The sequence below is a fragment of the Rickettsia endosymbiont of Oedothorax gibbosus genome (assembly GCF_936269705.1).
Lineage (GTDB): Bacteria > Pseudomonadota > Alphaproteobacteria > Rickettsiales > Rickettsiaceae > Tisiphia.
Map to the genome: position 1 here is coordinate 345,026 of NZ_OW370493.1, position 230,686 is coordinate 575,711.

Below are 230,686 nucleotides of genomic sequence, written 5' to 3' on the forward strand. Positions count from 1 at the left end.
CCGGTACTGGAACCCTATCATCTACATTGCCTTTGGTCACTTTTAATGCCATAAACTCCCCTTTATTATTGATTATTACATGTAATTTAAAACCATAAAAATACCCCATAGAGGATTTACTATGTTTGGCTAATCCTTTAAAAACTTTATTGCTATAACGCCTTTTATTGTGACAAGCTTTAATCGTTGTAGAGTCAATAAAATAAATACCTGTTTCCTCACCAAACAACAAATGAATCAACATATTTAGCGGTATGAATAATCGTGCCATTAATTCAACAAATCTATTATAACTCAAGGCTTTGGGAAAATCATCCTTATGCATGCACTCTATATAACTTTTATAGAAAAATTTAAAATTCTTAGCATAGGATGTATGAAACATAATTATTATTGTTAACATTTCACTTAGACTCATGCTACAACAGCGATTTCTTTGCTTATTTGATGGTAATAACTTTCTCTGTTCATACTCCAAATAAATTTTACAAAAATCATCTATAAAACTATATAATTCTGTGATATCTTTTTTCATGCCTGTAGTTTGTTTTTTTGTTTAAAAATATAAATACTGCAGGCACTCCTTTTTGACAATCCTTTTATCTATTACTATTTCATCTATATCTTATCCCGAACTGACGTAATATAATATTGACCAGTTTGTTTTCCTGATAGGCTTTTTAGCAGTAACACCATGGGCATGAAGCTCATTGGCATTAACTGAACAAAACGACTATAGCTCACAAGTTTTGGAAATTCCTTTCTATAACTCAATGATAGGTAAGCCACTAGTTTGACTAGTGAGACCATCAAGGCTTGGCCTTTAGATTTAGTATAAAATAAAAAGTTATCATATATAACTTCTTTGGCTTGACGGTCAAAGGAGAAAATATATGACAACATACGAAAGTTTAAATCATTCTAAATGGGATTGCAAATATCATATTGTGTTTATTCCAAAGTGTCGTAAAAAAGAATTGTACGGGAAGGTTAGAAAATATCTTGGGAACGTATTCCATGAGTTAGCTTTTCAACGTGGGAGCAAGATCATAGAGGGGCATATGGTACAAGATCATGTGCATATGCTCATCAAGATTCCTCCTAAATATTCTGTAGCTGAAGTAATAGGCTATATCAAGGGGAAAAGTGCTATAGCCGTTGCTAGGCAGTTTGGTGGACGAAAACGTAATTTTAATGGAGAAAAGTTGTGGGCTAGAGGTTATGCGGTCTCAACTGTAGGATTTGAAGAGAATCAGATCAAACACTACATTAAGAATCAAGAGCAACTTGATAGTTTAGGCTCTGACGAATCAGGAGAATTTTAATTAACAATGGCAGCCCTTTGGGCTGCTCATAACCGTCAAGCCCCTCGCTTTGCGAGGGCGTTCTGACTTTGACATAGGCAGCATAAATAAAAATCTTTAAAGGTACGGTAGTGACTCAAGTGAAACATTACTATAATAGTAATAATCTCTGAGAGTCCTATACTGCAAACTACTTTACGCTTAAGGTTAGGATTTGGTAATATATATTTATTTTGCTCCGTATCAAAATGCTTGCAAAAATCATCAATTAAGCAGAAAATCTCCGTAAGAGGGATCATAATATATTCTCCAATTTTGTTGTTATTATTCGAGAACTTTATAATCCCTCCCTTCTTACTTTTCAAATATTCTTTCTAACAAACTGGTTTGAAAGAAGGTTTTATTTTTACCATAGCTCACCACCAACAGTTTGTTTATGTTATTACATAATGCTTAGCATTTTGTTTGGTGCTTACGTCAAACTCAGGTTATTATAGTAATGTTTCACTTGAGTCACTACCGTACCTTTAAAGATTTTTATTTATGCTGCCTATGTCAAAGTTATAGAAAGGAATTTCCAAAACTTGTGAGCTATAGTCGTTTTGTTCAGTTAATGCCAATGAGCTTCATGCCCATGGTATTACTGCTAAAAAGCCTATCAGGAAAACAAACTGGTCAATATTATATCGACTCTACTAAACTTCCTGCTTGCCATAATTTAAGAATTAATAGACATAAAGTATTCAAAGACATAGCAAAAAGAGGTAAGACTTCCACTGGGTGGTTCTTTGGTTGTAAGCTACATATTGTCATTAACAGTTGCGGAGAGATTATGAGTTTTTCTTTAACTCCAGGAAATGTTGATGATAGAGCAGTGGTAGAAAATTTAGTAGATAAATTACAAGGCTGGCTTTTTGGTGATCGTGGGTATATCAGTAAAAAACTCACTCAATCCCTTGCTAATCAAGCTTTAGAACTAATAACAAAAATTAAAAGTAATATGAAAGAAAGAATAATAGATCCTATTAAAAAGCGGTTTTTAAATAAAAGGTATATTATTGAAACCATTAACGATCAACTAAAAAACCTTTGTCATATAGACCATACAAGGCACAGATCTGTTATAAATTTTCAAACTAACGTATTAGCTGGACTGCTTGCCTATGTTTTTAAGCCTAATAAAATTTCTGTAGCTTTTGGAAAATTAAACAATCTCAACCTTCCTCTTACATCAAACTGAGGTTATAACAGAATAAAATATTTATAATATAGTCAATTCAGGAGAAGTTGGTGCTAGGAGCGATGGAGCGACGCCTATAAGTAATAGGCGAGCATTGAGCGACGACGTCACCAACTCCTCATCAATTGACTATAGTAAAAAAGATCATGCGTAAGGTGAGTTTAGGAGTAGATAGCTTCCGCAATATTTCAAATAAAAAAGTATTAGGGGAATTTTACAGTTAGTAATATAATCATCTTTATACTAAATAAATTTATACAAAGATCAATGACTATTTTTTTGATAATCATTATTGTTCTAATGATAGGATGTTCCGCACTACTCTCAGCCACTGAAACGGCTATAACCGCCTCTTCTCCTGGGAAAATACAAAAATTTAAGGCAGAAGGTATTAAACGTGCCACGATTGTATTACAAGTTCTAAAGGAAAAAGAAAAAGTAATTGGTACATTACTAATTGCCAACACCTTATTTAATACTGTCTGTACTACGATTGCTACCAGTATGTTTATCGATTGGCTAGGTGATAATGGTACTGTCGCAGCTTCAGCGGTTATGGCTTTCTTGATAATTATTTTTGGTGAAATCATACCAAAAGCTATTGCTGTAACAAAAGCAGAACAGTTAGCGTTATTCACTTCTCCAGCCATTATATATCTTTTAAACATTTTGAGACCAATTAACTATATCTTTGAATTGATAGTTAAAGGGTTTTGTTTTATTTTTCGTATTAATCTGCAACAAAATATCTCAGGAACAGAAGAAGTTAGGGGAGTTATTGAGCATTATCATCAAGAAGGTAATGTTTATAAATCTGACCGTGATATGTTAGGCGGTATATTAGATATTAGGAGAATGACAGTATCTGAAATTATGATACACCGAAGTAATGTCGTAGCCATCAATATAGATTTGCCTAAAGAGGAGATAGTAAGGAAAGCATTATTGTCCAGCCCTCATACAAGAATACCATTATGGAAAGACACTCAGGACAACATAATTGGTGTACTTCACATACGAGATATGCTCCGAGCTCTTTATGAAAAAAATAATGATGTAAAAAAAATTAATATCGAGAAATTGATAAGTCAGCCTTGGTTTATACCTGATAATGCTTTGGTCACTCATCAACTTCATGCTTTTAGAGAAAGAAAAAACCATTTTGCTTGTGTTGTTAACGAATATGGTGATTTACAAGGTATTATTACTTTAGAAGACATTTTAGAAGAAATTGTTGGTCCTATTATCGATGAACATGATTATCCTATTGACACAATTGTAAAGAAATCTGAAGTGGAGTTTATTATTGACGGATCTGTAACTATAAGAGATGTAAATAGAGAACTAAATTGGAATTTACCTGATTATAATGCAAATACCATAGCCGGCTTAATTATCCATGAACTTGAGCGTATTCCTAATCAAGGAGAATCTATAAAAATATTTAATTTAAGTATTACTATTAGCAAAAAAGTAGGCAATAGGCTTGATAGCATAAAAGTTATTGTTTTACCAAATAAAGAATCTGAAAGTGATTAGTAATTTTGGTAATTATTTACAAATATTGGCAATGCTGTTCAGTATACTAGCAGTTATTACCGCTTCATATCGTGCAGGTACTTTATTTTTTTACTTTAGCTGGCTGTCCACATTACTATCTTTTTTGTTATTAGTGTGTGGATTTATTATATCGGATTTTTCTATACATAATGTTTTTCTAAATTCTAGTACATTAAAGCCGCTAGGATTTAAAATCGCGGCTAGTTGGGCGAGTCATGAGGGGTCTATCCTGTTGTGGCTGTGTTTATTGCAAACTATAGGCGTTATTTATATTGCACTATTTAATAGCCGTCCAGCTCGAGTCTACCACATAATTGTACTAGCACTAATACAAATATTGTTCAATAGCTTCATTTATTTTACCTCCAACCCATTTGACAGCCTATCATTCCGTCCCACTCAGGGTCTCGGCTTAAACCCTATGCTTCAAGATATTGCCCTAATAATACATCCACCTATATTATATCTAGGTTCGGTCTGTTATGTCGCCCCTTTTACATCGGCTTGCGTTATGTTGCTTACCTCTAACTTAGACTCGGCTAATCTTAGAGCTATTAAAATATTTAGCAATTTAGGAATAATTTTTTTAACCTTAGGAATAGCCCTAGGATCATGGTGGGCTTATAGAGAACTCGGCTGGGGTGGCTTTTGGTTTTTTGATCCAGTAGAAAATATTTCCCTACTACCATGGTTGTCAGCTATCTCTCTACATCACTCAATCTTGGTAACAATCAAATCTGAACGAATGAAAAATTGGACGATAACCTTATCAATCATCACTTTCTTACTGGTAGTTTTGAGTACGTTCTTGGTACGCTCAGGGCTAATCACCTCAATTCACTCTTTTGCCTCATCAGCTGAGCGGGCAATCTATATGCTGGCAATATTTGCTATTATTGCTATATCAAGCTTAGTTCTACTACTAGTAAAAGGGCAAAATATCACTCAACCTGATTCGATAGGATTAGACAGACACCAATTTAAGCACAAGCTTATTGTTTGGGGAAGTATATTTTTCTTAACGGCTTTAGTAGTATTACTATGTTCCACCATTTACCCCGTAGTTTATTCTTTATTATATCAAGAATCTGTTACCATTAGTGAAAGATTTTTTATCAATAATTTTATAATTTTTATCATCCCAACGGTTCTACTAGCTGGTATCGCTCAAAGAAATCATAATGGATTGCTTCGTTGGCTTACACCTCCTCGCAATGACACCAGTTTACTACTCATTTTAGTTTGTTCTTTTGCAATAACGTTTATCAGCTCATACCAAATTCAGTATGGTTTTATTTCAGCATGTGCTGTGATATTTTCTCTTTTTCTAATAATACAAAATTGTTACTATGTATTAACAAAGAGCAATTTTTTTAGAACCAAACTAAAAGCCAATATTGCCATGATTTTAGGACATTTAGGCTTTGGCTTACTTGTTTTAACTATTACTGTTAATTCATTATTACAAAGTGAAGTAGATTTTATAGGCAAAGTTGGAGACAAGGTACTAGCCAAGGGATTTGAAGTTACTTTAAAAGATATTAGAGTATCATCAGCCCAAAACTATTATCGGCAAATTGCTGAATTTTGGATTCAGGATCAACAAAATAATATCACTATATTAAAGCCTGAAAATAGATTTTATATAATAGAAAAACAACTATCCCAAGAAAGTAATATATATTCTTATTTAACTTATGATCTTTACGCGGTGTTAAGTAAAATTGATGATGATGTAATTCATGCAAAAATATATTACAAACCGATGATGAGTCTTATCTGGCTATCTATTATGCTTACAGTCGGAGGATTGTTAATCGGATTATTTAATAAACTTAGTATATATAGTGAATTAACTTGAATTGGCAACATTATAAATCCGATTAGTATTTAGCCTCAACGTCATGGCTCAGAGCCACTTTAGTGGGAACGAAGTAATCCAAAAAAACGATTAAAATTGATTGCTTCGTCGATCTTACGGTCTCCTCGCAATGACGCTTGGCGATCAGATTTTTTTATTCATCACAAGAAAATAGCAAAAAAATCGTGAACTCTCACATCTAAACTACAACTGTAATACTAGGACTAACCTGTTGCATTTGTTCTATAACATTAACCTGCCCTCTGAGAAAAAAGGATATTGTGCAAGTATCTAGGCTCTGTGAACAAAATTTAAATTACTAGATTTCGACTCTTTTTAGCTGCAAATTATAAGATTTTTTTGAAATAGAACTAACTGTTCCGGCAAAAATCTTATTAATTTTCGCTTAAAAATACTCAAAATCTAAACAATTAAAATTTTGTTCACAGAGCCTAGCCTGGATATTGCATGAAGGTGGTATTTATAAAAATAAAATGGCAATATCGCTTATAAGTGGTCATGGATATGTTTTGGACTTTGGACAAATTACCATTAGATTTGGAGATAAAATTTGTCCCAATAAAAGAAACTTGCATTAAGCAAATATTGGTATGTAGGTGATACATTATATGGAACTGAACAATGTAGGATTTCCGCTGGTAAGCAGGGTAATTTAGTACATATTTTTAGAATTAATAGCACACGTAACTTTTATTCCATACCTACTCCAATAGACTCAAACATATTGAAAAAAGGGCGTAAAACTGAATTTGGCAATAAAATACGTCAATTCGGGATAAGGATATTGTGAACATGTAGATTAAAATCAAATTTTGTTGAAGGTTTATTTTTCTTTAATGAGTAAGCAACAAGAGTAGATAATATATGGACAAAGGCATTTATTGGTGATCTATGTCTAGTATGTTCAAGGTTCATTTTATTTTTTAGATAATCAAAAACTGTTTCAATTAAGTTACGCTTTCGAAGTAAGATTTTTTCTTTCAAATCCATTAATTTATTTTCCATATTCTTCTTAATTCCATGAATCATTTTTAAGCCTCTTTCATATAAATTTAAGAACAAATTTTGCTTAATATAACCTTTATCAGCTGCTATAATTCCAGTTAATCTTTTTGTTAACTCCGGTACTGGAACCCTATCATCTACATTGCCTTTGGTCACTTTTAATGCCATAAACTCCCCTTTATTATTGATTATTACATGTAATTTAAAACCATAAAAATACCCCATAGAGGATTTACTATGTTTGGCTAATCCTTTAAAAACTTTATTGCTATAACGCCTTTTATTGTGACAAGCTTTAATCGTTGTAGAGTCAATAAAATAAATACCTGTTTCCTCACCAAACAACAAATGAATCAACATATTTAGCGGTATGAATAATCGTGCCATTAATTCAACAAATCTATTATAACTCAAGGCTTTGGGAAAATCATCCTTATGCATGCACTCTATATAACTTTTATAGAAAAATTTAAAATTCTTAGCATAGGATGTATGAAACATAATTATTATTGTTAACATTTCACTTAGACTCATGCTACAACAGCGATTTCTTTGCTTATTTGATGGTAATAACTTTCTCTGTTCATACTCCAAATAAATTTTACAAAAATCATCTATAAAACTATATAATTCTGTGATATCTTTTTTCATGCCTGTAGTTTGTTTTTTTGTTTAAAAATATAAATACTGCAGGCACTCCTTTTTGACAATCCTTTTATCTATTACTATTTCATCTATATCTTATCCCGAACTGACGTAAAATGCATTTGAGTGACGTAAAAACTCATAGAGCTTGCGATCGATATGAAGAGAAAACTTGGATAAATTCTAAAGGTAAAGAATATACTGTACAGATAAGGTGCTGGGATAATATGTTAATACGTGGATCAAGAAAATATCATTCATCCGCACATCCGATGAATTTAATTCAAATTATACTAACCTCAGTTTGATGTAAGAGGAAGGTTGAGATTGTTTAATTTTCCAAAAGCTACAGAAATTTTATTAGGCTTAAAAACATAGGCAAGCAGTCCAGCTAATACGTTAGTTTGAAAATTTATAACAGATCTGTGCCTTGTATGGTCTATATGACAAAGGTTTTTTAGTTGATCGTTAATGGTTTCAATAATATACCTTTTATTTAAAAACCGCTTTTTAATAGGATCTATTATTCTTTCTTTCATATTACTTTTAATTTTTGTTATTAGTTCTAAAGCTTGATTAGCAAGGGATTGAGTGAGTTTTTTACTGATATACCCACGATCACCAAAAAGCCAGCCTTGTAATTTATCTACTAAATTTTCTACCACTGCTCTATCATCAACATTTCCTGGAGTTAAAGAAAAACTCATAATCTCTCCGCAACTGTTAATGACAATATGTAGCTTACAACCAAAGAACCACCCAGTGGAAGTCTTACCTCTTTTTGCTATGTCTTTGAATACTTTATGTCTATTAATTCTTAAATTATGGCAAGCAGGAAGTTTAGTAGAGTCGATATAATATTGACCAGTTTGTTTTCCTGATAGGCTTTTTAGCAGTAATACCATGGGCATGAAGCTCATTGGCATTAACTGAACAAAACGACTATAGCTCACAAGTTTTGGAAATTCCTTTCTATAACTTTGACATAGGCAGCATAAATAAAAATCTTTAAAGGTACGGTAGTGACTCAAGTGAAACATTACTATAATAGTAATAATCTCTGAGAGTCCTATATATAGTACCCTACAATTTTGAGAAGATGAAGAAGAATGGTTGATTTAGAGTGGTGTGAAGTAGTATAAGGTAGGTATTTTTATAACAAAATGCATAATATAATACTTCAAGAATTGATTTTATATATAGACGGAAATAAATCAAGATTAAAATGTTTGGTTGGTATGGTAATTAGTTTGCTGACGGGCAGCTCAATTTATCAAAAAGGTTTAGCACTTGGTATTTTAGGTGATGCTAAAGCGACGTCAAAAACTCATAGAATTTATCGTTTTTTAAAAGATTTTAATTTTGATTATATGAAGGTTGGCTATTTGCTATTAAGCTTTTTTGCTTCAAAAAATTATGTCGTAGCAATGGATAGGACAAGTTGGAAATTTGGTAAATCCGATATTAATATTTTATTTTTAGTAATGGTAATTGGTAAAATATCGGTGCCAATATTCTGGAAGACTTTGTCGCATGGTGGCGGGTGTTCTGCAGAATTTATGAAGGAATTTTTACAGAAATTTATTAATAATTTTGGCGTTGAAAGAATAAAATATTTGCTTGCTGATAGAGAATTTATGAATAAAGAATGGTTAGACTTTCTGATAAATAACCATCTAATACCAATTGCAATAATTAACACGGTGTGTTTATCCAGTCTCTATACATAATTGATTTTACTAAATCTACATTATGAGCAAATTGATTCCAAGCGTAACAAGCCATAGTGACGATATCTTCATATACACCATAACATTGGTTAGACAAGAAATGATTTTTGATCCATTCCCAAACTTGTTCCATTGCATTAAGTTCCGGTGCATAGGGCGGAAGCGGTATCAAAGTGATATTGCTTGGCACAGTTAGTTTTTTGGCTGTGTGCCAACCTGCATTATCCGTTAGTAAAGCTATATGTCGGTTGCCTTGAATACTGCGAGAAAGCTCTTCTAAGAATTTATTCATTGCCTGTGTGTTTGCATATGGTAAAATTAATGCAAAAGCTTCTCCTGTATCATGGCAAGCAGCTCCATAAATATATGTTGAAATGAATTGCTGTTGCCGAACTTTACGGGGTCTAGTGCCACGCTTAGCCCATATACGAGTTAAGCTACCTTGTTGCCCAACTCGAGTTTCATCCTGAGACCATATATCAACTTTACATCTATCGATATTTTTTGGTAATAATTTTGTTAACATGTCTGGGAAGTTTTTTTATATGTATTTTGAGTCTCTTGATTTGACTTTGGATGCATTGAACGAGAAGTAATCCAGCTAAAACCAAGGCGGTGCATAGTATTGTAGACTGTTTTTAAAGCGCATTTAGCACCATATTCCTCAAGTAACATGATATGTAGCTCCTTTCCAGTTATATACCCACCAGTTTTACTTTCACTGAGCGTATTGATTTTATCAAAAAGAGCAGACTCTTGTATAGTGTTAATCTTCCTAGGGGCGCCGCTTCTTTGTGATTCAAATAATCCTTCAAAACCATGATTCCTAAATCTTCTGAGCCATGATTGCACAGTTTTCCAGTGTGACTTCACTATTTCAGATATGGCTTTTAAAGATTTGCCTAATTGAAGGTGATACATCGCCAATAAACGTATACGATTTCGACCATGCGGCTCATGTTTCATCATTTTTATAAAATCATGACCATGAAAACCTTGTGGTAATATTAACCTAGCCATTTGAGTACCTTTATCAGTTAAAAACCCATTTTACACCACTGCGTTAATTATTGCAATTGGTATAAAGTTTGTTATTCCATTAAAAATGGATCATAAAATTCGTCTTACAAAAGGTTTAAGAACTTTAACCATTGAAAGAATATTTAGTGATGTTAAAGCCTTAGAGTATAGGGCTTGTAGTGGTATATTATGGAATAGAAAGGTTAATTTTACCGCATATAGAAATGATAAGAGCGAGCTGATGGTTCTGGTGTCTTCAATTGAAATAGAGCAAGATATTTTTGCTTTATATAAATTTCGTTGGAGTGTTGAACGACTATTTTTGCACCTAAAAAGCGGTGGTTTTGATATTGAAAAAAGTCACATTGTAAAATTGGATAGATTTGAAAAATTATTAGTGATAACTGCTATTGCTTCAGCTTTAATAGTCAAAAATGGAATAATACAAAATGCCTTAAATCCCATCCGAATAAAACGGTACAAAACCATTGAAAGACAATTGTTTTCATTATTTACCTATGGCTTTGATCATATCAAAAATGCTTTTTATCAATCTACAACAGCCATAACGCAGCTAATATCCACATTATTAATACCTCCCAAACAAAAACTTTTTTCTATCCTAATACCATCTTTACAAAAATTGTAGGGTACTATGGTCCTATACTGCAAACTACTTTACGCTTACGGTTAGGATTTGGTAATATATATTTATTTTGCTCCGTATCAAAATGCTTGCAAAAATCATCAATTAAGCAGAAAATCTCCGTAAGAGGGATCATAATATATTCTCCAATTTTGTTGTTATTATTCGAGAACTTTATAATCCCTCCCTTCTTACTTTTCAAATATTCTTTCTCCTAACACACTAGTTTGAAAGAAGGTTTTATTTTTACCATAGCTCACCACCAACAGTTTGTTTATGTTATTACATAATGCTTAGCATTTTGTTTGGTGCTTACGTCAAACTCAGGTTAAAATATTACAAGAATATGGATTAGATAAAAAGGTTATCATATTAAAATCGAAGGAGTAGGTTTTAGTTCCAAACAGGATGTCCCAACTATTCATTCTGAATTGGCGTGCTTGATAGCAGAGCTATGGAAAAATCATAATCTACTAGTTTCTAATGAAGCGGGGCATTCTATCGAGCAATTATTGTTTCAAACTCGTAAAGACCTTGCAATAATACCGCCAATGCCAGAAATCAAAGAAGAGAATGTAGGGATAATTGGTCAAATGGTTTTATGGACTCAGGATGTATGGGATCATTTATCGCACTAAATAACGCCAAAGTTTGTCGGTACCTTTGCTAATGCCAATTCTAGGGGTAGTAATAAATTGAGGAGTATCACCTACGTCAATAACACAAAAGGATTGATTGCTAGTCATATCCTGACCATTTTGGGTTTTATTAATTCCAAGGGTACGACATAATTTACCAGGCCCATCAAGTAAAACTGCTGAAGGTTTGTATTGATATACTCCTCTAATTAATACAGCAGCTGGAAACCCTGGTTTTTCTGTCACTATATTTAAACAATAATACATACCATAAATTAAATATACATAAGCATTACCTGCAGAACCATACATAAGCTTTGTACGAGGTGTTATCCCCCTGGCTGCGTGGCAAGCAGGATCATCTTCTCCAACATAAGCTTCTGTTTCAATAATTCGTGCTTCTATATTACCAAAACACAGAACCTTGCCAAGTAGTTCCTGTGATACAATAAGCGTATCTCTTTCATAGAATGATTTTGGAACTATTGTAGACATCTTAGCCTTTGCAAAAAAGAAGAAGACCCATTATAACATTTCTTATTTAGATTACGAACCAAAAAGAGGCAATCATTTGAGTATACACGGTAATGATATTAAAGATCATGATAATTCATCAATTTTGCAGATCGATAAGAATTTAGATTTTTATCGATATAAAATTACTATTGAATATTTAGGAACTGCTTTTGTTGGCTGGCAGAAGCAGAAAGGTGCTTTATCTATTCAACAAACACTGGAAGACGGTATCCATAAATTTACTGGTGAAATAGTAGCGGTTCATGGAGCTGGCAGGACTGATGCAGGGGTTCATGCTTTAGGGCAAGTAGCACATTTCGATTTAGTGAAATATATGTGTCCTTATAAAGTTATGCAGGCTATCAACTATTTTGTGAGAGATTATAATATAGCGGTAGTTGATTGTGTTCTAGTAGACAAAGATTTTCATGCAAGATTTTCTGCTTTAGAACGTCATTATGTCTATAGAATTATCAATAGACCTAGCCAAGTTATAATAGATTTAAATCGTGCTTGGTGGATAAAACAACCTCTTGATGTTGAAGCAATGAGACGCGAGGCTTCCTACCTCATAGGACATCATGATTTTAGCTCATTTAGAGGCAAATTTTGCCAAGCAAAGTCACCTATAAAAACCTTATCCGAATTAATTATTACCCAAAAAAATAAAAAAATAAAAATATATTTTTCTGCTCGATCTTTTTTACATAATATGGTTCGAAATATTGTTGGTAGTTTAGTATTAGTTGGACGAAATATATGGCAAGAAGGTGATATCCAAAGAGTTCTGGATGCAAAAAAAAGAGAAATAGCGGGAGCAAAGGCTCCGGCATGTGGGCTGTATTTCCTTAGAGTTGACTATTAACTTATAAGTATGCACCCTAAGCGTCATTGCGAGACCACGCAAGTAGGTCATGGCAATCCATTATTCTTAGATTGCTTCTTGGCTTACGCCTTCTCGCAATGACATCTTATACTTTAACTTTTTTTCCGTGAGACCCTTACTATTATTGGGTCTTTACTTCTACTTGTACAACTTTCTTAATGTTGTTATCGAAATATAAGAGTAAATCAAATTTATCACCAACTTTTAGTGTGGTTTTTAAATCCAAAAGCATAATATGCATACCGCCTGGCTGTAAAATAGCACTAGTTTTCGCTGGAATAACTAGCTTATCTAGTTGTACCATTTTGCTAACACCTTTTTCGTCAACAAAACTTTTATGCAATTCAACCTTGTTAGCTACCTCGGAAGAAACATTTACTAAATTATAATTTGTATCAGAATTATTAACTATCTCAAGATATATTGCAGAATTATTACGTTTGCCAATAGCAGTTGATATGGAAGGTCTTGCCCAAGCGTTTCGTGTGTCAATGGAAGCAGCTAATATCGTCGTATTATCCGGATTATTGTTATTTGGAGCGGCAGCAAAGCAGACTGACAGGCTAAAACATAGGCTGGCAACAATGATGGCTATTATATTCTTAAGTATCATATTATCCTCATAAATTAAGTTACTCGAGTCATTAATTATAGTATACACTATATTATACATACACTAAGTATATTTAGTATATAATTCTAATTTTGGTTTATTTTAATAAATTTTTGTTTAACAGGATCCCAATTATAGTGAACATTTACTGTTTTAATTTCCGTGACTGTAATGTCTCCATTAGATAACTGTGCAACATCAAAACCTTTTTGGATAGATTCAGTAATTAGAGTCGTTGATTGACAAATATATCTAACATTAAAAAAAGGATTATTATCAGTATCTAATGAATTGGTAGCTTTCTTAGTTAGGCTATTCAAAATAGGTATGTTTTTTTCTTTCATTCTAGATAACTTCAGATATTCTGTACTGTTTTATAGCAGTTTTGTAATAAAGTGGCAAGGTTTGTTATTAGGTTAATTTTAGTATAATTAGTTTTTTTATAATGAGGTGTGTGTAGTGCTAGGAAATATTGATTTTTCAAACTCGTCAATAAGGCTATTTTTCTATTTCTTAAAGAAAAGAAAAATTAAACTAATCGTTTTAGGTTTGTTATGCATAATGTTGGGAATGATACCTACTATTGATGGTGTATTGCTCCAAAAGATTATAAATTTGCTAGAGTCTTTTTCTGATGAAGAAGCTAAATATTTACCTTCCTCTATGATGTATTGGGCAATAATATATGCAGTTTGGTGGATGGGTGTCAATGTTATATGGCGGGTTTATGATTATGTTTATCTAAAAACAATACCCTATATCAAAGGACAGATACTAGATGAGATGTATAATTATACTCAGTATCATAACCATAAATTCTTTCAAGAAAACCTGGCTGGTTATATTACCAATCGTATTACTGAAGCTTCTAGGTCTTTCGAAATGGTTCTATCGTTATTTGGTGAAAAAATTATATATAAGTTAGCTGTAATTGTCTTCTCTCTAGTAGCCATGTACTCGGTTCATCAAATATTTTTCACTATATTCCTGATATTTATTTGTCTTTTTATAGGGATTACTGTTATTTGTTCAAGTACAGTAAATAAATATTCAGTAAATTATGCCCGAAGTAAATCAATAGTTGCCGGTAAGATTGTGGATTTGATAGCCAATATTAGTACAGTACGGATGTTTACTTCTCATAAATTTGAACGTCAAAATCTAGAAGCAAGAATAGATAATGTGATAGTCAATGAACAAATTATGCAGTTTTTCATGTGGAAACTACGTAACGTACTAGGAATAATCTGTGCTATAATGATTTTTATCATGATTTATTATTTGGCACAGCTTCGTAGTCAAATGCAAATAACTATAGGAGATTGTGTCTTGATACTTACTCTGTGTATGGCTGTTACTACTGAAATTTGGGATTTAACGCAGGAAATAGGGGATATGTTTGAAGAATTTGGTTCTTTTCATCAAACTTTATCATTGATGAAACCTCATATTATAAAAGATATTGACAATCCCCATCTTCTAAGGGTTGCAAAAGGTGAGATAGCATTTAAAAATGTTAGTTTTAAATATTACCATAATAATAATTTATTTGAGAATAAATCTATTACAATTTTGAGTCAACAAAAGGTCGGATTAGTAGGATTTTCTGGCTCAGGAAAAACAACTTTTATCAATCTTATTACACGGTTGCATGATATAGACCAAGGAGAAATTTTAATTGATGGGCAAAATATTAGATATGTAACTCAAGACTCTTTGCGAGATAATATTAGTATAATACCACAAGAACCAATCCTATTTCATAGGACAATTATCGATAATATTAGATATGGAAAAAAAGATGCTAGCTTAGAAGAAGTAATAGAGGCGGCAAAAGCAGCTCATATACATCAAGTTATTGCTGCCATGCCGGAAGGGTACCAAAGCTTATGTGGTGAAAGGGGTAATAATTTGTCAGGTGGTCAAAGACAGAGGATAGTAATCGCCCGGGCAATATTAAAGAATGCTCCAATATTAATCCTTGATGAAGCAACAAGCAGTTTAGATAGTGAGACTGAGAGCTTAATACAAGATTCTCTATCTTACTTAATGCAAAATAAAACTGTATTAGTTATAGCTCATAGATTATCGACTTTGTTGAATATGGATAAACTTCTAGTTTTTGATGCGGGTAGTATAGTCGAAGATGGATCGCATGAGGAATTATTGAAAAACAGTAAATTGTACAAAAAGTTATGGAAGTCACAAGCGAAAGGTTTGATAATTTAAATTTCTAAAACTCGATAATCAAGTTTTTTGCAGAGCTATATTTAAACGCAAAATTTGTCATATATGGACGAGTGAATTTGTCAACAAAGAAAATAAAAAAATAGAGCCACAAAGGAAGCGGTCATATATTCGGCATCGAGTCTGTCCTATAGTTTGTGTAAGTTGCAAAGAAAGCAGTAAGAGATTACTGTAAAAAAAGTAACTTAAGCAAGCAAGGAGGAATTATGGCTAAAAAATTAGATACAGATAAAGATACATTAAACATCAGTAATCAGCTAGTAGAAGAATTATTATCAAAAGCAGATCCATCGGAGTTATTTGGTCGAGATGGTTTATTTCAACAGCTAAAGAAGCAAATAGTTGAGAAAATATTAGCAAGTGAGTTGGATCATGAATTAGGATATTCAAAACATAGCAAGATGCCAAAAGTAGATATATAATGGTTCCAATATTTTGGACAGAAAAATAAGAAAAATGAGATAGAATTCTTTAGCAAACAAGGAGAGCTAGAGATGAAAAAACAAGTAAGGCAATATAGTGCTGAGGAGAAAGCCAAAATTGTCATAGAAGCAATTAAGGGAGAGCTAACAATAGCCCAGATAACCAGTAAGTATGGTGTTCATGCAACACAGATCAGTAACTGGAAAAAACAAGGTCTTGAGTTGTTAGTACAAGGTTTTAAGAATAAAACACAGAGTGCTGATCCAAATCAGCAGGGGTTAATCAAGAATCTATATGAGCAAATTGGTCAGTTAAGCGTTGAGTGTGACTGGCTCAAAAAAAAATCTGCATTGTTTGGAATTAAAGGTTAGGTGTAATATGATAGAGCCTAATCATAATAAGTTAACAATTGTACAACAGTGTAAGTTATTGGATATTAGCAGGTCAACCTATTACTATCAACCTACTGGTATTAGTGAACAAGATATCAAGATTATGGCAATAATTGATGAGACCTATACTATGCATCCATATTATGGTATGCGGCGGATGGCTAAATATTTACAAGCCCAAGGTTTTTCGGTAGGTCGTAAAGCTGTTAGACGTTACTACAAGATAATGGGTCTTGAAGCTGTTTATCCTAAAATAAATTTAAGCAAGAGGAATCAAGCGCATAAAATATATCCTTATTTACTAAAAGGATTAGAAATAGTATTGCCAAACCAGGTTTGGAGTGCAGATATAACGTATATAAGACTGAGCCAAGGGTTCGTATATTTAGTAGCTATTATTGACTGGTATAGTCGTTATATTCTAAGTTGGCGAATCTCCATTAGTTTGGAAAGTGAATTTTGTGTAACAGCCCTTGAAGACGCTATAGAAAAATATGGTATGCCAAAAATATTTAATACTGATCAAGGAGTACAATTTACCTCGGAGAATTTTATTAGTATGCTAAAGCTACATAATATCTTGATTAGTATGGATGGTAAGGGACGAGCCTTAGATAATATTTTTATTGAACGTTTTTGGCGATCATTAAAACAGGAAAAAATTTATCGGATTATTTTAACAACAGTAAAGGAGGCAAAGACAGCAATTAACGAATATATGGACTTTTATAATAGACAAAGGATGCATCAAGCTTTGGATTATAAAACTCCAGAATGTGTATATTTTGAAAAAAATATTGTATAAAAACAACAATTTAATTTTTGTGAATTATATCTCTATTTATCTAAATTTTTGTCTAGACAAAGGGGACCACCTTAGTGACTGGCTCAAAAAAAATCTGCATTGTTTGGAATTAAAGGTTAGGTGTAATATGATAGAGCCTAATCATAATAAGTTAACAATTGTACAACAGTGTAAGTTATTGGATATTAGCAGGTCAACCTATTACTATCAACCTACTGGTATTAGTGAACAAGATATCAAGATTATGGCAATAATTGATGAGACCTATATTATGCATCCATATTATGGTATGCGGCGGATGGCTAAATATTTACAAGCCCAAGGTTTTTCGGTAGGTCGTAAAGCTGTTAGACGTTACTACAAGATAATGGGTCTTGAAGCTGTTTATCCTAAAATAAATTTAAGCAAGAGGAATCAAGTGCATAAAATATATCCTTATTTACTAAAAGGATTAGAAATAGTATTGCCAAACCAGGTTTGGAGTGCAGATATAACGTATATAAGACTGAGCCAAGGGTTCGTATATTTAGTAGCTATTATTGACTGGTATAGTCGTTATATTCTAAGTTGGCGAATCTCCATTAGTTTGGAAAGTGAATTTTGTGTAACAGCCCTTGAAGACGCTATAGAAAAATATGGTATGCCAAAAATATTTAATACTGATCAAGGAGTACAATTTACCTCGGAGAATTTTATTAGTATGCTAAAGCTACATAATATCTTGATTAGTATGGATGGTAAGGGACGAGCCTTAGATAATATTTTTATTGAACGTTTTTGGCGATCATTAAAACAGGAAAAAATTTATCGGATTATTTTAACAACAGTAAAGGATTCGGATTATTTTAACAACAGTAAAGGAGGCAAAGACAGCAATTAACGAATATATGGACTTTTATAATAGACAAAGGATGCATCAAGCTTTGGATTATAAAACTCCAGAATGTGTATATTTTGAAAAAAATATTGTATAAAAACAACAATTTAATTTTTGTGAATTATATCTCTATTTATCTAAATTTTTGTCTAGACAAAGGGGACCACCTTACTGTATCTATGTAAAATCTAGAGACAATCACATAGTAATAAATAAAGCAGTATATTTAGCACTTGCTGTAAATATAGAAGGGAAAAAGGAGTTACTTGGCATTTGGATAGGCAAAAATGAAGGTGCTAAATTTTGGATGCAAGTAGTTACTGAGTTAAAGAATCGAGGAATTGAACAAATTTATGTTGCTTGTGTGGATGGTTTAAAGGGCTTTCCAGAAGCTATAAGCAGTGTATTCCCGAGTACTATAGTACAATTATGTATTGTACATATGGTTCGCAATTCAGTAAAGTATGTGTCATATAAAGATTTAAAAGAGGTCACATCAGATCTAAAACAAATTTATACAGCTAATAATGACGAAATGGCACGTTTAAAACTTCAGCAATTTGGTGTAAAATGGGATAAAAAATATCCGGTAATTTCTGATATTTGGCAACGTAATTGGTCTGGGATAATACCGTTTTTTGCCTTTCCTGAAGAGAACAGAAAGGTAATTTATACTACTAACACTATAGAATCTGTAAATCGTCAAATTAGAAAAATTATCAAAAATAAGGGGGTGTTTCCAGATGATAAGTCAATTCAAAAAATAATATTTTTATCCCTACAAAATGCAGCCAAAAAATGGACCATGCCTATTAAAGATTGGTCTTTAGCTTTAAATCAATTTGAAATACTTTGTGGAGATTTTAAATATGATTTATTGGAAAATAAAAAATGAACTTACACAAATTAAATGATTGACTCGTTTCTGCATTCTTATAAATATCCTTGAGTGACCTCTCATTCCCACGGCTTCTAGAGCCTCGACATAATTACGGATTTTATTCAGAATACTTATTCATTAACTCTTTAACTTTCGTTCTCTTTATTGTTACTATTCTTTACTCGCAATATTTATCAATTACCAATTTTTATTTAGTTGACATAGTTTCTTCTTTTTTCTCAACTAAACTAATTTGCAACATATTCGCTACCATTGGTGACTACTGCATAAGCAATCCTTGCTAACTTATTTGCTAAACCAACACATATAATATTATATGATTTATTTTCAGCAAATTTCTTCACTGCCCACTGCACTAGTTTATCTTTCGATTCCTTACCACTTTTTGCTCTTATTGCTATTGTCCTTGCGGCTTGAATCAACATAGTTCTGGCATATCTATCTCCCTGTTTGGTAATCCCTCCTAAAACTATCTTATCTCCTGAGCTATGTTGCTTTGGTACCAAACCAAGCGAAGCAGCAAAATCCCTCGGGGTTGGATAACTTTCCATTGGGGCTACACTCAAACAACTAGCATTGATTGCTCCAATGCCAAAAATTGTCTGCAACCTAGTAGCTTTCTCACTTTGCTTATTATTGCTGATAATCAGCTTTTCTAAAGTTTTCTCTTTGTCACATAAATCCTCAATTTCTTTACATTCTAAAAGTAAAATTGACCGTATCCCAGAATTTATATAACCTTTACTATACGCTAACTCTACCTCCAGCCTACATGATTTGCAAAATTTATTTTTACTTAATTTTGTATTATAGCCATATTCACATAAACTTGATATTGTAGAATTAGTTTTTTGCACACGATCTCTGATCGTATTACTTCTAATTTTATGCAAAAATTTTATATCTTGTTCCTCTTTGCTTTTTGGCAGCACAGTTTTTAATTCTGGATCACGAGCCGCTTTGCATATTGCTAACGCATCGTTATAATCATTTTTCTGTTTCGATGTAGCATAAACTTTTACATCTTTTGTTTTCATTAGTTTGACTTGCAAACCAAGCTTAGCAATTTCCTGTGACCAATAATTAGCTCCTCCACATGCTTCCATAGCTACCAATGAACTTTTATCGAGATTGCTTAAATAGGCTATCAACTCATCTCTTGTAACTTTTTGATAACCTATTTTTTTGCCATTTTGATCGACTTGCACCAAGTGCATACTATTTTTTGCTAAATCTATTCCTATTATAGTATTTTTTATGCTATTATTTATCATGGTATGGACCTATTAATTAAATTATTATTTAATTTGGAGCAGCTGAAAACTATTTTTCAGCTGACTCCGTACAAGTAAAGCATATTTCGCTTCACTCGTCCATACCATCATTCCTGCTTCGGTGCGGAATCTATAATACCTCAGGGTATTTTTAGATCCCTGCTTTCGCAGGGATGACAACCATTGTCCTATATTTTATTCAAATCTGCAAAAAAACTTGATTATCGAGTAAAAGAATCTTAAGTTACGTTAAATAAATTTTTTGGGAAAATAATAGGTTTCTTTGTAGAACACCCGATAGAATTATTTTTGATCCATTCTTCGTCCAGAAAGTTCATAACTAACGACTCATCCGATATCTGATTTAGTCTATTTTTCATTAATTCTTGTACTATTAACTTCTGTATTTTAGGATCTAGCATATATTGTTTAGATTCCAGCTTAGGTTCTTGAATTAATTGAAATATAGCTTGTATAATCCCACCTAATAACAATCCACGAGTAAGTTGTATATCTTGAGCTGGCACAGATTCGCCAGAATTATCTAGATTTATCGGATATCCGCCTCTATATATTTTAATTATACCATTATCTAAAGGTAAACATAAATTACTTAGTACATCTGAGATCATATTGGGATAATTATTTTGAATGATTTTAAGTAACGATTGAAACTCAATATCTTGTGATGAGCAGCTGATTAAATTTTTGATTCCTTGTATCTCATTTATATTAATAGAAATACTAATATCTTCACCCGTACAACCAAAAATATAATCTGCTTCCTGAAATATCAATTGAGTACTATTAGCAACCTTAACGGAATTTATGAAATTACATTTTTCTTTGATCTTATCATAAACTATTACTTTATGATTAAACGATAGAAGTTTCTGAACAACAGCCTTTCCTATTACTCCAAGCCCGACTACTCCTGACGTAAGACCACTACTGCGTAGTGACAAGAATTTATCAAGTTTGATTTCAACAGCCCTTGCAATCATTGGAGATTCTAATAATTGTTTTGCAGCAGAAAAAGCAACATTAATTACGGGTACGGTAATGTTAGTTTTTTTAATGTGAGCTATGCCTGAAGATGTTTGTTCTACAGCAAAAATTGTATAATTATCACTTAAAAATTTTGGAATATTTGTTATACACTTACTACCGTCATCAAGGATAATAATATTATTAGATTTTGTATTAAGTAAGGTATTGCTAACTTTATTCCACATATTAGCTATATCTCTATTAAAGCAATCATTAAAATTACCCAATTGCTGGGGTTGGGTGCAATGATAGTGTACTACTCCTAGTTTTATAATTTGCTCTACCACCTTTGGGCAAGTTGAATATATTTTACCCATTATATGAATGTTGCTTGGCTTGGCACCGAGCATGATAAGAGATTTTATTAGGTCAATTGTTGTAAATAGAAGATGCTGTATACAAACAAATGTTACATCTGTTAAATTGATATCCTTACAAACCTTTAATCTATCTACTATAGTTTGCAAGACTGGTAATATTTTTTGTTTATGCTCAGTATTACTCATAACACCTTACGTTAAGTTTGTAGTATATATAGCGATACAACCATTGAAAAAGCTAGATGAAGAACAAAATAATCTTTTATCTTCATTAGAAGCAGATTCTAAAAATCTAGAGTCTGCTTTTGGTATAGTTCTGCTAGGTAATATTTGACCAAAGGGATCATTATTAGAATGAAATAGCTCAAAATTTATGTTTTTAAGTGAATTAGTATTCAAAGTATCAATCTGATGGATAATATTTATTAATATATTTAATAATTTTTTTATTTCTCTTTGATCTTCAATTATACTGGGAGGATTTTTTAAATAGGGTGAACTATCACGTAAATTAGGATAGCTAAGGGAATAATAAACTCTACTTTCTTTTGTAAGCTTTGTTGGTTGCATAATAGTTGGTATATAATCTTTTAAACGATAATCATCCTTATATACTTGTTGTATTAAACTCATTGGTAGTGCTGTATCATTGGCAGTTGGTTTAAATGCGATACCTAAACCTTTAGCAATCAAAATCAAATGTTTTATAGTATCAATTAAGTAGGGTCTTGGTTTTAAATTACGTTTACTAATGGCATGTATAAAAAAGGACCATAACAAACTGAATTCCGTAAAATCCTCTAATAACTGAAATTGTTGCCAACATTTACTAACTAAGTATTTATATAATTCAACATATGCATCATTATTTTTATCTAAAAACCACCCACTTGAGAATACCAAGACTGTATTATACCAGAATTTTGTATTGCAGTTATATTTGTGAATATCTACAAATGTTTGCCAATGATCTGTAATATTACAAGGAACATGAATATCTTTACCTAATTTTTTTTTGATTCTAGTATGACTGATCATGTCAGAAATGCTTGGAATCATAAATGTCGAACGTGCTCCAGCTGATATATTCCAAATAGGAGTATTTAACGAAGAGTGTTGGGATCCTAGACCTAATAGATTCATTAATTCAAATAAACCAAACATTTCCCCTATATTAAGAAAGTTAAGTGAGATTACTCTATTTTGTGCTTCAACAAATACTTCACTAGCCTTATCAATAATAAGGGATAAGGGGATGTGGCTATACCCTAGATTTGTTTTTAAAATCGGTGGAATGCACTTATCTTCTATAGAGATTGTTTTACCATCTAAAGTTGGTAAGTAAAATTCTCTTTTATCAACAATAAATGCACCATAAGGATAGTACATTTTGAATAAAGGATATTCCGCATCTTTATTAATATTATCGCATTTCTCTGCTAATGTAGGATTGCACCTATGTACCACATCTCTAACTTCTTTCCATTTTACTTGCTCAATATTTAATTGAATATCTTGATCAAGAGTATTAAACATATTCATTACTTAAATAACCTGAGTTTGACGTAAGCACCAAACAAAATGCTAAGCATTATGTAATAACATAAACTAAGGTGGTCCCCTTTGTCTAGACAAAAATTTAGATAAATAAGAGATATAATTCACAAAAATTAAATTGTTGTTTTTATACAATATTTTTTTCAAAATATACACATTCTGGAGTTTTATAATCCAAAGCTTGATGCATCCTTTGTCTATTATAAAAGTCCATATATTCGTTAATTGCTGTCTTTGCCTCCTTTACTGTTGTTAAAATAATCCGATAAATTTTTTCCTGTTTTAATGATCGCCAAAAACGTTCAATAAAAATATTATCTAAGGCTCGTCCCTTACCATCCATACTAATCAAGATATTATGTAGCTTTAGCATACTAATAAAATTCTCCGAGGTAAATTGTACTCCTTGATCAGTATTAAATATTTTTGGCATACCATATTTTTCTATAGCGTCTTCAAGGGCTGTTACACAAAATTCACTTTCCAAACTAATGGAGATTCGCCAACTTAGAATATAACGACTATACCAGTCAATAATAGCTACTAAATATACGAACCCTTGGCTCAGTCTTATATACGTTATATCTGCACTCCAAACCTGGTTTGGCAATACTATTTCTAATCCTTTTAGTAAATAAGGATATATTTTATGCACTTGATTCCTCTTGCTTAAATTTATTTTAGGATAAACAGCTTCAAGACCCATTATCTTGTAGTAATACCAATTGCAATAATTAACACGGTGTGTTTATCCAGTCTCTATACATAATTGATTTTACTAAATCTACATTATGAGCAAATTGATTCCAAGCGTAACAAGCCATAGTGACGATATCTTCATATACACCATAACATTGGTTAGACAAGAAATGATTTTTGATCCATTCCCAAACTTGTTCCATTGCATTAAGTTCCGGTGCATAGGGCGGAAGCGGTATCAAAGTGATATTGCTTGGCACAGTTAGTTTTTTGGCTGTGTGCCAACCTGCATTATCCGTTAGTAAAGCTATATGTCGGTTGCCTTGAATACTGCGAGAAAGCTCTTCTAAGAATTTATTCATTGCCTGTGTGTTTGCATATGGTAAAATTAATGCAAAAGCTTCTCCTGTATCATGGCAAGCAGCTCCATAAATATATGTTGAAATGAATTGCTGTTGCCGAACTTTACGGGGTCTAGTGCCACGCTTAGCCCATATACGAGTTAAGCTACCTTGTTGCCCAACTCGAGTTTCATCCTGAGACCATATATCAACTTTACATCTATCGATATTTTTTGGTAATAATTTTGTTAACATGTCTGGGAAGTTTTTTTATATGTATTTTGAGTCTCTTGATTTGACTTTGGATGCATTGAACGAGAAGTAATCCAGCTAAAACCAAGGCGGTGCATAGTATTGTAGACTGTTTTTAAAGCGCATTTAGCACCATATTCCTCAAGTAACATGATATGTAGCTCCTTTCCAGTTATATACCCACCAGTTTTACTTTCACTGAGCGTATTGATTTTATCAAAAAGAGCAGACTCTTGTATAGTGTTAATCTTCCTAGGGGCGCCGCTTCTTTGTGATTCAAATAATCCTTCAAAACCATGATTCCTAAATCTTCTGAGCCATGATTGCACAGTTTTCCAGTGTGACTTCACTATTTCAGATATGGCTTTTAAAGATTTGCCTAATTGAAGGTGATACATCGCCAATAAACGTATACGATTTCGACCATGCGGCTCATGTTTCATCATTTTTATAAAATCATGACCATGAAAACCTTGTGGTAATATTAACCTAGCCATTTGAGTACCTTTATCAGTTAAAAACCCATTTTACACCACTGCGTTAATTATTGCAATTGGTATAACGTCTAACAGCTTTACTACCTACCGAAAAACCTTGGGCTTGTAAATATTTAGCCATCCGCCGCATACCATAATATGGATGCATAGTATAGGTCTCATCAATTATTGCCATAATCTTGATATCTTGTTCACTAATACCAGTAGGTTGATAGTAATAGGTTGACCTGCTAATATCCAATAACTTACACTGTTGTACAATTGTTAACTTATTATGATTAGGCTCTATCATATTACACCTAACCTTTAATTCCAAACAATGCAGATTTTTTTTTGAGCCAGTCACACTCAACGCTTAACTGACCAATTTGCTCATATAGATTCTTGATTAACCCCTGCTGATTTGGATCAGCACTCTGTGTTTTATTCTTAAAACCTTGTACTAACAACTCAAGACCTTGTTTTTTCCAGTTACTTATCTGTGTTGCATGAACACCATACTTACTGGTTATCTGGGCTATTGTTAGCTCTCCCTTAATTGCTTCTATGACAATTTTGGCTTTCTCCTCAGCACTATATTGCCTTACTTGTTTTTTCATCTCTAGCTCTCCTTGTTTGCTAAAGAATTCTATCTCATTTTTCTTATTTTTCTGTCCAAAATATTGGAACCATTATACGATCTCTGATCGTATTACTTCTAATTTTATGCAAAAATTTTATATCTTGTTCCTCTTTGCTTTTTGGCAGCACAGTTTTTAATTCTGGATCACGAGCCGCTTTGCATATTGCTAACGCATCGTTATAATCATTTTTCTGTTTCGATGTAGCATAAACTTTTACATCTTTTGTTTTCATTAGTTTGACTTGCAAACCAAGCTTAGCAATTTCCTGTGACCAATAATTAGCTCCTCCACATGCTTCCATAGCTACCAATGAACTTTTATCGAGATTGCTTAAATAGGCTATTAACTCATCTCTTGTAACTTTTTGATAACCTATTTTTTTGCCATTTTGATCGACTGGCACCAAGTGCATACTATTTTTTGCTAAATCTATTCCTATTATAGTATTTTTTATGCTATTATTTATCATGGTATGGACCTATTAATTAAATTATTATTTAATTTGGAGCAGCTGAAAACTATTTTTCAGCTGACTCCGTACAAGTAAAGCATATTTCGCTTCACTCGTCCATACCATCATTCCCGCGTAGGCGGGAATCTGGATACTGCAACGAAGCAGGTATGACATTAAGCCGAGTATGGATGATATAGTCAATTCAGGGGAATTTGGTGCTAGGAGCGATGGAGCGACGCCTATAAGTAATAGGCGAGCATTGAGCGATGACGTCACCAACTTCCCATCAATTGACTATACAAAACAGGATTGCTTCGTCGGCTTATGCCTCCTCGCAATGACGGTTGAGGCTTGCGTATTCCTCGCAATGACGGTGTTTATAAATCGTCATTGCGAGACCATGTAATGGTCGAAGCAATCTATTTTTGGTTACTTTTATGGATTGCTTCGTTCGGGCTTCACGCCTCCTCATATAAAATAAGAGGTAAGAATATGAGTACCATACCTTTTTGTAAAACCAATTTGCAAGCTATTCTACAAAATAGTTTGAGTATTCCTAAAGTTGTTATATATACTGATGGAGCTTGCTCAGGTAATCCTGGACCAGGTGGCTGGGGGGCATTGTTACAATTTAATGGAGTTTGTAAGGAGATATTTGGTCATGAGCTACACACCACTAATAATCGCATGGAAATGACAGCAGCAATTGAAGCGTTAAAAGTTCTTAAAAAATCATGCTGTGTAGAACTTTATACAGATAGTAAGTATTTACAGCTTGGAATAACTCAGTGGATTAACACCTGGATAAAAAATAACTGGCATAAAAACAACAATGATCCTATCAAGAATGTTGATTTATGGAAAAAATTGTACGACGAACTAGGTAAACACTCTATTATCTGGAATTGGGTTAAAGGTCATGGTAATAATAAGGGAAATCAGATAGCCGATAGTCTGGCTGTCAAGGGGAAAGAAACTGCTATAAAAATGCTCAAATGTCATTCATAGATAATTTTTTTATATCTATTTTCTCTAAGGAAATTGGGAAAGATCAATTTGGTAATAAATATTACGAAAGTAAAAAGCTTGATTATTTAGGTCAAGCTAGAAGACAGGTGGTTTATAAAGGTAAAGTAGAAGCATCAAAAGTTCCACCTATGTGGCATGCTTGGCTGCACTACATGATCAATGAAGTGCCAATCAATAATGATAAATTTGACTGGCAACAAGATTATCTTCCTAATATCACTGGTACTAGCTTGTCGCATAAGATAGTAAAAAATAAGACAACCAAAGCCAAATATAATAGGTGGCAACCTTTAGGCGAATCAAATTTAGGTGAATCAAAATAATGAAACAGAATGTTATAGAAACTTTAGTTGGCTTTATAGTAATAGTAGTTGCTATAGGTTTTTTTATTTTTGCTTATAAAATTGGCAACTCATCAAGAGTCGAATCTGGGTATATGCTTAAAGCAAATTTTCAAAACGCTGAAGGGATAGTCAGGGGAAGTGACGTGATGTTAGCTGGTGTAAAAATTGGATCAGTAATTGATATAACTTTAGATAAGACTAGTTTTTTTGCCTTATTAACGATTTGCATTAATAACGATATAAAGTTACCTAAAGACACTAGTATAGCAATAGTTACAGGTGGAATACTTGGTAGTAGATATATATCCGTAACTCCAGGTTCATCTGAAGAGAATTTGGCGATAGGTGAGCAGATAAAATATACTCAGTCGGCGGTTAATATTGAATCCTTGATAGGTAAATTAATTTATTCCTTTGGTAAAAAATAAATAATATTAAAAATCCTATTAGTGTACATTACAAATTAGTGTATAATTGTAGTGACAAGGATTATTATGTTACAAATGAAATAAGTTATAATCACAATGTTTAAATTAGCTAATATATTAAATACACTGAAATCGCCTACCAATCCTACGATAGAACCTAAAAATGTTCAGTCTGGTAACTCTGTTAAAATTACTAGGAATTGGTACGAAGAAAGATCTGATAAAATCATTGTACAGCGTAATATCTTGTTGGTAATATCTATATTACTGATACTTTTAGTAATGGCATCTATAGCAGCGGTAACTATAGTGATAAATTCAAGAGAGTTTAGCCCTTTTGTTATCCAAATTGATAATAGTACAGGTATTGCAACGATTGTTAATCCAATATCTTCGGAGATATTAAGTGGCAATGATGCTCTTTCAAGATATTTTATTAAAAAATATTTAATAGCTAGGGAAACATATAATCCTGTTGATTTTGATACTGAAGCACGTAGAAGGGTTAGGTTATTATCTTCAAATTCAGTATATTATAACTATCTTGGCTACATAAAAAATAAAGATATAGATCCAGTTTTAATGTATGGTCAAAATAACACAACTTTCTTACTAATTAAATCTTGGTCAAAATTACAAGAAAATTTACAAGAAAATAAAAATAAATATATGATTAGGTTTTCTATTAATGAAACAGCAGGTGATAGGAAGGTTTTTAATAAAATAGCAGTGGTAAGTTTTGCATATATTCCAATGGAATTAACAGATGTAGACCGAGATATTAATCCACTAGGCTTTCAAATTAATGATTACAGGGTAGATGATGATAATAGCTAGACTTCTTTTTACAGCAATAATATTATTGTATTCGGTTATTGCCAATGCTGATACAAGTAATATGCATGTAGGTAATGATTTAGATGACCTGGCAATAACTACTGATAACAGAATTAAAACTTATATACATAATCCTAATGAGGTTTATTTATTAGTTCTACATTTTGGGTTTCAGTCAAGTATAGAATTTGCCAAAAATGAGGAAATACAAAATATTGTTCTTGGAGAGTCATACGCTTGGAAAATGACTCCGTTGGCAAACAGATTGTTCATTAAGCCGTTAGAAAAAAACATTAGAACAAATATGACTATAATAACTAATAAAAGAACTTACCAATTCGATGTGGTATCCAAAGAATTGGAAGAAGGACGCGAAAAGGATTTGGTGTATGTAGTTAGGTTTTATTATCCTAAGAAAACCTTTAGTACTTTACAATAAATTTATTGTTAGTGCTAATCGATTGGCATTTAGTTATAGTATAGTCAATTGATGAGAAATTGGGGACGTTGTCACTCGTCGCTCGCCTATTACTTATAGGCGTCGCTCCATCGCTCCTAGCCCCAAATTCTCCTGAATTGAGTATAAACCTTGCGTTATTGCGAGACCACGTAGTGGTCGTGGCAATCCATTTCTTGGGGATTGCTTCATCGGTTTACGCCTCCTCGCAATAACGGATAAGCTATAAATGATTTTTTTTATAAATTGATATTAATTTAACATGTCAGAACAAGATAATACTACTTCTCAAGTCAATGCAACTGGTGCAGAGGAACAAGATATACCAGAAGTTCAAAATGAGCTATCAAAAGTTGCCACTAATCCTAAGCAAAGTATTGCGATTTTGCTTGTCATTTCTGCCTTTTTTATATTTATTTTTTTTAAACTTTTTATTAGTGATAATAAATCAGAGGAGGTGGTGGTAGCTCCGTCAGCACCTACTGATATTACTAAACCGACACAAGATAACTCTAAAAATATACCAGAAATTCCAAAATTACCAGAAGCACCTAAGCTTGAAGCCCCTGCGGAGCGTCCACCACCACCTCCTCCACAACCTATTCTCCCTCAAGTTGCTTTACCTACTGGAGAGAATAATAGTGCTGACAAAGTTACTCTTCCTTCCATTACATCATCACCTCTTCCTGGAAAATTAACTGAAAGTGATGAGGAAAAGAACCGTCGTGAAGCAAAGAGAAAATCTGCTATAGTATTAATTGCAGGAGTCCCAGAGAAAAAAACACCGGATCAAATTGCCGAAGAAGCAAATTTCCAAGATCGGGGAAATATGGCATTTGTTCTTGCTCGTGGCAAGATAATGGAAGCAGTATTAGAGACTGCTATTAATAGTGATTTAGGTGGAGAAATAAGGGCAATAATTAGCAGAGATGTATTCTCTGAAAAGGAGAAAATTATTTTAATTCCTAAAGGATCAAAGATTTTTGGTGTTTATGCAACTGGTACTGATGGAGCGTATGGTCGAATTTCCATAATATGGAATCGTATTGATCTATCAAGCGGTTATACCATTAATTTAGATGCTTTGGCTGTTGATAATCTTGGAAGACCAGGTGAACAAGGAAGAGTAGATAATAAATTTAAAGAGCGGTTAACCAATGCTGTATTATCATCAGCATTTAATATTGTACTTGCCAATGCTCTTGACAAAGTGGTAGCTCCACCAGTTAATGCACAAGCTACTGCTGCTAATACTGCTATCGCTGTTAATATACAGAATTTGGCACAAAGTATTAATAATAGTTCTGGTACTGAGGATGTTAAAATTGCACAGATATGTACTAATGTGATGAATGCCATTACTGATAAAAGCTCAACGGCATATATTTCAATGATGCAGGCTTGTAATATTGCTCGTAATCCAACTGGCTTGCAACCTGGTCAAAGACTTATAGCATTAATGAGTTCAGTAACTAGTGCAGCAGCTAGTTTGTTATCTAGTACGGCAAATGCTAGCACTCCAACTCAGGCACAAGCAGCTTCAAAACAAGCATTTACGGATGTTAGCAATACTGTGAAAGATATGATGAAGCAACAGGCATTTAAACCAACTATTACTATAGATCAAGGTACGTTAATAAAAATTTATGTTAATAAAGATTATAAATTTCCTCAAGCTGTACTAAGAAAATCAAGATTGATAAAATGAGTGATAATTTTGCGGCATTAGAGACTTTCCTATTACCATTTAAAGAACTATTTGCAGAAGATGGTGTTAATGAAATCATGGTAAACAAACCAGGGGAAGTATGGGTTGAAAAACAAGGGGATCAATTTTGTAAATTAGTACCTGAACTTGATTTTGAACATCTTATATCGCTGGGTAGGTTGGTAGCTCAATCAACCGATCAGATTATTTCCGAAGAAAGACCTTTACTTTCTGCCTCACTACCTAATGGTTATCGTATTCAAATAGTATTTCCTCCTGCTTGTGAACCAGGCTATGTTGGGTATGCTATCAGGAAAGGTAGTGCAATGAATCTCACGTTAGATCAATATGACAAGATGGGAGCTTTTGATTCAACATCTACAGGGGAATTGATTGACGAGAATGAACAAGTATTAAACAACTATCTGAAAGAAAATAAAATCAAAGAATTTATTCGGCATGCGGTAATTTCTAAGAAAAATATTATTATTAGTGGTGGAACATCAACTGGTAAAACAACCTTTACTAACGCTGCCTTAGCAGAAATTCCAAGTAGTGAGCGATTAATCACTGTGGAAGATGCACGAGAGGTAATTCTAACAAGCCATCCTAATAAATTACATCTCCTAGCTTCAAAAGGGGGGCAAGGTCGTGCAAAAGTTACTACTCAGGATTTGATTGAGGCGTGTTTACGTCTAAGACCTGATAGAATTATTGTTGGTGAGCTTAGGGGAGCTGAGGCATTTAGTTTTTTACGAGCCATTAATACAGGGCATCCTGGTTCTATATCTACTTTACATGCTGATACACCAGCCATGGCTATAGAACAACTTAAGTTAATGGTTATGCAAGCTAGTTTAGGTATGCCACCGGATGAGGTAAAAAAATATATATTAGCGGTCGTCGATATTGTGGTACAATTAAAGCGAGGTAGTGGCGGTAAAAGATATGTCTCAGAAATATACTATAGTAAGAATAGGCAAGGCTAACGATGGAATGGCATAAAATACAAAAACTTACTCGTAACATTTTAGGGCATGCTATAATACACCCATTGGTAGTATTTTGTACGATATGGGTAAGTGGGGCGATAGTTGCATTTATTACTAACGAAACTAGAGTCCTAAATATTGACTTAGTAGCCATAGACATAGCTTATAAGTGGTTTTATTGGTTAGTTAGTGTGTGGTCACAATTAGATCTTCAAGCATATAATTACTTGAAAATTAAGTTAATACTAGCCCTGACTATGCCAACAATTATAGTTATCATATTCTACTGGAAGAATTTCAAAAGAATAAAAAGTTTACAATTTTTTACTCAGGCAGAAAAAGTTTATGGTGATGCTAGTTGGGCTACTGAAGATGATGTAAGTAGAGCTAGTTTACGTGCAAAACATGGTATGTTACTTGGTACTAATAGTGGTGGATATTTTGTTGCTGATGGGTTTCAACATGCTTTACTTTTCGCCCCAACCGGTTCAGGTAAAGGTGTAGGATTTGTTATTCCCAATTTATTATTTTGGGAACATTCTATAATAGTGCATGATATTAAGCTAGAGAATCATGGTCTTACAAGTGGGTGGCGGCAAAAACAAGGGCAACGTGTTTTTGTTTGGGAGCCATCAAATCCTGATGGGATAACTCATTGTTACAACCCGATAGATTGGGTAAGTACCAAACCAGGTCAAATGGTGGATGACGTACAAAAAATCTCAAATCTGATTATGCCTGAAAAAGATTTTTGGAATAATGAGGCACGCAGTTTATTTCTCGGTGTGGTACTATACTTAATTGCTGATCCGACAAAAACTAAATCTTTTGGCGAAGTGGTGAGAACAATGCGTAGTGATGACGTAGTGTATAATTTAGCAGTAGTTCTAGATACTTTAGGCAAAGTAATACATCCTGTTGCCTATATGAATATAGCAGCATTTTTACAAAAAGCAGATAAAGAACGTTCAGGTGTTATCTCAACAATGAACTCCTCCTTAGAATTATGGGCAAATCCCCTTATTGATGCTGCTACTGCCTCATCTGACTTTAATATACTTGAGTTTAAAAAGATTAAAACAACAGTGTATGTTGGTCTAACTCCTGATAACATACAACGTTTGCAAAAACTGATGCAGGTTTTTTACCAGCAGGCTACAGAATTTTTAAGTCGTAAAATGCCTGATCTAAAAGAAGAACCTTATGGTGTGATGTTCTTACTTGATGAATTTCCTACTTTAGGAAAAATGGAAACATTTAAGGCCGGTATCGCCTTCTTCAGGGGGTATAGAGTTCGCCTATTCTTGATTATCCAAGATACTCAACAGCTCAAAGGAACTTATGAGGATGCTGGTATGAATTCGTTTCTGTCAAATTCTACATATCGTATTACTTTTGCAGCTAATAACTATGAAACAGCTAACTTAATATCTCAGCTAGTTGGTAATAAAACAGTTGAACAACGATCATATAGTAAACCAATATTTTTTGATCTTAATATTTCAACAAGAACGCAGAATGTATCACAAGTTTCAAGAGCTCTGCTTTTACCTCAAGAAGTAATTCAGTTGCCAAAAGATGAGCAAATTGTGTTAATTGAATCTTTCCCGCCTATAAAATCTTTAAAAATTAAGTATTATGAAGATAAGTTCTTTACAAATAGGCTATTACCCCCTACATTTATTCCAACTCAAAAACCTTATGATCCGAATAAAAATAATGTAAATGAGGAACAAGTGAATGTAGATTCTAGCAATACAGATGCTACCACTATAGAAGATTAATTTTTTTAAGTAAGAAATAAGATAAATATCTATGCGTTCAGCTATTATTGATATTGGGTATAATGCCGTAAGAGCTGTAGTTTATGAATGTGATAGACTTGGAGCTCCAGAAATTTTTAATGATAAATTTAAAAGTGATATTATTAATTTACTTAATCTAGATAATTTAGAAGTAAAGCATCAAGCATATTTGTCACTACAATATTTGGTACATATTTTTGATAGGTTATCAGTCACAGATGTTAAATGCGTTGCTACTGCTGTACTTAGAGGACATCCAAGAGCTGAAGAATTTAGGGAGATAGTTAAGAGAGAGTTTAATATTGATATTGAAATTATTTCTGGTGAACGTGAAGCTTATCTTACAGCTGCTGGGTTAATTTCTGGTATTAATGATGCTTGTGGTATCGCAGCAGACTTAGGGGGTGGCAGTCTTGAGCTTGTCCAAATCAAAGATAAAAAGGTGGGTATTTTAAAGTCTCTACCTTTAGGCACTAGCCTAATCACTACTAGCCTAACCACTAATTTAGTCACTAATACTCACTTTGACAATATTGATATAATTAGTCAAATGATCAAGAAAGAGTTTGAAGGATTACATTGCCCAAATTTATATTTAATAGGAGGGGCTTTAAGATTAATTGGGCGTTCTTATATGGAATTTATTCATTACCCTCTTAAGAACTTACATAACCTTGAAATAAACCGTAAGGAATTTGAACTATATCTTGAAAGATTGGCTCATGTTAATATGTTGAAAACGCAATACAAGTCAAAAATTCATGGTAATGCAATTTTAGTGGCACAATCTATGTTAAATGTCTTTTCACCAGAAAAGGTAATAATTTCAAATTATGGTTTAAAAGAAGGTGTTAGATTTGATTGCCTTCCTGAAGAAGAACAGCAAAAAGATATTATTTATGAACGAGTCAAGACATTAGTAAATTTTGACGAGACTACTTGCAATATCAAAAATTATACAGAAGTTATTAGACCTATCTTAATTCAACCAGATACCACAACAATTAGTATAATTGCTTTGGTCGTAATGCTTGCACAATATAATAAGAATATTGATAGAACACTGCGTTCTAATTTTATTGTTGAATTTATTCTAGCTTCAGATATTCCTTTTAGTCATCGTCAACGATTGATGATGAGTAACGCTCTTGCACTTAGCTATACATCCAAAAGTGATACATATATTAACAGGCTGGCAAAAAGAATGATTGATCAGTATGATTATTGTAACAGTCATGTAATAGGTAATTTTATAAAAATTGCTAGGGAAATTGATGGGCCAAGATTTCAATCACCATCTTTTTCTTTTGAATTAAAAAATGATAAATATATTGAAATTTCTACACTAAATATTTTACCAAAACCAGTTTTTACCAAACTATGTGAATATCTAAAAGTTATAGGTTTTGCTCGAAAGAATATTTATTGAGATAACAATCCTACGTGGGAATGACAACTTACAATTGCTTTGTTGCCACTAAATCGACTCCTCGCTAATAAACACTGTTCTCATTGCTAACAAAATATTTGTAGGGTATAGTAAGCACTGAAACAGAAGGAATTATGATAAAATGTACTCGCAAAATTGAATTTGATGCAGGTCATAGGGTGATCGGGCATAAGAATAAATGTCAATTTTTACACGGTCATCGTTATGTCCTTGAAGTTACCGCTGGATCTAATGTTACCAATAATCTTGGTATGGTGGTAGATTTTAGTTACCTAAAATCAGTAATAAAAAACTGGATAGATGATAATTTTGATCATAATATTATATTACATCAGAATGATAAAGAGATAGGAGATAAAATATGTAATTGGACTGGTCAGAAAATATATTATATGCAACAAAATCCAACAGCAGAAAATATAGCGTTACACTTAAAGTTGGATATCTTGCCAAAATTATTTACTAATAGTTCCTTTTTTATTACAAAAGTCAAATTATTTGAAACACCTAATTGCTTTGTTGAGGTATAAGTGGTACAAAGATGTTGTGTAATTTTAACTACGACCGATGACCAGCAAGTAGTAGACAAACTAACCATTAGTTTGTTGAAAGCAAATCTAGCTGCTTGCATACAAGTAGACAATATAGTTAGCTATTTTAAATGGGAAGGTAAGATATCTTCTGTACCAGAATTTCGTATTGTAGTAAAAGCCAAGTCTGATAACTACAATGCAATAGAAAAGATGATTATTGATATACACAATTATGATCTTCCTCAAATAATAAAGCTCGACATTCAAGATGGGCTATCGGCGTACTTAAACTGGGTAACTCAAAGTATCTAATTTTAAGAGAGTGTTTATTAGAATTAAGATTTACTCAATTATAGTCAATTCAGGAGAATTTGGGGCTAGGAGACTGACAACGTCGCCAACTTCTCATCAATTGACTATGTAGTAAAAAGAGTTGTAATTATAGTACAGCTAGTTTTTATTATAGACATTCACCTGAAATCAGCAAAATAAGTTTAAAACACTCTTTAATTTAATTAAGTATAATAATGAAATTATGGAAAAAAGTTACATTGGGGTTAATCTTAGGTATAGTGTTTGGTATATATTTTCCTGAATATGTATCTTACATAAAACCGGTAGGAGATATTTTCCTACGTTTAATAAAAATGATTATTGCTCCTTTAATATTTTTTAGTTTAGTAGCGGGCATAACTAGTATGAATGACCCTGCTTCTCTTGGTAGAGTGGGGTTAAAGGCGGTTGCAGCTTTCTTAGGCACGACCTTCTTTGCCGTAGTTTTTGGTATTACAGTTGCTCTTATATTAAAGCCAGGGCATGGTGTACATATTAACTTTGATGTTGCACAAACTATACCGCAAGGAAAATCCTTTAACATACTTAACTTCTTTGTAAATATTGTGCCTGAGAACGTAGTAGGTTCATTTGCCAATTCTAATGTTTTACAAATTGTATTCTTTGCAATATTTTTTGGACTTGTGATAAATAAAATGGGTATTAGTGCTGAACCAATTAAGAATTTATTTCATATATTATCAAAAGTGGTGTTAAAAATGATCTCAATGATCATTCAGCTTTCTCCATATGGTGCATTTGCTTTAACGGCTTGGATAGTTGGTACTCAGGGCTTTGATGTAATGATTAGCTTGTCCAAATTAGTTGTTGCGGTAGTTATTGCCATGATATGTCAATATGGTATTTTTGGCATGTTAATTTATCTATTCTGTCGAATATCACCATTACCTTTTTATAGAAAAAGTTTAGAATATCAGGTACTTGCCTTTTCTACTTCTAGTAGTAAAGCAACGCTTGCCACTACTATGCAAGTTTGTCGTGAACGACTAGGTATATCTGAATCTAGCACTTCTTTTGTATTACCACTTGGTGCATCGATAAACATGGATGGGTTTGCAATAAATTTAGCTCTTACCACTATATTCTTTGCCCAAATGATGGGTGTAGATTTAGCGTTGCATGATTATTTAGTAATCATTATTACCTCAACTCTTGGGTCTATAGGCGGAGCTGGCATTCCTGGAGCTTCTTTAATAATGCTACCTATGGTACTGTCTTCGATCAATTTACCGATTGAAGGGGTTGCTATAATCGCTGGAATTGATAGGATATTAGATATGTTACGTACGACCATTAATATTACAGGTGATGCAACAATTACCTTGATTATCGATAATAGTGAAGGTACTCTGGATAAAGATACATATAACTCAATATAATTAGAATTTTGGTATTAGTGGACAATAAAAATATGATATAGTATAGTCAATAGTTAAACGTCATTGCGGGAAACTAGTTTTACAGTTGTTGAAAGTTAGAAGAGGAAGGGGTTTTAGACAAGGGAGTTTAAAAGTTGTGTAGTCAAAGTCATTGCGGGGAGACGGGTTGTAGGTTTATACGTCATTGCGAGGAGGCGTTAGCCGACGAAGCAATCCATTTCTGGTCACTTTTTGGATTGCCGCGTCGCCGCAAAGCGGCTCCTCGCTATAGTCAATTTAGGAGAAGTAGATAGCAGGAGCGATGGAGTGACGCCTATAAGTAATAGGCGAGCATTGAGCGACGACGTCACCAACTTCTCATCAATTGACTATAATAGACGGTGTGATGCTAATCGGGTTAACTATAGTATGAAAAAATGAAGGATATATGAAAATAGAAAATGTTGAGTTAAAAATAGGAGATAAAATTTTTAATTTACCAGTAAAGACAGCTTCGATCGGTCAAGATGTTATTGATGTTAGCAATATATATTCATTAACAGGCTATTTCACTTACGACCCTGGATTTATGTCTACAGCAGCTTGTAAGTCGGCTATGACATATATAGACGGTGATCAAGGGATATTGAGATATCGGGGATATGATATTAAAACATTAGCAGAAAGAAGTAATTTTTTAGAGGTATCCTATTTGCTATTAAATGGTGAATTGCCGACTATTGATCAATATAAATCTTTCTCTCAGAAAATTACTTATCATTCTTTGATTAATGAGCAGCTTAGAAATTTATTTATGGCGTTTTGTCCATCAGATCATCCTATGGCAATTATGCTGGCTGTGGTTGGTTCTTTATCTGCATTCTATCCAGATTTTCTAAATGTAGAAGAAAATGAGCGTGAGTTGATTGCTATTAGAATGATTGCAAAAATGCCAACTATTGCGGCAATGGCATATAAATATTCAATAGGACAGCCTTTTATCTATCCTGACAATAGCTTAGATTTTACTGAAAATTTTCTCTATATGATGTTCTCAACACCTTGTGAAAAATATAAGGTGAATCAGGTAGTAAAAAATGCCTTAGATAAAATATTTATCCTTCATGCTGACCATGAGCAGAATGCCTCCACTTCAACAGTACGTTTAGCCGGATCATCCGGAGCAAATCCATTTGCTTGTATCAGTACTGGCATAGCTTCTTTATGGGGTCCAGCCCATGGTGGAGCTAATGAGGCAGTAATTAACATGTTGAAAGAAATTGGCACCATAAACCGTATTCCGGAATATATCGCACGGGCAAAAGATAAAAACGATCCATTCCGATTAATGGGTTTTGGTCACCGAGTTTATAAAAGTTATGATCCAAGAGCAATTGTACTTAGAGAAACTTGCAAAGAAGTATTAGATGAGTTAGGGAACCGTAATAACCCCTTATTACAAATTGCTACTGAGCTTGAAAAAATTGCTCTCAATGACCAATATTTTATCGATCGCAAGCTTTATCCGAATGTTGATTTTTATTCTGGCATTATTTATCAGGCTATGGGTATACCATCACAGATGTTTACAGTATTGTTTGCTATGGCAAGAACTGTCGGCTGGATGGGGCAATGGAAAGAGATGCATGAAGATCCAGAACAAAAAATTAGCAGACCTCGGCAATTATATACTGGGTATGTACAAAGAGAATTTATGCCTTATGATAAAAGATAAAAGAGTTTATGTAGCTATTATAGTCAATTGATGAGAAATTGGTGACGTCGTTGCTCCATTGTTCCTTCTACCCAATTCTCCCGACTTCAGTGTTGTTGTGCCAAAAAATGGCTGACAGAAGAGGAAATGATAAAATTTGCAGGCACAACAAATTATTTTAGTTGTCGCTACACATATTTGTTCGAATATAAAAATTTCAAAATAATCCTATAATAATTATTAGCTTTACTACTTGATTATTTCTTTTACTCTCCTGATGATATTAAATAAGGAATAGTGCTAATCGGTAAATTCATTGCTTTATAAATAATCTTTGCCTCATCTGATACCGGGGATGGAATGCCAAATACTCTTTTATCTTTAATGTGTACTACACCATAGTACCCCACAGTTATTGTTGAAGTTGAAAAGCAATCATAATGTGTTTTCGTAGTAATGAAAACAACATAGCAGGGGTATCACTTAACGAGTTATAAAAATAATCTTTTATCCAATCAAATCCATAAGTAAATAATGAGTATAATTTACGACCATGTTTTTTGATCTTTATAGGATAAATTTTGTTCTTAATGTCACCAGCAAGCACGCAAATAGCTAAGGATAAAGATACTATTGCAAATAGTTTTTCTAGCTTTTTTTGATCTGTAATGTGGGTATCTTCAATATTAAATCCAGATGATTTGAGAGACAGAAAAGATCGCTCAATGCTCCACCTTTGCTTATATGCTAGCAAAGCACATTCACCAATAAGGACATTACTAGCAATAAATAGTTGCTCTCTTTCTAATTGCAAACAAGTTATTTTAATTGCCATACCATTGTAAATTTTGCTTTCTATAGTTTTAGTGTTACCTATTTGCATATCGGCAAAACATTTATTCAACTTTATCTTGCCACCGTTGAAATGCTTGACTTTCTCGCTTTTTCTTAGCCTAATAGCAAAAGGTAATTTTTGGATTCCAACCATATATTGCAACCATTCTTCTCCAACAAATTCCCGATCGGCAAGGATAAGCTCTATCATTTCCTTAGGTATAATTGTTAAAATTTGCTCAATCAATTTCTTTCTTTCATTAGTAGAAGAGTTGCCTTTTTTATCAAGTAATACCAATTGCAATAATTAACACGGTGTGTTTATCCAGTCTCTATACATAATTGATTTTACTAAATCTACATTATGAGCAAATTGATTCCAAGCGTAACAAGCCATAGTGACGATATCTTCATATACACCATAACATTGGTTAGACAAGAAATGATTTTTGATCCATTCCCAAACTTGTTCCATTGCATTAAGTTCCGGTGCATAGGGCGGAAGCGGTATCAAAGTGATATTGCTTGGCACAGTTAGTTTTTTGGCTGTGTGCCAACCTGCATTATCCGTTAGTAAAGCTATATGTCGGTTGCCTTGAATACTGCGAGAAAGCTCTTCTAAGAATTTATTCATTGCCTGTGTGTTTGCATATGGTAAAATTAATGCAAAAGCTTCTCCTGTATCATGGCAAGCAGCTCCATAAATATATGTTGAAATGAATTGCTGTTGCCGAACTTTACGGGGTCTAGTGCCACGCTTAGCCCATATACGAGTTAAGCTACCTTGTTGCCCAACTCGAGTTTCATCCTGAGACCATATATCAACTTTACATCTATCGATATTTTTTGGTAATAATTTTGTTAACATGTCTGGGAAGTTTTTTTATATGTATTTTGAGTCTCTTGATTTGACTTTGGATGCATTGAACGAGAAGTAATCCAGCTAAAACCAAGGCGGTGCATAGTATTGTAGACTGTTTTTAAAGCGCATTTAGCACCATATTCCTCAAGTAACATGATATGTAGCTCCTTTCCAGTTATATACCCACCAGTTTTACTTTCACTGAGCGTATTGATTTTATCAAAAAGAGCAGACTCTTGTATAGTGTTAATCTTCCTAGGGGCACCGCTTCTTTGTGATTCAAATAATCCTTCAAAACCATGATTCCTAAATCTTCTGAGCCATGATTGCACAGTTTTCCAGTGTGACTTCACTATTTCAGATATGGCTTTTAAAGATTTGCCTAATTGAAGGTGATACATCGCCAATAAACGTATACGATTTCGACCATGCGGCTCATGTTTCATCATTTTTATAAAATCATGACCATGAAAACCTTGTGGTAATATTAACCTAGCCATTTGAGTACCTTTATCAGTTAAAAACCCATTTTACACCACTGTGTTAATTATTGCAATTGGTATAACAACCATGCTATAGGAATTGAAATATTACCATATACAATGGTTGCAACAAAAAAATTCAAATTTTTAATACCAAATTGCCAGCTGGTTCTATCTATGGCAAGGCTAATTTTACCTGTTAGACAGAGCAATTTAACAATAATTTTTCCTAAACTTATAAAGCACATATTTTGTTCTAAAAGCAAACGCTCAACTTTAACAATCTTGGCATGCAAATTGCCTTTAGAAGCGACATACAGTGCTAATTCTTTGATTCTCACAGTTTTAGCTTTTACTACTGCACAAATTAATTCTGCAAATGTTTTAATTCGTGCTGGGTGCCAATCTAAAAATATGTATAATATTTGGTATAGTGATTGAGAGTCCATTAATACCTCCTGTTGCTTATTCTCAGCGGAGATTAGTTACTCTCAGTCCATAGCAATTATCTTTTATCTAAATTTTCAAAAAAATATTTATCTAAATAATAAAACAACGTTTTTGTTGAATAAGTTTATGGCAAACTTCAAGTAGCTTACGCATACAAGCAACTATCGCAACTTTCTTAGGTTTAAAATTATTAACAAGCCTATTGTATAAAGTTTTTAAATATTGAAAACCATTTTTGCCAGTTAATACCGCCATGTATAAAGCATCCCGTGGTATTTTTCTGCCTCCCCTAATAAATCTTCGTCCTTGCTTATTACCACTATCACGGGCGTACGGAGCTATCCCCACAATTGCTGACAATTCATTACTACTATAATTTTTATCCCCTAATTCAGGTACAAAACTAATTAGTTTTGTAGCCAAACATTTACCAATACCAGGTACAGTCTCTAATATTTTTACCTTCTCTTTTAACTCTTCTGACTCATCTATTGTTTTGTTTAACTTCTTATCAAGCTCAGCTATTTCATTTTGTAAGAATTTAATGTGTTTTTCTATACTATCTTTATCAATACCATCAATACTATGATGTAGTCTTTTCTTTTCATTGCTAAGCATTAATACTAAATCTTCTCGTCTTTGCTTATATCTCTTCAAATTCTCTGATTCAACTTGATATATATAATTCGCTGAAAGCTGCATCTTATCACCATAATATGCTAATTTAAATGCATCCTTCCTATCAGTTTTACACAAATTTACCGATTTACTAAAAGAATTAAAACTATATGTATTGACCTTATGTATTTGTTGCTTATTATTATACAGCTTTTGACAAATCTCAGCTTCGTATCCTCCAGTGGGTTCACATATTATTAGCTTAATCTCTTGCTCTTTTGCTAATTTAATCACCTCTTCATGACCAGCTGCATCATTGGCAAAACGATGATATTTAGGTTTATCGCTTGTATTATATACACATATATCAAGCCATTGTTTACTTACATCTAGACCTATTATTTTACTCATGATATAATCTCCTTCGTCTTATTGTGCAAGGCTGCTACTTCCAACACCTTCTGCAATTTGTTCAAAGCAAACTTTGTAAGAGGGTACTTATTCTATGCTCGATTATCTCAATCAAGTACCCCTCAAATCACCCTCTTACCATTACTTATATCATAATTTAAAGATATAAGTACCCTACAATTTTTGTAAAGATGGTATTAGGATAGAAAAAAGTTTTTGTTTGGGAGGTATTAATAATGTGGATATTAGCTGCGTTATGGCTGTTGTAGATTGATAAAAAGCATTTTTGATATGATCAAAGCCATAGGTAAATAATGAAAACAATTGTCTTTCAATGGTTTTGTACCGTTTTATTCGGATGGGATTTAAGGCATTTTGTATTATTCCATTTTTGACTATTAAAGCTGAAGCAATAGCAGTTATCACTAATAATTTTTCAAATCTATCCAATTTTACAATGTGACTTTTTTCAATATCAAAACCACCGCTTTTTAGGTGCAAAAATAGTCGTTCAACACTCCAACAAAATTTATATAAAGCAAAAATATCTTGCTCTATTTCAATTGAAGACACCAGAACCATCAGCTCGCTCTTATCATTTCTATATGCGGTAAAATTAACCTTTCTATTCCATAATATACCACTACAAGCCCTATACTCTAAGGCTTTAACATCACTAAATATTCTTTCAATGGTTAAAGTTCTTAAACCTTTTGTAAGACGAATTTTATGATCCATTTTTAATGGAATAACAAACTTTAGATGGTTATTTATCAGAAAGTCTAACCATTCTTTATTCATAAATTCTCTATCAGCAAGCAAATATTTTATTCTTTCAACGCCAAAATTATTAATAAATTTCTGTAAAAATTCCTTCATAAATTCTGCAGAACACCCGCCACCATGCGACAAAGTCTTCCAGAATATTGGCACCGATATTTTACCAATTACCATTACTAAAAATAAAATATTAATATCGGATTTACCAAATTTCCAACTTGTCCTATCCATTGCTACGACATAATTTTTTGAAGCAAAAAAGCTTAATAGTAAATAGCCAACCTTCATATAATCAAAATTAAAATCTTTTAAAAAACGATAAATTCTATGAGTTTTTGACGTCGCTTTAGCATCACCTAAAATACCAAGTGCTAAACCTTTTTGATAAATTGAGCTGCCCGTCAGCAAACTAATTACCATACCAACCAAACATTTTAATCTTGATTTATTTCCGTCTATATATAAAATCAATTCTTGAAGTATTATATTATGCATTTTGTTATAAAAATACCTACCTTATACTACTTCACACCACTCTAAATCAACCATTCTTCTTCATCTTCTCAAAATTGTAGGGTACTATGGACTGAGAGTCACTAATCTCCGCTGAGAATAAGCAACAGGAGGTATTAATGGACTCTCAATCACTATACCAAATATTATACATATTTTTAGATTGGCACCCAGCACGAATTAAAACATTTGCAGAATTAATTTGTGCAGTAGTAAAAGCTAAAACTGTGAGAATCAAAGAATTAGCACTGTATGTCGCTTCTAAAGGCAATTTGCATGCCAAGATTGTTAAAGTTGAGCGTTTGCTTTTAGAACAAAATATGTGCTTTATAAGTTTAGGAAAAATTATTGTTAAATTGCTCTGTCTAACAGGTAAAATTAGCCTTGCCATAGATAGAACCAGCTGGCAATTTGGTATTAAAAATTTGAATTTTTTTGTTGCAACCATTGTATATGGTAATATTTCAATTCCTATAGCATGGTTGTTACTTGATAAAAAAGGCAACTCTTCTACTAATGAAAGAAAGAAATTGATTGAGCAAATTTTAACAATTATACCTAAGGAAATGATAGAGCTTATCCTTGCCGATCGGGAATTTGTTGGAGAAGAATGGTTGCAATATATGGTTGGAATCCAAAAATTACCTTTTGCTATTAGGCTAAGAAAAAGCGAGAAAGTCAAGCATTTCAACGGTGGCAAGATGAAGTTGAATAAATGTTTTGCCGATATGCAAATAGGTAACACTAAAACTATAGAAAGCAAAATTTACAATGGTATGGCAATTAAAATAACTTGTTTGCAATTAGAAAGAGAGCAACTATTTATTGCTAGTAATGTCCTTATTGGTGAATGTGCTTTGCTAGCATATAAGCAAAGGTGGAGCATTGAGCGATCTTTTCTGTCTCTCAAATCATCTGGATTTAATATTGAAGATACCCACATTACAGATCAAAAAAAGCTAGAAAAACTATTTGCAATAGTATCTTTATCCTTAGCTATTTGCGTGCTTGCTGGTGACATTAAGAACAAAATTTATCCTATAAAGATCAAAAAACATGGTCGTAAATTATACTCATTATTTACTTATGGATTTGATTGGATAAAAGATTATTTTTATAACTCGTTAAGTGATACCCCTGCTATGTTGTTTTCATTACTACGAAAACACATTATACGTCAATTCGGGATAAGGGTATTGTGAACATGTAGATTAAAATCAAATTTTGTTGAAGGTTTATTTTTCTTTAATGAGTAAGCAACAAGAGTAGATAATATATGGACAAAGGCATTTATTGGTGATCTATGTCTAGTATGTTCAAGGTTCATTTTATTTTTTAGATAATCAAAAACTGTTTCAATTAAGTTACGCTTTCGAAGTAAGATTTTTTCTTTCAAATCCATTAATTTATTTTCCATATTCTTCTTAATTCCATGAATCATTTTTAAGCCTCTTTCATATAAATTTAAGAACAAATTTTGCTTAATATAACCTTTATCAGCTGCTATAATTCCAGTTAATCTTTTTGTTAACTCCGGTACTGGAACCCTATCATCTACATTGCCTTTGGTCACTTTTAATGCCATAAACTCCCCTTTATTATTGATTATTACATGTAATTTAAAACCATAAAAATACCCCATAGAGGATTTACTATGTTTGGCTAATCCTTTAAAAACTTTATTGCTATAACGCCTTTTATTGTGACAAGCTTTAATCGTTGTAGAGTCAATAAAATAAATACCTGTTTCCTCACCAAACAACAAATGAATCAACATATTTAGCGGTATGAATAATCGTGCCATTAATTCAACAAATCTATTATAACTCAAGGCTTTGGGAAAATCATCCTTATGCATGCACTCTATATAACTTTTATAGAAAAATTTAAAATTCTTAGCATAGGATGTATGAAACATAATTATTATTGTTAACATTTCACTTAGACTCATGCTACAACAGCGATTTCTTTGCTTATTTGATGGTAATAACTTTCTCTGTTCATACTCCAAATAAATTTTACAAAAATCATCTATAAAACTATATAATTCTGTGATATCTTTTTTCATGCCTGTAGTTTGTTTTTTTGTTTAAAAATATAAATACTGCAGGCACTCCTTTTTGACAATCCTTTTATCTATTACTATTTCATCTATATCTTATCCCGAACTGACGTATTATGATTGCTTTTCAACTTCAACAATAACTGTGGGGTACTTATATCTTTAAATTATGATATAAGTAATGGTAAGAGGGTGATTTGAGGGGTACTTGATTGAGATAATCGAGCATAGAATAAGTACCCTCTTACAAAGTTTGCTTTGAACAAATTGCAGAAGGTGTTGGAAGTAGCAGCCTTGCACAATAAGACGAAGGAGATTATATCATGAGTAAAATAATAGGTCTAGATGTAAGTAAACAATGGCTTGATATATGTGTATATAATACAAGCGATAAACCTAAATATCATCGTTTTGCCAATGATGCAGCTGGTCATGAAGAGGTGATTAAATTAGCAAAAGAGCAAGAGATTAAGCTAATAATATGTGAACCCACTGGAGGATACGAAGCTGAGATTTGTCAAAAGCTGTATAATAATAAGCAACAAATACATAAGGTCAATACATATAGTTTTAATTCTTTTAGTAAATCGGTAAATTTGTGTAAAACTGATAGGAAGGATGCATTTAAATTAGCATATTATGGTGATAAGATGCAGCTTTCAGCGAATTATATATATCAAGTTGAATCAGAGAATTTGAAGAGATATAAGCAAAGACGAGAAGATTTAGTATTAATGCTTAGCAATGAAAAGAAAAGACTACATCATAGTATTGATGGTATTGATAAAGATAGTATAGAAAAACACATTAAATTCTTACAAAATGAAATAGCTGAGCTTGATAAGAAGTTAAACAAAACAATAGATGAGTCAGAAGAGTTAAAAGAGAAGGTAAAAATATTAGAGACTGTACCTGGTATTGGTAAATGTTTGGCTACAAAACTAATTAGTTTTGTACCTGAATTAGGGGATAAAAATTATAGTAGTAATGAATTGTCAGCAATTGTGGGGATAGCTCCGTACGCCCGTGATAGTGGTAATAAGCAAGGACGAAGATTTATTAGGGGAGGCAGAAAAATACCACGGGATGCTTTATACATGGCGGTATTAACTGGCAAAAATGGTTTTCAATATTTAAAAACTTTATACAATAGGCTTGTTAATAATTTTAAACCTAAGAAAGTTGCGATAGTTGCTTGTATGCGTAAGCTACTTGAAGTTTGCCATAAACTTATTCAACAAAAACGTTGTTTTATTATTTAGATAAATATTTTTTTGAAAATTTAGATAAAAGATAATTGCTATGAAAGTTGATATATGGTCTCAGGATGAAACTCGAGTTGGGCAACAAGGTAGCTTAACTCGTATATGGGCTAAGCGTGGCACTAGACCCCGTAAAGTTCGGCAACAGCAATTCATTTCAACATATATTTATGGAGCTGCTTGCCATGATACAGGAGAAGCTTTTGCATTAATTTTACCATATGCAAACACACAGGCAATGAATAAATTCTTAGAAGAGCTTTCTCGCAGTATTCAAGGCAACCGACATATAGCTTTACTAACGGATAATGCAGGTTGGCACACAGCCAAAAAACTAACTGTGCCAAGCAATATCACTTTGATACCGCTTCCGCCCTATGCACCGGAACTTAATGCAATGGAACAAGTTTGGGAATGGATCAAAAATCATTTCTTGTCTAACCAATGTTATGGTGTATATGAAGATATCGTCACTATGGCTTGTTACGCTTGGAATCAATTTGCTCATAATGTAGATTTAGTAAAATCAATTATGTATAGAGACTGGATAAACACACCGTGTTAATTATTGCAATTGGTATAAAACCATTTGTATGGTTTTATATGGTGCCAAAAAAATGTAATAATAGATTTATTTTGCATGAGTTATTTATTGTTTAAGAATTAGAATAACTAATTTTAACCTGAATTAGTATTGAATAAGCACCTATAGTGCTGTCTATTAGCGAGGAGCCATAGCTTGAGTAAAGCAGTCCATTTTTAATCGTTTTTTTAGATTGCTTCGTCGTGTTTACACACTTCTCGCAATGACGCTAATGCTAAATACTAATCGGATTTATAACGTTGCCAATTCAGGTTAATTCACTATATCTATAAATATAACAGATTTTTTTGCTCCACTAATAGTTGTTTTCATTATTTTTGCGGTATTGGTTATTTTTTTTATTCCCTAACTCAGTACATTACTGTTGCAACATATCGTCATTGTGAGGAGGCGTAAGCCGGCGAAGCAATCCATTTTTGTGTCACCCCTGCTTCGGTGCGGGGTCTAGATTCCCGCCTACGCGGGAATGAAATAATTTGTCGGAGAGGCTTTATTCATTACTTCCATGACAATATTTATATTTCTTACCGGAACCACAAGGACATATCTCATTTCTAGCCACCTTTCCCCAACTTGATGGATCTGATGGTATTCTATCCTGTGGATTGACTTGAGTTTTAATAGGTTTAAGCTGAGTTTCAATACTAATCCCTGCATTATATTTACTAAAAGCAGGGTCTTCCCTAGTTTCTCGCATGGTCTTTTGCAGTGTTTTGTTTGCCAAAGACATTGATTCTTTTTTAATGTGGCTAGTATCCATATGAAGATGACAAACTTTCTGGATAAATAGCTCCTTCAAATTATCAAGCATTTGTTCAAATAAATTGAACGCTTCTCTTTTATACTCGTTAAGTGGATCTTTCTGAGCATAAGCCCTTAGTGATATACCTTGTCGTAAATGATCTAAATTATGTAAATGATCTTTCCATACTTGGTCTAAAGTTGTTAGTAGAATATATTTAATTGCGTCATTCATCAAGTCAACGCTATATGCTGTATTCTTTGCCTGGTATAGGTCATTTACCATTTGCACAACATTAGATGTCACCTCTATCTCGGTGACGTTAGCCTTGGTTATAGATTCTTGATTTAGTTTTATAGCAAAAATACGTTGCAACTCTCCTGTTAGAGCATTTACATCCCAGTCTTCCCTATAAGAACCGGGGGGAATGAAAGTTAATACCACTTTTTCCACTAGTTCTTTTGTCATGCTAGCTAAAAAATCATGGGCAGAGTTTGATGCAATTATATCAGTACGTTGTTCGTAAACTATCTTACGTTGATCGTTCATAACATCATCAAAACGTAATAAATTTTTACGTATCTCGTAATTATGTCCTTCAACCTTCTGCTGAGCCTTCTCAAGTGAACGGCTAATCATAGGGTGATGGATTGCTTCACCATCTTTTAAACCTAACGTTCTTAGGACTCCAGAAATACGATCTGAAGCAAAAATACGCATAAGGTCGTCTTCTAGAGACAAGAAGAATTTTGTATTACCTGGATCACCTTGTCTACCGGCTCTTCCTCGCAACTGGTTATCTATTCTACGACTCTCATGCCTTTCGGTACCTATAACAAATAATCCCCCAGCCTCTATTACCCGCTGCTTCTCTTCAGATATTTGCTCCTTTATTTTGATCATTTCTAATTGATACTGTTCATCAGGTAGGTTTTGTAGAGAAAGTTGCTCTATTAGCATTTCCGGATTACCACCAAGCATAATATCGGTACCACGACCTGCCATATTGGTGGCAATAGTCACAGCCTTAAATCGCCCAGCTTGAGCTATAATAAATGCTTCTTGTTGATGAAATTTCGCATTTAAAACATTATGGGTTATTTTATTTATGGTAAGTAACTTAGAAATTTCTTCAGACTTCTCTATACTAACTGTTCCAACCAAAACAGGTTGACCACGATCATAACACTCTTGTATTAATTTTATAATAGCTTGATATTTATCGTGTTTATTGCCGTAAATTTCGTCATCATAATCAACCCTAGTGATTGGATTATGAGTAGGAACAGCTAGTACATCAAGATTATATATGTCCTTTAACTCTGTAGCTTCGGTCATTGCCGTACCAGTCATGCCTGATAATTTGGGATAATTCCTAAAATAGTTTTGAAAAGTAATAGAAGCCAAAGTTTGATTTTCGTTTTGAATTGGCACATGTTCTTTTGCCTCTAGCGATTGGTGTAACCCTTCAGAATAACGTCTACCTTCCATCACCCGCCCAGTAAATTCATCAATAATCATCACTTTGCCATCACGTACCAAATAATCAACATCACGATTGAAGAGAATATGTGCTCTCAATGATTGATTGACATAATGAACCAAACTTAAATTCTCAAAATCATAAAGGCTTGAACCTTGTTCAATAAGATTATTGGTCACAAGCATTGATTCTACATGAGTTATACCATCCTCAGTAAGATTAACGGTTCGTAATTTCTCATCTTTTTCGTAATCTTCATCTTTAAACTGACAAACCAATTTATCAATCTTAGTGTATAAATCCGAGCGGTCATCTACTGGACCCGATATAATTAGTGGAGTTCTTGCTTCATCAATTAAAATTGAGTCAACTTCATCAATAATAGCGAATTTAAAGGGACGAAGTACCTTAGAGTCTTCGCTATATTTCATGTTATCTCTGAGAAAATCAAATCCAAGCTCGTTATTAGTTGTATGAGTAATATCTGCTCTATAGGCATCATGTCTGTCTTTGTCACTGATATTAGCAACGATACACCCAACAGATAATCCTAAGAAATTATATATCTTCCCCATCCACTCAGCATCACGTTTTGCTAAATAATCATTTACCGTAACAACATGTACTCCTTCACCAGTAAGAGCATTCAAATATGCCGGTAATGTGGCAACTAAAGTTTTTCCTTCCCCTGTACGCATTTCAGTAATCATCCCACGATGCAATATCAATCCACCAATTAGCTGAACATCAAAATGCCTCATTCCATAGACTCTTCTTGCAGCTTCTCGTACGACAGCAAAAGCTTCATAGGTTAGGTCATCTAATGACTCCCCATCTTTTAATCTTTGCCTAAATTGCTCTGTTTTATTTCTCAATTCATCATCAGAAAGCTTTTGTATTGATGGTTCAAGCAAATTAATCTTTTCAATTTCTAAAAATAGTTTTTTGATATTTCTATCGTTTGCTGTGCCGAATAATTTTTTAAGTAAAGAAAACATTTATATCCTAAATTCTGTAAATAACCTTATAAAATAGGGTATTTTATAATATTTATCAAACAAATTGTAAATAGATATTGACGTCAGGTGGTTATCATTATAAAATCTAGCCATAATAATAAATATAAATGGATAACAAATGAAAAGAATATCTATAGTTTTTTTATCTGCTAGCTTACTTGCGAGCAGTGCTTTCGCTAACGAAGATAAAGTTGTTGCTACCTATAAGGGTGGCGAAGTAAAAGAATCGCAGATTATGCAGCAATTCCAATCTTCTTTAGATAACCAACCAAGTGCTAAAGGTAAGAAATTTTCTGATCTTAATGCAAATATACAGGAAATGTTAGTTCGTGGTTATATCGATACAAAATTGCTTGAGCAAGAAGCTAAAAATTCTAATATTGAATCTTCAAAAGAATTTCAAGCTAAATTGAATATAGCGAAAAACCAAATGGTTCAGCAAGAATTGATGGAGCGTTATGTAAAATCTCATGTTGATGAGAAGATGATTAATGCTGAATATGATAAGCTAGTTGCTAGCTTAAAAGGAAAAGAAGAAGTAAAAGTAAGCCATATTTTGCTTGCAACTGAAAAAGAAGCAGTAAATATAAAAAATAGGCTTAATAAAGGAGAAAAATTTGCTAAGCTTGCTAAAGATTTGTCAAAAGATGAAGGTTCTAAAGAAAATGGCGGAGAAATAGGCTATATTACTTCTGGGCAATTAGTACCTGAATTTGAAAATAAAGCATTATCAATGAAAGTAAATGAAATCTCTTCTCCGGTTAAAACTCAGTTTGGGTGGCATATTATTATGGTTCTTGACAAAAGACCTGCACAGATACCTTCTAAAGAGGAAGCTACCGCTAATATAACCAATAGGCTTAGTAGGGATGCTATATTAAAGTATGTCGCTGATCTTGAGAGTAAAGCTGATGTCAAAATAATGTTACCACAGTCACAAGTAACAGATGAGTCTAAAAAATAGCCTAGTATTATATTCAAAGATGTGCTAAGGGTAGAGATCATGCCTTAAACAAGTTTTGGTCTCTTTACCTCTTTTGCAAACGCTAGACCTTTGTAGTCAATTCAGGAGAGTTTGGGGTTAGGAACGATGGATCCTATAAGTAATAGGCGAGCATTGAGCGATGACGTCACCAACTTCTCATCAGTTGACTATAGACCTTTAGTAAAAAACGGCCAGATAGCTCAGTTGGTAGAGCAAAGGATTGAAGATCCTTGTGTCGCTGGTTCGATCCCGGCTCTGGCCACCATCTTTAACAAATGAAATTTGCCAAAAAGTTTCTTTGTCTATTTAGTGACTCACCTTACAAATATCCCTCATGGCAATTTAAAAATTGCAAAAATAATCGACATCATTGCGAGGAAGCTACTTTAGTAGCATTGAAGCAATCTAATGAATGTGGATTGCCACGACCACGTAGTGGTCTCGCTAATAGCGTCTTGTACTTTTTTGGAATTCTTAAATTGTCATGTGGTTTATGCATATGTGCGTAAGGTGAGTAACTAATTAATTTAACTATAATACTAATCGAGTTAGCTATATTTAAGTATACGTCTTGATTTGCAATAAAACTCTGATATTATGCAAATTGAAAAATTTAATTGTAACGCATAATTTACAGCTAATTGCATGACAATTAGCAATTGGGATAATCGTTGACTGATGAATGATATCTTCTCTAGTACATTACCTATTCTTTTAATTCCCTTACTTGGTAGTATTATCAAAAGGAAATGGTTAACTTCTGAAGAATTTTGGAGGGGGATAGAAAAATTATCGTATTTCTTTCTTTTTCCTATCATGCTTTTCAATAGTATATCCGTAGCTGATTTAAATGCATCTTCTATAATAAGGCTGGTACTTGCATTAATCATCTCTTCTTCTATTATTGCTGTTGCTTTAATTATTTATCAGAAAAAAACCAACTTTGATAAAATTCAGTTTACTTCAACCTTTCAAGGGGCAGTACGCTATAATAATTATATCTTTTTTGGCGTTAGTAGTCCTCTTTTGGGGCAGGAAGGACTTGCTATAGTATCGGCGATTGCATCCTATATGATTATTTTTACCAATATCATATCAGTAATGATTTTTTCACATTATGTTCCTGATAGTTCTGTAGCTCAGAGTTCTAAAACTAGCTTTATATGGACACTTAAATTAATAGTACAAAATCCCTTGATTATCGCTAGTATTATTGGATTCCTTTTTAATTATTCTAATTTAGAATTGCATCTTATCATAAAAAAAACCTTATCTACCCTATCTGATTCTGCTTTAGCTATAGGTATGCTTAATGTTGGAGCAGGTCTTAAATTCTTTATGCGTGGTACGATTCTGAAAAATGTATTATTTACTAGTTTTGTTAAGTTAGTGGCTTTTCCTATTGTTACAATAATTGTATTGTCATTAATGTCAATTACTGGTACTGCTAAATCAGTTGGGGTTCTATATAGTTGTTTACCATGTGCCAGTACCTCTTATGCTTTATCACGTCAGCTTGGTGGAGACCCAGAATCTATGGCATCAATTATTACTTTCACAACACTTTTTTCAATAGTTTCATTGTCAGTTCTGATGTGGATAAATATCTAATAGTAGAAAACTTGAAGTAATTAAGGAGTAACATTTATGGATGAAATGAATAAAATAAATTATCTCAAAGCCTTAGAATATCATAGCAATGGGAAACCAGGAAAAATTGCTATTGCTGCAACTAAGCCTTTGGATACTCAACAGGACTTGGCTTTGGCTTATACGCCAGGGGTAGCAGCACCATGTCTTGAAATTGCTAAGAATATAGATGACGTTTATAAATATACGGCTAGAGGTAACTTAGTTGCTGTAATAACTAACGGCACAGCCATTCTTGGTCTTGGTAATTTGGGGGCAGCTGCGTCAAAACCGGTAATGGAAGGAAAAGCCGTTTTATTCAAAAAATTTGCTGATATTGATTCTATCGATCTTGAAATAGATACTACTGATCCAGATGAGTTTATTAATGCCGTAAAATATCTTGGTTATAGTTTTGGCGGTATTAATTTAGAAGATATTAAATCTCCTGAATGTTTTATAATTGAGGAAAAATTAAAAAGTTGTATGCAGATACCGGTTTTTCATGATGATCAGCATGGAACGGCTATTATTGCTGCAGCAGGTCTTATTAATGCAACATATATTACAAATCGTTCATTGGATAATTTAAAAATTGTAGTAAGTGGTGCAGGGGCGGCAGCAATTGCTTGCATTGAATTACTAATTGCTTTTAGTGTCGACAAAAAAAATGTTATACTATGTGATAAAATGGGGGTTGTTTACAAGGGTCGAAAAGAAGGGATGAATGAATGGAAGGAATTATACGCTGTCGAAACCGATTTGCGTACCATAAGTGATGCTATGAAGTCAGCTGATGTATTCCTTGGTTTATCTTCTAAAGGTGCGGTATCAAAAGAAATGGTAGCTAGTATGGCTCAAAATCCCATTATTTTCCCGATGGCTAACCCAGACCCAGAAATTACTCCAGAGGATATACAGTCAGTTAGAAGTGATGCGATTATTGCTACAGGACGCTCTGATTACAATAATCAGCTTAATAATGTTATGGGATTCCCGTATATTTTCCGTGGAGCTTTAGATGTTAGAGCTACTACTATCAATCAGGAAATGAAAATAGCTGCAGCCCTTTCTTTAGCGGAGCTAGCAAGACAAGCTGTACCCGATGAAGTTTATAAAGCATATCCTGGTAGAAAAATGATTTTTGGTCCAGAGTATATAATTCCTGTACCATTTGACCCAAGATTAATTACCACTGTTTCGATGGCAGTAGCTAAGGCAGCTATAGATAGTGGGGTTGCTAGAATTACAGATTTTGACTTCAAGAATTATGCAAAGGAATTGGAAAGCAGACTAAATCCTACCTCGCATTACATGAATCTGTTATTTGAAAGAATCCAACAATCAGTGCCTAAAAGAGTAGTCTTTGCTGAGGGCGAGGAAGAAGAGGTAATTAAGGCTGCTATTATTATGCGAGATGCTGGTCATGCTCACCCTATCCTAGTAGGTAGGTATGATAAAATATCTGCTGTTTTAAATAAAATAGGTATGAATTATGATTTAGATGGTATTACCGTAATGAATGCGGCTATTAACCAAAATCTTAATAAATATATAGATACTCTTTATAGCCAATTACAGCGTAAAGGGTATTTATACCGTGACTGTGCTAGACTTGTTAAAAGTGATAAAAATATATTCTCAGCTATCATGATAGCTTGCGGCGATGCAGATTGTATGGTTACTGGCGTAACAAAGAGCTATTATAATAGTTTAGAGGATATTATGAAGGTAATGGAACCCAAAAAGAATAATAGAATATTGGGATATTCTATTATGATTACCAAGGAACATAATATAATTATTGCTGATAATAGCGTGACTGAACTGCCAAGTGAGCAAGATCTCGTAGAAATAACCTTGCAAACTGCCAGTATAGCAAAAAATATAGGAATGACGCCAAAGATTGCTCTACTTTCCTTCTCAACTTTTGGTAATCCAATGAGAGAAAAGGCAAATAGAGTACGGGAAGCTGTTAGAATCCTAGATAGGATGAATCTAGATTTTGAATATGATGGTGAAATGTCAGCTGATGTTGCTCTGAACCCCAATTTACGTAATTCGTATAAGTTTTGTCGGTTATCAGGTTCCGCTAATGTCTTGATTATGCCTGGTCTGCATTCAGCTGCAATCTCAACGCAACTATTACAAGAATTAGCCAGAGGTGTTTTTATCGGACCAATAATTAATGGTTTTGAATATCCGGTACAAATAGTAAGAATGGGGGCATCAGCAAGTGAGATAACAAAAATTGCCACATTTGCTTGTATAGATGCAATAAACCTTTAGGATAATTTAGGAGACTGCCTGCAATAACTAAAGTAATTCTATTTTTGTTATTCCCGCTTCGGTGCGGAATCTAAACCCCTACTTACGCAGGGGTAACACTAAGTTAAGCAGGTCAGATGGTTTTATTTCAGGATATTTTTCTGGTCTAGCTAAAAAATAACCAATATTTTCGTTGTCAGAATGCATTTCTATATAAGAGCCATAAATACGATTATCAAAACCACCATCTTTCTGTTTCTTAATAAACCGCTTGGCTTCAATTTGTTCCATCGATAAGTTGTATTCTTTACTTAATGCATAAATCACTTCAAGCAAATCAGCTAGTTCTTCAGAAACTTCATCGGATGTTTTTGCATCAATCACTTCTTGTGCTTCTTCCAACAATTTATCCTTAAGACGCTGGATATATTCATCTTCTTTCATACTACGTTCAAATACCGAAACACCACGAGACCGCATAATTCCTGGTACTAAATCACGAATGAGTTTATCAATTTTAAAACAATATTTTCTTGTCATAATTTTTTCGTTATAATTTTTTGTAATAGTAACTCACCATACGCATAACCCTATTATAGTCAATTGATGAGAAGTTGGGGACGTTGTCGCTCAATGCTTGCCTATTACTAGGCGTCGCTCCATCGCTCCTAGCCCCAAATTTTCCTGAATTGACTATACACAAATAATTTTCTAAAATAATATCTTTTGTTATTAGTGGCACTAAATATTTATGCTATATTTATTTTATAACTGATATAAGGTATTAATTAAGAGCGTTTTTATGGCAAAAATTAAAATAACAGAAAAAGAGAGAGATAGCTACATATCAAATAAATCATTTTTGGAACATGTTTTCATATATGCTATTAAAGCTGGGGACAATAAAACACTTGAATTACGTCAGTTCGGGATAAGATATAGATGAAATAGTAATAGATAAAAGGATTGTCAAAAAGGAGTGCCTGCAGTATTTATATTTTTAAACAAAAAAACAAACTACAGGCATGAAAAAAGATATCACAGAATTATATAGTTTTATAGATGATTTTTGTAAAATTTATTTGGAGTATGAACAGAGAAAGTTATTACCATCAAATAAGCAAAGAAATCGCTGTTGTAGCATGAGTCTAAGTGAAATGTTAACAATAATAATTATGTTTCATACATCCTATGCTAAGAATTTTAAATTTTTCTATAAAAGTTATATAGAGTGCATGCATAAGGATGATTTTCCCAAAGCCTTGAGTTATAATAGATTTGTTGAATTAATGGCACGATTATTCATACCGCTAAATATGTTGATTCATTTGTTGTTTGGTGAGGAAACAGGTATTTATTTTATTGACTCTACAACGATTAAAGCTTGTCACAATAAAAGGCGTTATAGCAATAAAGTTTTTAAAGGATTAGCCAAACATAGTAAATCCTCTATGGGGTATTTTTATGGTTTTAAATTACATGTAATAATCAATAATAAAGGGGAGTTTATGGCATTAAAAGTGACCAAAGGCAATGTAGATGATAGGGTTCCAGTACCGGAGTTAACAAAAAGATTAACTGGAATTATAGCAGCTGATAAAGGTTATATTAAGCAAAATTTGTTCTTAAATTTATATGAAAGAGGCTTAAAAATGATTCATGGAATTAAGAAGAATATGGAAAATAAATTAATGGATTTGAAAGAAAAAATCTTACTTCGAAAGCGTAACTTAATTGAAACAGTTTTTGATTATCTAAAAAATAAAATGAACCTTGAACATACTAGACATAGATCACCAATAAATGCCTTTGTCCATATATTATCTACTCTTGTTGCTTACTCATTAAAGAAAAATAAACCTTCAACAAAATTTGATTTTAATCTACATGTTCACAATATCCTTATCCCGAATTGACGTGAATTGTTAAATAGTAGGTGTCCTAATTTCAATTATTTTATTAAAATTAAACCAGAAGATTTATTTAAAGTATTAACGCACTTAGTCGTAAGTGATAAACATGAAAAGATAGTAAAATTAATAATTAACAAATTTGACAGTAATTTAAGTCAGCAAAGAGATACAAAAGAGGCAACTTTACTTGATCAAGCTGCTTGCTATGGAGCCGCAAAAATTGTAAAAATCTTACTTGCAAATAAATTTGATCCTAATAATCAAGATTTTTATGGACATACTGCGTTACATCGTGCAGTAACTGTTAATATTCTAGAAACTGTTCGTTTACTGATTAAACATCCTAGAATAGACTTAAATATTCAAGATCAGGACGGTAATACACCACTTCACTTAGCAATTTTTCATAAGGATTATTTAATATTAGGAGAATTAAAAAATGTAGGAGCAAAGCAAAATGTAGCAAATAAAAGAGGCTACAATTATGTTGAACTCTATAAGGCGTTGGTGAAGGAAAGTGCCAAAGTTACAATGCCAAACTTACAACCACCTGAGGAAAAAGAAAACGCCAAATTCTATGAAGGAATGACAAATTTTTATAAGGGTATTTTATCGGATAAAAATCAAGAAGAATATTTTGTCAGGGCTATCAATAGTATAAAAACCTTCCTTAGTGGATTGCCAATATCTTATGACACAAAAGACTTTGCTAGTGAAAGCTTATTTGCATTAGTTAAATTATATGAATACTATAAATATAAAGATTGTAAAGATAGTAATAAATTACAAAAATATATCATAGATAAAGCAGAAGCTTGGGGGGTATCTAATGTTTTAGCAGTATTACATAATACAAACGAAAAAATTGAGCCTGAGTGTAGTAAACAGGAGTCGGGACTGTTAATTGCATCAATGAGTTTATATGATGATACAGCAGTACCAGTTGGTTCTTTATGCTTTAGTAATGATGATGGTATGAATTTAACTGGCAAGATAGATTAGTTTTTTAAGTTATTTTATAAAAAATGGTTCCTATTTTCTTATATTTAGATCATAATCCGTCGTTGTTGTTTATGGGAAAAGATCAAAAAGTAATAATAAATGACTATTGACAAAAATATACCAAATTATCTGACGATAGCTCGTATAGCGGTTATTCCAATTATTGTAATGACCTTTTATCTAGATAGTTCTAAACTTGCTCATAGAATTGCAGCGATATTATTTGTTTTAGCTAGTATTACTGATTTTTTTGATGGTTATCTTGCTAGGAAGTTTGATTTAGTATCAGGATTTGGTAAAATGTTTGATCCTATAGCTGATAAATTATTAGTAGGTTGTGTAATTATAATGTTGGTAAAAAAAGGAATTGCAGGAGAGATACCGTGCTTATTAATTTTGGCCCGTGAATTTTTGGTGGCTGGGTTACGTGAATTTTTAGCTTTAATTCAAGTAAGTATTCCTGTATCTAGATTAGCTAAGATTAAAACATTTACCCAAATGTTCGCTTTGTCAGTATTAATTCTTGGTTCTAAAGGTTCGGGTATAATTCACATGGATTTAATAGGGCAAATAGCTTTATGGATTGCCGCACTTCTGACTGTCATAACAGGATACTCATATTTGCAGGCTTGCAGTAAATATTTTTAAACAAGTAGGCTTTTGTAAAAAAATTGATTACCAAAAAGCAATATTACTATTAGTTCGTTTTTTCTTTTAAAATAATTATTCATTAACAATGGAAAAAATTAAATTTATTGACATAATAGTAACTTAGCGTAGCATAAAAAGTGTGATATATAACTAAATATAGGGGTATTTAAGCTGTGACATGTGGTTATCAAGCAGCTAATGAACCTAAGAGGCTGTGGGGTAATTATCTTCAACAGTTTCCTAGGGCATTTTGTGTAATTTTCAACTATTAGTTTATTGATTTATGAAAGGGCAAAATTCACCATATCTAGATAAATTAAGAAAAAATTTATTCAAGATATTTACCTTAATTTTTATAGTTTATAACCTCAGTTTGATGTAAGAGCAAGGTTGAGATTGTTTAATTTTCCAAAAGCTACAGAAATTTTATTAGGCTTAAAAACATAGGCAAGCAGTCCAGCTAATACGTTAGTTTGAAAATTCATAACAGATCTGTGCCTTGTATGGTCTATATGACAAAGGTTTTTTAGTTGATCGTTAATGGTTTCAATAATATACCTTTTATTTAAAAACCGCTTTTTAATAGGATCTATTATTCTTTCTTTCATATTACTTTTAATTTTTGTTATTAGTTCTAAACCTTGATTAGCAAGGGATTGAGTGAGTTTTTTACTGATATACCCACGATCACCAAAAAGCCAGCCTTGTAATTTATCTACTAAATTTTCCACCACTGCTCTATCATCAACATTTCCTGGAGTTAAAGAAAAACTCATAATCTCTCCGCAACTGTTAATGACAATATGTAGCTTACAACCAAAGAACCACCCAGTGGAAGTCTTACCTCTTTTTGCTATGTCTTTGAATACTTTATGTCTATTAATTCTTAAATTATGGCAAGCAGGAAGTTTAGTAGAGTCGATATAATATTGACCAGTTTGTTTTCCTGATAGGCTTTTTAGCAGTAACACCATGGGCATGAAGCTCATTGGCATTAACTGAACAAAACGACTATAGCTCACAAGTTTTGGAAATTCCTTTCTATAACTTTGACATAGGCAGCATAAATAAAAATCTTTAAAGGTACGGTAGTGACTCAAGTGAAACATTACTATAATAGTAATAATCTCTGAGAGTCCTATACTGCAAACTACTTTACGCTTACGGTTAGGATTTGGTAATATATATTTATTTTGCTCCGTATCAAAATGCTTGCAAAAATCATCAATTAAGCAGAAAATCTCCGTAAGAGGGATCATAATATATTCTCCAATTTTGTTGTTATTATTCGAGAACTTTATAATCCCTCCCTTCTTACTTTTCAAATATTCTTTCTAACAAACTGGTTTGAAAGAAGGTTTTATTTTTACCATAGCTCACCACCAACAGTTTGTTTATGTTATTACATAATGCTTAGCATTTTGTTTGGTGCTTACGTCAAACTCAGGTTAGTTTATAGCACAATTATAATATCATTATATCAATATTATAATGATAAAGTTGAGATGAAAAAAACACAAATTCTGCAAACCAATTATGACAGAATAGTAGAGATAAGTATGACTCAATAACTAACCAGCTGAAGCTGGTAGGTTGAAGTTGCGACTAGAAGTCACGGATTTACTCTAAAGAGATATTCATTACATTATTAGGCTGATGTGCATCTGAATGATTGTTAATGTAGTTATTGATTATATCATCAGTGACATTACCACTGGTTGAGCTAAAGAAGCCCCTAGCCCAAAAGTGGCGTCCCCAGTAAGTTTTTCTAATTTCACGTCAATTCGGGATAAGGATATTGTGAACATGTAGATTAAAATCAAATTTTGTTGAAGGTTTATTTTTCTTTAATGAGTAAGCAACAAGAGTAGATAATATATGGACAAAGGCATTTATTGGTGATCTATGTCTAGTATGTTCAAGGTTCATTTTATTTTTTAGATAATCAAAAACTGTTTCAATTAAGTTACGCTTTCGAAGTAAGATTTTTTCTTTCAAATCCATTAATTTATTTTCCATATTCTTCTTAATTCCATGAATCATTTTTAAGCCTCTTTCATATAAATTTAAGAACAAATTTTGCTTAATATAACCTTTATCAGCTGCTATAATTCCAGTTAATCTTTTTGTTAACTCCGGTACTGGAACCCTATCATCTACATTGCCTTTGGTCACTTTTAATGCCATAAACTCCCCTTTATTATTGATTATTACATGTAATTTAAAACCATAAAAATACCCCATAGAGGATTTACTATGTTTGGCTAATCCTTTAAAAACTTTATTGCTATAACGCCTTTTATTGTGACAAGCTTTAATCGTTGTAGAGTCAATAAAATAAATACCTGTTTCCTCACCAAACAACAAATGAATCAACATATTTAGCGGTATGAATAATCGTGCCATTAATTCAACAAATCTATTATAACTCAAGGCTTTGGGAAAATCATCCTTATGCATGCACTCTATATAACTTTTATAGAAAAATTTAAAATTCTTAGCATAGGATGTATGAAACATAATTATTATTGTTAACATTTCACTTAGACTCATGCTACAACAGCGATTTCTTTGCTTATTTGATGGTAATAACTTTCTCTGTTCATACTCCAAATAAATTTTACAAAAATCATCTATAAAACTATATAATTCTGTGATATCTTTTTTCATGCCTGTAGTTTGTTTTTTTGTTTAAAAATATAAATACTGCAGGCACTCCTTTTTGACAATCCTTTTATCTATTACTATTTCATCTATATCTTATCCCGAACTGACGTATTTCAGGAAATTCTTGCTGAATTTTATATGATGAACGTCCTTTAGCTGCTTTAACAAACTGACTAATGGATATATGAGGTGGAATTTCAGCCATAATATGGACATGATCGGCAGATAATATTCCATTGATGATTTTGATACCAAGATATTCTGCTACCTGAGCAATAATTTCTCTAATTCTAATCCTGAGGTTACCTGTGAGTACTTTGTATCGATACTTAGTAATCCAAACGATATGGAAGCGGTGGTAAAATACGGTGTGGCTAGACTTACTATAATCAGTCATATATATTATTCTCTATTCAGAGAATAATATATATGATAACATTAGTAAATTGAAATATTTTAGAACAAGGACTGAAGTCTTTTCCGGCTGAAGCCGGAGGTTTTAACCAAATTTTGGGACAATAAACTTTCTTCTTTAGCATATTACTTATCTAGCAATATTCAGGACAAAAACATTTCAATTAACATTACTAGTAGTGAGATTGAGGTATGTACTGAAGCACTAAAATGTAAAAATTATAATATTTTCCGTTTTGGGGAACTATTAAATTGGTATATTCCAGAATTCATTAATTACAAGATAGAACTGAATAAAAATTTTCTTTATTCAAAGACTAAAATGCAAAATTATCAAATAGATAAAATATACCATATTAACGATTCTTACCAACTTAATATTAGCCTGGCAATTAATAGTGTATTTGGGCATAAAGTAGAAACAGATATCAAAAGAAGTTTTTGGCTATTAACTGCATTTATTATAGCTAATATGGTCTTGTTATATGTTCTATTAAAAATATTATTTAGCAGTTTCAGTAAGTCTTATGCATTACATTATCAAGATGAACATACTGCAGAATTAGAGCAACTCAAACTTAATCATCAAAGGGAATTAAAACATTGTGAAACCTTCCTAATGAAAAAGATTTGGAATAATGATTTTAATAAACAAAAAGATTTGGAAATTAATTGTTTATTTGCTCAAGAAGCTAATCAAATATCGTTGCTTGATAATAATTCCAATAATCAAGAAGATATGCTCAAGGATTATAGGTTAAGAAACTTTGGTGATAAAGTACCTTGCTCTATAACATTGTACCAAGAAAATAAAATAGAAGAAATTGATACCACTAAATTAGTTGATTTATTTATTGATAGATTTAATCAGGAAGATGAGAATATATCGTTTAAAATTTCCAGTAAAGCAAAAATATTACATTTTTCTTCTAATGCAGCATTGTATCAAATAATTTATAGTGTTATTAGCTATCTATTCTTTTTGTTAAAAAGCCAGCCTTTTGTTACCAAGCATAATATTAAATTAACTATTGATAGTATAAAGCAAAAGGTGGTACTACATTTTGAATATGATGGTTACCCTATAATGACAGCACAAGAGCTGCTAAAAACGTCAAATAATTTTTTCAAAACCCATGCTAACCCTTTTCTACTTAATCTAAGTCAAGTATTTAATCTATTACAAACGAATGGTTATAACTATCAAGTAAGTCATAATCAAAGTAATGTTATAGAGATTTACTCAAATGACTTGAAGAATTGGAACAACCAACAAGAAGAAAACGTCATTTTATTAAACTCTTTAATTAAGAGAAAAAAATGAATAAGAAATTTTTGTTACTTATAATATTAATTATGGTCAATGATTCATTTGCCCAGGAACAAATATCTAATTTGATTATACCAGTTAGTTATTTTGTAAGCCACGAGAATCAGCGTAATGCTTAAGGATAGCTTAAGTAAACATAAACAGGTAAGTATAGTAGGCACTAGTGGTATTGGCAAAACGCAATTTGTTAGAATGCACGCCTATGATAATAAGGCTGATTACGATATTATTTGGTTTTTTGATTGTAATGTTGATCTTAATGGGCAATTTTTTAAGTTAGCTAAACAGCTTAATAGTATTAGAAATGCTAATATATCTGAAAATATTACTTTAGCAAAGAAGGAAGTAATATCGTATTTAACTGACAAGAATAAGTGGTTATTAATATTTGATAATCTAAAAATTAATGAAAATAACAAAGTTCAAGAGTTTATTGATTGGGAGAGTAATGGAAATATAATATTTTGTTCGCAAGATAGTGAGAATTTACCTAACACTATAGAAATGGCTTTATTTGACAAAGATACTACCACTATTTTAGCTAATAATTTATTAAATAACCTGAGTTTGACGTAAGCACCAAACAAAATGCTAAGCATTATGTAATAACATACATAGTACCCCACACTTTTATAAAAGCCTATCCTGATGCGGTAAACAGACATTTCTTATTACTACTCTAACTAACTATTTAATTGGACTTTGGACAAAATACCCTATTTTTTTACAAAATAGTAAGTTTTATAAAAAACTAGTATTTTTAGCTAACTTTTTAAAAAGTTTATTAATCTATAGTTAATATTTTTACAATTTTAGATAATTGTTTTATATAATAGATAAATTATAAGTTGCTAAATATAGGCTAAATTATTTTGTCCAAAGTCCAATATTTAAGATATTACGGCTTCTTATTTATCTAAAAATGTTTTTATATCTTTCTTTTTAAGATTTTTGATCTTGAATTTACCCCATCAGGATCGGCTTTTATAAAAGTGTGGGGTACTTATATCTTTAAATTATGATATAAGTAATGGTAAGAGGGTGATTTGAGGGGTACTTGATTGAGATAATCGAGCATAGAATAAGTACCCTCTTACAAAGTTTGCTTTGAACAAATTGCAGAAGGTGTTGGAAGTAGCAGCCTTGCACAATAAGACGAAGGAGATTATATCATGAGTAAAATAATAGGTCTAGATGTAAGTAAACAATGGCTTGATATATGTGTATATAATACAAGCGATAAACCTAAATATCATCGTTTTGCCAATGATGCAGCTGGTCATGAAGAGGTGATTAAATTAGCAAAAGAGCAAGAGATTAAGCTAATAATATGTGAACCCACTGGAGGATACGAAGCTGAGATTTGTCAAAAGCTGTATAATAATAAGCAACAAATACATAAGGTCAATACATATAGTTTTAATTCTTTTAGTAAATCGGTAAATTTGTGTAAAACTGATAGGAAGGATGCATTTAAATTAGCATATTATGGTGATAAGATGCAGCTTTCAGCGAATTATATATATCAAGTTGAATCAGAGAATTTGAAGAGATATAAGCAAAGACGAGAAGATTTAGTATTAATGCTTAGCAATGAAAAGAAAAGACTACATCATAGTATTGATGGTATTGATAAAGATAGTATAGAAAAACACATTAAATTCTTACAAAATGAAATAGCTGAGCTTGATAAGAAGTTAAACAAAACAATAGATGAGTCAGAAGAGTTAAAAGAGAAGGTAAAAATATTAGAGACTGTACCTGGTATTGGTAAATGTTTGGCTACAAAACTAATTAGTTTTGTACCTGAATTAGGGGATAAAAATTATAGTAGTAATGAATTGTCAGCAATTGTGGGGATAGCTCCGTACGCCCGTGATAGTGGTAATAAGCAAGGACGAAGATTTATTAGGGGAGGCAGAAAAATACCACGGGATGCTTTATACATGGCGGTATTAACTGGCAAAAATGGTTTTCAATATTTAAAAACTTTATACAATAGGCTTGTTAATAATTTTAAACCTAAGAAAGTTGCGATAGTTGCTTGTATGCGTAAGCTACTTGAAGTTTGCCATAAACTTATTCAACAAAAACGTTGTTTTATTATTTAGATAAATATTTTTTTGAAAATTTAGATAAAAGATAATTGCTATGATTACTTATAGGCGTCGCTCCATCGCTCCTAGCACCAAATCCCCCTGAATTGACTATAGGAGGTTATCGGAGAATAAAAATTGACCGTATTTAGGGTAAATTCTCTATTCTTCAATAGGCTCCTAGTGTGTATCTAAATCATTAAGTATATGAAAGTATAATACCAATTGCAATAATTAACACGGTGTGTTTATCCAGTCTCTATACATAATTGATTTTACTAAATCTACATTATGAGCAAATTGATTCCAAGCGTAACAAGCCATAGTGACGATATCTTCATATACACCATAACATTGGTTAGACAAGAAATGATTTTTGATCCATTCCCAAACTTGTTCCATTGCATTAAGTTCCGGTGCATAGGGCGGAAGCGGTATCAAAGTGATATTGCTTGGCACAGTTAGTTTTTTGGCTGTGTGCCAACCTGCATTATCCGTTAGTAAAGCTATATGTCGGTTGCCTTGAATACTGCGAGAAAGCTCTTCTAAGAATTTATTCATTGCCTGTGTGTTTGCATATGGTAAAATTAATGCAAAAGCTTCTCCTGTATCATGGCAAGCAGCTCCATAAATATATGTTGAAATGAATTGCTGTTGCCGAACTTTACGGGGTCTAGTGCCACGCTTAGCCCATATACGAGTTAAGCTACCTTGTTGCCCAACTCGAGTTTCATCCTGAGACCATATATCAACTTTACATCTATCGATATTTTTTGGTAATAATTTTGTTAACATGTCTGGGAAGTTTTTTTATATGTATTTTGAGTCTCTTGATTTGACTTTGGATGCATTGAACGAGAAGTAATACCAATTGCAATAATTAACACGGTGTGTTTATCCAGTCTCTATACATAATTGATTTTACTAAATCTACATTATGAGCAAATTGATTCCAAGCGTAACAAGCCATAGTGACGATATCTTCATATACACCATAACATTGGTTAGACAAGAAATGATTTTTGATCCATTCCCAAACTTGTTCCATTGCATTAAGTTCCGGTGCATAGGGCGGAAGCGGTATCAAAGTGATATTGCTTGGCACAGTTAGTTTTTTGGCTGTGTGCCAACCTGCATTATCCGTTAGTAAAGCTATATGTCGGTTGCCTTGAATACTGCGAGAAAGCTCTTCTAAGAATTTATTCATTGCCTGTGTGTTTGCATATGGTAAAATTAATGCAAAAGCTTCTCCTGTATCATGGCAAGCAGCTCCATAAATATATGTTGAAATGAATTGCTGTTGCCGAACTTTACGGGGTCTAGTGCCACGCTTAGCCCATATACGAGTTAAGCTACCTTGTTGCCCAACTCGAGTTTCATCCTGAGACCATATATCAACTTTACATCTATCGATATTTTTTGGTAATAATTTTGTTAACATGTCTGGGAAGTTTTTTTATATGTATTTTGAGTCTCTTGATTTGACTTTGGATGCATTGAACGAGAAGTAATCCAGCTAAAACCAAGGCGGTGCATAGTATTGTAGACTGTTTTTAAAGCGCATTTAGCACCATATTCCTCAAGTAACATGATATGTAGCTCCTTTCCAGTTATATACCCACCAGTTTTACTTTCACTGAGCGTATTGATTTTATCAAAAAGAGCAGACTCTTGTATAGTGTTAATCTTCCTAGGGGCGCCGCTTCTTTGTGATTCAAATAATCCTTCAAAACCATGATTCCTAAATCTTCTGAGCCATGATTGCACAGTTTTCCAGTGTGACTTCACTATTTCAGATATGGCTTTTAAAGATTTGCCTAATTGAAGGTGATACATCGCCAATAAACGTATACGATTTCGACCATGCGGCTCATGTTTCATCATTTTTATAAAATCATGACCATGAAAACCTTGTGGTAATATTAACCTAGCCATTTGAGTACCTTTATCAGTTAAAAACCCATTTTACACCACTGTGTTAATTATTGCAATTGGTATTACACAAAATTCACTTTCCAAACTAATGGAGATTCGCCAACTTAGAATATAACGACTATACCAGTCAATAATAGCTACTAAATATACGAATCCTTGGCTCAGTCTTATATACGTTATATCTGCACTCCAAACCTGGTTTGGCAATACTATTTCTAATCCTTTTAGTAAATAAGGATATATTTTATGCGCTTGATTCCTCTTGCTTAAATTTATTGTCCCAAAATTTGGTTAAAACCTCCGGCTTCAGCCGGAAAAGACTTCAGTCCTTGTTCTAAAATATTTCAATTTACTAATGTTATCATATATATTATTCTCTGAATAGAGAATAATATATATGACTGATTATAGTAAGTCTAGCCACACCGTATTTTACCACCGCTTCCATATCGTTTGGATTACTAAGTATCGATACAAAGTACTCACAGGTAACCTCAGGATTAGAATTAGAGAAATTATTGCTCAGGTAGCAGAATATCTTGGTATCAAAATCATCAATGGAATATTATCTGCCGATCATGTCCATATTATGGCTGAAATTCCACCTCATATATCCATTAGTCAGTTTGTTAAAGCAGCTAAAGGACGTTCATCATATAAAATTCAGCAAGAATTTCCTGAAATTAGAAAAACTTACTGGGGACGCCACTTTTGGGCTAGGGGCTTCTTTAGCTCAACCAGTGGTAATGTCACTGATGATATAATCAATAACTACATTAACAATCATTCAGATGCACATCAGCCTAATAATGTAATGAATATCTCTTTAGAGTAAATCCGTGACTTCTAGTCGCAACTTCAACCTACCAGCTTCAGCTGGTTAGTTATTGAGTTTAGGATAAACAGCTTCAAGACCCATTATCTTGTAGTAACGTCTAACAGCTTTACGACCTACCGAAAAACCTTGGGCTTGTAAATATTTAGCCATCCGCCGCATACCATAATATGGATGCATAGTATAGGTCTCATCAATTATTGCCATAATCTTGATATCTTGTTCACTAATACCAGTAGGTTGATAGTAATAGGTTGACCTGCTAATATCCAATAACTTACACTGTTGTACAATTGTTAACTTATTATGATTAGGCTCTATCATATTACACCTAACCTTTAATTCGAGTCTGTCCTATAGTTTGTGTAAGTTGCAAAGAAAGCAGTAAGAGATTACTGTAAAAAAAGTAACTTAAGCAAGCAAGGAGGAATTATGGCTAAAAAATTAGATACAGATAAAGATACATTAAACATCAGTAATCAGCTAGTAGAAGAATTATTATCAAAAGCAGATCCATCGGAGTTATTTGGTCGAGATGGTTTATTTCAACAGCTAAAGAAGCAAATAGTTGAGAAAATATTAGCAAGTGAGTTGGATCATGAATTAGGATATTCAAAACATAGCAAGATGGCAAAAGTAGATAATAATCGTCGTAATGGTAGCTATGAGAAGACAGTAATTGATGGGGATGGTCGTAAGCTGACAGTAGAAGTACCAAGAGATCGGGAAGGAGAGTATAATCCTCAATTAATACCAAAAGGGCTGAGGAGATTTAATGGATTTGATGAGAAAGTACGTCAATTCGGGATAAGGATATTGTGAACATGTAGATTAAAATCAAATTTTGTTGAAGGTTTATTTTTCTTTAATGAGTAAGCAACAAGAGTAGATAATATATGGACAAAGGCATTTATTGGTGATCTATGTCTAGTATGTTCAAGGTTCATTTTATTTTTTAGATAATCAAAAACTGTTTCAATTAAGTTACGCTTTCGAAGTAAGATTTTTTCTTTCAAATCCATTAATTTATTTTCCATATTCTTCTTAATTCCATGAATCATTTTTAAGCCTCTTTCATATAAATTTAAGAACAAATTTTGCTTAATATAACCTTTATCAGCTGCTATAATTCCAGTTAATCTTTTTGTTAACTCCGGTACTGGAACCCTATCATCTACATTGCCTTTGGTCACTTTTAATGCCATAAACTCCCCTTTATTATTGATTATTACATGTAATTTAAAACCATAAAAATACCCCATAGAGGATTTACTATGTTTGGCTAATCCTTTAAAAACTTTATTGCTATAACGCCTTTTATTGTGACAAGCTTTAATCGTTGTAGAGTCAATAAAATAAATACCTGTTTCCTCACCAAACAACAAATGAATCAACATATTTAGCGGTATGAATAATCGTGCCATTAATTCAACAAATCTATTATAACTCAAGGCTTTGGGAAAATCATCCTTATGCATGCACTCTATATAACTTTTATAGAAAAATTTAAAATTCTTAGCATAGGATGTATGAAACATAATTATTATTGTTAACATTTCACTTAGACTCATGCTACAACAGCGATTTCTTTGCTTATTTGATGGTAATAACTTTCTCTGTTCATACTCCAAATAAATTTTACAAAAATCATCTATAAAACTATATAATTCTGTGATATCTTTTTTCATGCCTGTAGTTTGTTTTTTTGTTTAAAAATATAAATACTGCAGGCACTCCTTTTTGACAATCCTTTTATCTATTACTATTTCATCTATATCTTATCCCGAACTGACGTAAAGTGATATCCCTTTATGGTCGCGGTATGACAGTCAGCGAGATCCGAGGGCATTTAGAAGAAATATATCAAACTGATGTATCTGGTGACTTGATATCCACCATAACAGATGGGGTAATAGAAGAAGTAACTAGGTGGCAAAATCGTTGTTTAGATAGGGTGTATCCAATATTATACTTGGACTGTATCTATGTAAAATCTAGAGACAATCACATAGTAATAAATAAAGCAGTATATTTAGCACTTGCTGTAAATATAGAAGGGAAAAAGGAGTTACTTGGCATTTGGATAGGCAAAAATGAAGGTGCTAAATTTTGGATGCAAGTAGTTACTGAGTTAAAGAATCGAGGAATTGAACAAATTTATGTTGCTTGTGTGGATGGTTTAAAGGGCTTTCCAGAAGCTATAAGCAGTGTATTCCCGAGTACTATAGTACAATTATGTATTGTACATATGGTTCGCAATTCAGTAAAGTATGTGTCATATAAAGATTTAAAAGAGGTCACATCAGATCTAAAACAAATTTATACAGCTAATAATGACGAAATGGCACGTTTAAAACTTCAGCAATTTGGTGTAAAATGGGATAAAAAATATCCGGTAATTTCTGATATTTGGCAACGTAATTGGTCTGGGATAATACCGTTTTTTGCCTTTCCTGAAGAGAACAGAAAGGTAATTTATACTACTAACACTATAGAATCTGTAAATCGTCAAATTAGAAAAATTATCAAAAATAAGGGGGTGTTTCCAGATGATAAGTCAATTCAAAAAATAATATTTTTATCCCTACAAAATGCAGCCAAAAAATGGACCATGCCTATTAAAGATTGGTCTTTAGCTTTAAATCAATTTGAAATACTTTGTGGAGATTTTAAATATGATTTATTGGAAAATAAAAAATGAACTTACACAAATTAAATGATTGACTCAAGTAATATGAAAGAAAGAATAATAGATCCTATTAAAAAGCGGTTTTTAAATAAAAGGTATATTATTGAAACCATTAACGATCAACTAAAAAACCTTTGTCATATAGACCATACAAGGCATAGATCTGTTATGAATTTTCAAACTAACGTATTAGCTGGACTGCTTGCCTATGTTTTTAAGCCTAATAAAATTTCTGTAGCTTTTGGAAAATTAAACAATCTCAACCTTCCTCTTACATCAAACTGAGGTTAGCTAATTTTAAATCTTTTCCTTGTCGTACCCGACACACCCAACTCCACCCTTGTTTTTCTATTTCCTTAAACCATTCAATATGAAAGCCAGCGTCCATAATCACAATAACCCTTTTTCCATCAGGTATTATACTCTTTAATTTATTTAGAAATTCTACCGTTCTGCCCTTTAATTCACCTTCTTCAAACACATCTTGATACAAAGGTAAACTCATCCCTCTTGTACAAAATTGAGCACTTAGCATTTGTACCATGCGATCATCTTTAAGATAACATAAATCAATCACAACACTGTCATCATTAGAATGCTTGATAAACTCAAATATGAAATATGATAAAGCACTATAGAGATTATCAACCTCGTTATATAAATGTTTGTTACCTATACATCTATCAACTTTTTTTATTTTATGTTTTACTTTACTATCACCACTCAAGTTCCTGCCAATTGCACTCAAAGACAAATTCTGACTATATCGCAAGCCTTCTGCAACATCAAGTAACGCATTTAAACGATTATTATGTATAAAAGGACAATGTTCTTTTATTACTTCATTTAATACTGTTTTTACATCCATAACCTACTATCTCCATCATCATTAAATAATGAAGATATTCTATCAATTCTTGCTATTTTGCAACAATTTCGTGGGGATACATCAGATTGCGAGGAAGTGCGAAGCCCGAACAAGGCAATCAATTTTGGTTACTTTTTTGGATCAACTATGTTTCGCAATAAAAATTTAAATAAATTTGGTTTAAATTTTTATTGCTTCTTGCACATGACAGCAACAATTCTGCTATAGCTATTTGATTCATACATTTACAATATGTTATCTACTGTAATGTATACATATTTTTAAACTTTTTTGAATTTATAATTGCTGCTTACAATCTAGTTCACTTGACAATTGGTAAAGTTTGCAAAAATATATTTACATAAATGTTTAGGTCATACAAGTATATAATTTTCTTAAATTTTTAACCCCGATTTAGTCCAATCCTTATTAAAAATCTCTAAACCTGAATCTGTTAGTGGATGATTTAATAATTGCTTAATAATTTTACCAGACATTGTAGCAACATCAGCCTTATACATAGCAGCTTGATAAACATGGTTAGGGCTTCTTATAGATGCAGCAAGGATTTTTGTTTGATACTGATAATTATCGTATACTTGTCTTATATCACTTATTAAACTAATACCATTTCGACCTATATCATCAAGTCTACCGATAAAAGGTGATATATAAAATGCTCCAGCTTTTGCAGCGATAAGTGCCTGATTAACAGAAAAGCATAAGGTCATATTCACTTTTTTTCCTTTATCTGCAAAATATTGACACGCCTTAATACCGTTCCATGTCATAGGTAACTTAATCGCAATATTACTGGATATTTCTAAAATTTTATTACCTTGATTAATCATAGTATCAACATCATTAGCAACCACTTCAACGCTAACATCAGAAGTTATTATCTTACATATTTCTGCAATAGTTGATACAAAATCGTATTTTGTCTTAGACATCAAGGAAGGATTAGTAGTTATGCCATCAATTATACCTAATTGGTTAATCTCATCAATTTCTTTAATGTCAGCACTATCTAGAAAAATTTGCATTTAATTTAACCTCGACAAAATTGAATCAAGTTCTTCTAAATTACTATAGTGAAATATTAATTTCCCACCAATTGGGTAATCTTCAATAGTTACTTTTATATTAAATCTTTCTGACAATGATTTAGCTAATAATTGTAGATCATTCTCTTTACTACTCTCTTTTAGAAGACCTCTCCCTATACGTTTATCATGTTCTGGGGTTTTTGTATATTCATTTTTAGACCAATTTCTTACTATATCTTCAGTTTGACGAACACTTAAATCATTCTCAATAATATGATTAGCTATTACCTCAGCCTGCTGATGATTAATTAGACATCTTGCATGTCCCATAGTTAAAAGACCCTCATTTATTTTATCTTTGATAGATTGCGGTAACTGATTTAGTCTTAATAAATTAGCTATATGACTACGGCTCTTGCTAACTTTTTCTGCTAATTGCTCTTGTGTATAACCAAACTCTTTTATTAATCTCTCAAATCCTTCCGATTCTTCTATAACAGATAATTCCTCTCTTTGAATATTTTCAATTAGAGCTATTTCTATAATTTCTTTATCTCCTATATCTTTTATAATAGCAGGAATATCAGTAAGCTTAGCCACCTTACAAGCACGCCAACGTCTCTCACCAGCTATAATTTTATATTTTCCATCACTGACTGAACTAACAATGATTGGTTGTAACAAACCATTATTACTTATGGAATCGGCTAATTCTTTTATTTTATCATATTCAAACTTTTTTCTTGGTTGATTATTTCTAGCTTCAATTTTATCAATATCTATAATTTTTACTAACTCATCCTTCTCTACAGTAAAAACTTCTTCTCCAAGCAAAGCTGATAATCCTTTGCCTAAATTTTTATTTTTCATATATTTCTACCTAAAATCTCTTTTGTAAGTTCTATATAAGCAATAGAGCCAGTACATTTATGATCATAGATAATTGCTGGTTGACCGTGAGATGGTGCTTCAGATAGTTTTACATTCCGTGGAATAACTGTCTTAAATACCAATCTTCCTAAGCATTTTCTAACATCATTCTCTACTTGCTCAGTTAATCGATTGCGTTTATCATACATAGTAAATAAAATGCCGGCAATTTTTATTTTTGGGTTTAAATTCTTTTCTACAATTTCAACTGTTTTTAGCAAATGACTTAATCCTTCTAATGAATAAAAATCACATTGCATAGGGATTAATACATAGTCACAAGCCACTAATGCATTAACTGTCAATAAGTTAAGAGAAGGAGGGCAATCTATAATAATGTAGTCATATTTATTGACTAATTTATTTAACAAATTTGATAATAAATATTCACGCTTTTGTATACTTAATAAATCTATCTCAGCACCTGATAAATTAGTATTAGCTGTAATCAGTTGTAAATTTGGAATATTCGTTTGTATTATGGCTTCTTCAATCGTTTTTGAACCAATTAGTACCTGATAAATAGTAACTTTTCTATCCTGTTGGCTTATACCAAAACCAGTGCTACTATTTCCCTGAGGATCTAAATCTATTACCAAAATCTTTTTACCCATCACAGATAAAGCTGTCGACAAATTTACAGTAGTTGTGCTTTTTGCAACTCCACCTTTTTGGTTAACTACCGCAACTATTTTTGTCATATATGTTACTAATTTCTAAAATCTTACTATTATTAGAAGTTTCACTATCATATATAGAATGACAAAAAGACCATCTCTTTTTAGCAATCTCAATTTCTTGTTGATACTTCTCACCTTTAAATAATAAATACTTATTTCTTACATTAATATGTTTAGTATAAGCCAATATTTTATCTAACTGAGCACAAGCTCTAGAAGTTAATATATCACAATCTAATTTAACACTTTCTATTCGTTGATTAACCACATTAATTTTATTACTAGAAATTTTGGAAGCTTGCAATAAAAAAACAGATTTCCTTACATCAGACTCTACTAAAGTAACATTCTTTATCCCGGCAATAGACAAAACTATTCCTGGAAATCCACCACCTGAACCAACATCTATTAAATGAATATTTTGGTCATTTATGTACTTCATTAGTTGTAAGGAATCTAAGATATGTCTTACCCAAAAATCATTCTTGGTATTACAAGAAACGAGATTAATAGCTTTATTCCATTTCAACGTTAATGATTGATGTTTCTCAAGAGCTTCTAATACTTCACGTGAAACACTACTATAATTATACATTAATGTCTATATTTTGTTTTTATATAAATTATAATTGCTATTAAAGCAGCTGGAGTAACCCCAGATATTCTTCTAGCCGCACCAATAGTAGCTGGTTTGTGATACTGGAGTTTTTCCCTTACTTCTGTAGACAAGCTGGGTATTTTGAAGTAATCAATATCATCATCTAATAATTCTAGCTCTTCTTCTTTAAATAATTGAATGTCTGCATTTTGTCTAGTCAAATAAGAAGAATATCTTGATTCAATACAAAGATAATGAAGAATTTTTTTATTTAATGAAATAAGCTCTGGAAAGATTTCTATCGTTTTATCAACACCAAAATTTAGTAATCCTAGCAAATCAAAGGCTGTTTTATATGAACCATCTTGTGCGATAGAGACGCCCAGGTTGGCTAATTTAGTAGTTGTTAAAGAGATAGTTTTTACAATGTTTTCTACCTTATGAATATCGTCACATTTTTTACTAAAAACTTCTTTGCGTAAATTAGATATAATACCAATATCTATAGCCATTTGAGTTAGTCTTAAATCTGCATTATCTGCCCTAACCGAAAGTCTATATTCAGATCTAGAAGTAAACATTCTATAAGGCTCTACTGTACCAAGAGTGATTAAATCATCAATCATAACACCAATATAGGCATCTGCTCTAGTCAAAATAAAATTTGATTGATTTTTTAGTGATAAGGCTGCATTAATGCCAGCCATAATTCCTTGCCCCGCGGCTTCTTCATAGCCAGTGGTGCCATTAATTTGACCAGCAAAATACAATCCCTTAATTTTTTTCGTTTCTAACGTTATTTTTAACTCTCTAGGATCAACATAATCATATTCTATTGCATATCCTGGTTTTAACATAGTGGCATTTTTAAGACCAGGAATTGTTTTTAGCAGTGCTAATTGTATATCTTCAGGTAATGATGTAGATATGCCATTTGGGTATATAGTATGGTCGTCCAAACCTTCAGGTTCTAAAAATATTTGATGACTTGCTTTAGAGAATCTAGTAACCTTATCTTCAATGGATGGACAATATCTTGGTCCTATACTCTTGATTTGTCCAGAATACATAGCTGACTTATCTAAGTTATTCCTAATAATTTCATGAGTTTGTTCAGTTGTTCTAGTAACGAAACAATTTATTTGCTTTATCTTAACAGAAGTTGTGAGTTCGGAAAAAGGGCGTGGCACGGCATCTCCAGCCTGCACCTCTATTTCGTTATAATCAATTGTTCTTCCATCTATTCTTGGAGGAGTACCAGTTTTTAATCTACCAAGAGCAAAACCGAAAGATTTTAGTGCGTTAGATAAACCGTATGACGGCTTTTCACCTATTCTACCCGATGGAATTTTTTTATCTCCTATGTGAATGAGCCCGGATAAAAATGTACCGGTAGTTAATATAACTTTTTGATATTCAATTCTAGTACCATCATCTAAGGTTAATGCTTTTACTTCAGAGTTGTGTATCTCAATATTTTCTACAGATGCACATAAAATTGTCAAATTTGGATGATTTATCAAGGCATTATACATAGCTTTTTTATAAAGCTTTCTATCAGCTTGAGCTCTTGGTCCCCAAACTGCTGGACCTTTGCTTTCATTAAGCATCTTATAATGGATACCAGCTTGATCTATAATTTTACCCATGAGTCCATCAAGAGCATCTATCTCTTTTACTAAAGTACCTTTTGCTACCCCGCCTATTGCAGGATTGCAAGACATTTCACCAAGATTATCTAGTTTTAAAGTAATTAAAAGAGTATCTATGCCAAGACGTGCAGCAGCCGAAGCTGCCTCACAACCAGCATGACCACCACCAATAACTACAACGCTATACTTCATAATTATTGTGTTATTCTACAATTTCTTTTTCAGCAAAGAAAAATCTCACTTCTCTTTCAGCACTTTCTAAAGTATCAGAACCATGTATACTATTTTCCTCAATATTTTTTGCAAAATCTTTTCTAATAGTACCTAATTCAGCATCATTTGGATTAGTAGCTCCCATTATTTTACGATTTTGTAAAATAGCATTTTCTCCTTTAAGAACCTGCAAAACAACCGGACCGGAAATAATAGACTCTATTAAACTATTAAAAAATGCTCTTGATTTATGTTCTGCATAAAAAATTTCTGCTTGATCTCTAGTTAAAATAGTCATTTTTTGAGCTACTATTTTTAGCCCATTATTTTCTAAGTAAGAATTAATTTTACCAATTAGATTTCTTTTCGTAGCATCTGGCTTAATCATTGAAAATGTATATTCTTGAGTCACAGTAAACCTTTATTAATTTATTATTAACATTTATATAAATTTATATATTTTTGGCAAGCAAATTCATAATATTACAGTTAGGTAATATGTTATGCAGTTCTTCTAGAACTATAATTCCAAGTTAAGGAAAGAATTATTGCTCCCAAGAAAGCGGACAGGCTAAAAAATAAAAAAACACCATTCCACCCTAAATTATCAGAAATCCAACCAACACATACGCCAGCCAGTGCAGCACCAAGATAACCAAATAAACCTGAAAGACCATTAGCCGTACCAACGGCTTGTTTATTAGTAAAATCTGCTGTAGCAACACCTATTAATACTTGTGGTCCAGATACAAAAAAACCAACCAAAGCAAGAGTAATAATACTAAATATTTCATACTCATTTGGCATTTGCCAAAATAAAATGATAGTAAAAGCTAAAGCAAACATAAATACTGAACCAACTGGTCCACGTCGTCCCTGAAATATTTTATCTGACATCCATCCAGCAACAATACCACCAGTTAAACCTAAAATGTCATAAGAAGCAACTTGCCAACCAGCTTGAGCAATAGTAATGTTTTTTAGCTCGCACAAAAATACAGGAGCCCAAAAAATTATACCTGAACGCACAATATAAATAAACATGTTGGCAAAACACACATACCACATTAATCTATTACAAAATACAATTTTTATTAATTGAGTTGTTAATAAATTATCACTATCAAGAGATATATCACATTCTTTATACTCTTCCACTATAGGTAAATTAACCTCACTGGGGGAATTACGTAATCTATTGAATAGAAATAATGATACTAATAATGCAATTATTCCAGGAATTATAAATGCTGCTTCCCAACCGTAAACGTCTATTAGATAACCACATACTATCATAGTGATTGCTCCACCAATTTGATTAGAAGTGGCTCCTAGAGACCATTTCATTCCTAATTCCTTAGAAGCGTACCAATAAGTTAACATACGTGTTGCAGGTGTCCAACCCATAGATTGAAACCAATTATTCATAATCCATAAAATACCAAGAGATGTTATACTTGAAGCAAAACCTGATAACAATGTTATAATACCTACACATATAAGACCAATTACCATAAATATACGAGCATTTGATCTATCACTTAAGAATCCATTACATAACTTTCCTATACCATAAAATATAGAGGCGGTTGTTAAAATCCAACCAAGTTGAGTTTTTGTTACATCAAAATGCTCCATTAAAGCAGGCATTACAATATTAAAATTCTGACGACAAAGTATGAATGTCGAGTAACCAACAATTATCGAATATAAAATTCTAATACGCCAACTATTATACTTTTTTGCATAAGGGGGTCTTTCTTTAAAGGGTGTATTTGCCATCATTGCCTTGATTTATCAATTTTGCATTATATATCCTTGTCAAGAAAAATACCACAAGCTATTATGTTTTTTATATCTAAAACTTATTTTTCATCAAATATACTTGAGATATATTGCAAACTAGGATAGCTTAACTATAAAATCTAAAATTATTTTAAATGACAATTATGACAAAATTATTAAGATTTCTTCTGCCTTTTGTTGTGTTATTGCAATTATTATCATGCACCTCTAGTCCTCCTTATGAGATTAAAAGTCCTTGTGTATCTATTGAATCAACAGATCCGTCTGGTATTAGAAACCCATGTGTTCGTAGACCAGTAAATTTAACCATTGACATCGCTTAAAAATTTGCTTTATTACGTACACAAAATCAGTAGACTTTATAATTATCTTATAGATTACATCTTACCAGCAAGATGCTTGTCTTGTACCGAAATGACTGAAACTAAAGAGGATTTTTGTCAAAATTGTTGGAAAAAACTTGATTTTATTACAAAACCCTACTGTATTATTTGTGGTAGTAGATTAGATATATCAATTTTAGATAATATGTGTTGTGCAAAATGCTTTCAACATAAACCTTGTTATGATAACCTGAGTTTGACGTAAGCACCAAACAAAATGCTAAGCATTATGTAATAACATAAACAAACTGTTGGTGGTGAGCTATGGTAAAAATAAAACCTTCTTTCAAACCAGTTTGTTAGAAAGAATATTTGAAAAGTAAGAAGGGAGGGATTATAAAGTTCTCGAATAATAACAACAAAATTGGAGAATATATTATGATCCCTCTTACGGAGATTTTCTGCTTAATTGATGATTTTTGCAAGCATTTTGATACGGAGCAAAATAAATATATATTACCAAATCCTAACCGTAAGCGTAAAGTAGTTTGCAGTATAGGACTCTCAGAGATTATTACTATTATAGTAATGTTTCACTTGAGTCACTACCGTACCTTTAAAGATTTTTATTTATGCTGCCTATGTCAAAGTTATAGAAAGGAATTTCCAAAACTTGTGAGCTATAGTCGTTTTGTTCAGTTAATGCCAATGAGCTTCATGCCCATGGTGTTACTGCTAAAAAGCCTATCAGGAAAACAAACTGGTCAATATTATATCGACTCTACTAAACTTCCTGCTTGCCATAATTTAAGAATTAATAGACATAAAGTATTCAAAGACATAGCAAAAAGAGGTAAGACTTCCACTGGGTGGTTCTTTGGTTGTAAGCTACATATTGTCATTAACAGTTGCGGAGAGATTATGAGTTTTTCTTTAACTCCAGGAAATGTTGATGATAGAGCAGTGGTGGAAAATTTAGTAGATAAATTACAAGGCTGGCTTTTTGGTGATCGTGGGTATATCAGTAAAAAACTCACTCAATCCCTTGCTAATCAAGGTTTAGAACTAATAACAAAAATTAAAAGTAATATGAAAGAAAGAATAATAGATCCTATTAAAAAGCGGTTTTTAAATAAAAGGTATATTATTGAAACCATTAACGATCAACTAAAAAACCTTTGTCATATAGACCATACAAGGCACAGATCTGTTATGAATTTTCAAACTAACGTATTAGCTGGACTGCTTACCTATGTTTTTAAGCCTAATAAAATTTCTGTAGCTTTTGGAAAATTAAACAATCTCAACCTTCCTCTTACATCAAACTGAGGTTAAATTATTTTATAGACACTATAATAATGAAATTCAAGACATTGACTTAATTATTCCAGTTCCCATGAATAGGTTCAAGAGGTTGTTTAGAATGTATAATCCTGCTTTGATTTTAGCCTTAGAAATTAGCAAATTAACAGGAAAATCGTTTAGTCCGGATGTATTAATTAAGTCAAAATGGACCAAATCTCAAACATTTTTATCTAAAAAAGAACGAGAAAAAAACTTATCAAATAGCCTTATACTCAATAAAAAATATCAGATTATAGGTCGATTATAGGTCAAAAAATATTATTAGTAGATGATGTATTGACCACTGGAACTACAGTTAACAAATGTGCTAAAATCTTAAAAGATTCTGGAGCTGAATGTGTTTATGTTATGACAATTGCCATGACATAAATAGCATAGTACCCTACAATTTTTGTAAAGATGGTATTAGGATAGAAAAAAGTTTTTGTTTGGGAGGTATTAATAATGTGGATATTAGCTGCGTTATGGCTGTTGTAGATTGATAAAAAGCATTTTTGATATGATCAAAGCCATAGGTAAATAATGAAAACAATTGTCTTTCAATGGTTTTGTACCGTTTTATTCGGATGGGATTTAAGGCATTTTGTATTATTCCATTTTTGACTATTAAAGCTGAAGCAATAGCAGTTATCACTAATAATTTTTCAAATCTATCCAATTTTACAATGTGACTTTTTTCAATATCAAAACCACCGCTTTTTAGGTGCAAAAATAGTCGTTAACACTCCAACGAAATTTATATAAAGCAAAAATATCTTGCTCTATTTCAATTGAAGACACCAGAACCATCAGCTCGCTCTTATCATTTCTATATGCGGTAAAATTAACCTTTCTATTCCATAATATACCACTACAAGCCCTATACTCTAAGGCTTTAACATCACTAAATATTCTTTCAATGGTTAAAGTTCTTAAACCTTTTGTAAGACGAATTTTATGATCCATTTTTAATGGAATAACAAACTTTAGATGGTTATTTATCAGAAAGTCTAACCATTCTTTATTCATAAATTCTCTATCAGCAAGCAAATATTTTATTCTTTCAACGCCAAAATTATTAATAAATTTCTGTAAAAATTCCTTCATAAATTCTGCAGAACACCCGCCACCATGCGACAAAGTCTTCCAGAATATTGGCACCGATATTTTACCAATTACCATTACTAAAAATAAAATATTAATATCGGATTTACCAAATTTCCAACTTGTCCTATCCATTGCTACGACATAATTTTTTGAAGCAAAAAAGCTTAATAGCAAATAGCCAACCTTCATATAATCAAAATTAAAATCTTTTAAAAAACGATAAATTCTATGAGTTTTTGACGTCGCTTTAGCATCACCTAAAATACCAAGTGCTAAACCTTTTTGATAAATTGAGCTGCCCGTCAGCAAACTAATTACCATACCAACCAAACATTTTAATCTTGATTTATTTCCGTCTATATATAAAATCAATTCTTGAAGTATTATATTATGCATTTTGTTATAAAAATACCTACCTTATACTACTTCACACCACTCTAAATCAACCATTCTTCTTCATCTTCTCAAAATTGTAGGGTACTATAAACTTTGACATAGGCAGCATAAATAAAAATCTTTAAAGGTACGGTAGTGACTCAAGTGAAACATTACTATAATAGTAATAATCTCTGAGAGTCCTATACTGCAAACTACTTTACGCTTACGGTTAGGATTTGGTAATATATATTTATTTTGCTCCGTATCAAAATGCTTGCAAAAATCATCAATTAAGCAGAAAATCTCCGTAAGAGGGATCATAATATATTCTCCAATTTTGTTGTTATTATTCGAGAACTTTATAATCCCTCCCTTCTTACTTTTCAAATATTCTTTCTCCTAACACACTAGTTTGAAAGAAGGTTTTATTTTTACCATAGCTCACCACCAACAGTTTGTTTATGTTATTACTATAATGGTTCCAATATTTTGGACAGAAAAATAAGAAAAATGAGATAGAATTCTTTAGCAAACAAGGAGAGCTAGAGATGAAAAAACAAGTAAGGCAATATAGTGCTGAGGAGAAAGCCAAAATTGTCATAGAAGCAATTAAGGGAGAGCTAACAATAGCCCAGATAACCAGTAAGTATGGTGTTCATGCAACACAGATCAGTAACTGGAAAAAACAAGGTCTTGAGTTGTTAGTACAAGGTTTTAAGAATAAAACACAGAGTGCTGATCCAAATCAGCAGGGGTTAATCAAGAATCTATATACGTCAGTTCGGGATAAGATATAGATGAAATAGTAATAGATAAAAGGATTGTCAAAAAGGAGTGCCTGCAGTATTTATATTTTTAAACAAAAAAACAAACTACAGGCATGAAAAAAGATATCACAGAATTATATAGTTTTATAGATGATTTTTGTAAAATTTATTTGGAGTATGAACAGAGAAAGTTATTACCATCAAATAAGCAAAGAAATCGCTGTTGTAGCATGAGTCTAAGTGAAATGTTAACAATAATAATTATGTTTCATACATCCTATGCTAAGAATTTTAAATTTTTCTATAAAAGTTATATAGAGTGCATGCATAAGGATGATTTTCCCAAAGCCTTGAGTTATAATAGATTTGTTGAATTAATGGCACGATTATTCATACCGCTAAATATGTTGATTCATTTGTTGTTTGGTGAGGAAACAGGTATTTATTTTATTGACTCTACAACGATTAAAGCTTGTCACAATAAAAGGCGTTATAGCAATAAAGTTTTTAAAGGATTAGCCAAACATAGTAAATCCTCTATGGGGTATTTTTATGGTTTTAAATTACATGTAATAATCAATAATAAAGGGGAGTTTATGGCATTAAAAGTGACCAAAGGCAATGTAGATGATAGGGTTCCAGTACCGGAGTTAACAAAAAGATTAACTGGAATTATAGCAGCTGATAAAGGTTATATTAAGCAAAATTTGTTCTTAAATTTATATGAAAGAGGCTTAAAAATGATTCATGGAATTAAGAAGAATATGGAAAATAAATTAATGGATTTGAAAGAAAAAATCTTACTTCGAAAGCGTAACTTAATTGAAACAGTTTTTGATTATCTAAAAAATAAAATGAACCTTGAACATACTAGACATAGATCACCAATAAATGCCTTTGTCCATATATTATCTACTCTTGTTGCTTACTCATTAAAGAAAAATAAACCTTCAACAAAATTTGATTTTAATCTACATGTTCACAATATCCTTATCCCGAATTGACGTTTAATATAACCTTTATCAGCTGCTATAATTCCAGTTAATCTTTTTGTTAACTCCGGTACTGGAACCCTATCATCTACATTGCCTTTGGTCACTTTTAATGCCATAAACTCCCCTTTATTATTGATTATTACATGTAATTTAAAACCATAAAAATACCCCATAGAGGATTTACTATGTTTGGCTAATCCTTTAAAAACTTTATTGCTATAACGCCTTTTATTGTGACAAGCTTTAATCGTTGTAGAGTCAATAAAATAAATACCTGTTTCCTCACCAAACAACAAATGAATCAACATATTTAGCGGTATGAATAATCGTGCCATTAATTCAACAAATCTATTATAACTCAAGGCTTTGGGAAAATCATCCTTATGCATGCACTCTATATAACTTTTATAGAAAAATTTAAAATTCTTAGCATAGGATGTATGAAACATAATTATTATTGTTAACATTTCACTTAGAATCATGCTACAACAGCGATTTCTTTGCTTATTTGATGGTAATAACTTTCTCTGTTCATACTCCAAATAAATTTTACAAAAATCATCTATAAAACTATATAATTCTGTGATATCTTTTTTCATGCCTGTAGTTTGTTTTTTTGTTTAAAAATATAAATACTGCAGGCACTCCTTTTTGACAATCCTTTTATCTATTACTATTTCATCTATATCTTATCCCGAACTGACGTAATTCAGGAATTTTTATTTTTAATATAGATTTTATTTTAGAGCAGGCTAAATTATGGCAAAAGGAACTATTTAAACATGCATATAAAGCATATTATTTTGCAACTAAAAATTATAACAATATAACTCTTGCTTTAGAACCATATCTACATATTACACCAATTTCTTTAGACTATGCTATAATCGAAAATATTAGGCAAATGATTATGATAGAAGCCAATTTTAGTTGGCATGATATTGGTAATTGGCATTCTTTATGGCAAATGCAAGAGAAAGATATAACCAATAATTACTGTGAATGTGATGTGATCAACATTGATAGCACCAATTCATATATTAGCTCTAATAATAAGCTTACTGCGGTAATAGGAATGGATAATATAATAATTATTAATACTAAAGATGCGTTACTGATCGCAAATAAGTCAGAAATAAGAAAAATAAAGCAGCTGGTAGTAGAAATGACCGAGATTGGACGGAAAGAAATATTATGAACTTGCGTGAGAATATAAAAAATTATGTCAGCAATTTTCAAGAAGAAAATGAGTATAAACAAAGGATGTTAGACTTTTTAGATAATTGTGAAAATCCTTTTAGTAGAGAGACAAAAGAAGGGCATTTTACTAGTTCAGGATTTTTGCTTAATTCTAATAAAACAAAATTCTTATTGATGCATCATCGTAAGTTGGGTAAATGGTTGCAGCCAGGAGGGCATTGTGATGGTAATAATGATCTTTTAGCTGTAGCAATTAAAGAGGCTCAAGAAGAATCTGGAATTTTAGATATTGAGCCAATTTCTAAACAAATTTACGATATAGATGTTCATTTTATTCCTAGTAATGCTAAGGAGCAGGAGCATTATCATTATGATGTGAGATTTTTATTAAAAACCGTTTGCAACGATTGTTTTGTAAAAAATGCCGAATCACATGATTTAAGATGGCTAGATTTTGCTTCTAATTATGAAGAACTCCTGTTGGATGATTCAGTAAAAAGGATGATTAAGAAATATATCCAAATCTGGTCATGTACATATGGTAAAGGTAAAAATATTCCTGATCAAAGCATAAGTGAGGTAAATAAAGTGGATCAAACACAAATAATAAACTTTCTGCATAAGTCAAAAATAGTTGAGGGACTTTTAGAAGAAACGAAGCCGAGTACCGCAGCGTACATAGACGTATGTGAGGAGTGGAGGAGAGTTTCGACGACAAAATCACCAACTAGATTGACTTATGCAGGAAGTCTAATAGATAATAAGAAATTAATTATAGACAGCACGCTGGTGAGTAGATTACTCGCTAATCAATTTCCTCAATGGAAAGATTTGCCTGTGCAACCAGTTGTGGTTGGGGGGTGGGATAACCGAACATTTCACTTAGGTAAACAAATGCTTGTACGTATGCCAAGTGCAGCACACTATGCAATGAAGGTAGAAATAGAACAAAAGTGGTTGCCTAAATTGGCACCTTTGCTGCCTCTTCCAATTCCAGAACCATTGGCAATGGGAGAACCGGGCGAGGGGTATCCATGGCGATGGTCAATTTACAACTGGATCGAGGGTGAAACTGTTGCGTCTGCACATGTAGCTGATCAGTGTGACTTCGCAACCAGCCTTGCACAGTTTCTAATCGCTCTGCAACGTATTGATACAATGGATGGACCTTTGCCTGGAACACATAATTTTTATCGTGGAGGGACGCTAACAACCTACGATGTTGAGACACGGAAGGCGATTGATGTCCTGAAAGACAAGATTGATGCCAGTACTGCTACTAAAGTTTGGGAGGAAGCACTTGAGACCACCTGGCAGCATTCGCCAGTATGGGTTCACGGTGACATTAGTGCCGGTAACCTGTTAGTGCAAGAAGGGAAATTGAGTGCTGTCATTGATTTTGGAGGGTTGGGGATCGGCGATCCCGCTTGTGATCTAGCAATCGCTTGGAATATGTTTGGGAGAGAAAGTCGGAAAGTATTTCGTGTAGTGCTTTCGTTGGATGCAGATACCTGGACTCGCGGTCGTGCCTGGAGCTTGTGGAAAGCCTTGATAATCGTTGCTGGTTTTGAAGGAACAAACGCTGTTGAAGTTCCACAATCTTGGTGTGTTATTAATGAAGTCCTTACAGATTACAAGAATAAGTTAAGTTAATGGTAGCAAAAAAGTTTTATAGAAATAAAGAAGATTTTAATTGCGAGATGTGTGGTGAATTTATCCAAGGCAATGGTTATACTAATCATTGCCCAATATGTTTTTACAGTAAGCATGTAGATATTAACCCTGGGGATAGGGCATCTGGATGTAATGGGCTAATGCAACCAATTTCTTATAAAATAGATGGTAAAAAAGGTTTGGTCTTAACCCATAAATGCCTTAAATGTCGAGAATATAAAAATAATAAACTTGCTGATACTGATAATGTAGAAAATTTGCTAAATATTTTTAGTTAACCTGAGTTTGACGTAAGCACCAAACAAAATGCTAAGCATTATGTAATAACATAAACAAACTGTTGGTGGTGAGCTATGGTAAAAATAAAACCTTCTTTCAAACCAGTTTGTTAGAAAGAATATTTGAAAAGTAAGAAGGGAGGGATTATAAAGTTCTCGAATAATAACAACAAAATTGGAGAATATATTATGATCCCTCTTACGGAGATTTTCTGCTTAATTGATGATTTTTGCAAGCATTTTGATACGGAGCAAAATAAATATATATTACCAAATCCTAACCGTAAGCGTAAAGTAGTTTGCAGTATAGGACTCTCAGAGATTATTACTATTATAGTAATGTTTCACTTGAGTCACTACCGTACCTTTAAAGATTTTTATTTATGCTGCCTATGTCAAAGTTATAGAAAGGAATTTCCAAAACTTGTGAGCTATAGTCGTTTTGTTCAGTTAATGCCAATGAGCTTCATGCCCATGGTGTTACTGCTAAAAAGCCTATCAGGAAAACAAACTGGTCAATATTATATCGACTCTACTAAACTTCCTGCTTGCCATAATTTAAGAATTAATAGACATAAAGTATTCAAAGACATAGCAAAAAGAGGTAAGACTTCCACTGGGTGGTTCTTTGGTTGTAAGCTACATATTGTCATTAACAGTTGCGGAGAGATTATGAGTTTTTCTTTAACTCCAGGAAATGTTGATGATAGAGCAGTGGTGGAAAATTTAGTAGATAAATTACAAGGCTGGCTTTTTGGTGATCGTGGGTATATCAGTAAAAAACTCACTCAATCCCTTGCTAATCAAGGTTTAGAACTAATAACAAAAATTAAAAGTAATATGAAAGAAAGAATAATAGATCCTATTAAAAAGCGGTTTTTAAATAAAAGGTATATTATTGAAACCATTAACGATCAACTAAAAAACCTTTGTCATATAGACCATACAAGGCACAGATCTGTTATGAATTTTCAAACTAACGTATTAGCTGGACTGCTTGCCTATGTTTTTAAGCCTAATAAAATTTCTGTAGCTTTTGGAAAATTAAACAATCTCAACCTTCCTCTTACATCAAACTGAGGTTATAATAGTAATAATCTCTGAGAGTCCTATACTGCAAACTACTTTACGCTTACGGTTAGGATTTACGTCAGTTCGGGATAAGATATAGATGAAATAGTAATAGATAAAAGGATTGTCAAAAAGGAGTGCCTGCAGTATTTATATTTTTAAACAAAAAAACAAACTACAGGCATGAAAAAAGATATCACAGAATTATATAGTTTTATAGATGATTTTTGTAAAATTTATTTGGAGTATGAACAGAGAAAGTTATTACCATCAAATAAGCAAAGAAATCGCTGTTGTAGCATGAGTCTAAGTGAAATGTTAACAATAATAATTATGTTTCATACATCCTATGCTAAGAATTTTAAATTTTTCTATAAAAGTTATATAGAGTGCATGCATAAGGATGATTTTCCCAAAGCCTTGAGTTATAATAGATTTGTTGAATTAATGGCACGATTATTCATACCGCTAAATATGTTGATTCATTTGTTGTTTGGTGAGGAAACAGGTATTTATTTTATTGACTCTACAACGATTAAAGCTTGTCACAATAAAAGGCGTTATAGCAATAAAGTTTTTAAAGGATTAGCCAAACATAGTAAATCCTCTATGGGGTATTTTTATGGTTTTAAATTACATGTAATAATCAATAATAAAGGGGAGTTTATGGCATTAAAAGTGACCAAAGGCAATGTAGATGATAGGGTTCCAGTACCGGAGTTAACAAAAAGATTAACTGGAATTATAGCAGCTGATAAAGGTTATATTAAGCAAAATTTGTTCTTAAATTTATATGAAAGAGGCTTAAAAATGATTCATGGAATTAAGAAGAATATGGAAAATAAATTAATGGATTTGAAAGAAAAAATCTTACTTCGAAAGCGTAACTTAATTGAAACAGTTTTTGATTATCTAAAAAATAAAATGAACCTTGAACATACTAGACATAGATCACCAATAAATGCCTTTGTCCATATATTATCTACTCTTGTTGCTTACTCATTAAAGAAAAATAAACCTTCAACAAAATTTGATTTTAATCTACATGTTCACAATATCCTTATCCCGAATTGACGTGATTTGGTAATATATATTTATTTTGCTCCGTATCAAAATGCTTGCAAAAATCATCAATTAAGCAGAAAATCTCCGTAAGAGGGATCATAATATATTCTCCAATTTTGTTGTTATTATTCGAGAACTTTATAATCCCTCCCTTCTTACTTTTCAAATATTCTTTCTCCTAACACACTAGTTTGAAAGAAGGTTTTATTTTTACCATAGCTCACCACCAACAGTTTGTTTATGTTATTACATAATGCTTAGCATTTTGTTTGGTGCTTACGTCAAACTCAGGTTATATTATCTACTGGAATGTATACATATTTTCAAACTTTTTTGAATTTATAATTGCTGAAGTTGGGAACGTTGTCACTCGTTGTGCTACCCAATTCTCCTGAATTGACTTAAATCTAAATACAAGGAATGCTACTGATGTTTCATCATAATAATTATTGGCTTAATATCTATAAACCTAAGGGCATCAGCTCAGCAAAGCTTGTTTCTATAGTTAAAAAAAACCTTTTAGGAGTTAAAGTTGGTCATTGCGGAACCTTGGATGTTGAAGCGGAAGGGATATTACCTTTGGCAATTGGTGAAGCAACAAAATTGGTACGAATTCTAGTAGATGCAAAAAAAACCTACATTTTTACGGTGCAGTTTGGTAAACAAACTAATACAGCAGATGCCTCAGGTAAAGTAATAGGTGTTACTGATCATATTCCTAACGAAACCGATTGTCATAATATCTGTAAAAAATTCATAGCTACGATTAAACAGCGTCCCCCTGCCTTTTCTGCTATAAAAGTTAACGGTGTTAGATCTTATAAATTAGCCCGAGAAAATTTGGCAGTAGAATTAACCCCTAGGAATATCCAAATATATAATTTGGAATGTCTTAATTTTGATCATCAAAATAATCAAGCTACCTATAGGGTGGAATGCTCTAAGGGAACGTATGTAAGAACTTTAGCAGAAGATATTGCTTTATCCTTGCAAAGTTTAGCATTTGTGCTAGAATTACAGCGTACTAAAGTTGGAATATTTACAGCATGTAATGCTATTAAATTAACAGAACTTGATGAACAAAATCAAGGAATAAAAGAATTTCTTGAAAAAAGAAGTATAAAAATTGAAGCAGTACTGGACGACATCCTGGTACTTGATGCTACTACTGACCAAGCTAAAAAAATTATTTATGGTCAGAAATGTTATTTTGATTGTCTTGAAAAGATTAGACCTCTTCGGAAACTCGCTTATGCTGAGGAATTTGTAGGAGACACGGAACGCAAAACCGTAGCGTACATAGATGTATGTGAGGATTTGAGTACCGGCTCGACGCACAAATTACCAACAGAAGTAGAGTTTCCGAAGAGGTCTGTTGAATTAGTTTGGATTCGATATCAAGACTCTCTGTTGGCAATTGGTAGCTTGAGTGAAAATTGCTTTAATTCTTTACGAGTATTTAACCTATAAAATAAACATGGAGATTACTGATGTCGGTTACAGCACAGCGTAAGCAACAATTAATTACAGAATATGCTACTAAAGAAAATGATACTGGTTCTAGTGAAGTGCAATGTGCAATTCTAACTGAAAGAATCAGCAATTTAACAGAGCATTTTAAAACTAATCACAAAGATTTTTCCTCGAGAAGGGGATTATTAATGTTAGTTGGTCGTAGACGTCGATTATTAGATTATATCAAAAAACAAAGTTTAAGCAGATATTTGTCGTTGATCAATAAACTAGGAATAAGAAAGTAAAATAAAACCCGGCTAAAAAATCAAAAATTAGCCGGGTTTTTTGTTAATTAAATAAGGAAAAAGAATGTTTGAAGAAATAGTTAAAACAATAGAATTAGGTGGAAAAACACTTGAATTAACGACTGGTAAAATTGCTCGTCAAGCTGATGGAGCAGTTATGGTAAAAATGGGAGGAACTGTCTTATTATGTACTGCCGTAAGTGCCAAAGAGCCAAAAGAAGGGATAGGATTCTTTCCTCTTACTGTCCATTATAAAGAAATGGCATTTGCTGCTGGTAAAATACCAGGGGGGTTTTTTAAAAGAGAAGGTAAAGGATCGGAAAAAGAAGTATTAGTTTCACGCTTGATTGATCGACCAATTAGACCATTATTTCACCCAGCTTTTCTTAATGAAACCCAAGTAATCTGTACTGTTCTTTCATATGACCCTGAGTGTAATAGTGATATATTAGCAATTATTGGAGCATCCGCTGCATTAGCTTTATCTGCAGCACCATATCAACATATAGTAGCAGCCAGCAGAGTCGGTTTGATAGATGGTAATTTTATCCTAAACCCTTCATTTAACCAGTTAAAGACTAGTAAACTAGACTTAGTAGTGGCAGGAACTGACACATCAGTTATGATGGTTGAGTCTGAAGCCGATCTATTATCCGAAGAGCAAATGTTAGAAGCTGTTGAATTTGGTCACAAGGCATTACAGCCTGTAATCGAATTGATTAATGACTTAATAAAAATTGCTGGAAAACCTAAATTACAGCCTACCAGCTTGTTCCCTGCTAGCTTAAAAGAACAAATTAGCAGCATAGTGCAAGAAGATATTAAGCGGGCTTTTGCTATTAAATTAAAACAAGAAAGACTATTAGCGGTAAAGAACATTTATGATATAATTAAGCGGCACTTTGCAGAAGATATTGCTAATAATAATCTTACTAACTCACAAATTGAATTTGCTCTTAAAGAAGTAGAATCAGAAGTACTGCGTCAGGACGTATTAAAGAAAAATACTCGTATAGATGGCAGAAAGCCTGCCGACATAAGAAACATAGCTTGTGAAATTGCGATATTGCCAAAAACACATGGTTCAAGCTTATTTACTAGAGGAGAAACACAAAGTTTAGTAGTCACTACACTTGGTACTGGTCAAGATGAACAAATTGTTGATAGTTTAGACGGCGAATATAAAGAGCGTTTTATGCTCAACTATATTTTCCCTCCTTATTCAGTAGGAGAAGCAACCCCAGTGAGGGCTCCTGGTCGCAGAGAAATAGGTCATGGCAAACTAGCATGGAGAGCCATTAACCGCATGTTGCCAACTAAAGAGCAATTCCCTTATACCATTAGGGTAGTGTCAGAAATTACCTCCTGTAATGGCTCATCATCCATGGCTACTATTTGCGGTGGTTCAATGGCACTTATGGATGCTGGAGTGCCGATTAAAACCCCTATAGCAGGTATTGCTATGGGCTTGATAAAAGAAGACGATAAATTTGTAATTTTATCTGATATTATTGGGGATGAAGATAATCTTGGAGATATGGATTTTAAAGTAGCTGGTGGTACGGAAGGCATAACCGCCCTACAAATGGACATTAAGATATCTGGCATAACATTTGAAATAATGAAACAGGCTTTAGTTCAAGCAAAGACTGGTCGTATTCATATTCTACAAGAAATGGATAAGGCTATTAATAAAACCAATAACCATGTTAGCCAATACGCCCCTTGTATTTATAGCTTTAAAATTGATAAAGATAAAATTAGAGATGTTATAGGACCTGGTGGTAAAGTAATACGTGAAATTTGTGATACAACATCAGCTAAAATTGATATAAGTGACGATGGTAATGTAACTGTTTCTGCGGTAGGCAAAGAAAAGCTAGATATGGCAATTGCCAAGATTAAGTTAATTGCCATTGAGTCTGAAATTGGTGGCATATTCAATGGAACAGTTGTCAAAATATTAGAATCCGGAGCGTTTATCAATTATTTAGGTAATCGTGATGGATTTATCCATATTAGTGAGATCTCGAAGGAACGTATTGAGTCTGTGTCTAGTGTTTTAAAACATGGTGATGTGGTAAAAGTTAAACTTATTGGTTTTGACAATAAAGGCAAAGCCAAGTTAACCATAAAAAATATTGACGCTACCGTTACTCCAAACGTTACGACTAATCATAAATCTGAGCCTTATAAAGATAACGCTGATATTAATAACAATAAACGGGAATCTGCCAAAAAATGGCAAAATAACAAACCATCTAATGAAGATGAAACAGTAACTAAAGAACGGAAATACTTTAATTAAGGCTATTGACTTAATAAAAAATCAATACTAAACTTAAAGTTCTACTTAATTTAGGAGGAAAAGTTATGTTGAAAAAACCAGAAATATTGCCTATAATGGTTCCAATATTTTGGACAGAAAAATAAGAAAAATGAGATAGAATTCTTTAGCAAACAAGGAGAGCTAGAGATGAAAAAACAAGTAAGGCAATATAGTGCTGAGGAGAAAGCCAAAATTGTCATAGAAGCAATTAAGGGAGAGCTAACAATAGCCCAGATAACCAGTAAGTATGGTGTTCATGCAACACAGATCAGTAACTGGAAAAAACAAGGTCTTGAGTTGTTAGTACAAGGTTTTAAGAATAAAACACAGAGTGCTGATCCAAATCAGCAGGGGTTAATCAAGAATCTATATGAGCAAATTGGTCAGTTAAGCGTTGAGTGTGACTGGCTCAAAAAAAAATCTGCATTGTTTGGAATTAAAGGTTAGGTGTAATATGATAGAGCCTAATCATAATAAGTTAACAATTGTACAACAGTGTAAGTTATTGGATATTAGCAGGTCAACCTATTACTATCAACCTACTGGTATTAGTGAACAAGATATCAAGATTATGGCAATAATTGATGAGACCTATACTATGCATCCATATTATGGTATGCGGCGGATGGCTAAATATTTACAAGCCCAAGGTTTTTCGGTAGGTCGTAAAGCTGTTAGACGTTACTACAAGATAATGGGTCTTGAAGCTGTTTATCCTAAAATAAATTTAAGCAAGAGGAATCAAGCGCATAAAATATATCCTTATTTACTAAAAGGATTAGAAATAGTATTGCCAAACCAGGTTTGGAGTGCAGATATAACGTATATAAGACTGAGCCAAGGGTTCGTATATTTAGTAGCTATTATTGACTGGTATAGTCGTTATATTCTAAGTTGGCGAATCTCCATTAGTTTGGAAAGTGAATTTTGTGTAACAGCCCTTGAAGACGCTATAGAAAAATATGGTATGCCAAAAATATTTAATACTGATCAAGGAGTACAATTTACCTCGGAGAATTTTATTAGTATGCTAAAGCTACATAATATCTTGATTAGTATGGATGGTAAGGGACGAGCCTTAGATAATATTTTTATTGTCCCAAAATTTGGTTAAAACCTCCGGCTTCAGCCGGAAAAGACTTCAGTCCTTGTTCTAAAATATTTCAATTTACTAATGTTATCATATATATTATTCTCTGAATAGAGAATAATATATATGACTGATTATAGTAAGTCTAGCCACACCGTATTTTACCACCGCTTCCATATCGTTTGGATTACTAAGTATCGATACAAAGTACTCACAGGTAACCTCAGGATTAGAATTAGAGAAATTATTGCTCAGGTAGCAGAATATCTTGGTATCAAAATCATCAATGGAATATTATCTGCCGATCATGTCCATATTATGGCTGAAATTCCACCTCATATATCCATTAGTCAGTTTGTTAAAGCAGCTAAAGGACGTTCATCATATAAAATTCAGCAAGAATTTCCTGAAATTAGAAAAACTTACTGGGGACGCCACTTTTGGGCTAGGGGCTTCTTTAGCTCAACCAGTGGTAATGTCACTGATGATATAATCAATAACTACATTAACAATCATTCAGATGCACATCAGCCTAATAATGTAATGAATATCTCTTTAGAGTAAATCCGTGACTTCTAGTCGCAACTTCAACCTACCAGCTTCAGCTGGTTAGTTATTGAGTGAACGTTTTTGGCGATCATTAAAACAGGAAAAAATTTATCGGATTATTTTAACAACAGTAAAGGAGGCAAAGACAGCAATTAACGAATATATGGACTTTTATAATAGACAAAGGATGCATCAAGCTTTGGATTATAAAACTCCAGAATGTGTATATTTTGAAAAAAATATTGTATAAAAACAACAATTTAATTTTTGTGAATTATATCTCTATTTATCTAAATTTTTGTCTAGACAAAGGGGACCACCTTATAATGCAGAAGGATTTTCACTTGCTTCAAAAGGAGAGGAAACAAACATAGAAACTAACAAATGTAATTTTTACACGGATAGGCGAGAAGGTTCCTCTCCTCAATATATTATGCAGACTTATTCTGTTGGCTCTTTAAATAGTGCATTTTCTAAAATGATTTTTCGTGAGGGACAAGACATTACTCAATTAAGAAGTTCAGGCGTATCTGTGCATTATACCAATTGCAATAATTAACACGGTGTGTTTATCCAGTCTCTATACATAATTGATTTTACTAAATCTACATTATGAGCAAATTGATTCCAAGCGTAACAAGCCATAGTGACGATATCTTCATATACACCATAACATTGGTTAGACAAGAAATGATTTTTGATCCATTCCCAAACTTGTTCCATTGCATTAAGTTCCGGTGCATAGGGCGGAAGCGGTATCAAAGTGATATTGCTTGGCACAGTTAGTTTTTTGGCTGTGTGCCAACCTGCATTATCCGTTAGTAAAGCTATATGTCGGTTGCCTTGAATACTGCGAGAAAGCTCTTCTAAGAATTTATTCATTGCCTGTGTGTTTGCATATGGTAAAATTAATGCAAAAGCTTCTCCTGTATCATGGCAAGCAGCTCCATAAATATATGTTGAAATGAATTGCTGTTGCCGAACTTTACGGGGTCTAGTGCCACGCTTAGCCCATATACGAGTTAAGCTACCTTGTTGCCCAACTCGAGTTTCATCCTGAGACCATATATCAACTTTACATCTATCGATATTTTTTGGTAATAATTTTGTTAACATGTCTGGGAAGTTTTTTTATATGTATTTTGAGTCTCTTGATTTGACTTTGGATGCATTGAACGAGAAGTAATCCAGCTAAAACCAAGGCGGTGCATAGTATTGTAGACTGTTTTTAAAGCGCATTTAGCACCATATTCCTCAAGTAACATGATATGTAGCTCCTTTCCAGTTATATACCCACCAGTTTTACTTTCACTGAGCGTATTGATTTTATCAAAAAGAGCAGACTCTTGTATAGTGTTAATCTTCCTAGGGGCGCCGCTTCTTTGTGATTCAAATAATCCTTCAAAACCATGATTCCTAAATCTTCTGAGCCATGATTGCACAGTTTTCCAGTGTGACTTCACTATTTCAGATATGGCTTTTAAAGATTTGCCTAATTGAAGGTGATACATCGCCAATAAACGTATACGATTTCGACCATGCGGCTCATGTTTCATCATTTTTATAAAATCATGACCATGAAAACCTTGTGGTAATATTAACCTAGCCATTTGAGTACCTTTATCAGTTAAAAACCCATTTTACACCACTGCGTTAATTATTGCAATTGGTATTACATTATAGATACAGATGGTTTAATATATCAGTTGGTTCTGGATAGTAAAAGTCCTTGGGCTGCAGGAAAGGGATCTTTAAAAACTGGTAGTAAGTTAAATAAAGATATACCAAATGACATGAAGAATGTTATGAATGATTATTGCATAGGTATCATGTCTATAAATAGCGGTAAAGAACCTCTAACGGCAAAGCAACTTGAAGCTAACCTGTTGCTAACTAAATATTTATGTGATGAATATAAAATTGAGAGTGCGAATGTAGTTGCTTTAGCAGATTGGGCTGTAGGAAGGCATATTGCACCTGGTCCATATTTTCCATGGGAAGAATTCTCTAAGCATAATTTGGGTTTATGGTCTGACGTAGAGCGTAAAGATTACCCTGAAGTTATAGTATCATGGAAGAAGAAAGCTGACTCTAAAGAGGTAGTAGAAGATATACAACAACAATTTGCAGATTTGGGAATGATAGGAACGACAAAAGGTTATGAAGGATATTTGGATTCTGCTACGTTGTCCAATATGCTTTCTTTCAATTTACATCACTTTGGATCGGAAATTATAAATAATCCTTATCTTAATAGCATGTATGATGAGCATCTTTGGCAAAATTCAAGCGATCCTGATGCAAGAGGAGTATTAGGGGCGTGGAATGAAAATAGTCAAGCCGTATTAGATGATATTCTGAGTTAATTGTTTATGAGGTTAGAATCATAGAATGCTAGGAGGCTGCCTACAATAACTAAAGTAATTCTATATTTGGCTCTTTTTGGCTGCGAATAAACATGATTTTTTTGAAATAGGCACACTATTCTTGCAAAAATCATATCTATTCTCGCCGAAAAATATAGTCAATTCAGGAGAATTTGGGGCTAGGAGCGATGGAGTGCATAAGCGTTAGTTTAAGAAAATAAAGTAGAAAAGTCGTCTATTAGCGAGCCACCGTAGGTGGCGTGGCAATCCATTTCTAATCACTTTTATGGATTGCTTCGTCGACCTTACGGTCTCCTCGCAATGACGGTTTCTCAATTATTGTTTTCTTAAACTGATGCCTATGCGATGGAGCGACGCCTATAAGTAATAGGCGAGCGACGAGTGACGACGTCTATAGTACCCTACAATTTTGAGAAGATGAAGAAGAATGGTTGATTTAGAGTGGTGTGAAGTAGTATAAGGTAGGTATTTTTATAACAAAATGCATAATATAATACTTCAAGAATTGATTTTATATATAGACGGAAATAAATCAAGATTAAAATGTTTGGTTGGTATGGTAATTAGTTTGCTGACGGGCAGCTCAATTTATCAAAAAGGTTTAGCACTTGGTATTTTAGGTGATGCTAAAGCGGCGTCAAAAACTCATAGAATTTATCGTTTTTTAAAAGATTTTAATTTTGATTATATGAAGGTTGGCTATTTGCTATTAAGCTTTTTTGCTTCAAAAAATTATGTCGTAGCAATGGATAGGACAAGTTGGAAATTTGGTAAATCCGATATTAATATTTTATTTTTAGTAATGGTAATTGGTAAAATATCGGTGCCAATATTCTGGAAGACTTTGTCGCATGGTGGCGGGTGTTCTGCAGAATTTATGAAGGAATTTTTACAGAAATTTATTAATAATTTTGGCGTTGAAAGAATAAAATATTTGCTTGCTGATAGAGAATTTATGAATAAAGAATGGTTAGACTTTCTGATAAATAACCATCTAAAGTTTGTTATTCCATTAAAAATGGATCATAAAATTCGTCTTACAAAAGGTTTAAGAACTTTAACCATTGAAAGAATATTTAGTGATGTTAAAGCCTTAGAGTATAGGGCTTGTAGTGGTATATTATGGAATAGAAAGGTTAATTTTACCGCATATAGAAATGATAAGAGCGAGCTGATGGTTCTGGTGTCTTCAATTGAAATAGAGCAAGATATTTTTGCTTTATATAAATTTTGTTGGAGTGTTGAACGACTATTTTTGCACCTAAAAAGCGGTGGTTTTGATATTGAAAAAAGTCACATTGTAAAATTGGATAGATTTGAAAAATTATTAGTGATAACTGCTATTGCTTCAGCTTTAATAGTCAAAATGGAATAATACAAAATGCCTTAAATCCCATCCGAATAAAACGGTACAAAACCATTGAAAGACAATTGTTTTCATTATTTACCTATGGCTTTGATCATATCAAAAATGCTTTTTATCAATCTACAACAGCCATAACGCAGCTAATATCCACATTATTAATACCTCCCAAACAAAAACTTTTTTCTATCCTAATACCATCTTTACAAAAATTGTAGGGTACTTATATCTTTAAATTATGATATAAGTAATGGTAAGAGGGTGATTTGAGGGGTACTTGATTGAGATAATCGAGCATAGAATAAGTACCCTCTTACAAAGTTTGCTTTGAACAAATTGCAGAAGGTGTTGGAAGTAGCAGCCTTGCACAATAAGACGAAGGAGATTATATCATGAGTAAAATAATAGGTCTAGATGTAAGTAAACAATGGCTTGATATATGTGTATATAATACAAGCGATAAACCTAAATATCATCGTTTTGCCAATGATGCAGCTGGTCATGAAGAGGTGATTAAATTAGCAAAAGAGCAAGAGATTAAGCTAATAATATGTGAACCCACTGGAGGATACGAAGCTGAGATTTGTCAAAAGCTGTATAATAATAAGCAACAAATACATAAGGTCAATACATATAGTTTTAATTCTTTTAGTAAATCGGTAAATTTGTGTAAAACTGATAGGAAGGATGCATTTAAATTAGCATATTATGGTGATAAGATGCAGCTTTCAGCGAATTATATATATCAAGTTGAATCAGAGAATTTGAAGAGATATAAGCAAAGACGAGAAGATTTAGTATTAATGCTTAGCAATGAAAAGAAAAGACTACATCATAGTATTGATGGTATTGATAAAGATAGTATAGAAAAACACATTAAATTCTTACAAAATGAAATAGCTGAGCTTGATAAGAAGTTAAACAAAACAATAGATGAGTCAGAAGAGTTAAAAGAGAAGGTAAAAATATTAGAGACTGTACCTGGTATTGGTAAATGTTTGGCTACAAAACTAATTAGTTTTGTACCTGAATTAGGGGATAAAAATTATAGTAGTAATGAATTGTCAGCAATTGTGGGGATAGCTCCGTACGCCCGTGATAGTGGTAATAAGCAAGGACGAAGATTTATTAGGGGAGGCAGAAAAATACCACGGGATGCTTTATACATGGCGGTATTAACTGGCAAAAATGGTTTTCAATATTTAAAAACTTTATACAATAGGCTTGTTAATAATTTTAAACCTAAGAAAGTTGCGATAGTTGCTTGTATGCGTAAGCTACTTGAAGTTTGCCATAAACTTATTCAACAAAAACGTTGTTTTATTATTTAGATAAATATTTTTTTGAAAATTTAGATAAAAGATAATTGCTATGTCACTACCGTACCTTTAAAGATTTTTATTTATGCTGCCTATGTCAAAGTTATAGAAAGGAATTTCCAAAACTTGTGAGCTATAGTCGTTTTGTTCAGTTAATGCCAATGAGCTTCATGCCCATGGTATTACTGCTAAAAAGCCTATCAGGAAAACAAACTGGTCAATATTATATCGACTCTACTAAACTTCCTGCTTGCCATAATTTAAGAATTAATAGACATAAAGTATTCAAAGACATAGCAAAAAGAGGTAAGACTTCCACTGGGTGGTTCTTTGGTTGTAAGCTACATATTGTCATTAACAGTTGCGGAGAGATTATGAGTTTTTCTTTAACTCCAGGAAATGTTGATGATAGAGCAGTGGTGGAAAATTTAGTAGATAAATTACAAGGCTGGCTTTTTGGTGATCGTGGGTATATCAGTAAAAAACTCACTCAATCCCTTGCTAATCAAGGTTTAGAACTAATAACAAAAATTAAAAGTAATATGAAAGAAAGAATAATAGATCCTATTAAAAAGCGGTTTTTAAATAAAAGGTATATTATTGAAACCATTAACGATCAACTAAAAAACCTTTGTCATATAGACCATACAAGGCATAGATCTGTTATGAATTTTCAAACTAACGTATTTAGCTGGACTGCTTGCCTATGTTTTTAAGCCTAATAAAATTTCTGTAGCTTTTGGAAAATTAAACAATCTCAACCTTCCTCTTACATCAAACTGAGGTTATATTATGCTCTATTAGATAGGTTATCACTCGAAGCAAGCATGTTATATACAACGTTTCCCTGATTGTATATAATAGACATTGATCCCACTTAAACATAATTAACCTCAACATTCGACATAAGCACTAAACATGTATACTTAAAAAGATTCTTCATATGCATTTGTAAGTTCTAACCTGGATATTGCATGAAGGTGGTATTTATAAAAATAAAATGGCAATATCGCTTATAAGTGGTAATGGATATGTTAATTTTCACTTAAATTATGTCTAGATATGCAATTCTTCCTGATTTAAGATAGAATCCCCCCTTACCCCCATTTTTTATTGTACCGGGGACAGTACCATATTAGCTTATTCTATAGCTAATTTTTTCATAACACTATCCCATATATGTTGGTAAGGATAAGATGAAGACAACAAGAATTTAATGCTCCTAGTATTTCTAATAATTACTGCTCCAATTTTGAACAATTTTAAACGCACCGTTCCTACCAAGGCTTTAGCTAATTCAGTACCTTGTAAAAACTTATCACGTATATATTCTACTAATGTATAGGCAAGGCTTGACAAAATTAGTCTGAGTTGATTAGCCCACCATTTATGGCATGAAGTGCGATCGGCAAATAGCTCTAATACCAATTGCAATAATTAACGCAGTGGTGTAAAATGGGTTTTTAACTGATAAAGGTACTCAAATGGCTAGGTTAATATTACCACAAGGTTTTCATGGTCATGATTTTATAAAAATGATGAAACATGAGCCGCATGGTCGAAATCGTATACGTTTATTGGCGATGTATCACCTTCAATTAGGCAAATCTTTAAAAGCCATATCTGAAATAGTGAAGTCACACTGGAAAACTGTGCAATCATGGCTCAGAAGATTTAGGAATCATGGTTTTGAAGGATTATTTGAATCACAAAGAAGCGGCGCCCCTAGGAAGATTAACACTATACAAGAGTCTGCTCTTTTTGATAAAATCAATACGCTCAGTGAAAGTAAAACTGGTGGGTATATAACTGGAAAGGAGCTACATATCATGTTACTTGAGGAATATGGTGCTAAATGCGCTTTAAAAACAGTCTACAATACTATGCACCGCCTTGGTTTTAGCTGGATTACTTCTCGTTCAATGCATCCAAAGTCAAATCAAGAGACTCAAAATACATATAAAAAAACTTCCCAGACATGTTAACAAAATTATTACCAAAAAATATCGATAGATGTAAAGTTGATATATGGTCTCAGGATGAAACTCGAGTTGGGCAACAAGGTAGCTTAACTCGTATATGGGCTAAGCGTGGCACTAGACCCCGTAAAGTTCGGCAACAGCAATTCATTTCAACATATATTTATGGAGCTGCTTGCCATGATACAGGAGAAGCTTTTGCATTAATTTTACCATATGCAAACACACAGGCAATGAATAAATTCTTAGAAGAGCTTTCTCGCAGTATTCAAGGCAACCGACATATAGCTTTACTAACGGATAATGCAGGTTGGCACACAGCCAAAAAACTAACTCAATGATAGGTAAGCCACTAGTTTGACTAGTGAGACCATCAAGGCTTGGCCTTTAGATTTAGTATAAAATAAAAAGTTATCATATATAACTTCTTTGGCTTGACGGTCAAAGGAGAAAATATATGACAACATACGAAAGTTTAAATCATTCTAAATGGGATTGCAAATATCATATTGTGTTTATTCCAAAGTGTCGTAAAAAAGAATTGTACGGGAAGGTTAGAAAATATCTTGGGAACGTATTCCATGAGTTAGCTTTTCAACGTGGGAGCAAGATCATAGAGGGGCATATGGTACAAGATCATGTGCATATGCTCATCAAGATTCCTCCTAAATATTCTGTAGCTGAAGTAATAGGCTATATCAAGGGGAAAAGTGCTATAGCCGTTGCTAGGCAGTTTGGTGGACGAAAACGTAATTTTAATGGAGAAAAGTTGTGGGCTAGAGGTTATGCGGTCTCAACTGTAGGATTTGAAGAGAATCAGATCAAACACTACATTAAGAATCAAGAGCAACTTGATAGTTTAGGCTCTGACGAATCAGGAGAATTTTAATTAACAATGGCAGCCCTTTGGGCTGCTCATAACCGTCAAGCCCCTCGCTTTGCGAGGGCGTTCTGACTGTGCCAAGCAATATCACTTTGATACCGCTTCCGCCCTATGCACCGGAACTTAATGCAATGGAACAAGTTTGGGAATGGATCAAAAATCATTTCTTGTCTAACCAATGTTATGGTGTATATGAAGATATCGTCACTATGGCTTGTTACGCTTGGAATCAATTTGCTCATAATGTAGATTTAGTAAAATCAATTATGTATAGAGACTGGATAAACACACCGTGTTAATTATTGCAATTGGTATTATATAGTATTACAAGGGTTTTGTCTCTATTCTTTCATGCAATATTCAGGCTAAAACCTGATCTACCTTCTAACTTTCAACAGTTGTGCTAGATAACCTGAGTTTGACGTAAGCACCAAACAAAATGCTAAGCATTATGTAATAACATAAACAAACTGTTGGTGGTGAGCTATGGTAAAAATAAAACCTTCTTTCAAACCAGTGTGTTAGGAGAAAGAATATTTGAAAAGTAAGAAGGGAGGGATTATAAAGTTCTCGAATAATAACAACAAAATTGGAGAATATATTATGATCCCTCTTACGGAGATTTTCTGCTTAATTGATGATTTTTGCAAGCATTTTGATACGGAGCAAAATAAATATATATTACCAAATCCTAACCGTAAGCGTAAAGTAGTTTGCAGTATAGGACTCTCAGAGATTATTACTATTATAGTAATGTTTCACTTGAGTCACTACCGTACCTTTAAAGATTTTTATTTATGCTGCCTATGTCAAAGTTATAGAAAGGAATTTCCAAAACTTGTGAGCTATAGTCGTTTTGTTCAGTTAATGCCAATGAGCTTCATGCCCATGGTGTTACTGCTAAAAAGCCTATCAGGAAAACAAACTGGTCAATATTATATCGACTCTACTAAACTTCCTGCTTGCCATAATTTAAGAATTAATAGACATAAAGTATTCAAAGACATAGCAAAAAGAGGTAAGACTTCCACTGGGTGGTTCTTTGGTTGTAAGCTACATATTGTCATTAACAGTTGCGGAGAGATTATGAGTTTTTCTTTAACTCCAGGAAATGTTGATGATAGAGCAGTGGTGGAAAATTTAGTAGATAAATTACAAGGCTGGCTTTTTGGTGATCGTGGGTATATCAGTAAAAAACTCACTCAATCCCTTGCTAATCAAGGTTTAGAACTAATAACAAAAATTAAAAGTAATATGAAAGAAAGAATAATAGATCCTATTAAAAAGCGGTTTTTAAATAAAAGGTATATTATTGAAACCATTAACGATCAACTAAAAAACCTTTGTCATATAGACCATACAAGGCACAGATCTGTTATGAATTTTCAAACTAACGTATTAGCTGGACTGCTTACCTATGTTTTTAAGCCTAATAAAATTTCTGTAGCTTTTGGAAAATTAAACAATCTCAACCTTCCTCTTACATCAAACTGAGGTTATAAGTAATAGGCGAGCGACGAGTGACGACGTCACCAACTTCTCATCAATTGACTATACTTTATGCAAAATGATCGACCAACTTGTTCACCCAATTTTCCTGCGGTTATTGGAGCAATAAAAAACGGTGGGGAATGTTTTCTTACTAAAAATCCTGTGGCTTGTGGAAAACTTGTTGCATCAACAGCACTTAATCCATGTGTGGTACAACATGAGACTTATAGAACTGTAAACGATCTTTACTATCTGCATATGCCTAAAGATAATGCAGCAGAGGCAACTTTATATGCAGCTAGGTTAGGGGGAGAAGATCACGAACCTAGTATGTGGTGCAATCTAATGAAGCTTGGACTCTATAATTACTATAATGTAGGGGTTTTAGTTATATCATCATATCTCTTCAATCTAGATAATATAGGTTCTAAATCAGACATCTTAATCATACAAGGTCCGTCACTTGGAGCATCATCTGGCTCTTGATGAACTTCCATAAAAATACCAGCGACTCCGACGCTAACAGCTGCCCTTGCCAGTATTTCAACATATTTCCTCTCGCCACCACTACTATTGCCTATACCACCTGGCTGCTGAACCGAATGGGTTGCATCGAAAATTACTGGAGCCCCAGTTTCTGCCATAATTGGCAAACTACGCATATCTGATACTAATGTGTTGTAACCAAAACATACTCCCCGCTCGGTAAGCATGATATTCTTAGCCCCAAAGCTTTCCAGCTTAGCATGGACATTCTTCATATCCCAAGGAGCAAGAAACTGTCCTTTTTTCACATTAACCACCTTATTGGTCAGTGCTGCAGCCCGCAATAAATCTGTTTGTCTACATAAAAAAGCGGGAATTTGGATTATATCAACAATTTCAGCAACCCTGGCACATTGACTCTCTGTATGAACATCGGTAAGAATGTGACAATTAAAGGTTGATTTTACCTTATACAAAATTTCTAGCCCTTTGTCAAGCCCACTACCACGAAGACCATTAATTGAAGTTCTATTTGCTTTATCAAATGATGATTTATAAATAAATGGTATGTTAAGTTTAGCCGTAAGAGTCACAAGTTTGTCTGCCATAAATAGTGCATGATCTAGAGTTTCTATTTGGCATGGTCCAGCAATCAAAATAAATGGTAGAGCATTGCCAATTTTGATATTATGTAAGTCAATTATTTTTTGCATAAGTACAGTTGCTCCTTAAATTCTATTTCGCAATAGGCAAGCTAGATTCTTGTTGCTTATCATCAACTTGCTCTATTTTCTTAATTATTCCCGAATTCTTCTTAGAAGACAGATTAGCCAGAATAACAGCGTTAATCATAAATAACGTGGCAAGTACTACCGTAGTTCTAGTCAAGAAATTAACCACCGTCCGACCTGCAACAACACCCATAGTCCCATTACCACCACCAATACCACTTAATCCATCACTACCAGTCTTTTGCATCAAAATTACAATAATTAGCAATATTGCTATCACAATATGAACAAAAAGTAATATATTTATCATTTTTTAAAAACCCTAATAATTTAACCCTAAAAATAATTAATTAGTTATCGTAGGCAGCCTCTTAGCAATGATGCCAGTTCGAGTTAGCTATATTTAACATTTGAACTAGCATTTGATAATCAAGTGAGGATTTGCCAACCATAACCCCATCAATATTCTGTATACTTAATATCTTTTCTATATTATCTAAATTTACAGATCCACCATATACTAAGCTGATATTATTTGCAACTTGCCTTTGCTTGAGATAATAATTAAGGGCATCAAATATTTCTGTTAATTCTTCTTGTCCAGGAGTAATCCCTGTTCCTATAGCCCAAATTGGTTCATATGCTACTATTAAATTTTGTTCACCTACTATATTTGGCAAAGATTCCTCTAACTGCTTTAATAAAAAATCTTTATAATTATTGTTTTGTCGTATAGCTAAATCCTCTCCAATACAAATAATAGGGGTGACTTGAGACTCCAAACAATTTTCTGCTTTTTGTCTTATTAATGCATTAGATTCTTGCAAGAAATTTCTTCGTTCACTATGACCAACAATAGAGTAATTAATTTTACTCAGTTTTAATAGTAAGCTAGAATATTCTCCAGTGTAACTCCCCTGCCCTACAAATCGACTGACATTCTGTCCACAAAATTCTAAAGATTTAAATTTGTCAGATAGATAAGCAAGATAAGGGATAGGAGGGGCTATAATAAGCTGATTATTATACTGTTGTTCTGTAAGCTTAGTACAAAATTTAAATGCCTCATCTAAGCTCATATGCATTTTCCAATTAACAATAATAAGTTTTTTCATAAAAATTACTTGCAGATATTAGTGGACGAACTATTTTAGTGTATTGTAAACACTTAAAGAAGAAAAATTTTATATTTATGTTAAATAATATTAGAAACGCTGCTGATAGTTTTGTAATGCGTATTCTACTTGGCGTAATTGCCTTCGCCTTTGTTGGATGGGGAATTAAAGATGTATTACATACTAGCAATAATTTTGATTTGATTACCTTTTCTGATGCAAATAATATTAGCCAAGAAGATTTTCTAAAAGAAAAAGCCGAACAAATTCGGGCTATTCAAAGACAAAGTGGCACAAATCTTAGTGAAGAAGATATAAAACAGTTAAATATTGATAATTTTATTATTAAAAAACTTATCAATAACCGTATTATCAACTATTTAGTTGGCTATTATAATTTAGATTTAACTGATGATACTGTGATCGAGTTAATTAAGGAAAATCCTAATTTTAAGAATGAACAAGGTCTATTTGACATAGAGAGATTTAAAGGTTTTTTAAAAAATTCTTACATTAATGAAGAAGATTATTTGTTTGACATTAAAGAACATACTTTAATGAATCTTCTAATTAGCATTTTTATAGAATCATTTCCTACACCAAAGATAATGGTCAAAAATATTGTAGATTACATAGCTGAAACAAGAGATGTAGAACTTGTACAAATTGATCTACGACGTCAATCTAAAGACTTAGTAATAACTCCTCCAACCATATCACAGTTAGAAGATTTATACCAAAATAACCTAACATTGTTTGAAGTACCGGAAAAACGTAATTTGTCTTATGTAAAAATATCAAGTGAAATGTTATGCCAAAAAGTTCATAATAATGATGAGGAGTTATTAAATTTTTATCAGGACAACAAAGAAGAATTTGCTAATAAAAAGTTTAGCGAGGTCAAAAAACAAGTTAACGAATTACTGCAACAACAAAAAGCAGAAGAATTGAAACTATTAATGATTAAAAATCTAGAAGATGATGTTGCATCTGGCTCAAGTTTAACAGAAATTGCTGGGAAATATGAATTACCCATACAAAATTTAGAGTCTATAAGTTATCAGGATTTAGCAGTTAATAAAATTGATATTGCCCAAAATGCGGACAGTATTTTTGATCTTGCAGAAGGGGAATTATCATATCCAATAGAATTAACTGAAAAAGGAGCTTTTATATTGGTTGAGATTAAGTCTATTCAACCAAGCAAAGTGCAAGAATTCTCGGTAGTTAAAGAGCAAGTGCAAAAACTATGGAATGAACAATATTTAAAAGGTCTAAATTTAAAAACCATAGAAACTATTGCTAAAGAGTACACCCCAACTAAGAATAAAGAATTTTTGAAAGTTATTACTAGCCAATCTACAGCTTTTTCTAGGTCTGAAATTCATAATAATCATCAGCTACCAGCAGAATTATTATCAGCAATTTTCCGGACTAATATTGGCTCCAATACTCCAGTTTTTCAGTCAAAAGATAAGGCGTATTTTGCTTATATAAAATCAAAGAAAATTGATAAGAAAAAAAACCAGGAAATTCAGAAAAAAAATGAGAAGGATATTGCAAGAACCATACAAGACAATGTTATTGATGAGATGATTAGCTATGCTATCAAGAAAAACAAAATGAAACAAATGGGGTCGTGAACTATAGGGAACACACAAGGGCATCTATAGTCAATTCAGGGGAATTTGGTAGTAGGAACGATGGAGTACATAGGCGTCAGTTTAAGAAAATAAAGTAGAAACCGTCATTGCGAGCCACCGTAGGTGGCGTGGCAATCCATTTCTAATCACTTTTCTGGATTGCTTCGTCGACCTAAGGTCTCCTCGCAATCTGATGTATCCCCACGAAATTAAGCACGACAAAGCTCCGTCTTTATAATAGATGCCAGGGGTTCTACCAATGGTTTTATGGCATGCAAATAATTAAATTCAATAATAAATTTCCCAAGGGTAAAATACGAATAAATCTTTTTATCTTTTACTGTGTTAGGTTGGAAAATTCTTTGCATACCTTGGCTATAGCCTACCACACCTATCAATGGCATTCGGTTAAGAAAATCCAGTTTGGAGGTCATGAGTTATTGTGCTTAGTTCCTAAAAATGGGTACTATTATTGCTTGCCTTATTAAAAAATATGATAAAACATGTAGTTGGACTTTGGACAAAATAATTTAGCCTATATTTAGCAACTTATAATCTATATGAGATATAAAGTAATTTACTTGAGATTGCAAAAATATTAACTATAGATTGATAAACTTTTTAAAAAGTTAGCTAAAAATACTAGTTTTTATAAAACTTACTATTTTGTAAAAAAATAGGGTATTTTGTCCAAAGTCCAAATGTAGGAATTCGCTTATAGTACCCTACAATTTTGAGAAGATGAAGAAGAATGGTTGATTTAGAGTGGTGTGAAGTAGTATAAGGTAGGTATTTTTATAACAAAATGCATAATATAATACTTCAAGAATTGATTTTATATATAGACGGAAATAAATCAAGATTAAAATGTTTGGTTGGTATGGTAATTAGTTTGCTGACGGGCAGCTCAATTTATCAAAAAGGTTTAGCACTTGGTATTTTAGGTGATGCTAAAGCGACGTCAAAAACTCATAGAATTTATCGTTTTTTAAAAGATTTTAATTTTGATTATATGAAGGTTGGCTATTTGCTATTAAGCTTTTTTGCTTCAAAAAATTATGTCGTAGCAATGGATAGGACAAGTTGGAAATTTGGTAAATCCGATATTAATATTTTATTTTTAGTAATGGTAATTGGTAAAATATCGGTGCCAATATTCTGGAAGACTTTGTCGCATGGTGGCGGGTGTTCTGCAGAATTTATGAAGGAATTTTTACAGAAATTTATTAATAATTTTGGCGTTGAAAGAATAAAATATTTGCTTGCTGATAGAGAATTTATGAATAAAGAATGGTTGGACTTTCTGATAAATAACCATCTAAAGTTTGTTATTCCATTAAAAATGGATCATAAAATTCGTCTTACAAAAGGTTTAAGAACTTTAACCATTGAAAGAATATTTAGTGATGTTAAAGCCTTAGAGTATAGGGTATACCTGCAGCAAAACTGCATAACTTTATCTAATGTTTTTGCTAGTATGAATTTTTTATACATTTGGATTCCATACTATGCAAATACCATCAATTACTATTGAGCAAGTAGCTCAGCAATTTAAAGCCTGGCGTCAAACTAAAACTAATAAGTTTGATCCTATACCAAACCATCTAAAGGAATTAGTTTACCAATTACTCCATCATTATTCTTACCAAGAGATAGCTAAACATCTTAATATTAATAAAGCAACAATCAGTTCAATTAAAAAAGCCCATGAGCCTACCCTCAAAACTTCTCCTGTCTCAACTTCAAATCAAGCTCTACAACAAAATATTAATTTTCTCCCATTTCAACTATTATATTCTATAGATACCGATCCTGTAGCTGCCCCCAAACAAAATCACTATACTTGTCACATTATTAAACCAAATGGTACCAAACTTATTATCCAAACACTAGAACCAAAAACCATAATTCAGACATTTTTATGTTGCAACTAACCCCGGCGTCAGTTATTTTTGTTACCACTATTGCCATCGATTTTCGCAAGGGTATCGATGGCTTAATCGCTGTTTGTAGACAAAAACTTTCTTCTGACCCTCTTAATGGTTCCTTGTTTTTATTCTATAATAAAAACAGAACTGCCATTAAAATTTTGTCCTTTGACGGTCAAGGCTTTTGGCTATGCTCTAAACGCCTATCCAAAGGTAAATTTACCGCAAAACTTTTCCCATCTGATAATTCATCTTATCAAATTTGTTATAGAACCTTACACATTCTTATTCATAATGGTGATCCTAGTTCTGCCAAATTCTCTAATGATTGGCTTCCTGTCGTTTAAGCTGCTGTCTCGATTAATTCCGTATTATTCATATATCTTGCATAGGCAAAAGGCGTATAATTCGCAGGACTCTTCTTTGCTTTGCTACTCTGCTCTTGTAGCCAATTTAAATATTTAAAGGCATTGATCTCGTTCTCACTACAAGTCTTTACTATACTATACAGACCACTATGTATCTCAGCACTATTGATTGTTTTAAAGAATAATGAATTCTTCCTTTGTAAAATAATGGTACGCAGTGATCTCTCAGCCCAATTATTATCAAGATTGCTAACTGGCATTTTGAGTCAAACCTTCTTTATTATTTATCCAATATTTCATAGCTTGTCCAAGCCTACTATTAGGCTCAACTTTCTTGTCGTTAAATAATTCGTCTATTTTGTTATATATGTTTTCTATATATTTACCGCTATGTTCCTGATGATACCAAAGTTTTTCTTCAGGACTCATCTCTTTACATTGATGTTCATTGTGGTAAATCCCTCGTGTTTGTTTGAGAAAATATCCGCATTCTTCAGGGTAATATAGTTCATTCTCTGTAAATTTTCTCTGACCATGTGACAAACAATTGATCATCACTATTATTGCCAGTAATTCTTGATCTGCTTCTGATAATACCGGGTTATTATTATTACTTGCGTCAGTCATTAATTGGATAGAATCTGTTCTATTCTTACGATTCTTTAGTACGTTACCTATATTTTCTCCACCATGCCTATTACCGGTAAAATATAAAACTATCACCTCATTATTTGCAGTCTTAGCACATATTGTAGTAGTATAACAGCTGCGTCCTTTCTTATTTTGAGTACGTAATTTCTTATTGGCTATAGTAATTTCTAAAATCCTAGCTCTAGTATCATCAAGGTTCAGTGAACTACATTCAGCAGCCATTTCCAATAATACCCCGTAAATTTCAGCTCCACCACCTTCTTGCCAAACATCTAAATATTGTTGCCAGAGCGAGCTATATGCCACAGGAACACCACTTAAACTTTGCAGCCTAGATAAACGGTAGAAAGGAGTGCCATAGGTCTTTTGTAACACTATTGCACTTCTGCTACTATTTGTCCATTTGTTGATATTTTTATTGTTCATAACTATATAATCACAAGCATTACAACGTAGCGTTTTCTTTACATATCTGTTGACTGTAATTGGAGCATTACCTGTAAATTGTAGCAATTTTCTAGCTTCACTATTATAACCTGAGTTTGACGTAAGCACCAAACAAAATGCTAAGCATTATGTAATAACATAAACAAACTGTTGGTGGTGAGCTATGGTAAAAATAAAACCTTCTTTCAAACCAGTTTGTTAGAAAGAATATTTGAAAAGTAAGAAGGGAGGGATTATAAAGTTCTCGAATAATAACAACAAAATTGGAGAATATATTATGATCCCTCTTACGGAGATTTTCTGCTTAATTGATGATTTTTGCAAGCATTTTGATACGGAGCAAAATAAATATATATTACCAAATCCTAACCGTAAGCGTAAAGTAGTTTGCAGTATAGGACTCTCAGAGATTATTACTATTATAGTAATGTTTCACTTGAGTCACTACCGTACCTTTAAAGATTTTTATTTATGCTGCCTATGTCAAAGTTATAGAAAGGAATTTCCAAAACTTGTGAGCTATAGTCGTTTTGTTCAGTTAATGCCAATGAGCTTCATGCCCATGGTGTTATACCAATTGCAATAATTAACACGGTGTGTTTATCCAGTCTCTATACATAATTGATTTTACTAAATCTACATTATGAGCAAATTGATTCCAAGCGTAACAAGCCATAGTGACGATATCTTCATATACACCATAACATTGGTTAGACAAGAAATGATTTTTGATCCATTCCCAAACTTGTTCCATTGCATTAAGTTCCGGTGCATAGGGCGGAAGCGGTATCAAAGTGATATTGCTTGGCACAGTTAGTTTTTTGGCTGTGTGCCAACCTGCATTATCCGTTAGTAAAGCTATATGTCGGTTGCCTTGAATACTGCGAGAAAGCTCTTCTAAGAATTTATTCATTGCCTGTGTGTTTGCATATGGTAAAATTAATGCAAAAGCTTCTCCTGTATCATGGCAAGCAGCTCCATAAATATATGTTGAAATGAATTGCTGTTGCCGAACTTTACGGGGTCTAGTGCCACGCTTAGCCCATATACGAGTTAAGCTACCTTGTTGCCCAACTCGAGTTTCATCCTGAGACCATATATCAACTTTACATCTATCGATATTTTTTGGTAATAATTTTGTTAACATGTCTGGGAAGTTTTTTTATATGTATTTTGAGTCTCTTGATTTGACTTTGGATGCATTGAACGAGAAGTAATCCAGCTAAAACCAAGGCGGTGCATAGTATTGTAGACTGTTTTTAAAGCGCATTTAGCACCATATTCCTCAAGTAACATGATATGTAGCTCCTTTCCAGTTATATACCCACCAGTTTTACTTTCACTGAGCGTATTGATTTTATCAAAAAGAGCAGACTCTTGTATAGTGTTAATCTTCCTAGGGGCGCCGCTTCTTTGTGATTCAAATAATCCTTCAAAACCATGATTCCTAAATCTTCTGAGCCATGATTGCACAGTTTTCCAGTGTGACTTCACTATTTCAGATATGGCTTTTAAAGATTTGCCTAATTGAAGGTGATACATCGCCAATAAACGTATACGATTTCGACCATGCGGCTCATGTTTCATCATTTTTATAAAATCATGACCATGAAAACCTTGTGGTAATATTAACCTAGCCATTTGAGTACCTTTATCAGTTAAAAACCCATTTTACACCACTGCGTTAATTATTGCAATTGGTATAATACGATCAGAGACCGTGTGCAAAAAACTAATTCTGTAATATCAAGTTTATGTGAATATGGCTATAATACAAAATTAGGTAAAAATAAATTTTGCAAATCATGTAGGTTGGAGGTAGAGTTAGCGTATAGTAAAGGTTATATAAATTCTGGGATACAAGCAATTTTACTTTTAGAATGTGAAGAAATTGAGGATTTGTGTAACAAAGAGAAAACTTTAGAAAAGCTGATTATCAGTAATAATAAGCAAAGTGAGAAAGCTACTAGGTTGCAGACAATTTTTGGCATTGGAGCAATCAATGCTAGTTGTTTGAGTGTAGCCCCAATGGAAAGTTATCCAACCCCGAGGGATTTTGCTGCTTCGCTTGGTTTGGTACCAAAGCAACATAGCTCAGGAGATAAGATAACCTCAGTTTGATGTAAGAGGAAGGTTGAGATTGTTTAATTTTCCAAAAGCTACAGAAATTTTATTAGGCTTAAAAACATAGGCAAGCAGTCCAGCTAATACGTTAGTTTGAAAATTCATAACAGATCTATGCCTTGTATGGTCTATATGACAAAGGTTTTTTAGTTGATCGTTAATGGTTTCAATAATATACCTTTTATTTAAAAACCGCTTTTTAATAGGATCTATTATTCTTTCTTTCATATTACTTTTAATTTTTGTTATTAGTTCTAAAGCTTGATTAGCAAGGGATTGAGTGAGTTTTTTACTGATATACCCACGATCACCAAAAAGCCAGCCTTGTAATTTATCTACTAAATTTTCTACCACTGCTCTATCATCAACATTTCCTGGAGTTAAAGAAAAACTCATAATCTCTCCACAACTGTTAATGACAATATGTAGCTTACAACCAAAGAACCACCCAGTGGAAGTCTTACCTCTTTTTGCTATGTCTAAGGTGGTCCCCTTTGTCTAGACAAAAATTTAGATAAATAAGAGATATAATTCACAAAAATTAAATTGTTGTTTTTATACAATATTTTTTTCAAAATATACACATTCTGGAGTTTTATAATCCAAAGCTTGATGCATCCTTTGTCTATTATAAAAGTCCATATATTCGTTAATTGCTGTCTTTGCCTCCTTTACTGTTGTTAAAATAATCCGATAAATTTTTTCCTGTTTTAATGATCGCCAAAAACGTTCAATAAAAATATTATCTAAGGCTCGTCCCTTACCATCCATACTAATCAAGATATTATGTAGCTTTAGCATACTAATAAAATTCTCCGAGGTAAATTGTACTCCTTGATCAGTATTAAATATTTTTGGCATACCATATTTTTCTATAGCGTCTTCAAGGGCTGTTACACAAAATTCACTTTCCAAACTAATGGAGATTCGCCAACTTAGAATATAACGACTATACCAGTCAATAATAGCTACTAAATATACGAACCCTTGGCTCAGTCTTATATACGTTATATCTGCACTCCAAACCTGGTTTGGCAATACTATTTCTAATCCTTTTAGTAAATAAGGATATATTTTATGCGCTTGATTCCTCTTGCTTAAATTTATTTTAGGATAAACAGCTTCAAGACCCATTATCTTGTAGTAACGTCTAACAGCTTTACGACCTACCGAAAAACCTTGGGCTTGTAAATATTTAGCCATCCGCCGCATACCATAATATGGATGCATAGTATAGGTCTCATCAATTATTGCCATAATCTTGATATCTTGTTCACTAATACCAGTAGGTTGATAGTAATAGGTTGACCTGCTAATATCCAATAACTTACACTGTTGTACAATTGTTAACTTATTATGATTAGGCTCTATCATATTACACCTAACCTTTAATTCCAAACAATGCAGATTTTTTTTTGAGCCAGTCACACTCAACGCTTAACTGACCAATTTGCTCATATAGATTCTTGATTAACCCCTGCTGATTTGGATCAGCACTCTGTGTTTTATTCTTAAAACCTTGTACTAACAACTCAAGACCTTGTTTTTTCCAGTTACTGATCTGTGTTGCATGAACACCATACTTACTGGTTATCTGGGCTATTGTTAGCTCTCCCTTAATTGCTTCTATGACAATTTTGGCTTTCTCCTCAGCACTATATTGCCTTACTTGTTTTTTCATCTCTAGCTCTCCTTGTTTGCTAAAGAATTCTATCTCATTTTTCTTATTTTTCTGTCCAAAATATTGGAACCATTATAGTCTTTGAATACTTTATGTCTATTAATTCTTAAATTATGGCAAGCAGGAAGTTTAGTAGAGTCGATATAATATTGACCAGTTTGTTTTCCTGATAGGCTTTTTAGCAGTAATACCATGGGCATGAAGCTCATTGGCATTAACTGAACAAAACGACTATAGCTCACAAGTTTTGGAAATTCCTTTCTATAACTTTGACATAGGCAGCATAAATAAAAATCTTTAAAGGTACGGTAGTGACTCAAGTGAAACATTACTATAATAGTAATAATCTCTGAGAGTCCTATACTGCAAACTACTTTACGCTTACGGTTAGGATTTGGTAATATATATTTATTTTGCTCCGTATCAAAATGCTTGCAAAAATCATCAATTAAGCAGAAAATCTCCGTAAGAGGGATCATAATATATTCTCCAATTTTGTTGTTATTATTCGAGAACTTTATAATCCCTCCCTTCTTACTTTTCAAATATTCTTTCTAACAAACTGGTTTGAAAGAAGGTTTTATTTTTACCATATCTCACCACCAACAGTTTGTTTATGTTATTACATAATGCTTAGCATTTTGTTTGGTGCTTACGTCAAACTCAGGTTAAGATAGTTTTAGGGGGGATTACCAAACAGGGAGATAGATATGCCAGAACTATGTTGATTCAAGCCGCAAGGACAATAGCAATAAGAGCAAAAAGTGATAAGGAATCGAAAGATAAACTAGTGCAGTGGGCAGTGAAGAAATTTGCTGAAAATAAATCATATAATATTATATGTGTTGGTTTAGCAAATAAGTTAGCAAGGATTGCTTATGCAGTAGTCACCAATGGTAGCGAGTATGCTGCAAATTAGTTTAGTTGGAAAAAAGAAAAAACTATGTCAACTAAATAAAAATTGGTAATTGATAAATATTGCGAGTAAAGATTAGCAACAATAAAGAGAACGAAAGTTAAAGAGTTAATGAATAAGTATTCTGAACAAAATCCGTAATTATGTCGAGGCTCTAGAAGCCGTGGGAATGAGAGGTCACTCAAGGATATTTATAAGAATGCAGAAACCATTATGGCACTCGATGCCGAATATATGACCGCTTCCTTTGTGGCTCTATTTTTTTATTTTCTTTGTTGACAAATTCACTCGTCCATATATGACAAATTTTGCGTTTAAAGATAGATGTTGTGTTTAAAGATAGATGTTGTGACTCGGATATATTCAAATTTCCTCCCAACTTCCGCAAGAAAATGTTGAAAGATGGGAAGAGAGGATATGGAGGAGCCATAGAGCTGGGAAATGATTTTTTCAGGCGGTTTGTTGTGCCTAGCAAACAGTTTATTGTTGATTTTGGTTTTTCTTATGCTATAAATATATCTAAAATAAGCAAATAATGTTGTGTCTAAAAATCTACAACCCTTACAAACTAAGGCTTGTAGGACTTCCTCTTAATAAAAACTGCGGAAGTCTGGAAGAGCTATTAAAGCCTCATTGCAAAAATGAACTATAGCTCCATTTATATATATAGTCAATTTAGGGGAATTGGGTAGCAGGAGTGACTAATGACAACGTCCCCAACTTCTCTCTAATTATTCAAGATTTTTAGTAAGAGCAAAAAAACTCTGGAAAGGTGATAAGTGATGGTCGGGGCAGAGAGATTTGAACTCCCGACCCTCTGGTCCCAAACCAGATGCGCTACCAGACTGCGCTATGCCCCGAATAAATGATAAAAATCAAAATAAGTACTAGGCTCTGTGAACAAAATTTAAATTACTAGATTTCAACTCTTTTTAGCTGTAAATTATAAGATTTTTTTGAAATAGAACTAAACTATTCCGGCAAAAATCTTATTAATTTTCGCTTAAAAATACTCAAAATCTAAACAATTAAAATTTTGTTCACAGAGCCTAGGAGGCGAAGATAACGAAAATCTCCTAGTACTTAAGTGTTATAGTCAATTCAGGAGAAATTGGGGCTAGGAGCGATGCCCATAAGTAATAGGCGAGCGACAAGTGACAAAGCCCCCAATTTCTTATCAATTGACTATAGTTAGATTGATATTGTTTAATTATATAGACTATAATATAACTCAAATCAATTTTTTTGTTTTAAAAATCATCATATTTATAAAATGTCTTCATTACACGCATCAATATTAACCATATTTCCAGAAATGTTTCCTGGATCTTTGAAATATTCCCTTGCAGGGCAAGCCTTAAAAAAAGGTATTTGGTCTTATAATGTGGTTAATATAAAAGATTTCGGGTTAACTAAGCATAAAAATGTTGACGATGAGGCTTATGGTGGTGGTAGCGGGCTAATAATGCGTCCGGATGTACTTGGTAGCTGTTTAGATAATGTTTTGTCTTCAAGCCCTAATACCCCAATATATTACCCATCACCAAGAGGAAAATTATTTAACCAAAATATTGCTCATCAAATTATACAAGAAAAACAAATAATAATTTTATGTGGGCGATTTGAAGGGATTGACGAACGTATAATTGAAGAGTATAATGTTAGAGAAATTAGTATAGGGGATTATATTCTATCTGGTGGCGAGGTGGCAGCCCTTACTATTCTTGATTGCTTGATTAGATTACTTCCGAATGTATTAGCAAATCAAGATACATTGCAATCAGAGTCTTTTGAGAAAAATGGTGAGTTTGCTGGATTGCTTGAATGCCCTTTATATACAAGACCAGTAAAATGGAAAAATAGAGAAGTTCCAAGTGTTTTGTTGTCTGGTAATCATCAGTTAATTAGAGATTGGAAAAGTAATCAGTCTATGGAGATTACTAAAAAACGTAGACCATATTTATTAAATTTTATAGGAGTTTAAAGCGATGAATATTATTGAGCAATTTGAACAACAGCAAATTGCAAAACTAACCGAAAATAAAAAAATTCCTGATTTTAAGGCGGGAGATACTGTAAAGGTTACTGTAAAGATAATTGACCGAACAGTTGAGAAAGATGGTAAGGAAAAATTACTAGAGAGGCTGCAAGTATATGAAGGCGTGGTAATTGCTAGAAGAAATAGTGGAGTTGCCTCTTCTTGCGTAGTTCGTAAGGTCAGTCATGGTGAAGGCGTAGAGAGACGATTTATGATTTTCTCACCGATGGTACATGCAATTGAAGTTGTAAAATATGGTGTAGTACGTCGTGCTAAACTCTATTACCTAAGAAACCTAAGTGGTAAAGCAGCTAGAATTAAAGAAAAACTTCAAGTAAACACTAAAAAAATAAATAAGAAAAAAGTTGTTGCTTAAGAAAGGTCATAGCACCCTACATTTTTTTTGCTATTTTCTTATGAATAACAAATCTGCTCACCAAGCGTCATTGCGAGGAGCTACTTTAGTAGCGACGAAGCAATCCAGGAAAGTAATTAGAAATGGATTGCTTCTTGGCTTACGCCTTCTCGCAATGACGTCTTGTACTTTAGCTTTTTTTCCGTGAACACTCACTTGTGTGGCACAGCCTCCTAGGCTCTGTGAACAAAATTTTAATTGTTTAGATTTTGAGTATTTTTAAGCGAAAATTAATAAGATTTTTGCCGGAATAGTTAGTTCTATTTCAAAAAAATCTTATAATTTGCAGCTAAAAAGAGTCGAAATCTAAACAATTAAAATTTTGTTCACAGAGCCTAAGGCTTAAGCAACTCTTTAGCTGCTTTTAAGCTCGCATCGGTAATGGATTTTCCTGAAATCATGCGGGCAAGCTCAGCTTGTCTTTCCTGAAGATTCAGGCTTTTTACCGTAATTTTAGTAGTTTCATCCAATTGTAGTTTGTTGACGATAATATGCTGATCTGCTTTACCTGCTACTTGAGGTTGGTGAGTAATAACAACCACTTGGGCAATAGAGCTAAGCTTTTTAAGTTTTTCTCCAACTTTATCGGCCACGATACCACCAATTCCGGTATCTATCTCATCAAAAATAATAATGTCTTTCAGTGATTTATCAAAAAGACAAGTTTTTAGTGCTAACATAAACCTTGATAATTCACCACCAGAAGCAATCTTATCAATAGGTGCAAGTTTTATGCCAGGGTTGGTTGAGGCAACGAAACGCACATTATCAATACCATCAGACATTTTGCATAACAGTTTCTGACTAGTTATACCTTCCGGGTTTTGCTTAATTTCTCCTGAAAATTGCTCTCCAACGTTTAGTTCTGCAAAATTTTTATTATTAGCTTGGTTGTTAGCAGGATTATTTTTAGGTGCTATTTCTACTTTAAAAATCGCCTTTTCCATTTTAAGCTGTTCAAGCTCTTTTTGCACAGCTAATTCTAGATTTTTTGCACTAATAGAACGCTTGTATGATAAAGCTTCAGCTAGTTCAAAATATTTTTTATATTCTGTTCGCTTATTTATATCTAATGTTTTAGCATTATTGATTTTATTCTTAAGGATATTTAATTGTTGGTTAGAATTATCAAGAAATTCAGGTATTTTATCGCAAGAAATATTATATTTTCGTGCTATATCACGAATTTTAAATAGCCTTTCTTCCACTTCGTCTAAGTTAAATTCATTTCTATCAATGTTATTAATAATATTCTGTAATTTTATACGTGCTTCTTCTAAGCTATTATAGCAATCATCTAAATTTAATGAAATAGAGGCAAATTCTTCGCTTTGCTGTAAGTTACGGTTTATCAAACGTTGAGCATTATTAATTGACTTATTAATTTCAGGAACTTCAAGATATGATAATATATCTTGGGTCACTTGTATTTCTTTATCACGGTTTTGTAAACTACACCTTATAGTAACAAGCTTTTCTTCTTCTCCTGTTTGGTAATCAAGAGCTTCTAATTCTTTGGTAACAAAGGTTAAATAATCTATTTCTTGTTCTATAGCATCTTTATCTCTGGTAACTTTATTGATTTCTTTGGTAGTTGCCTGTAGAATATCGAAATGCTTTGATAATTCAGCTCTTAAATTTACAAGCTCTCCATAATCGTCTAGAATGTTAATATGAGAGGAGGGAGTAAGAAGGGAAGTATGGCTGTTTTGCCCATGAAGTTCAAATAAATAATCGGCTACTTGTTGCAAAGTATTTACCGTCACTACTTGATCATTGATAAGAAATTTTTTGCGGTTGTTAGATTTTTGGATACGTTTTATTAGTAATTCTTGGTCATACTCAATATTAAATTGCTCTAAAAGCTTTTTTAAATCATTATTGAGAGTGAAGGTCGTAGCAACCGAACAATAATCACTCCCATGTTTTATTACATTATCAGAGAATTTGTTACCTAAAGAGAACAAAATTGCATCTAGCAAAATAGACTTGCCAGCTCCGGTTTCTCCGGTAATTATACATAGTCCTTTTTCAAACTCTATCTCCAATTCGTCTATCAGAATAAAGTTCTTAACCGAAAGACTTTGTAACATTATATTTCATTCTTTTAAAGAGTCAGAACGCCCTCGCAAAGCGAGGGGCTTGACGGTTATGAGCAGCCCAAAGGGCTGCCATTGTTAATTAAAATTCTCCTGATTCGTCAGAGCCTAAACTATCAAGTTGCTCTTGATTCTTAATGTAGTGTTTGATCTGATTCTCTTCAAATCCTACAGTTGAGACCGCATAACCTCTAGCCCACAACTTTTCTCCATTAAAATTACGTTTTCGTCCACCAAACTGCCTAGCAACGGCTATAGCACTTTTCCCCTTGATATAGCCTATTACTTCAGCTACAGAATATTTAGGAGGAATCTTGATGAGCATATGCACATGATCTTGTACCATATGCCCCTCTATGATCTTGCTCCCACGTTGAAAAGCTAACTCATGGAATACGTTCCCAAGATATTTTCTAACCTTCCCGTACAATTCTTTTTTACGACACTTTGGAATAAACACAATATGATATTTGCAATCCCATTTAGAATGATTTAAACTTTCGTATGTTGTCATATATTTTCTCCTTTGACCGTCAAGCCAAAGAAGTTATATATGATAACTTTTTATTTTATACTAAATCTAAAGGCCAAGCCTTGATGGTCTCACTAGTCAAACTAGTGGCTTACCTATCATTGAGTTATTAACTAGTAAGTAACAATATTTATACCAAGTACTGTCCAGATAGTTATGACCGAGTACCGCGGCATATTTTTTTGCTTCATTGCTAAGCCCTAGCATTAAATAACTTTCCACTAAGCGATAAAGTGCTTCTGGTATATGTGATGTAGTTTGGTAATTATCGACAATAAGCTGGAATCTATTGATAGCAGCTATGGGGTTATTCTGCATGAGATAATAACGACCTACATCCATTTCTTTACCAGCTAAATGATCATTTACTAAATCGATTTTTAAAGCTGCATCAATTGAATATTTTGTTTTTGAGAAGAGTTTTATCACATCTTCAAAACTCTTTTTGGCTAAAAAGGTTCTTGATTGATCAAGTTGTACATTCGAGATTTGCATATAATAGGATAATGCCTTTAGGTAATAGGCATATGCAATATCTTCATGCATTGGATGAAGCTTAATAAAGCTATCCAGTACATCTACTGCTTCTTCATACTGACCTCCGAGGAATAAAGAATATGACTGCATCAACTCAGCTTGAGGAGTCATTTTATTACCAGGATCTTGATAAAAAATCCTCGAAAATTCTTCGGCAGCTTTCAAATATTGTTGCTTTTCCAGTAAAATAAGACCATCATTGTATAATTCTGGAGCTGGAACTATTAAGTCTTCATCCGTCTTCTTAGTTTTACAACCGGATAGGATTAAGCAGGTAGTGATTGTATAAAATAATAATTTTGCTAATTTCATCATGGAACTTGATAAGTTTTTTAAACTTAATTTATACACGAAACATTAATGAGTATACAAGATTATTTTAAAAATTATTTATTTAACATAGATTTTGAGAGTTATTAAACTTATGCTAGGTAAGTCTATTTATTGGTACCTCTGGCCGGACTTGAACCAGCACGCCTTTGGGGCTGTAGATTTTGAGTCTACTGTGTCTACCATTCCACCACAGAGGCTAAATATGTCTAATCAGTAAAATAGCTAGATATTTGTACTATGTAAATAAATTACTTGATTAAAACTAAATTTTTATTTTAGAATTTTCTTCTTGAAAAGAAAAGGTTTGCATCCTATACTATATTATATAGAGATAATAACATATTCATGGGGTTTCTTATGGTTGATTATACAAAAACTTTTACCGCCACTCAGAAAACATATGATGCAGGACTGAGAGAATACATGCTAAAAGTCTATAATTATATGGCTTTAGCTCTTGTGCTAACTGGAGTAACAGCTATTGCTACTATATCATTTGATCCATTGACCAGGCTTTTATTTCAGACTGCACCAAATGGACAATTTATAGGCAATACTGGTTTGGGAACGTTGATAATGATTTCTCCTTTGGGGATTGCTTTGTACTTCTTTATGGGCTTTGGCAAGATGAGTTTAGAAACTACTAAAGTATTGTTTTGGGTTTATGCTGCTTTAACTGGTATGTCTTTAGCCTCTCTTGGGCTTATCTATACTGGAGAGTCAATTGCTCGGACTTTCTTCATTTGCTCATCTGTCTTTGGAGCAATGAGTCTTTATGGCTACAGTACCAATAGAGATTTGACTTCAATTGGCTCGTTTCTTATTATGGGAGTGTTTGGTCTTATCATTGTATCTTTGGTTAACATGTTCTTACAAAGTTCCGCTATATATTTTGCAACATCTCTAATTGGGGTTGCTGTATTTATGGGGCTTATTGCATGGGATACTCAAAAAATTAAGTCGATGTATTTTATGTCTGGTGGTGGAGAATTAGGACAAAAAATGTCTATAATGACTGCTTTTAGCTTATATTTAGACTTTATCAATTTGTTCTTATATCTTTTAAGATTCTTTGGTAATAGAAGAAGCTAGAACTGACGTCATTGCAAGGAAGGCGAAGCCGATGAAGCAATCCATAAAAGTATAGTTAATTCAGGAGAATTTGGGGCTAGGAACGATGGAGCGACGCCTATAAGTAATAGGCGAGCATTGAGTGACGACGTCACCAACTTCTCATCAATTGACTATAACCAAAAATGGATTGCTACGACCTACTTGCGTGGTCTCGCAATGACGTTGGAAGATATTGCAAGCCTCAAAGCCTAATAAAACTAGTTTTGATGGTATAATCTTTATTAGGTCCTGAAATCTTATAACTCAAGTCAAAAGAATCTTCATTTAAGAATATGTAACTAGCTTGATAAATATCTAAGTTACATTGATGGGTAGCTTCAACTTGGCAAGGATTATTAGAGATAAAATGCATTTGGTAAAATAAAGTATTGTTATTCTCATTAACAAAGTACTTTACAATTTTGTCTTGTTCTAGAGAGTATATATATTCCTTAAAGGCTTTTACCTTAGTACTACTACCGTGATAGTTGACATCAAGTTCTTCTCTATATAATATACATGGATATTTTGAATATAGAGGCTCTTTATCCTCTATAAAATAAGCAATTCCTTTAGCTGTGCCATAATTACCTAAAATTCTCGTAATAGTATAGGTTCCAACTAGGTTGTAGAATATATGTATCATTTCCCTCATTCCTTAGCGTCATTATACAATAACCTAGCAATAGCATTTTCTTTACCAATTATAGCAATAATTTCAAAAACACTTGGAGAAGTAATCATACCTGTCATTAAAGACCTAATGGGTGACATGATATCTGCAAGTTTAATATTATTATGCTTGGCAATTTCTTTAAATTTTATTTGAATTGAGTCTTTATCAAAATTTGTTAAATTCTCCAATTCTTTTATAACTTGATCCAACAAATTTTTATCACAATTATTGATTAGTTCTTTAGCTTCCTCAGAGTAAATAATAGGAACATTAATCAAATAAATCCTAGCTAGTTTTGCTAATTCAACTAAATTGGTACTTCTTATTTTCAAACTTGGCATTGCTTGCCTAATATATTCCTTTTCTTTCTCAGTAACTTGATAATTTTCTTGTAAACTCTTACAAGTCATTTCTGTTAATGTTTGGTCATCAAGCTGACGTAAATAATGAGAATTTAAACTATCCATTTTGGCAAAATCAAGACGAGCTGGCGATTTACCTAGCCCATCAAGGTTAAACCATTCTATAGCTTGGGATATTGAAATAATCTCGTCATCCTTATGACTCCAGCCTAATCTTAGTAAATAATTGCACAAACTCTCAGGTAAATACCCCATATCTTGGTAAGCCTTTACTCCAAGAGCCCCATGTCTTTTAGATAATTTTGCTCCGTCAGTTCCGTGTATTAACGGTATATGTACCATATGTGGTACAGACCAGCCAAAAGCTTGATAAAGTATTTTTTGACGAGCCGCATTAGTTAAATGGTCATCCCCCCTGATAATATGGCTAATCTGCATATCGTGATCATCCACCACTACCGCTAACATATAGGTAGCAGTACCGTCACTACGTAACAATACCATATCATCAAGGTGCGAATTTTCAATAGTAACATCTCCTTGTAAAGCGTCATGAATAATTGTTTGCCCAGTTCTTGGGGCTTTCAGGCGGATAACTGGGATATTATTCTGCTCCTGCAAATTAGAAGGTGGCACATCCCGCCAAGGACTTTCGAACAAAAAATGTTGTTTATTAGCTATGGCGTTATTTCTCTGCCTATCTATTTCTTGTTGGGGGGTAAAGCAATAATAAGCTTTTCCTTGATCTAGTAATTTCAGAGCGGCTTTTTTGTATAAATCATTTCTTTTAGACTGAAAAACTACTTCTCCATCCCAGTTTAAACCAAGCCATTTCAAGCTGGAAAATATAGCATCTACCGCATCTTTGGTTGATCTTGCTTGATCAGTATCCTCAATTCGCAGCAAAAACTTACCATTATGGTGTTTAGCAAATAAATAATTAAACAACGCCGTCCTTGCTCCGCCAATATGCAAAAAGCCAGTAGGAGATGGAGCGAACCTAGTAATTATAGTCATATTTTCCTTTATTTAGTTAAGTAAGCAAAATAATTTACATCTATATCATCACTCAACTGCCAACGTCCATTAACGATATTATAGGTTAAGCCTTTGAGCTCTTTAAGCCCAATATTATTATCATTGAACATCGAGTAAATTTCCGATGGTTTAAGAAATTTACTATGATCATGAGTGTTTTTGGGTACCCAATTAAGTAGGTATTCTGCCATCAAAATAGCTAGCATATAGGATTTTACCGTACGATTAATCGTTGAAATTATAATCATACCCTTTGGTTTTACTAAACTAGCCAGGTTTTTTATAAAATCACCAGGATTATCTATATGCTCTATTACTTCTAAACACAGCACCACATCATACTTATACTGTTTTTTATTTAAATCATCTGAATATACTAATTCTTCAACAGTGGATTTAAGATATTGTATATTTAAATTTTGTTCCGAGGCATGCTGTACTGCAATATCTATATTACTTTGCAGGGCATCTATGCCAGTAACTATACCATTTAGTTTACAGAGAACCGAGGTAATTAATCCCCCACCACATCCTACATCTAGAATTTCTAAATTTGAACAAGGTAATATGTCATCCTGCACGTTAAAATGCTCTTTTATCTTGTCTATTATGTAACCAATACGAATTGGATTTATTTGATGAAGAATTTTAAATTTTCCATCTTTCTGCCACCATTGGCTAGAAATCTTACTAAATTTTTCTAGCTCTGTTTGATTAATAGAAGATTGTGTAGACATAGTTCCCTACTGGTTATAAAATTGGTTATAGTTAATTCAGGAGAAGTTGATGCTAGGCTCTGTGAACAAAATTTAAATTACTAGATTTCGACTCTTTTTAGCTGCAAATTATAAGATTTTTTTGAAATAGAACTAACTATTCCGGCAAAAATCTTATTAATTTTCGCTTAAAAATACTCAAAATCTAAACAATTAAAATTTTGTTCACAGAACCTAGCCTGAATATTGCATGAAAGAATAGAGACAAAACCCTTGTAATACTATATAATATCAGTGTTAAAAGAAGATTACATAGAGGGTTTTGCCATGACAAATTGTACAGGATTAATTTACCAATCGAAAGTAAAAAATCGTCAAATAGAAATAAATTTCACAGGAGGTAATATTAGTAGCGATGGAGGTGTATTATTGCTAAGAGAAGCAGATAAAAGACTTGGTCTAACTAATGAACTGGCTAAGATTTTTCCTGATAAGCGAGATTCTGATAAAATTACTCATACTATTTTAACAATGCTCAAACAGCGTATTTATGGTATTGCTCTTGGTTATGAAGATTTAAATGATCACGATAATTTAAGAAAATGTCCAGCTTTGCAAACAAGTATAGACACACTGGACGATATGGCTAGTAGCTCTACTTTATGCCGTTTAGAAAATAAAGCAGATCGTGGATTTGCTCTTAAAGCTCATAAGGTGATGATTGACAAGTTTGTCGAATCTCATAAAACCGTGCCGAAACAATTAATACTTGATTTTGATGCCACTGATGATGAAATTTATGGCAATCAAGAGGGGAAGTTTTATCATGGATATTATCGTCATAATTGCTTTCTACCTTTATATGTTTTTTGTGGAAAAAAGCTGTTAGTAAGCAATCTTCGCAGCTCAAAGCTAGATCAAGCAAAGCATAGCTGGGCAATATTATCTCTATTAGTCAAGCGTTTTCGTCAATCGTGGCCTGAAGTAGAGATTATTTTTCGTGGTGATGGTGGATTTTGTCGTCATCAGATGCTGGATTGGTGTGATGAAAATAATGTAAAATATATAGTCGGAATAGCCCAAAATACTAGACTCAACAAGCTGCTTGAGCCATTGATGCAACAATCTAACGAAGCCTTCACAATTAGCAAAGAGAAGCAACGCTTTTTTAGTGAATTTAAATATAAAGCTGATAGCTGGAGTCGTCATCGTAAGATAGTTGGTAAATCAGAAGTAACTAGCCTTGGTGAGAATCCAAGATATATAGTAACTAATTTAGCAGGTAAGCCAGAAGATTTATATGATAAAAATTACTGTGCACGTGGAGATATGGAAAATCGTATAAAAGAGCAACAGTTAGAGCTATTTGCCGATCGCACTTCATGCCATAAATGGTGGGCTAATCAACTCAGACTAATTTTGTCAAGCCTTGCCTATACATTAGTAGAATATATACATGATAAGTTTTTACAAGGTACTGAATTAGCTAAAGCCTTGGTAGGAACGGTGCGTTTAAAATTGTTCAAAATTGGAGCAGTAATTATTAGAAATACTAGGAGCATTAAATTCTTGTTGTCTTCATCTTATCCTTACCAACATATATGGGATAGTGTTATGAAAAAATTAGCTATAGAATAAGCTAATATGGTACTGTCCCCGGTACAATAAAAAATGGGGGTAAGGGGGGATTCTATCTTAAATCAGGAAGAATTGCATATCTAGACATAATTTAAGTGAAAATTAACATATCCATTACCACTTATAAGCGATATTGCCATTTTATTTTTATAAATACCACCTTCATGCAATATCCAGGTTAGGGCGATGAGTGACGATATCACCAACTTCTCATCAATTGGCTATACAGCTAAACCGATTAGCATTTATCCATAGCAAACTGACGTCATTGCAAGGAAGACCGTAGGTTGACGAAGCAACCCTGTTTTGGGTCATCCCTGCTTCGGTGCGGGATCCAGATTCCCGACCATTGCTAAGAATAACAATAGTGGGCGGGAATGATGGATTGCTTCGCTCTAGAAGGCTGCCTACGATAACTAATCAAATAGCTTTCTCCACATTAACTATAATAAGAGGCGATTTATTCATTTCATGTTTTAATATTTTGCGAATAGCTGACCTTACAGCATTTTCGACCTGCTCATCGAGGAGATTACCTTTTGATTTTTTCTGAATTTCTATTGTTTCAGCAATATTATCTTTGATTAGATTAATTAGCTGTGCATCATCATTAGAGTCAAGAAGTCCTGGCATAGATAAAATAGGTCTACAAGTAAGTTCGCCCTTCTTATTTATTATCAGAGAAGCAACTACTATACCATCGTCACGCATACGTCTGCGGGTTCTGAAAATTGATGATTCCGCTGGTAAAAGATAATTGCCATCAACAGCCAAATAACCCGTTGTTACTTTAGTTAAAATACGTGGATTATGAGGATCAAGTAATACTAGGCTACCATTTTCTACTTCAATAGCATGCTTTATACCATTTTTACGAGCTAATTTTGCTTGCTCATGTATGTGTACCGGTTCACCATGTACTGGCACGCAAATCTGAGGTCTAATTAAGGCGTACATTTGCTTGAGTTCGTCAATTGATGGATGTCCAGAAACATGAACGAAATGATCTCGTTCAGTTATCACTTCAATTCCTGCTTTTACGAAAATATTAAACATACGGAAAATTTTCTTTTCATTGCCAGGAATAATTTTTGAAGAGAATATAACTGTATCTTTAGGAGCTAACTTGATACTAGGGTGACTATTATTTGCCATTTTGGCAGTAGCTGCTAGAGGTTCCCCTTGACAGCCAGTAGCAATAATTAAAAGTTCTTGCCTTTTAAATCTTGCAACATCCCGCTCATCGATTAAAGGGGCAATATCTTTCATATAACCACTTTCCTGAGCTGCGAGTAAAATTCTATGCAAACTTCTTCCTGATAGCACTACTTTTCTTCCTGCCATCTGACCTGCATGAATTATAGTTTCAAGCCGTGCCAAATTTGAAGCAAAGGTTGTTACCACAATCATTTGGGGGCAACCTGCTATAATATCTATTAAACTTTTATGCACTTCTCCTTCCGAGCCAGAAGTCCCCGCATTAAATACATTAGTTGAATCACAAACTAGAGCTAAAACCCCTTCATCGCCATAGGATTTTAGTAAATCTTTGTTAGCTTTTTCACCGAGTAAAGGATCATGGTCAAACTTCCAATCTCCAGTATGAAAAACATTGCCAGCTTCTGTGCGTATCATAATTGCTTGCATTTCTGGAGCTGAATGGGTAAGCGGTACCATTTCTAATTGGAATGGATCAAGATTTATTTTTGCTGAAGGTTTTACTTCATGAATTTTTATAGTTTTAGCAAAATCATATTCAGCTAATCTAAGTTTCAGAAAATTTGCAGTAAAGGTAGTGGCATATATTGGGCATTTTAGACTGCTCCACAAATATTGGATTGCTCCCAAATGATCTTCATGTGCGTGAGTTAGGACTAAAGCTAACAAATCTTTTTTATATTGTTCGATAAAGCTAATATCAGCAATTATCATATCAACACCTGGTAAATAGTTATCAGCAAAGCCGCTACCGCAATCAACCATCAACCACTTTCCCTTATAATGATATAGATTGACGTTTATGCCGATTTCATTTGACCCGCCAAGTGGTAAGAATAGTAAAGCATTTTTATGGTTTTTAATGTTGAATGGCATGTTAACTTCTATATTATGTATGGTTTGAGTATATTTTTATACCTTATTTTCGGCTTTTAGTCTATGATTAATACTAATTTAGTTTATGCGAACATATTTGCCTTTGGTATAGTCTTATTATTGATCGTACTATTTCCTAATTTTGATATAGATTTCTCAAATTTATTCTACGACAGTAAAGATGGATTTATCTACCGTAACAATAGCATTGTCCAATTATTGTTTGAAATTATTCCAATATTAACTAAACTACTACTTACAGTAACATTATTACACTTAATTTACTTAATTGTTAAGCATAAAACTTTTAATAGACTTATTATTTCTGGGAGCTTTTATATAATTTTATCTACAGCAATAGGTCCTGGATTATTGGTGAATCATCTATTTAAAGAACATTTCGGCAGGGCTCGTCCTGTGCAAATTAAAAATTTTAATGGTTCCAAAAATTTTACTAGAGCTTTTTCAATTTCTAATGAATGTGTACATAACTGCTCATTTTCATCAGGACATGCAGCTATGGGATATAGTTTAACTAGCCTTGCGTATATTGCTCCTGTTATATATTTCTCAAGAATCTACAGTATTACCTTAATTTTTGGCTCATTAATTGGGTTAAGTCGCATATTAATGGGGGGGCATTTTTTAAGTGATGTACTAGCCTCATGTTTTTTTGTATTAATAATTAACCATATATTGTATTTATGTTGGCAAAAACTAAAATTGATTTAAATAAAATTGCGATTATTTACAACAATTCCACGAAGTCGTTAGAACTAGTTAAGCAGCTTGAACTATTTTATCAATTCTGTAAAGTAGAAAAAGCAGAAATAATTATTGTAGTTGGCGGAGATGGCGAATTATTACATGCGATACATCGTTATATGCACCTAAACATTCCTTTTTATGGAATTAATTCTGGCAATATTGGATTTTTAATGAATTCAATTATTATAGAAAAATTAATAGATAATTTACAAGAATCAATAGTTTCTCATTTATACCCTTTAGAGACGCAAGTAGAAACTGTAGATAGTAAAACCCATACCGCCCTAGCTATTAATGAAGTCTCGATATTTCGTAAAACCAACCAAGCAGCTAAATTTAAGATTGAAATTGATCAAGTTGAACGTATGAGTGAATTAGTAGCTGATGGGGCAATGGTTGCGACTCCAGCTGGTAGCAGTGCTTACAACTTATCTGCCGGAGGACCTATTTTGCCACTTGAGTCAAACGTATTATGTCTAACACCAATTTGTCCTTTTCGTCCAAGACGTTGGCACGGTGCGTTATTACCATTTTCCACTACTATAAGATTTGAAATTTTAGAAAGTAATAAAAGACCAGTAAATGCAGCTGCCGATTTTCAGGAATTTGATGATATTAAGTCAGTATTAATTAAATCAGCAAAGAACAAGATGATCAAATTACTATTTGATAAAAAAAATAGCCTTGAAAATCGAATTATCAAAGAGCAATTTAATGAGTAACTTACCTTACGCATAAAACCCCCATGGCAATTTAAAAATTGCGGAACGTCATTGCAATCTGATGTATCCCCACGAAATTAAGCACGACAAAGCTCCGTCTTTATAATAGATGCCAGGGGTTCTACCAATGGTTTTATGGCATGCAAATAATTAAATTCAATAATAAATTTCCCAAGGGTAAAATACGAATAAATCTTTTTATCTTTTACTGTGTTAGGTTGGAAAATTCTTTGCATACCTTGGCTATAGCCTACCACACCTATAACCCAATATGTTATAATAACAATGGCAGATAGTAACATTAAAACTCCCCATCTATTCACATCTAAAGTTCGAATATATCTTCCAGCAAGACCAAATTGATGACTTTTTATCACTCGAAACGTCTCCTCTATTTGCATACGTTTGCTATATAACCTCAGTATTTCCGCTCCCTTATATTCATCAGAACTTAAGTTAGTTACCAATATCCAAGGTTCTTTTGCAGCTTTGTTATATGAACCATTTGCTGTTTTACTGCTAGTACGATTCCTGCTAACCTTCTGCACTCGACCCTTAGGGACTTTGCAAGTTGTAACCATTCTGCAGGAATATTTATGAGCTTTGGTTAGCAGAATCGTACCACATTCCATCGTTTTTGAACCAATTGATGGCATGAAATTTTCAACTGATATCCAATCCTCATTCTTAGCTAATTTTAAATCTTTTCCTTGTCGTACCCGACACACCCAACTCCACCCTTGTTTTTCTATTTCCTTAAACCATTCAATATGAAAGCCAGCGTCCATAATCACAATAACCCTTTTTCCATCAGGTATTATACTCTTTAATTTATTTAAAAATTCTACCGTTCTGCCCTTTAATTCACCTTCTTCAAACACATCTTGATACAAAGGTAAACTCATCCCTCTTGTACAAAATTGAGCACTTAGCATTTGTACCATGCGATCATCTTTAAGATAACATAAATCAATCACAACACTGTCATCATTAGAATGCTTGATAAACTCAAATATGAAATATGATAAAGCACTATAGAGATTATCAACCTCGTTATATAAATGTTTGTTACCTATACATCTATCAACTTTTTTTATTGTCCCAAAATTTGGTTAAAACCTCCGGCTTCAGCCGGAAAAGACTTCAGTCCTTGTTCTAAAATATTTCAATTTACTAATGTTATCATATATATTATTCTCTGAATAGAGAATAATATATATGACTGATTATAGTAAGTCTAGCCACACCGTATTTTACCACCGCTTCCATATCGTTTGGATTACTAAGTATCGATACAAAGTACTCACAGGTAACCTCAGGATTAGAATTAGAGAAATTATTGCTCAGGTAGCAGAATATCTTGGTATCAAAATCATCAATGGAATATTATCTGCCGATCATGTCCATATTATGGCTGAAATTCCACCTCATATATCCATTAGTCAGTTTGTTAAAGCAGCTAAAGGACGTTCATCATATAAAATTCAGCAAGAATTTCCTGAAATTAGAAAAACTTACTGGGGACGCCACTTTTGGGCTAGGGGCTTCTTTAGCTCAACCAGTGGTAATGTCACTGATGATATAATCAATAACTACATTAACAATCATTCAGATGCACATCAGCCTAATAATGTAATGAATATCTCTTTAGAGTAAATCCGTGACTTCTAGTCGCAACTTCAACCTACCAGCTTCAGCTGGTTAGTTATTGAGTTTATGTTTTACTTTACTATCACCACTCAAGTTCCTGCCAATTGCACTCAAAGACAAATTCTGACTATATCGCAAGCCTTCTGCAACATCAAGTAACGCATTTAAACGATTATTATGTATAAAAGGACAATGTTCTTTCCTGACTTCGGAAAATAGTTAAAGATAAGTGTATAGAAAAAGCAGGAGAAAAAAGGTTTTGTTAATTAGAGGGCGTTTGTTGTGCCTCCATATATTTTTATTATTGACATACAATATTTTAGTAGATATACTAACCAACAATTAGTTTTAAATATGCTACTGATATGTTCGTTAGAGTCAAAAAATCTGCTACCCGTAATGTTAACGCTGTTCAACTAGTAGAAGGGATACGCGATCCCATAACTAATAAAGTAAAACAACGGGTTGTTCGACATATTGGTAGTGCATCAGACCAAGAAGAAATAACTAAACTAATAGAGCTTGCTGAATTCATTAAGGTTGAAATCGCTAGTAGCACTCAACCTAATCTTATCCCAGACAAGAATATAGTATCGATGGCAATGTCAGCTAGACAGCGGTACGAGAAAGAACAAATACAACCTATTGATGATATCAGCAATTTACGTAGTCAAGGAAGCACTATCATCGGCATTCATGAGGTGTATGGAAAAATTTATGACCAACTTGGTTTTAATAGAATCTTACCTAATCCTGCCAGGGAAGTGTCAAGCATAAACATAATACGCAATGTTGTTTTAGCTCGTATTGCTAACCCAACTAGTAAGCGTGAAACAGTCAATTTATTGGTCAATAATTATGGAGTAGATTTAAAGCTTGATTCGGTATACAAAACTATGGATAAAATAGATGATAAGGTGGTTGAGAAAATCGAGCAGTGTGCTTTACTTAGCACTCAAAAGTTGTTTAAAGAAAAAATCGATGTACTATTTTATGATGCAACAACTCTTTATTTTGAATCATTTACTGAAGATGAGTTGAAGAGTAAGGGGTTTAGTAAAGATCATAAATTCAATGAAGTACAGGTAATGCTGAGCATTTTTGTTACTAATAATGGTATTCCAATCGGTTATGAGATATTTCCTGGGGCGACCTATGAAGGTCATACTTTATTGAAAGCTTTAGCCTGGATATTGCATGAAGGTGGTATTTATAAAAATAAAATGGCAATATCGCTTATAAGTGGTCATGGATATGTTAATTTTCACTTAAATTATGTCTAGATATGCGAGTCTGTCCTATAGTTTGTGTAAGTTGCAAAGAAAGCAGTAAGAGATTACTGTAAAAAAAGTAACTTAAGCAAGCAAGGAGGAATTATGGCTAAAAAATTAGATACAGATAAAGATACATTAAACATCAGTAATCAGCTAGTAGAAGAATTATTATCAAAAGCAGATCCATCGGAGTTATTTGGTCGAGATGGTTTATTTCAACAGCTAAAGAAGCAAATAGTTGAGAAAATATTAGCAAGTGAGTTGGATCATGAATCAGGATATTCAAAACATAGCAAGATGGCAAAAGTAGATAATAATCGTCGTAATGGTAGCTATGAGAAGACAGTAATTGATGGGGATGGTCGTAAGCTGACAGTAGAAGTACCAAGAGATCGGGAAGGAGAGTATAATCCTCAATTAATACCAAAAGGGCTGAGGAGATTTAATGGATTTGATGAGAAAGTGATATCCCTTTATGGTCGCGGTATGACAGTCAGCGAGATCCGAGGGCATTTAGAAGAAATATATCAAACTGATGTATCTGGTGACTTGATATCCACCATAACAGATGGGGTAATAGAAGAAGTAACTAGGTGGCAAAATCGTTGTTTAGATAGGGTGTATCCAATATTATACTTGGACTGTATCTATGTAAAATCTAGAGACAATCACATAGTAATAAATAAAGCAGTATATTTAGCACTTGCTGTAAATATAGAAGGGAAAAAGGAGTTACTTGGCATTTGGATAGGCAAAAATGAAGGTGCTAAATTTTGGATGCAAGTAGTTACTGAGTTAAAGAATCGAGGAATTGAACAAATTTATGTTGCTTGTGTGGATGGTTTAAAGGGCTTTCCAGAAGCTATAAGCAGTGTATTCCCGAGTACTATAGTACAATTATGTATTGTACATATGGTTCGCAATTCAGTAAAGTATGTGTCATATAAAGATTTAAAAGAGGTCACATCAGATCTAAAACAAATTTATACAGCTAATAATGACGAAATGGCACGTTTAAAACTTCAGCAATTTGGTGTAAAATGGGATAAAAAATATCCGGTAATTTCTGATATTTGGCAACGTAATTGGTCTGGGATAATACCGTTTTTTGCCTTTCCTGAAGAGAACAGAAAGGTAATTTATACTACTAACACTATAGAATCTGTAAATCGTCAAATTAGAAAAATTATCAAAAATAAGGGGGTGTTTCCAGATGATAAGTCAATTCAAAAAATAATATTTTTATCCTTACAAAATGCAGCCAAAAAATGGACCATGCCTATTAAAGATTGGTCTTTAGCTTTAAATCAATTTGAAATACTTTGTGGAGATTTTAAATATGATTTATTGGAAAATAAAAAATGAACTTACACAAATTAAATGATTGACTCAGATATACGTCAGTTCGGGATAAGATATAGATGAAATAGTAATAGATAAAAGGATTGTCAAAAAGGAGTGCCTGCAGTATTTATATTTTTAAACAAAAAAACAAACTACAGGCATGAAAAAAGATATCACAGAATTATATAGTTTTATAGATGATTTTTGTAAAATTTATTTGGAGTATGAACAGAGAAAGTTATTACCATCAAATAAGCAAAGAAATCGCTGTTGTAGCATGAGTCTAAGTGAAATGTTAACAATAATAATTATGTTTCATACATCCTATGCTAAGAATTTTAAATTTTTCTATAAAAGTTATATAGAGTGCATGCATAAGGATGATTTTCCCAAAGCCTTGAGTTATAATAGATTTGTTGAATTAATGGCACGATTATTCATACCGCTAAATATGTTGATTCATTTGTTGTTTGGTGAGGAAACAGGTATTTATTTTATTGACTCTACAACGATTAAAGCTTGTCACAATAAAAGGCGTTATAGCAATAAAGTTTTTAAAGGATTAGCCAAACATAGTAAATCCTCTATGGGGTATTTTTATGGTTTTAAATTACATGTAATAATCAATAATAAAGGGGAGTTTATGGCATTAAAAGTGACCAAAGGCAATGTAGATGATAGGGTTCCAGTACCGGAGTTAACAAAAAGATTAACTGGAATTATAGCAGCTGATAAAGGTTATATTAAGCAAAATTTGTTCTTAAATTTATATGAAAGAGGCTTAAAAATGATTCATGGAATTAAGAAGAATATGGAAAATAAATTAATGGATTTGAAAGAAAAAATCTTACTTCGAAAGCGTAACTTAATTGAAACAGTTTTTGATTATCTAAAAAATAAAATGAACCTTGAACATACTAGACATAGATCACCAATAAATGCCTTTGTCCATATATTATCTACTCTTGTTGCTTACTCATTAAAGAAAAATAAACCTTCAACAAAATTTGATTTTAATCTACATGTTCACAATATCCTTATCCCGAATTGACGTAGATATGCAATTCTTCCTGATTTAAGATAGAATCCCCCCTTACCCCCATTTTTTATTGTACCGGGGACAGTACCATATTAGCTTATTCTATAGCTAATTTTTTCATAACACTATCCCATATATGTTGGTAAGGATAAGATGAAGACAACAAGAATTTAATGCTCCTAGTATTTCTAATAATTACTGCTCCAATTTTGAACAATTTTAAACGCACCGTTCCTACCAAGGCTTTAGCTAATTCAGTACCTTGTAAAAACTTATCACGTATATATTCTACTAATGTATAGGCAAGGCTTGACAAAATTAGTCTGAGTTGATTATCCCACCATTTATGGCATGAAGTGCGATCGGCAAATAGCTCTAACTGTTGCTCTTTTATACGATTTTCCATATCTCCACGTGCACAGTAAATTTTATCATATAAATCTTCTGGCTTACCTGCTAAATTAGTTACTATATATCTTGGATTCTCACCAAGGCTAGTTACTTCTGATTTACCAACTATCTTACGATGACGACTCCAGCTATCAGCTTTATATTTAAATTCACTAAAAAAGCGTTGCTTCTCTTTGCTAATTGTGAAGGCTTCGTTAGATTGTTGCATCAATGGCTCAAGCAGCTTGTTGAGTCTAGTATTTTGGGCTATTCCGACTATATATTTTACATTATTTTCATCACACCAATCCAGCATCTGATGACGACAAAATCCACCATCACCACGAAAAATAATCTCTACTTCAGGCCACGATTGACGAAAACGCTTGACTAATAGAGATAATATTGCCCAGCTATGCTTTGCTTGTTCTAGCTTTGAGCTGCGAAGATTGCTTACTAACAGCTTTTTTCCACAAAAAACATATAAAGGTAGAAAGCAATTATGACGATAATATCCATGATAAAACTTCCCCTCTTGATTGCCATAAATTTCATCATCAGTGGCATCAAAATCAAGTATTAATTGTTTCGGCACGGTTTTATGAGATTCGACAAACTTGTCAATCATCACCTTATGAGCTTTAAGAGCAAATCCACGATCTGCTTTATTTTCTAAACGGCATAAAGTAGAGCTACTAGCCATATCGTCCAGTGTGTCTATACTTGTTTGCAAAGCTGGACATTTTCTTAAATTATCGTGATCATTTAAATCTTCATAACCAAGAGCAATACCATAAATACGCTGTTTGAGCATTGTTAAAATAGTATGAGTAATTTTATCAGAATCTCGCTTATCAGGAAAAATCTTAGCCAGTTCATTAGTTAGACCAAGTCTTTTATCTGCTTCTCTTAGCAATAATACACCTCCATCGCTACTAATATTACCTCCTGTGAAATTTATTTCTATTTGACGATTTTTTACTTTCGATTGGTAAATTAATCCTGTACAATTTGTCATGGCAAAACCCTCTATGTAATCTTCTTTTAACACTGATATTATATAGTATTACAAGGGTTTTGTCTCTATTCTTTCATGCAATATTCAGGCTAAAAAGATAGGATACTTCCTCTTCTGCATCGTATTTTAAAGGGGCTAAATATTCTACTCTATCTTCCGCAATAATATCATTCAAAAACTTATGATTGTCTTGTATCTCAAATAGGTAACCATCTGATGCATCAGTAATTTCAGTTGTATCAAGAAAATACTCAATAGATACATTTAATAATTTTGCAAAAAAATACAATATACTACTAGCTATTGGGGTAGTAGCATCTTCATATCTTTGTATCTGCTTTACACTAAGATTAATAGCTGTACTTAATTCTTGTTGGCTTATACCCATCATTATACGACGCTGTTTTAAACGCATACCTATAATTAGGTTTATTCTTTCTTTTGATTTATTAGATTCATTCATTGTTATAATAATTTAATTTTTACCATTTATTTCAACTAATAATAATCTAGTATCCTAGCTTAATCAAGTAATTTTTCATCGATATTAATAAATTTGAATAATTGGTAAAAATAGTTGCAATAGCATTACAATACGACTCTTTTAGTTATATAATGTAAGCAAGGAAAAAAGGGGGAAAGGAAATATCAAGTATAGCTAATCCAAATATAGTTAATTCAGGAGAATTTGGTGCTAGGAACGATGGAGCGACGCCTATAAGTAATAGGCGAGCGACGAGTGACGACGTCTATAGTACCCTACAATTTTGAGAAGATGAAGAAGAATGGTTGATTTAGAGTGGTGTGAAGTAGTATAAGGTAGGTATTTTTATAACAAAATGCATAATATAATACTTCAAGAATTGATTTTATATATAGACGGAAATAAATCAAGATTAAAATGTTTGGTTGGTATGGTAATTAGTTTGCTGACGGGCAGCTCAATTTATCAAAAAGGTTTAGCACTTGGTATTTTAGGTGATGCTAAAGCGACGTCAAAAACTCATAGAATTTATCGTTTTTTAAAAGATTTTAATTTTGATTATATGAAGGTTGGCTATTTGCTATTAAGCTTTTTTGCTTCAAAAAATTATGTCGTAGCAATGGATAGGACAAGTTGGAAATTTGGTAAATCCGATATTAATATTTTATTTTTAGTAATGGTAATTGGTAAAATATCGGTGCCAATATTCTGGAAGACTTTGTCGCATGGTGGCGGGTGTTCTGCAGAATTTATGAAGGAATTTTTACAGAAATTTATTAATAATTTTGGCGTTGAAAGAATAAAATATTTGCTTGCTGATAGAGAATTTATGAATAAAGAATGGTTAGACTTTCTGATAAATAACCATCTAAAGTTTGTTATTCCATTAAAAATGGATCATAAAATTCGTCTTACAAAAGGTTTAAGAACTTTAACCATTGAAAGAATATTTAGTGATGTTAAAGCCTTAGAGTATAGGGCTTGTAGTGGTATATTATGGAATAGAAAGGTTAATTTTACCGCATATAGAAATGATAAGAGCGAGCTGATGGTTCTGGTGTCTTCAATTGAAATAGAGCAAGATATTTTTGCTTTATATAAATTTCGTTGGAGTGTTGAACGACTATTTTTGCACCTAAAAAGCGGTGGTTTTGATATTGAAAAAAGTCACATTGTAAAATTGGATAGATTTGAAAAATTATTAGTGATAACTGCTATTGCTTCAGCTTTAATAGTCAAAAATGGAATAATACAAAATGCCTTAAATCCCATCCGAATAAAACGGTACAAAACCATTGAAAGACAATTGTTTTCATTATTTACCTATGGCTTTGATCATATCAAAAATGCTTTTTATCAATCTACAACAGCCATAACGCAGCTAATATCCACATTATTAATACCTCCCAAACAAAAACTTTTTTCTATCCTAATACCATCTTTACAAAAATTGTAGGGTACTATGGACGACGTCACCAACTTCTCATCAATTGACTATAGCATTACGCCAAATTCACAAACGTTATTGCGAAAAGCCACTTTAGTGGCGACGAAGCAATAAATTGTAATTTCCGCTTAAGTGGGAATCTGGATACCTGATTATGCAGGGATGACACAAAACAGGATTACTTCGTTGGATTACACCTCTTCGCAATGACGCAAGTTTGTTATGGATAACTAATCAGATTAGCTATATACTCATGAAATTAAGTAGGGTTATTATGTTTAATAGATACAAAATTGCAGAATTTATTGTAACTTTTTTCTATATAGGTAAAATAAAATATTGTCCTGGTACATTTGGCTCTCTGGCTGCTTTCCCTTTGTGCTACTGGATATTATATCTTTCCATGCAAGTAGAACTTATTAGTATCTTTATTATCGCTTTTTTGATTTGCCTATTACTATTTATATTAGGCACATATTTTTCCTCAATATACATACACTATAGTAAGCGAGAGGATCCAAGAGAAGTGGTGATTGATGAGGTAGTGGGTCAAATGCTAACATTAATATTAAGCTTTCCTTCCGTTTTTTTTATGAATTATTCAGGACTTACAAAATATTTAAGTTCACCTGTACTAAATTTTATCTTTTTATTGACTTTACCTTTTGCTCTGTTCAGGTTATTTGATATTATCAAACCATGGCCAATAAATTGGCTTGATGCCAATATTAAAGGTGGTATTGGCGTTATGGTAGATGATATTGCTGCAGCAATTTTTGCTTCAGTTATGCATTACGCTATCACTTTTAGTCTAATAGATTGGTTTGGCTAAAGCATAAGAGTATACTCCACTGAATCGATTAATGGAGTAACCAATAACTTATAGCCATATTCTGTAATTAAGTAGTAAGTGTAATATTCGTGAACATTTTCTATAGTTATACTCGAATGATCTGAAGAGTTGGCTCCTGCAAATACTTGCGGGATATTCGAGTATACATCCTTAATAATTCTTTTTCCAAGCAAAATATCTGTTTTATTCTGATCAAATTTGAGATTTGTGGCTATTACTACAATTTTCATACCAATAAATTTATCATGTTGTATCTCCAGCTCAACTTTAATAATAGCATTTTTGGATAGATTATTAGACGCTACAACAATTAAACAGATAATAATCTGGGCTATATGGTCATTGATATCTGTGCTATATAACCTTGTAAATATTAGTTCAATATTATGATTTTTTGATTTTACAAAATTAGCAGCTAATCTATTAATTTCTGCAATAGAAATTTTGTTACCCTCAGAAGGTAGAGAATATAAATAACGATAAAACTGTAAATAGCTTATAAGTCTATCGGTACTATCCTGAATCAGTTTAATAGCCTTTTTTTTATAAGCTATAGTTTTTATTAAGCCAATACTATTATCTATAGCACCTATTGTTCCTGCAAAATCGTGACATATTTTTTCATTTAAAGCTTGGCACAGTCTTATTGAATTTAACATAAGCTCTATTTTTAATAAACTCGTTTAGCTGGCGGAATTGCCGCTACTTCGTCTGTTAAAGTTGTAAGAGTTACCGGTTTATAATCTAGTTTGACATTACCTTGTTCGTCAATCCAAGCCAGTGTATGTTTCATCCACTCCTCGTCGTTACGCTCTAAATAATCCTCCCTAGAATGAGCCCCTCTACTTTCCTTTCTATTGGCAGCAGAATGCATAGTAATCACTGCTTGGTCTAATAAATTAGCTAATTCTAGTGCTTCAACCAAGTCGCTATTCCATATTAATGATTTATCATTGATCTGAATATCAGCATATTCCTTTCGTGCCTGATCAATCAGCTCTATCCCTTGATCTAGAACTTCTTGAGTTCTAAATACTGCTGCATGGTTTTGCATAATTTTTTGCATTTTGAGTCTTAGATCAGCTACTGGTATTTCTCCTTTAGCATGACGTATACCGTCAAATCTGCTAATTATTTTATCCAATATTGATTGAGGTAGAACCTTATGTGGTTGCCCCGCTTTAACAATTTCAGCAGCTTTTTTTGCTGCCGCCCTACCAAATACCACTAAATCAAGCAAAGAGTTCGATCCTAATCGATTAGCTCCATGTACTGAAACGCAGGCAGCCTCACCAATCGACATTAATCCAGGAATAATTTTATGATGATTATCCTGATCTTTATCAATAACTTGCCCATGGTAATTTGTTGGTATTCCCCCCATATTATAATGTACTGTTGGTAATACCGGTATTGGCTGGGTGTTAACATTAACCCCAGCAAAAATCTTTGCTGTTTCGGAAATACCCGGTAAACGTTCGTGAAGAATTTCCGGCGATAAATGATCTAAATGGAGGAATACATGATCTTTATGCTCACCTACGCCTCTATTTTCTCTGATTTCCATGGTAATAGCTCTTGAAACCACATCTCTTGAAGCAAGGTCTTTAGCGGCTGGAGCATATCGTTCCATAAATCTTTCACCATTGGCATTTACTAAATAACCGCCTTCTCCCCTAGCACCTTCTGTAATTAAGCAACCAGACCCATATATACCAGTCGGATGGAATTGAACAAATTCCATATTCTGCAAGGCAATGGAGCTTCTTGCCACCATTCCCCCTCCATCACCGGTACAAGTATGAGCACTTGTGGCAGAAAAATAAGCTCTACCATATCCGCCAGTAGCTAATACTACTAAGTGAGAATGAAAACAATGTATTGTCCCGTCATCAAGATTCCAAGCAACTACCCCTACACATTCTCCATTATTCATTAACAAATCAATGGCAAAATATTCAATAAAAAATTGAGCTTTATTTTTTAAAGCTTGTTGGTATAAAGTATGTAATATGGCATGACCCGTACGATCTGCTGCAGCACAAGTTCTTTGGGCAGCTTGTCCCTTGCCATAATTTGTCGTCATACCACCAAAAGGACGCTGATAAATTTTACCTTCTTCTGTTCGTGAGAAAGGTACCCCATAATGTTCAAGCTCCAGTACTGCGGCAGCTGCATGTTTACACATATACTCAATCGCGTCTTGATCACCCAACCAATCCGAACCCTTTACGGTATCATACATATGCCAACGCCAATCATCTTGCCCCATATTACCAAGAGAGGCACTGATACCACCTTGTGCCGCTACAGTATGGCTTCTAGTGGGAAAAACCTTGCTAATACAAGCAGTACTCAACCCCTCTTTTGCCATACCAAAAGTTGCCCTAAGACCAGCTCCTCCAGCTCCAACTACCACTACATCAAATTGATGGTGGACAATATTATAAGATTTAGTAGACATTCATAAATTCCTTTTATTCCAAATAATACTCAAATAATTTTAACCTATAGCTAATCCGGCTAATATTATTCAGTCTATTAGCAAGGAGTAGCGAAACACGATTAAGCAATTACTTTCCTGGATTGCCGCGTCGCCACTAAAGTGGCTCCTCGCAGACGATTTATAAACCCAAGCGTCATTGCGAGGAGGCGAAAGCCGACGAAGCAATCCATTTAGCTATAGTATAGCATAAAATAATGTTACCACTAAGAATGCAATCGTTATAATACAAAATATTTGCAAAAATATAATTAACCCAATACGAAGCCTGATACAACTAATGTAATCCTCAATTACCACTCGCATACCAAGCATAGCATGATAGAAGGTGGTAATAATCAATATGCCCAAAGGCACAATATTGTAAGGTTTCTGTAAAGTACCAACAAAATGAGTTAAATCCTTGCCAATATTACATTTAATAAAGACTATTAGCCAAATAGAGCAAATTGCCAAAATAATAGCAGTGATTCTTTGATGTAACCAGTGACTAGAGCCACTTTTTGCCGAACCAACTCCTTTAGCTTTTGCTAAATCTGTCCTTAAATTAGTATTCATATAGAGACCATAAATTAAATTGACTATAACAACCAAAAAGCTAATGTCATAACTATTGAGGCTATTACAACAAACCAGCCTGTGAAGTTAATAGCTCTTATTGAAAAGCAACGCCCACTATCCCAAATTAAGTGACGCACCCCATTACATAAATGGTAAAACCAGGCAAAACTTATAAATATTGGAGGGATTTTAAATAAACTACATTTAAAGAACTGTAAATATTCAGGATTAAATTTGCTAAAAGACAATAAAATAAAACACCATATCAATACTGATAGTGCAAAAAATAAGCCTATCCCCGTCATACGATGCACAATAGACAAAACAGCACTGATCTGTTTTTTATATATTGTTAAATGAGGAGAAGTTGGTCTGCTATTATAAATTTCCTGCTTTGTTTTTGTCATATATTTTGTCATAAATTATATTTTATATTAGAGAGACCTAAAATGGAATATAACATAATAGGAATAGATGATAAATACTCTTATAATTTATTTTTATAAGTTTGTTCAAATAATATTTGTTTTTCGGTATTAATCACTTGCTCTATCTGTTCAGTAAGCTGTCGAACATCAGATTGTTCTATTTCCTCTACCGGGATAACATCAATTATCTTTACTTGAATTACCCCTGGTTTCTTAATCCAAAAGCCCCTTGGCCAATATACCCCTGCATTGTGAGCCATCATCACTATCGGTACTTTTGCCAATGAGGCTAATTTTACTGCACTAGGTTTAAATTTAGCATTTTGTTCTGGTTTAAATCTAGTGGATTCAGGAAAGATAACCAACCATAAACCACTTTTTATCTTTTCCTGTCCTTCTCTTAAAATTTGACCAACCGAGATATTAGCATTACGGTCTACAGCAATTGGCTTAACCATCTTCAACCCCCAGCCGAATAACGGGATATTAAATAACTCTTTTTTTAATACCCAAGAATGTTCAGGTATAATTAATTGTACAAATATTTGTTCCCAGCATGATTGGTGATTAGACAATACTATGGAAGGAGATGAAGGTAATTTGTCTAGACCAACAACTTGGTATTTTAAACCACAAAAGATTTTAACCAGCCAAATAAATACATGGGAAAAAATAAACCCTATCCTGTATCTTATATAATAGTTGACATTGAAAAATGTTACGGGTATGTAACATATAAGGAAGAATTTAATGGTAAATATAGCAAGTAGTGCATAAAATGTTAATACTCTTAAACGCCAAAACATAGTTGGTTAACTCGTTTGTTAATAATGAATAGATTATATAACAGATATATAATAAATATATAGTATAAGATTACTTTTACATAACTATAATTAGTAACTATTCGGAGAAATTCAATGAAAAAAACAGCTCTATCCGGATGTCAAGTGACTGGGGATCTGCATTTAGGAAACTATCTCGGAGCAATTGTTAATTGGTCTAAAATTCAGGATGAGTATAATTGCTTGTTCTTTTTAGCCGATTTACATGCTATTACTATAGATCGCTCACCCATAGAACTAAACTCTTCTATATTGCAAACTGTTGCCATATATATAGCAACAGGGCTTGTGCCAGAGAAAACTACCATATTTGCACAAAGTATGGTGAAGGAACATACGGAACTTGCTTGGATATTAAATTGCGTTACCCCACTTGGTTGGCTTAAACGTATTACTCAGTTTAAAGACAAAGCTGGAAAAGACCAGGAAAATGCTGGCTTAGGATTATTGTCTTATCCAGTATTGATGGCAGCTGATATATTATTATATAATGCTGACATAGTACCTGTTGGCGATGATCAAAAACAGCATTTGGAACTTACCAGAGATATTGCGGCTATTATCAACCGGAAATTCAATCGGGATATCCTAAAATTACCTGAACCATTAATTCAAGGCTCATCAAGAATAATGAGCTTAAAAGATGGTCGTAAAAAAATGAGTAAATCTGATCCATCTGATTTATCTCGTATTAATTTAAATGATAGCCCAGATCAAATTTACCAAAAAATTAAAAAAGCTAAAACAGATCATTTAGCGGAAATCAGTTATGATCCTCAAAATAGACCAGAAATCAGCAATTTAATTGACATTTATTGCAGTTTATCTGGTACTAATGTTGACAAAATAGTTGATCAATACCAAAATGCCGGTTTTGCCAAATTTAAGGAGGAGCTAGCTGATATTATCATCACGACTCTAACTCCCATTCATGGTAAATATACAGAGTTAATGAAAAACCAAGATTATTTGATAACTACATTATATAACGGAGCGGATAAAGCTAGAATGACCGCTGCTAAAACTCTGATTGAACTCAAGAAATTAATGGGCTTTGTTGTGTAAAAAACCAATTATGATCTACTAATTTCTTATCAATTAACTATAATATAAAGCTTCCTAAAAATTAATAGCCCTCTTATCTATAGCCAAAGCCGCTTCCTTTATGGCTTCACTTAAGGTAGGATGGGCATGACAAGTTCTTGCTATATCTTCTGAAGAAGCACCAAATTCCATAAATGCTACAAGCTCTGCAATCATAGTACCAGCTGAAGGACCTATAATATGTGCTCCAAGCACTTTATCCGTTACACTATCAGCCAATATTTTTACCATCCCATCAGTACAACCTGTGCTTCTCGCTCGACTATTTGCCAAAAATGGAAATTTGCCGACCTTGTACTCAATCTTAGCTTCTTTTAATTGCTCCTCCGTTAAGCCAACACTTGCCACTTCTGGATAAGTATAGATGACACTTGGAATAAGGTTGTAATTAACATGACCTGCTAAACCTGCCATAATTTCAACGGCAGCAACAGCTTCCTCTTCTGCTTTATGAGCGAGCATAGGTCCAGCAATTACATCACCGACAGCATAAATATTAGGAATTATTGTTTGGAACTGATCATTAACCGTAATTCTATTTTGTTTGTCCGTTTTAATGGCTAATTTATCTAGACCTAAATTTGTTGTATGGGCTTTCCTACCAACGGCTACTAGCACTATATCAGCACTAATTTGCTGCACTGAGGAGTCAGTTGTTTGTTGTATATTTAAAATAACTTTTCCTGCTTTTTTCTCAGCAGATATCACCTTAGTGTTTAATCGCAATTCAATAGATTGTTTTTGTAGGATTTTGGTAAATTGACTGATAATCTCTTTATCTAAAGCTGGCACAATACTTCCAGCATATTCAATAACCGTTACTTTGGAGCCAAGCCTGTTCCATACCGAACCAAGCTCTAAACCGATATACCCCCCTCCAATTACTACCATAGTTTCCGGAACTTTAGCAAGACTCAAGGCTCCCGTTGATGACACTATATATTCCTCATCAACAGTAATATTGGGCATTTCAATAATATCAGAGCCAGTAGCAATTAGAATATTCTTAGCCGATATTTGTTCAACTGATGCATCGTTAGTAATTTCTACAAGATTGGCTGAAATAAACTTGGCACTTCCCGTAAATTTAGTGATTTTATTTTTTACAAACAAACCTTCTATGCCTTTGCATAAGTCCGATACTACCTGACTTTTTTTAGTCATCATTTTCTGTAAATCAAGTTTGGCTGAGGTTATAATGCCAATATCGGCACAATGGTTCAATACTTCATGATATTTTTCAGAAAAATTTAGTAATACTTTGGAAGGAATACAGCCAACATTTAGGCAAGTACCACCAAGCGTCACCCTTTTCTCTATACATGCAACCTTCATACCCAACTGGGCTGCTCTTATTGCTCCTGTATAACCAGCCGGACCACCACCAATCACTATTAAATCAAATTCTTTCATATATTTTCCTCCATAATAATAGCATTATAAACCATAAACATACCAACACTAATAGTTTTTAGAAAAATAATTATTTTTTATATAGTTAATTCAGGAGGATTGGGTAGCAGGAGCGATGGAGCAACGACGTCACCAACTTCTCATCAATGACTATAGCGAGACCACGTAGTGGTCGTTGCTTCACAACTGTTGAAAGTTAGAAGAGGAAGGGGTTTTAGACCGGGTAATTTAAAAGTCGTATATGGTTAACGTCATTGCGAAAAAGACCGTAGGTCGACGAAGCCATATGACAATTTATGGATTGCCACGCTTACATAAGTTAACGAAAAAGCTATCTAACCTGGATATTGCATGAAGGTGGTATTTATAAAAATAAAATGGCAATATCGCTTATAAGTGGTAATGGATATGTTAATTTTCACTTAAATTATGTCTAGATATGCAATTCTTCCTGATTTAAGATAGAATCCCCCTTACCCCCATTTTTTATTGTACCGGGGACAGTACCATATTAGCTATAGAATAAGCTAATACCAATTGCAATAATTAACACAGTGGTGTAAAATGGGTTTTTAACTGATAAAGGTACTCAAATGGCTAGGTTAATATTACCACAAGGTTTTCATGGTCATGATTTTATAAAAATGATGAAACATGAGCCGCATGGTCGAAATCGTATACGTTTATTGGCGATGTATCACCTTCAATTAGGCAAATCTTTAAAAGCCATATCTGAAATAGTGAAGTCACACTGGAAAACTGTGCAATCATGGCTCAGAAGATTTAGGAATCATGGTTTTGAAGGATTATTTGAATCACAAAGAAGCGGCGCCCCTAGGAAGATTAACACTATACAAGAGTCTGCTCTTTTTGATAAAATCAATACGCTCAGTGAAAGTAAAACTGGTGGGTATATAACTGGAAAGGAGCTACATATCATGTTACTTGAGGAATATGGTGCTAAATGCGCTTTAAAAACAGTCTACAATACTATGCACCGCCTTGGTTTTAGCTGGATTACTTCTCGTTCAATGCATCCAAAGTCAAATCAAGAGACTCAAAATACATATAAAAAAACTTCCCAGACATGTTAACAAAATTATTACCAAAAAATATCGATAGATGTAAAGTTGATATATGGTCTCAGGATGAAACTCGAGTTGGGCAACAAGGTAGCTTAACTCGTATATGGGCTAAGCGTGGCACTAGACCCCGTAAAGTTCGGCAACAGCAATTCATTTCAACATATATTTATGGAGCTGCTTGCCATGATACAGGAGAAGCTTTTGCATTAATTTTACCATATGCAAACACACAGGCAATGAATAAATTCTTAGAAGAGCTTTCTCGCAGTATTCAAGGCAACCGACATATAGCTTTACTAACGGATAATGCAGGTTGGCACACAGCCAAAAAACTAACTGTGCCAAGCAATATCACTTTGATACCGCTTCCGCCCTATGCACCGGAACTTAATGCAATGGAACAAGTTTGGGAATGGATCAAAAATCATTTCTTGTCTAACCAATGTTATGGTGTATATGAAGATATCGTCACTATGGCTTGTTACGCTTGGAATCAATTTGCTCATAATGTAGATTTAGTAAAATCAATTATGTATAGAGACTGGATAAACACACCGTGTTAATTATTGCAATTGGTATTATTTCTAGTTTTATGCAAAAATTTTATATCTTGTTCCTCTTTGCTTTTTGGCAGCACAGTTTTTAATTCTGGATCACGAGCCGCTTTGCATATTGCTAACGCATCGTTATAATCATTTTTCTGTTTCGATGTAGCATAAACTTTTACATCTTTTGTTTTCATTAGTTTGACTTGCAAACCAAGCTTAGCAATTTCCTATGACCAATAATTAGCTCCTCCACATGCTTCCATAGCTACCAATGAACTTTTATCGAGATTGCTTAAATAGGCTATTAACTCATCTCTTGTAACTTTTTGATAACCTATTTTTTTGCCATTTTGATCGACTTGCACCAAGTGCATACTATTTTTTGCTAAATCTATTCCTATTATAGTATTTTTTATGCTATTATTTATCATGGTATGGACCTATTAATTAAATTATTATTTAATTTGGAGCAGCTGAAAACTATTTTTCAGCTGACTCCGTACAAGTAAAGCATATTTCGCTTCACTCGTCCATACCATCATTCCCGCTTCGGTGCGGAATCTATAATACCTCAGGGTGTTTTTAGATACCTGCTTTCGCAGGGATGACAACCATGATCCTATATTTTATTCAAATCTGCAAAAAAACTTGATTATCGAGTTTTAGTAGCATTGAAGCAATCCAAAATAATGGATTGCAACAACCACTATGTGGTCTCGCAATGACGTTTGCCGAGCAGATTTTTTATTGATCATAGTCAATTGATGGGAGTACAATCTTCAATTTTAAGGCATACAACAACAGGAGATTTGTATAGGCTACCAGGCAACATGAAAAATGAGGCGAGGAAGATTTATAAAACCTTCAATCTTAAACGCTCAGATGCTGTAGAAATATATCTAAAATAAGCAAATAATGTTGTGCCTAAAAATCTACAACCCTTACAAACTAAGGCTTGTAGGACTTCCTATTAATAAAAACTGCGGAAATCGGGAGGTATTCACGTTTACATCGAGAATGTCGGCAATTCGAGTCTGCCATCGCCCACCAGTGTTTTTAGTCCAGTATCTTTGAAATTTACACATTTTTCTGCACAATACCTTCATAAAATTCAGTTATCTTGTCTTTAACCTTAACGGGATCAAGCATTATGTTAACCCCGCCTCTAAATTCTGCTGAGTTTGCTAAACCACTACTATACCAACCTATATGTTTTCTCGCTAGCTGAACGCCGGTATCGTTTCCGTAATACTCTAGCATGGCATCATAATGACTTAATATCACCTCTAGCTGCTCTGCCATTGAAGGGGAGGGAAGTTCTTCTCCTGTTGCAAGATAATGGGCTATTTGAGAAATAAACCACGGTCTACCATATACTCCTCGACCAACCATTATACCATCAGCCCCCGATTTTTGTAAGCATTCCTTAGCCTTAGATAATGAGGTAATATCTCCATTAGCGATAACGGGAATCTTTACCGCATCCTTAACCTGTCTTATAAACTCCCAATCTGCTTGACCAGAATAAAACTGGCATCTTGTCCTACCATGAATGGTGATCATTTGTATACCAGCATCATAGGCTATTTTTGCCAAATTTGGGGCATTCTTAGTTTGTTCATCCCAGCCAGTACGCATTTTTAAAGTTACTGGGATTTTTACCGCCTTTACTGTAGTTTCTAAGATTTTTGCCGCTAATTTCTCATCTCGCATTAAAGCAGAACCAGAATAGCCGCCAACTACTTTTTTAGCTGGACAACCAAAGTTTAAATCAATAATCTTGGCTCCCATATCCTCATTCATTTTAGCTGATTCTGCTATTATATCGGGCTCACATCCAGCAATCTGTACGCATGAACCAGTAGCATCATCTTGAATGATCGCACATCTTTGTAAAGATTGCCTTGTTTCAATAATCATTGCCCTACTAGCAACCATTTCAGAGATTACCAGACCTGCACCAAATTTTCGTACTAATTTTCTAAATGGTAAATCAGTAACCCCCGACATTGGGGCTAATATCACCGAATGAGGTAGCTGAATATTGCCTATTTTTATCATAACACATTAAAAAGTTATAGATTTAATTGCTGTATAGAATAATTATCATAAATTATTTTAATAAGACATAGTCAATTGATAAAAAGTTGGGGCTAGGAGGATTCCTATAGTAATACGAGCATTGAGCGACGACGTCACCAACTTCTAATCAATAAGGTTACCAGTAAGTGTATCTATCTATTTTCTTTAATATAATTTTACAGATACCAAGGATAATCATAAAAACTTATTGATTTAAACTTTTAATTGTATAGAATTTTTATGATCTTGTAAACAAGAATTTTATCGACAATTTAGCGATATATCCCTTGCAAATATATTGATTAAATATATAATTAACTCTGCTTAAAAATAATAATAAGCAAAATTCACACGTAAGAGTTCAGTTGTTAGTCCAATTTCTTTGGTATCAACTCTTACGGAGGAGTACCTACTGCTAATGTAGGTACATAACTAACATTTCAAGGAGATTAAATAATGTCTAAAATAAAAGCTGTTAATGTCAGAGAATTACTTGATGCTGGGGTGCATTTTGGTCATAAAACCTCACGCTGGAATCCCAAAATGGCACCTTATATTTATGGCATCAGAGATGATATTCATGTAATTGACTTACAACAAACTGCTGCCCTAATGCAAATGGCTCTCAATGTAATATATGAAACTGTTAAGAAAAATGGTAAAATATTATTTGTCAGTACTAAAATCCAAGCTAGTGATATAATAGCTGAATATACAGAGAAATGTGGGCAATATTACGTTAACCACAGATGGCTTGGTGGTATGTTAACCAACTGGGGAACAATTTCTGGTTCAATAAAAAAGCTAGATAGCCTTGAAAAAGTTCTGGAAAATGAAGAGGAATATTCCGTTTATACCAAAAAAGAAATATTGGAAATGACCCGTAAAAAGGATAAATTACTAAAATCCTTAGGTGGCATTAGACATATTGGAACAAAACCAAACTTGCTGGTGGTAATTGATACTAATAAAGAACATTTGGCAATTCAAGAAGCAGTAAAATTAGGCATACCAATAATTGCCATTGTTGATACTAATTCTAATCCAGATAATATAGATCACCCTATTCCTGGTAATGATGATGCAATAAGATCTATTAGACTTTATTGTAGCTTGTTTGCCGATGCTGTACTAGCTGGTATAGAAGAAGCTTTAGTGGCATCTGGTGTTGATTTAGGAAGCATAGCTACTCATGAAGAAAAAAATACCAATATCAAAGCTATTACTAAATTAAAACCAACTAAGAAATTTTCTAAAACTTCTGACCTAAATAACCAAGAAGCAACTAACCAAAAAACAGCAGAGTCAGAGTTTGAAACAGCTTTGGAAATTGCAGAAGTTACTGCAACAGTAAAGTAACTGGACGTGCTAACCAAATTAGCACTTAGCCATTTGTTTCAATAAAAACGGTATCATTCCCGCGTAGGCGGGAATCTATAATATCTCAGGGATTTGAGTATTATTTTATCCCCGTTACAGGGATGACAATGTCTTAAAACAATTATAGTCAATTCAGGAGAAATTGATGCTAGGAGCGACGCCTATAAGTAATAGGCGAGCGATGAGTGGCGATGTCACTCATAAGCGTCAGTTTAAGAAAACAATAATTGAGAAACCGTCATTGCGAGGAGACCGTAAGATCGACGAAGCAATCCAGAAAAGTGATTAGAAATGGATTGCCACGCCACCTACGGTGGCTTGCTAATAGACGACTTTTCTACTTTATTTTCTTAAACTGACGCCTATGCGACATCACCAACTTCTCATCAATTGACTATATGGATAAATACTAGAGGGGTTAACTATATAACCTTTAATTAAGGAGAATAAAATGATAAATGCTGGACTTGTAAAACAATTAAGAGAAAAAACTGGTGCAGGAATGATGGACTGCAAAAAGGCTTTGCTTGAAAAAAAAGGAGATTTTGAAACAGCTGTTGATTGGTTAAGAAAAAAAGGATTATCAGTTGCAGCAAAAAAATCAGATAGAGTCGCTGCTGAAGGACTAACAGCAGTGCATATTAAAGATAATGTTGGAGTTATTATAGAAGTAAATTCGGAAACAGATTTTGTGGCAAGAAATGATAAATTTCAACAATTGGTTAAAAATATCGCGACATTAGCTTTGCAAAAGAGTAATTTGCAACCGTTAAATTTATCATCACTAAAATTAGCAAAAACATCAACAGGTCGATCAATTGATGAAGAAATATTAGATAATATTGCTACAATTGGTGAAAATTTAAATCTACGTCGTGTGGATGTCTTAAAGGTCTCAGAAGGGGTGGTGGCATCCTATGTACATAACACTATTGTTGAGGGGCTAGGTAAAATTTCTGTTGTTGTTGGTTTACAATCGACTAGTAAAGAAAAAGCTAAGCTTCTAGAATTGGGAAAAAAAATCGCTACCCATATAGCAGCAAATAATCCCTATAGCCTTGATGTATCTAGTCTAGATCAGACTTTAGTTGAACGCGAAAAAAATATATTCTTTGAACAATCCAAAGCTTCTGGTAAACCTAATAATATCATTGAAAAAATGGTTGAAGGTAGAATACGTAAGTTTCTTGCAGAAGTTGTTTTGCTTGAGCAAAACTTTTTATTTGACGACAAATTAACAATTTCTCAAGTTATTGATAATACGGCAAAAGAATTAGGAACTTCAATTAAAATTACTCAGTTTATAAGATATGAACTAGGTGAAGGTATAAAACAAGAAGATAAAAACTTTGCAGACGAAGTGGCAGCTGTTATACAAAAATAAGCAAGAAAGAATGTATAGCTAACCTGACTAACATTACTCTGTCATTGCAAAAAAGTGTAAGCCGATGAAGCAATCCATTTCTGATTACTTTTATGGATTGCTTCGTCGACCTAAGGTCTTCCTCGTAATGACGACTGAAGCTTACGCAGTCTTCGCTAATAAACGTTGACCATATACCACTTTTAAAGTATCTTGCCTGAAACCAGCATCTATAGTCAATTCAGGAGAAGTAGATAGCAGGAGAGGTGGAGCGACGCCTATAAGTAATAGACGAGCATTGAACGACGACGTCACCAACTTCTCATCAATTGACTATATCTAATTTTCAACAATTGTGGGCTTATAACCTCTTCGCTAATAGGCACCAGTTTGCTGTGAATAAATACAATCGGGTTAGCTATATAATTTGTTGGAGTTAAATTGAAAATGCACTATCATCGTGACGTTGCTAAAAGAGTTATATTAAAAGAATCTGCCGCACTAATTGAATTATCTAATAATATTCCAAGTAGCTTTGATAATGTAGTAGATCATATAATTAATTGTAAAGGTAGGATTATTTTAACTGGTATAGGAAAAAGTGGTTATATAGCCCATAAGATAGCAGCGAGTTTTGCTTCTACTGGTACGGCTGCTTTTTATTTGCACCCAGCTGAGGCTAGCCATGGTGATCTTGGAATGGTAACTGAAAGTGACTTAGTTTTCATGTTATCTAATTCAGGAGAGACCAAAGAATTATTTGATATAATGAAATATTGTAAGCGATTTTCTATAAAGATAGTTGCCATGACTATGAACGTCAACTCTACTATAGCAACCAATAGCGATTTTTTATTATTAATACCACGAATTAATGAAGCGTCTTATATAGCTGCTCCGACAACCTCTGCAATAATGATGTTATCTCTTGGAGACGCACTCACCACTTCTGTACATGAAGCCCGAGGTTTTTCTGAAGATGATTTTCGACTATATCATCCTGGAGGAAAGATTGGAGCTAATCTTATCAAGGTGGAAAGTTTAATGAGGGTAAAAGATCAGTTGCCATTAGTATATGTCGATACTTCATTTACGGATACTATATTAGTTATGAACCAAAAAAGCCTTGGATGTGCGATAGTAGTAAATAAAGATTTGAGTTTGGTTGGTATTATAACAGATGGAGATTTGCGTAGACATATTAATGATCAAATAAATATGAAATATGCACGTGATGTAATGACTGCTAACCCACAACAAATTTCTTCCTCGAAATTAGCGGGAGAGGCTTTAGGGATGATGAATAGTAAATCAATTACTAGTATACCGGTAACTGAAAATAATATAGTTATTGGTATTGTTCATATCCATGACTTACTTCGGGCAGGAATTAGTTGATGAATGTCCATGATAATGTTGGTAGTATTATGGTCAAAATTCCCTTCATAGATAAAAGTAGTAGTGCTATCATTTTATCTTATAGACGTTTAATTAATCTATCAAAAATCTTATCTTTTTTAGGTTTAGCACTAACCTTATACTTAATTTATATCAATTTTAATCCCATTAATAATAATTTAGAATCAATTGAAAATAATACCGAAAATAGTGCTTTTGCCCCAAATGATAAAACAAATTATGAAATAAAAATTTTAAATTCAACTTTCAAGGGTTTAAATAAGGACTTAAATCCTTACCAAGTTAATGCTGTGCAAGCATTTAGGACTTTAGATAATAAATATGCATTAGAAGAAATTAACGCTAAATATAAAATAAATGGTAATAAACTATTAGTGATCAATGCAAAAAATGGTATATTGAATGAGAATAGTCATATGTTAGAATTAACAGATGATGTCCAATTTTTTTTAGGGGAAGGCATATTAAAAGCACAAAAAGCACAACTAAATCTACTAAATAAAGAAGCATTTGGTAAAATAGGCGTGACATTATCTTATAAAAATTGTGAAATTACTTCTAATAAATTTAGTTCCACAAATGATAATAATATTATAAATTTCAAAGGTAGCGTATCAACGATTATTGATGTATCAGATTTTTAGCACAATTTGCTATATGCTGTTTTTTTTAATAATGAATTCAGCAATAGCTTATGGAGAACATCCATACTCAAAACATTCTAGTATGGATAAATTATATATTAATTCTGATAATTTAGTAATTGATCAGATAAAACAGCAAGCTTGTTTTACAGGCGAGGAGGTGACTTTATGGTTTGATGATATAATGGTAAAAACGACTAATTTAGAAATTTTTTATAAAATAGTTGATAATAAAAAAACTATTAATTATATATCCATACCGTCAAAATTGACTGCTAAAAGGAATGATGGTCAGGAAATATTAATTGCTACTTCTGCAAAATATTTTGTGGAAAGAAAAGAGTTAATCCTACTTGGTGACGTAATAGTACAAAATAAGGACGGTATTATAAGAACCGACAAGTTAGTATATTATACAGAACTCAATAATTTAGATTATAGCAAATCCAAAAATTAATTGGAACAAAGAAGTATGTCGCATTTAATAATAGATAGATTACAAGTAAATAGTATTTCAAAATCTTATAATAAGAGAGTGATACTGAACGACGTATCTCTTCAATTAAAAACAGGAGAAATAGTTGGTCTTTTTGGTCCAAACGGTGCCGGCAAAACTACCTGTTTTAGTATTATTATAGGGCTTACCAAGCCAGATAGTGGAGCATTATTTTTTAATGATCATGATATTACCAATTTGCCAATTTATTTAAGAGCTAGGTTTGGCTTTAGCTATCTTCCTCAAGAACCATCAATTTTTCGTGGATTATCTGTCGGAGATAATATTAGATTAATGTTAGAGGTTTTAGAAAATGATCAAGAAATTATTGAACAAAAAATATTAGATTTGCTTAAAGAATTTTCTATTCTCCATCTAAAAGATATGCCGGCAATGGGATTATCCGGTGGAGAAAGACGTAGGCTAGAAATTGCAAGAGCAATAGCATTAGACCCCAAATTTATTATGCTTGACGAACCGCTTGCAGGTATTGATCCACTAGCGATCGAGGATATTAAAAATTTAATTGTCCACTTACGTAACCGTAATATCGGCATCTTAATCACTGATCATAATGTGAGAGATACCCTCAATATAGTTGACAGAGCATACGTTATTTACAACGGAAAAGTCCTATTAGAAGGAACGCCGCAAGAAATAGTTACAAGTTGCCAAGTAAAAGAGGTATATTTAGGACAATCTTTTTCTTTGTAACAAGCTTTGTTACAATAGAAATATAGAAACGATAAGTTTAGGAGCTTAAGATATGGTTGTTTACAATTGTTTGATCTAATATTATAGTAGAAATTATATAACTTAACTCACCTTACGCATGGTATTTAAAAGTCATATAAAAAATAGCTTGGCGTCATTGCGAGAAGCTACTTTAGTAGCGACGAAGCAATCTAATGAATGTGGATTGCTTCGACCACGTAGTGGTCTCGCTAATAGCGTTTTGTACTTTTTCGGAATTTTTAAATTGTCATGGGATTTATGCGTAAGGTGAGTAACTTAAGTAATCTTAATACTACAGTTTGTAGATTAATTGAAGACATCATATGACCATATTTAATATTTCAATAGTAGAATGGTGGCTGATCGCTGGCATTATTTGTATAATTATAGAATTTTCTAACATTCCAAATGTTGGTTTTTTATTTTTGGGTTTAGGTGGAATATCTAATGCAATAATATTAAATAATTATTCAGACCTTTTAAAATACCAATATATAATTTTTGGTTTTATTTCTTTTCTATGGCTGGTTATTTTATGGTACCCACTAAAATTCTATGTTGGCAAGAAACATGATAAGTACGAATATTCTGATATGTTGGGTCAGGAAGTGCAGCTATATAGTAATGAACTGCTAATAGGAGAAAAGGGACAGGTATTGTGGTCAGGAACTATTATGAATGCCAAGCTCAGCAAAGATTCTGTAAAATCAGCATATAAAGGAGACACGCTTCGCATAGTACAAATTGATGGTAATGTTCTTATATGCACTGCAGAAAATTTGAAGAAGTGAGATCACAAAATGACTATTATTATCTACCTAATAGGAACCCCAGGAACCGGAAAATATACTATAGCAAAAGAAATAGCAAGGGCTGGTTATAGAATATGTGATAACCAACATATCAATAATCCTATTTTTTCACTGCTAAATTATGATGGATTGACTCCTATTCCAGAATTTGCTTGGGATGCAATTGGGCTTATACGAGATGGTATTTTTAATTTTCTAAGCCAAGAAATTAGTAATAATTATGTTCTTACCAACTGTCTCTATGAAGTTGATGGTGATCGTAAGCTTTTTAACCAAGTACAACAACTAGCAATAAATCGTAAATCAGTGTTTCTTCCTGTAAAATTACTAATTTCACAGGAAGAAAATATTAAGCGAATTCAACATTTAGATAGACTAGTTCGTTATAAACCAATCGACGTACAAGATGTTTATCCAGAATATCCATTAATTCAAATTTCTCATCCTAATTTATTTGAGTTTGATGTTACAAACCTTTCTGCTAGTGAGGCTGCAAAGAAAATCTTACAGTATAGTCAACTTCTCATCAATTGACTATACTATTATTGTGTTGACCATTTACGTTAGAAAACTATATTAGAAGGTGTATGATAGAAAATAATTTTATTACTAATTTAGTAAATCAGGAATTCTCAGTCACTGAAATTTCTAGCAAGATTAAGGAATTGCTTGAAAATAACTTTGGTTATATTAGAGTAAAGGGAGAAATTTCTGGTCTTAAGATAGCAACTTCTGGTCATGGGTATTTTAATCTTAAGGAAAATACAGCGGTTCTAGCTTGCACTTGCTGGCGTCCGGTACTTGCCAAAATTCAATTTACCCCAGTTGATGGCATGGAAGTGGTAGCTATCGGCAAACTCTCTGGATATGCAGGAAATTCACGATATCAGCTATCGGTAGAATCTCTTGAACCCGCGGGTCTTGGGGCTATTATGCAGATTCTCAAGGAATTGCAAGCAAAATTAGAAAAAGAAGGTATCTTTGATAAACCAAAAAAACCATTACCTTTTTTGCCTAATAAGATTGGGGTAGTTACCTCAATGACTGGGGCGGTAATTAGGGACATTATACACCGTATTAATGATCGCTGTCCGTCTCATATACTAATATGGCCAGTCACTGTTCAAGGTGGCAATGCTGCAAGTGAAATTGCTGGGGCAATTGAAGGATTTAATAAATTAGAGCAAAATATAAAACCTGATGTTATAATTGTTGCAAGAGGTGGGGGTTCTATAGAAGATTTATGGGCATTCAATGAAGAAGTAGTAGTACGTAGCGTATTTAGTTCAGATATTCCTATTATTTCGGCAGTGGGGCATGAAGTAGATAATACTTTAATCGATTTAGTAGCTGACAAGAGAGCTCCTACTCCCACTGCGGCAGCTGAATTTGCCGTACCTGTACTTTCTAGCCTTAATTACACAATAAGTTCGTATTATGAGACATTACTTAACCGTATTATTCAGCTAGTTAAATATCAACAGCAAGCCGTTAATTCCAATACTAATATTTCCAGAAGTCTAACTACTTATATAGACTATAACCAACAGCTTTTTGATGAACTAAGTTTTAGATTAATGGATTCTTTGCCGAATTTACTTAGATTTAAAGTGACAAAACTTGACTCACTGAATATAGAAATATTAAATCCTCTGAAAATAGTTGACTATAAGTCTTTAGAATTAGACCATCAATTTAATTATACACTAAAATCTATTAGCACTAAGTTAAAAAATTATGATCATCAATTAAATTTAAATAATCTACTACTTACCAGTTTAGACTACAAAACCGTACTAAAACGTGGCTTTACGGTAATCAAATCCGCAGATGGAGAATTTATAACATCAAAAGTTATGGCAAGCAAAAAACAAGAATTTAATATTAAATTTTTTGATGGCGATATATTAGTCCACACTATAAAATAGTGTATACTCTAATTAGCTTGAAGTAGAATTTAATGAGGAGATATGTACACCATGCAAATACTTAAGAGTATCATCCCGATTATTATTATCTTACAAAACTTTTTTGCCTATGCAAATCATAAAGAGAATAATAATCAACTATCTAATCCCCTTGACACATATTTTACTCAATGTACTGAAGGGGTACATGATAAAGATCATTTGCTTGTTGATTGCTATTCATTGGAACCCTACCAATTTAGCCATGTAACTAAAAGTGGACACCATAATATTACCGGTTTAGATATTGAATTAATCAATGCTATTAGTAGTAAAATTAACATTGGCATACAATATACTGATTCTGCCTGGGAACAAGTAATACCCAATATCCAACAAGGTAAAAGTGATATGGTGCCAGGACTTACTTATACCGAGGAAAGAGCAGCCTTTGCCAATTTTTCTATCCCATATCGACTTGCAGAAATTTCCTTATTTACTTTACGTTCAGCAAGAAAACATCTACATTTTAATAATACGAATGAATTCTTAGCTCAGATACGTTTACTAAATTTTCGTCTTGGCATAACTAGAAAAGCTGTTTATGGCAATACCAGAACTACTGAATACCTAAATCAGGCTAGTAATAATGACATCATCATTAAATATGGCAGTAATGCAGAGCTATTTAAGGGGTTGCTACGTAATGAAATTGATGGGGTTCTTGCTGACAGGATTGCAGGGGTAGCTCTTACTTTAAACTATATAGAAAAAGATCAAATAGAAGAGATACCTACTCGTATTAAAACCCCTGTACATTTAATGTTTAGTAAGAAAACCGTATCTCCTAATTTAGTCGCCAGGTTTAACAATTCAATTAAAGAATTTATCAATAGCGATGAATATAAAAAAATTGTAGAAAGGTATAAATATAATATCCTACTACTAAAATCTATCGATTCATCATGGTGTTATATTATTGGAGTTATAGGGAGTATAGCATTCGCAATTTCTGGTATCATTATATCAGCTAAAACAAATGCTACATTGTTTATTACTTTTGTATTAGCAATGTTACCATCCTTACTAGGATGTATTTTACTTGATATTGTAGTACGCAGTGTTAATGTCAGTCTTATTTTAACTCCATATTATACTTGTCGTATTTTTATAACGGTGCTTATTGGTTTCTTTGCTATTAAATTACTAGCTTATTATAACAAGCAATTATATGAGGATGATTTTATCCAAAAAATACGCAATAATACTCTTATTGTTTGTGATTCCTTAGGGCAAGCATCTTTTATGATAATTGGTGTTATAACTGTAATTGTACAAAAAATTGAACCATTAGAGTTCTGGGGACCATGTTTTGCCTGTTTGACTTCTAGTGTTGGTATAATATTCCGAAATTTAATTTGTCAACATGATAAAAATATCGAGTCTATACCTAGAGAAATTAATTTTGAAATATTAATATTGTGGGGTGCGATCTTTAGTATATTATTAGATTCTTATGCTTATAAGCATGATTATAGTACAATAAAATACTCTATTATTACAGTATTTGTAGGAGCTTTTGTTAGTAGGCTTTTAGTTTACTACTATAATATCCCAAACTTAACTTTTCGTTCGGATAATACAGAAATTCTTACAAAAAATATACACACAAACTGAATAAATAGTTATTAAAAGTAGTAATGGTCAAAGTCATTGCGAAAAGGCGTAGTGGTCGTGGCAATCCATTTTTGGTTACTTTTATGGATTGCTTCGTCGGCTTACGCCTCCTCACAATGACGTTAGTCTATATACTCGATAATCAAGTTTTTTGCAGAGCTTATAAATAGTAGGTTGTTTGAAGAAAATTTGAATATATCCGAGTCACGACATCTATCTTTAAACGCAAAATCTGTCATATATGGACGAGTGAATTTGTCAACAAAGAAAATAAAAAAATAGAGCCACAAAGGAAGCGGTCATATATTCGGCATCGAGTGCCATAATGGTTTCTGCATTCTTATAAATATCCTTGAGTGACCTCTCATTCCCACGGCTATAATGGTCCCAATATTTTGGACAGAAAAATAAGAAAAATGAGATAGAATTCTTTAGCAAACAAGGAGAGCTAGAGATGAAAAAACAAGTAAGGCAATATAGTGCTGAGGAGAAAGCCAAAATTGTCATAGAAGCAATTAAGGGAGAGCTAACAATAGCCCAGATAACCAGTAAGTATGGTGTTCATGCAACACAGATCAGTAACTGGAAAAAACAAGGTCTTGAGTTGTTAGTACAAGGTTTTAAGAATAAAACACAGAGTGCTGATCCAAATCAGCAGGGGTTAATCAAGAATCTATATGAGCAAATTGGTCAGTTAAGCGTTGAGTGTGACTGGCTCAAAAAAAATCTGCATTGTTTGGAATTAAAGGTTAGGTGTAATATGATAGAGCCTAATCATAATAAGTTAACAATTGTACAACAGTGTAAGTTATTGGATATTAGCAGGTCAACCTATTACTATCAACCTACTGGTATTAGTGAACAAGATATCAAGATTATGGCAATAATTGATGAGACCTATACTATGCATCCATATTATGGTATGCGGCGGATGGCTAAATATTTACAAGCTCAAGGTTTTTCGGTAGGTCGTAAAGCTGTTAGACGTTACTACAAGATAATGGGTCTTGAAGCTGTTTATCCTAAAATAAATTTAAGCAAGAGGAATCAAGTGCATAAAATATATCCTTATTTACTAAAAGGATTAGAAATAGTATTGCCAAACCAGGTTTGGAGTGCAGATATAACGTATATAAGACTGAGCCAAGGGTTCGTATATTTAGTAGCTATTATTGACTGGTATAGTCGTTATATTCTAAGTTGGCGAATCTCCATTAGTTTGGAAAGTGAATTTTGTGTAACAGCCCTTGAAGACGCTATAGAAAAATATGGTATGCCAAAAATATTTAATACTGATCAAGGAGTACAATTTACCTCGGAGAATTTTATTAGTATGCTAAAGCTACATAATATTTTGATTAGTATGGATGGAGTCAATCATTTAATTTGTGTGTGCGTCAAGATAAGGTGCATTAATCTTACGGGTGAAAGTCCTGTTATGGAAGGAGTAGCTAGCTCCACCATATAGCGAGTCTTGTGCTGCTGAAGGTAACGACAGTAGTAAAGCGTAGACAGCGAAACATCCGAGCCGAAACCAAATGGTGAACGTGATAGCCCTGAAATGATATTGGTAGTGGAAGTCGATGTGCTACACAACGCAGTAGACAAGAGAAAACTAGAGGTCAAACTAGCGAAAATCCGAAAGTTTTCAACCATCGGGGTCTCAGGCGTCAGCGAGTTTGTAGAGATTAATGACACAACTTGAGAAGTCCTTATAACTCTTACTGAGTTAAGTAAGTATTCAAAGTACAAGTGCCGAAACATAAGGCTTTGGAGATGGTGTTAAGGATGGCTGAGTCAGTTGTAGTAGTGATGAAGCTTCGTAATGGGAGTGGAGCGAAGGGCTGACAGAAAGGTAAGAACGTAAGAGGGAAACAATGACCGTACACAGCATAGACGGAAATACATGGTCAACGAAACTTGAGCGTATAAAGTTGCTATCATCACAAAATCAAGACATAAAGTTTAATAATCTTGGACATATTATTGATTTAAAGATGTTAGAAGAACAATATAGGGAACTTGATAGCAAGAAAGCTGTAGGAATAGATGGTATAACCAAAGCGGTTTATGGTAAGAAGTTGGAAGCAAATTTGCTCTCGCTCCTTACTAAAATTCGCAAGGGGCAATATCAAGCTAAACCTGCACGAATTACATTGATTCCAAAAGAAGATGGAGGCAAAAGACCTTTGGTAATATCATGCTTTGAAGACAAGATAATCGAGTCGGCAGTAAGCAAGATATTAAACTCAGTGTTCGAGCCAATATTCTTAAAATGTTCTTACGGGTTTCGACCTAAATTAAACGCCCATGATGCACTTAAGGAGTTGAATAGACTTACGTATAACTTCAATAAAGGAGCTGTAGTTGAAATTGATATAACTAAGTGCTTCAATTCAATCAAACATTCTGAGTTGATGGGATTCCTAAGAAAGAGAATATCTGACAAAAGATTCCTAAGACTAGTTATGAAACTGATGGAAACACCAATTATAGAAAACGGCATTACAGTTACTAACAAGGAAGGATGCCGCCAAGGGTCTAAAACATCACCAATTTTGGCAAATGTCTTCCTACATTATGTTATTGACTGTTGGTTTGCTAAAATCAGCAAGGAAAACATAAGAGGGCAAACTGGAATGGTGAGGTATTGTGACGATATGGTGTTCGTCTTTGAGAATGAAGAAGACGCGAGGAAGTTTTATGAGGTTTTGCCCAAAAGATTAAACAAGTATGGCTTGAACATCAATGAAGCTAAATCGCAGATGATTCAGTCCGGTAGATACCATGCTGAGGACTTAGCTAAGCAAGGTAAGAAGATCAAGAGTTATAATTTTCTTGGCTTTACTTGCTATTGGGGTAAATCAAGGTTTGGTAACATATGGAGATTAAAATATACCACAAGGAAAGATCGATTTACCGAGAAGCTTAAAGGGCTAAGAGAATATCTACGAAGTCACCTTAATGAGAGGGGCAAAGAACAGATATTATTGCAAGTCATTAGAGCTACAAAGGGGTGGATCAATTATCATGGTATATCAGATAATCAAAGACGAGTAAGTTCATTTATTCACCAAACTAGGCGAGCAATATATGGGTGGTTTAATAGAATGGGTGGGAAGCGTAAGATGAATTGGCAAAGATTAGCTGAAATACTCAAAAGGGTCGACTTTCCAAATAAGTGGAAGACCATTTCAATGTTCTAAAACCAACAAAAAAAAATAGGGTACAAGCCTATCTTACCTTTCGGGAGCCGGATGCGGTAGCTCTGCATGTCCGGTTCTGAGGAGGGGCTTAACCAAGCAATTGGTTAGGTCTACTCACAAAGTTCATTTTTTATTTTCCAATAAATCATATTTAAAATCTCCACAAAGTATTTCAAATTGATTTAAAGCTAAAGACCAATCTTTAATAGGCATGGTCCATTTTTTGGCTGCATTTTGTAGGGATAAAAATATTATTTTTTGAATTGACTTATCATCTGGAAACACCCCCTTATTTTTGATAATTTTTCTAATTTGACGATTTACAGATTCTATAGTGTTAGTAGTATAAATTACCTTTCTGTTCTCTTCAGGAAAGGCAAAAAACGGTATTATCCCAGACCAATTACGTTGCCAAATATCAGAAATTACCGGATATTTTTTATCCCATTTTACACCAAATTGCTGAAGTTTTAAACGTGCCATTTCGTCATTATTAGCTGTATAAATTTGTTTTAGATCTGATGTGACCTCTTTTAAATCTTTATATGACACATACTTTACTGAATTGCGAACCATATGTACAATACATAATTGTACTATAGTACTCGGGAATACACTGCTTATAGCTTCTGGAAAGCCCTTTAAACCCCACACAAGCAACATAAATTTGTTCAATTCCTCGATTCTTTAACTCAGTAACTACTTGCATCCAAAATTTAGCACCTTCATTTTTGCCTATCCAAATGCCAAGTAACTCCTTTTTCCCTTCTATATTTACAGCAAGTGCTAAATATACTGCTTTATTTATTACTATGTGATTGTCTCTAGATTTTACATAGATACAGTCCAAGTATAATATTGGATACACCCTATCTAAACAACGATTTTGCCACCTAGTTACTTCTTCTATTACCCCATCTGTTATGGTGGATATCAAGTCACCAGATACATCAGTTTGATATATTTCTTCTAAATGCCCTCGGATCTCGCTGACTGTCATACCGCGACCATAAAGGGATATCACTTTCTCATCAAATCCATTAAATCTCCTCAGCCCTTTTGGTATTAATTGAGGATTATACTCTCCTTCCCGATCTCTTGGTACTTCTACTGTCAGCTTACGACCATCCCCATCAATTACTGTCTTCTCATAGCTACCATTACGACTATTATTATCTACTTTTGGCATCTTGCTATGTTTTGAATATCCTAATTCATGATCCAACTCACTTGCTAATATTTTCTCAACTATTTGCTTCTTTAGCTGTTGAAATAAACCATCTCGACCAAATAACTCCGATGGATCTGCTTTTGATAATAATTCTTCTACTAGCTGATTACTGATGTTTAATACCAATTGCAATAATTAACACGGTGTGTTTATCCAGTCTCTATACATAATTGATTTTACTAAATCTACATTATGAGCAAATTGATTCCAAGCGTAACAAGCCATAGTGACGATATCTTCATATACACCATAACATTGGTTAGACAAGAAATGATTTTTGATCCATTCCCAAACTTGTTCCATTGCATTAAGTTCCGGTGCATAGGGCGGAAGCGGTATCAAAGTGATATTGCTTGGCACAGTTAGTTTTTTGGCTGTGTGCCAACCTGCATTATCCGTTAGTAAAGCTATATGTCGGTTGCCTTGAATACTGCGAGAAAGCTCTTCTAAGAATTTATTCATTGCCTGTGTGTTTGCATATGGTAAAATTAATGCAAAAGCTTCTCCTGTATCATGGCAAGCAGCTCCATAAATATATGTTGAAATGAATTGCTGTTGCCGAACTTTACGGGGTCTAGTGCCACGCTTAGCCCATATACGAGTTAAGCTACCTTGTTGCCCAACTCGAGTTTCATCCTGAGACCATATATCAACTTTACATCTATCGATATTTTTTGGTAATAATTTTGTTAACATGTCTGGGAAGTTTTTTTATATGTATTTTGAGTCTCTTGATTTGACTTTGGATGCATTGAACGAGAAGTAATCCAGCTAAAACCAAGGCGGTGCATAGTATTGTAGACTGTTTTTAAAGCGCATTTAGCACCATATTCCTCAAGTAACATGATATGTAGCTCCTTTCCAGTTATATACCCACCAGTTTTACTTTCACTGAGCGTATTGATTTTATCAAAAAGAGCAGACTCTTGTATAGTGTTAATCTTCCTAGGGGCGCCGCTTCTTTGTGATTCAAATAATCCTTCAAAACCATGATTCCTAAATCTTCTGAGCCATGATTGCACAGTTTTCCAGTGTGACTTCACTATTTCAGATATGGCTTTTAAAGATTTGCCTAATTGAAGGTGATACATCGCCAATAAACGTATACGATTTCGACCATGCGGCTCATGTTTCATCATTTTTATAAAATCATGACCATGAAAACCTTGTGGTAATATTAACCTAGCCATTTGAGTACCTTTATCAGTTAAAAACCCATTTTACACCACTGCGTTAATTATTGCAATTGGTATAATGTATCTTTATCTGTATCTAATTTTTTAGCCATAATTCCTCCTTGCTTGCTTAAGTTACTTTTTTTACAGTAATCTCTTACTGCTTTCTTTGCAACTTACACAAACTATAGGACAGACTCTATGGATGGTAAGGGACGAGCCTTAGATAATATTTTTATTGAACGTTTTTAGCGATCATTAAAACAGGAAAAAATTTATCGGATTATTCTAACAACAGTAAAGGAGGCAAAGACAGCAATTAACGAATATATGGACTTTTATAATAGACAAAGGATACATCAAGCTTTGGATTATAAAAATCCAGAATGTGTATATTTTGAAAAAAATATTGTATAAAAACAACAATTTAATTTTTGTGAATTATATCTCTATTTATCTAAATTTTTGTCTAGACAAAGGGGACCACCTTATAGTAGCTTTCTCACTTTGCTTATTATTGCTGATAATCAGCTTTTCTAAAGTTTTCTCTTTGTCACATAAATCCTCAATTTCTTTACATTCTAAAAGTAAAATTGACCGTATCCCAGAATTTATATAACCTTTACTATACGCTAATTCTACCTCCAGCCTACATGATTTGCAAAATTTATTTTTACTTAATTTTGTATTATAGCCATATTCACATAAACTTGATATTGTAGAATTAGTTTTTTGCACACGATCTCTGATCGTATTACTTCTAATTTTATGCAAAAATTTTATATCTTGTTCCTCTTTGCTTTTTGGCGGCACGGTTTTTAATTCTGGATCACGAGCCGCTTTGCATATTGCTAACGCATCGTTATAATCATTTTTCTGTTTCGATGTAGCATAAACTTTTACATCTTTTGTTTTCATTAGTTTGACTTGCAAACCAAGCTTAGCAATTTCCTGTGACCAATAATTAGCTCCTCCACATGCTTCCATAGCTACCAATGAACTTTTATCGAGATTGCTTAAATAACCTCAGTTTGATGTAAGAGGAAGGTTGAGATTGTTTAATTTTCCAAAAGCTACAGAAATTTTATTAGGCTTAAAAACATAGGCAAGCAGTCCAGCTAATACGTTAGTTTGAAAATTCATAACAGATCTATGCCTTGTATGGTCTATATGACAAAGGTTTTTTAGTTGATCGTTAATGGTTTCAATAATATACCTTTTATTTAAAAACCGCTTTTTAATAGGATCTATTATTCTTTCTTTCATATTACTTTTAATTTTTGTTATTAGTTCTAAACCTTGATTAGCAAGGGATTGAGTGAGTTTTTTACTGATATACCCACGATCACCAAAAAGCCAGCCTTGTAATTTATCTACTAAATTTTCCACCACTGCTCTATCATCAACATTTCCTGGAGTTAAAGAAAAACTCATAATCTCTCCGCAACTGTTAATGACAATATGTAGCTTACAACCAAAGAACCACCCAGTGGAAGTCTTACCTCTTTTTGCTATGTCTTTGAATACTTTATGTCTATTAATTCTTAAATTATGGCAAGCAGGAAGTTTAGTAGAGTCGATATAATATTGACCAGTTTGTTTTCCTGATAGGCTTTTTAGCAGTAACACCATGGGCATGAAGCTCATTGGCATTAACTGAACAAAACGACTATAGCTCACAAGTTTTGGAAATTCCTTTCTATAACTTTGACATAGGCAGCATAAATAAAAATCTTTAAAGGTACGGTAGTGACTCAAGTGAAACATTACTATAATAGTAATAATCTCTGAGAGTCCTATACTGCAAACTACTTTACGCTTACGGTTAGGATTTGGTAATATATATTTATTTTGCTCCGTATCAAAATGCTTGCAAAAATCATCAATTAAGCAGAAAATCTCCGTAAGAGGGATCATAATATATTCTCCAATTTTGTTGTTATTATTCGAGAACTTTATAATCCCTCCCTTCTTACTTTTCAAATATTCTTTCTCCTAACACACTGGTTTGAAAGAAGGTTTTATTTTTACCATAGCTCACCACCAACAGTTTGTTTATGTTATTACATAATGCTTAGCATTTTGTTTGGTGCTTACGTCAAACTCAGGTTAAATAGGCTATTAACTCATCTCTTGTAACTTTTTGATAACCTATTTTTTTGCCATTTTGATCGACTTGCACCAAGTGCATACTATTTTTTGCTAAATCTATTCCTATTATAACCTCAGTTTGATGTAAGAGGAAGGTTGAGATTGTTTAATTTTCCAAAAGCTACAGAAATTTTATTAGGCTTAAAAACATAGGCAAGCAGTCCAGCTAATACGTTAGTTTGAAAATTCATAACAGATCTATGCCTTGTATGGTCTATATGACAAAGGTTTTTTAGTTGATCGTTAATGGTTTCAATAATATACCTTTTATTTAAAAACCGCTTTTTAATAGGATCTATTATTCTTTCTTTCATATTACTTTTAATTTTTGTTATTAGTTCTAAACCTTGATTAGCAAGGGATTGAGTGAGTTTTTTACCATAGTACCCTACAATTTTTGTAAAGATGGTATTAGGATAGAAAAAAGTTTTTGTTTGGGAGGTATTAATAATGTGGATATTAGCTGCGTTATGGCTGTTGTAGATTGATAAAAAGCATTTTTGATATGATCAAAGCCATAGGTAAATAATGAAAACAATTGTCTTTCAATGGTTTTGTACCGTTTTATTCGGATGGGATTTAAGGCATTTTGTATTATTCCATTTTTGACTATTAAAGCTGAAGCAATAGCAGTTATCACTAATAATTTTTCAAATCTATCCAATTTTACAATGTGACTTTTTTCAATATCAAAACCACCGCTTTTTAGGTGCAAAAATAGTCGTTCAACACTCCAACGAAATTTATATAAAGCAAAAATATCTTGCTCTATTTCAATTGAAGACACCAGAACCATCAGCTCGCTCTTATCATTTCTATATGCGGTAAAATTAACCTTTCTATTCCATAATATACCACTACAAGCCCTATACTCTAAGGCTTTAACATCACTAAATATTCTTTCAATGGTTAAAGTTCTTAAACCTTTTGTAAGACGAATTTTATGATCCATTTTTAATGGAATAACAAACTTTAGATGGTTATTTATCAGAAAGTCTAACCATTCTTTATTCATAAATTCTCTATCAGCAAGCAAATATTTTATTCTTTCAACGCCAAAATTATTAATAAATTTCTGTAAAAATTCCTTCATAAATTCTGCAGAACACCCGCCACCATGCGACAAAGTCTTCCAGAATATTGGCACCGATATTTTACCAATTACCATTACTAAAAATAAAATATTAATATCGGATTTACCAAATTTCCAACTTGTCCTATCCATTGCTACGACATAATTTTTTGAAGCAAAAAAGCTTAATAGCAAATAGCCAACCTTCATATAAGGACTAGTGTTAAGAACAAGCTCTTTTGCCGCCACTTAGAATTAAATTGGAAAATCTTTAATCCTTTTTTCATACTCAGATTGGCAATCTCCGAGTGATAATTTTGAATACATCTCCAATGATTGACGACTCTCATGTCCTGAATATGGCTGAATTAATGCGTCATCTACGCCTTTTTTCTTCATCCAAGTAAAAAGAAAATGTCTTAATGTATGAGGAGATATTGAATGCTCAATACCCGCTTCTTTTGTATAGTTCATTAATATTTTTCTAATGCCTCGATCAGAATATGCCATCTTCAAACTTGATTCAAATAAATATTTTGAATCATTTCTTTTCATATTTTCTAGATGAACAGCTAATATTTCCTTAAAACTATCAGGAAACGGAACTATTCTGTCCTTCTTTCCCTTACCTTGCACAACTTTTATCTGACAATTATCTAAATCTATGTCAGATATTTTTATATTTACTAACTCAGAAACTCTCACCCCGGTATAAAGCAATGTTTTAATCATTACTATATGCTTCATATTTCTAGATTTCCATACCGTGTTGTAATATTTATTTATTTCCTCTTCCGTAGGCACATACGGCAACTTCCTTTCCTTACCACTCTTTACTTCTACATCAAGATTTTTTCTTATATGCCTGAATAATTCTCTTAAGTAATTATAATCAGGCTTTTCTTTTTTCAGATGTTTGCAAAAATATTTAGCTTTTTCTCTAACTGGCGTACGTTCTAATATCATAATAAGCAATTAAATAGTTATCCCGATTAACAAGCGTTTATTAAAATCTAACGGAAAAAGACCATAAGGATTTATATGACCTGAGAATAACGGTGTTAATGCTCTATAGTCTTCAGGCATAAACCTGTTCTGCCAATGTGGCTGTGATAATATTTGTTGAATAATCAAGGTATTGATATAAACCATACATACCTGCAACAGATGTAAACATAATACCGATAATTCCTGATCTTCAATATTGTTCGTTGCAATGTGACCTAGTTTACCGTAAAAAATAAAATCCATTACATTATTAAGGCGTTCAACAATATTTAGTCCTTCATTAACTTCAATACGTAATTCTTCCGAGGATAAATATTTACACAAAAATATGGTTTTATTGTCCCAAAATTTGGTTAAAACCTCCGGCTTCAGCCGGAAAAGACTTCAGTCCTTGTTCTAAAATATTTCAATTTACTAATGTTATCATATATATTATTCTCTGAATAGAGAATAATATATATGACTGATTATAGTAAGTCTAGCCACACCGTATTTTACCACCGCTTCCATATCGTTTGGATTACTAAGTATCGATACAAAGTACTCACAGGTAACCTCAGGATTAGAATTAGAGAAATTATTGCTCAGGTAGCAGAATATCTTGGTATCAAAATCATCAATGGAATATTATCTGCCGATCATGTCCATATTATGGCTGAAATTCCACCTCATATATCCATTAGTCAGTTTGTTAAAGCAGCTAAAGGACGTTCATCATATAAAATTCAGCAAGAATTTCCTGAAATTAGAAAAACTTACTGGGGACGCCACTTTTGGGCTAGGGGCTTCTTTAGCTCAACCAGTGGTAATGTCACTGATGATATAATCAATAACTACATTAACAATCATTCAGATGCACATCAGCCTAATAATGTAATGAATATCTCTTTAGAGTAAATCCGTGACTTCTAGTCGCAACTTCAACCTACCAGCTTCAGCTGGTTAGTTATTGAGTGGCTTTGCCTAGTTCTACCAGTGCCTTATATACCGGATGAGCGTAATTATTATTACTAAATCTTTTGATTAATACGGATGGTGTAACTATTCCTAGTTTTAGGGCAACCATATGTTTGACAGTCTCATCGTAATTATCTTCTAATAACTCCCAATTTATACTTCCCTTTAGGATCTCTGAAATATTTTTATATTTATTTCTATCTCTAGAATCAACGTAATACAATTTTTGCTTATTGATTGCCTTTAGTCTCGGGCATAAGGAGAAATCTAGTAAATAACTCACGGCAAAACCTATTACACTTTGTCCATGGGTATCGACAAATACACGATTCATGTCCATGTCCGTATCATGGTCAATAATGCCTTTTATCATGCTACCTACCTCTGATGAGGTGCAATCCTTTAACTGCGAGTAAATACATAATGATTTCTTGTCAACATGCCAATAAATCATTACTCCTTTCTTACCATAACGAAAATGCCATTCGCTCATTAGATTTTGATCCCAAGCAAACAGATGAGTTGAGTCACAGGCCACTGTTGTAGTAGCCTCTCCCCAAACATCAGGATTTCGTGTTTTTAAAACGTTATTAACCATTGTACGAATAGCATTTCTAATGTTTGTAGCATTAATATGGCGTTTTTTTACATAACGTAAATCACTATAATTAACATTATCATTAGCAATGCTGATTCTTTTTAATCCGGTGTTGCTACCAATGCCAAATATACATAGTAATAGTCTTCTTTGTAGATCAGAACTATTGATATTGCTGCTTTTACCAACAGTTTCAAGTTCCTTAGTAAAATTGATTCTTAGATCGCACTCTTTTAAAATATCAATTAAGTGTATACTTGACCACTTATTATTGATTTCTTGCTGTAACTTAATAATATTATCAGGTTCATCCTGTGAGTCTAAGGGAGTAAGCTTTATATTGTTACCAACTTTACTTTGTTGGATCTTTACAAACTGATTATTAGGAATATTTGCATTTAATGCATCTAAGCTGTTAGTAAGTGAAGTCTTTAATTTTTCTACGAACTCCTCGAATTTTAGCGGTAACCCAAGTAACTCATAATATGATTCTCGTTTCTCAATAAAGTCCTTCGGTAAGTCCTTATTCGGATCTCTATAACGGTAACTTTTATTAACCCAAATAGCTTTAAAACCAAGAAGTTCTTTAATCTGTTCTAATATGGCTAGTTCATAATTATATTTATTTATTCGCAATTGACCTTTTTCTATTTTAAAGATCATGCTATACCAGTTCTGTGGGATAGCTCTATTGATTGGTGGGATATTAATATAGTAAGCTAAATCTGATTCATTCCAGTATTGGTTGATAAAACGAATTGCCTTTAAGATAGGTTGATAATCAATATGATCTTCAGAAATTTGTAATATTCTTATTATCGCAAGTAGACTACCTCTATTGCCATAAGCATAGGTGGTATGCATTTTTTCTCGCACCTGAGCCTGATACCACTTACTACCACGATGTTGTAGATCTTCAATTACTTCTTCCAGCTTCTCCTGAGGCACTACCGGATAAACTTTGTCCTCAATAATGCTTTTAGGATTTTTTGCATTTAGTATAGCCAACTTTTCTAGAATATCAAACTTTCCGTCAACACGCTTAACTTCCTGAAGAATATGACGGTCTACATGCTTCTCTGCTCCGGCTCGCATCTTTTTAATTAGTTTAATCATGGTATCTATTAAGGCATCCAACAATAGCTCCAGTCTTACACTACAGAATATTGCCATGGTGGCATATTTTATAGTCGGGGCAAAATCTAGAATATTGCTAGGTGCAAAAACCATCACACGTTCATAATATTTTAATAATAATTTTCTGTCTACTGACTCTATTATGCAGTCAGATAATTTGATTTGACCTAGTAAATTGATTTTATTTATGGCACATTGAATATTCTTAATTTTAGCTCCAGAGATATCTTTTTTAAGTTCTGATAATTCTATAATGTTATTATCCTCATCACTATTTTTACTAAGAATGCGATCTATTAAAAGAAGATTTCCTTGACTTAAATTATCAAATATTTTTCTAAAAAATTGTTGTTCAAATTTTTGTTTAGCTAACGAAATGTAATTTTCTAATTGTTTGGTATTAACAATTTCTATTCTATCTTTGATGAAATATGTACGTATTTGTTCAAGTAGCACTGAATCTGAGAAATGACGCGGTATCAAGTCATCTACAAGATAATTCATTATTAATGTAATATCCTTGGCATTTGCTACACGATATCCTAAATACTGTCTGATATCCTGACGATACCTTTCTCCAGTACGTGTATCCCAGTCAAATGTAATAATTTGTGTTGGATCAATATCTAAATGTTTGGCAACCTGTAACAATAATTGCATCGAAACTGTGTTAGCTTTATTAGAGGGAAATTGTATGTATTTTTTGAAATACACTAACATTATTGCAAAAGTTAACTGATTTGATTGACCTTTCTTTTTCTTGCATAAATTTAAATCCTCTAATGATAAATTATATTGCATTTTTATCTGTTCCTAGAAATCACAGTGTCGGTATTGATTTACTCGATTTTATTCATATTACAATTATTTTGCAATATATTTTTTGCTCTAACAATAAAAAAGTGTAAACATTATTTTTTTAGGAACTGTAAGTGGCGGCAAAAGAGCTTGTTCTTAACACTGGTCCTATAATCAAAATTAAAATCTTTTAAAAAACGATAAATTCTATGAGTTTTTGACGTCGCTTTAGCATCACCTAAAATACCAAGTGCTAAACCTTTTTGATAAATTGAGCTGCCCGTCAGCAAACTAATTACCATACCAACCAAACATTTTAATCTTGATTTATTTCCGTCTATATATAAAATCAATTCTTGAAGTATTATATTATGCATTTTGTTATAAAAATACCTACCTTATACTACTTCACACCACTCTAAATCAACCATTCTTCTTCATCTTCTCAAAATTGTAGGGTACTATACATTTTTTGGCACAACAACACTGAAGTCGGGAGAGCAGCTAATTCTTTTCCATATTCCATAATAAACTCAATAAATCACAGTAGTTGTTCAACTATAGCTTCTCCTATAATTCTTACCTTTGGAATACATACAGAATTTCCAACTTGTTTATATAACTCAGATATTGAAGATTTTAGTTTATAGTCCTCAGGAAATCCCATAATTTTAAAACACTCATTTATTGTTAGTTTTCTTACACGTCCATTATTAAGTAATATCCAATAACGCCCCGAAGTTTCTTGCGATGATAACATTGGGTGCGTACCTTCAATTGAATATATTCTGTTTGGTTGTTTGTGAACTCTAGATAAATGCTCAGTTCCCTCCCTAACTCCTTTATTTCTTATCTTTTTATTCCTATATCCACAAAATATTAAACCACTTTGTTGTCTAGTTGGATTCTCTATAATTTTATATTCATCTGATTATAGAAATTCAAAATCCCCTTCTTGATCCAAAATATCATGAATTTTTATACTTTTTTGTTTTTTAAGCTTAGAAAAATCAAACTTACCATTTAAACTTGCAAATAGAAAAAAATGAAAATTTTTAAAAAATATTTTGTATTGAAAGATTTTGGCGGGAGCAAGTATAGTCAATTCAGGAGAATTATTTATATAGGATTATTTTTAAAACCCAAAGAAGTAAGAATATGCATGGTCTCCAATAGTGGTAATCCCATAATATTGGAGTACGATCCGTATATGCTAGGAATAAAAGCTTCAGCATAGCCGTGAATCATGCAGCCACCTGCTTTATTGATTCCTTCATCTAGGCTACAGTAAAATTCTATCTCTTGATGACTTAGTTTTTTAAACTTGACTATAGTTTGCACTATTTTTTGTCGTGTTAGGAGTTGTTCGGAAGTTTTTTTTATTAGACAAACACCTGTATAAACCCTATGACGTCTTCCAGATAAAATGTTAAGACAATATCTAACATCGTCACTTGTTAAAGCTTTGGGTAATATTTTTCTGCCGCGAGCTACGACAGTATCAGCTGCTATAATTATAGCTTCACCAGTTATTTGTTGGGCAACAACTTTTGCCTTTTCCTGTGCCAATCTTGTCGCTAATTGATTTGGTAATTCTCGCAAATATTCTGTTTCATTGATATTAGCAGGAATAATTTGGGTGGGAAATATTTTGATTCTTTTTAGCAATTCAAGCCTTGCCGGTGATTGTGATGCTAGAATTACATCTATATTATGCTGTTTTAAAGAAGTACCTTCTACATTTGACATAAATATGAAAAATCTTAATGACGATGGATAACACGACCTTTTGTTAAGTCGTAAGGAGTCATTTCCACTGTTATCTTATCCCCAACAAGTATCCTAATACGATTTTTACGCATCCTACCAGAAGTATGGGCGATAATAAAATGACCATTTTCTAGCTTCACTCTAAAAGTTGCGTTAGGTAAAAGCTCAAGGACAACCCCTTCAAAATTAATTAGCTCTTCTTTGGTCATTACAACTTAAATTAAATTATATTTAAAATGGCTCCCCGGGCCGGACTCGAACCAGCGACCGAACGGTTAACAGCCGTTTGCTCTACCACTGAGCTACCGAGGAACATTTACCTTACCCTTATAACAAATCTTTTGTCTAGGGTCTAGTGTTTTCTTGTTTTTCCTCTAAAAAATAAATTAAAAATTACTACTATGCTGGTGTATTTGAGCATTCATTACTAATCCAAAGCCAATAAGCATTGATACAATCATTGTACCACCATAAGATATAAATGGTAAAGGTACGCCTACTACTGGTAATAATCCCATCACCATAGCTATATTTATAAATACATGACTAAATAGGATCGATGTTATGCCTATTACCATCAATTTACTAAATGTTGTTCGACAATTAGTAGCAATCATCAATGAAATTACTATAATTGCCGAATAAAGAATTAATAGAAACAAACTACCAACAAAACCAAATTCTTCAGCAAAAGTAGCAAAGATAAAATCGGTCTGATGCTCTGGTAAAAAATTTAGATGGCTTTGACTACCTTTGGTAAGCCCTTTACCCCATAATCCACCAGAGCCAATAGCGATTTTTGATTGGATAATATTATAGCCAGCTCCAAGCGGGTCTTTCTCAGGATCCAAAAAAACCATGACTCTTTTTCTTTGATAATCATGCATCACTTGCCAAATAACCGGTACGCAAGTAACAACGATAATACCAATTATCATAAAATTTCTTACTCTAAAACCAACAGCAAAGAAAATAACACTAGCAATAATGATAGTAATCACTCCAGTACCTAAATCCGGCTCTTTTATTATCAGTAAAACTGGTACTATCACAGCTATTATAGGCAATAAAATCTTATGAAATCTGGTAAAATCATCAGTTTTTAATTGATGAAAATACCTAGCTAACATTAACACTATGGCTAGTTTTGTCGGTTCAGAAGGCTGCAAGCGGATAACTCCTAAATCTATCCAACGTTTTGCCCCCATAGCAATAGAGCCAAAAAGCTCAACACTAACTAATAAGATAATAACTGCAATATAAAATATATATGAAAACTTAAATATATATTTTATGTCAATAATCGTAATAATTATCACAATTGGTATAAACAGGAAAAAAATCATCATCTGCTTATATGCCCAAGGTTGAATATTACTATCCGAAGCGGAATATAGTACAACAAAACCAATACTACAAATTATGCTAATAAGAATAATTAAAGTAATCGGTAGTTTTTTCAGTTTTTCAAAATAATTTCTTTGAATTGACATTTTAGGTAGATATCCATAAAAATTAACTATAAAACAATAATAAATATTATATAATTATGCTCTTTAGAGCTAACCCAATAATATTACTTAGCCATTGCAAGGAGCCACTTTAGTAGCGACGAAGCAATTGTCTATATGACAAACTTCATGGATTGCAACGCTCACATACGTTCGCTCGCAATGACGGAAATATTTTTACCCAACGTCATTGCGAGAAGCTACTTTAGTAGCGACGAAGCAATCCAGAAAAATAATTAGAAATTACTTCGCTACCTTGCAATGACGGTGTAATGTTAATCGGATTAGCTACAAAGTTTAACACAACGATAAAGAACATGAAATTATTATTACATAACACACTAACTCGCAATAAAGAAGTTTTTGTACCGCTAGATAGTAATCTAGTGAAAATGTATGTTTGCGGTCCAACTGTCTATGATCACCCCCATATTGGTAACGCTAGGTCCGTAGTAGTATACGATATTTTATATCGCTCACTAAGTAAAATATTTGGTAAAAATCATATAAAATATGTCCGTAATATTACTGACATTGATGACAAAATAATAAATAGAGCCAGAGAACTCAAAATAACTATTGCTGGCTTAACAGCTAAAATTACAGAAGAATTTCATTGTAATATGCAATATCTAGGTTGTCAGTCTCCTAATATCGAGCCAAAAGCTACCACGCATCTTGATGATATGATTATGATTATTCAAAAATTACTTGACCTAAACCATGCTTATATTGCAGATAACCATGTTTATTTTGATATTTCTACGGTTCCAGATTATACCAAATTATCAAATCGTAATCTTGAAGAGACGCTAGAAGGAGTACGTATTGAAAATAATCCATCAAAAAAGCAACCACATGATTTTGTCTTATGGAAACCAGCCAATAAAGATGAAGAAATATTAGCAAATTTTGATAGTCCTTGGGGAATAGGGAGACCAGGATGGCATATAGAATGCTCAGCGATGAGCTATAAATATCTAGGAGAAAATTTTGATATTCACGGTGGTGGAGCAGATTTAATTTTTCCTCATCATACTAATGAAATAGCACAAAGTACCTGTGCTTTCCCGAATTCTCACTTTGCTAAATATTGGGTGCATAATGGATTCTTAACCTGTAATGGTGAAAAAATGAGTAAGTCGCTCAATAATTTTATTACGGTAAAAGACTTAATAGATAAGAAAATTCCAGGTGATGTGGTTAGATTATTGCTAATGAACAGCCATTACCGAAAACCATTAGATTACAACGATAAGGCTTTAGAAGATGCGAAAAAAACAATGAATTATTGGTATAGAGCGATAGAAAATTTGGACATTAACAAGCTTGATGAACAAAATGTTTCAGAAGAATTTTTATCAAGTTTATTTGATGATCTGAACACCCCTCTTGCCATTAAAATAATCAACGATTATGCCAAATTGGTTTTTGCCAGTACCAAAGAAGAAGATAAATACCAATATGCGTCTTACTTACTTTCTTGCAGCAATTTTATAGGTCTAATGACCAAACCAGCGAGTAGGTGGTTCCACTGTGAAATGAATGATGAACTAATTCTCCAGATGATTGCCAAACGACAACAAGCAAAATTACAAAAGAATTGGCTATTAGCTGATCAAATTCGTCAAGATTTATTAAAAGATGGCATTATTCTAGAAGATAAGCCAGATGGATTAACTAATTGGAGAAAAATTTGATTATCAAGAATAAGACGTTTATTAGCGAGTAGTATTTTTGTTACAACGAAGCAATTCTAGTCTCACTTTTTTGAATTACTTCGTTGTCTATGTTTCAATGCTTAGATTTCTCTATAGCAAAACCTACTGAATTAGGTGCTATGCCGCATCTGTAAATTCTACGCCATTATCACCAGCAAAAGTAACATTCATGTTTCCTAGAACGTCTCGGCTATAATCCTCGCCATCATAGTCAGAACGCCCTCGCAAAGCGAGGGGCTTGACGGTTATGAGCAGCCCAAAGGGCTGCCATTGTTAATTAAAATTCTCCTGATTCGTCAGAGCCTAAACTATCAAGTTGCTCTTGATTCTTAATGTAGTGTTTGATCTGATTCTCTTCAAATCCTACAGTTGAGACCGCATAACCTCTAGCCCACAACTTTTCTCCATTAAAATTACGTTTTCGTCCACCAAACTGCCTAGCAACGGCTATAGCACTTTTCCCCTTGATATAGCCTATTACTTCAGCTACAGAATATTTAGGAGGAATCTTGATGAGCATATGCACATGATCTTGTACCATATGCCCCTCTATGATCTTGCTCCCACGTTGAAAAGCTAACTCATGGAATACGGTTCCCAAGATATTTTCTAACCTTCCCGTACAATTCTTTTTTACGACACTTTGGAATAAACACAATTCACGTCAATTCGGGATAAGGATATTGTGAACATGTAGATTAAAATCAAATTTTGTTGAAGGTTTATTTTTCTTTAATGAGTAAGCAACAAGAGTAGATAATATATGGACAAAGGCATTTATTGGTGATCTATGTCTAGTATGTTCAAGGTTCATTTTATTTTTTAGATAATCAAAAACTGTTTCAATTAAGTTACGCTTTCGAAGTAAGATTTTTTCTTTCAAATCCATTAATTTATTTTCCATATTCTTCTTAATTCCATGAATCATTTTTAAGCCTCTTTCATATAAATTTAAGAACAAATTTTGCTTAATATAACCTTTATCAGCTGCTATAATTCCAGTTAATCTTTTTGTTAACTCCGGTACTGGAACCCTATCATCTACATTGCCTTTGGTCACTTTTAATGCCATAAACTCCCCTTTATTATTGATTATTACATGTAATTTAAAACCATAAAAATACCCCATAGAGGATTTACTATGTTTGGCTAATCCTTTAAAAACTTTATTGCTATAACGCCTTTTATTGTGACAAGCTTTAATCGTTGTAGAGTCAATAAAATAAATACCTGTTTCCTCACCAAACAACAAATGAATCAACATATTTAGCGGTATGAATAATCGTGCCATTAATTCAACAAATCTATTATAACTCAAGGCTTTGGGAAAATCATCCTTATGCATGCACTCTATATAACTTTTATAGAAAAATTTAAAATTCTTAGCATAGGATGTATGAAACATAATTATTATTGTTAACATTTCACTTAGACTCATGCTACAACAGCGATTTCTTTGCTTATTTGATGGTAATAACTTTCTCTGTTCATACTCCAAATAAATTTTACAAAAATCATCTATAAAACTATATAATTCTGTGATATCTTTTTTCATGCCTGTAGTTTGTTTTTTTGTTTAAAAATATAAATACTGCAGGCACTCCTTTTTGACAATCCTTTTATCTATTACTATTTCATCTATATCTTATCCCGAACTGACGTAATATGATATTTGCAATCCCATTTAGAATGATTTAAACTTTCGTATGTTGTCATATATTTTCTCCTTTGACCGTCAAGCCAAAGAAGTTATATATGATAACTTTTTATTTTATACTAAATCTAAAGGCCAAGCCTTGATGGTCTCACTAGTCAAACTAGTGGCTTACCTATCATTGAGTTAAATTCTAGGTGACCATTAGCCTGAATATTGCACAATCAATTATCATAATACCCACAAAGTATTGGTAATATCAGGAAGTACAGTAATTTTATAAAAAATATAAATTTACAAAGTGTATTTTTAGAGAATCGACCTGCATGCCTTTTAGTATAAAGTCTACACGACAGAAAATTGCTGTCATCATGCAATATTCAGGTTAGGGGCAAAAGAGAGATGGGGGATATGGAAATTAGACCCTCTAAAATGGACAGTATGCCCTCCTGCCGTTGCAGTTAATGATTCTTCAAAAGTCGAATCGCTAACAACTACAGCAGGTTCTGCTAATTCTAATCTTTCTACTATTTCTTCTATTCTCAATATTTTTGGTGTATTTGGTATATTATGGGCGATCATAATATTTATCCTATTTAAAAATTATTTTGTACATTATATATAGTTTAATTTTTTACGCAATATCTTATACGTTTTTAAAGATTTTGTATGAAAAAAGCTGATCTCTAAGCGTCATTGCGAGCGAACGTATGTGAGCGTGGCAATCCATAAAGCTCGTAATATGGATTGCTTAGGAGGCTTACACCTCCTCGCAATCTGATGTATCCCCACGAAATTAAGCACGACAAAGCTCCGTCTTTATAATAGATGCCAGGGGTTCTACCAATGGTTTTATGGCATGCAAATAATTAAATTCAATAATAAATTTCCCAAGGGTAAAATACGAATAAATCTTTTTATCTTTTACTGTGTTAGGTTGGAAAATTCTTTGCATACCTTGGCTATAGCCTACCACACCTATAACCCAATATGTTATAATAACAATGGCAGATAGTAACATTAAAACTCCCCATCTATTCACATCTAAAGTTCGAATATATCTTCCAGCAAGACCAAATTGATGACTTTTTATCACTCGAAACGTCTCCTCTATTTGCATACGTTTGCTATATAACCTCACTATTTCCGCTCCCTTATATTCATCAGAACTTAAGTTAGTTACCAATATCCAAGGTTCTTTTGCAGCTTTGTTATATGAACCATTTGCTGTTTTACTGCTAGTACGATTCCTGCTAACCTTCTGCACTCGACCCTTAGGGACTTTGCAAGTTGTAACCATTCTGCAGGAATATTTATGAGCTTTGGTTAGCAGAATCGTACCACATTCCATCGTTTTTGAACCAATTGATGGCATGAAATTTTCAACTGATATCCAATCCTCATTCTTAGCTAATTTTAAATCTTTTCCTTGTCGTACCCGACACACCCAACTCCACCCTTGTTTTTCTATTTCCTTAAACCATTCAATATGAAAGCCAGCGTCCATAATCACAATAACCCTTTTTCCATCAGGTATTATACTCTTTAATTTATTTAGAAATTCTACCGTTCTGCCCTTTAATTCACCTTCTTCAAACACATCTTGATACAAAGGTAAACTCATCCCTCTTGTACAAAATTGAGCACTTAGCATTTGTACCATGCGATCATCTTTAAGATAACATAAATCAATCACAACACTGTCATCATTAGAATGCTTGATAAACTCAAATATGAAATATGATAAAGCACTATAGAGATTATCAACCTCGTTATATAAATGTTTGTTACCTATACATCTATCAACTTTTTTTATTTTATGTTTTACTTTACTATCACCACTCAAGTTCCTGCCAATTGCACTCAAAGACAAATTCTGACTATATCGCAAGCCTTCTGCAACATCAAGTAACGCATTTAAACGATTATTATGTATAAAAGGACAATGTTCTTTTATTACTTCATTTAATACTGTTTTTACATCCATAACCTACTATCTCCATCATCATTAAATAATGAAGATATTCTATCAATTCTTGCTATTTTGCAACAATTTCGTGGGGATACATCAGCTCACAATGACGGTTTTTCAATTATTGTTTTCTTAAACTGACGCTTATGCGATGGAGCGACGCCTATAAGTAATAGGCAAGCATTAAGCAACAACGTCACCAATTTCTCATCAATTGACTATACCTACTCTTCTAATAATTGTTCACGTATTGCTTGCAAGTCATCTTGACAATTATTCCAAACATCTTGGATTTCTTGTTCATAAGCAACTAACTCCAGCATAGTCCAATTAAACTGTTCAAAAAGCTTATATGCATTATTTAGCCCTCTATAAATAGCATCTATATTAGATAATGTTGTAGAAAATAATTCTTCTATTCTCGCTTCTTGCGATTTTTTATATTCACCATGACTAGCGGTACCAAATTCTGCTATATCATGCATCTGATTGGTTCGTATCTGTATTTCTACATTACGACTAGGCGTCCCAACGGCAAGCACGATATGCAGAGAACTATAAGCATTATGCTTAGGATTAATAATATAGTCTTTATATTTCTCAAGATTGTTAGGATATAGATCATGAATAATATCCAATACTTTGTAACAATCTTCTTGCTTATCAACTATAATTCTAAGAGCCACTAGGTCATTTAATTGATGGAAATCAATATTCTTTCTTAACAGCTTCTTTAAGACAGAAGCAGGGTCTTTTAGCCTGTATGATACGTTCTCTACTATAGAATTCTCATGCAAACTAGTACCAATAGCACTGACAATCTTGTGGAAATTATATAACATAAAACTCATATTACTCTATAATATTTTAGAGATATTAATAAAAATTACCACTTCCTGTCAATGACTAAATTATTAAGTTATAAATAAGATAGTCAATTCAGGGGAATTGGGTTGCAGGAGCGATGAGTAACAACGTCATCAACTTCTTATCAATTGACTATAGTGGAGTAATACTAATCTGGTTAGCTATATAAATATATCAAATTTGATGTATACATGATATATTTACCATCTTACTTCAAAAATTATTCTAAATGCGAATTTTCTGCAATTTATTGATTATTACTATTAAAATTATTATTTTGTTACCGATTGGTAGTTTGGCACAAGCTGAACAGCAAGGAATAAACAAACAGTTTAGTTTTTTGTCAACAGATTATATCGAATATAACCAAAAGGAACAATTTATTTATGCTAAAGGTAATGTTCAAATTATATTAGATAGTTATTTTTTAACAGCCAATTCTTTGATTTACGATATAGAACAAGATACACTCTGGGCTGAGGGTGATGTTAAAATTACAGATCAACAAAATAGAGTTATTTTGGGAGAATTTGTCATATTAAAAGATAAGCTAAAGGCGGGGATAATTTCAGATTTTATTTTATATCTTGGTGATAATACTCTCTTAGTGTCAAAATTAGCGGAAAGAGTCAATAAAGATGTTTTTCGTTTGCATAATAGTACCTTTACTCCATGTAAAATACTATGCAACCAAAAACCTATTTGGCAAATTTCTGCCAAAAATACTGAAGTAGATCTCAATAAGAACATAATGGTTTATAAGCATCTATTTTTTGAGGTATATGGTATTCCAATCTTCTATACACTCTATTTTTCTCATCCAACACCTAAGGCTCCTGCAAAATCAGGAATATTGATGCCTGGAATACAGGATAGCTCTTTAAGGATACCATTATATTATAGAACTAAACCTAATCTAGATTTTACTCTAACCCCAAAGATTTTTTGGGAAAAATATACAATTTTTGAACTAGAAGCTCGTTACAAACCAAACAAAAGTGATTATATATCTTTAGAGGCTAATTATGGCAAAGTACCCTACTCCTTAAAGAATGGTGCGATAACGATAAAAAACACTAAGGTAAATTCATATTATATATTAAGCAATGGTGATTTCACCAAAAACGATTATCGATATGGATTTAAGCTGCAACGTACTTCTGATAAAGCTTACTTAAAAAATTATTATAATAATTATACTCCATATTTGACTTCCAAGTTATATTTAGAACATGTCAATAATTACAATTACTTATTAACAGAAGGGATGTATTTTGAAGGATTGGGAACAAATGATTCTAGTAGCACCAGTCCATTAATTTTTCCTAAGGTTAGAACCAAGAATGTCATACCTTTAAATGACGATGAAACTACTAGCATAGTTATTGAGAATAATGCACTAATCTATAAAGAAAGAAGCGGTAGAGAACTAGGGCAAGTTGCATTGCAATTGGCAGTGGATAACAATTTCCTAACTTCATCTGGTCATTTATTTAATGTTACCTTACGAAATAGAGCAGATGTATATTTTATTAATCACCTATATCAAAATAATTCTAGGGCTAACAAGGTTCTTGCTAGAAATATACCAGAAATTCAAACTACTTGGCACTATCCATTAGCTGGCTCAATCTTTGATAAAGCTAGTCTATTTGTTGAACCAATTATATCAGCAACTATTGGACGTAAAAATAATTCTAATAAGAAATTTTCTTTTATCGATCCATCAAAATATGAACTATCGGAAAATAATATATTCAGTTCGAATCGCTATAGTGGTATAGATTATCATGAATTTGGCAATAGATTAAGTTATGGTATTAATTCTTCTATACTTTCAGAGCAAAATTATTCTAGTTTATTCCTAGGACAGACCTATAGTAATAATCTTATTAATAACAAATCTATTGATAATGTTGAAAATGTTGGCAGAATTTCTAGTAATTTTTCTGATACAATAGAGCTGTTCTATAGATTTAGAAAAAGCAAGAATTTTCAGCCAATTAGAGATGAATTAGGTGGCACCCTTAACTCTAAGGCAATTCAGTTAACTGTTGGATTAGTGCAAATTTCTAATGTACAGAAATATTATTCTACCAATGAATTAATTGATAATAAAGTAAGACAACTTTACTATAACTTTACTTATCAATTAGCAGAAAATTGGTCAGTTGCCTATGATATGAGAGTAGACTGGGCAAAAAATAAAATATATATTCTTTCTAAGAGTATCCAGGTGACATACTTGAATGAGTGTGTTAAAATAGCAGGAAAACTTTCAGACAATTATATGGGAGATAATAGCAGGGGGATAAAAAAGACTTTTGCCGTCCCTACTATTTCTGTAGGTCTAAAAATATTAAATATGTGAGCCTAAAATTATGAAGAAGTTAAATATGAAAAAGTTATTTTGTTTAGTTACTATCATTTTTAACATAACTATAGCAAAAGCAGAATTATCCAATATAGTTGCATTAGTTAATAATGAGCCAATTACCTTACATGAATTTCTAGCTAGAAAACACATGATCATGGCACTTAACAATATTCCTAATCCTGATTCTCAAACAAATAAGCAACTTGATAAGATGGCAATTAACAGCATGATTGATGATGTATTGCTTTATCAGTCTGCAAACGGTAAGAAAAGTTCTGATAGTGAGATAAATGAATCTATAAGAACCATTGAGCAACGTAATAAAATGCCAGAAGGGCAGTTAATAAAGTTTTTGAAAAGTAAATCTGTAGATATTAATAATTTTAAATCCCAGATAGGTGCCGAAATTATCAAAATGAATATTTTATCTAGTATTTCAAGATCAGTTGCTATTAGTGTAAAAGAAGTTAATGATATAATATTAGCGACAGATTCAAAAGATGCGGAAATATCAGCACAGATTTTTACTTCACAAGATAAAGATGATAAAACTTTGCATAAGATGTGTGATTTACAAAAACGTCTTAAAAATTGTTCTGATGTCAAAGAATCTTTATATAAAGATTTTTCTACATTAGAGGTAATTAATCAGAATCTAAGTACTCTAGATTTTACGCTACAAACAATTCTCAAAGATTTAAATATAGGAGAAAGAAGTAATGTTTTTGAGATGCAAGACGGATTTAAATTAATCTTAATGTGCGACAAAAAGATGATTAATGTTACTAGTGATGAAAATAATTACGTAGTAAATCTGCTAGCTAATAAGAAAATGTCACAAAAAGCACAAAAATACTTTGAAGATATGCGTAAGAAAGCATATATCAAAATAATGCTACCTTTGTGATCTTAAATAATTTAAATACCTTACCTTCAATTGCAAAGCATGCTAGCAAACATGGTATTGCTCCTATTAAGAAATATGGTCAAAATTTCATTTTTGATAGTAGCCTATGTGATAAAATAGTTCGAGTTAGTGGGCTGCAAGAAAATGATTTGGTCTTAGAAATTGGCCCTGGTACAGCCGGACTCACTAGAGCTATTCTTGCCTACAACCCTAAATCTTTAACTGTTATTGAAACTGACGTTAGATGTATACCTTTACTTATGGAAATAAGAGAATTGTCCCCTAATCTGCACATTATTCATTCGGATGCTACTAAATTTGATCTATCAGCTTTAAGTACTATAGTCAATTCAGGAGAATTAGGTAGCAGGAACGATGGAGCGACGCCTATAAATAATAGGCGAGCGACGAGTGACAACGTCCCCAACTTCTCATCAATTGACTATAACAAAGTAACTATTATTTCAAATTTACCTTACCAAATAGGCACAGAGTTAGTCATAAAATGGTTAAAAAAATTACCATTAATAAATAGTATGACTTTAATGCTGCAAAAGGAGGTTGTAGACCGAATATGTGGTAAAGTTGGAACAAAATCCTACGGAAGATTATCAGTAATATGTCAGTTACTTTGTTCTGTTGAAAAATGCTTTGATGTTAATCCGCAAGCTTTCTATCCGGCACCAAAAGTCCACTCGGCTATAGTTAAACTCGTACCTTATAACAATAATGCATTAACAGCTGAACTAATTGAAAAAGTCGAGTTAATAACTAGACTAGCCTTTGGCAAGCGACGTAAAATGATTAAATCATCTTTAAAGACACTAACATCGTGTATAGAAGATTTGTTAGCAAAATTAAAAATTGATAATTTCTGTCGATCTGAAAATTTATCACCACAAGATTATTTATCTTTAGCAAAATTATGTTTAGAGTAAAGGTTAGTGACAATAAAGAGAACAAAAGTAAAAGTTAATGAATAACTCATCTTACGCATGGCATTTACAGGTCATATATCTCGCCATTGTTTCTTAGCACTAAAGTAACTTCTCGCAATGACACTTGTGCCACCCTACAAAATCATAATTAGAATGTTTATGTTTAAATTATTAAATCCTTATTTTTTTAGTAAGCTAGTACGAACCATGTTACCATTATTGCTAGTTGCAATGTTAGTAGTAATGGGGTTGGGGTTATACCAAGCTTTGATAGTATCGCCACCAGATTACCAACAAGGTGATATGGTTAGGATTATGTATGTTCATGTACCAGCTTCTTGGATGGCACTAGGTATTTATACATTTATAGCTATTTGTAGTTTGTCTAACCTAGTGTGGAAAACTAAAATGTCCTTCTTAGTGGCAGTAGCAAGTGCTCCTATTGGGACAGTTTTCTGTATGATTAGTATAGTAACAGGGGCATTATGGGGAAAGCCTATTTGGGGAACTTGGTGGGTTTGGGATGCTAGACTTACCTCAATGTTCGTATTATTCTTACTATATTTAAGCTATATCGTGGTGGTGAATAGTGGTGATAGGATAAGCCGTACTGAAAAACCAGCCTCGGTGATTGCTTTAATTGGCTTTATCAATGTTCCCATAGTAAAATTTTCGGTAAATATTTGGTATAGTTTACATCAGCCAGCAAGCGTTTTAAGGCTAGGTAGTCCGACTATTGATAATTCTATGTTATTACCCTTAGTGCTAATGTTTATAAGTAGCATACTATATTTTCTATTAGTATTGGGTTTGAGATCTTGCATGTTAATTGCTAAATTCAAGGAGTATGACAATTTATGACTTATGTTGTTACCGATGAGTGCGTAAAATGTAAATATACTGATTGCGTAGAAGTATGCCCTGTCGATTGCTTTTATGAAGGGGAGTTAATGTTGGTAATTAATCCTGACGAATGTATTGATTGTGGAGTATGTGAGAGTGAGTGTCCGGTTAAAGCTATTAAGCCAGAATCAGAACAGCTGATTGACTGGATAGAGAGAGCTAAGTTTTTTTCCAGTAAATGGTCAAATATTACGGTTAAGAAACCAGCCCTACCGGATGCAGATAAATATCAGAACGAGAAAAATAAATTTGAAAAATATATGGGTGAAGTTTAATTTATTGCAAGATTTTTAGTGGAGAAGATGGTAAAATAGCATTAGTTATCAATATAGAATTAAGAGGTTATATTATATGTTTTTGTCAAAATTTCTTGACCCTAAAAATGATTTTTGTTTTCGCCAAATATTTGGTACTGAAAAGAATAAAGATATACTTGTTCATTTTTTAAATGATGTTCTCAGCCTTGAAGAAAATGAGAAAATAATTAGTGTAACGTTTTTGCCAACTATCCAAGACCCTGATATTGCTATTTACAGAAAGTCTATAGTTGATGTGTTATGTAAAGATCAACATGGTAATCAATTCATCGTAGAGATGCAGATAAGTAAGCATCCAGGATTTGAGAAAAGAGCCCAATATTATGCAGCTAAAGCATATTCTAGGCAAATACTTGAGGAAGATGAGGAATACAAGAAAATGGCAGTATACGCCAAATTAAAAGGAGTGATATTTTTAGCAATAGCGGATTTTATGATGTTTGACGATAAAAAACATTGGAAATCAGAACATCGTCTTTTAGATACAAAGACCTATGCCAATGATTTAAAAGATTTTTACTTTGTTTTTTTTGAGTTGACGAAATTTAATAAAACTATAGAAAATCTAAAAACTATTGAAGAAAAGTGGATGTATTTTTTTAAGCATGCAGGAGATAGTGCATTAACATTAACAGAAATAGAGCATTTAATAGGTAAGGATGAAATTATTAGGAGAGCCTTTGAGGCTGTAGACCAAGCTAGCTGGAGTGAAGAAGAATTGCGTACCTATGAGAAAATAACCAAAACTCGTCTTGATAATTTAGCGGTAGAGCAGCAAAAAATTGAAGATGCTGAAGCTAGAGGTAAAGCTGAAGGCAAGGCTGAAGGTGTTAAAGAAAAAGCTATAGCCATGGCAAAAGAAATGTTAATTGATAATGAGCCAATGGAGAGAATAGTTAAATATACAAAACTAACCCTTGAAGAAATAGAGAAGTTAAAAGAAGAAATAGAACAGTCAAAAGAAGAATAACCTATGAGTAAAGAAGTAATTGCTAATAACTATGAAGCTAACAATACTTCCTCTGGTAATGACTGGCTAGCTAATATGCCGGAGGAAATACGTAAAGCTGAGTCACTGGGTAAATTCAAGGATGTATCATCTTTAGCTCAGAGCTATTTGGAAGCAGAGAAAAGTTTAAATCAGCGAATTGCTGTGCCAAAAGATGACAGCTCTGATGATGAATGGCATAAATTCTATTGTCGCTTGGGATTGCCTGAAGATAAGAAATATACTGATAAACGAACCAAAGAAGATGAAGAATATTTAACCCGTTATGAGGACATGTTTTACCAAAGCGGATTATCTAAAAGACAAGGAGAGAAGCTGCTTAATTCTCTGTATGGTTTTTCGCAGGATTTACAAAAACAGCAACAAAGTGTTATCGAGCAAACACGTCACTCTCACATTGATTGGCTAAAAAACAATTATGGTGAAGGTTTTGACAGTAAAATGACAGTGATGCAGGCAGCCTTGTCTAAGTTTGGTAGTAAAGAACTGGCTGGATTAATTGAAGATTCGCATTATGCACCAGCTCTAGTAGATTTATTAGTACGAGTCGGTGAAACTTTAAATCTGACTCGTTAATAACTGGTAAAGAGTTACCTGCCATTAACAGCCGAGAGGCGGCATTGTCAGAGATAGATAAACTTGATTCTGACCCCGAGTTTGTGGTAAAATTAAAGAGGACTGGCAGGCATATAATCTACCCAATTAATGAAAATAATAAATTGGAGATACAAGAACTTATTAGCAAGTTAAATCATAATAACCAACTTGTTCCTAAAGATATTGTTGTTTTCGGACGAGAAATATCTTTTAAAATGGCTAGCGAGAAAATATTAGTAACAGATTTTGAAGAGTTATTTGTAAGAGAATTAGGTTATGTTGATTATGTAGATATTTGTCAAAAATTTTCTATTATAATAGTAGAAAATATTCGTATAATAAGTTCTGATAATACAGATTTAGCTGTTAGATTTATAAATTTTGTTGATAATGCTTATTTTTATAAGGTTGTACTATTTATGACTTTACAAGATGAACCCATAAAAATATATCAGAATGGTTTGCGTAGTAATGAATTTAAGAGAACTATTTCAAGGTTGCATGAAATGAATAGTGATAGCTATGCCAATTAAAGGCGGTAAATTTATTACGTTTGAAGGCGGAGAAGGGTGCGGTAAATCTACCCAGAGTAATATGTTATCCCAGTATTTACTGTCACAAAATATCCCTACAGATTTAACACGTGAAGTGGGTGGAACTATTGCGGCTGAGAAAATGCGTGACATTTTAGTGCATCAAGATTTGTTGCCTATGTCAGAACTGCTGCAAGTTATGGCGGCACGTTATGACCATCTTCATAAAAGGATTATTCCTAAGCTAAATTCTGGGGTTTCAGTTATTTGTGATAGGTTTATAGATTCTACGGCTTGTTATCAAGGGCAAGAGGTAGGTACTGATTTAGTTTACGACCTTCATAAATCTCTAATATCACCTGTGATGCCTGATATTACCTTTTTTATTGATATAGAGCCAAATATTGCTTTAGCAAGGGCATGTGCGAGAGGTAATAATAATAAATTTGAAAGTAAGAATATTGAATTTCATCAAAAAGTCTATGATAAATTTCAATATATATCAGATAAATTTCCAGATAGAATAGTAAAAATAAACGCTGCAGATCTTAGTGCAAACGAAATTCATGATATAATTGTTGTGATGCTCACACGAAAGCTTGAAAAAACTATATAATTTTGTCACGTAACTATTTTGTTAATAGAGAAATATGCTAATTTTCATTGACTTTATTGCCATAGAGCTTTAAAAGTGCTAATGTAGCTTCACCCGACTTCCGCAAGAAAATGTTGAAAGATGGGAAGAGATGATATGGAGGAGCCATAGAGCTGGGAAATGATTTTTTCAGGCGGCTTGTTGTGCCTAGTAAATAATTTGTTGTTGACTTTGGTTTTTGTTATGCTATAAATATATTATTACATCTTAACTCTACAATTACCCAAATGTACATACGTCGTAAAAAAACACCCAACAGTCCAAGGCAATCAATACAAGTGGTTGAAGGATACCGAGATAGCAAAGGTAATGTCAAACAGCGTATTGTCCGGCATTTAGGGGTATTCTTCGATGATGCAGAAGAAGCCAAATTAGTTGCATTAGCAGAGGATTTAATTGTAAAGATTAAAGCTGAACGGGCAGTAGCTTCCGGTCAGGGCAGCTTCTTTGCTGATGATGGCTTAGCTAGCAAAAAAGGTCGCCCAGTCAAAAAGCAACTATCGGATATTATCCCTGTTAACCAAGTTAAATTAGACGAAATAGTTGAGACTGCTAGGCTTGTAGAAGGGGTGCATGAGGTAGGCGGGTATGTTTACGATCAAATGGATTTCAACCAACTATAGTTAATTCAGGGGAATTTGGTGCTAGGAACGATGGAGTGACGCCTATAAGTAATAGGCGAGCGACGACGTCACCAACTTCCCATCAATTGACTATAATGCAACGTAAACGTGATTCTGAGATACTTCGCAATTTGGTATTAGCCCGTATGGTAAAGCCTGATAGCAAGCGTGGTCTAGCGCAATATTTAAGCGAACAATTTGACAAAAACCATGATTTAGACGCCATATATCGCATGATGGATAAGTTGCAGGAGCAGATCCTAAAATTAAAGAATTATGCTTTAAAAATACCTTGGCTCTAATCCCTAACAAGCAAGTAAGTTTAGTATTTTTTGATGTTACAACATTATATTTTGAATCAACAGAAGTCTATGAACTCCGGGCTTTTGGTTATAGTAAAGACCATCGCTTTAATACCACTCAATTAGTGCTGGCTCTTGCGACTAATGAAGATGGATTACCGCTTGGCTATGAGCTATTTAGTGGTAATACCGCCGAAGTTAAGACCCTATTGCAAGCTATTAATAGTTGGCAAAGTTTTTTAAAAGTTAAGGATGTATGCTTTATAGCTGACCGAGCAAGAGCCTTTCTAATTAAGTGTGTAAATTTTTCATAGGGCTTAAATTCTACCTTCAAATTTTATCAAAAAGTGAGCCATAGCTGCGTTCCAGTTCGGAATCGGCATAACCCATTTCTTGGTCATATAATCAATTGCCAAATATAAGGTCTTAAAAACGGCATTATCATTTGGAAAAACCCTTTTATTCTTAGTAACCTTACGTAATTGGCTATTGACAGATTCTATACTATTAGTTGTGTATATTACTTTCCTTATCGCCTCAGGGTATTCTAGAAAAACCATTAAATTTTCCCAATGAACATACCAAGATTTAGCAATTTGTGGATACTGTTTACTCCATTTAGCTTCAAAAGATTCTAAAGCAAGATGTGCTTCTTCCTCTGTGCTAGCAGTATATATAGGCTTTAAATCAGCCGCTAATTCTTTTCGGTCTTTATATGATACATATTTTAAACTATTTCTAATCTGATGTACAATACATAATTGATGTTCGGTTTTCGGAAAAACTGCTTCTATTGCCTCAGACATACCGGTTAAATTATCACTGCAAGCAATAAGCATGTCTTGCATACCTCTGTTCTTCATCTCAGTAAAATTACCAAGCCAAAATTTAGCTCCTTCATTTTCACTGTTCCACAATCCTAAAATATCCTTCCTTCCAGATAAATCAATACCTAATGCTACATATACAGACTTATTGATAATTCGTTTATCTTGACGTACTTTTACTACTAAACAGTCAAAAAATACTATAGCATATACTCGATCCAATGGTCGGCTTTGCCATATCTTGACATCCTCAATTACATCATCAGTAATTTGACTTATCAAACTTTCGCTAACGTCAGCTCCATACAATTCTTGCATTTGAATCTTAATATCAGATAAGCTCATTCCTTTAGCGTATAACGATATTATTTTATCATCAAATCCTTCAATACGTCTTTGACGCTTCGGAATTAATGCAGGTTCAAATGTACTACTTCTATCCCTTGGAACCTCAATCTCTACAACTCCATTATACCAATTGCAATAATTAACGCAGTGGTGTAAAATGGGTTTTTAACTGATAAAGGTACTCAAATGGCTAGGTTAATATTACCACAAGGTTTTCATGGTCATGATTTTATAAAAATGATGAAACATGAGCCGCATGGTCGAAATCGTATACACGTCAGTTCGGGATAAGATATAGATGAAATAGTAATAGATAAAAGGATTGTCAAAAAGGAGTGCCTGCAGTATTTATATTTTTAAACAAAAAAACAAACTACAGGCATGAAAAAAGATATCACAGAATTATATAGTTTTATAGATGATTTTTGTAAAATTTATTTGGAGTATGAACAGAGAAAGTTATTACCATCAAATAAGCAAAGAAATCGCTGTTGTAGCATGAGTCTAAGTGAAATGTTAACAATAATAATTATGTTTCATACATCCTATGCTAAGAATTTTAAATTTTTCTATAAAAGTTATATAGAGTGCATGCATAAGGATGATTTTCCCAAAGCCTTGAGTTATAATAGATTTGTTGAATTAATGGCACGATTATTCATACCGCTAAATATGTTGATTCATTTGTTGTTTGGTGAGGAAACAGGTATTTATTTTATTGACTCTACAACGATTAAAGCTTGTCACAATAAAAGGCGTTATAGCAATAAAGTTTTTAAAGGATTAGCCAAACATAGTAAATCCTCTATGGGGTATTTTTATGGTTTTAAATTACATGTAATAATCAATAATAAAGGGGAGTTTATGGCATTAAAAGTGACCAAAGGCAATGTAGATGATAGGGTTCCAGTACCGGAGTTAACAAAAAGATTAACTGGAATTATAGCAGCTGATAAAGGTTATATTAAGCAAAATTTGTTCTTAAATTTATATGAAAGAGGCTTAAAAATGATTCATGGAATTAAGAAGAATATGGAAAATAAATTAATGGATTTGAAAGAAAAAATCTTACTTCGAAAGCGTAACTTAATTGAAACAGTTTTTGATTATCTAAAAAATAAAATGAACCTTGAACATACTAGACATAGATCACCAATAAATGCCTTTGTCCATATATTATCTACTCTTGTTGCTTACTCATTAAAGAAAAATAAACCTTCAACAAAATTTGATTTTAATCTACATGTTCACAATATCCTTATCCCGAATTGACGTGTTTATCTAGGCTGCAAAGTTTAAGTGGTGTTCCTGTGGCATATAGCTCGCTCTGGCAACAATATTTAGATGTTTGGCAAGAAGGTGGTGGAGCTGAAATTTACGGGGTATTATTGGAAATGGCTGCCGAATGTAGTTCACTGAACCTTGATGATACTAGAGCTAGGATTTTAGAAATTACTATAGCCAATAAGAAATTACGTACTCAAAATAAGAAAGGACGCAGCTGTTATACTACTACAATATGTGCTAAGACTGCAAATAATGAGGTGATAGTTTTATATTTTACCGGTAATAGGCATGGTGGAGAAAATATAGGTAACGTACTAAAGAATCGTAAGAATAGAACAGATTCTATCCAATTAATGACTGACGCAAGTAATAATAATAACCCGGTATTATCAGAAGCAGATCAAGAATTACTGGCAATAATAGTGATGATCAATTGTTTGTCACATGGTCAGAGAAAATTTACAGAGAATGAACTATATTACCCTGAAGAATGCGGATATTTTCTCAAACAAACACGAGGGATTTACCACAATGAACATCAATGTAAAGAGATGAGTCCTGAAGAAAAACTTTGGTATCATCAGGAACATAGCAGTAAATATATAGAAAACATATATAACAAAATAGACGAATTATTTAACGACAAGAAAGTTGAGCCTAATAGTAGGCTTGGACAAGCTATGAAATATTGGATAAATAATAAAGAAGGTTTGACTCAAAATGCCAGTTAGCAATCTTGATAATAATTGGGCTGAGAGATCACTGCGTACCATTATTTTACAAAGGAAGAATTCATTATTCTTTAAAACAATCAATAGTGCTGAGATACATAGTGGTCTGTATAGTATAGTAAAGACTTGTAGTGAGAACGAGATCAATGCCTTTAAATATTTAAATTGGCTACAAGAGCAGAGTAGCAAAGCAAAGAAGAGTCCTGCGAATTATACGCCTTTTGCCTATGCAAGATATATGAATAATACGGAATTAATCGAGACAGCAGCTTAAACGACAGGAAGCCAATCATTAGAGAATTTGGCAGAACTAGGATTACCATTATGAATAAGAATGTGTAAGGTTCTATAACAAATTTGATAAGATGAATTATCAGATGGGAAAAGTTTTGCGGTAAATTTACCTTTGGATAGGCGTTTAGAGCATAGCCAAAAGCCTTGACCGTCAAAGGACAAAATTTTAATGGCAGTTCTGTTTTTATTATAGAATAAAAACAAGGAACCATTAAGAGGGTCAGAAGAAAGTTTTTGTCTACAAACAGCGATTAAGCCATCGATACCCTTGCGAAAATCGATGGCAATAGTGGTAACAAAAATAACTGACGCCGGGGTTAGTTGCAACATAAAAATGTCTGAATTATGGTTTTTGGTTCTAGTGTTTGGATAATAAGTTTGGTACCATTTGGTTTAATAATGTGACAAGTATAGTGATTTTGTTTGGGGGCAGCTACAGGATCGGTATCTATAGAATATAATAGTTGAAATGGGAGAAAATTAATATTTTGTTGTAGAGCTTGATTTGAAGTTGAGACAGGAGAAGTTTTGAGGGTAGGCTCATGGGCTTTTTTAATTGAACTGATTGTTGCTTTATTAATATTAAGATGTTTAGCTATCTCTTGGTAAGAATAATGATGGAGTAATTGGTAAACTAATTCCTTTAGATGGTTTGGTATAGGATCAAACTTATTAGTTTTAGTTTGACGCCAGGCTTTAAATTGCTGAGCTACTTGCTCAATAGTAATTGATGGTATTTGCATAGTATGGAATCCAAATGTATAAAAAATTCATACTAGCAAAAACATTAGATAAAGTTATGCAGTTTTGCTGCAGGTATACTGAACAATTTTAAACGCACCGTTCCTACCAAGGCTTTAGCTAATTCGGTACCTTGTGAGTCAATCATTTAATTTGTGTGTGCGTCAAGATAAGGTGCATTAATCTTACGGGTGAAAGTCCTGTTATGGAAGGAGTAGCTAGCTCCACCATATAGCGAGTCTTGTGCTGCTGAAGGTAACGACAGTAGTAAAGCGTAGACAGCGAAACATCCGAGCCGAAACCAAATGGTGAACGTGATAGCCCTGAAATGATATTGGTAGTGGAAGTCGATGTGCTACACAACGCAGTAGACAAGAGAAAACTAGAGGTCAAACTAGCGAAAATCCGAAAGTTTTCAACCATCGGGGTCTCAGGCGTCAGCGAGTTTGTAGAGATTAATGACACAACTTGAGAAGTCCTTATAACTCTTACTGAGTTAAGTAAGTATTCAAAGTACAAGTGCCGAAACATAAGGCTTTGGAGATGGTGTTAAGGATGGCTGAGTCAGTTGTAGTAGTGATGAAGCTTCGTAATGGGAGTGGAGCGAAGGGCTGACAGAAAGGTAAGAACGTAAGAGGGAAACAATGACCGTACACAGCATAGACGGAAATACATGGTCAACGAAACTTGAGCGTATAAAGTTGCTATCATCACAAAATCAAGACATAAAGTTTAATAATCTTGGACATATTATTGATTTAAAGATGTTAGAAGAACAATATAAGGAACTTGATAGCAAGAAAGCTGTAGGAATAGATGGTATAACCAAAGCGGTTTATGGTAAGAAGTTGGAAGCAAATTTGCTCTCGCTCCTTACTAAAATTCGCAAGGGGCAATATCAAGCTAAACCTGCACGAATTACATTGATTCCAAAAGAAGATGGAGGCAAAAGACCTTTGGTAATATCATGCTTTGAAGACAAGATAATCGAGTCGGCAGTAAGCAAGATATTAAACTCAGTGTTCGAGCCAATATTCTTAAAATGTTCTTACGGGTTTCGACCTAAATTAAACGCCCATGATGCACTTAAGGAGTTGAATAGACTTACGTATAACTTCAATAAAGGAGCTGTAGTTGAAATTGATATAACTAAGTGCTTCAATTCAATCAAACATTCTGAGTTGATGGGATTCCTAAGAAAGAGAATATCTGACAAAAGATTCCTAAGACTAGTTATGAAACTGATGGAAACACCAATTATAGAAAACGGCATTACAGTTACTAACAAGGAAGGATGCCGCCAAGGGTCTAAAACATCACCAATTTTGGCAAATGTCTTCCTACATTATGTTATTGACTGTTGGTTTGCTAAAATCAGCAAGGAAAACATAAGAGGGCAAACTGGAATGGTGAGGTATTGTGACGATATGGTGTTCGTCTTTGAGAATGAAGAAGACGCGAGGAAGTTTTATGAGGTTTTGCCCAAAAGATTAAACAAGTATGGCTTGAACATCAATGAAGCTAAATCGCAGATGATTCAGTCCGGTAGATACCATGCTGAGGACTTAGCTAAGCAAGGTAAGAAGATCAAGAGTTATAATTTTCTTGGCTTTACTTGCTATTGGGGTAAATCAAGGTTTGGTAACATATGGAGATTAAAATATACCACAAGGAAAGATCGATTTACCGAGAAGCTTAAAGGGCTAAGAGAATATCTACGAAGTCACCTTAATGAGAGGGGCAAAGAACAGATATTATTGCAAGTCATTAGAGCTACAAAGGGGTGGATCAATTATCATGGTATATCAGATAATCAAAGACGAGTAAGTTCATTTATTCACCAAACTAGGCGAGCAATATATGGGTGGTTTAATAGAATGGGTGGGAAGCGTAAGATGAATTGGCAAAGATTAGCTGAAATACTCAAAAGGGTCGACTTTCCAAATAAGTGGAAGACCATTTCAATGTTCTAAAACCAACAAAAAAAAAATAGGGTACAAGCCTATCTTACCTTTCGGGAGCCGGATGCGGTAGCTCTGCATGTCCGGTTCTGAGGAGGGGCTTAACCAAGCAATTGGTTAGGTCTACTCACAAAGTTCATTTTTTATTTTCCAATAAATCATATTTAAAATCTCCACAAAGTATTTCAAATTGATTTAAAGCTAAAGACCAATCTTTAATAGGCATGGTCCATTTTTTGGCTGCATTTTGTAGGGATAAAAATATTATTTTTTGAATTGACTTATCATCTGGAAACACCCCCTTATTTTTGATAATTTTTCTAATTTGACGATTTACAGATTCTATAGTGTTAGTAGTATAAATTACCTTTCTGTTCTCTTCAGGAAAGGCAAAAAACGGTATTATCCCAGACCAATTACGTTGCCAAATATCAGAAATTACCGGATATTTTTTATCCCATTTTACACCAAATTGCTGAAGTTTTAAACGTGCCATTTCGTCATTATTAGCTGTATAAATTTGTTTTAGATCTGATGTGACCTCTTTTAAATCTTTATATGACACATACTTTACTGAATTGCGAACCATATGTACAATACATAATTGTACTATAGTACTCGGGAATACACTGCTTATAGCTTCTGGAAAGCCCTTTAAACCCCACACAAGCAACATAAATTTGTTCAATTCCTCGATTCTTTAACTCAGTAACTACTTGCATCCAAAATTTAGCACCTTCATTTTTGCCTATCCAAATGCCAAGTAACTCCTTTTTCCCTTCTATATTTACAGCAAGTGCTAAATATACTGCTTTATTTATTACTATGTGATTGTCTCTAGATTTTACATAGATACAGTCCAAGTATAATATTGGATACACCCTATCTAAACAACGATTTTGCCACCTAGTTACTTCTTCTATTACCCCATCTGTTATGGTGGATATCAAGTCACCAGATACATCAGTTTGATATATTTCTTCTAAATGCCCTCGGATCTCGCTGACTGTCATACCGCGACCATAAAGGGATATCACTTTCTCATCAAATCCATTAAATCTCCTCAGCCCTTTTGGTATTAATTGAGGATTATACTCTCCTTCCCGATCTCTTGGTACTTCTACTGTCAGCTTACGACCATCCCCATCAATTACTGTCTTCTCATAGCTACCATTACGACGATTATTATCTACTTTTGCCATCTTGCTATGTTTTGAATATCCTAATTCATGATCCAACTCACTTGCTAATATTTTCTCAACTATTTGCTTCTTTAGCTGTTGAAATAAACCATCTCGACCAAATAACTCCGATGGATCTGCTTTTGATAATAATTCTTCTACTAGCTGATTACTGATGTTTAATGTATCTTTATCTGTATCTAATTTTTTAGCCATAATTCCTCCTTGCTTGCTTAAGTTACTTTTTTTACAGTAATCTCTTACTGCTTTCTTTGCAACTTACACAAACTATAGGACAGACTCTACCTTGTAAAAACTTATCACGTATATATTCTACTAATGTATAGGCAAGGCTTGACAAAATTAGTCTGAGTTGATTAGCCCACCATTTATGGCATGAAGTGCGATCGGCAAATAGCTCTAACTGTTGCTCTTTTATACGATTTTCCATATCTCCACGTGCACAGTAATTTTTATCATATAAATCTTCTGGCTTACCTGCTAAATTAGTTACTATATATCTTGGATTCTCACCAAGGCTAGTTACTTCTGATTTACCAACTATCTTACGATGACGACTCCAGCTATCAGCTTTATATTTAAATTCACTAAAAAAGCGTTGCTTCTCTTTGCTAATTGTGAAGGCTTCGTTAGATTGTTGCATCAATGGCTCAAGCAGCTTGTTGAGTCTAGTATTTTGGGCTATTCCGACTATATATTTTACATTATTTTCATCACACCAATCCAGCATCTGATGACGACAAAATCCACCATCACCACGAAAAATAATCTCTACTTCAGGCCACGATTGACAAAAACGCTTGACTAATAGAGATAATATTGCCCAGCTATGCTTTGCTTGTTCTAGCTTTGAGCTGCGAAGATTGCTTACTAACAGCTTTTTTCCACAAAAAACATATAAAGGTAGAAAGCAATTATGACGATAATATCCATGATAAAACTTCCCCTCTTGATTGCCATAAATTTCATCATCAGTGGCATCAAAATCAAGTATTAATTGTTTCGGCACGGTTTTATGAGATTCGACAAACTTGTCAATCATCACCTTATGAGCTTTAAGAGCAAATCCACGATCTGCTTTATTTTCTAAACGGCATAAAGTAGAGCTACTAGCCATATCGTCCAGTGTGTCTATACTTGTTTGCAAAGCGGAAATTTTCTTAAATTATCGTGATCATTTAAATCTTCATAACCAAGAGCAATACCATAAATACGCTGTTTGAGCATTGTTAAAATAGTATGAGTAATTTTATCAGAATCTCGCTTATCAGGAAAAATCTTAGCCAGTTCATTAGTTAGACCAAGTCTTTTATCTGCTTCTCTTAGCAATAATACACCTCCATCGCTACTAATATTACCTCCTGTGAAATTTATTTCTATTTGACGATTTTTTACTTTCGATTGGTAAATTAATCCTGTACAATTTGTCATGGCAAAACCCTCTATGTAATCTTCTTTTAACACTGATATTATATAGTATTACAAGGGTTTTGTCTCTATTCTTTCATGCAATATTCAGGTTAGTTATAATTTCAATCGTTTTTTAACTTTCAACAGTTGTGGTCTCCTCGCAATAACGGTTTCTCAATTATTATTTTCTTAAACTGACGCCTATGAGCATTGAGCGACGACGTCACCAATTTCTCATCAATTGACTATAATCAAAAGCCCTCTATCTAGACCTTCTATATCTTTATACACTTGCTGAACCGTATAGCCATGATTTACAAATATTTCTGTAACAGATGCCGCTTGATTAAAACCAATCTCTAAAAATAATTTACCATTTTGTTTTAAAAAACCCTTAGCTTCTTTAGCAATTATGTAATATGACGCTAAACCATTATTTTCAGCAAATAAGGCTAAGTGTGGTTCATATTTTAGAGTCTCAGGAGACATATAAACAGTATCATCAAAGGAAATATACGGTGGATTACTTACAATAATATCAAATTTTTGCTTTTTTAAATTCTCAAACCAGTTACTATTAATTATTTTAAATCTATCAAAAACCTTATGTTTTATAGCATTTTGCCGAGCAATATCAATAGCTTCATTACTTATATCAGTAGCAGTTACATTGATATTGATATTAGCATTTAGCATTTCTAATAATAAGCTTAAAGCAATACAACCACTACCAGTACCAAGTTCTAATAGTGTTAACTCTATTTTGAATGAGCAATTTTTTTTAACATCCTTTAAAATCGCATCTACAATAGTCTCGGTATCTTGCCTAGGAATAAGCACTTTATCATTTACGATAAAGTTATAACTATAAAATTCTTTATATCCTATAATATAGGCTATTGGCTCTAGTAATGTTCGCCTATTAACCAGATTATCAAAAATAATTTGCTCTTGTCGTGTCAATTCTTCTTCTGACCTAGCTAATAAATATTCAATAGACTTATTAGTCGCATGTTGTATCAATATGCGTGATTCTAAGTGGGCTGATTTAATACCTACAGCTTGCAGCTTGCTAGCAGTGTCAATTAAGGATTTTTTTATATTCATTCGATTATTTCCGTAATATCCGATGGTAGGGGAGATTCAAATTCTAGCAATTTACCGCTTACTGGCTGAGAAAAACTTATATACCAAGAATGTAATGCTTGCCTCTTGAAATCCATTAATTTTTGTGGTACTATGCTAAAATTGCAGTTAACTTTCCTACTATTTTTGCCATAAGTTTGATCTCCTACTACAGAATGCTTTAAATGGCTCAACTGTACTCTAATTTGATGAGTTCGTCCGGTAGCAAGTCGACATTCCACCATGCTTATAATACCATTAAAAAATATTTTTTCCGTTTTGTAATGAGTAATTGCCTCTTTACCTCCAAATTTTAAAACAGTCATTTTCTGCCGTAAGATACGGTCTCTACCAATATTATTGCTTATAACCCCTTCTTGTGGATTGATAATACCCCAAACTAAAGCTTTATATTTCCGCACCAAATTACGACTTTCTATCTGACTTGCAAGATGTACATGGGCAAAATTATTCTTTGCTACCACCATAAGCCCTGATGTATCTTTATCCAAACGATGAACAATACCAGGTCTTTCCAGCCCCCCTATGCTAGATAAAGATTTTGCATGGTGTAACAAGGCATTTACCAAGGTATCCTGGTGGTTTCCACTGCCAGGGTGAACTGTCATACCAGCTGCTTTATTGATAACTATTAAATCTTCATCTTCATAAAAAATATCAAGTTTAATATCAGCTTCCTGCATTGTTAATGGATCAGGTGATTTAAAAAATACTGAAATAATGTCATTCTCCTTGACCTTAAAGTTAGAATCAGAAATAATCAAACCATTAACTTGTACTTGAAAGTCACTTATCATCTTCTGAACTTGGCTTCTAGATGTTTTATCGATAAGTGTTAGCACAACCTTATCAAGTCTAAACCCATCTAAATTTTGGGGTATGTTATATTCTTTCATTAGCTAAAATATTTTAAAATAATAACATGACTCATTTAACAAAAAAAATCAACCAACTAAAATGGTTGCAAGCAATTGGTATAGATTATTATTTGTCAAAATCAGCTATTACTGGTCATTCCAGCCTACCCTTGTCATTCTCGCGTAGGCGGGAATCTAGTATAGATACCTGCCTTCGTAGGGATGACACAGAAAAAGTAAATTGTCATTCCCGCGTAGGCGGGAATCTAGCTCCCGCACCGAAGCAGGATAACATTATTTCGTTGTCTAGGTCTTTGGCTGATTCAGCTAGCAGTTTAGAAGAATTAAAACAGCTATTAATGGATTTTAATGGTTGCGGTTTAAAGAAATTAGCTAATAAAACCGTATTTGCTGATGGCAATCCACAAAGTTCTATCATGTTTATTGGAGAAGCACCAGGTAGTAGCGAAGATACAGAGGGTATACCATTTTGCGGTGAAAGCGGTAAATTACTTGATAATGTCTTAGCCTCTATCAATATTTCAAGAAAACATAATGCTTATATTACTAACACAGTATTTTGGCGACCACCAGCCAACCGCCAACCAACACAAGAAGAAATAGATATTTGCCGACCTTTTGTGGAAAAACATATTGCTTTAATCAATCCCAAATTAATTATTTTAGTGGGAAATGTTGCGGCAACTAGCTTACTTGGCAAAAATGCTGGTATAAGTAAAATCAGACAAGAATATTATTTATATAGCAATCAGTATCTTATCAAACCAATTCAAACCACTGCTATCTTCCATCCTGCCTATCTGCTTAGACAACCAATGCAGAAAAAAACCATCTGGTATGATTTAATAAAAATCCAGGAATATATCAATGCAAACATCACAATTACACATTAATTCTACAATTATTGTGTAGCGACAACTAAAATTACCGAAAAATTGGTGAGGAAATTTTGATACTCGATAATCAAGTTTTTTTGCAGATTTGAATAAAATATAGGATCATGGTTGTCATCCCTGCGAAAGCAGGTATCTAAAAACACCCTGAGGTATTATAGATTCCGCACCGAAGCGGGAATGATGGTATGGACGAGTGAAGCGAAATATGCTTTACTTGTACGGAGTCAGCTGAAAAATAGTTTTCAGCTGCTCCAAATTAAATAATAATTTAATTAATAGGTCCATACCATGATAAATAATAGCATAAAAAATACTATAATAGGAATAGATTTAGCAAAAAATAGTATGCACTTGGTGCAAGTCGATCAAAATGGCAAAAAAATAGGTTATCAAAAAGTTACAAGAGATGAGTTATACCAATTGCAATAATTAACGCAGTGGTGTAAAATGGGTTTTTAACTGATAAAGGTACTCAAATGGCTAGGTTAATATTACCACAAGGTTTTCATGGTCATGATTTTATAAAAATGATGAAACATGAGCCGCATGGTCGAAATCGTATACGTTTATTGGCGATGTATCACCTTCAATTAGGCAAATCTTTAAAAGCCATATCTGAAATAGTGAAGTCACACTGGAAAACTGTGCAATCATGGCTCAGAAGATTTAGGAATCATGGTTTTGAAGGATTATTTGAATCACAAAGAAGCGGCGCCCCTAGGAAGATTAACACTATACAAGAGTCTGCTCTTTTTGATAAAATCAATACGCTCAGTGAAAGTAAAACTGGTGGGTATATAACTGGAAAGGAGCTACATATCATGTTACTTGAGGAATATGGTGCTAAATGCGCTTTAAAAACAGTCTACAATACTATGCACCGCCTTGGTTTTAGCTGGATTACTTCTCGTTCAATGCATCCAAAGTCAAATCAAGAGACTCAAAATACATATAAAAAAACTTCCCAGACATGTTAACAAAATTATTACCAAAAAATATCGATAGATGTAAAGTTGATATATGGTCTCAGGATGAAACTCGAGTTGGGCAACAAGGTAGCTTAACTCGTATATGGGCTAAGCGTGGCACTAGACCCCGTAAAGTTCGGCAACAGCAATTCATTTCAACATATATTTATGGAGCTGCTTGCCATGATACAGGAGAAGCTTTTGCATTAATTTTACCATATGCAAACACACAGGCAATGAATAAATTCTTAGAAGAGCTTTCTCGCAGTATTCAAGGCAACCGACATATAGCTTTACTAACGGATAATGCAGGTTGGCACACAGCCAAAAAACTAACTGTGCCAAGCAATATCACTTTGATACCGCTTCCGCCCTATGCACCGGAACTTAATGCAATGGAACAAGTTTGGGAATGGATCAAAAATCATTTCTTGTCTAACCAATGTTATGGTGTATATGAAGATATCGTCACTATGGCTTGTTACGCTTGGAATCAATTTGCTCATAATGTAGATTTAGTAAAATCAATTATGTATAGAGACTGGATAAACACACCGTGTTAATTATTGCAATTGGTATTAATAGCCTATTTAAGCAATCTCGATAAAAGTTCATTGGTAGCTATGGAAGCATGTGGAGGAGCTAATTATTGGTCACAGGAAATTGCTAAGCTTGGTTTGCAAGTCAAACTAATGAAAACAAAAGATGTAAAAGTTTATGCTACATCGAAACAGAAAAATGATTATAACGATGCGTTAGCAATATGCAAAGCGGCTCGTGATCCAGAATTAAAAACTGTGCTGCCAAAAAGCAAAGAGGAACAAGATATAAAATTTTTGCATAAAATTAGAAGTAATACGATCAGAGATCGTGTGCAAAAAACTAATTCTACAATATCAAGTTTATGTGAATATGGCTATAATACAAAATTAAGTAAAACTCAATAACTAACCAGCTGAAGCTGGTAGGTTGAAGTTGCGACTAGAAGTCACGGATTTACTCTAAAGAGATATTCATTACATTATTAGGCTGATGTGCATCTGAATGATTGTTAATGTAGTTATTGATTATATCATCAGTGACATTACCACTGGTTGAGCTAAAGAAGCCCCTAGCCCAAAAGTGGCGTCCCCAGTAAGTTTTTCTAATTTCAGGAAATTCTTGCTGAATTTTATATGATGAACGTCCTTTAGCTGCTTTAACAAACTGACTAATGGATATATGAGGTGGAATTTCAGCCATAATATGGACATGATCGGCAGATAATATTCCATTGATGATTTTGATACCAAGATATTCTGCTACCTGAGCAATAATTTCTCTAATTCTAATCCTGAGGTTACCTGTGAGTACTTTGTATCGATACTTAGTAATCCAAACGATATGGAAGCGGTGGTAAAATACGGTGTGGCTAGACTTACTATAATCAGTCATATATATTATTCTCTATTCAGAGAATAATATATATGATAACATTAGTAAATTGAAATATTTTAGAACAAGGACTGAAGTCTTTTCCGGCTGAAGCCGGAGGTTTTAACCAAATTTTGGGACAATAAATTTTGCAAATCATGTAGGCTGGAGGTAGAGTTAGCGTATAGTAAAGGTTATATAAATTCTGGGATACGGTCAATTTTACTTTTAGAATGTAAAGAAATTGAGGATTTATGTGACAAAGAGAAAACTTTAGAAAAGCTGATTATCAGCAATAATAAGCAAAGTGAGAAAGCTACTAGGTTGCAGACAATTTTTGGCATTGGAGCAATCAATGCTAGTTGTTTGAGTGTAGCCCCAATGGAAAGTTATCCAACCCCGAGGGATTTTGCTGCTTCGCTTGGTTTGGTACCAAAGCAACATAGCTCAGGAGATAAGATAGTTTTAGGAGGGATTACCAAACAGGGAGATAGATATGCCAAAACTATGTTGATTCAAGCCGCAAGGACAATAGCAATAAGAGCAAAAAGTGGTAAGGAATCGAAAGATAAACTAGTGCGTGCAGTGGGCAGTGAAGAAATTTGCTGAAAATAAATCATATAATATTATATGTGTTGGTTTAGCAAATAAGTTAGCAAGGATTGCTTATGCAGTAGTCACCAATGGTAGCGAATATGTTGCAAATTAGTTTAGTTGAGAAAAAAGAAGAAACTATGTCAACTAAATAAAAATTGGTAATTGATAAATATTGCGAGTAAAGAATAGTAACAATAAAGAGAACGAAAGTTAAAGAGTTAATGAATAAGTATTCTGAATAAAATCCGTAATTATGTCGAGGCTCTAGAAGCCGTGGGAATGAGAGGTCACTCAAGGATATTTATGGCTCTGTACAAATAAGTGTGTAAATTTTTCAAAGGTTATATAAAAATATAATATAACAAAAGGAGAAATTATAATGCGTCACAAACAAAATGAAGCAATGAATCAAGCAATAGATTTATTAATAAATAATGATACAGATATATCAACTTTATTTAAAGAGGATGGTTTATTAAAACAATTAACCAAAAGGCTTGTAGAGAAGGCATTGCAGTCAGAGATGAATAATCACTTAGGATATGATAAATATTGTCATACTGATAGCAATAATGTTCGTAATGGTAGTAAAGTAAAGAATCTAGTAACAAATAATGGAGTTGTAGAGATTGAGGTTCCAAGGGATAGAAGTAGTACATTTGAACCTGCATTAATTCCGAAGCGTCAAAGACGTATTGAAGGATTTGATGATAAAATAATATCGTTATACGCTAAAGGAATGAGCTTATCTGATATTAAGATTCAAATGCAAGAATTGTATGGAGCTGACGTTAGCGAAAGTTTGATAAGTCAAATTACTGATGATGTAATTGAGGATGTCAAGATATGGCAAAGCCGACCATTGGATCGAGTATATGCTATAGTATTTTTTGACTGTTTAGTAGTAAAAGTACGTCAAGATAAACGAATTATCAATAAGTCTGTATATGTAGCATTAGGTATTGATTTATCTGGAAGGAAGGATATTTTAGGATTGTGGAACAGTGAAAATGAAGGAGCTAAATTTTGGCTTGGTAATTTTACTGAGATGAAGAACAGAGGTATGCAAGACATGCTTATTGCTTGCAGTGATAATTTAACCGGTATGTCTGAGGCAATAGAAGCAGTTTTTCCGAAAACCGAACATCAATTATGTATTGTACATCAGATTAGAAATAGTTTAAAATATATATCATATAAAGACCGAAAAGAATTAGCGGCTGATTTAAAGCCTATATATACTGCTAGCACAGAGGAAGAAGCACATCTTGCTTTAGAATCTTTTGAAGCTAAATGGAGTAAACAGTATCCACAAATTGCTAAATCTTGGTATGTTCATTGGGAAAATTTAATGGTTTTTCTAGAATACCCTGAGGCGATAAGGAAAGTAATATACACAACTAATAGTATAGAATCTGTCAATAGCCAATTACGTAAGGTTACTAAGAATAAACGGGTTTTTCCAAATGATAATGCCGTTTTTAAGACCTTATATTTGGCAATTGATTATATGACCAAGAAATGGGTTATGCCGATTCCGAACTGGAACGCAGCTATGGCTCACTTTTTGATAAAATTTGAAGGTAGAATTTAAGCCCTATGAAAAATTTACACACTTAATTAGAAAGGCTCATATTTATAAGAATGCAGAAACCATTATGGCACTCGATGCCGAATATATGACCGCTTCCTTTGTGGCTCTATTTTTTTATTTTCTTTGTTGACAAATTCCATAGCAATTATCTTGAGCCTTTCTAATTAAGTGTGTAAATTTTTCATAGGGCTTAAATTCTACCTTCAAATTTTATCAAAAAGTGAGCCATAGCTGCGTTCCAGTTCGGAATCGGCATAACCCATTTCTTGGTCATATAATCAATTGCCAAATATAAGGTCTTAAAAACGGCATTATCATTTGGAAAAACCCTTTTATTCTTAGTAACCTTACGTAATTGGCTATTGACAGATTCTATACTATTAGTTGTGTATATTACTTTCCTTATCGCCTCAGGGTATTCTAGAAAAACCATTAAATTTTCCCAATGAACATACCAAGATTTAGCAATTTGTGGATACTATAATGGTCCCAATATTTTGGACAGAAAAATAAGAAAAATGAGATAGAATTCTTTAGCAAACAAGGAGAGCTAGAGATGAAAAAACAAGTAAGGCAATATAGTGCTGAGGAGAAAGCCAAAATTGTCATAGAAGCAATTAAGGGAGAGCTAACAATAGCCCAGATAACCAGTAAGTATGGTGTTCATGCAACACAGATCAGTAACTGGAAAAAACAAGGTCTTGAGTTGTTAGTACAAGGTTTTAAGAATAAAACTATAGTACCCTACAATTTTGAGAAGATGAAGAAGAATGGTTGATTTAGAGTGGTGTGAAGTAGTATAAGGTAGGTATTTTTATAACAAAATGCATAATATAATACTTCAAGAATTGATTTTATATATAGACGGAAATAAATCAAGATTAAAATGTTTGGTTGGTATGGTAATTAGTTTGCTGACGGGCAGCTCAATTTATCAAAAAGGTTTAGCACTTGGTATTTTAGGTGATGCTAAAGCGACGTCAAAAACTCATAGAATTTATCGTTTTTTAAAAGATTTTAATTTTGATTATATGAAGGTTGGCTATTTGCTATTAAGCTTTTTTGCTTCAAAAAATTATGTCGTAGCAATGGATAGGACAAGTTGGAAATTTGGTAAATCCGATATTAATATTTTATTTTTAGTAATGGTAATTGGTAAAATATCGGTGCCAATATTCTGGAAGACTTTGTCGCATGGTGGCGGGTGTTCTGCAGAATTTATGAAGGAATTTTTACAGAAATTTATTAATAATTTTGGCGTTGAAAGAATAAAATATTTGCTTGCTGATAGAGAATTTATGAATAAAGAATGGTTAGACTTTCTGATAAATAACCATCTAAAGTTTGTTATTCCATTAAAAATGGATCATAAAATTCGTCTTACAAAAGGTTTAAGAACTTTAACCATTGAAAGAATATTTAGTGATGTTAAAGCCTTAGAGTATAGGGCTTGTAGTGGTATATTATGGAATAGAAAGGTTAATTTTACCGCATATAGAAATGATAAGAGCGAGCTGATGGTTCTGGTGTCTTCAATTGAAATAGAGCAAGATATTTTTGCTTTATACGTCAATTCGGGATAAGGATATTGTGAACATGTAGATTAAAATCAAATTTTGTTGAAGGTTTATTTTTCTTTAATGAGTAAGCAACAAGAGTAGATAATATATGGACAAAGGCATTTATTGGTGATCTATGTCTAGTATGTTCAAGGTTCATTTTATTTTTTAGATAATCAAAAACTGTTTCAATTAAGTTACGCTTTCGAAGTAAGATTTTTTCTTTCAAATCCATTAATTTATTTTCCATATTCTTCTTAATTCCATGAATCATTTTTAAGCCTCTTTCATATAAATTTAAGAACAAATTTTGCTTAATATAACCTTTATCAGCTGCTATAATTCCAGTTAATCTTTTTGTTAACTCCGGTACTGGAACCCTATCATCTACATTGCCTTTGGTCACTTTTAATGCCATAAACTCCCCTTTATTATTGATTATTACATGTAATTTAAAACCATAAAAATACCCCATAGAGGATTTACTATGTTTGGCTAATCCTTTAAAAACTTTATTGCTATAACGCCTTTTATTGTGACAAGCTTTAATCGTTGTAGAGTCAATAAAATAAATACCTGTTTCCTCACCAAACAACAAATGAATCAACATATTTAGCGGTATGAATAATCGTGCCATTAATTCAACAAATCTATTATAACTCAAGGCTTTGGGAAAATCATCCTTATGCATGCACTCTATATAACTTTTATAGAAAAATTTAAAATTCTTAGCATAGGATGTATGAAACATAATTATTATTGTTAACATTTCACTTAGACTCATGCTACAACAGCGATTTCTTTGCTTATTTGATGGTAATAACTTTCTCTGTTCATACTCCAAATAAATTTTACAAAAATCATCTATAAAACTATATAATTCTGTGATATCTTTTTTCATGCCTGTAGTTTGTTTTTTTGTTTAAAAATATAAATACTGCAGGCACTCCTTTTTGACAATCCTTTTATCTATTACTATTTCATCTATATCTTATCCCGAACTGACGTTAATTCCTAATAACCTTTCTTTCCCAACAGTTGAGTGCTGTTTTGGCACTAAACCAAGCCATGCTGATAATTGTCTACCATTTTCAAAATTTGCTGCATTGCCAATTGAGGCTGTTAATGCCGTTGCAGTTATTAAACCTAACCCTGGTATTGCCATTAATTTAGCATGGTTCTCATTATTTTTAGCAATCTGATTTAATCGTTTTTCTAAATCTATAATTCTCTTATTATTATCTCTAAATTCTTCCAGTAATAAACAAAATGTTTCTTTACTCTTATTACTCAGTTTATTGCCGTCCATAGCTGTATTTACATGGCTAATTATTTTATTTACTCCTCTCGGTATAGTTACGCCAAATTCATGCAATAAACCCCTAATTTCATTTGCCAAAGCTGTACGATTTTTTACCAATCTTTCTCGAACCCGGTGAATAGACAAAACATCCTGTTGCTCTAACGACTTTATTGGTACAAATCTCATCGTAGGACGACCTACTGCTTCGCATATTGCTTCTGCATCTTTAAAATCATTTTTATTGCTTTTAAGTAAGCGTATGGTAAAGGTGGTCTTATAAAAGAAGGAAGATTGAAGTATTGTTCTGTGGTAGAAATAACAAAGGAATAATAGTATGAATAAGAGTAGGAGGGATATTACATCTGAACAAAAGAGGCAAATAATTTCAGAGTCATATGTGTCCGGGTGTGTTATATCACAAGTTGCTCAGTCTTATGGAATTTCAAAGGAGACATTATACGGATGGCGTAGTAGGGAAAGGAGAATAAGAGGTGAAGAGGCAGCAGTAAATAATTCAGGCAACAAATTTGTAGAATTATCAATACAGAAAACAACATTACAGGAGACAAAATGTATAATATTAAAAAAAGCTGAATTGACATTTAATGATTTTTCTTTATCAATTGAAGGTAATGTTAGTAGTAGTAAATTATTAGAGATAGTTAAAATATTGGATAGATCATGCTAGATATAGGGTATGATAGCAAGATATATCTTTGTACCGGTTGTACTGACATGCGTAAGGGGATTAACGGTTTATCAATACTGGCACAATCAATATTGTCAGATCAATTTCACAAGAGTGCCTTATTTGTATTTAGGGGTAAAAAGGCTGACCGGATAAAAATATTGTGGTGGGACGGACAAGGTTTTTGTTTATATTACAAATGTCTTGATAGCGGTAAATTTATATGGCCTAAGGTTGACGAGAAGCAATCTGTTGGAATTACCAAAGCCCAGCTATCAATGTTGATAGAAGCTATTGACTGGCGAAATCCAAAATGGTTTAATAGACCTCAATATGCTGGATAAAAATTTGATGTAAAAGTATATATTATATATAACAGTTATGGTTTTTGATTTAAACAATTTACCTAGTGATATACCAGTGTTGCATAAGATGCTTGCGGCATTAAATAATAATATACAGTCACTAATTACAGAGAATCAATCGCTAACTACAGAAAACCAGTCATTAACCACTGAGAATCAATCATTAAGAGAACAGCTGGCATTACTAAAAGCAAAGCGTTATGGGAAATCATCAGAAAAGCTAGATAAACAAATAGAGCAGATTGAGCTTAAAATAGAAGAAAATGAGCTTATTTTAGGATTTAAAACTGAGCAAGATAATGTTAATTCTGATAAGAGTATAGCTACTGTCGATGATAGTAAGCAGAAGCCAAAACGACAAAAATTACCGGAGCATTTACCAAGAGAAGCTGCGGTATTAAAACCTGTTGATCAATGTCCTGCATGTGGTGGAGTGGAATTTCGTAAGATAAGTGATGATATCTCAGAAACATTAGAATATGTTCCATCATCATTTAAGGTGATACGGCATGTAAGGCCACGCTGTGCCTGCACCCACTGTGAGAAGATAGTACAAGCCTACGCACCGTCAAAAGCCATTGATAAAGGTAAGCCGGGGTCTGGGTTACTGGCACATATATTAATTCAGAAATATTGCAATCATCTACCACTATATCGTCAGTCGCAAATTTACGAGAGAGAAGGAGTGGAGATTTCGAGGACAACAATGGCGAGTTGGGCGGGTCAGTGTGCTAGATTGCTAGAGCCAATAGCCAAAGCAATTCAACAATGTATCTTTTCGGGTAAACAGATACATGGTGATGATACACCTGTGAGGGTTCTAGCTCCTGGGATTGGTAAAACCAAGATCGGTAGAATATGGACCTATGTATCAGATGGTAGACCTCATGGGGATCAGTCTCCAGTTGCAGTTTGCTATTTTTATAGCCCTGATCGGAAAGGGACAAGACCGCTTGAGCATCTCAAAGATTTTACAGGAGTGCTGCATGCTGACGCTTATGCTGGTTATAACCAACTATATATCGATGATGAAAAATCAGCTGCTAAGATAAAGGAAGCAGCATGTTGGGCTCATGTACGCCGTAAGTTTTACGAAGTAACAATAGCAAATGATAAAGCCAATATTGCTATTGCTATATTGGAGCAGATTGGTAAAATTTATGGCATCGAAGCTGACATAAGAGGATTAGAAGCTGATAAGAGGCTAGAGGAACGACAGAAAAAATCTAAAGTACTGGTGGAAAAATTGTTTGCAGGTTTTAGGAAAGCATATGATCAACTGCCTAAAAAAAGCAGTACGGCAAAAGCTATTTCTTATGCTTTAAACAATCAGAACGCACTGATGAAATTTTTGGATGATGGTAAAATAGAAATTGACAACAACGCTGCAGAGCGTGCAATGAGATCAATTGCCATAGGACGAAAAAATTGGCTTTTTGCTGGATCAGACAATGGTGGTCATACTGCCGCTATTATCTATTCCATTATCGAAACTGCTAAATTAAATAACATCAATCCTTGGAAATATCTGCAAAAAGTGCTTGCAACAATTCAGGATTATAAAGCCAATAAAATTGCAGACCTCCTCCCTTGGAATATTATACTAGAATAAATAATATTTCTAGACCACCTTTACCATACGCTTACTTTCCACCAGTACTTTAGATTTTTTCTGTCGTTCCTCTAGCCTCTTATCAGCTTCTAATCCTCTTATGTCAGCTTCGATGCCATAAATTTTACCAATCTGCTCCAATATAGCAATAGCAATATTGGCTTTATCATTTGCTATTGTTACTTCGTAAAACTTACGGCGTACATGAGCCCAACATGCTGCTTCCTTTATCTTAGCAGCTGATTTTTCATCATCGATATATAGTTGGTTATAACCAGCATAAGCGTCAGCATGCAGCACTCCTGTAAAATCTTTGAGATGCTCAAGCGGTCTTGTCCCTTTCCGATCAGGGCTATAAAAATAGCAAACTGCAACTGGAGACTGATCCCCATGAGGTCTACCATCTGATACATAGGTCCATATTCTACCGATCTTGGTTTTACCAATCCCAGGAGCTAGAACCCTCACAGGTGTATCATCACCATGTATCTGTTTACCCGAAAAGATACATTGTTGAATTGCTTTGGCTATTGGCTCTAGCAATCTAGCACACTGACCCGCCCAACTCGCCATTGTTGTCCTCGAAATCTCCACTCCTTCTCTCTCGTAAATTTGCGACTGACGATATAGTGGTAGATGATTGCAATATTTCTGAATTAATATATGTGCCAGTAACCCAGACCCCGGCTTACCTTTATCAATGGCTTTTGACGGTGCGTAGGCTTGTACTATCTTCTCACAGTGGGTGCAGGCACAGCGTGGCCTTACATGCCGTATCACCTTAAATGATGATGGAACATATTCTAATGTTTCTGAGATATCATCACTTATCTTACGAAATTCCACTCCACCACATGCAGGACATTGATCAACAGGTTTTAATACCGCAGCTTCTCTTGGTAAATGCTCCGGTAATTTTTGTCGTTTTGGCTTCTGCTTACTATCATCGACAGTAGCTATACTCTTATCAGAATTAACATTATCTTGCTCAGTTTTAAATCCTAAAATAAGCTCATTTTCTTCTATTTTAAGCTCAATCTGCTCTATTTGTTTATCTAGCTTTTCTGATGATTTCCCATAACGCTTTGCTTTTAGTAATGCCAGCTGTTCTCTTAATGATTGATTCTCAGTGGTTAATGACTGGTTTTCTGTAGTTAGCGATTGATTCTCTGTAATTAGTGACTGTATATTATTATTTAATGCCGCAAGCATCTTATGCAACACTGGTATATCACTAGGTAAATTGTTTAAATCAAAAACCATAACTGTTATATATAATATATACTTTTACATCAAATTTTTATCCAGCATATTGAGGTCTATTAAACCACTTCGGATTACGCCAGTCAATAGCTTCTATCAACATTGATAGCTGGGCTTTAGTAATTCCAACAGATTGCTTCTCGTCAACCTTAGGCCATATAAATTTACCGCTATCAAGACATTTGTAATATAAACAAAAACCTTGTCCGTCCCACCACAATATTTTTATCCGGTCAGCCTTTTTACCCCTAAATACAAATAAGGCACTCTTGTGAAATTGATCTGACAATATTGATTGTGCCAGTATTGATAAACCGTTAATCCCCTTACGCATGTCAGTACAACCGGTACAAAGATATATCTTGCTATCATACCCTATATCTAGCATGATCTATCCAATATTTTAACTATCTCTAATAATTTACTACTACTAACATTACCTTCAATTGATAAAGAAAAATCATTAAATGTCAATTCAGCTTTTTTTAATATTATACATTTTGTCTCCTGTAATGTTGTTTTCTGTATTGATAATTCTACAAATTTGTTGCCTGAATTATTTACTGCTGCCTCTTCACCTCTTATTCTCCTTTCCCTACTACGCCATCCGTATAATGTCTCCTTTGAAATTCCATAAGACTGAGCAACTTGTGATATAACACACCCGGACACATATGACTCTGAAATTATTTGCCTCTTTTGTTCAGATGTAATATCCCTCCTACTCTTATTCATACTATTATTCCTTTGTTATTTCTACCACAGAACAATACTTCAATCTTCCTTCTTTTATAAGACCACCTTTACCATACGCTTACTTAAAAGCAATAAAAATGATTTTAAAGATGCAGAAGCAATATGCGAAGCAGTAGGTCGTCCTACGATGAGATTTGTACCAATAAAGTCGTTAGAGCAACAGGATGTTTTGTCTATTCACCGGGTTCGAGAAAGATTGGTAAAAAATCGCACAGCTTTGGCAAATGAAATTAGGGGTTTATTGCATGAATTTGGCGTAACTATACCGAGAGGAGTAAATAAAATAATTAGCCATGTAAATACAGCTATGGACGGCAATAAACTGAGTAATAAGAGTAAAGAAACATTTTGTTTATTACTGGAAGAATTTAGAGATAATAATAAGAGAATTATAGATTTAGAAAAACGATTAAATCAGATTGCTAAAAATAATGAGAACCATGCTAAATTAATGGCAATACCAGGGTTAGGTTTAATAACTGCAACGGCATTAACAGCCTCAATTGGCAATGCAGCAAATTTTGAAAATGGTAGACAATTATCAGCATGGCTTGGTTTAGTGCCAAAACAGCACTCAACTGTTGGGAAAGAAAGGTTATTAGGAATTAACGTCAGTTCGGGATAAGATATAGATGAAATAGTAATAGATAAAAGGATTGTCAAAAAGGAGTGCCTGCAGTATTTATATTTTTAAACAAAAAAACAAACTACAGGCATGAAAAAAGATATCACAGAATTATATAGTTTTATAGATGATTTTTGTAAAATTTATTTGGAGTATGAACAGAGAAAGTTATTACCATCAAATAAGCAAAGAAATCGCTGTTGTAGCATGAGTCTAAGTGAAATGTTAACAATAATAATTATGTTTCATACATCCTATGCTAAGAATTTTAAATTTTTCTATAAAAGTTATATAGAGTGCATGCATAAGGATGATTTTCCCAAAGCCTTGAGTTATAATAGATTTGTTGAATTAATGGCACGATTATTCATACCGCTAAATATGTTGATTCATTTGTTGTTTGGTGAGGAAACAGGTATTTATTTTATTGACTCTACAACGATTAAAGCTTGTCACAATAAAAGGCGTTATAGCAATAAAGTTTTTAAAGGATTAGCCAAACATAGTAAATCCTCTATGGGGTATTTTTATGGTTTTAAATTACATGTAATAATCAATAATAAAGGGGAGTTTATGGCATTAAAAGTGACCAAAGGCAATGTAGATGATAGGGTTCCAGTACCGGAGTTAACAAAAAGATTAACTGGAATTATAGCAGCTGATAAAGGTTATATTAAGCAAAATTTGTTCTTAAATTTATATGAAAGAGGCTTAAAAATGATTCATGGAATTAAGAAGAATATGGAAAATAAATTAATGGATTTGAAAGAAAAAATCTTACTTCGAAAGCGTAACTTAATTGAAACAGTTTTTGATTATCTAAAAAATAAAATGAACCTTGAACATACTAGACATAGATCACCAATAAATGCCTTTGTCCATATATTATCTACTCTTGTTGCTTACTCATTAAAGAAAAATAAACCTTCAACAAAATTTGATTTTAATCTACATGTTCACAATATCCTTATCCCGAATTGACGTAATTAGTAAAAGAGGCGACGTATATTTACGTAATTTATTAATCCATGGAGCCCGGTCTGTTTTTACAGCTAGGGTATTAAGAACTAAGAAATTGGATAAAGTAACAGGTGATAAGAGCAAATTCACTGATTGGATGTTTAGACTACAAGAGAGACGAGGTTATAATACTAGTGTAGTGGCGGTGGCAAATAAATTAGCAAGAGTAGTGTTTGCAGTACTAAGAAATGATCAGCCATATAGTGAAACAAAAGTATGTTACTAAAAGTTTAATATTAATTATTTTTATAAAGGTGGCTGATTTTTTAAAAATTTAAAAAAATAAGGTTTAAATTTTAAAAAATCAGCGGTTGGAATAAAATAATTAAAGTAAGGAATTCCTACCAAGGAATATGCGAGAGATGATAATATTGATGATGAATAAGACAAACCTTAGCTTATGAAAAAACTGTTTAACTCACAGGCTCAAATGAAGTCGTTAAGGTGATAATGTTAAAGTTCATAAGTTAGCGAATTCCATCAGGGCTATGGCACTTTATTGAGCCTTAAGTCGAATACATGACTGCATTTGCTTTTTTTCTGTCAAGTATTATTTTTTTCTTGCATTTTTGGGTAGTTCCATACATGTTGGACTTTGGACAAAATAATTTAGCCTATATTTAGCAACTTATAATTTATCTTTTATGTAAAATAATTTACCTAAAATTGTAAAAATATTAACTATAGATTAATAATAATCTTAGAAAGATAACTCAGAATACTAGTTTTTTATCAAACTTTCTATTTTGTGAAAAAACAGGGATTTTTGTCCAAAGTCCAAATACATGAGTTGGTAAGAAAAAGTTATAAATTTATGCGAAAAATTATAAACTAAGTTCACTGTGTGAACCAAGGCGAATTAATTTCAGCGTGTAATCATCCGACTTCTGATAGATAAGCACAAGATCGGATTTAATATGACAATCTCGGCAATCTTTCCAATCACCGATGAGAGGATGCTCACGCATGCATTTAGGTAATTGTGCATCAATGACTAACAATTCAATCGCTTTCGATAAATCATTATCCAAAGTTACGCCATGTTGTCTACGTTTTTCTCTTGTATAATCACGTTTAAATTGTGTAGTACGCTTAATCGTTCGCATTTAAATCAGTTAATAAATTATTTATGCTACCAATAGTTATTAGTTTACCACTTCGTGCGGCTTTTATAGCCTCAATTGTTTTAGCATTTGGTACAAGTGGATCAAAAGGCAAGGCTTTTTCGCGTGCAATACGGGTTAGAAGCATACGAAAAGCATCTGATACAGTAAGCCCCATAGTTGATAGTACAATAGAAGCTTCCTCTTTTATATTCTCATCAATGCGAGCACGAACAGTAGTATTAACAGCCATGATAATTCTCCATTTTATAGTTTCTAAGCTAGATTGTAGCTCAGAAAGTATAAAAGAGTCAATTAATATAAAAGAAATATACCAAATTTGATTTTACAGAAACAGATTCAGATAAAACTTTATCAAAAATGTAAAGAGTTAAACGATAAGGGGGTGTATTTCATGCTTTCAAATTCTAATTTTCAGTTTATAAAGCATATATATAAAGATTTTTATATAGAAGATTATAGAAGCACCACGCACTATTAATTGTAAAGCTAATGGCAGGAAAAATGCAGAAGAGGTTTTGATTAGAAATTATCAATAAAACACAAGATGGTTCAACTGCAAATAAAACTGAATTTATAACTTGGACGAATAAACAAAATATCTAGGTAATTATTAATTGAACTCTATAGTTTCAATTTAACAGATATTAATTAAAAACCCCAGATTTATTATTGATGACTTTTGGTGTCCCCAGTTATTTCAATCAGCTATTAGTTGAGGGAGTGGGACACCTCAAGTTTGTCTATTTATAATGAGTTATTTATGTTATAAGTTGTTATATCAAGTAGTGTTATTTTAATTTAATAATATAATCAAAATTATAGAATAGTTATGAATACAAAACAAAAAGATAAGGTACTTAGTTGTTTAGATATAGCTAATTATTTTTTAGTTTTAGTAGATAGAGAAGCCGGCGATGCCATAACCCAGCTAAAGCTGTACAAACTAATATATTTTGCTCAAGGGATAAATCTTGCTTTATTTGACGAACTACTTTTTGAAGAAGAGATTGAAGCATGGACACATGGACCAGTAGCACCAGCTTTGCGTTCAACATTCGGTATTTTTGAAGCTAATATCATTCCTACACCTAGAGAAATAGATTTTGATATTTATAGCCAAAAGCAGAAAGGATTAATTTATAAAGTCTATTCTCTTTATGGTGAGCATACAGCTGCCTATTTACGTAATTTAACACATACACATTCTATTTGGTGTAAAGCTATTATGTGTGACAATAAAATTATTACGAAAGAAGAAATGCATAAGTTTTTTCAAACTGATGTAATAAAGGATATTAAAGATTATCTGTTATCAATTTCAAAAGAAGATATTGCCCAAATAGAAAACGCTGAAGATCAATGGTGGATGAATTATGATAGCATAGTTCCTGCAGAAGATATTACGAAACAGCTTTTAAAAGCAAAGAAAAGGAAAGAAATTGACAGTCATCTATTGGTCTAATGAGGCACTTGAGCAAAGACAATTCTGGAAGCATACGGATACTAAAATAGATAAACGAATTCAGAAGCTGCTAGATAATATTCTCCTAACACCCTATGATGGGATAGGAAAGCCTGAGCCTTTAAAACATAAATTAAGCGGTTTTTGGTCTAGAAGAATAGATCAGAAGCATAGATTGGTATATTTTTTTAATGAGGAAACGAAAATTATCCAGATAGAGAGTTGTAAAGGACATTATTATGAATAAACCTGTTTAATTTACAAAAAGGTAAAAATTTTGTTCTAAAACGATTAATCTTCTTAAAAAAATTTTAGTAAAAGCTTCTATCGTCCAATTTTGCAAACTTTAGATTAAATATGCTAGGTAAGACTCAAAGTTACAGTTAAACATTACCTATGTCTATCAATCAAAACTCTAGAAGGCTATAGAATATGAGTGGTAGAAGCAAAAAAGTATAAGAAAAAGCTATAAGTCAAAACTTACGCTATGTTTTACGACAAGTGCCGTAGTATTAGGGTATTATTAAAATTATTCACTGCGAGGGCATGACTTTTGGTCAAGGTTTTTAGTCATACTTGAGATAACATAGCGTAAGTTTTGATAAAATTACCATCATTCTATTTTAAAGAAAAGTTATTTTATAATCTCAACCTATAAATGTATTAATTAAAAAAACAACTTAAATTATATTAGTAAAAAATATGATGTAAAAATATCACGAAACATGATGCAAAGTATGATTTTCTATGCTATAATAAATCCTCTGAAACACAGGTACTATAGAGGTTTATGTGAGAAAAATCACCGTCAAATTTAACAAGTCAAAAGATATCGAAAATCTTAAAAAAATCATGAGAAATGTTTACGCGAGTAATAGTGATCATTTACCGGATATTGCTAAATTTCATTTGGGCGAGAAAATTTTTATACCAAATCAGGTAGATAGAGCAGAGTTGCACATAATAACTGCCAACGGCACTGACATTATAACATTTTCTAAGGCAGCACTAAGCTTTTATCTTGGCACTCAACATCCTTTCACTAAAATAGCCATGACCTCTGAGGATGATGGTAACTATATTGTCCTACCCTGGAACTTAGATAACCGAGTTGGTAGAGATAATCTAAAAAACCTAATAAACCGGATTCCTAGCAATGTTAGAGAACTAAAATATATCATATATGTTAATCATCAGGACAACCTAAGTAGCCTTAGTCTTGAGAATAGCAAAGATTTAAGCCAAAGCCTAACCTCACTCGCTAGTTTACACCTATCGGATATTATGGCAGAAGATGAAACCGAGAACTTGCTGAATAAAATAGGTGATTTAGAACAACGTCTAAGAGAAAGAGATAATATTGTTAATAATTTAACTACGCAAGTAGCTAACTTACAAACTCAAGCACGATCTGTCTCTGCAAACCAGTCTTGGACAGTTGCATTACCAAATAACTTAGGTAATCTCAATGCACCAACCTCGAGTTTGGATTTTGACGGTATTAAAGCAAATCTATCAGGCTGGAAATCTTATGCTAACATTAGCGATGTTGTCGGCAATGTTACCATTGATCTTGTTAATAAAAAACTAATTATTGATGGTAGTTGTAATAGTATTAATGCTTCTTAAGCCCAATAGGTATAATATTTAGAGATTTATATGATAGCAATATTAAGTGCCTTTATGGGGTTTTTCAGTAGTTTTATACCGGAGATTTTGCATTTTCTCAAGGATAAAAAGGACAAAGAACATGAACTTAAATTAATTGATTTGCAATTAAAAGCTTTAAAAACTGGTCATAGTGCTAGGCTTGAGGAAATCCAAATTAAGGCTGATAATGATGAAAGTAAGTATTTGTATCAATATGCTGGTATGCAAATAGCTAGTAACAGCAATAATGGTAATTGGTTTGATTTTTTAGCTACCAGTGTTAGACCAATGATTACTTATATATTTTTTCTGCTCTATGTAGCATTAAAATTAGCTATCTTCATAAAATTTGGTGGATCAGTTGACACCCTATGGAGTAGTGAGGATCAAGGAATATTTTGTGCAGTTATTGGTTTTTGGTTTGGTCATCGAGCTTTTGGCAGATACCGAGTGAATGGTAACAATAATGGTCATACCTATAGCAATGGTAATGGTTACCCCTATATCAATGGTAGTAGTAATGGTAAAGTTAATGGTTACAAATATTGATAGCAATAGTAAAGCAGAATATATAATTAAGAGCTTTGAAGGACTAAGATTGCAACCATATTACTGCCTAGCTGGTTTAAAAACTATTGGTTGGGGGCATGTGATAAAAGAATACGAACAACAACAAATGTCTGATGGTATATCGCGGGAACATGCTGATTACTTGCTAGAGCAGGATATAGAACAAGCTAAATATGCCATTTATCGATATTGTCGCGTACCATTAAACTACTGCCAAGAGGGAGCTTTGATATCGTTCGTCTTCAATTGTGGAGCTGGTGCCTTTCAAGCTTCCAGTTTACGACAGAAGCTGTTAAGGGGTGAATATTTATCAGCTGCCGATGAATTTCCTAAATGGGTTTATGCCCGTGGTGTTAAGCTTAAAGGTTTAGTTAAAAGACGATTAGTAGAGAGAGAAATATTTTTACATAATACCAACTCCTAAAATTAGTTATCACGTCGTTGCACTTCATGTTCTACGGTACTCACATACTAAATGTACGCTCCGCTCTTCGACATTTATACTGCGAGTAGCAACTTAATTTTAGGATTATAAAAAAAGCATTATGCAAAGAGGATGAAGAAATGAAAGCCACAAGAATAAAAATAGAAAAAAACCAAAAGCAACATCAAGATCAAAACATTGTTAGTTTGAGCAAAAAGAAAAATAAACCTCTAGAGATTGTTTTAAATGATACTGTAAAACATACTCCATCCTCACCTGAAGTGATGCCACAAACTGTTGAGCAGGCAAGAAAACACTATGCTATTTTTAGTGATCATGAAAATGTTGCCAGCCAAAATATCATTGAAGCAAATGAGTCAATAGCTGAAAAAGTGAACGAGCTGCATAAGTTGGAGAAGATACATCAACAGCTACTCTGCACGGAAGATAGTCTAAAGCTAGAAGTAATGAACTACATGCAATTCCATATTTACCTAAAAATGGGCGATCATGTTCTTGTCTCGTGGAAGAACTGTATCCGTAGAACATTTGACCTACCAAGATTCAAAGGTGATTACCCTGAGTTATATAGTGAATATGTCAAAGAAATCTCTCCAAGGCTCTTTAGGCTTTATTAAGATTTGCTGATATTGTTAACTAAGACTTAATATTTCTACTTTTAATATTATTTTTTTTTGCTATCATCAATTAGCCAAGCCATTAAAAATAATAAAATGATAGGGTACAAGGAAGAACAAATAAGTTTAATAAAAGAACAAAAAGAAACTGTGGGGTTACTATCAATAGGAACCTTCCTTGAATATTTTGATCTGATGATATATGTACACATGGCAGTATTTCTTAATGACTTATTTTTTCCAAAAACTGATCCACACACTGCTACTTTGTATTTTGCAGCTACTTTTTGTGCAACTTATATACTTAGACCATTAGGAGCTTTAATATTTGGATGGATAGGTGATAATATAGGGCGTAAGCCAACAGTTATCATCACAACTATTACAATGTCTTTATCATGTATTGTTATGGCTAATCTGCCTACTTATGAACAAATAGGAAGTCTAGCAGCTTGGGTAGCGATTATATGCCGGGCTGTTCAAGGTATGTCTTCTATGGGCGAAATAGTGGGGGCAAAACTTTATTTAACTGAAATGCTTAATCCACCTATACAGTATGCAACTGTTGGATTGATAAGTGTTTTTGCTGTCCTAGGAACATTAGGTGCTTTAGGAGTTGTGTTGCTTGTTACTTCTGATATTTTTAACTGGCGTGTAGCATTTTGGATAGGTGCAATAGTTGCATTTATTGGTTCTGTTGCAAGAAACAAACTTAGAGAAGCCCCTGAATTTGCTGATGCCAAACGTCGAATAAAAAGAGTTTTTGAAAAAACTAATACAGATATAAATATTTTACAAGACAATCCTATTTGGCAAGAAAAAGTTAATAAAAAAACCGTACTAGCTTTCTTTTTATTACAATGTGCTTTACCGGTATGTGTTTATTTTATTTATATATATTGTGGTAACATTTTAAAAACTAGCTTTAGTTACACACTATCCGAAGTTATTTATCATAATTTTATTGTCTGTCTAATGGATATGTTAACCACATTAATATTATGTTATTTAAGTTTAAAAGTGTATCCATTATTAATTGTGAAAATTATACTGTTAATATTTTCTATTTTTATGATATTTTGTCCGTATTTATTAAATAATATTAATTCTCCTTATCAGTTATTTTTTATTCAATTCTTTATAGTTTTATGGAAGCAATGCTTAAGCCCTGCTATTCCCATTTGTTTAAAAAGCTTTCCTATATTTAAACGTTTTACCTATGCTAGCATGACATTTGCTGTGTCTCATGCTGTGATATATGTTATTAGCTCGTTTGGTTTTATCTACCTTATTGAGTGTTTTGGCTATTGGGGAATATGGTTTATTATGGTTCCTATAATTATTGGTTTTGTTTACGGATTATTGCATTTTGAAAATCTGGCAAAAGCATCTAAAAATTATCCATATAAGAAATTTCATAGCCTAAAGGCAGTGGGATAATAGACAAATTATTGTGACATAGCTTGATTAATTGTTGTTCTGCTGTTGGTATTTCCAAATATGCACAAAGAGTTATAAAATGTCCCATAGTTTCCTTGATGATCTTCATTGCCTTTTCTGGTGATTTAATTCCTAGTGTTTGTAAGTTATGAATGCGATCAAATAATTTAATCAATATCACATCATATTGTTCTTGTTTAAATAATAAATCTAAAGTCTCTTTAGCACTGATCTTACCATAAGGCTTGACTCTTGTTAGACCTTCCACTTTGCTAGCAACTTGACTACCAAAAATTAGAGCGATCATCTCTTCAGTAAGTATGGTATCTTCGATCGTGTCATGCAGTAAACTAATAACTATCATGTCAGTTTTAAATAATTTGGGAATTTCTTGGGCTGTGTATTTACTAACCAGGTAAGCTACTTTTATTGGATGAGAATAATAGGGTTCGCCTGATTGTCGAATTTGCTTGCCATGATATTTCTTAGCATAATAGATAGCTTTAGTAATTTCGTTAATATCTACTGGATGAGTTGCTTGTTTGTTTAGCTGAGATAGTTTACACAGTAAACTATCAGAATATTTGCAAGATTCAAACTTTATTTGCCAATTATGCAAGTCTTCCATAAAATACCTCTCCATTATTTTAATGGTAAATTAGACTAAACTAAAAATACTGCCAATAATTTTGTGATATCTTTTTTATTGGACTTTGGACAAAATACCCTATTTTTTTACAAAATAGTAAGTTTTATAAAAAACTAGTATTTTTAGCTAACTTTTTAAAAAGTTTATCAATCTATAGTTAATATTTTTGCAATCTCAAGTAAATTACTTTATATCTCATATAGATTATAAGTTGCTAAATATAGGCTAAATTATTTTGTCCAAAGTCCAATTTTTTAAGTTATTTGGGAATTTGTAACAATAGCTTTTCAATTGCCTGCTCATAAGTGATAAGTTCTGATAAAGTCCAATTAAACTGGTTAAAAATATCATAGGCGTTATTTATCTTAGTACTAATAGTAGCTGTATTAAGTCTCTTATTAGATAACAACTCTATTAGCTTTTTTTCCTGGGTCTTTTTATATTTCTCATGGTTGGCGGTACCAAATTCTGCTATATTATGCATACTTCTAGTCCGTATTTGTATTTCTATGTTACGGTCATAGAAACCATCTACAACTATGACATGCAAGGAACGGTAACCATTATTCTTAGGATTGGCAATATAGTTTTTAGTCCTCTTCATATTAATGGGATAGATTTTATAAAGAATAACCCATACTTTATAACAGTCATATTGCTTATTAACTATAATCCTAAAACCAATTAGGTCAGTTAATTCTTTCACAGAGATAGCCTTTCTTAACATCTTATTTAAAGCAGAACAAGGGTCTTTTAATCTGCAATGTATTTCAGCTGCTACATCATTTTTACGCAGGTTAGTACTAATATTATCTATAATGTTACGTAAATCTTTAGTAGTAGTATCTTGCATAATTAATACTATACTAAAAGGAATCTTGGATGTTAACAAGTAATAATTAGATTGTCAATCGTTAATAAATCAATAGAAATTTGTCATACAAAAACTCATAAACTATTATTCTACCCTTCTATTAGATAATTTGGAGAACAGAAACACTCTAAACATAAAGTTTATTCTACTAACATGATATAATTCATAATATTTGTACCTCCAAATTTATTAGATATTTTTTATGGTTAGTGAAATCATGTTATTATAGTGATTATTATTAACATGATTTCACAAGCTTATAAGTTATTAGTCATATTGTTAATCATATCTACGCTCTTTGGTTAAAGGTAATTTTACTGGTACTTGTAAAGTAAAGGTTGTACTCTTACCTTGTTGGCTGCTAATCTCAATTTTACCATTTAGATCGGCAATAAATTGTTTGACTAAGCTCAAACCTAATCCTAATTTTAAATTTGATTCTGAGCTTGAGTTAGATTCCAATTTCTCACCAGTATCTTTGCTAGTCGAGCTAGTAAAGCTAGAACTATCAAGACTATTTAATTGTTCATAAATATATTGTTGCTTTTCTTCAGACATGCCAATACCTGTATCATGAACAACGAATTGTAAAACATCTTTAGCTTTCTGAGCTTCTGCAGATTCTACACCACTAGACTCTTTATTATTTTGTAATAGTACGGTACATGCAGGAAAAAAATCGCTGTTTAAGAAAACATGACCTTTTTCAGTGAAATTAATAGCATTACTAACTAACTGAGTTAATATTGCCTCAATTCGATAACTATCACCAATGGTATCTGGAATATCAACAAAACTCTTTGCCAGCCTTATGCCTTTATATTTCGAGGTTAGTTTTAGCCTATTAATAACTCTGCTTACTAATTTTTCATGGTTGAATTTCTTAGAAATTATTGGTACTGATACTATGTTTGTGGTAGACATTAAGCTTGAATAACACTCAACAAAATCTAGCATATTTGTCGAGTAATCAATTAGTTCTTTAGTACAATCAGCAATATCGGCTATAGACAACTTTTTAACGTTATTGTTCTCTATTTCAAGGAGTGTTAGAGCAAGTGCAAAAATGCTAGTACACGGAGTTTTTATGCTAAGAGCTGTATTTGTTATAAAGTCTTTATGGAGTAAATTAGCTAATTTTAGTTTTTTCTTGGTTTGTTGTAGCTCAACAATAATATCACTATTGATATTATTTGTTTCATTGTTAGTTCCAGGGATGTTGTCACTGGTAACATTTTTATTTATATTTTTTTCATTGGAAATTTTGTTTTGTTGTTGATTTTTATCATCGGTAGTCATACAATCAATTCCTATTGTTCGTTGAGAAAATAGAAGCACGAGGTTAGATTTAAAAATTTTGTAGTTCTTGTTTCTAACCTCGTCGCTTGATATCGCACCATACGCTATCCTTTTTAGACATACCTTGATTATTTCCTAGAGTACAGCGGTTTTTTAGCCTATTAGTAATTTTTTTTAAAAATTTTTAGAATAGTGTTAATCTAGAGACAGTGGATAAAATTATTATTAGTTGGTAGCTAAATGGCTTATAAGTAAGCCATAAATTAGCTGCTTAACATAGCAAATCATTCTGTAAGCCTTATAATATAAGGCTTACAG

242 protein-coding genes, 4 tRNA genes and 31 pseudogenes (1 of these 277 only partly in view) are annotated in these 230,686 nt (G+C 33.0%); 149 read left to right on the forward strand and 128 right to left on the reverse strand.

Annotation, left to right across the window (positions count from 1 at the left end; genetic code table 11):
- Positions 1 to 535, reverse strand: partial view of an IS982 family transposase gene (locus NBW66_RS01865; RefSeq protein ID WP_250310582.1) — the 5' portion only. Its footprint begins 356 nt before the window's first position; 535 of the gene's 891 nt are visible here — the first part of the coding sequence; its start codon is at positions 533 to 535; the stop codon falls past the left edge of the window.
- 95 nt (positions 536 to 630) lie between these two features.
- Positions 631 to 780: pseudogene (locus tag NBW66_RS15185) on the reverse strand (IS982 family transposase); the annotation flags it as partial.
- A gap of 113 nt (positions 781 to 893) precedes the next feature.
- Here NBW66_RS15185 and tnpA (NBW66_RS01875) point away from each other — a divergent pair.
- Entirely contained in the window at positions 894 to 1,325 is a 432-nt protein-coding gene (gene tnpA / locus NBW66_RS01875; RefSeq protein WP_250310729.1) for an IS200/IS605 family transposase, read from the forward strand.
- A 65-nt stretch (positions 1,326 to 1,390) separates the two neighbouring features.
- Here the strand turns inward: tnpA (NBW66_RS01875) and NBW66_RS01880 are convergent.
- Positions 1,391 to 1,603 (reverse strand): annotated as a pseudogene (locus tag NBW66_RS01880) (IS982 family transposase); the annotation flags it as partial.
- 188 nt (positions 1,604 to 1,791) lie between these two features.
- On the opposite strand from NBW66_RS01880, the pseudogene NBW66_RS01885 reads away from it, so the two are divergent.
- The 3 genes and pseudogenes from NBW66_RS01885 to NBW66_RS01895 form a co-directional block, all read left to right on the forward strand.
- Positions 1,792 to 2,544: pseudogene (locus NBW66_RS01885) on the forward strand (IS982 family transposase); the annotation flags it as partial.
- Between the two features lie 267 nt (positions 2,545 to 2,811).
- Positions 2,812 to 4,083 (forward strand): HlyC/CorC family transporter, encoded by a 1,272-nt coding sequence (locus tag NBW66_RS01890; protein WP_250311585.1) that lies wholly within the window; start codon positions 2,812 to 2,814, stop codon positions 4,081 to 4,083.
- Positions 4,084 to 4,114: 31 nt separating this feature from the next.
- Positions 4,115 to 5,965 carry a heme lyase CcmF/NrfE family subunit gene (locus tag NBW66_RS01895; protein WP_410525844.1) on the forward strand — a complete coding sequence of 617 codons (1,851 nt, stop codon included), beginning with the start codon at positions 4,115 to 4,117 and terminating at the stop codon, positions 5,963 to 5,965.
- 786 nt (positions 5,966 to 6,751) lie between these two features.
- On the opposite strand, the gene NBW66_RS01900 is transcribed toward NBW66_RS01895, so the two are convergent.
- Together NBW66_RS01900 and NBW66_RS01905 are read right to left on the reverse strand one after the other, a co-directional pair.
- On the reverse strand, positions 6,752 to 7,642 hold the full coding sequence (locus NBW66_RS01900) for an IS982 family transposase (protein WP_250310582.1): 891 nt from the start codon (positions 7,640 to 7,642) through the stop codon (positions 6,752 to 6,754).
- A gap of 293 nt (positions 7,643 to 7,935) precedes the next feature.
- Positions 7,936 to 8,718, reverse strand: a pseudogene (locus NBW66_RS01905) (IS982 family transposase); the annotation flags it as partial.
- Between the two features lie 81 nt (positions 8,719 to 8,799).
- On the opposite strand from NBW66_RS01905, the gene NBW66_RS01910 reads away from it, so the two are divergent.
- Positions 8,800 to 9,366: a hypothetical protein gene (locus NBW66_RS01910; protein WP_250311586.1), complete on the forward strand. Its 567-nt coding sequence runs from the start codon at positions 8,800 to 8,802 to the stop codon at positions 9,364 to 9,366.
- Here NBW66_RS01910 and NBW66_RS01915 read toward each other — a convergent pair.
- Positions 9,332 to 9,892 carry an IS630 family transposase gene (locus tag NBW66_RS01915; RefSeq protein WP_250310543.1) on the reverse strand — a complete coding sequence of 187 codons (561 nt, stop codon included), beginning with the start codon at positions 9,890 to 9,892 and terminating at the stop codon, positions 9,332 to 9,334. The genes NBW66_RS01910 and NBW66_RS01915 overlap by 35 nt on opposite strands.
- Positions 9,886 to 10,386, reverse strand: a complete 501-nt coding sequence (locus NBW66_RS01920) for a helix-turn-helix domain-containing protein (RefSeq protein ID WP_250310542.1) — start codon at positions 10,384 to 10,386, stop codon at positions 9,886 to 9,888. Before NBW66_RS01920 ends, NBW66_RS01915 begins: the two co-directional genes overlap by 7 nt.
- A gap of 61 nt (positions 10,387 to 10,447) precedes the next feature.
- Here NBW66_RS01920 and NBW66_RS01925 point away from each other — a divergent pair, with 61 nt between their 5' ends.
- Entirely contained in the window at positions 10,448 to 11,035 is a 588-nt protein-coding gene (locus NBW66_RS01925) for a transposase (protein WP_348539303.1), read from the forward strand.
- A gap of 10 nt (positions 11,036 to 11,045) precedes the next feature.
- Here the strand turns inward: NBW66_RS01925 and NBW66_RS14385 are convergent.
- Positions 11,046 to 11,168, reverse strand: a pseudogene (locus tag NBW66_RS14385) (IS982 family transposase); the annotation flags it as partial.
- Positions 11,169 to 11,472: 304 nt separating this feature from the next.
- On the opposite strand from NBW66_RS14385, the gene NBW66_RS01930 reads away from it, so the two are divergent.
- Positions 11,473 to 11,670 (forward strand): hypothetical protein, encoded by a 198-nt coding sequence (locus tag NBW66_RS01930; RefSeq protein ID WP_250311588.1) that lies wholly within the window; start codon positions 11,473 to 11,475, stop codon positions 11,668 to 11,670.
- Here the strand turns inward: NBW66_RS01930 and NBW66_RS01935 are convergent.
- Positions 11,659 to 12,165 (reverse strand): DNA-3-methyladenine glycosylase, encoded by a 507-nt coding sequence (locus NBW66_RS01935; RefSeq protein ID WP_250311589.1) that lies wholly within the window; start codon positions 12,163 to 12,165, stop codon positions 11,659 to 11,661. The two genes, NBW66_RS01930 and NBW66_RS01935, sit on opposite strands and share 12 nt — an antisense overlap.
- A 130-nt stretch (positions 12,166 to 12,295) precedes the next feature.
- On the opposite strand from NBW66_RS01935, the gene truA reads away from it, so the two are divergent.
- Positions 12,296 to 13,051, forward strand: a complete 756-nt coding sequence (gene truA, locus NBW66_RS01940) for a tRNA pseudouridine(38-40) synthase TruA (protein WP_250312232.1) — start codon at positions 12,296 to 12,298, stop codon at positions 13,049 to 13,051.
- 142 nt (positions 13,052 to 13,193) lie between these two features.
- Here the strand turns inward: truA and NBW66_RS01945 are convergent, their stop codons facing one another.
- Both NBW66_RS01945 and NBW66_RS01950 read right to left on the reverse strand, forming a co-directional pair.
- Positions 13,194 to 13,685, reverse strand: a complete 492-nt coding sequence (locus tag NBW66_RS01945) for a copper chaperone PCu(A)C (protein WP_250311590.1) — start codon at positions 13,683 to 13,685, stop codon at positions 13,194 to 13,196.
- Positions 13,686 to 13,771: 86 nt separating this feature from the next.
- Positions 13,772 to 14,029 (reverse strand): DUF2671 domain-containing protein, encoded by a 258-nt coding sequence (locus tag NBW66_RS01950; protein WP_250311591.1) that lies wholly within the window; start codon positions 14,027 to 14,029, stop codon positions 13,772 to 13,774.
- A gap of 115 nt (positions 14,030 to 14,144) precedes the next feature.
- Here NBW66_RS01950 and NBW66_RS01955 point away from each other — a divergent pair, with 115 nt between their 5' ends.
- The 7 genes from NBW66_RS01955 to NBW66_RS01980 all read left to right on the forward strand — a co-directional run bounded on the left by NBW66_RS01955 (position 14,145) and on the right by NBW66_RS01980 (position 19,324).
- Complete coding sequence (locus tag NBW66_RS01955; protein WP_284346713.1) at positions 14,145 to 15,914, forward strand: ABC transporter ATP-binding protein; 1,770 nt, start codon at positions 14,145 to 14,147, stop codon at positions 15,912 to 15,914.
- Between the two features lie 224 nt (positions 15,915 to 16,138).
- The gene (locus tag NBW66_RS01960; protein WP_250311592.1) at positions 16,139 to 16,354 is read left to right on the forward strand and encodes a transposase; all 216 of its coding nucleotides are present in this window, start codon (positions 16,139 to 16,141) and stop codon (positions 16,352 to 16,354) included.
- Positions 16,355 to 16,426: 72 nt separating this feature from the next.
- Positions 16,427 to 16,726, forward strand: a complete 300-nt coding sequence (locus NBW66_RS01965; RefSeq protein WP_094649795.1) for a transposase — start codon at positions 16,427 to 16,429, stop codon at positions 16,724 to 16,726.
- A gap of 7 nt (positions 16,727 to 16,733) precedes the next feature.
- The gene (locus NBW66_RS01970) at positions 16,734 to 17,552 is read left to right on the forward strand and encodes an IS3 family transposase (protein ID WP_250310664.1); all 819 of its coding nucleotides are present in this window, start codon (positions 16,734 to 16,736) and stop codon (positions 17,550 to 17,552) included.
- Between the two features lie 19 nt (positions 17,553 to 17,571).
- Entirely contained in the window at positions 17,572 to 18,432 is an 861-nt protein-coding gene (locus NBW66_RS01975; RefSeq protein WP_284346714.1) for an IS3 family transposase, read from the forward strand.
- A 7-nt stretch (positions 18,433 to 18,439) separates the two neighbouring features.
- A complete protein-coding gene (locus tag NBW66_RS14865) occupies positions 18,440 to 18,526 on the forward strand; it encodes a hypothetical protein (RefSeq protein WP_410525845.1) in 87 nt (28 codons plus the stop codon).
- Positions 18,527 to 18,574: 48 nt separating this feature from the next.
- Positions 18,575 to 19,324 (forward strand): IS256 family transposase, encoded by a 750-nt coding sequence (locus NBW66_RS01980; RefSeq protein WP_250311594.1) that lies wholly within the window; start codon positions 18,575 to 18,577, stop codon positions 19,322 to 19,324.
- Between the two features lie 233 nt (positions 19,325 to 19,557).
- On the opposite strand, the gene NBW66_RS01985 is transcribed toward NBW66_RS01980, so the two are convergent.
- The 9 genes from NBW66_RS01985 to NBW66_RS02025 all read right to left on the reverse strand — a co-directional run bounded on the left by NBW66_RS01985 (position 19,558) and on the right by NBW66_RS02025 (position 26,412).
- On the reverse strand, positions 19,558 to 20,604 hold the full coding sequence (locus NBW66_RS01985; RefSeq protein ID WP_250310795.1) for an IS110 family RNA-guided transposase: 1,047 nt from the start codon (positions 20,602 to 20,604) through the stop codon (positions 19,558 to 19,560).
- Between the two features lie 239 nt (positions 20,605 to 20,843).
- Positions 20,844 to 22,160 carry an NAD(P)-dependent oxidoreductase gene (locus NBW66_RS01990; RefSeq protein ID WP_250311595.1) on the reverse strand — a complete coding sequence of 439 codons (1,317 nt, stop codon included), beginning with the start codon at positions 22,158 to 22,160 and terminating at the stop codon, positions 20,844 to 20,846.
- Positions 22,161 to 22,166: 6 nt separating this feature from the next.
- Entirely contained in the window at positions 22,167 to 23,516 is a 1,350-nt protein-coding gene (locus NBW66_RS01995) for a hypothetical protein (RefSeq protein WP_250311596.1), read from the reverse strand.
- Positions 23,517 to 23,658: 142 nt separating this feature from the next.
- Positions 23,659 to 24,237 (reverse strand): IS3 family transposase, encoded by a 579-nt coding sequence (locus NBW66_RS02000; protein ID WP_250311597.1) that lies wholly within the window; start codon positions 24,235 to 24,237, stop codon positions 23,659 to 23,661.
- Between the two features lie 28 nt (positions 24,238 to 24,265).
- The gene (locus tag NBW66_RS02005; protein WP_250310543.1) at positions 24,266 to 24,826 is read right to left on the reverse strand and encodes an IS630 family transposase; all 561 of its coding nucleotides are present in this window, start codon (positions 24,824 to 24,826) and stop codon (positions 24,266 to 24,268) included.
- On the reverse strand, positions 24,820 to 25,320 hold the full coding sequence (locus tag NBW66_RS02010; protein ID WP_250310542.1) for a helix-turn-helix domain-containing protein: 501 nt from the start codon (positions 25,318 to 25,320) through the stop codon (positions 24,820 to 24,822). The genes NBW66_RS02005 and NBW66_RS02010 overlap by 7 nt, the downstream gene beginning before the upstream one ends.
- Positions 25,321 to 25,363: 43 nt before the next feature.
- Positions 25,364 to 25,612: an IS3 family transposase gene (locus tag NBW66_RS02015; protein WP_250311598.1), complete on the reverse strand. Its 249-nt coding sequence runs from the start codon at positions 25,610 to 25,612 to the stop codon at positions 25,364 to 25,366.
- Between the two features lie 7 nt (positions 25,613 to 25,619).
- On the reverse strand, positions 25,620 to 25,919 hold the full coding sequence (locus NBW66_RS02020) for a transposase (RefSeq protein WP_094649795.1): 300 nt from the start codon (positions 25,917 to 25,919) through the stop codon (positions 25,620 to 25,622).
- A 43-nt stretch (positions 25,920 to 25,962) separates the two neighbouring features.
- Complete coding sequence (locus NBW66_RS02025; RefSeq protein WP_250310545.1) at positions 25,963 to 26,412, reverse strand: IS110 family transposase; 450 nt, start codon at positions 26,410 to 26,412, stop codon at positions 25,963 to 25,965.
- Between the two features lie 477 nt (positions 26,413 to 26,889).
- Between NBW66_RS02025 and rnhA the strand changes: the two genes are divergently transcribed.
- From rnhA to NBW66_RS02090, 13 genes are all read left to right on the forward strand, one after another.
- Positions 26,890 to 27,405 (forward strand): ribonuclease HI, encoded by a 516-nt coding sequence (gene rnhA, locus NBW66_RS02030; RefSeq protein ID WP_250312234.1) that lies wholly within the window; start codon positions 26,890 to 26,892, stop codon positions 27,403 to 27,405.
- Positions 27,393 to 27,749, forward strand: coding sequence for an NADH-ubiquinone oxidoreductase subunit NDUFA12 family protein (locus tag NBW66_RS02035; protein WP_250311599.1), 357 nt, complete (start codon positions 27,393 to 27,395; stop codon positions 27,747 to 27,749). Before rnhA ends, NBW66_RS02035 begins: the two co-directional genes overlap by 13 nt.
- On the forward strand, positions 27,749 to 28,198 hold the full coding sequence (mlaD, locus tag NBW66_RS02040) for an outer membrane lipid asymmetry maintenance protein MlaD (protein ID WP_250311600.1): 450 nt from the start codon (positions 27,749 to 27,751) through the stop codon (positions 28,196 to 28,198). Before NBW66_RS02035 ends, mlaD begins: the two co-directional genes overlap by 1 nt.
- A gap of 96 nt (positions 28,199 to 28,294) precedes the next feature.
- Positions 28,295 to 29,035, forward strand: a complete 741-nt coding sequence (locus NBW66_RS02045; protein ID WP_250311601.1) for a VirB8 family type IV secretion system protein — start codon at positions 28,295 to 28,297, stop codon at positions 29,033 to 29,035.
- The gene (locus NBW66_RS02050; protein ID WP_410525807.1) at positions 29,022 to 29,474 is read left to right on the forward strand and encodes a TrbG/VirB9 family P-type conjugative transfer protein; all 453 of its coding nucleotides are present in this window, start codon (positions 29,022 to 29,024) and stop codon (positions 29,472 to 29,474) included. Before NBW66_RS02045 ends, NBW66_RS02050 begins: the two co-directional genes overlap by 14 nt.
- A 280-nt stretch (positions 29,475 to 29,754) precedes the next feature.
- A complete protein-coding gene (locus tag NBW66_RS02055; RefSeq protein WP_250311602.1) occupies positions 29,755 to 31,200 on the forward strand; it encodes a TraB/TrbI/VirB10 family type IV secretion system protein in 1,446 nt (481 codons plus the stop codon).
- Positions 31,197 to 32,189 (forward strand): P-type DNA transfer ATPase VirB11, encoded by a 993-nt coding sequence (gene virB11, locus NBW66_RS02060; protein ID WP_250311603.1) that lies wholly within the window; start codon positions 31,197 to 31,199, stop codon positions 32,187 to 32,189. The genes NBW66_RS02055 and virB11 overlap by 4 nt, the downstream gene beginning before the upstream one ends.
- A 2-nt stretch (positions 32,190 to 32,191) precedes the next feature.
- Complete coding sequence (locus NBW66_RS02065; RefSeq protein WP_250311604.1) at positions 32,192 to 33,976, forward strand: type IV secretory system conjugative DNA transfer family protein; 1,785 nt, start codon at positions 32,192 to 32,194, stop codon at positions 33,974 to 33,976.
- Between the two features lie 31 nt (positions 33,977 to 34,007).
- A complete protein-coding gene (locus tag NBW66_RS02070) occupies positions 34,008 to 35,426 on the forward strand; it encodes a Ppx/GppA phosphatase family protein (protein ID WP_250311605.1) in 1,419 nt (472 codons plus the stop codon).
- A 134-nt stretch (positions 35,427 to 35,560) separates the two neighbouring features.
- Complete coding sequence (locus NBW66_RS02075) at positions 35,561 to 35,977, forward strand: 6-pyruvoyl trahydropterin synthase family protein (RefSeq protein WP_250311606.1); 417 nt, start codon at positions 35,561 to 35,563, stop codon at positions 35,975 to 35,977.
- Entirely contained in the window at positions 35,978 to 36,292 is a 315-nt protein-coding gene (gene cutA / locus NBW66_RS02080) for a divalent-cation tolerance protein CutA (protein WP_250311607.1), read from the forward strand.
- A gap of 215 nt (positions 36,293 to 36,507) precedes the next feature.
- Positions 36,508 to 37,713: a dicarboxylate/amino acid:cation symporter gene (locus NBW66_RS02085; RefSeq protein WP_250311608.1), complete on the forward strand. Its 1,206-nt coding sequence runs from the start codon at positions 36,508 to 36,510 to the stop codon at positions 37,711 to 37,713.
- Between the two features lie 427 nt (positions 37,714 to 38,140).
- Entirely contained in the window at positions 38,141 to 39,427 is a 1,287-nt protein-coding gene (locus tag NBW66_RS02090) for a citrate synthase (protein ID WP_250311609.1), read from the forward strand.
- A gap of 391 nt (positions 39,428 to 39,818) precedes the next feature.
- Here NBW66_RS02090 and NBW66_RS02095 read toward each other — a convergent pair whose 3' ends face one another.
- The 6 genes from NBW66_RS02095 to NBW66_RS02120 all read right to left on the reverse strand — a co-directional run bounded on the left by NBW66_RS02095 (position 39,819) and on the right by NBW66_RS02120 (position 44,338).
- Positions 39,819 to 40,544 (reverse strand): transposase, encoded by a 726-nt coding sequence (locus NBW66_RS02095; protein WP_250311610.1) that lies wholly within the window; start codon positions 40,542 to 40,544, stop codon positions 39,819 to 39,821.
- A 3-nt stretch (positions 40,545 to 40,547) separates the two neighbouring features.
- Complete coding sequence (locus tag NBW66_RS02100) at positions 40,548 to 41,108, reverse strand: IS630 family transposase (protein ID WP_250310543.1); 561 nt, start codon at positions 41,106 to 41,108, stop codon at positions 40,548 to 40,550.
- Positions 41,102 to 41,602, reverse strand: a complete 501-nt coding sequence (locus NBW66_RS02105; protein WP_250310542.1) for a helix-turn-helix domain-containing protein — start codon at positions 41,600 to 41,602, stop codon at positions 41,102 to 41,104. Before NBW66_RS02105 ends, NBW66_RS02100 begins: the two co-directional genes overlap by 7 nt.
- A 47-nt stretch (positions 41,603 to 41,649) precedes the next feature.
- Entirely contained in the window at positions 41,650 to 42,033 is a 384-nt protein-coding gene (locus NBW66_RS02110) for a hypothetical protein (protein ID WP_250311611.1), read from the reverse strand.
- A gap of 91 nt (positions 42,034 to 42,124) precedes the next feature.
- Positions 42,125 to 43,063 (reverse strand): IS110 family RNA-guided transposase, encoded by a 939-nt coding sequence (locus tag NBW66_RS02115; protein ID WP_250310767.1) that lies wholly within the window; start codon positions 43,061 to 43,063, stop codon positions 42,125 to 42,127.
- Positions 43,064 to 43,237: 174 nt separating this feature from the next.
- Positions 43,238 to 44,338 carry a transposase gene (locus tag NBW66_RS02120; RefSeq protein ID WP_250310625.1) on the reverse strand — a complete coding sequence of 367 codons (1,101 nt, stop codon included), beginning with the start codon at positions 44,336 to 44,338 and terminating at the stop codon, positions 43,238 to 43,240.
- Between the two features lie 137 nt (positions 44,339 to 44,475).
- Between NBW66_RS02120 and NBW66_RS02125 the strand changes: the two genes are divergently transcribed.
- Positions 44,476 to 45,558: an IS4 family transposase gene (locus NBW66_RS02125; RefSeq protein ID WP_250311612.1), complete on the forward strand. Its 1,083-nt coding sequence runs from the start codon at positions 44,476 to 44,478 to the stop codon at positions 45,556 to 45,558.
- On the opposite strand, the gene NBW66_RS02130 is transcribed toward NBW66_RS02125, so the two are convergent.
- Positions 45,534 to 46,424 (reverse strand): IS982 family transposase, encoded by an 891-nt coding sequence (locus tag NBW66_RS02130; protein ID WP_250311613.1) that lies wholly within the window; start codon positions 46,422 to 46,424, stop codon positions 45,534 to 45,536. The genes NBW66_RS02125 and NBW66_RS02130 overlap by 25 nt on opposite strands.
- 317 nt (positions 46,425 to 46,741) lie before the next feature.
- On the opposite strand from NBW66_RS02130, the gene NBW66_RS02135 reads away from it, so the two are divergent.
- Together NBW66_RS02135 and NBW66_RS02140 are read left to right on the forward strand one after the other, a co-directional pair.
- Positions 46,742 to 47,680, forward strand: coding sequence for an IS110 family RNA-guided transposase (locus tag NBW66_RS02135; RefSeq protein ID WP_250310767.1), 939 nt, complete (start codon positions 46,742 to 46,744; stop codon positions 47,678 to 47,680).
- 40 nt (positions 47,681 to 47,720) lie between these two features.
- Positions 47,721 to 48,245 (forward strand): IS630 family transposase, encoded by a 525-nt coding sequence (locus tag NBW66_RS02140; RefSeq protein ID WP_250311614.1) that lies wholly within the window; start codon positions 47,721 to 47,723, stop codon positions 48,243 to 48,245.
- Positions 48,246 to 48,774: 529 nt separating this feature from the next.
- Here the strand turns inward: NBW66_RS02140 and secA are convergent.
- Positions 48,775 to 51,507 carry a preprotein translocase subunit SecA gene (gene secA, locus NBW66_RS02145; protein WP_250311615.1) on the reverse strand — a complete coding sequence of 911 codons (2,733 nt, stop codon included), beginning with the start codon at positions 51,505 to 51,507 and terminating at the stop codon, positions 48,775 to 48,777.
- Positions 51,508 to 51,646: 139 nt separating this feature from the next.
- Here secA and NBW66_RS02150 point away from each other — a divergent pair, with 139 nt between their 5' ends.
- From NBW66_RS02150 to NBW66_RS02165, 4 genes are all read left to right on the forward strand, one after another.
- Positions 51,647 to 52,492, forward strand: a complete 846-nt coding sequence (locus NBW66_RS02150) for a peptidylprolyl isomerase (protein WP_250311616.1) — start codon at positions 51,647 to 51,649, stop codon at positions 52,490 to 52,492.
- A gap of 210 nt (positions 52,493 to 52,702) precedes the next feature.
- Positions 52,703 to 52,778 (forward strand) — tRNA-Phe (locus tag NBW66_RS02155).
- Between the two features lie 413 nt (positions 52,779 to 53,191).
- A complete protein-coding gene (locus tag NBW66_RS02160; RefSeq protein WP_094648722.1) occupies positions 53,192 to 54,124 on the forward strand; it encodes an AEC family transporter in 933 nt (310 codons plus the stop codon).
- 36 nt (positions 54,125 to 54,160) lie between these two features.
- Positions 54,161 to 56,431 (forward strand): NADP-dependent malic enzyme, encoded by a 2,271-nt coding sequence (locus tag NBW66_RS02165; protein WP_250311617.1) that lies wholly within the window; start codon positions 54,161 to 54,163, stop codon positions 56,429 to 56,431.
- A 78-nt stretch (positions 56,432 to 56,509) separates the two neighbouring features.
- Here the strand turns inward: NBW66_RS02165 and NBW66_RS02170 are convergent, their stop codons facing one another.
- The gene (locus NBW66_RS02170; RefSeq protein WP_250311618.1) at positions 56,510 to 56,950 is read right to left on the reverse strand and encodes a nucleoside triphosphate pyrophosphohydrolase; all 441 of its coding nucleotides are present in this window, start codon (positions 56,948 to 56,950) and stop codon (positions 56,510 to 56,512) included.
- A gap of 10 nt (positions 56,951 to 56,960) precedes the next feature.
- Positions 56,961 to 57,152 carry a hypothetical protein gene (locus NBW66_RS02175; RefSeq protein WP_250311619.1) on the reverse strand — a complete coding sequence of 64 codons (192 nt, stop codon included), beginning with the start codon at positions 57,150 to 57,152 and terminating at the stop codon, positions 56,961 to 56,963.
- Positions 57,153 to 57,435: 283 nt separating this feature from the next.
- Here NBW66_RS02175 and NBW66_RS02180 point away from each other — a divergent pair, with 283 nt between their 5' ends.
- The 3 genes from NBW66_RS02180 (at position 57,436) to pgsA (ending at position 59,973) form a co-directional block, all read left to right on the forward strand.
- Entirely contained in the window at positions 57,436 to 58,326 is an 891-nt protein-coding gene (locus NBW66_RS02180) for an IS982 family transposase (RefSeq protein ID WP_250310582.1), read from the forward strand.
- Between the two features lie 6 nt (positions 58,327 to 58,332).
- Entirely contained in the window at positions 58,333 to 59,325 is a 993-nt protein-coding gene (locus NBW66_RS02185) for an ankyrin repeat domain-containing protein (protein ID WP_250311620.1), read from the forward strand.
- A 99-nt stretch (positions 59,326 to 59,424) separates the two neighbouring features.
- Positions 59,425 to 59,973, forward strand: coding sequence for a CDP-diacylglycerol--glycerol-3-phosphate 3-phosphatidyltransferase (pgsA, locus tag NBW66_RS02190; protein WP_250311621.1), 549 nt, complete (start codon positions 59,425 to 59,427; stop codon positions 59,971 to 59,973).
- Positions 59,974 to 60,344: 371 nt separating this feature from the next.
- On the opposite strand, the gene NBW66_RS02195 is transcribed toward pgsA, so the two are convergent.
- The 4 genes and pseudogenes from NBW66_RS02195 to tnpA (NBW66_RS02210) form a co-directional block, all read right to left on the reverse strand.
- A complete protein-coding gene (locus NBW66_RS02195) occupies positions 60,345 to 61,235 on the reverse strand; it encodes an IS982 family transposase (RefSeq protein ID WP_250311622.1) in 891 nt (296 codons plus the stop codon).
- Between the two features lie 361 nt (positions 61,236 to 61,596).
- A complete protein-coding gene (locus NBW66_RS02200; protein ID WP_410525846.1) occupies positions 61,597 to 61,749 on the reverse strand; it encodes a transposase in 153 nt (50 codons plus the stop codon).
- 6 nt (positions 61,750 to 61,755) lie between these two features.
- Entirely contained in the window at positions 61,756 to 62,646 is an 891-nt protein-coding gene (locus tag NBW66_RS02205; protein ID WP_250310582.1) for an IS982 family transposase, read from the reverse strand.
- Positions 62,647 to 62,746: 100 nt separating this feature from the next.
- A pseudogene (gene tnpA, locus NBW66_RS02210) lies at positions 62,747 to 63,040 on the reverse strand (IS200/IS605 family transposase); the annotation flags it as partial.
- 339 nt (positions 63,041 to 63,379) lie between these two features.
- Between tnpA (NBW66_RS02210) and NBW66_RS02215 the strand changes: the two are divergent.
- The 3 genes from NBW66_RS02215 to NBW66_RS02225 all read left to right on the forward strand — a co-directional run bounded on the left by NBW66_RS02215 (position 63,380) and on the right by NBW66_RS02225 (position 66,498).
- A complete protein-coding gene (locus NBW66_RS02215; RefSeq protein ID WP_250311624.1) occupies positions 63,380 to 64,381 on the forward strand; it encodes a hypothetical protein in 1,002 nt (333 codons plus the stop codon).
- A gap of 117 nt (positions 64,382 to 64,498) precedes the next feature.
- A complete protein-coding gene (locus NBW66_RS02220; protein ID WP_250311625.1) occupies positions 64,499 to 64,963 on the forward strand; it encodes a hypothetical protein in 465 nt (154 codons plus the stop codon).
- Positions 64,964 to 65,559: 596 nt separating this feature from the next.
- Entirely contained in the window at positions 65,560 to 66,498 is a 939-nt protein-coding gene (locus tag NBW66_RS02225; protein ID WP_250310767.1) for an IS110 family RNA-guided transposase, read from the forward strand.
- Positions 66,499 to 66,717: 219 nt separating this feature from the next.
- Here NBW66_RS02225 and NBW66_RS02230 read toward each other — a convergent pair whose 3' ends face one another.
- From NBW66_RS02230 to NBW66_RS02245, 4 genes and pseudogenes are all read right to left on the reverse strand, one after another.
- Complete coding sequence (locus NBW66_RS02230) at positions 66,718 to 67,278, reverse strand: IS630 family transposase (protein WP_250310543.1); 561 nt, start codon at positions 67,276 to 67,278, stop codon at positions 66,718 to 66,720.
- A gap of 85 nt (positions 67,279 to 67,363) precedes the next feature.
- Positions 67,364 to 67,924 (reverse strand): IS630 family transposase, encoded by a 561-nt coding sequence (locus tag NBW66_RS02235; RefSeq protein WP_250310543.1) that lies wholly within the window; start codon positions 67,922 to 67,924, stop codon positions 67,364 to 67,366.
- Positions 67,918 to 68,418 (reverse strand): helix-turn-helix domain-containing protein, encoded by a 501-nt coding sequence (locus NBW66_RS02240; RefSeq protein WP_250310542.1) that lies wholly within the window; start codon positions 68,416 to 68,418, stop codon positions 67,918 to 67,920. Before NBW66_RS02240 ends, NBW66_RS02235 begins: the two co-directional genes overlap by 7 nt.
- 63 nt (positions 68,419 to 68,481) lie before the next feature.
- A pseudogene (locus NBW66_RS02245) lies at positions 68,482 to 68,691 on the reverse strand (DDE-type integrase/transposase/recombinase); the annotation flags it as partial.
- A 124-nt stretch (positions 68,692 to 68,815) separates the two neighbouring features.
- On the opposite strand from NBW66_RS02245, the gene tnpA (NBW66_RS02250) reads away from it, so the two are divergent.
- Positions 68,816 to 69,253: an IS200/IS605 family transposase gene (gene tnpA / locus NBW66_RS02250; RefSeq protein WP_250310592.1), complete on the forward strand. Its 438-nt coding sequence runs from the start codon at positions 68,816 to 68,818 to the stop codon at positions 69,251 to 69,253.
- A 45-nt stretch (positions 69,254 to 69,298) separates the two neighbouring features.
- Here tnpA (NBW66_RS02250) and NBW66_RS02255 read toward each other — a convergent pair whose 3' ends face one another.
- Positions 69,299 to 69,577: an IS3 family transposase gene (locus tag NBW66_RS02255; RefSeq protein WP_250311626.1), complete on the reverse strand. Its 279-nt coding sequence runs from the start codon at positions 69,575 to 69,577 to the stop codon at positions 69,299 to 69,301.
- Positions 69,578 to 69,685: 108 nt separating this feature from the next.
- Here NBW66_RS02255 and NBW66_RS02260 point away from each other — a divergent pair, with 108 nt between their 5' ends.
- A complete protein-coding gene (locus NBW66_RS02260; protein WP_250311627.1) occupies positions 69,686 to 70,075 on the forward strand; it encodes a transposase in 390 nt (129 codons plus the stop codon).
- Here the strand turns inward: NBW66_RS02260 and NBW66_RS02265 are convergent.
- Positions 70,051 to 70,941, reverse strand: coding sequence for an IS982 family transposase (locus tag NBW66_RS02265; protein WP_250310582.1), 891 nt, complete (start codon positions 70,939 to 70,941; stop codon positions 70,051 to 70,053). The two genes, NBW66_RS02260 and NBW66_RS02265, sit on opposite strands and share 25 nt — an antisense overlap.
- Positions 70,942 to 71,048: 107 nt before the next feature.
- Here NBW66_RS02265 and NBW66_RS02270 point away from each other — a divergent pair.
- Both NBW66_RS02270 and NBW66_RS02275 read left to right on the forward strand, forming a co-directional pair.
- Positions 71,049 to 71,954 (forward strand): annotated as a pseudogene (locus tag NBW66_RS02270) (IS256 family transposase); the annotation flags it as partial.
- Positions 71,955 to 71,981: 27 nt separating this feature from the next.
- Positions 71,982 to 72,227, forward strand: a pseudogene (locus NBW66_RS02275) (transposase); the annotation flags it as partial.
- Here NBW66_RS02275 and NBW66_RS02280 read toward each other — a convergent pair.
- The 8 genes from NBW66_RS02280 to NBW66_RS02315 all read right to left on the reverse strand — a co-directional run bounded on the left by NBW66_RS02280 (position 72,214) and on the right by NBW66_RS02315 (position 79,714).
- The gene (locus tag NBW66_RS02280) at positions 72,214 to 72,810 is read right to left on the reverse strand and encodes a transposase (protein ID WP_250311628.1); all 597 of its coding nucleotides are present in this window, start codon (positions 72,808 to 72,810) and stop codon (positions 72,214 to 72,216) included. The pseudogene NBW66_RS02275 and the gene NBW66_RS02280 overlap by 14 nt on opposite strands.
- A gap of 395 nt (positions 72,811 to 73,205) precedes the next feature.
- The gene (fsa, locus tag NBW66_RS02285) at positions 73,206 to 73,856 is read right to left on the reverse strand and encodes a fructose-6-phosphate aldolase (protein ID WP_250311629.1); all 651 of its coding nucleotides are present in this window, start codon (positions 73,854 to 73,856) and stop codon (positions 73,206 to 73,208) included.
- On the reverse strand, positions 73,857 to 74,729 hold the full coding sequence (locus NBW66_RS02290) for a ParB/RepB/Spo0J family partition protein (RefSeq protein ID WP_250311630.1): 873 nt from the start codon (positions 74,727 to 74,729) through the stop codon (positions 73,857 to 73,859).
- Positions 74,726 to 75,490 (reverse strand): ParA family protein, encoded by a 765-nt coding sequence (locus tag NBW66_RS02295; protein WP_250311631.1) that lies wholly within the window; start codon positions 75,488 to 75,490, stop codon positions 74,726 to 74,728. The genes NBW66_RS02290 and NBW66_RS02295 overlap by 4 nt, the downstream gene beginning before the upstream one ends.
- Complete coding sequence (rsmG, locus tag NBW66_RS02300; RefSeq protein ID WP_250311632.1) at positions 75,465 to 76,064, reverse strand: 16S rRNA (guanine(527)-N(7))-methyltransferase RsmG; 600 nt, start codon at positions 76,062 to 76,064, stop codon at positions 75,465 to 75,467. Before rsmG ends, NBW66_RS02295 begins: the two co-directional genes overlap by 26 nt.
- On the reverse strand, positions 76,064 to 77,914 hold the full coding sequence (gene mnmG / locus NBW66_RS02305; protein WP_250312235.1) for a tRNA uridine-5-carboxymethylaminomethyl(34) synthesis enzyme MnmG: 1,851 nt from the start codon (positions 77,912 to 77,914) through the stop codon (positions 76,064 to 76,066). Before mnmG ends, rsmG begins: the two co-directional genes overlap by 1 nt.
- 7 nt (positions 77,915 to 77,921) lie before the next feature.
- Positions 77,922 to 78,344 carry a nucleoside-diphosphate kinase gene (ndk, locus tag NBW66_RS02310; protein WP_250311633.1) on the reverse strand — a complete coding sequence of 141 codons (423 nt, stop codon included), beginning with the start codon at positions 78,342 to 78,344 and terminating at the stop codon, positions 77,922 to 77,924.
- Between the two features lie 89 nt (positions 78,345 to 78,433).
- Positions 78,434 to 79,714: an MFS transporter gene (locus NBW66_RS02315; RefSeq protein ID WP_410525847.1), complete on the reverse strand. Its 1,281-nt coding sequence runs from the start codon at positions 79,712 to 79,714 to the stop codon at positions 78,434 to 78,436.
- A gap of 167 nt (positions 79,715 to 79,881) precedes the next feature.
- On the opposite strand from NBW66_RS02315, the gene NBW66_RS02320 reads away from it, so the two are divergent.
- The 4 genes from NBW66_RS02320 (at position 79,882) to NBW66_RS02330 (ending at position 81,795) form a co-directional block, all read left to right on the forward strand.
- Positions 79,882 to 80,061, forward strand: coding sequence for a DUF2706 domain-containing protein (locus NBW66_RS02320; protein ID WP_250311635.1), 180 nt, complete (start codon positions 79,882 to 79,884; stop codon positions 80,059 to 80,061).
- Between the two features lie 4 nt (positions 80,062 to 80,065).
- Positions 80,066 to 80,326 carry a double zinc ribbon domain-containing protein gene (locus NBW66_RS14870; RefSeq protein ID WP_410525848.1) on the forward strand — a complete coding sequence of 87 codons (261 nt, stop codon included), beginning with the start codon at positions 80,066 to 80,068 and terminating at the stop codon, positions 80,324 to 80,326.
- A gap of 173 nt (positions 80,327 to 80,499) precedes the next feature.
- On the forward strand, positions 80,500 to 81,390 hold the full coding sequence (locus NBW66_RS02325) for an IS982 family transposase (protein ID WP_250310580.1): 891 nt from the start codon (positions 80,500 to 80,502) through the stop codon (positions 81,388 to 81,390).
- A gap of 312 nt (positions 81,391 to 81,702) precedes the next feature.
- Positions 81,703 to 81,795 carry an amidophosphoribosyltransferase gene (locus NBW66_RS02330; RefSeq protein WP_250311636.1) on the forward strand — a complete coding sequence of 31 codons (93 nt, stop codon included), beginning with the start codon at positions 81,703 to 81,705 and terminating at the stop codon, positions 81,793 to 81,795.
- Between the two features lie 13 nt (positions 81,796 to 81,808).
- Here NBW66_RS02330 and NBW66_RS02335 read toward each other — a convergent pair whose 3' ends face one another.
- The 3 genes and pseudogenes from NBW66_RS02335 to NBW66_RS02345 all read right to left on the reverse strand — a co-directional run.
- Positions 81,809 to 82,135 carry a hypothetical protein gene (locus NBW66_RS02335; RefSeq protein WP_250310575.1) on the reverse strand — a complete coding sequence of 109 codons (327 nt, stop codon included), beginning with the start codon at positions 82,133 to 82,135 and terminating at the stop codon, positions 81,809 to 81,811.
- Entirely contained in the window at positions 82,126 to 82,908 is a 783-nt protein-coding gene (locus NBW66_RS02340; RefSeq protein WP_250310771.1) for a transposase, read from the reverse strand. The genes NBW66_RS02335 and NBW66_RS02340 overlap by 10 nt, the downstream gene beginning before the upstream one ends.
- Before the next feature lie 90 nt (positions 82,909 to 82,998).
- Positions 82,999 to 83,211: pseudogene (locus tag NBW66_RS02345) on the reverse strand (IS982 family transposase); the annotation flags it as partial.
- Between the two features lie 227 nt (positions 83,212 to 83,438).
- Here NBW66_RS02345 and NBW66_RS02350 point away from each other — a divergent pair.
- Both NBW66_RS02350 and NBW66_RS02355 read left to right on the forward strand, forming a co-directional pair.
- Positions 83,439 to 83,687, forward strand: a complete 249-nt coding sequence (locus NBW66_RS02350) for a transposase (protein WP_250311638.1) — start codon at positions 83,439 to 83,441, stop codon at positions 83,685 to 83,687.
- An 83-nt stretch (positions 83,688 to 83,770) separates the two neighbouring features.
- Positions 83,771 to 84,661 carry an IS982 family transposase gene (locus NBW66_RS02355; protein ID WP_250310582.1) on the forward strand — a complete coding sequence of 297 codons (891 nt, stop codon included), beginning with the start codon at positions 83,771 to 83,773 and terminating at the stop codon, positions 84,659 to 84,661.
- Here the strand turns inward: NBW66_RS02355 and NBW66_RS02360 are convergent.
- A pseudogene (locus tag NBW66_RS02360) lies at positions 84,643 to 85,251 on the reverse strand (IS982 family transposase); the annotation flags it as partial. The gene NBW66_RS02355 and the pseudogene NBW66_RS02360 overlap by 19 nt on opposite strands.
- Before the next feature lie 116 nt (positions 85,252 to 85,367).
- On the opposite strand from NBW66_RS02360, the gene NBW66_RS02365 reads away from it, so the two are divergent.
- The 12 genes and pseudogenes from NBW66_RS02365 to NBW66_RS02420 all read left to right on the forward strand — a co-directional run bounded on the left by NBW66_RS02365 (position 85,368) and on the right by NBW66_RS02420 (position 95,918).
- Positions 85,368 to 85,850, forward strand: a complete 483-nt coding sequence (locus NBW66_RS02365; protein WP_284346795.1) for a hypothetical protein — start codon at positions 85,368 to 85,370, stop codon at positions 85,848 to 85,850.
- Positions 85,847 to 87,505: a phosphotransferase gene (locus NBW66_RS02370; protein WP_250311640.1), complete on the forward strand. Its 1,659-nt coding sequence runs from the start codon at positions 85,847 to 85,849 to the stop codon at positions 87,503 to 87,505. The genes NBW66_RS02365 and NBW66_RS02370 overlap by 4 nt, the downstream gene beginning before the upstream one ends.
- Positions 87,505 to 87,804 (forward strand): RNHCP domain-containing protein, encoded by a 300-nt coding sequence (locus NBW66_RS02375; RefSeq protein WP_250311641.1) that lies wholly within the window; start codon positions 87,505 to 87,507, stop codon positions 87,802 to 87,804. Before NBW66_RS02370 ends, NBW66_RS02375 begins: the two co-directional genes overlap by 1 nt.
- 189 nt (positions 87,805 to 87,993) lie before the next feature.
- Positions 87,994 to 88,884, forward strand: a complete 891-nt coding sequence (locus NBW66_RS02380) for an IS982 family transposase (RefSeq protein WP_250310807.1) — start codon at positions 87,994 to 87,996, stop codon at positions 88,882 to 88,884.
- Between the two features lie 174 nt (positions 88,885 to 89,058).
- Complete coding sequence (locus NBW66_RS02385; protein ID WP_250310582.1) at positions 89,059 to 89,949, forward strand: IS982 family transposase; 891 nt, start codon at positions 89,059 to 89,061, stop codon at positions 89,947 to 89,949.
- Between the two features lie 420 nt (positions 89,950 to 90,369).
- Positions 90,370 to 91,410, forward strand: coding sequence for a tRNA pseudouridine(55) synthase TruB (gene truB / locus NBW66_RS02390; RefSeq protein ID WP_250311642.1), 1,041 nt, complete (start codon positions 90,370 to 90,372; stop codon positions 91,408 to 91,410).
- Between the two features lie 20 nt (positions 91,411 to 91,430).
- The gene (rpsO, locus tag NBW66_RS02395; protein ID WP_250311643.1) at positions 91,431 to 91,700 is read left to right on the forward strand and encodes a 30S ribosomal protein S15; all 270 of its coding nucleotides are present in this window, start codon (positions 91,431 to 91,433) and stop codon (positions 91,698 to 91,700) included.
- 64 nt (positions 91,701 to 91,764) lie between these two features.
- Positions 91,765 to 94,008 carry a polyribonucleotide nucleotidyltransferase gene (gene pnp / locus NBW66_RS02400; protein WP_250311644.1) on the forward strand — a complete coding sequence of 748 codons (2,244 nt, stop codon included), beginning with the start codon at positions 91,765 to 91,767 and terminating at the stop codon, positions 94,006 to 94,008.
- A 168-nt stretch (positions 94,009 to 94,176) separates the two neighbouring features.
- On the forward strand, positions 94,177 to 94,476 hold the full coding sequence (locus tag NBW66_RS02405; RefSeq protein WP_094649795.1) for a transposase: 300 nt from the start codon (positions 94,177 to 94,179) through the stop codon (positions 94,474 to 94,476).
- A gap of 7 nt (positions 94,477 to 94,483) precedes the next feature.
- A pseudogene (locus NBW66_RS02410) lies at positions 94,484 to 95,125 on the forward strand (IS3 family transposase); the annotation flags it as partial.
- A 120-nt stretch (positions 95,126 to 95,245) separates the two neighbouring features.
- A complete protein-coding gene (tnpA, locus tag NBW66_RS02415) occupies positions 95,246 to 95,683 on the forward strand; it encodes an IS200/IS605 family transposase (RefSeq protein ID WP_250310592.1) in 438 nt (145 codons plus the stop codon).
- Positions 95,684 to 95,735: 52 nt separating this feature from the next.
- Entirely contained in the window at positions 95,736 to 95,918 is a 183-nt protein-coding gene (locus tag NBW66_RS02420; protein WP_250311646.1) for an integrase core domain-containing protein, read from the forward strand.
- A gap of 305 nt (positions 95,919 to 96,223) precedes the next feature.
- Here NBW66_RS02420 and NBW66_RS02425 read toward each other — a convergent pair whose 3' ends face one another.
- Positions 96,224 to 96,784: an IS630 family transposase gene (locus NBW66_RS02425; protein ID WP_250310543.1), complete on the reverse strand. Its 561-nt coding sequence runs from the start codon at positions 96,782 to 96,784 to the stop codon at positions 96,224 to 96,226.
- On the reverse strand, positions 96,778 to 97,278 hold the full coding sequence (locus NBW66_RS02430; RefSeq protein WP_250310542.1) for a helix-turn-helix domain-containing protein: 501 nt from the start codon (positions 97,276 to 97,278) through the stop codon (positions 96,778 to 96,780). The genes NBW66_RS02425 and NBW66_RS02430 overlap by 7 nt, the downstream gene beginning before the upstream one ends.
- A gap of 66 nt (positions 97,279 to 97,344) precedes the next feature.
- Between NBW66_RS02430 and NBW66_RS02435 the strand changes: the two genes are divergently transcribed.
- From NBW66_RS02435 to NBW66_RS02455, 5 genes and pseudogenes are all read left to right on the forward strand, one after another.
- Positions 97,345 to 98,034, forward strand: a complete 690-nt coding sequence (locus tag NBW66_RS02435; RefSeq protein ID WP_284346796.1) for an N-acetylmuramoyl-L-alanine amidase — start codon at positions 97,345 to 97,347, stop codon at positions 98,032 to 98,034.
- 502 nt (positions 98,035 to 98,536) lie between these two features.
- Positions 98,537 to 99,430 (forward strand): transposase, encoded by an 894-nt coding sequence (locus NBW66_RS02440; protein ID WP_250311648.1) that lies wholly within the window; start codon positions 98,537 to 98,539, stop codon positions 99,428 to 99,430.
- Positions 99,431 to 99,486: 56 nt separating this feature from the next.
- Complete coding sequence (locus NBW66_RS02445; RefSeq protein WP_250310699.1) at positions 99,487 to 99,636, forward strand: hypothetical protein; 150 nt, start codon at positions 99,487 to 99,489, stop codon at positions 99,634 to 99,636.
- A 174-nt stretch (positions 99,637 to 99,810) separates the two neighbouring features.
- Positions 99,811 to 100,749: an IS110 family RNA-guided transposase gene (locus NBW66_RS02450; RefSeq protein WP_250310767.1), complete on the forward strand. Its 939-nt coding sequence runs from the start codon at positions 99,811 to 99,813 to the stop codon at positions 100,747 to 100,749.
- Positions 100,750 to 100,787: 38 nt separating this feature from the next.
- A pseudogene (locus NBW66_RS02455) lies at positions 100,788 to 101,520 on the forward strand (IS982 family transposase); the annotation flags it as partial.
- Between the two features lie 357 nt (positions 101,521 to 101,877).
- Here the strand turns inward: NBW66_RS02455 and NBW66_RS02460 are convergent.
- Positions 101,878 to 102,171: a transposase gene (locus NBW66_RS02460; protein WP_250311650.1), complete on the reverse strand. Its 294-nt coding sequence runs from the start codon at positions 102,169 to 102,171 to the stop codon at positions 101,878 to 101,880.
- A 50-nt stretch (positions 102,172 to 102,221) separates the two neighbouring features.
- Here NBW66_RS02460 and NBW66_RS02465 point away from each other — a divergent pair, with 50 nt between their 5' ends.
- The 5 genes from NBW66_RS02465 to NBW66_RS02485 all read left to right on the forward strand — a co-directional run bounded on the left by NBW66_RS02465 (position 102,222) and on the right by NBW66_RS02485 (position 105,093).
- The gene (locus tag NBW66_RS02465; protein WP_250310542.1) at positions 102,222 to 102,722 is read left to right on the forward strand and encodes a helix-turn-helix domain-containing protein; all 501 of its coding nucleotides are present in this window, start codon (positions 102,222 to 102,224) and stop codon (positions 102,720 to 102,722) included.
- A complete protein-coding gene (locus NBW66_RS02470) occupies positions 102,716 to 103,057 on the forward strand; it encodes a transposase (RefSeq protein WP_250311651.1) in 342 nt (113 codons plus the stop codon). Before NBW66_RS02465 ends, NBW66_RS02470 begins: the two co-directional genes overlap by 7 nt.
- 116 nt (positions 103,058 to 103,173) lie before the next feature.
- Complete coding sequence (gene tnpA / locus NBW66_RS02475) at positions 103,174 to 103,605, forward strand: IS200/IS605 family transposase (RefSeq protein ID WP_250310729.1); 432 nt, start codon at positions 103,174 to 103,176, stop codon at positions 103,603 to 103,605.
- 68 nt (positions 103,606 to 103,673) lie between these two features.
- A complete protein-coding gene (locus tag NBW66_RS02480; RefSeq protein ID WP_250311652.1) occupies positions 103,674 to 103,898 on the forward strand; it encodes a transposase in 225 nt (74 codons plus the stop codon).
- A 304-nt stretch (positions 103,899 to 104,202) separates the two neighbouring features.
- Complete coding sequence (locus tag NBW66_RS02485; protein WP_250310580.1) at positions 104,203 to 105,093, forward strand: IS982 family transposase; 891 nt, start codon at positions 104,203 to 104,205, stop codon at positions 105,091 to 105,093.
- A gap of 365 nt (positions 105,094 to 105,458) precedes the next feature.
- Here NBW66_RS02485 and kdsA read toward each other — a convergent pair whose 3' ends face one another.
- From kdsA to NBW66_RS02500, 3 genes are all read right to left on the reverse strand, one after another.
- Positions 105,459 to 106,289: a 3-deoxy-8-phosphooctulonate synthase gene (kdsA, locus tag NBW66_RS02490; RefSeq protein ID WP_250311653.1), complete on the reverse strand. Its 831-nt coding sequence runs from the start codon at positions 106,287 to 106,289 to the stop codon at positions 105,459 to 105,461.
- 22 nt (positions 106,290 to 106,311) lie between these two features.
- Complete coding sequence (gene secG / locus NBW66_RS02495; RefSeq protein ID WP_094648920.1) at positions 106,312 to 106,617, reverse strand: preprotein translocase subunit SecG; 306 nt, start codon at positions 106,615 to 106,617, stop codon at positions 106,312 to 106,314.
- Positions 106,618 to 106,678: 61 nt separating this feature from the next.
- Positions 106,679 to 107,422: a triose-phosphate isomerase gene (locus NBW66_RS02500; protein ID WP_250311654.1), complete on the reverse strand. Its 744-nt coding sequence runs from the start codon at positions 107,420 to 107,422 to the stop codon at positions 106,679 to 106,681.
- Positions 107,423 to 107,499: 77 nt separating this feature from the next.
- On the opposite strand from NBW66_RS02500, the gene NBW66_RS02505 reads away from it, so the two are divergent.
- Complete coding sequence (locus NBW66_RS02505; protein WP_250311655.1) at positions 107,500 to 109,065, forward strand: peptidylprolyl isomerase; 1,566 nt, start codon at positions 107,500 to 107,502, stop codon at positions 109,063 to 109,065.
- A gap of 209 nt (positions 109,066 to 109,274) precedes the next feature.
- Here the strand turns inward: NBW66_RS02505 and NBW66_RS02510 are convergent, their stop codons facing one another.
- Entirely contained in the window at positions 109,275 to 109,499 is a 225-nt protein-coding gene (locus tag NBW66_RS02510) for a hypothetical protein (protein ID WP_250311656.1), read from the reverse strand.
- A 371-nt stretch (positions 109,500 to 109,870) separates the two neighbouring features.
- Between NBW66_RS02510 and NBW66_RS02515 the strand changes: the two genes are divergently transcribed.
- Genes NBW66_RS02515 through tnpB (NBW66_RS02525) form a run of 3 tightly spaced genes read left to right on the forward strand, consistent with a single transcriptional unit; the run spans position 109,871 to position 111,340 of the window.
- Positions 109,871 to 110,599 (forward strand): transposase, encoded by a 729-nt coding sequence (locus NBW66_RS02515; RefSeq protein ID WP_250311657.1) that lies wholly within the window; start codon positions 109,871 to 109,873, stop codon positions 110,597 to 110,599.
- Complete coding sequence (locus NBW66_RS02520; RefSeq protein ID WP_250310639.1) at positions 110,574 to 110,999, forward strand: hypothetical protein; 426 nt, start codon at positions 110,574 to 110,576, stop codon at positions 110,997 to 110,999. The genes NBW66_RS02515 and NBW66_RS02520 overlap by 26 nt, the downstream gene beginning before the upstream one ends.
- Complete coding sequence (gene tnpB, locus NBW66_RS02525) at positions 110,987 to 111,340, forward strand: IS66 family insertion sequence element accessory protein TnpB (RefSeq protein ID WP_250310953.1); 354 nt, start codon at positions 110,987 to 110,989, stop codon at positions 111,338 to 111,340. Before NBW66_RS02520 ends, tnpB (NBW66_RS02525) begins: the two co-directional genes overlap by 13 nt.
- Here the strand turns inward: tnpB (NBW66_RS02525) and NBW66_RS14395 are convergent.
- Complete coding sequence (locus tag NBW66_RS14395) at positions 111,337 to 111,621, reverse strand: IS66 family transposase (RefSeq protein ID WP_250311030.1); 285 nt, start codon at positions 111,619 to 111,621, stop codon at positions 111,337 to 111,339. The two genes, tnpB (NBW66_RS02525) and NBW66_RS14395, sit on opposite strands and share 4 nt — an antisense overlap.
- Positions 111,611 to 112,438, reverse strand: a complete 828-nt coding sequence (locus NBW66_RS02530; RefSeq protein WP_250311243.1) for an IS66 family transposase — start codon at positions 112,436 to 112,438, stop codon at positions 111,611 to 111,613. Before NBW66_RS02530 ends, NBW66_RS14395 begins: the two co-directional genes overlap by 11 nt.
- Before the next feature lie 298 nt (positions 112,439 to 112,736).
- Here NBW66_RS02530 and NBW66_RS02535 point away from each other — a divergent pair.
- Positions 112,737 to 113,030, forward strand: a pseudogene (locus tag NBW66_RS02535) (IS982 family transposase); the annotation flags it as partial.
- A gap of 15 nt (positions 113,031 to 113,045) precedes the next feature.
- Here the strand turns inward: NBW66_RS02535 and NBW66_RS02540 are convergent.
- On the reverse strand, positions 113,046 to 113,606 hold the full coding sequence (locus tag NBW66_RS02540; protein ID WP_250310543.1) for an IS630 family transposase: 561 nt from the start codon (positions 113,604 to 113,606) through the stop codon (positions 113,046 to 113,048).
- Positions 113,600 to 114,100, reverse strand: a complete 501-nt coding sequence (locus NBW66_RS02545; RefSeq protein WP_250310542.1) for a helix-turn-helix domain-containing protein — start codon at positions 114,098 to 114,100, stop codon at positions 113,600 to 113,602. Before NBW66_RS02545 ends, NBW66_RS02540 begins: the two co-directional genes overlap by 7 nt.
- An 81-nt stretch (positions 114,101 to 114,181) precedes the next feature.
- Between NBW66_RS02545 and NBW66_RS02550 the strand changes: the two genes are divergently transcribed.
- Positions 114,182 to 114,580 carry a transposase gene (locus NBW66_RS02550; RefSeq protein ID WP_250311659.1) on the forward strand — a complete coding sequence of 133 codons (399 nt, stop codon included), beginning with the start codon at positions 114,182 to 114,184 and terminating at the stop codon, positions 114,578 to 114,580.
- Here the strand turns inward: NBW66_RS02550 and NBW66_RS02555 are convergent.
- The 4 genes and pseudogenes from NBW66_RS02555 to NBW66_RS02570 form a co-directional block, all read right to left on the reverse strand.
- Positions 114,572 to 115,063, reverse strand: a pseudogene (locus NBW66_RS02555) (IS982 family transposase); the annotation flags it as partial. The gene NBW66_RS02550 and the pseudogene NBW66_RS02555 sit on opposite strands and share 9 nt — an antisense overlap.
- 75 nt (positions 115,064 to 115,138) lie before the next feature.
- Complete coding sequence (locus NBW66_RS02560) at positions 115,139 to 115,957, reverse strand: IS3 family transposase (protein WP_250310664.1); 819 nt, start codon at positions 115,955 to 115,957, stop codon at positions 115,139 to 115,141.
- Positions 115,958 to 115,964: 7 nt separating this feature from the next.
- Positions 115,965 to 116,264 (reverse strand): transposase, encoded by a 300-nt coding sequence (locus NBW66_RS02565; RefSeq protein WP_094649795.1) that lies wholly within the window; start codon positions 116,262 to 116,264, stop codon positions 115,965 to 115,967.
- 77 nt (positions 116,265 to 116,341) lie between these two features.
- Positions 116,342 to 116,743, reverse strand: a pseudogene (locus tag NBW66_RS02570) (transposase); the annotation flags it as partial.
- Between the two features lie 242 nt (positions 116,744 to 116,985).
- On the opposite strand from NBW66_RS02570, the gene NBW66_RS02575 reads away from it, so the two are divergent.
- The gene (locus NBW66_RS02575; RefSeq protein ID WP_250311661.1) at positions 116,986 to 117,183 is read left to right on the forward strand and encodes a hypothetical protein; all 198 of its coding nucleotides are present in this window, start codon (positions 116,986 to 116,988) and stop codon (positions 117,181 to 117,183) included.
- A 326-nt stretch (positions 117,184 to 117,509) separates the two neighbouring features.
- On the forward strand, positions 117,510 to 117,716 hold the full coding sequence (locus tag NBW66_RS02580) for a hypothetical protein (protein WP_250311662.1): 207 nt from the start codon (positions 117,510 to 117,512) through the stop codon (positions 117,714 to 117,716).
- Positions 117,717 to 117,963: 247 nt separating this feature from the next.
- Here NBW66_RS02580 and NBW66_RS02585 read toward each other — a convergent pair.
- Positions 117,964 to 118,040: transfer RNA gene (locus tag NBW66_RS02585), tRNA-Pro, on the reverse strand.
- A 413-nt stretch (positions 118,041 to 118,453) separates the two neighbouring features.
- On the opposite strand from NBW66_RS02585, the gene trmD reads away from it, so the two are divergent.
- Positions 118,454 to 119,164, forward strand: coding sequence for a tRNA (guanosine(37)-N1)-methyltransferase TrmD (gene trmD, locus NBW66_RS02590; RefSeq protein ID WP_250311663.1), 711 nt, complete (start codon positions 118,454 to 118,456; stop codon positions 119,162 to 119,164).
- Between the two features lie 4 nt (positions 119,165 to 119,168).
- Positions 119,169 to 119,594, forward strand: coding sequence for a 50S ribosomal protein L19 (gene rplS, locus NBW66_RS02595; RefSeq protein ID WP_250311664.1), 426 nt, complete (start codon positions 119,169 to 119,171; stop codon positions 119,592 to 119,594).
- Positions 119,595 to 119,968: 374 nt separating this feature from the next.
- On the opposite strand, the gene recN is transcribed toward rplS, so the two are convergent.
- From recN to NBW66_RS02615, 4 genes are all read right to left on the reverse strand, one after another.
- Positions 119,969 to 121,726, reverse strand: a complete 1,758-nt coding sequence (gene recN, locus NBW66_RS02600; RefSeq protein WP_250311665.1) for a DNA repair protein RecN — start codon at positions 121,724 to 121,726, stop codon at positions 119,969 to 119,971.
- Positions 121,727 to 121,814: 88 nt separating this feature from the next.
- Positions 121,815 to 122,246, reverse strand: a complete 432-nt coding sequence (tnpA, locus tag NBW66_RS02605; protein ID WP_250310729.1) for an IS200/IS605 family transposase — start codon at positions 122,244 to 122,246, stop codon at positions 121,815 to 121,817.
- Positions 122,247 to 122,342: 96 nt separating this feature from the next.
- The gene (locus NBW66_RS02610) at positions 122,343 to 123,113 is read right to left on the reverse strand and encodes an outer membrane protein assembly factor BamD (protein WP_250311666.1); all 771 of its coding nucleotides are present in this window, start codon (positions 123,111 to 123,113) and stop codon (positions 122,343 to 122,345) included.
- 133 nt (positions 123,114 to 123,246) lie between these two features.
- Positions 123,247 to 123,331, reverse strand: a tRNA-Leu gene (locus NBW66_RS02615).
- Positions 123,332 to 123,491: 160 nt separating this feature from the next.
- On the opposite strand from NBW66_RS02615, the gene NBW66_RS02620 reads away from it, so the two are divergent.
- A complete protein-coding gene (locus tag NBW66_RS02620) occupies positions 123,492 to 124,226 on the forward strand; it encodes a Bax inhibitor-1/YccA family protein (protein ID WP_250311667.1) in 735 nt (244 codons plus the stop codon).
- Positions 124,227 to 124,449: 223 nt separating this feature from the next.
- Here NBW66_RS02620 and NBW66_RS02625 read toward each other — a convergent pair whose 3' ends face one another.
- Genes NBW66_RS02625 through ubiG form a run of 3 tightly spaced genes read right to left on the reverse strand, consistent with a single transcriptional unit; the run spans position 124,450 to position 127,060 of the window.
- Entirely contained in the window at positions 124,450 to 124,893 is a 444-nt protein-coding gene (locus tag NBW66_RS02625) for a DUF6314 family protein (RefSeq protein ID WP_250311668.1), read from the reverse strand.
- Between the two features lie 5 nt (positions 124,894 to 124,898).
- Positions 124,899 to 126,302 (reverse strand): glutamate--tRNA ligase, encoded by a 1,404-nt coding sequence (gltX, locus tag NBW66_RS02630; RefSeq protein WP_250311669.1) that lies wholly within the window; start codon positions 126,300 to 126,302, stop codon positions 124,899 to 124,901.
- Positions 126,303 to 126,310: 8 nt separating this feature from the next.
- Positions 126,311 to 127,060 (reverse strand): bifunctional 2-polyprenyl-6-hydroxyphenol methylase/3-demethylubiquinol 3-O-methyltransferase UbiG, encoded by a 750-nt coding sequence (ubiG, locus tag NBW66_RS02635; protein WP_250311670.1) that lies wholly within the window; start codon positions 127,058 to 127,060, stop codon positions 126,311 to 126,313.
- Positions 127,061 to 127,366: 306 nt separating this feature from the next.
- On the opposite strand from ubiG, the gene NBW66_RS02640 reads away from it, so the two are divergent.
- Entirely contained in the window at positions 127,367 to 128,677 is a 1,311-nt protein-coding gene (locus NBW66_RS02640) for an IS1380 family transposase (protein ID WP_250312238.1), read from the forward strand.
- A gap of 420 nt (positions 128,678 to 129,097) precedes the next feature.
- Here NBW66_RS02640 and NBW66_RS02645 read toward each other — a convergent pair whose 3' ends face one another.
- Positions 129,098 to 130,771, reverse strand: a complete 1,674-nt coding sequence (locus NBW66_RS02645; protein ID WP_250311671.1) for a ribonuclease J — start codon at positions 130,769 to 130,771, stop codon at positions 129,098 to 129,100.
- 63 nt (positions 130,772 to 130,834) lie between these two features.
- On the opposite strand from NBW66_RS02645, the gene NBW66_RS02650 reads away from it, so the two are divergent.
- Entirely contained in the window at positions 130,835 to 131,503 is a 669-nt protein-coding gene (locus NBW66_RS02650) for a phosphatase PAP2 family protein (RefSeq protein ID WP_250311672.1), read from the forward strand.
- Positions 131,494 to 132,261 (forward strand): NAD kinase, encoded by a 768-nt coding sequence (locus NBW66_RS02655; RefSeq protein ID WP_250312239.1) that lies wholly within the window; start codon positions 131,494 to 131,496, stop codon positions 132,259 to 132,261. The genes NBW66_RS02650 and NBW66_RS02655 overlap by 10 nt, the downstream gene beginning before the upstream one ends.
- Before the next feature lie 77 nt (positions 132,262 to 132,338).
- Here the strand turns inward: NBW66_RS02655 and NBW66_RS02660 are convergent, their stop codons facing one another.
- Positions 132,339 to 133,358, reverse strand: coding sequence for an IS4 family transposase (locus NBW66_RS02660; RefSeq protein WP_284346798.1), 1,020 nt, complete (start codon positions 133,356 to 133,358; stop codon positions 132,339 to 132,341).
- A gap of 121 nt (positions 133,359 to 133,479) precedes the next feature.
- On the opposite strand from NBW66_RS02660, the gene tnpA (NBW66_RS02665) reads away from it, so the two are divergent.
- The 4 genes and pseudogenes from tnpA (NBW66_RS02665) (at position 133,480) to NBW66_RS02680 (ending at position 137,580) form a co-directional block, all read left to right on the forward strand.
- Positions 133,480 to 133,917 (forward strand): IS200/IS605 family transposase, encoded by a 438-nt coding sequence (tnpA, locus tag NBW66_RS02665; RefSeq protein ID WP_250310592.1) that lies wholly within the window; start codon positions 133,480 to 133,482, stop codon positions 133,915 to 133,917.
- A gap of 359 nt (positions 133,918 to 134,276) precedes the next feature.
- A pseudogene (locus NBW66_RS02670) lies at positions 134,277 to 135,095 on the forward strand (IS1634 family transposase); the annotation flags it as partial.
- 192 nt (positions 135,096 to 135,287) lie between these two features.
- The gene (locus NBW66_RS02675; RefSeq protein WP_250311674.1) at positions 135,288 to 136,550 is read left to right on the forward strand and encodes an IS256 family transposase; all 1,263 of its coding nucleotides are present in this window, start codon (positions 135,288 to 135,290) and stop codon (positions 136,548 to 136,550) included.
- Between the two features lie 139 nt (positions 136,551 to 136,689).
- Positions 136,690 to 137,580, forward strand: a complete 891-nt coding sequence (locus NBW66_RS02680) for an IS982 family transposase (RefSeq protein ID WP_250310582.1) — start codon at positions 136,690 to 136,692, stop codon at positions 137,578 to 137,580.
- A gap of 85 nt (positions 137,581 to 137,665) precedes the next feature.
- Here NBW66_RS02680 and NBW66_RS02685 read toward each other — a convergent pair whose 3' ends face one another.
- Both NBW66_RS02685 and NBW66_RS02690 read right to left on the reverse strand, forming a co-directional pair.
- A complete protein-coding gene (locus NBW66_RS02685) occupies positions 137,666 to 138,976 on the reverse strand; it encodes an IS1380 family transposase (RefSeq protein WP_250312205.1) in 1,311 nt (436 codons plus the stop codon).
- Between the two features lie 73 nt (positions 138,977 to 139,049).
- Positions 139,050 to 139,439 carry a helix-turn-helix domain-containing protein gene (locus NBW66_RS02690; protein ID WP_250311675.1) on the reverse strand — a complete coding sequence of 130 codons (390 nt, stop codon included), beginning with the start codon at positions 139,437 to 139,439 and terminating at the stop codon, positions 139,050 to 139,052.
- 376 nt (positions 139,440 to 139,815) lie between these two features.
- Between NBW66_RS02690 and NBW66_RS02695 the strand changes: the two genes are divergently transcribed.
- A complete protein-coding gene (locus NBW66_RS02695; protein ID WP_250310546.1) occupies positions 139,816 to 140,916 on the forward strand; it encodes a transposase in 1,101 nt (366 codons plus the stop codon).
- Positions 140,917 to 141,181: 265 nt separating this feature from the next.
- Positions 141,182 to 141,739 (forward strand): phosphatidylglycerophosphatase A family protein, encoded by a 558-nt coding sequence (locus tag NBW66_RS02700; protein ID WP_250311676.1) that lies wholly within the window; start codon positions 141,182 to 141,184, stop codon positions 141,737 to 141,739.
- Here NBW66_RS02700 and NBW66_RS02705 read toward each other — a convergent pair.
- The 5 genes from NBW66_RS02705 to NBW66_RS02725 form a co-directional block, all read right to left on the reverse strand.
- The gene (locus tag NBW66_RS02705) at positions 141,736 to 142,419 is read right to left on the reverse strand and encodes a hypothetical protein (RefSeq protein WP_250311677.1); all 684 of its coding nucleotides are present in this window, start codon (positions 142,417 to 142,419) and stop codon (positions 141,736 to 141,738) included. The two genes, NBW66_RS02700 and NBW66_RS02705, sit on opposite strands and share 4 nt — an antisense overlap.
- 11 nt (positions 142,420 to 142,430) lie before the next feature.
- Positions 142,431 to 144,224: a succinate dehydrogenase flavoprotein subunit gene (gene sdhA / locus NBW66_RS02710; RefSeq protein WP_250311678.1), complete on the reverse strand. Its 1,794-nt coding sequence runs from the start codon at positions 144,222 to 144,224 to the stop codon at positions 142,431 to 142,433.
- 216 nt (positions 144,225 to 144,440) lie between these two features.
- Complete coding sequence (sdhD, locus tag NBW66_RS02715; RefSeq protein WP_250311679.1) at positions 144,441 to 144,821, reverse strand: succinate dehydrogenase, hydrophobic membrane anchor protein; 381 nt, start codon at positions 144,819 to 144,821, stop codon at positions 144,441 to 144,443.
- A 23-nt stretch (positions 144,822 to 144,844) separates the two neighbouring features.
- A complete protein-coding gene (gene sdhC / locus NBW66_RS02720; protein WP_250312241.1) occupies positions 144,845 to 145,231 on the reverse strand; it encodes a succinate dehydrogenase, cytochrome b556 subunit in 387 nt (128 codons plus the stop codon).
- Positions 145,232 to 145,311: 80 nt separating this feature from the next.
- Positions 145,312 to 146,058 carry a lysophospholipid acyltransferase family protein gene (locus NBW66_RS02725; RefSeq protein WP_250311680.1) on the reverse strand — a complete coding sequence of 249 codons (747 nt, stop codon included), beginning with the start codon at positions 146,056 to 146,058 and terminating at the stop codon, positions 145,312 to 145,314.
- A gap of 114 nt (positions 146,059 to 146,172) precedes the next feature.
- Between NBW66_RS02725 and trpS the strand changes: the two genes are divergently transcribed.
- Positions 146,173 to 147,162 (forward strand): tryptophan--tRNA ligase, encoded by a 990-nt coding sequence (gene trpS / locus NBW66_RS02730; protein WP_250311681.1) that lies wholly within the window; start codon positions 146,173 to 146,175, stop codon positions 147,160 to 147,162.
- A 54-nt stretch (positions 147,163 to 147,216) separates the two neighbouring features.
- Here trpS and lpdA read toward each other — a convergent pair whose 3' ends face one another.
- Positions 147,217 to 148,614: a dihydrolipoyl dehydrogenase gene (gene lpdA / locus NBW66_RS02735; protein WP_250311682.1), complete on the reverse strand. Its 1,398-nt coding sequence runs from the start codon at positions 148,612 to 148,614 to the stop codon at positions 147,217 to 147,219.
- Between the two features lie 593 nt (positions 148,615 to 149,207).
- Here lpdA and NBW66_RS02740 point away from each other — a divergent pair.
- Positions 149,208 to 149,708, forward strand: a complete 501-nt coding sequence (locus tag NBW66_RS02740; RefSeq protein WP_250310542.1) for a helix-turn-helix domain-containing protein — start codon at positions 149,208 to 149,210, stop codon at positions 149,706 to 149,708.
- Entirely contained in the window at positions 149,702 to 150,262 is a 561-nt protein-coding gene (locus NBW66_RS02745; protein ID WP_250310543.1) for an IS630 family transposase, read from the forward strand. The genes NBW66_RS02740 and NBW66_RS02745 overlap by 7 nt, the downstream gene beginning before the upstream one ends.
- Here the strand turns inward: NBW66_RS02745 and NBW66_RS02750 are convergent.
- The 3 genes from NBW66_RS02750 to dusB form a co-directional block, all read right to left on the reverse strand.
- On the reverse strand, positions 150,259 to 150,441 hold the full coding sequence (locus NBW66_RS02750; protein ID WP_250311683.1) for a hypothetical protein: 183 nt from the start codon (positions 150,439 to 150,441) through the stop codon (positions 150,259 to 150,261). The genes NBW66_RS02745 and NBW66_RS02750 overlap by 4 nt on opposite strands.
- Before the next feature lie 33 nt (positions 150,442 to 150,474).
- Positions 150,475 to 150,678: a hypothetical protein gene (locus NBW66_RS02755; protein ID WP_250310719.1), complete on the reverse strand. Its 204-nt coding sequence runs from the start codon at positions 150,676 to 150,678 to the stop codon at positions 150,475 to 150,477.
- A 646-nt stretch (positions 150,679 to 151,324) separates the two neighbouring features.
- A complete protein-coding gene (gene dusB / locus NBW66_RS02760; RefSeq protein WP_250311684.1) occupies positions 151,325 to 152,308 on the reverse strand; it encodes a tRNA dihydrouridine synthase DusB in 984 nt (327 codons plus the stop codon).
- Between the two features lie 477 nt (positions 152,309 to 152,785).
- Between dusB and rpsB the strand changes: the two genes are divergently transcribed.
- The 12 genes from rpsB (at position 152,786) to NBW66_RS02820 (ending at position 165,968) form a co-directional block, all read left to right on the forward strand.
- Positions 152,786 to 153,688 carry a 30S ribosomal protein S2 gene (gene rpsB / locus NBW66_RS02765; protein WP_250311685.1) on the forward strand — a complete coding sequence of 301 codons (903 nt, stop codon included), beginning with the start codon at positions 152,786 to 152,788 and terminating at the stop codon, positions 153,686 to 153,688.
- A 472-nt stretch (positions 153,689 to 154,160) separates the two neighbouring features.
- Positions 154,161 to 155,093 carry a translation elongation factor Ts gene (gene tsf / locus NBW66_RS02770; protein ID WP_250311686.1) on the forward strand — a complete coding sequence of 311 codons (933 nt, stop codon included), beginning with the start codon at positions 154,161 to 154,163 and terminating at the stop codon, positions 155,091 to 155,093.
- A gap of 426 nt (positions 155,094 to 155,519) precedes the next feature.
- A complete protein-coding gene (locus NBW66_RS02775; protein ID WP_094649287.1) occupies positions 155,520 to 156,470 on the forward strand; it encodes a KpsF/GutQ family sugar-phosphate isomerase in 951 nt (316 codons plus the stop codon).
- Positions 156,470 to 157,135, forward strand: coding sequence for an LPS export ABC transporter periplasmic protein LptC (gene lptC, locus NBW66_RS02780; RefSeq protein ID WP_250311687.1), 666 nt, complete (start codon positions 156,470 to 156,472; stop codon positions 157,133 to 157,135). Before NBW66_RS02775 ends, lptC begins: the two co-directional genes overlap by 1 nt.
- Positions 157,136 to 157,166: 31 nt before the next feature.
- Positions 157,167 to 157,592 carry an LptA/OstA family protein gene (locus NBW66_RS02785; protein ID WP_250311688.1) on the forward strand — a complete coding sequence of 142 codons (426 nt, stop codon included), beginning with the start codon at positions 157,167 to 157,169 and terminating at the stop codon, positions 157,590 to 157,592.
- A gap of 30 nt (positions 157,593 to 157,622) precedes the next feature.
- Positions 157,623 to 158,345 (forward strand): LPS export ABC transporter ATP-binding protein, encoded by a 723-nt coding sequence (gene lptB / locus NBW66_RS02790; protein WP_250312242.1) that lies wholly within the window; start codon positions 157,623 to 157,625, stop codon positions 158,343 to 158,345.
- Positions 158,346 to 158,689: 344 nt separating this feature from the next.
- Positions 158,690 to 159,157 (forward strand): NfeD family protein, encoded by a 468-nt coding sequence (locus NBW66_RS02795; RefSeq protein WP_250311689.1) that lies wholly within the window; start codon positions 158,690 to 158,692, stop codon positions 159,155 to 159,157.
- A gap of 9 nt (positions 159,158 to 159,166) precedes the next feature.
- On the forward strand, positions 159,167 to 159,712 hold the full coding sequence (locus NBW66_RS02800) for a hypothetical protein (protein ID WP_250311690.1): 546 nt from the start codon (positions 159,167 to 159,169) through the stop codon (positions 159,710 to 159,712).
- 56 nt (positions 159,713 to 159,768) lie between these two features.
- Complete coding sequence (gene xseA / locus NBW66_RS02805) at positions 159,769 to 161,106, forward strand: exodeoxyribonuclease VII large subunit (protein WP_250312243.1); 1,338 nt, start codon at positions 159,769 to 159,771, stop codon at positions 161,104 to 161,106.
- Between the two features lie 51 nt (positions 161,107 to 161,157).
- Positions 161,158 to 162,762, forward strand: coding sequence for a transporter substrate-binding domain-containing protein (locus NBW66_RS02810; protein ID WP_250311691.1), 1,605 nt, complete (start codon positions 161,158 to 161,160; stop codon positions 162,760 to 162,762).
- A gap of 454 nt (positions 162,763 to 163,216) precedes the next feature.
- A complete protein-coding gene (locus NBW66_RS02815; protein ID WP_250311692.1) occupies positions 163,217 to 164,230 on the forward strand; it encodes an IS3 family transposase in 1,014 nt (337 codons plus the stop codon).
- Between the two features lie 409 nt (positions 164,231 to 164,639).
- Positions 164,640 to 165,968: a reverse transcriptase domain-containing protein gene (locus NBW66_RS02820; protein ID WP_250311693.1), complete on the forward strand. Its 1,329-nt coding sequence runs from the start codon at positions 164,640 to 164,642 to the stop codon at positions 165,966 to 165,968.
- A gap of 123 nt (positions 165,969 to 166,091) precedes the next feature.
- On the opposite strand, the pseudogene NBW66_RS02825 reads toward NBW66_RS02820, so the two are convergent.
- From NBW66_RS02825 to NBW66_RS02835, 3 genes and pseudogenes are all read right to left on the reverse strand, one after another.
- A pseudogene (locus NBW66_RS02825) lies at positions 166,092 to 167,331 on the reverse strand (IS256 family transposase).
- A gap of 3 nt (positions 167,332 to 167,334) precedes the next feature.
- Complete coding sequence (locus NBW66_RS02830; protein ID WP_250310543.1) at positions 167,335 to 167,895, reverse strand: IS630 family transposase; 561 nt, start codon at positions 167,893 to 167,895, stop codon at positions 167,335 to 167,337.
- Complete coding sequence (locus NBW66_RS02835) at positions 167,889 to 168,389, reverse strand: helix-turn-helix domain-containing protein (protein WP_250310542.1); 501 nt, start codon at positions 168,387 to 168,389, stop codon at positions 167,889 to 167,891. Before NBW66_RS02835 ends, NBW66_RS02830 begins: the two co-directional genes overlap by 7 nt.
- Positions 168,390 to 168,641: 252 nt before the next feature.
- Here NBW66_RS02835 and NBW66_RS14875 point away from each other — a divergent pair.
- A pseudogene (locus tag NBW66_RS14875) lies at positions 168,642 to 168,791 on the forward strand (IS3 family transposase); the annotation flags it as partial.
- Positions 168,792 to 168,827: 36 nt separating this feature from the next.
- On the opposite strand, the pseudogene NBW66_RS02840 reads toward NBW66_RS14875, so the two are convergent.
- The 6 genes and pseudogenes from NBW66_RS02840 to NBW66_RS02865 all read right to left on the reverse strand — a co-directional run.
- Positions 168,828 to 169,379 (reverse strand): annotated as a pseudogene (locus NBW66_RS02840) (IS110 family transposase); the annotation flags it as partial.
- Positions 169,380 to 169,400: 21 nt separating this feature from the next.
- Entirely contained in the window at positions 169,401 to 170,291 is an 891-nt protein-coding gene (locus tag NBW66_RS02845; protein WP_250310807.1) for an IS982 family transposase, read from the reverse strand.
- A gap of 308 nt (positions 170,292 to 170,599) precedes the next feature.
- Positions 170,600 to 170,914, reverse strand: a pseudogene (locus tag NBW66_RS02850) (transposase); the annotation flags it as partial.
- Entirely contained in the window at positions 170,914 to 171,846 is a 933-nt protein-coding gene (locus tag NBW66_RS02855; RefSeq protein ID WP_250311694.1) for a transposase, read from the reverse strand. The gene NBW66_RS02855 and the pseudogene NBW66_RS02850, both read right to left, overlap by 1 nt.
- Before the next feature lie 6 nt (positions 171,847 to 171,852).
- Positions 171,853 to 172,563, reverse strand: a complete 711-nt coding sequence (locus NBW66_RS02860) for a tyrosine-type recombinase/integrase (protein WP_250310731.1) — start codon at positions 172,561 to 172,563, stop codon at positions 171,853 to 171,855.
- A 9-nt stretch (positions 172,564 to 172,572) separates the two neighbouring features.
- A pseudogene (locus NBW66_RS02865) lies at positions 172,573 to 172,941 on the reverse strand (Tn3 family transposase); the annotation flags it as partial.
- 123 nt (positions 172,942 to 173,064) lie between these two features.
- On the opposite strand from NBW66_RS02865, the gene tnpA (NBW66_RS02870) reads away from it, so the two are divergent.
- Positions 173,065 to 173,502 (forward strand): IS200/IS605 family transposase, encoded by a 438-nt coding sequence (gene tnpA, locus NBW66_RS02870; protein ID WP_250310592.1) that lies wholly within the window; start codon positions 173,065 to 173,067, stop codon positions 173,500 to 173,502.
- Positions 173,503 to 173,551: 49 nt separating this feature from the next.
- Here the strand turns inward: tnpA (NBW66_RS02870) and NBW66_RS02875 are convergent, their stop codons facing one another.
- The 7 genes from NBW66_RS02875 to rodA form a co-directional block, all read right to left on the reverse strand.
- Positions 173,552 to 176,098, reverse strand: a complete 2,547-nt coding sequence (locus NBW66_RS02875) for a Tn3 family transposase (RefSeq protein WP_250311695.1) — start codon at positions 176,096 to 176,098, stop codon at positions 173,552 to 173,554.
- A 110-nt stretch (positions 176,099 to 176,208) separates the two neighbouring features.
- A complete protein-coding gene (locus NBW66_RS02880; protein ID WP_250311696.1) occupies positions 176,209 to 176,472 on the reverse strand; it encodes a hypothetical protein in 264 nt (87 codons plus the stop codon).
- A gap of 164 nt (positions 176,473 to 176,636) precedes the next feature.
- Positions 176,637 to 177,011, reverse strand: coding sequence for a DNA cytosine methyltransferase (locus NBW66_RS14770; protein ID WP_348539306.1), 375 nt, complete (start codon positions 177,009 to 177,011; stop codon positions 176,637 to 176,639).
- Between the two features lie 203 nt (positions 177,012 to 177,214).
- Complete coding sequence (locus NBW66_RS02890) at positions 177,215 to 177,844, reverse strand: Maf family protein (protein WP_250311698.1); 630 nt, start codon at positions 177,842 to 177,844, stop codon at positions 177,215 to 177,217.
- A 14-nt stretch (positions 177,845 to 177,858) separates the two neighbouring features.
- Positions 177,859 to 178,074, reverse strand: a complete 216-nt coding sequence (gene infA / locus NBW66_RS02895; RefSeq protein WP_094649298.1) for a translation initiation factor IF-1 — start codon at positions 178,072 to 178,074, stop codon at positions 177,859 to 177,861.
- A gap of 28 nt (positions 178,075 to 178,102) precedes the next feature.
- Positions 178,103 to 178,177 (reverse strand) — tRNA-Asn (locus tag NBW66_RS02900).
- Positions 178,178 to 178,251: 74 nt separating this feature from the next.
- Entirely contained in the window at positions 178,252 to 179,352 is a 1,101-nt protein-coding gene (gene rodA, locus NBW66_RS02905; RefSeq protein WP_250312245.1) for a rod shape-determining protein RodA, read from the reverse strand.
- A gap of 341 nt (positions 179,353 to 179,693) precedes the next feature.
- Between rodA and cysS the strand changes: the two genes are divergently transcribed.
- A complete protein-coding gene (gene cysS / locus NBW66_RS02910; RefSeq protein ID WP_250312246.1) occupies positions 179,694 to 181,076 on the forward strand; it encodes a cysteine--tRNA ligase in 1,383 nt (460 codons plus the stop codon).
- Positions 181,077 to 181,374: 298 nt separating this feature from the next.
- On the opposite strand, the pseudogene tnpA (NBW66_RS02915) reads toward cysS, so the two are convergent.
- The 5 genes and pseudogenes from tnpA (NBW66_RS02915) to NBW66_RS02935 form a co-directional block, all read right to left on the reverse strand.
- Positions 181,375 to 181,756 (reverse strand): annotated as a pseudogene (tnpA, locus tag NBW66_RS02915) (IS200/IS605 family transposase).
- A gap of 5 nt (positions 181,757 to 181,761) precedes the next feature.
- Positions 181,762 to 182,652: an IS982 family transposase gene (locus tag NBW66_RS02920; RefSeq protein WP_250310582.1), complete on the reverse strand. Its 891-nt coding sequence runs from the start codon at positions 182,650 to 182,652 to the stop codon at positions 181,762 to 181,764.
- Between the two features lie 468 nt (positions 182,653 to 183,120).
- A complete protein-coding gene (locus tag NBW66_RS02925; RefSeq protein ID WP_250311699.1) occupies positions 183,121 to 183,333 on the reverse strand; it encodes a hypothetical protein in 213 nt (70 codons plus the stop codon).
- A 214-nt stretch (positions 183,334 to 183,547) separates the two neighbouring features.
- Positions 183,548 to 184,738, reverse strand: a complete 1,191-nt coding sequence (locus NBW66_RS02930; protein WP_250311083.1) for an IS4 family transposase — start codon at positions 184,736 to 184,738, stop codon at positions 183,548 to 183,550.
- A gap of 209 nt (positions 184,739 to 184,947) precedes the next feature.
- Positions 184,948 to 185,520, reverse strand: coding sequence for a nucleotidyltransferase family protein (locus tag NBW66_RS02935; RefSeq protein WP_250311700.1), 573 nt, complete (start codon positions 185,518 to 185,520; stop codon positions 184,948 to 184,950).
- 299 nt (positions 185,521 to 185,819) lie between these two features.
- Here NBW66_RS02935 and NBW66_RS02940 point away from each other — a divergent pair, with 299 nt between their 5' ends.
- The 11 genes and pseudogenes from NBW66_RS02940 to NBW66_RS15190 all read left to right on the forward strand — a co-directional run.
- Positions 185,820 to 187,961, forward strand: coding sequence for an LPS-assembly protein LptD (locus tag NBW66_RS02940; protein ID WP_410525808.1), 2,142 nt, complete (start codon positions 185,820 to 185,822; stop codon positions 187,959 to 187,961).
- A gap of 25 nt (positions 187,962 to 187,986) precedes the next feature.
- Positions 187,987 to 188,874, forward strand: a complete 888-nt coding sequence (locus NBW66_RS02945; RefSeq protein WP_250311702.1) for a SurA N-terminal domain-containing protein — start codon at positions 187,987 to 187,989, stop codon at positions 188,872 to 188,874.
- Positions 188,874 to 189,812: a ribosomal RNA small subunit methyltransferase A gene (locus NBW66_RS02950; protein WP_250312247.1), complete on the forward strand. Its 939-nt coding sequence runs from the start codon at positions 188,874 to 188,876 to the stop codon at positions 189,810 to 189,812. Before NBW66_RS02945 ends, NBW66_RS02950 begins: the two co-directional genes overlap by 1 nt.
- Positions 189,813 to 189,971: 159 nt before the next feature.
- Positions 189,972 to 190,673 carry a heme ABC transporter permease gene (locus NBW66_RS02955; protein ID WP_250311703.1) on the forward strand — a complete coding sequence of 234 codons (702 nt, stop codon included), beginning with the start codon at positions 189,972 to 189,974 and terminating at the stop codon, positions 190,671 to 190,673.
- Entirely contained in the window at positions 190,670 to 190,990 is a 321-nt protein-coding gene (fdxA, locus tag NBW66_RS02960) for a ferredoxin FdxA (RefSeq protein WP_094649188.1), read from the forward strand. Before NBW66_RS02955 ends, fdxA begins: the two co-directional genes overlap by 4 nt.
- Before the next feature lie 76 nt (positions 190,991 to 191,066).
- Positions 191,067 to 192,002 (forward strand): Rpn family recombination-promoting nuclease/putative transposase, encoded by a 936-nt coding sequence (locus NBW66_RS02965; protein WP_250311704.1) that lies wholly within the window; start codon positions 191,067 to 191,069, stop codon positions 192,000 to 192,002.
- 3 nt (positions 192,003 to 192,005) lie between these two features.
- Complete coding sequence (locus tag NBW66_RS02970; RefSeq protein WP_250310800.1) at positions 192,006 to 192,617, forward strand: hypothetical protein; 612 nt, start codon at positions 192,006 to 192,008, stop codon at positions 192,615 to 192,617.
- Between the two features lie 44 nt (positions 192,618 to 192,661).
- Positions 192,662 to 193,171, forward strand: coding sequence for an AFG1/ZapE family ATPase (gene zapE / locus NBW66_RS02975; protein WP_250311705.1), 510 nt, complete (start codon positions 192,662 to 192,664; stop codon positions 193,169 to 193,171).
- On the forward strand, positions 193,161 to 193,787 hold the full coding sequence (gene tmk / locus NBW66_RS02980; RefSeq protein ID WP_250311474.1) for a dTMP kinase: 627 nt from the start codon (positions 193,161 to 193,163) through the stop codon (positions 193,785 to 193,787). Before zapE ends, tmk begins: the two co-directional genes overlap by 11 nt.
- A gap of 266 nt (positions 193,788 to 194,053) precedes the next feature.
- Positions 194,054 to 194,446 (forward strand): annotated as a pseudogene (locus NBW66_RS02985) (IS1634 family transposase); the annotation flags it as partial.
- A 101-nt stretch (positions 194,447 to 194,547) separates the two neighbouring features.
- Positions 194,548 to 195,029, forward strand: a pseudogene (locus NBW66_RS15190) (IS1634 family transposase); the annotation flags it as partial.
- Between the two features lie 39 nt (positions 195,030 to 195,068).
- Here NBW66_RS15190 and NBW66_RS03000 read toward each other — a convergent pair.
- Positions 195,069 to 196,049: pseudogene (locus NBW66_RS03000) on the reverse strand (IS256 family transposase); the annotation flags it as partial.
- Between the two features lie 258 nt (positions 196,050 to 196,307).
- On the opposite strand from NBW66_RS03000, the gene NBW66_RS03005 reads away from it, so the two are divergent.
- The 3 genes from NBW66_RS03005 to NBW66_RS14405 are packed head-to-tail and all read left to right on the forward strand — an operon-like array spanning position 196,308 to position 198,218.
- Positions 196,308 to 197,198, forward strand: coding sequence for an IS982 family transposase (locus tag NBW66_RS03005; RefSeq protein ID WP_250310582.1), 891 nt, complete (start codon positions 196,308 to 196,310; stop codon positions 197,196 to 197,198).
- Entirely contained in the window at positions 197,195 to 197,944 is a 750-nt protein-coding gene (locus NBW66_RS14400; RefSeq protein ID WP_284346718.1) for an IS66 family transposase, read from the forward strand. Before NBW66_RS03005 ends, NBW66_RS14400 begins: the two co-directional genes overlap by 4 nt.
- A complete protein-coding gene (locus NBW66_RS14405; protein WP_250311030.1) occupies positions 197,934 to 198,218 on the forward strand; it encodes an IS66 family transposase in 285 nt (94 codons plus the stop codon). Before NBW66_RS14400 ends, NBW66_RS14405 begins: the two co-directional genes overlap by 11 nt.
- Here the strand turns inward: NBW66_RS14405 and tnpB (NBW66_RS03015) are convergent.
- Both tnpB (NBW66_RS03015) and NBW66_RS03020 read right to left on the reverse strand, forming a co-directional pair.
- On the reverse strand, positions 198,215 to 198,568 hold the full coding sequence (gene tnpB, locus NBW66_RS03015) for an IS66 family insertion sequence element accessory protein TnpB (protein ID WP_250310638.1): 354 nt from the start codon (positions 198,566 to 198,568) through the stop codon (positions 198,215 to 198,217). The genes NBW66_RS14405 and tnpB (NBW66_RS03015) overlap by 4 nt on opposite strands.
- Positions 198,556 to 198,981, reverse strand: a complete 426-nt coding sequence (locus NBW66_RS03020; RefSeq protein WP_250310639.1) for a hypothetical protein — start codon at positions 198,979 to 198,981, stop codon at positions 198,556 to 198,558. The genes tnpB (NBW66_RS03015) and NBW66_RS03020 overlap by 13 nt, the downstream gene beginning before the upstream one ends.
- A gap of 642 nt (positions 198,982 to 199,623) precedes the next feature.
- Between NBW66_RS03020 and NBW66_RS03025 the strand changes: the two genes are divergently transcribed.
- A complete protein-coding gene (locus NBW66_RS03025) occupies positions 199,624 to 200,952 on the forward strand; it encodes a reverse transcriptase domain-containing protein (RefSeq protein WP_250310618.1) in 1,329 nt (442 codons plus the stop codon).
- A 124-nt stretch (positions 200,953 to 201,076) separates the two neighbouring features.
- Here the strand turns inward: NBW66_RS03025 and NBW66_RS03030 are convergent.
- The 4 genes and pseudogenes from NBW66_RS03030 to NBW66_RS03050 all read right to left on the reverse strand — a co-directional run bounded on the left by NBW66_RS03030 (position 201,077) and on the right by NBW66_RS03050 (position 205,594).
- Positions 201,077 to 202,337: pseudogene (locus NBW66_RS03030) on the reverse strand (IS256 family transposase).
- A gap of 31 nt (positions 202,338 to 202,368) precedes the next feature.
- Positions 202,369 to 203,573 (reverse strand): annotated as a pseudogene (locus NBW66_RS03035) (IS1380 family transposase).
- A gap of 216 nt (positions 203,574 to 203,789) precedes the next feature.
- A complete protein-coding gene (gene prmC, locus NBW66_RS03045) occupies positions 203,790 to 204,659 on the reverse strand; it encodes a peptide chain release factor N(5)-glutamine methyltransferase (protein ID WP_250311709.1) in 870 nt (289 codons plus the stop codon).
- A complete protein-coding gene (locus NBW66_RS03050; protein WP_250311710.1) occupies positions 204,656 to 205,594 on the reverse strand; it encodes an RluA family pseudouridine synthase in 939 nt (312 codons plus the stop codon). The genes prmC and NBW66_RS03050 overlap by 4 nt, the downstream gene beginning before the upstream one ends.
- 26 nt (positions 205,595 to 205,620) lie before the next feature.
- Here NBW66_RS03050 and NBW66_RS03055 point away from each other — a divergent pair, with 26 nt between their 5' ends.
- The 5 genes from NBW66_RS03055 to NBW66_RS03075 all read left to right on the forward strand — a co-directional run bounded on the left by NBW66_RS03055 (position 205,621) and on the right by NBW66_RS03075 (position 208,387).
- Positions 205,621 to 206,469 carry a uracil-DNA glycosylase family protein gene (locus NBW66_RS03055; RefSeq protein ID WP_250311711.1) on the forward strand — a complete coding sequence of 283 codons (849 nt, stop codon included), beginning with the start codon at positions 205,621 to 205,623 and terminating at the stop codon, positions 206,467 to 206,469.
- Positions 206,470 to 206,760: 291 nt separating this feature from the next.
- Entirely contained in the window at positions 206,761 to 206,901 is a 141-nt protein-coding gene (locus NBW66_RS03060) for an IS110 family transposase (protein WP_250311712.1), read from the forward strand.
- Positions 206,902 to 206,948: 47 nt separating this feature from the next.
- Positions 206,949 to 207,449, forward strand: coding sequence for a helix-turn-helix domain-containing protein (locus NBW66_RS03065; protein WP_250310542.1), 501 nt, complete (start codon positions 206,949 to 206,951; stop codon positions 207,447 to 207,449).
- The gene (locus NBW66_RS03070; RefSeq protein ID WP_250310543.1) at positions 207,443 to 208,003 is read left to right on the forward strand and encodes an IS630 family transposase; all 561 of its coding nucleotides are present in this window, start codon (positions 207,443 to 207,445) and stop codon (positions 208,001 to 208,003) included. Before NBW66_RS03065 ends, NBW66_RS03070 begins: the two co-directional genes overlap by 7 nt.
- Positions 208,004 to 208,006: 3 nt before the next feature.
- Complete coding sequence (locus NBW66_RS03075; protein ID WP_250311713.1) at positions 208,007 to 208,387, forward strand: IS110 family transposase; 381 nt, start codon at positions 208,007 to 208,009, stop codon at positions 208,385 to 208,387.
- A gap of 49 nt (positions 208,388 to 208,436) precedes the next feature.
- Here the strand turns inward: NBW66_RS03075 and tnpA (NBW66_RS03080) are convergent, their stop codons facing one another.
- Entirely contained in the window at positions 208,437 to 208,874 is a 438-nt protein-coding gene (tnpA, locus tag NBW66_RS03080) for an IS200/IS605 family transposase (protein ID WP_250310592.1), read from the reverse strand.
- A 303-nt stretch (positions 208,875 to 209,177) separates the two neighbouring features.
- Here tnpA (NBW66_RS03080) and NBW66_RS03085 point away from each other — a divergent pair, with 303 nt between their 5' ends.
- The 3 genes from NBW66_RS03085 to NBW66_RS03090 all read left to right on the forward strand — a co-directional run bounded on the left by NBW66_RS03085 (position 209,178) and on the right by NBW66_RS03090 (position 211,044).
- Positions 209,178 to 209,462: a transposase gene (locus tag NBW66_RS03085; protein ID WP_250311714.1), complete on the forward strand. Its 285-nt coding sequence runs from the start codon at positions 209,178 to 209,180 to the stop codon at positions 209,460 to 209,462.
- Positions 209,434 to 209,562 (forward strand): hypothetical protein, encoded by a 129-nt coding sequence (locus NBW66_RS14410; RefSeq protein ID WP_284346674.1) that lies wholly within the window; start codon positions 209,434 to 209,436, stop codon positions 209,560 to 209,562. The genes NBW66_RS03085 and NBW66_RS14410 overlap by 29 nt, the downstream gene beginning before the upstream one ends.
- Before the next feature lie 267 nt (positions 209,563 to 209,829).
- Entirely contained in the window at positions 209,830 to 211,044 is a 1,215-nt protein-coding gene (locus NBW66_RS03090) for an IS256 family transposase (RefSeq protein ID WP_250311715.1), read from the forward strand.
- Positions 211,045 to 211,234: 190 nt separating this feature from the next.
- On the opposite strand, the pseudogene NBW66_RS03095 reads toward NBW66_RS03090, so the two are convergent.
- Positions 211,235 to 211,522: pseudogene (locus tag NBW66_RS03095) on the reverse strand (transposase); the annotation flags it as partial.
- 78 nt (positions 211,523 to 211,600) lie between these two features.
- Between NBW66_RS03095 and NBW66_RS03100 the strand changes: the two are divergent.
- Both NBW66_RS03100 and NBW66_RS03105 read left to right on the forward strand, forming a co-directional pair.
- Complete coding sequence (locus NBW66_RS03100) at positions 211,601 to 211,822, forward strand: transposase (protein ID WP_250311717.1); 222 nt, start codon at positions 211,601 to 211,603, stop codon at positions 211,820 to 211,822.
- A 46-nt stretch (positions 211,823 to 211,868) separates the two neighbouring features.
- Positions 211,869 to 212,627 (forward strand): transposase, encoded by a 759-nt coding sequence (locus tag NBW66_RS03105; RefSeq protein ID WP_250311718.1) that lies wholly within the window; start codon positions 211,869 to 211,871, stop codon positions 212,625 to 212,627.
- On the opposite strand, the gene NBW66_RS03110 is transcribed toward NBW66_RS03105, so the two are convergent.
- Together NBW66_RS03110 and NBW66_RS03115 are read right to left on the reverse strand one after the other, a co-directional pair.
- On the reverse strand, positions 212,614 to 213,504 hold the full coding sequence (locus tag NBW66_RS03110; protein ID WP_250310582.1) for an IS982 family transposase: 891 nt from the start codon (positions 213,502 to 213,504) through the stop codon (positions 212,614 to 212,616). The two genes, NBW66_RS03105 and NBW66_RS03110, sit on opposite strands and share 14 nt — an antisense overlap.
- 105 nt (positions 213,505 to 213,609) lie before the next feature.
- Positions 213,610 to 214,158, reverse strand: a pseudogene (locus NBW66_RS03115) (IS110 family RNA-guided transposase); the annotation flags it as partial.
- 82 nt (positions 214,159 to 214,240) lie between these two features.
- Between NBW66_RS03115 and NBW66_RS03120 the strand changes: the two are divergent.
- Genes NBW66_RS03120 through tnpC (NBW66_RS03130) form a run of 3 tightly spaced genes read left to right on the forward strand, consistent with a single transcriptional unit; the run spans position 214,241 to position 216,571 of the window.
- A complete protein-coding gene (locus NBW66_RS03120) occupies positions 214,241 to 214,594 on the forward strand; it encodes a transposase (protein ID WP_250311719.1) in 354 nt (117 codons plus the stop codon).
- On the forward strand, positions 214,588 to 214,938 hold the full coding sequence (gene tnpB / locus NBW66_RS03125; RefSeq protein ID WP_250311006.1) for an IS66 family insertion sequence element accessory protein TnpB: 351 nt from the start codon (positions 214,588 to 214,590) through the stop codon (positions 214,936 to 214,938). Before NBW66_RS03120 ends, tnpB (NBW66_RS03125) begins: the two co-directional genes overlap by 7 nt.
- A 37-nt stretch (positions 214,939 to 214,975) precedes the next feature.
- On the forward strand, positions 214,976 to 216,571 hold the full coding sequence (gene tnpC / locus NBW66_RS03130) for an IS66 family transposase (protein ID WP_410525809.1): 1,596 nt from the start codon (positions 214,976 to 214,978) through the stop codon (positions 216,569 to 216,571).
- A 9-nt stretch (positions 216,572 to 216,580) separates the two neighbouring features.
- On the opposite strand, the gene tnpC (NBW66_RS03135) is transcribed toward tnpC (NBW66_RS03130), so the two are convergent.
- Genes tnpC (NBW66_RS03135) through NBW66_RS03145 form a run of 3 tightly spaced genes read right to left on the reverse strand, consistent with a single transcriptional unit; the run spans position 216,581 to position 218,569 of the window.
- Positions 216,581 to 217,834, reverse strand: coding sequence for an IS66 family transposase (tnpC, locus tag NBW66_RS03135; RefSeq protein WP_250311720.1), 1,254 nt, complete (start codon positions 217,832 to 217,834; stop codon positions 216,581 to 216,583).
- Positions 217,835 to 217,871: 37 nt separating this feature from the next.
- On the reverse strand, positions 217,872 to 218,222 hold the full coding sequence (gene tnpB / locus NBW66_RS03140; protein ID WP_250311006.1) for an IS66 family insertion sequence element accessory protein TnpB: 351 nt from the start codon (positions 218,220 to 218,222) through the stop codon (positions 217,872 to 217,874).
- Positions 218,216 to 218,569 (reverse strand): transposase, encoded by a 354-nt coding sequence (locus NBW66_RS03145; protein WP_250311719.1) that lies wholly within the window; start codon positions 218,567 to 218,569, stop codon positions 218,216 to 218,218. The genes tnpB (NBW66_RS03140) and NBW66_RS03145 overlap by 7 nt, the downstream gene beginning before the upstream one ends.
- Positions 218,570 to 218,651: 82 nt before the next feature.
- On the opposite strand from NBW66_RS03145, the pseudogene NBW66_RS03150 reads away from it, so the two are divergent.
- The 3 genes and pseudogenes from NBW66_RS03150 to NBW66_RS03160 form a co-directional block, all read left to right on the forward strand.
- Positions 218,652 to 219,200 (forward strand): annotated as a pseudogene (locus NBW66_RS03150) (IS110 family RNA-guided transposase); the annotation flags it as partial.
- A 105-nt stretch (positions 219,201 to 219,305) separates the two neighbouring features.
- Positions 219,306 to 220,196, forward strand: a complete 891-nt coding sequence (locus tag NBW66_RS03155) for an IS982 family transposase (protein ID WP_250310582.1) — start codon at positions 219,306 to 219,308, stop codon at positions 220,194 to 220,196.
- Between the two features lie 94 nt (positions 220,197 to 220,290).
- Positions 220,291 to 220,461 carry a hypothetical protein gene (locus NBW66_RS03160; RefSeq protein WP_250311721.1) on the forward strand — a complete coding sequence of 57 codons (171 nt, stop codon included), beginning with the start codon at positions 220,291 to 220,293 and terminating at the stop codon, positions 220,459 to 220,461.
- 598 nt (positions 220,462 to 221,059) lie between these two features.
- On the opposite strand, the gene NBW66_RS03165 is transcribed toward NBW66_RS03160, so the two are convergent.
- Together NBW66_RS03165 and NBW66_RS03170 are read right to left on the reverse strand one after the other, a co-directional pair.
- Positions 221,060 to 221,341 (reverse strand): type II toxin-antitoxin system YafQ family toxin, encoded by a 282-nt coding sequence (locus tag NBW66_RS03165; protein ID WP_250311722.1) that lies wholly within the window; start codon positions 221,339 to 221,341, stop codon positions 221,060 to 221,062.
- Entirely contained in the window at positions 221,328 to 221,591 is a 264-nt protein-coding gene (locus tag NBW66_RS03170) for a type II toxin-antitoxin system RelB/DinJ family antitoxin (protein WP_250311723.1), read from the reverse strand. The genes NBW66_RS03165 and NBW66_RS03170 overlap by 14 nt, the downstream gene beginning before the upstream one ends.
- Positions 221,592 to 222,191: 600 nt before the next feature.
- Between NBW66_RS03170 and NBW66_RS03175 the strand changes: the two genes are divergently transcribed.
- The 7 genes from NBW66_RS03175 to NBW66_RS03205 all read left to right on the forward strand — a co-directional run bounded on the left by NBW66_RS03175 (position 222,192) and on the right by NBW66_RS03205 (position 227,546).
- On the forward strand, positions 222,192 to 222,824 hold the full coding sequence (locus tag NBW66_RS03175) for a Panacea domain-containing protein (protein WP_250311724.1): 633 nt from the start codon (positions 222,192 to 222,194) through the stop codon (positions 222,822 to 222,824).
- Positions 222,802 to 223,071: a Txe/YoeB family addiction module toxin gene (locus NBW66_RS03180; protein ID WP_250311725.1), complete on the forward strand. Its 270-nt coding sequence runs from the start codon at positions 222,802 to 222,804 to the stop codon at positions 223,069 to 223,071. Before NBW66_RS03175 ends, NBW66_RS03180 begins: the two co-directional genes overlap by 23 nt.
- Before the next feature lie 545 nt (positions 223,072 to 223,616).
- Positions 223,617 to 224,453 (forward strand): hypothetical protein, encoded by an 837-nt coding sequence (locus NBW66_RS03185; RefSeq protein ID WP_250311726.1) that lies wholly within the window; start codon positions 223,617 to 223,619, stop codon positions 224,451 to 224,453.
- 30 nt (positions 224,454 to 224,483) lie between these two features.
- Positions 224,484 to 225,023, forward strand: coding sequence for a hypothetical protein (locus NBW66_RS03190; RefSeq protein ID WP_250311727.1), 540 nt, complete (start codon positions 224,484 to 224,486; stop codon positions 225,021 to 225,023).
- Positions 225,007 to 225,468 (forward strand): lysozyme, encoded by a 462-nt coding sequence (locus NBW66_RS03195; protein WP_250311728.1) that lies wholly within the window; start codon positions 225,007 to 225,009, stop codon positions 225,466 to 225,468. The genes NBW66_RS03190 and NBW66_RS03195 overlap by 17 nt, the downstream gene beginning before the upstream one ends.
- 140 nt (positions 225,469 to 225,608) lie before the next feature.
- Entirely contained in the window at positions 225,609 to 226,106 is a 498-nt protein-coding gene (locus NBW66_RS03200; RefSeq protein ID WP_250311729.1) for a hypothetical protein, read from the forward strand.
- 96 nt (positions 226,107 to 226,202) lie between these two features.
- Complete coding sequence (locus NBW66_RS03205; protein ID WP_250312251.1) at positions 226,203 to 227,546, forward strand: MFS transporter; 1,344 nt, start codon at positions 226,203 to 226,205, stop codon at positions 227,544 to 227,546.
- On the opposite strand, the gene NBW66_RS03210 is transcribed toward NBW66_RS03205, so the two are convergent.
- The 3 genes from NBW66_RS03210 to NBW66_RS03220 form a co-directional block, all read right to left on the reverse strand.
- A complete protein-coding gene (locus tag NBW66_RS03210) occupies positions 227,497 to 228,174 on the reverse strand; it encodes an HD domain-containing protein (protein ID WP_250311730.1) in 678 nt (225 codons plus the stop codon). The two genes, NBW66_RS03205 and NBW66_RS03210, sit on opposite strands and share 50 nt — an antisense overlap.
- A 280-nt stretch (positions 228,175 to 228,454) precedes the next feature.
- On the reverse strand, positions 228,455 to 229,048 hold the full coding sequence (locus NBW66_RS03215) for a nucleotidyltransferase family protein (protein WP_250311731.1): 594 nt from the start codon (positions 229,046 to 229,048) through the stop codon (positions 228,455 to 228,457).
- A gap of 300 nt (positions 229,049 to 229,348) precedes the next feature.
- Positions 229,349 to 230,368, reverse strand: coding sequence for a sensor histidine kinase (locus tag NBW66_RS03220; RefSeq protein ID WP_250311732.1), 1,020 nt, complete (start codon positions 230,366 to 230,368; stop codon positions 229,349 to 229,351).
- Between the last annotated feature and the right edge of the window lie 318 nt (positions 230,369 to 230,686).

Bases quoted from the DNA above. Each gene is read 5' to 3' on its own strand.
- tnpA (WP_250310729.1), top strand. From the start codon at position 894: ATGACAACATACGAAAGTTTAAATCATTCTAAATGGGATTGCAAATAT.
- NBW66_RS01890 (WP_250311585.1), top strand. From the start codon at position 2,812: ATGACTATTTTTTTGATAATCATTATTGTTCTAATGATAGGATGTTCC.
- NBW66_RS01895 (WP_410525844.1), top strand. From the start codon at position 4,115: ATGCTGTTCAGTATACTAGCAGTTATTACCGCTTCATATCGTGCAGGT.
- NBW66_RS01900 (WP_250310582.1), bottom strand. From the start codon at position 7,642: ATGAAAAAAGATATCACAGAATTATATAGTTTTATAGATGATTTTTGT.
- NBW66_RS01910 (WP_250311586.1), top strand. From the start codon at position 8,800: ATGCATAATATAATACTTCAAGAATTGATTTTATATATAGACGGAAAT.
- NBW66_RS01915 (WP_250310543.1), bottom strand. From the start codon at position 9,892: ATGTTAACAAAATTATTACCAAAAAATATCGATAGATGTAAAGTTGAT.
- NBW66_RS01920 (WP_250310542.1), bottom strand. From the start codon at position 10,386: ATGGCTAGGTTAATATTACCACAAGGTTTTCATGGTCATGATTTTATA.
- NBW66_RS01935 (WP_250311589.1), bottom strand. From the start codon at position 12,165: ATGTCTACAATAGTTCCAAAATCATTCTATGAAAGAGATACGCTTATT.
- NBW66_RS01945 (WP_250311590.1), bottom strand. From the start codon at position 13,685: ATGATACTTAAGAATATAATAGCCATCATTGTTGCCAGCCTATGTTTT.
- NBW66_RS01950 (WP_250311591.1), bottom strand. From the start codon at position 14,029: ATGAAAGAAAAAAACATACCTATTTTGAATAGCCTAACTAAGAAAGCT.
- NBW66_RS01960 (WP_250311592.1), top strand. From the start codon at position 16,139: ATGGCTAAAAAATTAGATACAGATAAAGATACATTAAACATCAGTAAT.
- NBW66_RS01965 (WP_094649795.1), top strand. From the start codon at position 16,427: ATGAAAAAACAAGTAAGGCAATATAGTGCTGAGGAGAAAGCCAAAATT.
- NBW66_RS01970 (WP_250310664.1), top strand. From the start codon at position 16,734: ATGATAGAGCCTAATCATAATAAGTTAACAATTGTACAACAGTGTAAG.
- NBW66_RS14865 (WP_410525845.1), top strand. From the start codon at position 18,440: ATGGACTTTTATAATAGACAAAGGATGCATCAAGCTTTGGATTATAAA.
- NBW66_RS01985 (WP_250310795.1), bottom strand. From the start codon at position 20,604: ATGATAAATAATAGCATAAAAAATACTATAATAGGAATAGATTTAGCA.
- NBW66_RS01990 (WP_250311595.1), bottom strand. From the start codon at position 22,160: ATGAGTAATACTGAGCATAAACAAAAAATATTACCAGTCTTGCAAACT.
- NBW66_RS01995 (WP_250311596.1), bottom strand. From the start codon at position 23,516: ATGAATATGTTTAATACTCTTGATCAAGATATTCAATTAAATATTGAG.
- NBW66_RS02000 (WP_250311597.1), bottom strand. From the start codon at position 24,237: ATGGGTCTTGAAGCTGTTTATCCTAAAATAAATTTAAGCAAGAGGAAT.
- NBW66_RS02005 (WP_250310543.1), bottom strand. From the start codon at position 24,826: ATGTTAACAAAATTATTACCAAAAAATATCGATAGATGTAAAGTTGAT.
- NBW66_RS02010 (WP_250310542.1), bottom strand. From the start codon at position 25,320: ATGGCTAGGTTAATATTACCACAAGGTTTTCATGGTCATGATTTTATA.
- NBW66_RS02015 (WP_250311598.1), bottom strand. From the start codon at position 25,612: ATGATAGAGCCTAATCATAATAAGTTAACAATTGTACAACAGTGTAAG.
- NBW66_RS02020 (WP_094649795.1), bottom strand. From the start codon at position 25,919: ATGAAAAAACAAGTAAGGCAATATAGTGCTGAGGAGAAAGCCAAAATT.
- NBW66_RS02025 (WP_250310545.1), bottom strand. From the start codon at position 26,412: ATGATAAATAATAGCATAAAAAATACTATAATAGGAATAGATTTAGCA.
- rnhA (WP_250312234.1), top strand. From the start codon at position 26,890: ATGAGTACCATACCTTTTTGTAAAACCAATTTGCAAGCTATTCTACAA.
- NBW66_RS02035 (WP_250311599.1), top strand. From the start codon at position 27,393: ATGTCATTCATAGATAATTTTTTTATATCTATTTTCTCTAAGGAAATT.
- mlaD (WP_250311600.1), top strand. From the start codon at position 27,749: ATGAAACAGAATGTTATAGAAACTTTAGTTGGCTTTATAGTAATAGTA.
- NBW66_RS02045 (WP_250311601.1), top strand. From the start codon at position 28,295: ATGTTTAAATTAGCTAATATATTAAATACACTGAAATCGCCTACCAAT.
- NBW66_RS02050 (WP_410525807.1), top strand. From the start codon at position 29,022: ATGATAATAGCTAGACTTCTTTTTACAGCAATAATATTATTGTATTCG.
- NBW66_RS02055 (WP_250311602.1), top strand. From the start codon at position 29,755: ATGTCAGAACAAGATAATACTACTTCTCAAGTCAATGCAACTGGTGCA.
- virB11 (WP_250311603.1), top strand. From the start codon at position 31,197: ATGAGTGATAATTTTGCGGCATTAGAGACTTTCCTATTACCATTTAAA.
- NBW66_RS02065 (WP_250311604.1), top strand. From the start codon at position 32,192: ATGGAATGGCATAAAATACAAAAACTTACTCGTAACATTTTAGGGCAT.
- NBW66_RS02070 (WP_250311605.1), top strand. From the start codon at position 34,008: ATGCGTTCAGCTATTATTGATATTGGGTATAATGCCGTAAGAGCTGTA.
- NBW66_RS02075 (WP_250311606.1), top strand. From the start codon at position 35,561: ATGATAAAATGTACTCGCAAAATTGAATTTGATGCAGGTCATAGGGTG.
- NBW66_RS02085 (WP_250311608.1), top strand. From the start codon at position 36,508: ATGAAATTATGGAAAAAAGTTACATTGGGGTTAATCTTAGGTATAGTG.
- NBW66_RS02090 (WP_250311609.1), top strand. From the start codon at position 38,141: ATGAAAATAGAAAATGTTGAGTTAAAAATAGGAGATAAAATTTTTAAT.
- NBW66_RS02100 (WP_250310543.1), bottom strand. From the start codon at position 41,108: ATGTTAACAAAATTATTACCAAAAAATATCGATAGATGTAAAGTTGAT.
- NBW66_RS02105 (WP_250310542.1), bottom strand. From the start codon at position 41,602: ATGGCTAGGTTAATATTACCACAAGGTTTTCATGGTCATGATTTTATA.
- NBW66_RS02110 (WP_250311611.1), bottom strand. From the start codon at position 42,033: ATGGACTCTCAATCACTATACCAAATATTATACATATTTTTAGATTGG.
- NBW66_RS02115 (WP_250310767.1), bottom strand. From the start codon at position 43,063: ATGAGTAAAATAATAGGTCTAGATGTAAGTAAACAATGGCTTGATATA.
- NBW66_RS02120 (WP_250310625.1), bottom strand. From the start codon at position 44,338: ATGCATAATATAATACTTCAAGAATTGATTTTATATATAGACGGAAAT.
- NBW66_RS02125 (WP_250311612.1), top strand. From the start codon at position 44,476: ATGGACTCTCAATCACTATACCAAATATTATACATATTTTTAGATTGG.
- NBW66_RS02130 (WP_250311613.1), bottom strand. From the start codon at position 46,424: ATGAAAAAAGATATCACAGAATTATATAGTTTTATAGATGATTTTTGT.
- NBW66_RS02135 (WP_250310767.1), top strand. From the start codon at position 46,742: ATGAGTAAAATAATAGGTCTAGATGTAAGTAAACAATGGCTTGATATA.
- NBW66_RS02140 (WP_250311614.1), top strand. From the start codon at position 47,721: ATGAAAGTTGATATATGGTCTCAGGATGAAACTCGAGTTGGGCAACAA.
- secA (WP_250311615.1), bottom strand. From the start codon at position 51,507: ATGTTTTCTTTACTTAAAAAATTATTCGGCACAGCAAACGATAGAAAT.
- NBW66_RS02150 (WP_250311616.1), top strand. From the start codon at position 51,647: ATGAAAAGAATATCTATAGTTTTTTTATCTGCTAGCTTACTTGCGAGC.
- NBW66_RS02160 (WP_094648722.1), top strand. From the start codon at position 53,192: ATGAATGATATCTTCTCTAGTACATTACCTATTCTTTTAATTCCCTTA.
- NBW66_RS02165 (WP_250311617.1), top strand. From the start codon at position 54,161: ATGGATGAAATGAATAAAATAAATTATCTCAAAGCCTTAGAATATCAT.
- NBW66_RS02170 (WP_250311618.1), bottom strand. From the start codon at position 56,950: ATGACAAGAAAATATTGTTTTAAAATTGATAAACTCATTCGTGATTTA.
- NBW66_RS02180 (WP_250310582.1), top strand. From the start codon at position 57,436: ATGAAAAAAGATATCACAGAATTATATAGTTTTATAGATGATTTTTGT.
- pgsA (WP_250311621.1), top strand. From the start codon at position 59,425: ATGACTATTGACAAAAATATACCAAATTATCTGACGATAGCTCGTATA.
- NBW66_RS02195 (WP_250311622.1), bottom strand. From the start codon at position 61,235: ATGATCCCTCTTACGGAGATTTTCTGCTTAATTGATGATTTTTGCAAG.
- NBW66_RS02205 (WP_250310582.1), bottom strand. From the start codon at position 62,646: ATGAAAAAAGATATCACAGAATTATATAGTTTTATAGATGATTTTTGT.
- NBW66_RS02215 (WP_250311624.1), top strand. From the start codon at position 63,380: ATGCAAAATTATCAAATAGATAAAATATACCATATTAACGATTCTTAC.
- NBW66_RS02220 (WP_250311625.1), top strand. From the start codon at position 64,499: ATGCTTAAGGATAGCTTAAGTAAACATAAACAGGTAAGTATAGTAGGC.
- NBW66_RS02225 (WP_250310767.1), top strand. From the start codon at position 65,560: ATGAGTAAAATAATAGGTCTAGATGTAAGTAAACAATGGCTTGATATA.
- NBW66_RS02230 (WP_250310543.1), bottom strand. From the start codon at position 67,278: ATGTTAACAAAATTATTACCAAAAAATATCGATAGATGTAAAGTTGAT.
- NBW66_RS02235 (WP_250310543.1), bottom strand. From the start codon at position 67,924: ATGTTAACAAAATTATTACCAAAAAATATCGATAGATGTAAAGTTGAT.
- NBW66_RS02240 (WP_250310542.1), bottom strand. From the start codon at position 68,418: ATGGCTAGGTTAATATTACCACAAGGTTTTCATGGTCATGATTTTATA.
- tnpA (WP_250310592.1), top strand. From the start codon at position 68,816: ATGACTGATTATAGTAAGTCTAGCCACACCGTATTTTACCACCGCTTC.
- NBW66_RS02255 (WP_250311626.1), bottom strand. From the start codon at position 69,577: ATGATAGAGCCTAATCATAATAAGTTAACAATTGTACAACAGTGTAAG.
- NBW66_RS02260 (WP_250311627.1), top strand. From the start codon at position 69,686: ATGGCTAAAAAATTAGATACAGATAAAGATACATTAAACATCAGTAAT.
- NBW66_RS02265 (WP_250310582.1), bottom strand. From the start codon at position 70,941: ATGAAAAAAGATATCACAGAATTATATAGTTTTATAGATGATTTTTGT.
- NBW66_RS02280 (WP_250311628.1), bottom strand. From the start codon at position 72,810: ATGGATGTAAAAACAGTATTAAATGAAGTAATAAAAGAACATTGTCCT.
- fsa (WP_250311629.1), bottom strand. From the start codon at position 73,856: ATGCAAATTTTTCTAGATAGTGCTGACATTAAAGAAATTGATGAGATT.
- NBW66_RS02290 (WP_250311630.1), bottom strand. From the start codon at position 74,729: ATGAAAAATAAAAATTTAGGCAAAGGATTATCAGCTTTGCTTGGAGAA.
- NBW66_RS02295 (WP_250311631.1), bottom strand. From the start codon at position 75,490: ATGACAAAAATAGTTGCGGTAGTTAACCAAAAAGGTGGAGTTGCAAAA.
- rsmG (WP_250311632.1), bottom strand. From the start codon at position 76,064: ATGTATAATTATAGTAGTGTTTCACGTGAAGTATTAGAAGCTCTTGAG.
- NBW66_RS02315 (WP_410525847.1), bottom strand. From the start codon at position 79,714: ATGGCAAATACACCCTTTAAAGAAAGACCCCCTTATGCAAAAAAGTAT.
- NBW66_RS02320 (WP_250311635.1), top strand. From the start codon at position 79,882: ATGACAAAATTATTAAGATTTCTTCTGCCTTTTGTTGTGTTATTGCAA.
- NBW66_RS02325 (WP_250310580.1), top strand. From the start codon at position 80,500: ATGATCCCTCTTACGGAGATTTTCTGCTTAATTGATGATTTTTGCAAG.
- NBW66_RS02340 (WP_250310771.1), bottom strand. From the start codon at position 82,908: ATGCATAATATAATACTTCAAGAATTGATTTTATATATAGACGGAAAT.
- NBW66_RS02350 (WP_250311638.1), top strand. From the start codon at position 83,439: ATGAAAAAACAAGTAAGGCAATATAGTGCTGAGGAGAAAGCCAAAATT.
- NBW66_RS02355 (WP_250310582.1), top strand. From the start codon at position 83,771: ATGAAAAAAGATATCACAGAATTATATAGTTTTATAGATGATTTTTGT.
- NBW66_RS02370 (WP_250311640.1), top strand. From the start codon at position 85,847: ATGAACTTGCGTGAGAATATAAAAAATTATGTCAGCAATTTTCAAGAA.
- NBW66_RS02375 (WP_250311641.1), top strand. From the start codon at position 87,505: ATGGTAGCAAAAAAGTTTTATAGAAATAAAGAAGATTTTAATTGCGAG.
- NBW66_RS02380 (WP_250310807.1), top strand. From the start codon at position 87,994: ATGATCCCTCTTACGGAGATTTTCTGCTTAATTGATGATTTTTGCAAG.
- NBW66_RS02385 (WP_250310582.1), top strand. From the start codon at position 89,059: ATGAAAAAAGATATCACAGAATTATATAGTTTTATAGATGATTTTTGT.
- truB (WP_250311642.1), top strand. From the start codon at position 90,370: ATGTTTCATCATAATAATTATTGGCTTAATATCTATAAACCTAAGGGC.
- rpsO (WP_250311643.1), top strand. From the start codon at position 91,431: ATGTCGGTTACAGCACAGCGTAAGCAACAATTAATTACAGAATATGCT.
- pnp (WP_250311644.1), top strand. From the start codon at position 91,765: ATGTTTGAAGAAATAGTTAAAACAATAGAATTAGGTGGAAAAACACTT.
- NBW66_RS02405 (WP_094649795.1), top strand. From the start codon at position 94,177: ATGAAAAAACAAGTAAGGCAATATAGTGCTGAGGAGAAAGCCAAAATT.
- tnpA (WP_250310592.1), top strand. From the start codon at position 95,246: ATGACTGATTATAGTAAGTCTAGCCACACCGTATTTTACCACCGCTTC.
- NBW66_RS02425 (WP_250310543.1), bottom strand. From the start codon at position 96,784: ATGTTAACAAAATTATTACCAAAAAATATCGATAGATGTAAAGTTGAT.
- NBW66_RS02430 (WP_250310542.1), bottom strand. From the start codon at position 97,278: ATGGCTAGGTTAATATTACCACAAGGTTTTCATGGTCATGATTTTATA.
- NBW66_RS02440 (WP_250311648.1), top strand. From the start codon at position 98,537: ATGCATAATATAATACTTCAAGAATTGATTTTATATATAGACGGAAAT.
- NBW66_RS02450 (WP_250310767.1), top strand. From the start codon at position 99,811: ATGAGTAAAATAATAGGTCTAGATGTAAGTAAACAATGGCTTGATATA.
- NBW66_RS02465 (WP_250310542.1), top strand. From the start codon at position 102,222: ATGGCTAGGTTAATATTACCACAAGGTTTTCATGGTCATGATTTTATA.
- NBW66_RS02470 (WP_250311651.1), top strand. From the start codon at position 102,716: ATGTTAACAAAATTATTACCAAAAAATATCGATAGATGTAAAGTTGAT.
- tnpA (WP_250310729.1), top strand. From the start codon at position 103,174: ATGACAACATACGAAAGTTTAAATCATTCTAAATGGGATTGCAAATAT.
- NBW66_RS02485 (WP_250310580.1), top strand. From the start codon at position 104,203: ATGATCCCTCTTACGGAGATTTTCTGCTTAATTGATGATTTTTGCAAG.
- kdsA (WP_250311653.1), bottom strand. From the start codon at position 106,289: ATGCAAAAAATAATTGACTTACATAATATCAAAATTGGCAATGCTCTA.
- secG (WP_094648920.1), bottom strand. From the start codon at position 106,617: ATGATAAATATATTACTTTTTGTTCATATTGTGATAGCAATATTGCTA.
- NBW66_RS02500 (WP_250311654.1), bottom strand. From the start codon at position 107,422: ATGAAAAAACTTATTATTGTTAATTGGAAAATGCATATGAGCTTAGAT.
- NBW66_RS02505 (WP_250311655.1), top strand. From the start codon at position 107,500: ATGTTAAATAATATTAGAAACGCTGCTGATAGTTTTGTAATGCGTATT.
- NBW66_RS02510 (WP_250311656.1), bottom strand. From the start codon at position 109,499: ATGACCTCCAAACTGGATTTTCTTAACCGAATGCCATTGATAGGTGTG.
- NBW66_RS02515 (WP_250311657.1), top strand. From the start codon at position 109,871: ATGCATAATATAATACTTCAAGAATTGATTTTATATATAGACGGAAAT.
- NBW66_RS02520 (WP_250310639.1), top strand. From the start codon at position 110,574: ATGCAAATACCATCAATTACTATTGAGCAAGTAGCTCAGCAATTTAAA.
- tnpB (WP_250310953.1), top strand. From the start codon at position 110,987: ATGTTGCAACTAACCCCGGCGTCAGTTATTTTTGTTACCACTATTGCC.
- NBW66_RS14395 (WP_250311030.1), bottom strand. From the start codon at position 111,621: ATGCCAGTTAGCAATCTTGATAATAATTGGGCTGAGAGATCACTGCGT.
- NBW66_RS02530 (WP_250311243.1), bottom strand. From the start codon at position 112,438: ATGAACAATAAAAATATCAACAAATGGACAAATAGTAGCAGAAGTGCA.
- NBW66_RS02540 (WP_250310543.1), bottom strand. From the start codon at position 113,606: ATGTTAACAAAATTATTACCAAAAAATATCGATAGATGTAAAGTTGAT.
- NBW66_RS02545 (WP_250310542.1), bottom strand. From the start codon at position 114,100: ATGGCTAGGTTAATATTACCACAAGGTTTTCATGGTCATGATTTTATA.
- NBW66_RS02560 (WP_250310664.1), bottom strand. From the start codon at position 115,957: ATGATAGAGCCTAATCATAATAAGTTAACAATTGTACAACAGTGTAAG.
- NBW66_RS02565 (WP_094649795.1), bottom strand. From the start codon at position 116,264: ATGAAAAAACAAGTAAGGCAATATAGTGCTGAGGAGAAAGCCAAAATT.
- NBW66_RS02575 (WP_250311661.1), top strand. From the start codon at position 116,986: ATGTTGATTCAAGCCGCAAGGACAATAGCAATAAGAGCAAAAAGTGAT.
- trmD (WP_250311663.1), top strand. From the start codon at position 118,454: ATGTCTTCATTACACGCATCAATATTAACCATATTTCCAGAAATGTTT.
- rplS (WP_250311664.1), top strand. From the start codon at position 119,169: ATGAATATTATTGAGCAATTTGAACAACAGCAAATTGCAAAACTAACC.
- recN (WP_250311665.1), bottom strand. From the start codon at position 121,726: ATGTTACAAAGTCTTTCGGTTAAGAACTTTATTCTGATAGACGAATTG.
- tnpA (WP_250310729.1), bottom strand. From the start codon at position 122,246: ATGACAACATACGAAAGTTTAAATCATTCTAAATGGGATTGCAAATAT.
- NBW66_RS02610 (WP_250311666.1), bottom strand. From the start codon at position 123,113: ATGAAATTAGCAAAATTATTATTTTATACAATCACTACCTGCTTAATC.
- NBW66_RS02620 (WP_250311667.1), top strand. From the start codon at position 123,492: ATGGTTGATTATACAAAAACTTTTACCGCCACTCAGAAAACATATGAT.
- NBW66_RS02625 (WP_250311668.1), bottom strand. From the start codon at position 124,893: ATGATACATATATTCTACAACCTAGTTGGAACCTATACTATTACGAGA.
- gltX (WP_250311669.1), bottom strand. From the start codon at position 126,302: ATGACTATAATTACTAGGTTCGCTCCATCTCCTACTGGCTTTTTGCAT.
- ubiG (WP_250311670.1), bottom strand. From the start codon at position 127,060: ATGTCTACACAATCTTCTATTAATCAAACAGAGCTAGAAAAATTTAGT.
- NBW66_RS02640 (WP_250312238.1), top strand. From the start codon at position 127,367: ATGACAAATTGTACAGGATTAATTTACCAATCGAAAGTAAAAAATCGT.
- NBW66_RS02645 (WP_250311671.1), bottom strand. From the start codon at position 130,771: ATGCCATTCAACATTAAAAACCATAAAAATGCTTTACTATTCTTACCA.
- NBW66_RS02650 (WP_250311672.1), top strand. From the start codon at position 130,835: ATGATTAATACTAATTTAGTTTATGCGAACATATTTGCCTTTGGTATA.
- tnpA (WP_250310592.1), top strand. From the start codon at position 133,480: ATGACTGATTATAGTAAGTCTAGCCACACCGTATTTTACCACCGCTTC.
- NBW66_RS02675 (WP_250311674.1), top strand. From the start codon at position 135,288: ATGGCTAAAAAATTAGATACAGATAAAGATACATTAAACATCAGTAAT.
- NBW66_RS02680 (WP_250310582.1), top strand. From the start codon at position 136,690: ATGAAAAAAGATATCACAGAATTATATAGTTTTATAGATGATTTTTGT.
- NBW66_RS02685 (WP_250312205.1), bottom strand. From the start codon at position 138,976: ATGACAAATTGTACAGGATTAATTTACCAATCGAAAGTAAAAAATCGT.
- NBW66_RS02690 (WP_250311675.1), bottom strand. From the start codon at position 139,439: ATGAATGAATCTAATAAATCAAAAGAAAGAATAAACCTAATTATAGGT.
- NBW66_RS02695 (WP_250310546.1), top strand. From the start codon at position 139,816: ATGCATAATATAATACTTCAAGAATTGATTTTATATATAGACGGAAAT.
- NBW66_RS02700 (WP_250311676.1), top strand. From the start codon at position 141,182: ATGTTTAATAGATACAAAATTGCAGAATTTATTGTAACTTTTTTCTAT.
- NBW66_RS02705 (WP_250311677.1), bottom strand. From the start codon at position 142,419: ATGTTAAATTCAATAAGACTGTGCCAAGCTTTAAATGAAAAAATATGT.
- sdhA (WP_250311678.1), bottom strand. From the start codon at position 144,224: ATGTCTACTAAATCTTATAATATTGTCCACCATCAATTTGATGTAGTG.
- sdhD (WP_250311679.1), bottom strand. From the start codon at position 144,821: ATGAATACTAATTTAAGGACAGATTTAGCAAAAGCTAAAGGAGTTGGT.
- sdhC (WP_250312241.1), bottom strand. From the start codon at position 145,231: ATGACAAAAACAAAGCAGGAAATTTATAATAGCAGACCAACTTCTCCT.
- NBW66_RS02725 (WP_250311680.1), bottom strand. From the start codon at position 146,058: ATGTTTTGGCGTTTAAGAGTATTAACATTTTATGCACTACTTGCTATA.
- trpS (WP_250311681.1), top strand. From the start codon at position 146,173: ATGAAAAAAACAGCTCTATCCGGATGTCAAGTGACTGGGGATCTGCAT.
- lpdA (WP_250311682.1), bottom strand. From the start codon at position 148,614: ATGAAAGAATTTGATTTAATAGTGATTGGTGGTGGTCCGGCTGGTTAT.
- NBW66_RS02740 (WP_250310542.1), top strand. From the start codon at position 149,208: ATGGCTAGGTTAATATTACCACAAGGTTTTCATGGTCATGATTTTATA.
- NBW66_RS02745 (WP_250310543.1), top strand. From the start codon at position 149,702: ATGTTAACAAAATTATTACCAAAAAATATCGATAGATGTAAAGTTGAT.
- NBW66_RS02750 (WP_250311683.1), bottom strand. From the start codon at position 150,441: ATGAAAACAAAAGATGTAAAAGTTTATGCTACATCGAAACAGAAAAAT.
- NBW66_RS02755 (WP_250310719.1), bottom strand. From the start codon at position 150,678: ATGATAAATAATAGCATAAAAAATACTATAATAGGAATAGATTTAGCA.
- dusB (WP_250311684.1), bottom strand. From the start codon at position 152,308: ATGATAAAAATAGGCAATATTCAGCTACCTCATTCGGTGATATTAGCC.
- rpsB (WP_250311685.1), top strand. From the start codon at position 152,786: ATGTCTAAAATAAAAGCTGTTAATGTCAGAGAATTACTTGATGCTGGG.
- tsf (WP_250311686.1), top strand. From the start codon at position 154,161: ATGATAAATGCTGGACTTGTAAAACAATTAAGAGAAAAAACTGGTGCA.
- NBW66_RS02775 (WP_094649287.1), top strand. From the start codon at position 155,520: ATGCACTATCATCGTGACGTTGCTAAAAGAGTTATATTAAAAGAATCT.
- lptC (WP_250311687.1), top strand. From the start codon at position 156,470: ATGAATGTCCATGATAATGTTGGTAGTATTATGGTCAAAATTCCCTTC.
- NBW66_RS02785 (WP_250311688.1), top strand. From the start codon at position 157,167: ATGAATTCAGCAATAGCTTATGGAGAACATCCATACTCAAAACATTCT.
- NBW66_RS02795 (WP_250311689.1), top strand. From the start codon at position 158,690: ATGACCATATTTAATATTTCAATAGTAGAATGGTGGCTGATCGCTGGC.
- NBW66_RS02800 (WP_250311690.1), top strand. From the start codon at position 159,167: ATGACTATTATTATCTACCTAATAGGAACCCCAGGAACCGGAAAATAT.
- NBW66_RS02810 (WP_250311691.1), top strand. From the start codon at position 161,158: ATGCAAATACTTAAGAGTATCATCCCGATTATTATTATCTTACAAAAC.
- NBW66_RS02815 (WP_250311692.1), top strand. From the start codon at position 163,217: ATGAAAAAACAAGTAAGGCAATATAGTGCTGAGGAGAAAGCCAAAATT.
- NBW66_RS02820 (WP_250311693.1), top strand. From the start codon at position 164,640: ATGACCGTACACAGCATAGACGGAAATACATGGTCAACGAAACTTGAG.
- NBW66_RS02830 (WP_250310543.1), bottom strand. From the start codon at position 167,895: ATGTTAACAAAATTATTACCAAAAAATATCGATAGATGTAAAGTTGAT.
- NBW66_RS02835 (WP_250310542.1), bottom strand. From the start codon at position 168,389: ATGGCTAGGTTAATATTACCACAAGGTTTTCATGGTCATGATTTTATA.
- NBW66_RS02845 (WP_250310807.1), bottom strand. From the start codon at position 170,291: ATGATCCCTCTTACGGAGATTTTCTGCTTAATTGATGATTTTTGCAAG.
- NBW66_RS02860 (WP_250310731.1), bottom strand. From the start codon at position 172,563: ATGATATTAGAACGTACGCCAGTTAGAGAAAAAGCTAAATATTTTTGC.
- tnpA (WP_250310592.1), top strand. From the start codon at position 173,065: ATGACTGATTATAGTAAGTCTAGCCACACCGTATTTTACCACCGCTTC.
- NBW66_RS02875 (WP_250311695.1), bottom strand. From the start codon at position 176,098: ATGCAATATAATTTATCATTAGAGGATTTAAATTTATGCAAGAAAAAG.
- NBW66_RS02880 (WP_250311696.1), bottom strand. From the start codon at position 176,472: ATGCATAATATAATACTTCAAGAATTGATTTTATATATAGACGGAAAT.
- NBW66_RS02890 (WP_250311698.1), bottom strand. From the start codon at position 177,844: ATGTCAAATGTAGAAGGTACTTCTTTAAAACAGCATAATATAGATGTA.
- infA (WP_094649298.1), bottom strand. From the start codon at position 178,074: ATGACCAAAGAAGAGCTAATTAATTTTGAAGGGGTTGTCCTTGAGCTT.
- cysS (WP_250312246.1), top strand. From the start codon at position 179,694: ATGAAATTATTATTACATAACACACTAACTCGCAATAAAGAAGTTTTT.
- NBW66_RS02920 (WP_250310582.1), bottom strand. From the start codon at position 182,652: ATGAAAAAAGATATCACAGAATTATATAGTTTTATAGATGATTTTTGT.
- NBW66_RS02925 (WP_250311699.1), bottom strand. From the start codon at position 183,333: ATGATCGCCCATAATATACCAAATACACCAAAAATATTGAGAATAGAA.
- NBW66_RS02930 (WP_250311083.1), bottom strand. From the start codon at position 184,738: ATGGATGTAAAAACAGTATTAAATGAAGTAATAAAAGAACATTGTCCT.
- NBW66_RS02940 (WP_410525808.1), top strand. From the start codon at position 185,820: ATGCGAATTTTCTGCAATTTATTGATTATTACTATTAAAATTATTATT.
- NBW66_RS02945 (WP_250311702.1), top strand. From the start codon at position 187,987: ATGAAAAAGTTATTTTGTTTAGTTACTATCATTTTTAACATAACTATA.
- NBW66_RS02955 (WP_250311703.1), top strand. From the start codon at position 189,972: ATGTTTAAATTATTAAATCCTTATTTTTTTAGTAAGCTAGTACGAACC.
- fdxA (WP_094649188.1), top strand. From the start codon at position 190,670: ATGACTTATGTTGTTACCGATGAGTGCGTAAAATGTAAATATACTGAT.
- NBW66_RS02965 (WP_250311704.1), top strand. From the start codon at position 191,067: ATGTTTTTGTCAAAATTTCTTGACCCTAAAAATGATTTTTGTTTTCGC.
- NBW66_RS02970 (WP_250310800.1), top strand. From the start codon at position 192,006: ATGAGTAAAGAAGTAATTGCTAATAACTATGAAGCTAACAATACTTCC.
- tmk (WP_250311474.1), top strand. From the start codon at position 193,161: ATGCCAATTAAAGGCGGTAAATTTATTACGTTTGAAGGCGGAGAAGGG.
- NBW66_RS03005 (WP_250310582.1), top strand. From the start codon at position 196,308: ATGAAAAAAGATATCACAGAATTATATAGTTTTATAGATGATTTTTGT.
- NBW66_RS14405 (WP_250311030.1), top strand. From the start codon at position 197,934: ATGCCAGTTAGCAATCTTGATAATAATTGGGCTGAGAGATCACTGCGT.
- tnpB (WP_250310638.1), bottom strand. From the start codon at position 198,568: ATGTTGCAACTAACCCCGGCGTCAGTTATTTTTGTTACCACTATTGCC.
- NBW66_RS03020 (WP_250310639.1), bottom strand. From the start codon at position 198,981: ATGCAAATACCATCAATTACTATTGAGCAAGTAGCTCAGCAATTTAAA.
- NBW66_RS03025 (WP_250310618.1), top strand. From the start codon at position 199,624: ATGACCGTACACAGCATAGACGGAAATACATGGTCAACGAAACTTGAG.
- prmC (WP_250311709.1), bottom strand. From the start codon at position 204,659: ATGAATATAAAAAAATCCTTAATTGACACTGCTAGCAAGCTGCAAGCT.
- NBW66_RS03050 (WP_250311710.1), bottom strand. From the start codon at position 205,594: ATGAAAGAATATAACATACCCCAAAATTTAGATGGGTTTAGACTTGAT.
- NBW66_RS03055 (WP_250311711.1), top strand. From the start codon at position 205,621: ATGACTCATTTAACAAAAAAAATCAACCAACTAAAATGGTTGCAAGCA.
- NBW66_RS03060 (WP_250311712.1), top strand. From the start codon at position 206,761: ATGATAAATAATAGCATAAAAAATACTATAATAGGAATAGATTTAGCA.
- NBW66_RS03065 (WP_250310542.1), top strand. From the start codon at position 206,949: ATGGCTAGGTTAATATTACCACAAGGTTTTCATGGTCATGATTTTATA.
- NBW66_RS03070 (WP_250310543.1), top strand. From the start codon at position 207,443: ATGTTAACAAAATTATTACCAAAAAATATCGATAGATGTAAAGTTGAT.
- tnpA (WP_250310592.1), bottom strand. From the start codon at position 208,874: ATGACTGATTATAGTAAGTCTAGCCACACCGTATTTTACCACCGCTTC.
- NBW66_RS03090 (WP_250311715.1), top strand. From the start codon at position 209,830: ATGCGTCACAAACAAAATGAAGCAATGAATCAAGCAATAGATTTATTA.
- NBW66_RS03100 (WP_250311717.1), top strand. From the start codon at position 211,601: ATGAAAAAACAAGTAAGGCAATATAGTGCTGAGGAGAAAGCCAAAATT.
- NBW66_RS03105 (WP_250311718.1), top strand. From the start codon at position 211,869: ATGCATAATATAATACTTCAAGAATTGATTTTATATATAGACGGAAAT.
- NBW66_RS03110 (WP_250310582.1), bottom strand. From the start codon at position 213,504: ATGAAAAAAGATATCACAGAATTATATAGTTTTATAGATGATTTTTGT.
- NBW66_RS03120 (WP_250311719.1), top strand. From the start codon at position 214,241: ATGAATAAGAGTAGGAGGGATATTACATCTGAACAAAAGAGGCAAATA.
- tnpB (WP_250311006.1), top strand. From the start codon at position 214,588: ATGCTAGATATAGGGTATGATAGCAAGATATATCTTTGTACCGGTTGT.
- tnpC (WP_410525809.1), top strand. From the start codon at position 214,976: ATGGTTTTTGATTTAAACAATTTACCTAGTGATATACCAGTGTTGCAT.
- tnpC (WP_250311720.1), bottom strand. From the start codon at position 217,834: ATGGTTTTTGATTTAAACAATTTACCTAGTGATATACCAGTGTTGCAT.
- tnpB (WP_250311006.1), bottom strand. From the start codon at position 218,222: ATGCTAGATATAGGGTATGATAGCAAGATATATCTTTGTACCGGTTGT.
- NBW66_RS03145 (WP_250311719.1), bottom strand. From the start codon at position 218,569: ATGAATAAGAGTAGGAGGGATATTACATCTGAACAAAAGAGGCAAATA.
- NBW66_RS03155 (WP_250310582.1), top strand. From the start codon at position 219,306: ATGAAAAAAGATATCACAGAATTATATAGTTTTATAGATGATTTTTGT.
- NBW66_RS03165 (WP_250311722.1), bottom strand. From the start codon at position 221,341: ATGCGAACGATTAAGCGTACTACACAATTTAAACGTGATTATACAAGA.
- NBW66_RS03170 (WP_250311723.1), bottom strand. From the start codon at position 221,591: ATGGCTGTTAATACTACTGTTCGTGCTCGCATTGATGAGAATATAAAA.
- NBW66_RS03175 (WP_250311724.1), top strand. From the start codon at position 222,192: ATGAATACAAAACAAAAAGATAAGGTACTTAGTTGTTTAGATATAGCT.
- NBW66_RS03190 (WP_250311727.1), top strand. From the start codon at position 224,484: ATGATAGCAATATTAAGTGCCTTTATGGGGTTTTTCAGTAGTTTTATA.
- NBW66_RS03195 (WP_250311728.1), top strand. From the start codon at position 225,007: ATGGTTACAAATATTGATAGCAATAGTAAAGCAGAATATATAATTAAG.
- NBW66_RS03200 (WP_250311729.1), top strand. From the start codon at position 225,609: ATGAAAGCCACAAGAATAAAAATAGAAAAAAACCAAAAGCAACATCAA.
- NBW66_RS03205 (WP_250312251.1), top strand. From the start codon at position 226,203: ATGATAGGGTACAAGGAAGAACAAATAAGTTTAATAAAAGAACAAAAA.
- NBW66_RS03210 (WP_250311730.1), bottom strand. From the start codon at position 228,174: ATGGAAGACTTGCATAATTGGCAAATAAAGTTTGAATCTTGCAAATAT.
- NBW66_RS03215 (WP_250311731.1), bottom strand. From the start codon at position 229,048: ATGCAAGATACTACTACTAAAGATTTACGTAACATTATAGATAATATT.
- NBW66_RS03220 (WP_250311732.1), bottom strand. From the start codon at position 230,368: ATGACTACCGATGATAAAAATCAACAACAAAACAAAATTTCCAATGAA.